Raw genomic sequence first — 230,686 nt, forward strand, 5'->3', positions numbered from 1 at the left:
CCCTGTAGGCGACGCCTGCCCCGCCAATGCCGTTGTTGGTGGCTTCGGCAACCGTGCCGGCCACGTGCGTGCCGTGCCAGCTGCTGTCGCTGGCCACCGAGAACAGCCCGCAGTCGCCGTCTTCGGCGATCCAATCGCCGAGGTCCAGTGCGCCGGGCACACGCTCGGCCGTGGCGCGACGCGAGAAGAACGGGTCGGTGATGAAGTCGTAGCCGGTGAGCAGATTGCCGGCCAGGTCCGGATGATCGGGCAGGACGCCGGTATCCAGTACCGCCACCACCACGCCTTCGCCCTGCGTTGTTTTCCAGGCTTGGGCGACGTCGATGCCACCCACCGGGTCGATGAGATGCCATTGATTGGTTTGCAGCAGCGGATCGTTCGGCAATGCGCCGCTGGTTTGCAGCGGATACATGCGCAGATCTACCTGCGCCGATTCGACCGCCGGGTCTGCGCTCAATTCCTGCACAAGCCGGTCGGCATCGGCACGACTGAGCTGGGCGGGCAATTTGATCAGTTCGCCGCCCGCGGCAAGCGTGCGCAGATAGGTTGGCGCTGCGGTGGCACTGGTGCGTGCGGCAGGCGCAAGACGGACGGATGCGCGCGAGGCGGCCGCACTGACTGCCGCCGAGGCACTGCGGCCGATATCGCGCGCGGTACCGACCTGCCCGCTGCGGTAGCGGACGATGATTCTGTCAACCGGCGCATTGGCCATGGCCTGTTGGCGTTGGGCACTGGCTGCTGCCGCATCGGCGTTGGCATCGGCGTTGGCGGCCAACGCTGTACTGCACGACGCCGCCAGGACACAGCAGGCAAGCACAAGGACCTGCGTAGAAGAACTCTGGATCACGATGGGATTCCTTCGAGGTGAGTGCGAAAGGGCATGACGAAGAAAGCGCGCCGCCCGGCAACGGGCGGCGGGAATGCATGCGACCGCGTGGCCGTGCTGCGGCTACCAGCCGAAACCGGCGCCCAGCCCAACCGATCGGTCATCGCCGCTGAGTGCGCCGCCCACGGTGAGGGTGGCGCGCGGGCTGATCGCCCGCTGGTAGCCCACCGACAACGCCGACTCGCCGTTCTGGAAACCGACGCCGGCACCGATGCGGTTCTGCGAGGCGATACCGGCCACGCTGGCGGACATGTTCAACATCGCCGAGCTCATCGCGCCCTGGCGATCCAGGCGACGGTTCTGCCGGCGCAGGCGGTCTTCGATATCGCCCTGGTAGCTTTCGAAGCTGTCGGCCATCGCGTTGTAGCGGCTGTCGGTGTAGCTGTTGGCGGCGGCAACGCCGCTGTCCAACTGGCCCTTGTTGACCGCATCGGTGGCACGCGTACCGGCCGCCACATTGGCCACCTGACGCTCGCCGCCCACGCTGCCCACCGACACCGTGTTGGCACGGTCGGCAACCGAGCCCTGGCCCAGTGCGACGGCGCCTTGTGCCGTGGCACGGGCGCCCTGGCCGATCGCCGTGCCCGACGCGGCCGTCACCTGCGCGCCTTCGCCCATCGCCACGGCATTGGTCGCCACCGCCGCGATCTGCGTATTGGCACCCACCGCCGTACTGCCGTCGGCATTGACGCGGGCATTGCTGCCGATGGCGGTGTCGTTGGGGCCATGCGCATACGCGCTGCCGCCAATGGCCGTGCCGGTGACGTGGTTGGCCACTGCTGCCGTGCCCACTGCCGTGGACGTGGCCGCCGGCGTGATGCTGCCGTCCACTGCGGCGGTGGGCGTGCCCTGCACCGCGGCCGTTGCATTGCCCGCAGTGCTGGCGACATTGCTGGACATATCGCTGACCGCAGTCGCCGCCACTGCCGGTACCGTTGCGGTGCGCAGCGATGCGGTGCGTGCGGCGGTGCTGGTCGGCGTGCTGCCACTGCGTGCATCCAGCTCGCTGACCTTGCTGTCCAACGCCGTCAGTGCCGCACCGACGTTGTTGTAGCTGGCCCCCTGGATCACGTAGGTCGGCGCAACAAATACGCCTTGCGCACCGATCGCCGCACCGCCGCCGAGGAAGCTGGCCGCATTGCTCAACGACTGGAACAACTGGCCGCCATTGATTGCATCGGTGCTGGCACTGGCAATCGTGCCCGCACCCACATTGACGATACGGCGCGTGGCCGGGCCGCCGCGGCCATTGCCGCTGCCCACCGACACCGTATTGGCATCGTAGGTGCGCGAGCCCGAGCCCAGAGCCACCGAATCGGCACCGCTGGCGCCAGCATTCGCGCCCAGTGCCACGGCATTGCTGCCGCTTTCGCGGACGAAGGCGTTGTAGCCCAGCGCAACGCCGTTTTCGCCGACGGAATTGGTCTGCCGGCCCATCGCGGTGCTGTTCACGCCGCTGGCGCTGCTGTCCGCCCCTATCGCGCTGGCGCCGGTGGCCGCGGCACGGCTGCCGGAGGCAATCGCTACGCTGCGCTCGCCGGCAGCAACCGCACGGCTACCCAACGCAGCACTGCCCTGGCCAACGCTGGAGGCATTGAAGCCCACCGCGGTGGCAGATGCGCCAAGCGCGCTGCTTGCGCCACCCAGTGCCATGGCGCCCTGTCCCTGCGCAGATGCCGCCGCTGCGTCCGTGGTGGCCGGCGTCACTGCCAGATAGCCATCAATGCGTGACGTGGCGGCGCGCACCGTATCGAGCTGGGCCACATTCACCGCATCGGTGGCTTCGGTACCGGCTGCAACGCTGGTGATCTGGCGCGTCAAGCCGGCTTGCACATCGCCGACCGACACCGTATTGCTGCGAAACGCATAGGAGTGCGCACCCAGCGCAACCGCGCTGGATGCCGAACGATTCCAGGCATCGTCGACCCAGGATCCCACCTTCGCGCCGTAACCGATCGCCACGGCATCCACGCCGTTGGCCTGCGCGTCCGCACCAATGACGGTGCTGTCGCCATTGAACTGCGAGGTCATCGCACGCGCGCCTAACGCCACGCTATTTTCGTTGTAAGCGGTGCTGCCATGTCCGATCGAGATGCCGCCATCGCCGGACGCCAGGGCAAAGCCGCCCAATGACACGGTGCGTGGTGCGAACGACCCGGCGCTGTGCCCGATCGCTACCGCATCGGTATTGCCGGGCGCATTCGGAAACACGTTGGAATCGTAGCCAATGGCAATCGCATAATCGGATTGGCTTTGCGCACCCGAGCCCAGCGCAATGCCGCCAAGACCGGTCGCTGCGGTAATCGAGCCGAAGTTGCTGACGCCGCCCACGACAACGCTCTGTGCTCCGCTGGCCAATGCGGTGTCGCCAACTGCGACGCTACTGGCACCGTCGCTTCGCGCCCTGTAACCGAATGCGGTCGAGGTGTCTGCGCTGGCGCGCGAGGAATAACCGCCGGCAGTGGAAAGAAAGCCACTGGCGCTGGAAAGCCCGCCCACGGCGGTGGCACCGTCGCTGGAAGTCTGTGCGCGATACCCCAGCGCCGTGCTCTGCACGCCACTGGCGCTGGCGCCGCTGCCGATGGCGCTGGCATACGGCGTGCCCGCTACCGCACCACCGCCCACAGCCGTGGCGCCCACACCTGAGGCCTGCGTGGCCTGTTCGCGTTGGCCGATGACGAAGCCGTTGGCATCGTAATCAAACACGGTCGTCACGCCGCCAACCGCAATCGCCGATTCTCCCGCGGCCGCAGCGTTATGACCGATCGCGGTCGCGTCGCGGTCCAAGGCCAGGCTTCCACCGCCCAATGCCATGGTTCCATCGCCCAGCGCATTGCTCGCATTGCCCAATGCCAGCGCATCCTCGCCGTCCGCGAATGCCGGGATCTGCGCATCGGCGGCGGATATTGCTGCCACTTGCGTGGCGCTGTCGTTGGCTCCTGCAGTAGCGACCTGAGCCACCGTGCCCGCCTCGCCCGGGCACTGTCGCCTGCCATCGATCACCTGGCACTGCGTGGTCGCTGCCGCCGGCGTGGTCGTGGCGCAGGCCGCCCCGGCCATGCCGAACAACACGATCACCATTGCCGTGGCCAGCACTCCGCCGGCATGGTCGCGCGGCAGTCTCCCCTGCGTATTTCCCACCGTGCGAGCACGCGTCACCGTTTGGTCGTGAGCACAAGACGCGCGACCAGCCTCCAGATAAATTCGCTTCATTAACGCCTAACTCCCCATTTTGGTCTGGTGTGTAAAAAACCGACCACCGCACGAACAGATCGCACGGTCCCCCTGAGGTTTTATATTCGCGCGCACTTGCTTCAGCGATGGAGTTTTCCACCGCGAAAGATTCAACACAGTAAATAAGAAGATGCGGAGATCGAAAGATCGATAACGCCGGATGAATTTATTGAAAAAACCAACTTTCAAATGCGATTGCCGTCACACATAGCACGCAATCAGTCATGCGAAATAAATAACTAATACTTTTGTTAGTTATTTCAAAATGACCAGGTGCCGATTAATTATTTAGTCCCATCTTCGCTGCCACCACAAAAATAGTCTCGAAACAATTCCGAGGCGCATGTGGGTAATCGCGCGACCATCGTCATCGAGCCGCTCCATCGCCTGATTCGAGCGCGCCACACGCGCCACCGGTCGCGTGTGCCCGATGCTGGCGAGGCCGGCAACCACGCATGGGTTTGCAATGGGCACCGCGCAATGGAGTGGTAGCGGCAGCGCGCGACGAGCCTGCAACCGATTCCAATTGCAGATTCAGCGCGCCTGCCAAAACGACAACGGCCGTGTGCATCGCTGCACACGGCCGTCGGATCATGCGTCAGCGGCTGCCGATCAGCCGCACGGCATCAACCGCACCACACCCGCGCGTTGCGGAACATCCGCAGCCACGGCGAGTCGTCGCCCCAGTCGGCCGGGTGCCAGCTGAGGTTTGCGCTGCGTGGCGTGCGCTCCGGGTGCGGCATCAGGATGGTGACGCGGCCGTCGCTGCTGGTCAGCCCGGTGATGCCGTCAGGGGAACCGTTCGGATTGAGCGGATACTGCGAGGCCACCCCACCATCGCCATCGATGTAACGCAGCGCCACGCGTGCAGCGGCCTGGTCCACGGCGCTATCGAACGCTGCGCGGCCTTCGCCGTGCGCCACCGCCACCGGAATCCGCGAGCCCGCCATGCCGCGCAGGAAGATCGAGGGCGACTCCACCACTTCCAGCAGCGCGGTGCGCGCCTCGAACTGCTCGCTGCGATTGCGCAAAAAGCGCGGCCAATGCTCGGCACCGGGAATGATGTCCTTGAGCTGGCTGAGCATCTGGCACCCGTTGCACACACCCAGCGCGAACGTATCGCTGCGTGCAAAGAACGCGGCGAACGCATCGCGCAACGCCGAGCGTTCCAGGATGGATGTCGCCCAGCCGCGGCCGGCGCCCAGCACGTCGCCGTAGCTGAAACCGCCGCACGCCGCAAAGCCCACGAACTCGCCCAGGTTCACGCGGCCCTCGATCAGGTCGCTCATGTGCACGTCGTAGGGACGGAAACCGGCGCGCTCGAAGTTGTAGGCCATCTCGATCTGCCCGTTGACGCCCTGCTCGCGCAGGATCGCCACCTTGGGCCGCGTACCGGTAGCCACGAACGGCGCCGCCACATCGTCGGAAGGGTCGAACACCAGCTTCGGACGCAGGCCTGGCGCCTTGAAATCGCGTGCCAGCGCGCGCTCCTCATCGGCGCTGTCCGGGTTGTCGCGCAGCTTCTGCATCGCATGGGTCACCGACCACCAGGCGTCGAACAACTCTTCCCAGCGCCACTCGGCCAGCACGCGGCCCTGCCCGCTCACGCGGATGCGCGGCGCGCCGGTGGGGCGTGCGATGCGCTGCGCGCACTCGGTCAGCGCATGCCGCTCGACCAGATCGGCGAACGCGGCGCGGTCCTCGCTGGCGATCTGCACCACCGCACCCAGTTCTTCGTTGAACAGGCTGCGGAACGCATCGTCGCCCCAGGCATCGAGGGTGATGTCCAGGCCCTGCCGCGAGGCGAACGCCATCTCGCACAGCGCCGCAAACGCACCGCCATCGCTGCGGTCGTGGTACGCCAGCAACAGCCCGGCCTCGCGCGCGTCGCGGATCAACTCGAAGAAACTGCGCAGACGCTGCGCATCGTCCAGATCCGGCACCTCGCCACCGAATGCCGGCAGCGCAGTGTCGTCGGCATAGACCTGCGCCAGCACCGACCCGCCCAGCCGCTGCTTGCCGCCCCCCAGCCCGATCAACCACAGCTCGCTGTCTTCCCCGCTGCGCAGCAACGGGGTCAGCTGCGTGCGCACATCGGTCACCGGCGCGAACGCACTGATGATCAACGAGACCGGCGAAACGCTTTTCAGCGTTCCACCTGGAATAGGGAATGGAGAATCGGGAATGGTGAAAGCGGAGGGCTCTGGCGTTTCACCATTCCCGATTCCCGACTCTCCATTCCCGACCTGCCACTGCGACTGCATCGACAGCGAATCCTTGCCCACCGGAATGCTCAGCTCCAGCGCCGGGCACAACTCCATGCCGATGGCGCGCACCGCGTCGTACAGCAACGCGTCTTCGCCGCTGTGGCCGGCGGCGGCCATCCAGTTCGCCGAGAGCTTGATGCTGTCCAGCCGCTGCACCGGTGCCGCGCACAGGTTGGTGATGGCTTCGCCCACGGCCATGCGCGCGGATGCGGCGGCATTCAACAGCGCCAGCGGCGTGCGTTCGCCGATCGACATCGCTTCGCCTTCGAAGGTGTCGAAACCGGCGAGTGTGATCGCGCAATCGGCCAGCGGCAGCTGCCACGGGCCGATCATCTGCTCGCGTGCGGTCAGCCCGCCCACGCTGCGGTCGCCGATGGTGACCAGAAAGCTCTTGGACGCCACGGTGGGATGCGCCAGCACGCGCAAACCGGCCTGCTGCAGGTCCAGCGACGCGGTCTGCAGCACCGGCCACCTGGGAGCGGCCGGATGCGCGGCATCGCGATGCATCTTCGGCGCCTTGCCGAAGAGCACGTCCATGGGCAGATCGATCGGGAGCTGGGAATCGCGAGTCGGGAATGGGGAATGGTGTGAAGCGGTGTCGGCAGCCACAAGCGTGCCGTTACGACTCCCGACTCCCGATTCCCGATTCCCGGCGTCCAGGACGCCATAGCCCACCACCAGCCGCTCCTCTTCCGTGGCCACACCGACGGCGGCAAACGGGCAGCGTTCGCGGGCGCAGATGGCGGCGAACTCTTCCAGGCGCGCCTGCGGCACGCCGAGCACGTAGCGTTCCTGCGATTCGTTGCACCACAGTTCCAGCGGCGACAGCGACGGGTCGTCGGTGAGCACGCGGCCCAGGTCGATGATGCCGCCCACCCCCGAATCGTGCAGCAGTTCGGGAATGGCGTTGGACAAACCACCTGCGCCCACGTCGTGGAACCAGCGGATCGGGTTATCCACGCCCAGCGCCACGCAGCGGTCGATGACCTCCTGGCAGCGGCGTTCCATCTCCGGGTTTTCGCGTTGCACACTGGCAAAATCCAGCGCCTCGGCGCTGTCGCCGGCCGCCACCGAACTGGCCGCACCGCCGCCCAGGCCGATCAGCATCGCCGGGCCGCCGAGCACGATCACCGCATCGCCCGGCTGCAGGCGCAGCTTTTCCACCTGGTTGCGATCGATCGCGCCCAGGCCACCGGCCAGCATGATCGGCTTGTCGTAGGCGCGGGTCAGGCCCTGGCCTTCGGCCAGCTCGAAGCTGCGGAAATAGCCGAGCAGGTTCGGGCGACCGAATTCGTTGTTGAACGCGGCGCCGCCCAGCGGGCCGTCGAGCATGATGTCCAGCGCCGGCGCCATGCGCGGGTTCAGCGCGCGCGGCGCTTCCCACGGCTGCGGCAGGGTCGGAATGCGCAGGTGCGAGACCGAAAACCCGGTCAGCCCGGCCTTGGGCTTGCCGCCACGCCCGGTGGCGCCTTCGTCGCGAATTTCGCCGCCGGCACCGGTGGCCGCGCCGGGGAACGGTGCGATCGCGGTCGGGTGGTTATGCGTTTCCACCTTGATCGCAAACGCCGACGGCAGCACCGCTTCGCTGCGGTATTGGCCGGTGGCCGGATCCGGGCGATAGCGCGCGGCCGGCACGCCTTCCACCACCGCCGCGTTGTCGCTATAGGCCGACAAGGTGTGCTGCGGGGTCTGCTGATGGGTGTGCTTGATCATCCGGAACAGCGAGCGCTCCTGCGGCTTGCCGTCGATGGTCCAGCTGGCATTGAAGATCTTGTGCCGGCAATGCTCGGAGTTGGCCTGGGCGAACATCATCAGTTCGACGTCGGCCGGGTCGCGGCCCAGCGCGCCGAAACGTTCGCGCAGGTAGTCGATCTCGTCCTGCGCCAGCGCCAGGCCCAGGTCGCGGTTGGCCTGCTCCAGCCCATCCAGCGGCACGCGCTGCAACTGGCCCGGGTCGGGCACGTTGAACAGCGCTTCGGCGGCAGCGGCCGACCCGAGCAGCGATTGCGTCATCGGGTCGTGCAGCAGTTTGGCCACGGCGGCCTGGGCGGCTGCGTCGTCCGGCCAGCCGGCCAGGTCGATGCGGGTGCCGCGCTCCACGCGCTGGATCGGCTGCCCGGCCCCGCGCACCAGCTCGGTGGCCTTGCTCGACCACGGCGACAAGGTGCCCAGGCGCGGCACCACGTAGCGCGAGGAGGCATCGGCATCGCGCGCGGCGGGCGCGGCGTTGGCCTGCAGGATCCGCTGCAAGGTGGCCTGGTCGGGCGACTGCCCGGCCTCGGCACGGATGAAGTACACGTGCCAGGCGCCAGTGAGACGCAGCGCGGGAACGAGGGTTTGCAGGCGGGTTTCGAGCCGAGCGCGGCGGAACGGCGAAAGGGCGGAAGCGCCCTCGAGGACCATCATGTCCGGGGAACCGTGTCAGAAACGGGGCTGCAGATTGTAACGGAGCTGATGGATCGACGCCGGACCGGGCGTGCGATGGCCGGGAATCGGGAATCGGGAATGGGGAATCGTCGGGCGGGAGCGTTGTCGCCGCTTCCGTGCCAGAGAGTGGCGCCGGCCAGCATGAAGGAGGCGGCCAGATGGCGGCCACCCCTCAGAAACGGCAAAGGCCCGGATGCGGTCGCACCTGGGCCCTTGTCATTGCGCAAGCGACCACCGCAACGTCGCCATCGGCGACGCCACGATGATCAGAGCCGAGACGGCCTCAGCGGCTGCCGCCTGCCGTGCTCACGGCACGCTTTTCCAGCGCCTCACGCAACTGCGCCGGCGGCAGGTAGCCACCGAGCTGGGTGCCGTCGGGCGCGAAGATCGCCGGCGTTCCGTTGACGCCCAGGCGCTGGCCCAGGTTGTATTCCATCGACACCGGGTTCTTGCAGTCCTTGGAGGCGACCGGCTGACCCGACTTGGCAGCGGTGAGCGCCTGCTTGCGATCGGCAGCGCACCACACCGCAATCATTTCCTTGTGGTCCTGGCTGCCCAGGCCCATGCGCGGGAACGCGAGGTATTCCACCGCGATGCCCTGCTTGTTGAGCTCGCCGATCTCGCTATGCAACTTGCGGCAGTAACCGCATTCCACATCGGTGAAGACGGTGACGGTGTACTTCGGGTTGGCCGGGGCGAACACGATGCGGTCGGCCTTGGGCACGGTGTCAAGCTGCTTGCGGCGGTAGGCCAGCAAGCCCGGGCTGGCGGCGAACTGCTTGTTCTGGATGTCGAATGGCTGCGCCTGGATCAGGTAACGGCCGTCGTCGCTGACGTATAGCACCTGCCCACCGACGACCACTTCGCGGAAGCCGGGGAACGGCGCAGCACCGATGTAATCGGGCTTGAAATCCGGGTCCAGTGCCTTGAGCGCCGTGCTCACGCGCTGGTCCACCGTGCCGGTGGCGGCGGGCGCGGCGGCGGGCTTGGCGCCGGCAGTGCTTGCCGCAGGCTGCGAGGATTGTGCGCAGGCGGTAAGGCTGATCGCGCCCAGCAGCGCGGCGATGGCAAGACGATACATTCACGCATCCAGATGGAATGAGGTGCCCAGATTCTCGCACAGCGCAGATGAAGCCTGGCCGCGGCCGCGACAGTTTGTGAACGCTGCAGGCACCCGTTGCTGCACCTGCTGGACAGACGCAGTGCGGAGCGTGGTTTGCCGGGTCTGGCGGCGGGCTGGGCACTTTCGCCGTCGCAAGGCGCCTTGAAGGTGCCCGTAAGCGTCGTCCCCGCTCTGATTGTTTCCTGGAGTGCACCGCCGCGTGACGTCCGGCGCTGAGCGTCAGCTCGAGGTATGACAACCAGGAAGTCACGCCAGCCGATGCCAGCCTGACCAGCAACGCCGCCGGAGCCGCCGAGCGTGTCTGGCGAGCCACCCAGCAACGTCGGCTGGCGATGTTGGTGCGGCCGCCAGCGCGGCGATGACCTGTTGGCAGTTCTGCCGCAACCGCGACAGGTGCATCGCCGGCACGCATGCGCATGGCGGGGCGCTGGGCCGACTAACCGCGCGGATGATGGCTGGCGTGCAGTTTCTGCAGATGCTGGCGCGCCACCAGCGTGTAGATCTGGGTGGTCGACAACGAGCTGTGGCCCAGCAGCATCTGCAATGCGCGCAGGTCGGCGCCATGGTTGAGCAGATGGGTGGCAAAGCTGTGGCGCAGCCCGTGCGGGCTGACCGTGTCCGGGTCGATACCCGCGACCGCCGCATAGCGTTTGACCAACGCCCAGAACTGCTGTCGGCTGAGCGGCTGACGCGCGGCGTCGATGAACAACGGCACCTGCCCGTCCACCGCCGCCACCGGCGTGTTCGCCGCCAGCAGCGGGCGCGCCTCGCGCAGGTAACGCTCCAGCCAATGCTGGGACTCCTCGCCCAGCGGCACCAGCCGGTCCTTGCTGCCCTTGCCGGTCACCCGCAGCACGCCCTGGCGCAGGTTCACCCCCACTGCCGGCAGGTTGACCAGCTCGCTCACACGCAGGCCCGCGGCGTACATCAACTCCAGCATGGCGCGATCGCGCAGGCCTGCCGGGGTGTCAACGTCCGGCGCGGCCAGCAAGGCCTCGATCTGACTTTCGGTCAAGGCCTTGGGCAGCGAGCGTGGCAGTTGCGGCGGATCGATCAGGGTGGTGGGGTCGTCGCTGCGCACGCCATCGCGCAGGCACAGCCCGTAGAACGCACGCAAGGTCGACAACAGCCGCGCCGTGCTGCGCGGGGAATAATTGGCCTGGGTACGCCAGCGCAGATAGTCGAACAGGGCGGCACGGTCGATGCCGAGCAAGCCACCATGTGCGCCGTCGCGCCAACGCGCCAGCCCTTCCAGGTCGCGCCGATAACTCTCCAGGGTCTGCCGCGCCACGCCTTGCTCGGCCCAGAACCGGTCGAGGAAACGCTCGATCACGCTGGCATCGGCCGCCTGCACCGGTGGCAGCTGGCGGGCAAGTTGGCGGCGTTCGGCGGGACTGCTGGCAGACATCGCCACAGCATAAAACGCGGCGCGCGTTTTGAGCGCCGATGCGCGTGGGTTGCCGGTAGGTGTGTTGCCTGCGCGCGCGGGGCGGTAGATGTGCGCGTCATTGTTCTGCCTGATCAGCACGCGTCGGCCGCAGGCGCAAAGGCGACCCGGATCGCGACGCCAGCGCCGCCATGGCCGGTAGGTCCCGGCATGGGCATGCGCCCGATTGAACACGCCGCGTCTGCGCACCAGCCGTCGCGCCAGGATGCGGTTGATCGCCGTTCGATGCGTGGCGTGCGTCAGCGCGCGCAGGCACCAGAGCGCGGCTACTGCAGCGCGGCGTTGCGCCGTGCTTGGCGACCGTTATGCTCGCGCCATGACCTCGATCCCTTCGCCTCGCATTGCGCGCCCCCCTGCCCTGGTGGGCTGGCGGCTGCTGGCGTTGTGCTACGACGCCTGGCCGGTGCTGGCGCTGTCGATGCTGATCTCCACCGTGTTCACGCTGGGCTTTACGCTCGCCGGGCACCCCGCGCGCGAAAACATCGCGCCTTTCAGCGGCTGGCAATGGCTGTTGTGGCTGTGCTGCTGGATCGCCGCAGGTATCTACGCCACCGTGAGTTGGCGCCGCGGCGGGCAGACGCTGGGCATGCGCCCCTGGCGGCTGCGCTTGATCGACCCACGGGTGTCATGGCGTGCGCTATGGATCCGCTATGCCGTCGGCACCTTGTCGCTGGCGCTGGGCGGGCTGGGGTTCTGGTGGGCGTGGCTGGATCGCGACCGGCTGACCTGGCACGACCGTGCGAGTCACACACGGCTGGAACGGATTGCCAGGCCATTGAAGTAATCAGGTCAGGTCGGCAGTCCATCACCCCCATATCCAGAGGCTCCGGCATGTTCCATGCATGCGACTTGCACCTGGAGTGGGATGGGGCCGGCGGCAGTGACCAAGCCAGGCTGCGGCTTATTTGGCGGCCAAGAAGGCGCGAGCAATCAGCCACTGAAACGCATGCCCAACTGCATACAGCACTGCCAGAAATGGCGGAACCAACAACGCATAACTTGTCGCCCAAGGCATGTTGGTCAACCAGGCATCCGCGTGGAGAGCATCCAGTGCGATCAGCTGAGGCGTCAACGGCAATTGCAGCAGAACGAAGTGGCCCTTGGGATCGCCCTGAGCGCTGAGCGCTCCCCACACGCAAAAAGCAGCCGCCGCCAGATGCAGCAGGCAGAGCGCCACACCCAACACGCTTACCCGCCGCATGCGCTCAGCTACTACGCCTGCGGAACAACCACGCCGACACACCCAGCATCACCATGGGCGGCAGCGCATAGGCAATGCGGTAATCCAGCTTGAGCGCGCCGGCCATGCGGCCGAAGAACAGCTGCAGCAGCCAGAAACCCAGCGCGAACAGGATGCCCAGGAACAGGCGCTTGCCCAGGCCACCGCTGCGCAGCGAGCCGAACGAGAACGGGATTGCCGCCATGCACAGCGCCAGCACGTTGAGCGGATAGAACCACCGGCTCCAGTACTGATCTTCGTAATCGCGCGCGTCCAATCCATTGCGGCGACGGTATTCGATGCTCTGCTCCAGATCGTGCGCAGAAAGATTGCGCGGCTTGGCCAGGCCAGCGGCCAGCGCGGCAGGATTCAGTTGCGACTGCCACGGCAATTCGGGAAAGGTTTCGCGCTGCACCGAGCGTTCCTGGAAGGTGTCGCGACGGACCTGACGCAGGGTCCAGCGGCCGTCGCGGTGTTCGGCCACCGAGGCGTAGGTCAACTGCTGCATCCTGCCACTGGGATCAAGGTGGTAGAGCCGCACATCGTGTAGATCGAGTGCGGTGCCACCGCCATCGAGCAGCTTCTCTTCACCGCTCAATGCATTGAGGAAGGTGTCGCCCTCGCGTGCCCACAGCCCGGCGTAGCGCGAAGACGCCATATCGCTGTTGAAGCGGGCACTGGCCTTGAGCGTGTCGGCCTGATTCTGTGCCCACGGCCCGATGGTTTCGCCACTGATCACCATGCTGGCGGTCAGCAGCGCCATCGCTGCGACGACCGATGCGGACATGCGCTTGCGCGACACGCCCAGCGCGCGCAGCGCCGTCAGCTCGGAGGTGGCGGCCAACTGGCCCAGGCCCATCAGCGCGCCAATCACCGCGGCAGTCGGGAACAAGGTATAGGCCCGGCGCGGCACGGTGTAGGCCACGTAAGCCACCGCGTGCCCGAAGGTGTAGCTGCCCTGCCCGATGTTCTTGGCTTCGCTGGCGAAGGCGTTGACCAGATCCAGCCCCAGCAGCACCGCCCAGGTCAGCAGCACGGTGAACAGCACCACGCGACCGACATACCAATCGTGGACCCGCGGCGTCAGCTTCATGCGCGCGCCCCCGGCCGACGCACGCGGCCATCGCGCGCATACGCCCACACCGCCACGGCCAGCAGCGGCAGCGTCAACCACCACAGGCCCAGCGCCGCCGGAGTCTTGCCATTGGCGATCCACTGGGTGCCGACGATCATCAGATTGGTGCCCACCATGTAGGCCAGAAACGCCAGCATGATCCGGCCATAACGCTGTTGCCGCGGCGCACTGCGCGACAACGGCAAGGTGAGCAAGGCAAACGCCAGCGCCAGCAACGGCGGCGCCAGGCGCTCATGCAGCTGGGCGCGCGCGGCAGGGCGCTCGTCGGACAGCAGCTGGGTGGTCCACATCACTTCAGGGTCGTTGGCATCGTGCACGCGGGTGCGGTCTGGCAGGGCGATATCGCTGCTGGCGAACTTCATCAAGCGGTAGTCCAGGGTCGCGCCGCTCGCCGGGCCCTCGGTGCGGTAGCCATCGTCCAGGCGCAGGTAACGGTCGGTCTTGCCTTCGAAGAACATCGCGCCGCGGTCGGCGGTGACCACATCGATGCGGTCGTTCTGCTGGCGCTGCATGAAGACCTTGCCCAGGCCCTTGCCGTCGGCAGAGATCGTTTGCAGGTAGACCACCCCGCCGCCGGACAACGGCGTGAACTGGCCCGACTCCAGGCCGGCCATCAGCACGCTGCGGTTGGCATCTTCCAGCATCGCCTCGGCGGTACGGCTCGCCCAGGGGCCCAGCCACAGCGAGCACAACCCGATGACCACCACCACCGGCACCACCAGCATCAGCATCGGCCGCAGCATGCGCCTGGGGCCCACGCCAATGGCGGTAATGACGGCCATTTCTGAATCGCGGTACAGCCGCGCCAGTGCCAGCAGCAGGCCCAGCATCAAGGCCAGCGGCAGGATGATGGGCAGATACGCCACGAATTGCAGCCCTACCTGCGACAGCAGCAAGCGCGCCGGGATGCGGCCGTCGGCGATATTGCCGAGGATATCCACCAGCACGCCGCCGACGCTGACGACCAGCAGCACGATCAAGGTGGCCAGGAAGCTCTGGGTGAAATCGCTAAGCAGGTATCGATCGAGCTTCGGCATGGGGTGGGCTTGTTTTAAACTCTCGGATTCGTTCGCGGCGCCGCCAGCCTAGTCCGGTTGGCGTAAACAGCCCGCGATTGTACGGATTTGCCTACGGAATCTGATCAATGGCCCTGCAATTCACCCTGAACCAAGACGCGCCGGCAAGCGCTGCCGTCGACTGCATCGTGGTTGGCGTGTTCGCCGACAAGACCCTTTCGCCCGCTGCCCAGGCGCTGGACAGCGCCAGTCAGGGTCGCTTGACGGCCTTGGTCGCGCGCGGCGACGTGGCCAGCAAGACCGGCAGCACCACGCTGCTGCACGACCTGCCCGGCGTCACCGCGCCGCGCGTGCTGGTGGTCGGCCTGGGCGAAGCCGGCAAGTTCGGCGTGGCGCCCTACCTCAAGGCCGTCGGCGATGCGACCCGCGCGCTGAAGACCGGCGCGGTCGGCACCGCCCTGCTCACCCTGACCGAACTCAGCGTCAAGGCCCGCGATGCGGCCTGGAACATCCGCCAGGCGGTGACCGTCAGCGACCATGCCGCCTACCGCTACACCGCCACACTGGGCAAGAAGAAGGTGGACGAGACCGGCCTGACCACCCTGGCGATTGCCGGCAACGACGCCCGCGCGCTCGCCGTGGGCGTGGCTACCGCCGAAGGCGTGGAATTCGCCCGCGAGCTGGGCAACCTGCCGCCGAACTACTGCACCCCGGCCTACCTGGCCGAGACCGCCGCGGCATTTGCCGGCAAGTTCCCGGGTGCCGAAGCCGAGATCCTGGACGAGGCGCAGATGGAAGCGCTGGGCATGGGCTCGCTGCTGTCGGTGGCACGCGGCTCGGCCAACCGCCCGCGCTTGATCGTGCTGAAGTGGAACGGCGGCGGCGACGCGCGCCCGTACGTGCTGGTCGGCAAGGGCATCACCTTCGATACCGGCGGCGTCAACCTCAAGACGCAGGGCGGCATCGAGGAAATGAAGTACGACATGTGCGGTGGCGCCAACGTCATCGGCACCTTCGTGGCCACGGTCAAGGCCGAGCTGCCGATCAACCTGGTGGTGGTGGTGCCGGCGGTGGAGAACGCCATCGACGGCAACGCGTACCGCCCGTCGGACGTGATCACCAGTATGTCCGGCAAGACCATCGAAGTCGGCAATACCGATGCCGAAGGCCGCCTGATCCTGTGCGATGCACTGACCTACGCCGAGCGCTTCAATCCCGAGGCGCTGGTGGACGTGGCCACGCTGACCGGCGCCTGCATGGTGGCGCTGGGTCACCAGACAGCCGGGCTGATGAGCAAGCACGACGACCTGGCCAACGAACTGCTGGCCGCCGGCGAGCACGTGTTCGACCGCGCCTGGCGCCTGCCGCTGTGGGACGAATACCAGGGCCTGCTGGATTCCACCTTCGCCGACGTCTACAACATCGGCGGCCGCTGGGGCGGCGCCATCACCGCCGGCTGCTTCCTGTCGCGATTCACCGAGAACCAGCGCTGGGCGCACCTGGACATCGCCGGCGTGGCCAGCGACGAAGGCAAGCGCGGCATGGCCACCGGTCGCCCGGTCGGTCTGCTGACCCAGTGGTTGCTGGATCGCGCCGCCTGATGTCGCCGCGCGCTGCACTGGCGCTCATCGCTGGCTTCTCCGTCGTGAACGGAGCCGCCAGCGCGGTGCCGGGCTGGACCAGCCCCGGCATCGATCTGCTCTGGATCGTCGTGCAGCTGTTGCTGTTGTTTGTGTGGCTGGCGGCCGACAGCCGCCGGCTTGGCTACCGCCGGCCGGCCTGGATGAATATCGGCATCGTGGCCTTGGCCGTGCTGTTCCTGCCGGTGTACCTGTACCGTTCGCGCCCGCCCGGGCGCCGCCTGCGCGCATTCGGCGGCCTGCTGTTGGCCGTGCTCGGCTGTGCGGCCCTGTTCGTGGCCGCCGGCATGACCACCGAATTGTTGCTCTCCTCCCGCTTTGTGACCGCCTGATGCCCCGTGCCGACTTCTACCTGATCGCCAAGCCGCGCTTCCTCAACGAACCGCTGCGGCTGGTCTGCGAGCTGGCGCGCAAGGCCAACGACGCCAACCTGCCCACCTTGATCCTGGCCCGCGATACGCAGCAGGCCGAGGCGCTGGACGACCTGCTGTGGGCGTTCGACGACGAGGCCTACGTGCCGCACCAGATCGCCGGCACCGATGAGGAAGACGAACTGGCCCCGGTGCTGATTGCAGCCCCGGAGTTCGCCGCCCCCTCGCGCCCGCTGGTGATCAACCTGCGCGACGACCCCTATCTGGGCGCCTGCGACCGCGTGCTCGAAGTGGTGCCGGCCGACCCCGCTGCCCGCGAACCGCTGCGCGAACGCTGGAAACAGTACAAGGCCCTGGGCCTGGAACTGACCAAGTACGACATGTGAGTGCGGCGGGGATTGGGGAGTTGGGATTGGGGATTCGTAAAGCAGATCTTGCGTCTCCAACGACTGCATCCAACCTCAGACAGCCGATCTTCGCTCCGCAGCACCAACACCGACATTGACGAGTGGATTGCCGGTGACTCTCGCCGGCCCCATGACGCAACCAATCCCGAATCCCGAACAACGAATCCCGGCGCCCCTATGACCACCCTCGCCTCCAGCTACGACCCCTCTTCCTTCGAATCGCGCCTGTACGCGCAGTGGGAGGCAGCCGGTTATTTCGTGCCGTCCGGCAAGGGTGAGCCGTACACCGTGTTGCTGCCGCCGCCCAATGTCACGGGCACGCTGCACATGGGCCATGCGTTTCAGCAGACGCTGATGGATGCATTGGTGCGCTATCACCGCATGCGCGGTTACGACACCTTGTGGCAGGTGGGCACCGACCATGCCGGGATCGCCACCGAGATGGTGGTCTCGCGCAATCTGGCGCTGGAAGGCAAGGGACAAACGCGCGATTCGCTGGGGCGCGAGGGCTTCATCGCCAAGGTGTGGGAGTGGAAGGCCGAATCCGGCGACACCATCGAGCGCCAGATGCGCCGGCTGGGCACCTCCAGCGATTGGTCGCGCAGCACCTTCACCATGGACCCGCAGCCGTCGGCGGCGGTCAACGAAGCGTTCGTGCGCTGGTACGAGCAAGGCCTGATCTACCGCGGCCAACGCCTGGTCAACTGGGACCCGGTGCTGAAGACCGCCATCTCGGATCTGGAAGTGGAAAACGTCGAAGAAGACGGCTTCCTGTGGTCGATCCGCTATCCGCTGGCCGATGGCGTCACCTACGAACACGTCGAGCACGATGCCGACGGCAACGAGACGCTGCGCGAAACCCGCGATTATCTGGTGGTGGCCACCACGCGCCCGGAAACCATGCTGGGCGATACCGCGGTGATGGTGCACCCGGAAGATGCGCGTTATCTCACGCTGCATGACGCCCGCATCGTGTTGCCGCTAACCGGCCGGCACGTGCCGGTGATCACCGACGATTATGTCGACCGCGCCTTCGGCACCGGCGTGGTCAAGGTCACGCCGGCGCATGACTTCAACGATTACCAGGTGGGTGTGCGGCACTCGCTGCCGATGATCAACATCCTCACGCCAGAGGCAAAGATTATCGGCCTTTCTAGCTATCGCGAGCGTCGTGATACTGAAAACCCCCGTGAGCCAATTTTGACCTTGGAGCGCGACGCTCTACCTTTCGACATAGGAATTCCAGAGAAGTATTGGAATCTTGATCGTTATGAAGCTCGCAAACTTGTCCTAGCTGATCTAGAGGACGAAGGTCGATTGGTCGAAACCAAACCGCACAAGCTGCAGGTGCCGCGCGGCGATCGCACCGGCCAGGTGATCGAGCCCTACCTCACCGACCAGTGGTTCGTGAAGATGGATGCGCTGGCAAAGCGCGGACTGGAGCTGGTCGAAAGCGGCCAGATCAAGTTCGTGCCGCCGAACTGGATCAACACCTATCGCCATTGGATGGAGAACATCCAGGATTGGTGCATCAGCCGCCAGCTGTGGTGGGGCCATCGCATCCCGGCGTGGTTCGACGAGGCCGGCAAGTGCTACGTGGGCCATGACGAAGCGCAGGTGCGCGCCAAACATGGCCTGGGTGCGGAGATTGCGCTGCACCAGGACAGCGACGTGCTTGAAACCTGGTTCTCCTCGCAGCTGTGGCCGTTCTCCACGCTGGGCTGGCCGGATGCGCAGGCGATGGCCGAGCGCGGCTTCGAGCGTTATCTGCCTTCAAGCGTGCTGGTGACCGGCTTCGACATCATCTTCTTCTGGGTGGCGCGCATGATCATGGCCACCGACAGCTTCACCGGCCAGGTGCCGTTCCGCGATGTCTACATCACCGGCCTGATTCGCGATGCGCAAGGCCAGAAGATGTCCAAGTCCAAGGGCAACGTGCTCGATCCGCTGGATATCATCGACGGCATCAGCATCGAGGATCTGGTCGCCAAGCGCACCCATGGCCTGATGCAGCCGCGCATGGCCGAGAAGATCGAAAAAGCCACGCGCAAGGAATTCCCGGACGGCATCATCGCCCACGGTGCCGATGCGCTGCGCTTCACCATCGCCGCGCTGGCCACGCATGGCCGCGACATCAAGTTCGATCTGGGCCGCGCCGAGGGCTACAAGAACTTCTGCAACAAGCTGTGGAACGCCACGCGCTTCGTGTTGATGAACACCGAAGGCGCACGCTTTACCGGCGTGCCGCAGCCGCGCACCGAAGCGGAAAAGTGGATTTTGGCGCGCCTGGACAAGGCCACCGCAGAAACCCACGCGCATTACGCCAACTATCGCTTCGACCTGCTCGCGCAGTCGTTGTACGAATTCGCCTGGAACGCGTTCTGCGACTGGTTCGTGGAGCTGGCCAAGCCGGCGCTCAACAACCAGGACGCCGACGCGGCCGCCAGCACGCGCCACACGCTGCTGTATGTGCTGGAGTCGTTGCTGCGTCTGTTGCACCCGCTCACCCCGTTCGTCACCGAAGAGTTGTGGCAGCAGGTCGCGCCGCGCCTGGGCATCACCACTGCGACGATCTCGTTGCAGAGCTTCCCGCAGCCCGGCGATGTCGACACCAGCAGCTATGCCACCGCTGAAGCCGATGTCGAATGGCTCAAGTCGATGGTGTCGGCGCTGCGTCGCGTGCGCAGCGAATTGAACGTGCCACCGTCCAAGCAGGTGCGCCTGCTGCTGCAGGCCGGCACTGCCGACGACCGCCCGCGCGTTGCCCGCTTCGCCTCGCAGCTGTCGTTCCTGCTCAAACTCGAACGCATCGACTGGCTGGACGCTGGCCAGGACACACCGCCGTCGGCCGCCGCCATCGTCGGCGAACTCACGCTGCTGGTGCCATTGGAAGGCCTGGTCGACATGGATGCCGAACGCACTCGCCTGGACAAGGAAATCAAGCGCGTGGAAGGCGAGATCGCCAAGTGCAACGGCAAACTCGGCAGCGCCACCTTCGTGCAGAACGCACCGGCCGCCGTGGTCGAACAAGAGCGTGCGCGCTTGAACGACTGGACCACGCAGCTCACCGGCCTGCGCGAGCAGCGCGCCAAGATCTGAAGCGGTTGATCAGCTGCTAGCGTATCGAGGGCGTAGTGCCCTCGCCGCTTGCGGGACCAGCCGTTACATCAGCATGTCCGTCATGTCTTGATTGCAGACATGCGCACCGACCAGCTCGACTGGTCCTTGCCCGCCCACCGTCGCGGGACCCTTGGCGGCATGGATGCTGCCAAGGAGCCTACAAGGACGTACTTGCGGCGTGTCCTGCGATGGTGGGCGGGCGAGGACCCTGCAGGAAAGCCGCAGCACCAGTGCCGTTTTGCCAACGCATCGCACCAGCCAGGCACCGTTGGACTAGAACTTCAAATCCACACGCGCATACCAGAAGCGTCCGCCGGGAATATCGTAGGTGGATGCGTCGTAACCATTGAGGGAGCACGACAGGCAGATCGGCGGATCCTTGTCGAAGACGTTGTTCAGGCCGGCCGTGAGTTGCAGGCCCTTGAGCCAATCGATGCGATAGCCCACTTGCGCGTCGTGATAGGTGATCGCATCCAAGCGGTTGGTTCCCACCGACGGATCCGAACACACCGCAAACTCCACCGCGTCACCGCACTGCTCGGTGAGCTTGGAAATGTGCCGCGCAGTCCACGAAGCCGTCCAGTTACCCAGCGACCAATCCAATACCGCGTTGCTGGTCCACTCCGGAATTGCGCTGTCCACCACCTCGATGCCCGGGCCTTGCGGCTGTCGCTGGCCCGCCGCACCCAGCGCCTCGTAGCGGCCTACCAAGGTGTTCTGCCACGATAGTTTGAAGCGCCCGAATGCGGTTTGCGGCAAGGTCCAGAATAGATCCACGTCCCAGCCGTCGGTCTTGATCGAGCCCAGGTTGGTCAAGCGGTTATTGAAGGCGTTGATGCCGCCGGTGGATGCCCGCCCGATGCCATCGCAGTACAACGCATCCAGCGTATCCACGCACAGATCCAGCTGCGTCTGCGCATTGATCGCCTGGATCGCGCCATCCACATGATGGCGATAGAAGGTCACCTCCAGGTCGAGGCGGTCGGACCAGCTGGCATCGCTCGCAAATCCCGGGCTGAAGACGAAGCCCGCACTGAAACTGCGCGAACGCTCCGGATCGAGTTGCGCGTTACCGCCGGTGGTGACCGAGATCTGCTGGTTGGCCTGCTGATAACCGGCAGGCACACCGAGTGCTGCGCAGCTAGCCGCACTGCCGCGCGGCGCCGTACCGCCCAGACCGATCGAGCACGGATCCGACAACTGCAGGTCCGCACGCGCCGCCGAACCGAACAGCTCGCCGATGGTGGGCGCCCGGAAGCCTTCGGCATAACTGGTGCGCAACACGAACTCATCGGTGACCTGCCAACGCAGGCCGTACTTGGGCGTGAATTCGCCACCGAATGTCGAATAGTCCGAATAGCGCCCGGCGATATTCAGATCGAGTTTGTCGCCCAATGCCGAGTTGGCGAAGATCGGAATATTGAGTTCGAGATAGGCTTCGTTGACGTCGTAGCTGCCTGCCGTGGGTAAGGAGGGCACGCCGTTGTAACGCCCGGCCACGGTGAGCGGATCGGGCTGATAAGAGCCTTCGTACTTGCGGTATTCGTAACCGCTGGCGAACGACACCGCACCGCCGGGCAACTGGAACAACTCGCTGCTGAGGTTGGCGGTGAACAGGCTCAATTCGTTCTGGCTGCGGTCGCGCACCACCGGTTGGATCCAGCGCAACATCTCCGGCGTGATGCTGCCGGCACCGCTGAAGATATCCAGCGGCACGCAGCCGGCCACGGCCGCGCAGGCAGCCGGGTCGCCTAGCGCCAGGTTGATGTTGTAGAGGTTGTAGCTGCCGTAGTTGGTCTGCTCGGCCTTGTTCTTGCTGTACATGCCGTTGACGTCCCAGAACCAGGTCCGCCCTGCGCCTTCGAACGTGCCGACCAGGCCGGTGCCGAAATATTGGGTATCGACCTGTTGCTCGTAACGCCGCGGCCCGCCTTCCACCGGCCTGCGACCGATCTGGATCAGATTGGTGGCCGAATCCAGATCGAATCCGAACGGGTTGAACGGATTGAGCGCGGAGATCACGATATTGTCGGCCAACGGGTTGCCGGTACCGGCATCGGGCCCGAGGAAGATGGGCTCCGGTGCGGCCTGGTTGGTCGATTCGCGCCGGTTGCCCAACGCCTTGACGTACCACTGCACGTCGTCGTTGAAGTAATAGCGGAACTGTGCAAACACGCCCTTGCGCTCGGACGGCGTCAGCAACAGGTTCTGCTCGGCAAAGTTGTAGCGGTCTGCGGTGCCGAAGCAGTGATAGTCGTCGCTGCGCGTGCAACCGCCGCCGCCATCGTATTGCGGTGTGCCCACGCCGGCATTGGGCGTAAGGTTCTGGCGCACGCCGGTGTTGGGATCGACGAACTGGAAGCGGCCATCCGGCGTTGCCGAGCTGGCGAAGGTCAGCCCGGTGCCAGGAATCGGGAAGCGGGCCTGCGCACGATCGCGCGCATAGATCGGATCCTGTTTGACGTAGCTGGCGCCCAAAAACAGGCTGAAATTCTCTCCGCTTTTACCCCAGGCCAGATCCATGCCCTGGTTGGCGCCATCGCCCTTGCCGTACTGCCCGTAGTTGAGCGTGACCTGCGCACCGTCGAACGTGCGACGGGTGATGATGTTGACCACACCGGCAATCGCATCCGAGCCGTATAGCGACGATGCGCCGTCTTCGAGCACTTCGATGCGCTCGACGATCGCCAGCGGAATGGTGTTGAGATCGGTCGACGAACCCACGCCGGAGGCGGAGGATTCGTTGACCCAACGAATGCCATCCACCAGCACCAGCACACGCTTGGAACCGAGATGGCGCAGATCCACCTGCGCCGAGCCTGCACCCACGCCACTGCCATCGGGCGGAAAGCCGAAGTTGCCGGACGAATTGAACTTGGCGTTGAGCGCCGAACCGGACGCGGTGAGCTCCTGCAGCACTTCGCCGATGGAGGTCAGGCCGGTGCGTTCGATATCGGCACGATTGAGCGTCTGGATCGGTACCTGGCCCTGCAATTCCGCGGTCTTGATGCGCGTGCCGGTGACCTGCACGCTGTCGAGCGTGCGCGTGTTCGGTGCGGCCTCGGGCTGTTGCGCCCAGGCCAGTGTGGGAATCAGACACAACGACAACTGCACGGCCAGGCATGACCAACGGGGGCCAATCAGACGCTTCATCCTTTCTCTCTCCAGAAGGATTCTTGAGTGTCCGCACGCCCCCGTGCCCTGCGGTCCTTCCCAATTCTTAAACGAAACATTAACGCACCGCAACTGGCGGTGCAGCAGCGCACCGCGCGGCAGCGGTCGCAACAAGGTGTCATCTGCACGCACGCGCGTGCTCAATCCATAGCGCTTGCAAGCGAAGACCGTCCTCACCATCACGCGCAAGCGACGCGCATTCACTCAGGCGCTCAGGCGTGCTTGGGTATCATCACTTCATGACTTATGCCCCCCACCTTGCCACTGTTTTCATCGGCCTGCTGTGCCTTGGCAGCACCGCATTGCATGCGCAAACCCTCGACCCGCAGCTGACTGCCATGCGCGATGCCATCGCGGCCGCAGAGCGCGGCCAGACCGATGCCGGTCAGCTCGCTGCGCTGAGCCGCCATCCGCTGTATGGATGGCTGGAATTTGCCACGCTCAAGCGCACTATCGACACTGTCTCCAACGCGCAGGCGCAAGCATTCTTGCAGCGCTACGCCGGCCAGCCTGTGGCTGAAAGCTTCCGCAGCACATGGTTGCCGGCAGTGGCGCGGCGGCAGGACTGGAACACGCTGCTGGCCAACTGGAAGTCCACCGACAACGTCGGCCTGCGCTGCGCGCAACTGACTGCGCGCCTGGCCACTGGCAAGGCCGATGCCCAATGGAGCCGCGATGCGCTGACGCTGTGGCGCAATGGCAAGGCGCTGCCCGATGCTTGCGATGCAGTGGTTGCCGGGCTGGAATCGCGCGGTGAACTCACACCGGCGCTGCGCTGGGAACGTGTGGAAGCTGCTGCCGATGCACAACAGCCTGCAATCATGCGTACGGCCGCACGCGGGCTACCCGCCGCCGATCTGGCCCTGGCCACCGATTACGCTGCATTTCTCGACAAGGTCCACCCACGTGCACTAGGTTGGCCCAAGACCGAGCGCAGCCGCCGCATCGCGGTGGACGGGCTGGCCAAGTTGGCCAAGAGCGATCCCGACGCTGCCGAGCAGCAGCTACCGCAACTTGCCGGTGCGCTCGGCTTCAGCCAGGCGCAGCGTGGGCAGGTGCTGTACCAGATCGCATTGTGGACCGTCGCCTCGTACCTGCCGGACTCGGCGCGTCGGCTCAATGCCGTACCGGAGGCGTCCTACGACGAACGCCTGCACGAATGGCGTGCACGTGAGGCGATGTCGCGCGGCGATTGGCCGGCGGCATTGGCCGCGATTCGCAAGATGCCGGCGAGCCAGCGCAGCGACTCACGTTGGCAGTACTTCGAAGCCCGCCTGGCCGAAAAGACCGGCGCTGCTGCGGCGGCCCAGCCGCTGTATCGCGCCGCCGCGCAATCGCCGACCTTCCACGGATTCCTGGCCGCCGACCGCCTGCAGCAGCCTTACCGGCTGTGCCCCTGGGAGCCCAACGACAGCGCGCAGGCGAAGGCCGCTGTTGCGCGCGACCCGGCCCTGGTCCGCGCAATCGCGTTATTTCAGATCGACCGCCCCGGTTGGGCCGTGGCCGAATGGAACGATGCCGCCACCCGCTTCGACGACACCCAGCGCCGTCTGGCAGTGGAAGTTGCCGGCGACAACGGCTGGTTCGACCGTGCGGTGTTCGCGCTCGGCAAGCAGCCGGACGAGCAACGGCTGTATGCGTTGCGTTTTCCGCTGCACCACGACGACAGCATTCGTCGCGAGGCCGCCAAGAATGCGATCGACCCAGCCTGGGTGGCTGCGGAAATTCGTGCCGAAAGCATCTTCAATCCGCGCGCGCGCTCGCCGGCCAACGCAATGGGCCTGATGCAGGTGTTGCCTGGCACTGGCGCGGCCGTCGCCAAGGGGATCGCCCTGCCCGGCTATGCGGGTGCCACCAGCCTCTATGAGCCGGACACCAACATCGCCATCGGCACGGCGTATCTGCGCCAGTTGCTCAACACCTACGGACTGCCCTACCTCACCATTGCCGCCTACAACGCAGGTCCAGGCCCCACCGGGCGCTGGCAGTCGCAGCGGCCGAATTTCGAGCCGGACTTCTGGATCGAAACCATCAGCTACAAGGAAACCCGCGACTATGTCGCGCGCGTGTTGGCCTTCAGCGTGATCTACGACTGGCGCCTCAACGGCGACATGCTGCCGCTCAGCGACCGGCTCATGGGCAAGCTGGTGGACAAGCGCTTGAAGCCGGTCTGTACCCCGGGCCAGGCAGCCAATAACACCGCGCAGGATTGAGCGACGCCAGGCGCCCTGCACGGTTGCAGGGCCTTGGCGAGTGCGTAGCGCCGTCATTGCGTACGGCAGCTGACGCAGCATGGACGCCACGCAGGGACCGGCAAGGATGTACCTGCAGCGCGTCCAGCGATCATGGATAGGCATGGATGGGTAAGAGTGTTGCAAGCAGCTCCCGACTGCCCGTTGCAACGCCGCTACTTCCGTGAGACCCCACATCGCCACGCGGAACGCACAACGCCCGCATCACTGCGGGCGTTGTGCAACGACGTGCGGCGCTGACTTTGCAGCCCTGCAACCAGTGGCGGTTAGAGCTTGCCGGCGCCTGCCTTGGCCTTGACGTCTGCAGCGACCTTGTCGGCCGAGAGCAGGTTGTAGGTATAGGGCGGGGTCCAGCCGATGTTGGTATTCCACGAGCACGACAGCGCCTTGCCATTGAGCAGGGAACCCTGATCGCGATACACGCTGCCACCATAGTCGGCGGCAATCTTGTCGCAGCTGCTGACACCGCTGATCTCGAACACGTTCCGCTCGGAGAAGATCTTCGACTCCTTGCCCACGCCATGCGCGTAAGAGAACGGATAGACCTTATTGCTGGTGCTGCCGACGTGGTAGTTGTTGTACAGATGCACCTGACCGAAGCGCACACGCGGGGCGCGCGCAGAAATGTTTTCGAACAGGGTGTTGTGAATGGTGACCTTGAGCTTGCCGCTGTCGGTGCTGGACGCGCTGTCGCTGGAGCCGATCAGGTTGTTCTTCTCGTGCGACTTGAAGGCCGAGTACGAGACCGTGACGAAATTGGCGCCTTTCTTGATGTCCATCGCGCCGTCGTGGTGCTGCTTCGGACGGCCATTGGCGGTGCCGTTCTGATCGTCGGTCCTGCGGCCATCGGTGAAGGTGACATGGTCCACCCACACGTTACTGGCGCCTTCCACGGTCAGGCCGTCGTACTCCGCATTCCAGTTGCCGGCGCTGCCGTCATCCGGGTCCCAGACCGGTTCCGGGTCCCATGGATTTTCGATGGTGAGGTTGCGGATGATGACGTCGTTGGCCTTGACGTACATGTAGCCTTCGCGGATTTCCGCGTTGCTGGTGATGCCTATCAAGGTGGTCTTGGTCGGAATATCCAGGCGCGCACGTGACTTCATGTCCGAGGTCTTGGTGTACGGCTTGCCTTCGCTGATATCGATGATGCCGCTGACCTTGATGATGCGTCCGTTGCTACCGACGCTTGCGCTCAATGCAGCTTTCAACTCGGCGGCATTCTTGACGGTGTAGATATTGGCGGCAGCCGCTTTGGAGCCGCCCTTGGTGCCGCCGTTCTGGGTTGCCCAGCCCGTGGTTGCAACCTCCAACGCCGCATCGGCATAGGCAACGCCGGTGAGCAGCAACGACCCAACGAACAGCGACGCGGCGGCCGCCGTCGAAAATTTCGGCTTCATCTTGATCTCTCCCTCAGATGGGTTCGATGCGCCGCGCAGCGGCGCACCCCTGGTCCAGCAGACTCGGAACGTATTATTCAGCTGTGGAATATTCCATTCCGCGGAGCCGATACTAGGAGCATTGCAACCGCTTGTATCTAGACGTTTTTCGGATATGCATGCGTAATCACGCAAACGCTTGCGAGACACAAAAGAAGAGACAAAACGCTGCGATCAGGACACGCGGAGACAGCGCAAGGACACTGCAACGCAGCAAGATTGGGTGTCACGCCATGCGGGGTGCCACGCGAGAAGGCACGCCACCGTGCAAATACCTGTATTTTTCGACGTGCTCGTCGTTGCAATCCATTGCCGCGCTGCGGCATTGGACATAAACCGCAACGAAAAAAGCGCTTATCGGCCCATGGCGAAACATTCGCCACCTCGCAGACGGCCGTATCTGCCAACACCCTGCGCGAAGCGCAAACCCATCGCCGCAGTGTTGCCGGCATTCCACATGACCACGTTGGGATCGATTGCACAGGCGCAGCATTGTGTTGACCCCATGCGTTTTGATACGCATGGGTCAGCGCTGCCCTTAATCAATTGGGCCACCGTGTCGCTGCGGACCTCATCAAGCCGCGTGGTAGTGCGCAAGACCAGCCCGTTGGGCAAGCGTGATACCGCACGCGCCATGCGCAGGTGCGTCATGCAACCGCTCAGCGCAAGCATCGAATCGAAAAACCATCAGCGCCGGCATCCAGCGCAGCAACCGCGCACCGCAGCGACGCCAACCAGCCGCATCCTCAACGACGAGTGCGTGCGCTCAGGAAAACCCTTCGAAGAACAATTCGATCGCCATCACCAACGCGTCTTCGCGCCCGGTGTGGGATGGGTAATAGCGCGGGCGCCGGCCGATTTCGTTGAAGCCTTCGGAGTGGTACAGCGCGATCGCCGATGGATTGGACGGGCGCACTTCCAGGAACGCGCGCCGCGCACCGCGATCGCAGGCGCCCTTGATCAGCGCGCGCAGCAACACGCGACCGTGTCCTTGCGATTGCGCCTCCGGTGCGATGCAGACGTTGAGCACGTGCGCCTCGTCGGCGGCGATACTGATCACGCCATAGCCGATGACACGGCCGCCCTGCTCCATCACCCAGCCGGGGTAGCCGGCCTGCAGGCAGTCGCGAAAGATGTTGCGCGTCCACGGAAATGGATAGGCGCGCAGCTCGATCTCCATCACCGCATCCAGGTCGCTCTCGCGCATGGCGCGCAGCGAGGTGGGTTGCGGCGCGTTCAATGCGCTCACGCCGGGTCCCGGCGCCGACGCAGCGCGCGCAGCTGCGGCCACAGCGCGCGCTTGGCGGCCGGATTGCCGCGCAGTTCCGCCAGCGGCCAGGAGGCCATCAAGGCCTGGGTCGCAGGATCGCCCGGATTGCAGCCGGACGCGCGCAGCAAGGCCATCTGCAGGCGATCCGGCATGCCGACACGGCTGCGCCGTTGCGGCGCCGACGCTGGCGCAGTGCTGGGCGCGCGGGGCGCTTGGGCCGGTGCCGCCGGTGCATTCCGCCGCGCAACGGGCGCATTGGCCGTTGCAGGGTACGGCGCACGCTCCATACGCGTCGGTGCGGCCGTGGGTGCGCGCTCGGCAACCTCGACAGGCGCCGGCAATGCGTCGACCGCAGCGCGGTCCAGATACACGGTGTGCCCCAACGCCTGCAGATACGACACCTGCAGATCGGACCACATCGGCTCGCTCATCGCCTCGCTCACAAAAACCGGCTCATGGCAGCTCGGGCACGCGCCGCCAGCGTCGCCACAACCACATCAACGGACCCGACAAGGCGTACAGAACCCCGATCACCAGCAACGAGCGCGCCAGATCGATCACCAGCAGCGCAATCACCACCGTGGCGATCGCCAGCGCCAGGAACGGCACGCGGTCGGCACGCGGGCCGCGCGCGCCGCCCTTGAAGCTCCAGAACCGGATCCGGCTGACCATCAGCAACGCCGCCACCACCGTGACCGCCAGCGCCACATAGCGCAGCTGCTCGCCATCGAAGCCCAGGCTGTCGTCGGCGAAGGCCCAAACGAAGGACATCATCAGACCAGCCGCCGCCGGGCTGGCCAGGCCGATGAACCAGCGTTTGTCGACCACGCCGACCTGGGTGTTGAAGCGCGCCAGCCGCAGCGCCGCGCAGGCCGCATACAGGAAGGCAGCCGACCAACCGACCCGGCCCATCACGCTACTGTCGTACTTCAAAGCCGACAGCGACCAGTGGTACATCACCAGCGCGGGCGCCATGCCGAAGCTGACCAGATCGGCCAGCGAGTCGTACTGCACACCGAATTCGCTGCTGGTATTGGTCAGACGCGCCACCCTGCCATCCAGCCCGTCCATCACCGCAGCCACGAACACCGCCATGGCGGCCTGGACGAACTGTCCATTGGCGGCGGCGATGATGGCGTAGAAACCGGAAAACAGCCCGGCGGTGGTGAACAGGTTCGGCAGCAGGTAAATCGTGCGCGAGCGCGGGGGCGGTCTCATCTCATCCATCCGCCAAGTGTAGGGCCTGAGGTCTGTCCGGCGGTAGCGCGCTGGCTGGTTCAGCGCCCTGCGCGCCCATCACTTGCCAGCGCCCGCTGCGGATGCTGCAATCGCGGCGGGAATCATCCAGGGGAAGCCACATGCAGCTGTCGTCCGGGCTTTGCGCCCTGTTGATGCTGGTCAGCGCCGCCGCCGGCGCGACCGATCTTTATAAGTGGAAGGACGCCAAGGGCGTGACCCACTACACCGAAACCCCGCCACCGACCGGCCAGCGCTATGAAGCGCGCCGAATCGATGCGCGCAGCGGCACCGCCGCCATCGCTGCAGCAGAGACGGCCGCGCCCGAATCGGCCGACTGCCTCACCGCGCGCCGCAATCTGGAACTGCTCAGCGGCAAGGGCGAGGTCTCCATGGCGGCCGGCGCCGATGGCAAGCCTGGCGCCGTCCTGGACCAGGAAGCCCGTGCGACCCAGAGGAACCTGGCCGACGCCGCCGTCAAGGCCTATTGCAAGCCGGCAGCCCCAGGCGGCCCGGCCACCTGAGCCGGGAAAAGCTCCCAGGGGGACGGGAGTTGCCGTCCCGCCGCAGGGCTGGGGTTCAACGCCTGGTGCCGCGACCACCTGCAGAGCCAGCGCGCCCGACCTGATGGCAACACATGCGTAGGTGGTAGAAAGCGCGCCCCCGGGGCCGCATGAGCGCCCGGCACCGGTGATGGATACGTGCGGACGACCGCGCGGCCTACGGCGCACATGCGCCGGCAAGCCTGCCACTCGAGCCGCCCCGCAGGGGCCTGCGCCGGCCAGCGACAACCGGCAACGCGCGCCTGGCGATGACCGGCAGGGCGCGAGGCTGGCAAACTAGCGGCTTTCCGCCCAAGCGAAGCCCGATGCGTCTTTCCCAGTTCCACCTGCACACCACCAAGGAAACCCCGGCCGACGCCGAGTTGGTCAGCCACCGTCTGATGCTGCGCGCGGGCATGATCCGCAAGCTGGCCTCCGGGCTGTACACCTGGTCGCCGCTGGGCCTGCGCGTGTTGCGCAAGGTCGAAGCCATCGTGCGCGAAGAGATGAACCGCGCCGGCGCAGTGGAAGTGCTGTTTCCCACCATCCAGCCGCGCGAGCTGTGGGACGCTACCGGGCGTTGGGAGAAGTTCGGCGGGCAGCTGCTCAAGATCAAGGACCGCAAGGAACAGGAGTTCTGCTACAGCCCCACCGCCGAAGAGGCCGCGGCCGAATTCGCGCGCCAGGAAATCAACAGCTACAAGCAGCTGCCGCTGAATTTCTATCAGATCCAGACCAAATTCCGCGATGAGATCCGCCCGCGCTTCGGCGTGATGCGTGCGCGCGAGTTCCTGATGAAGGACGCGTATTCGTTCCATCTCACTGACGAGGACATGGCGCGCGAATACGACAACATGCGCGCCGCCTATACGCGTATCTTCACCCGCCTGGGACTGGATTTCCGCGCCGTGCAGGCCGATTCCGGCGCCATCGGCGGCGATGCATCGCAGGAATTCCACGTCATCGCCGACTCCGGCGAGGACTCGCTGGCGTTCTCCACCGGCTCCGATTACGCCGCCAACGTGGAAACCGCCAGTGCGGCACCGCCGGCCCCGCGCGCCGCGGCCAGCGAAGCAATGCAGCAGGTGGCAACGCCCACCCAGAAGACCTGCGAAGACGTGGCCCAGTTGCTCGGCATCGCGCTGCAGCGCACGGTCAAGTCGGTAGCGGTGATGACCCAGGCCGGGTTCGTGCTGGTACTGGTGCGTGGCGACCACGCGGTCAACGAGATCAAGCTGGCCAAGGTGCCCGGGCTGGCCGATTACCGCCTGGCCAACGAAAGCGAAATCCGCGAACACCTCGGCTGCGAGCCGGGCTTCTTGGGCCCGGTCAACACCGCGCGCCCGGTGCGCGTGGTGGCCGACCGCGATGTCGCCGCACTGGCCGATTTCGTGGTCGGCGCGAATGTGTCCGGCGCCCACCTGGTCGGCGTCAACTGGGGCCGCGACCTGCCCGAACCGGAAACCGTGGCCGATGTGCGCAACGTGGTCGAAGGCGAACGCGCGGCAGACGGCGGCGAACTGCGCCTGGCTCGCGGCATCGAGGTGGGCCATGTGTTCCAGCTTGGCAGCCAGTACGCGCAGGCGCTGCAAGCCACTGTCATCGACGAAGGCGGCAAGGCGGCGGTGATGAAGATGGGCTGCTACGGTATCGGCATTTCGCGCATCGTGGCCGCGGCGATCGAACAGAACCACGACGATGCCGGCATCATCTGGCCCGCGCCAATGGCGCCGTGGCAGGTGGTGGTCTGCGTGATCAATCCCAAGCAGGACCCACAGGTGCTCGCCGCCGCCCAGGCCTTGCTGGACCAATTGCTTGCCGCCGGCCTGGATGCCGCCCTGGACGATCGCGGACTGCGCCCGGGCGCCATGTTCGCCGATATGGAACTGCTGGGCATTCCGCATCGGGTGGTGGTCTCGGAACGTGGATTGGCGGCTGGCACATTTGAATATCGCGCCCGTACCGCCGATGCAGCGGAAAGCCTGGATAAAGCAGCGTTATTCTCCCGCCTGGCGCATTGATCAAACCCCGGGTATCGGCTTCAAATGGATGAACACAAAGCGCCGAATTATTTCGGCGCATTTGTCACACCGGTTTTCTCACTTTATGATGGCCACCGCTGCCATGGACCGGCATTCTTTTTCTCTCATCTTCCGGAGCAGTGATGTCGATCGATCTTAGTGGCCTGTCGGCCAAGCAGTTGAGCGCCCTGATCAAAAATGCAAAGAAGCAGCAGACCGTGGTTGCCAAGCGCGCGCCGATCGCCAAGGTCCGCACGCAGCTGGTCCGCGCTGCAAAAGCCCAGGGTTATTCCATCGAAGAATTGTTTGGCGCTTCTGCCAGTGCCGGTCCGGGCCGTCCGGCGGGTGCCGGCAAGCCGGGTCCGCGTGCCGGCCGCAAGCTGGGCAAGGTGCCGCCGAAGTATCGCAACCCCGCCAACGCCCAGGAAACCTGGACCGGCCGTGGCAAGCAGCCGCGCTGGCTGGCCGAGTTGACCGCCGCCGGCAAGAAGGTGGAAGACTTCCTGATCAGCAAGGTCGGCGGTGCGAAAAAAGCAACCGCCAAGAAGGCCTCGCCGCGCAAGGCCGTCACCAAGCGCGCCGCCAAGAAGTCCAAGGTTGCCTGATTCAAACCAATAAAAACGCCGGCCATGCCGGCGTTTTTATTGCGGGGTGTTTGCCCTTATAAATTCTTGCGGGCCGGAATGAGCAGATTGCCAAACAGCAATCCGGCCATCAATGCCATCACGATATTGGTCACCGCCAAGAGTGCGGCTTGTCCGACGCTGACATCCTGTTGCTGCACCAAGGTCAAAAAGCCACGCAAACTGACGCTCCCGGGAACCAGCATGATGATGCCGGGCAACCGGATCAGCGCACCGGGCTTGTGGACCACGCGCCCGAATAAATTGCCCGCAGCGGTCAATGCCATTGCCGAAGCGAATACCCCGGCCGGACCACCCCAGGCATGTCCTGCATAACGCGCGATGACATAACCTGACATGGCCGCCGCCATGATCCATAAATAATCGCGTCGATTGGCCTTGAACAGCACCGCGAACGCATAAGCGGCCACCACCAGCGAGGCCCATTCCACCCAGCCGGCCTGCGGCCGCAGCGCGGCCACCTGGGGATGCAGGCCAACCAGCTGGGTCAGGGTCACCGCAATGACCGCACCTACGGTCAGCTTGAGCACCGTGGTGACCGCACCGGCCAGACGCGCGGTGCCGGAGACCCAGTGCTGGCTGGCCAGCTCGTTGAACGCATTGGTCAATGACATGCCGGGCAGCAGCACCACCAGCGAGGCGATGATCACCGTGTTGAGGTTCAACGGCCCGATCAGCGAGGCCACCAGCGCGGCCACCACGCCCGCCAGCAGACCGGCCAGCGCCTCGCCGGCTTCCTTGGTGGCAGCGCGCTTGTCGGTGTACTGGGTGAGCAGGCCGATCGACATGCCGATCGCCCCGGCCGTGGCGATATCCAGCCATGGCAGCTTCCACAGCCCGGCCACGCCGGCGGCGGCCAGCCCGAACGCCAGCACCTGCAGGGTCTTGCCGCGCCGGTCCACCTCGCGGTCCAGCCGGCGCAATGCGGTATGTCCTTGCGCGATGCTCATGCGGCCGTTGGCCACGCTGTCGGCCACATAATCGGCCACGCTGAGCTTGTAGAGATCGTTTTCGCCCGGCGCCAGGCGAATCACCCGGGTGATGTCGCTGGAACCGATCGCCTTGGTGGGGTCGCTGAAGCTCAGGATGATGCCGGTGGGGTTGGACCAGGGCTCGCAGTCCAGGCCCAGCTTCTGCGACAACCCCACCACCGCTGCTTCCAGCCGTTGCGCGGTGGTGCCATAGGAATGCAGGCGCCCGGCAATTTCGGACACGAAGGCGACGCGCTGGGCGTAGGTGGCGCTGGCGGACGGGAGGACGACGGTGGCAGCGGACATGCGTGGCGGGTCGGATCGGAGAAACGCCGTGTCCGGCGAGGCCGCCAGTGTATGCCGCAGCGCGCGTAGCCGGCGCCCTCATCGACGGCCATCGGCACACCGCTGCGGTTGCGTCCCCATCCGTCGCTCACATTGGCCCTGTATGCTGGCGCCACGGACAGGCCACCCATGATCAAACCGCAACCTCCACGCATCGAACAAGACTCGCAGGATCAGGCACAGGTCCGCCTCGCTGGCAGTTGGGTCCTGGCGACCGCCCTGCCTCAGGCAGAACTGCTGCAGGCCGTACCCGACGGGGTGCGCCGCATCGACGCGCGCGGCATCCAGCAGCTGGATTCGGCCGGCGTACTGCAGCTGCTGCGCTTTGCCGGCCGCATGGGCCTGAAGGAAGACGCGATCGATTTCCGCGATGAGCACCAGGCACTGGTGTGCACCATCGAGGAACTCAACGACGAGCGCCCCAAGCCCAAACGCGATTACGGCTTCGTCGCCGCGCTCGACCGCCTGGGCCGGGCCACGCATCGCGTCGGCCAGGACATCTTGGAGTTGAACAGTTTTCTGGGCGAAAACCTGGTCAAGATCATGCGGCTGATCCACGAGCCGCGGCGCTTCCGGCTGACCTCCACCGTGCATCACATGGAGCAGGTGGGCCTGGACGCGGTGCCGCTGGTGGTGCTGCTGTCGTATCTGGTGGGCGCGGTGATCGCCTTCCTGGGCTCGACCATCCTGCGCGACTTCGGTGCGGAAATTTACGTGGTGGAGCTGGTGTCCATCGCCTTCCTGCGCGAATTCGCGGTGCTGCTGACGGCAATTGTGTTGGCAGGCCGCACCGCCAGCGCCTTCACCGCGCAGATCGGCGCGATGAAATCGCGCGAGGAAGTGGACGCGATCCGCACCCTGGGCCTGGACCCGATCGACCTGCTGGTGATCCCGCGCCTGCTCGCGCTGATCTTCACCCTGCCGCTGCTGACCTTCATCGCGATGATCGCCGGCCTGGCCGGTGGCGTCACCGTGGGCGCGTTCGACCTGGATATTCCGCCGCAGATGTATCTGGCGCGCATGCACGAAACCATCCAGTTGCGGCATTTCCTGGTCGGGCTCTCGAAGGCGCCGTTGTTTGCGCTGGTGATCGGCCTGATCGGCTGCCTGGAAGGGCTCAAAGTCAGCGGCACCGCGCAATCGGTGGGCGAACGCACCACGTCCTCGGTGGTGCAGACGATTTCCCTGGTCATCATCCTCGACGCGATCGCGGCGTTGTGGTTCATGAAGATGGGGTGGTGATGAAGCCGGGATTAGACATGCGTGATTCGGGATTCGTACAAAGCCGCAGCGCGGCGCTTGCACTGGTATTGGAGAGGAAGGTGCTGTGACCACTCCCGAATCCCCACTCCCCAATCCCGGCCCACAGGCCGAGGCCGACGACGAACAGCTGGCGATTTCCGTGCGCGGGCTCACCAACCGTTTCGGTAGCCAGACCGTGCACGAAGACCTGGATCTGGATGTGCGGCGCGGCGAAATCCTCGGCGTGGTTGGCGGTTCGGGCACCGGCAAGTCGGTGCTGATGCGCAGCATCCTGGGCCTGCGCGATCCCGATGCCGGCAGCATCCAGGTGCTGGGCGCGGACGCGCGCTCGGGCCGGTTCGCCGACCGCCAGCACATCACCCGGAACACCGGCGTGCTGTTTCAGGACGGGGCGCTGTTTTCGTCGATGACCGTGGGCGAAAACGTGCAGGTGCCGCTGAAGGAACACCATGGCGAGTTTCCCGAGCGCTGGTATTTCGAACTGGCGCTGCTGAAGATCAAGCTCGCCGGCCTGCCGGCCGATGCGCTGGACAAGCTGCCTTCGCAATTGTCCGGCGGCATGCGCAAGCGTGCCGGACTGGCACGTGCGCTGGCGCTGGATCCACCGTTGCTGTTCCTGGACGAACCCACCGCCGGGCTGGACCCGATCGGTGCGGCCGCCTTCGACCGTCTGATCCGCACCTTGCAGCAGGCCCTGGGCCTGACCGTGTTCCTGATCACCCACGACCTGGATACGCTGTACGCCATCTGCGACCGCATCGCGGTACTGGCCGACCGCAAGGTGATCGCCAACGCGCCGCTGGCCGAGGTCGAGCAGATCGATCACCCCTGGATCCAGGACTATTTTCACGGTCCGCGCGCCCGCGCCGCGCGCGCGGCCAAGACCGACTCCACCGAGACCGCCTGAGCATGGAAACCAAAGCCAATTACGTCCTGATCGGCGCCTTCACCATCGTGGCCGGCCTGGCCCTGCTGCTGTTCGGGCTATGGGCCGCCAAGTACTCCTCCGACCGCACCTGGCAGCAATACCGGGTGGTGTTCCGCGAGGCAGTGACCGGCCTGTCGGTCGGCAGCCCGGTGCAGTACAACGGCATCGCGGTCGGCTCGATCACCGAGCTGACCCTGGCGCCGAACGACCCGCGGCAGGTGGTCGCGCATGTGCGCGTCAACTCCACCACGCCGATCAAGAGCGACACCCGCGCCAAGCTGGCGATCACCAGTCTGACCGGCCCGTCGATCATCCAGCTCTCCGGCGGCACGCCCGAAGCGCCGGCGCTGACCAGCATCGACAAGAGCGACGCGCCGATCATCCAGACCACCCCGTCGGCGCTGCAGAACATCACCGACACCGCCAATCGCATCGTCGAGCGCATGGACCAGATGCTCTCGGACAAGAATGTGGCCAGCATTTCGGCCACGCTGCAGAACCTGGAGAAGATCAGCGGTGGCATCGCCGATCGCGACGAAGGCATGCAGGCACTGATCGTCAGCGCGCGCGACGCCGCGCGCAATCTGGACACCACCCTGACCACCACCAACGGCACCATCAAGCGGCTGGACCAGAACCTGGTACAGCAGCTGCCGGGCATCCTGGAAAAACTCGATGCCACCCTGGTCAAGCTGGATTCGGCCGCCGGCAATGCCGACAACATCCTTGGCGAGAACCGCGCGGCCATCAATAGTTTTGCCAACGATGGGCTGGGCCAGCTCGGCCCCACACTGACCGAATTGCGCGGCCTGATCCGTGACCTGCGCCGGGTCAGCGACAAACTGGACAACAACCCTGCGCGCTACCTGCTCGGCCGCGACGCACCCAAGGAGTTCGAACCGAAATGACTGCCATGCGTGTGTTGCGTCCCCTGCTGTGCGCCTCGTTGCTGGCGCTGGGCGGCTGCTCGGTGCTGACCGGCGGCGACCAGAAGCCTGCCACCATCTACGCCCCGACGGTGCGCGTGACGCCCAATCCCAACTGGCCACAGGTGACCTGGCAGCTGGTGGTGGCCAAGCCCAGCGCCGCACGCGTCATCGACAGCCCGCGCATCAATGTGCGCCCGACCCCTGGCGAACTGCAGGTCTACCACGGCGCTGGCTGGGCACAGCCAGCCACCGACATGCTGGAAGACAGCGTGGTGCGCGCGTTCGAAGACTCCGGCAAGATTGCCGCGGTGGCCCATATCGGCACCGGCATCCGCTCGGACTACAAGCTGGCGATCGACCTGCGCCGCTTCGAATCCGATTACGCCGGCCAGTCGCTGCCCTCGGCCACGATCGAGCTCAACGCCAAACTGCTGCATTCGACCGACCAACGCGTGGTCGCCTCGCGCACCTTCCTGGTCGCGCGCCTGTCCACCGGCACCGATACCGCCGCAGTCGCGGTGGCTTTCGAGCAGGCGCTGACCCAGGTCACCACCGAGCTGGTCGGCTGGACGCTAACCGCCGGGCAACAGGACAGCCAGAACTTGCCGCGTTCGTTGTAAGCGCAAGCGACAGGCTTGAAGCGGCTGACAGGCGACGTCACGCCGGTCTCCTGCAGAGCGGCTGATCTGTGCCGTGGCTGCAGGGCGCTTACCCGCCCACCATCGCGAGACACGCTGCAAGTACGTCCCTGCATGCTTCCTGGCGGCATCCACGCCGCCAAGGGTTAGGCGAGGCTAGGCGGGCAAGGACCAGTTGAGATGGTCGGTGCGCACAGCTTTCAAAGAAGCAGCTAGCGGCTTCTCGACGCGGTCTGCTCGTTCTTCAACACAGCAGCCAGTCGACTGTCTGGGCGGGGCGTCCTCGCTCTTCAATCACGTCATCAATGCACTTTCTGGTGCGGTGTCCTTGCCGCTTGCGGGACCGTTGGCGGCATGGATACCGCCATCGAGCCCGCATGGATGGGTTCACGGCGTGTTACGCAAGCGGTGAGGGAACCGCGCACTCGATCCACTCATCGTTTGACCTGGATTGCTGGTTGCGCCCACGCAAGCTGCGGCCGACACGCCCACCGGGCTCACTGCCCAGGCGAGCGCGCTGCAAGTTGCTAGCCGCTCATGGCTGGGACACGCGCACTGCGATCTGACGAAAGGTCAGATTGATGCGCTCGTCGACCGGCTTGGCGGTGCGCGGCAAAGCGTGTTTGTAGTGGCGCTGGGTGTCGCCGCCCATCAGCAACAGGTCGCCGTGACCGAGCTCCAGCATTTGCTTCAGGGCCGCATCGTCGCGGTGCTTGAACGCAAAGCGCCGCGTCGCACCCAGGCTCACCGAGGCAATCAATGGCTGCGCGCCCAGCTCAGGCTCGTCGTCGCTGTGCCAGCCCATCGCATCGCTGCCACTTCGGTAGCGATTGACCAGCACGCTGTTGAACCGGTGACCGGTTTCGTCCTCCAGCCGCATGCGCACGGGCTGCAGCACCTCCAGCCAGGGCTGTGGCGAGAACCGTGTGCCCGAGTAGCGATAGCTCGCCTCCGGATCGCCGATCCAGCTGCTCAGGCGCGGCGAATCCACCATGCGTCCGAACATCCGGATGCGGTGCACCTCCCAGTGCGCCTGCGCCAGCAGCGCCTGCATCAGCGCATCGGCCTGCGCGGGCGGCAGCCAACCACGCCACCAGTTGATCTCCGCCCCCGGCAATGCCACCCGAATCTTCATTCCGGAAACGCTAGCACGCAGCCCCGCATGGCGCGGATGAATCGACCCGATTTGCCGCCGTCACATGCAATCCCGGAAAATGCGCAACAGCCATCGAGCCAACGGGAGCGGAGCAATGTCGGAAGCGGGAGTGGGCGCACACGCGTCAGAGGCGGTCGAGCGCGACGTCATGGAATACGACGTCGTCACCGTCGGTGCCGGTCCGGCCGGGCTGTCGTTCGCGATCCGGCTCAAGCAGCTCGATCCGAACATCAGCGTCTGCGTGATCGAAAAATCCAGCACCATCGGCGCGCATATCCTGTCCGGTGCGGTGATCGAGCCCGGCCCGCTGGATGCATTGCTGCCAGGCTGGCGCGACAATCCGCCGCCGATCTGCGTGGCGGCCACCGACGACGAATTCTGGTTCCTCGGCAAGGACAGCGCACGCAAGTTCCCGGTGGTGCCGCCGGGCATGCGCAACCATGGCAACTTCATCGTCAGCCTGGGCGCGATGTGCGCCTGGCTGGCGCCGCAGGCCGAAGCGCTGGGCGTGGAAATCTATCCAGGGTTCGCCGCCGCCGAAACGCTGCACGACGACAGCGGCCAGGTGGTGGGCGTGCGCATTGGCGACATGGGTATTGCAAAAGACGGCACGCACAAGCCCGGCTACACCGCCGGCATCGACATCCGCGCCAAGGTCACCGTGCTGGCCGAAGGCGCGCGTGGCCACCTGACCAAGCGGCTGCTCAAGCGCTTCGACCTCACCGCCGACAGCGACCCGCAAGGCTATTCGATCGGCATCAAGGAGCTGTGGCAGGTGCCCGAAGGCCGCGTCACGCCCGGCAAGATCGTGCACACCATTGGCTGGCCAGCCGACAACCGCACCTACGGCGGCAGCTTCGTCTATCACCTGGACAACAACCAGATCGCGCTCGGTTATGTGAGCGGGCTGGACTACAGCGACCCGGCCTACCAACCGTGGGAAGCCTTCCAGCAATGGAAGAACCACCCCATGATCAAGCCGCTGCTGGAAGGTGGCAGCATTCTGTCTGCCGGCGCCCGCGCACTGGTCAGCGGCGGTTGGCAATCGCTGCCGAAAGTGGACATGCTCGGCGCCTTGCTCATCGGCGACACCGCTGGCCTGCTCAACGTACCCAAGATCAAGGGCACCCACCAGGCGATCCGCAGCGGCATGCTGGCCGCCGAACACCTGGTGCAATCGCAGCTGGCGCCACAGGGCTTCGATGCCAAATTGCGCGCCTCCGAGGTCATGGCCGAGCTGAAGCAAGTCCGCAACATCAAGCCCGGTTTCAAGAAGGGCCTGTGGTTCGGCCTGCTCAACGCGGCCTGGGAAACCGCGCTCAAGGGCGCTTCGCCGTGGACGCTGAAGAACAAACCCGACTGGTCGGCGCTGCACAAGCTCGGCGAGTACGAACAGCCCAAGCGCGACTACGTCACCCGCGACCTCGCCCCGCGCGATCGCCTGCAAGCCGTATATTTCGCCGCCACCGAGCACGATGAAGACCAGCCGGTACATCTGAAGGTGTTGGACACCGATGTATGCGCCACCCGCTGCGTGACCGAATACGACAACCCCTGCACCCGTTTCTGCCCGGCCAACGTCTACGAAATGGTCGCAGACACCGCCAGCCCCTCCGGCAAGCGTCTGCAGATCAACGCGGCCAACTGCGTGCACTGCAAGACCTGCGACATCAAGGACCCGTACGAAATCATCACCTGGGTCACGCCGGAGGGTGGTTCTGGTCCGAACTACCAGAATCTGTGAGTGCGCCCGGTCGCTCGCTGCAGTCGCGCCTGCGCACATCGGTGTTCGGTCTGTTGCGCGCAGGATTTCGTGCGATACCGCTGAGCGACGCAACGCGCGACCGCTGGCGCGGTTGGTTTCTGGATCGACATGCGGACTGGGTCCCGGAACCGGCACGCGGCCGGGTGCGCCATGGCAGCTCGCGACGGCCAACAGTCCGCAGCGACGAAGCAGCGATTGGATATGTCCCATACAGTGCGACCACGCTGCCCGAAACGCTTCCCGCCCAGCTGATCGCGTTTTATCTGCCGCAATTTCATCCGATCCCCGAAAACGATGCATGGTGGGGCAAGGGATTCACCGAATGGCGCAATGTCAGCCGTGCGCTTCCCCAGTTCGAAGGCCATCAGCACCCCAGACTCCCGGCGGATCTGGGCTTCTACGACCTTCGCAATCCCCTTGTCATGCGCGAGCAGGCGCGCCTTGCGCAAGAGTATGGCCTTCGCGCCTTCTGTTTTTATTTCTATTGGTTTGCCGGCAAGACCTTGCTGGAAATGCCGATCACCCAATGGCATCAGGATGACACGATCACCCTGCCGTTCTGTCTTTGCTGGGCCAATGAAAAATGGGCACGCCGCTGGGATGGCCGCGGCGACGATATCCTGATCGATCAGGCGCATGATGTGGATGACGACCTGGCCTTTATCGCGCATGTCGCAACTTACATGCGAAATCCCAAGTACCTGCGCGTCGAAGGGCGGCCGGTGCTGTTGGTGTATCGACCACATTTGATGCCTGAACCCGCACAGACAGCCGATCGCTGGCGGAGCTGGTGCCGCGACCACGGAATCGGCGAGATTCACCTTGCGTATGTGCAGGGTTTCGAACGGCCCGACCCGCGCGATATCGGATTCGATGCTGCTGTCGAATTCCCGCCAAATATGAGCACACCGCCTTCGGTGGCTGCCCGACAGCGCTTGATCAATCCAGAATTCAATGGCGACGTACTCGACTGGCGAGAACTTGCCCGCGACATGGAACAGCGCCCCCTGCGCGAGTACACCTTGTACCCGGGCGTAAACCCTGGCTGGGACAATGAGCCGCGGCGCTCGGGAAAGGGCCGCATTTATCTGCATGCATCACCTCGCCGCTATCGCGATTGGCTGATGCGTACCGTACGGGATCGTCTAAGGAATACGCCGCCCGCGCATCGCTTGGTGTTCATCAACGCCTGGAACGAGTGGGCCGAGGGCGCTGTGCTCGAACCCGATACCCGCCTTGGGTACGCATGGCTGCACGCGACACGGCAAGCGCTGTTGCACACGGCAGGAGCCGCCACCGGCTCTGATCAGCGCGATGTCTGCGTGGTGTTGCACGCCTGGTACCTCGACGTACTGGACGAAGCGCTAGAGGCAATTGCTCACTGCGGACTGTCGCTGCGGCTCGTCATCACTACCGATATCACGATGGTCGAGCAGGTTCGCCAGCGCCTGCAGCAGCGCGGCGTCCAGGCGCAGGTGGAAGGCTTCGAAAATCGTGGGCGCGATATTCTTCCTTTCCTGCGGGTTGCCAATCGATTGCTCGACGAAGGCGAGCAGGTGGTTTTGAAGCTGCACACGAAAAAATCGACCCACCGCGAGGATGGGGACACGTGGCGGCGCGAAATGTTCTCCGCATTGCTCGCGCCGCAGCACGTCGATGCAATCATGCGCGGATTCGCCGACGACCCCCTGCTCGGCCTCGCGGCGCCCGCGCAGCACTTGTTACCCGTCACCGACTTTATCGGCGGCAATGCCGATGCACTCGATTACCTCGCTGTCCGCACAGGCACGGACGCAATAAACGAACACAGCATGTTCGCGTCCGGCAGTATGTTCTGGGTCAAGCTGGAAGCGCTACGTCCGTTATTGGATGCGCACTTGCATCCCAGTGAATTTGAAGACGAGCAAGGTCAGATCGATGGGACATTGGCCCATGCGATCGAGCGCTTCCTGGCTGTTGCGGTAGGCCACTGCGGACATCATGTCGCAACAGTCGAACAGCTGTTGGGAATCGCTCAACCTACCGCAACCGGACCTTACCGCTACGCACGCAAGGCGCCTTGAGGCGCCTTGCGTGTCGCTAGTTGCTCATGCGCTCGCCGTTGCGTAGATCGCCTCGGTCAGGTCGCAAATTCAACGCCCGTCTTGTGGCGCAACTCGTCCAACTCCACTCCGTCTGCCGCCTCCACCAGCACCAATCCATCTGCAGTGACATCGAACACTGCCAGATCGGTAATGATGCGGTCCACCACGCCGACACCGGTCAGTGGCAGGTCGCATTGGCGCAAGATCTTATGGCTTCCGTCCTTGGCGACGTGCTCCATCAACACCACCACGCGTTTGACGCCGGCCACCAGATCCATTGCACCGCCCATGCCCTTGACCATCTTGCCGGGCACCATCCAGTTGGCCAGATCGCCACGGTCGGTGACCTGCATTGCGCCGAGAATCGCCAGGTCGATGTGGCCGCCACGGATCATCGCGAATGAATCGTGGCTGCCGAAATAGCTGGCACCGGCGCGGGCGGTCACGGTCTGCTTGCCTGCATTGATCAGGTCTGCATCCACTTCGTCTTCGCTTGGAAACGGGCCGATGCCAAGCAGGCCGTTCTCCGACTGCAGCCACACATCCACACCGTCGGGGATGTGGTTGGCGACCAGCGTCGGCAGGCCGATGCCCAGGTTGACGTAGGCACCATCGGTCAGTTCGCGTGCCGCGCGTGCGGCCATCTGGTCTCTGGTCCAGGCCATCACTGCTGTCCTTCGCGCACGGTGCGCTGTTCGATGCGTTTTTCCGGCGTGGCGTTGAGCACCAGGCGGTCCACGTAAATGCCGGGCAGATGCACCTGATCCGGATCGATATCGCCCAGCTCCACGATGTCCTCGACCTCGGCGATGCACACGCGTCCAGCCATGGCGCAGGCGGGATTGAAATTGCGCGCGGTCTTACGGAATACCAGGTTGCCGGCGGTATCGGCGCGCCATGCCTTGACCAGCGCCACGTCGGCCTGCAACGCGGTTTCAAGCACGTAATGCTTGCCGTCGAATTCGCGCGTTTCCTTGCCCTGGGCCACGATCGTGCCGTAGCCGGTGGCAGTGTAAAACGCAGGAATGCCCGCGCCACCGGCGCGCAAACGCTCGGCCAGGGTGCCTTGCGGATTGAACTCCAGCTCGAGCTCGCCCGCCAGGTATTGGCGTTCGAATTCCTTGTTTTCGCCCACGTAGGACGAAATCATCTTGCGGATCTGCCGGGTGGCCAATAATTGACCAAGCCCGAATCCGTCGACGCCGGCGTTGTTCGAGATCACGGTCAACCCGCCGATTCCACTGTCGCGCACGGCTGCAATCAATGCCTCCGGGATTCCACACAACCCAAAGCCGCCCACCGCCAGGGTCTGACCATTGGCCAGTACCCCGTCCAGTGCTGCCTTGGCATCGGCATAGCGTTTGCCGCTTGCCGCACCACGTCCGTCACTGCGCATCACCGCCCTCACCTCGCTGATGTGAAGCGCCCATTCTATCCGCTGACTGTTCCCTGTCCCCGGTCGCAATTCCGCCACACCCAAGACACGGCGCAGCCGCTAAACTCGGGCGTCCCCCACTTCAGGATTTGCCCATGACGCTACCCGCCTTCAAGGCCTACGACATTCGCGGCCGTGTGCCGGATGAACTCAACGAGGACTTGGCCCGCCGCATCGGCGTGGCGCTGGCGGCGCAGCTGGATCAAGGGCCGGTGGTCCTGGGCCACGACGTGCGCCTGGCCAGCCCGGCGCTGCAGGAAGCGCTTTCGGCGGGCCTGCGCGCCAGTGGCCGTGAAGTGATCGACATCGGCCTGTGCGGCACCGAGGAAGTCTATTTCCAGACCGATTACCTCAAGGCTGCCGGCGGCGTGATGGTGACCGCCAGTCACAACCCGATGGACTACAACGGGATGAAGCTGGTCCGCGAGCAAGCGCGACCGATCAGCTCGGACACCGGTCTGTTCGCCATCCGCGACACGGTCGCGGCCGATACCGCAGCGCCGGGCGAGCCCACCGCCAGTGAGCAGAGCCGCACCGACAAGACCGAGTACCTGGAGCACCTGCTCAGCTACGTGGACCGCAGCACGCTCAAGCCGCTCAAGCTGGTGGTCAATGCCGGCAATGGCGGCGCCGGTCTGATCGTCGACCTGCTTGCGCCGCATCTGCCGTTCGAGTTCGTGCGCGTGTTCCATGAGCCCGATGGCAACTTCCCCAACGGCATTCCGAACCCGCTGCTGCCGGAAAACCGTGACGCCACCGCCAAGGCGGTCAAGGACAACGGCGCCGATTTCGGTATCGCGTGGGACGGCGACTTCGACCGTTGTTTCTTCTTCGATCACACCGGCCGCTTCATCGAAGGCTATTACCTGGTCGGCCTGCTGGCACAGGCCATCCTTGCCAAGCAGCCGGGCGGCAAGGTCGTGCACGACCCGCGCCTGACCTGGAACACGGTCGAGCAGGTCGAAGAAGCCGGCGGCATTCCGGTGCTGTGCAAGAGCGGCCACGCCTTCATCAAGGAAAAGATGCGCAGCGAAAATGCCGTCTACGGCGGCGAGATGAGCGCGCACCACTATTTCCGCGAGTTCGCCTACGCAGACTCCGGCATGATTCCGTGGCTGCTGATCGCCGAACTGGTGTCGCAGTCGGGCCGTTCGCTGGCCGATCTGGTCGAAGCGCGCATGCAGAAATTCCCCTGCAGCGGCGAGATCAACTTCAAGGTGGCCGATGCCAAGGCCTCCGTTGCCCGCGTGATGGAGCATTACGCGTCGTTGTCGCCGGAGCTGGATTACACCGACGGCATCAGCGCCGATTTTGGCCAATGGCGTTTCAACCTGCGGAGCTCCAATACCGAGCCGCTGCTGCGCCTAAACGTGGAAACGCGCGGCGATGCCGCACTGCTGGAAACGCGTACGCAGGAAATTTCTGACCTGTTGCGCGGCTGATTGACCCCTCTCCCACCCATAGACGCACTTTGGAGTTTCCCCCGCCCATGAGCGACGTCCTACCCATTATCTTGTCCGGCGGCTCCGGCACGCGCCTGTGGCCGCTGTCGCGCGAGTCCTATCCCAAGCAGTTCCTGCCGCTGGTCGGCGACAAGAGCATGCTGCAGTCGACCTGGCTGCGCGCGGCTCCCGTCGCAGGTCACGCCCCCATCGTGGTCGCCAATGAAGAACACCGCTTCATGGCCGCCGAGCAGTTGCAGCAGTTGGGCGTGAAGCCTTCGGCCATCCTGCTGGAGCCCAAGGGACGCAACACGGCGCCGGCAATTGCCGTTGCAGCGCTGGAAGCGACCCGCGACGGTGCCGACCCGCTATTGCTGGTGCTGCCTTCCGACCACGTCATTCAGAACGAGGCTGCGTTCCAGGCGGCAGTGACCTTGGCAGCGACTGCTGCCGAGCAAGGCAAGCTGGTGACCTTCGGCATCAAGCCGACTGCGCCCGAAACCGGCTATGGCTATATCAAGGCCGGCGCCGGTACCGGTGCAAGCGCAGTCGAGCGCTTCGTCGAGAAGCCCGACCTCGCCACCGCACAAAGCTACCTGGCAAGCGGCGAGTACTACTGGAACAGCGGCATGTTCCTGTTCCGTGCGTCGCGTTACCTCGAAGAGCTGCGCAAGTTCCATCCGGCTATTGCCGATGCGTGCCAGAAGGCGTGGGAAAACGGCAAGCGCGACGCCGATTTCACCCGTCTGGACAAGGACGCCTTCGCCGCCAGCCCGTCGGATTCAATCGATTATGCCGTGATGGAAAAGACCGCCGATGCGGTTGTGGTGCCCTTGGACGCGGGCTGGAACGACGTCGGTTCGTGGTCTTCGCTGCTGGATGTTTCCAGCCAGGATGCGCAAGGCAACGCGCACCATGGCGACGTGATCCAGCTCGATTGCCAGAACACGTATGCGTACGGCTCGCGCCTGATCGCCATGGTTGGGCTTGAGGATGTGGTGGTCGTTGAAACGCCGGACGCCGTGCTGGTCGGCCACCGCGACCGCATCCAGGAGGTCAAGGACGTCGTCAGCCAGATCAAGACCGCTGGCCGTTCCGAGGCCACCTGGCATCGCAAGGTCTATCGTCCATGGGGCGCTTACGATTCCATCGACATGGGCCAACGCCACCAGGTCAAGCGCATCACCGTCAAACCCGGTGCGGTGCTGAGCCTGCAGATGCATCACCACCGCGCCGAACACTGGATCGTGGTGAGCGGCACCGCCGAAGTGACGCGTGGCGAAGAAGTGCTGCTGCTGACCGAAAACCAGAGCACCTACATCCCGCTGGGCGTCACCCATCGCTTGCGCAATCCGGGCAAGCTGCCGCTGGAATTGATCGAGGTGCAGTCCGGCAGCTATCTGGGCGAAGACGATATCGTGCGCTTCGAAGACACCTACGGCCGCGCTTGATCGCGCGTCTCACCGTAGACGGCAATATCGACGGCGGCCTTCGGCCGCCGTCCTGCGTTATCCGTGGCCACGTTTATCGCAATACGGTTCGCGCGCGGATCAGAGGCCACACGCCTCATTGGCTGTGTCGCACACCTGTGAATGCGGGCAACGCAGCTGCATCGCCCACGGTTCGCCACCGCGGGTACCTGCCTGCGAAGCAGGTACATAGCACCGCATCGCCGTGAGTCCCATGGGCGTCCTGGACGGATGGCATCGCCACCCGCCAGGACTCAAGCGCCTGTCTGGCTCAGTTGTCGCCGAACAGGTCGCGCGTATACACCTTGTCCTGCACATCCTGCAGCGCGTCGGCCATGCGATTGCTGATGATGACATCGGCTTCGCGCTTGAAGGCCTCCAGGTCGTTGACCACGCGCGAACGGAAGAACTCAGGATCGCTCAGCGTCGGCTCGTACACGATGACGTCCACGCCCTTGGCCTTGAGGCGCTTCATCACCCCCTGGATGCTGGACGAACGGAAATTGTCCGATCCGGCCTTCATGATCAGCCGATAGATGCCGACCACCTTGGGATTGCGCCGTAGCACGTCGGCGGCAATGAAGTCCTTGCGGGTCGTATTGGAATCGACGATCGCCCGGATGATGTTCTGCGGCACGCTCTGATAGTTGGCTAGCAACTGCTTGGTGTCCTTGGGCAGGCAGTAACCGCCATAGCCGAAGGAAGGATTGTTGTAGTGGCTGCCGATACGCGGATCCAGGCAGATGCCCTCGATGATCTGGCGGCTATCCAACCCATGGGTAAGCGCGTAGGTGTCCAGTTCGTTGAAGTAGGACACGCGCATCGCCAGGTAGGTATTGGCGAACAGCTTGATCGCCTCGGCCTCGGTCGGCTCGGTGAACAACACCGGCACGTCGGGCTTGAGCGCGCCTTCCTGCAACAGCCGCGCGAAGGTTTCCGCACGCGCCGAACGCTCGCCGACGATGATCCGGGACGGGTACAGGTTGTCGTACAACGCCCGGCCTTCGCGCAGGAATTCGGGCGAGAAGATGATGTTGTCGGTGCCGAACTGCGCGCGCAGCTTGGCGACGTAGCCGACCGGAATGGTCGACTTGATCACCATGGTCGCCTGCGGATTGATCTCCAGCACCTTGGCGATCACGACCTCGATCGACCCAGTGTTGAAATAGTTGGTGTCCGGATCGTAGTCGGTGGGCGTAGCGATGATCACGAACTCTGCGCCGGCAAACGCCTCCTTGGCGTCCAGGGTAGCCTTGAAGTTCAAGCCACCCTGGGCCAGCGCGGCCTCGAGTTCCTTGTCGACGATCGGCGAGCGGCCTTCGTTGAGTAGCTTCACCTTGGACTCGACGATGTCCAGCGCCACCACCTCATGGTGCTTGGCGAGCAATACGCCATTGGACAGACCGACATAGCCGGTACCCGCGACAGCGATCTTCATTGGAATTCCTTGCGACATTGGATGGGGGAGGATGTAGCGCGCTGCATGCAGGTCACGGCGTAATGACGGGACGGCCCAGCCCGCAATGGGGCTGGCGCGCCCGCTGGGGGATACGCGAGAACCTGCACGGTGCCGGCTGATGCGATACAGCGCACACCTGCATGCATCCAACGTATGCATCGTGCGTGGCATCCGCTTCAGCGGCACATCCACGTCGGCCGCGACCTGCGTGGAGCAGATCGCCGGTCCGGCGCGGATCAACCCTGATGGTAGCCGAAGCGAAGTGCAAGCTATGAGTCGGTGCTGAAGCCGCACCGATCGGTGGCACCACCGACGACGCTCATCGTTGGGCGAGCGTGTCCAGCACCTGGCTCAGTCCATCCTGCCAGTCCGGCAGGCGGACGCCGAAGGTGTCCTGCAGGCTGTGGATATCCAGTCGCGAATAGGCCGGGCGCGTGGCCGGCGTGGGATAGTCGGCGGTGCTGATCGCCTCCACGCGCGGCGCATGGGCGAGCAGGCCGCGCGCGCGCGCCTGCGCGAAGATGGCTTCGGCGAAGCCGTGCCAGGTGGTCTGCCCGGCGGCGGTCAGATGCCACAAGCCGGAGGGTTCGCCCGGCTGGCGCAGCGCGTGCGCCGTGATGTCGGCGATTAACGCCGCTGGCGTTGGCGTGCCGATCTGGTCGGCGACCACGCGCAGCACGTCGCGCTCGGCGCCCACGCGCAGCATCGTGCGCAGGAAATTGTGTCCATGCGCCGCGTAGACCCAGGCAGTGCGGAAGATCAGATGACGGCCGCCGGCCGCCTGCACTGCCTGCTCGCCGGCCAGTTTGCTTTGCCCGTACACGCCGAGCGGCGCGGTGGCATCGTCCGGCCGATAGGGGCGCGTGCCCTGTCCATCGAAGACATAGTCGGTCGAGTAATGGACCAGGGGCACACTGGCGCGCGCGCACCATTGCGCGATGACCGACGGCGCCTCGGCATTGGCACGGAAGGCGGCATCACGCTCCTGCTCGGCACGATCGACGGCCGTATAGGCGGCTGCGTTGACGACGCAACTTGGCTGCAAGCGGTCCAGCAATTCGCTCAGGCGTTGCGGTGCGTCGAAGTCTGCCACCTCGCACGCTGCCCCATCCGGCAACCGACCACTGCGGGTGCTACTTAGGATCGGGCCATTGGCCGCCAATGCCCGCAGCAATTCCGTGCCGACCTGTCCATTGGCTCCCAGTACCAGCGTGGTCACGGCGTATACACCGGCAGGCGTTCGGCCGGCACATCGCCCAGAAACGGCGCGGCGGAGTCCTTTGCAGACAACAATGGGTTGCTGATCGGCCAGTCGATGCCAATTGCCGCATCATCCCAGCGCACGCCGGCATCGGCCTCCTTCACGTAGACGTCGGTGCATAGGTAGCTGAACACTGCTCGCTCCGACAGCACTGCAAAGCCGTGCGCGAATCCCTCTGGAATCCAGAATTGCTTTTTGTTTTCCGCGCTCAACACCACGGCTGCCCACTGCCCGAAGTTGGGCGATCCATGGCGGACATCGACAGCCACATCGTAGACCTCACCCTCAAGCACGCTGACCAGCTTGCCCTGGGGACGCGGCCACTGGTAGTGCAAACCGCGCAGCACGCCCTTGGCCGAGGTGGACACGTTGCTTTGCACGAATTTCGTCGGCAGACCATGCTGGCCGAAGCGCTCCGCATTCCATGTTTCAAAAAAATATCCGCGTTCATCGCCGAACACTGCCGGCTCGATGACCACACACCCTGGTAAACGGGTTTCGACGATTTTCACGGTACTACTCCTCGCACAGCCAATTCGTGCAGATACTTGCCATAGTCGTTTTTCAGCAATGGGGCGGCCAGCCGCTCCAGCTGTTCCGCATCGATCCAGCCCTGACCGAATGCAATTTCTTCAGGGCAGCACACCTGCAGACCCTGACGCATCTGGATGGTCTCGATGAAATTGGCCGCTTCATGCAGCGACTGGTGCGTTCCGGTATCCAGCCATGCATACCCGCGTCCCAGCGGCTCAAGATGCAGGTCACCAGCATCGAGATAGCAGCGATTGAGATCGGTAATCTCCAGCTCGCCACGCGGGGAAGGTTTCAAGGCGGCCGCATAATCGCTGGCTTTTCCATCATAGAAGTACAGACCGGTGACCGCATAGTTGGAGCGGGGCTTTTCAGGCTTTTCGGCAATATCGATGACCTTTCCCTGCTGATCGAATTCGGCCACGCCATAGCGCTCAGGATCGTTGACCCAATAACCGAACACCGTCGCACCCTGCTCGCGCGCGTCTGCGCGGCGTAGCGTTTCGGTCAAACCGTGGCCATGGAAAATATTATCGCCCAACACCAGGCAACTCGGCTTGCCATCGACAAAATCGCGGCCGATCAGATACGCCTGCGCCAGCCCGTCCGGACTGGGCTGCACGGCGTACTGAATATTGATTCCCCATTGCGCGCCATCGCCGAGCAGAGACTGAAACAGCGCCTGCTCATGCGGCGTGTTGATGATCAAAATATCGCGAATACCTGCCAGCATCAGGACGCTCAGCGGGTAATAAATCATTGGCTTGTCATAGACCGGCAGCAGCTGCTTGCTGACGCCCTTGGTGATCGGATACAGGCGCGTGCCCGACCCACCCGCCAAAATAATGCCTCTACGTTGTGTCATGAGATAGTTCCTTGTGAGGCCCGCACACGACCGCGCGGGCTCTTGCTGGGGCGCTTTACGCCGAGGCACCGATCCGTTCCAACCGGTAACTGCCATCCAGCACGCCCTGCACCCAGGCCTGGTTGGTCAAATACCAATGCACCGTCTGCGCGATGCCCTGCTCGAAGGTGTAGGCGGGCTCCCAGCCCAGTTCGTTCTTCAGCTTGGAAGCGTCGATCGCGTAGCGGCGATCATGGCCCGGGCGATCCGTCACATAGGTGATCTGGCTCGCACGCGGCTTGCCATCGTCACGCGGACGGTGCTGATCCAACAGTGCGCAGATCGCCTGTACGACCTCGATGTTTTGCCGCTCTGAATTGCCACCGACGTTGTAGGTCTCGCCGACCTTGCCCTTCGCCAGCACGGTACGAATCGCTTCGCAGTGGTCGCTGACGAACAACCAGTCGCGCACCTGCTTGCCGTCGCCGTAGACCGGCAGTGGTTCGCCAGCCAGCGCTTTGGCGATTACCAGCGGAATGAGCTTCTCGGGGAAGTGGTACGGACCGTAATTGTTCGAACAATTGGTGGTCAGCACCGGCAGACCGTAGGTGTGGTGGAACGCGCGCACCAGGTGATCGGAAGCAGCCTTCGATGCGGAGTACGGCGAGTTGGGCGCGTAAGGCGTGGTTTCGGTGAACTTGCCGGTCTCACCCAACGTGCCGTAGACCTCATCGGTGGACACATGCAAAAACCGGAACGCATCCTGACGCTCCTTCGGAAGCGCCTTCCAGTGGTCACGGACCGCTTCAAGCAGGGCCAGGGTCCCAACCACATTGGTCTGGATGAACGCGCCCGGACCTTCGATCGAGCGATCCACATGGCTCTCGGCCGCGAAATTCAGCACCGCATCGGGCTGGTGTTCGTGCAGCAGACTGGCGACCAACGCGCCGTCGCCAATGTCGCCCTTGACGAAAACATGGTGCGGGTTGCCCTCCAGGGGAGCCAATGTGTTCAGATTTCCCGCATAGGTCAGCGCGTCAAGATTGACCACGCGCACCCCGCGAGCCACTGCTTCAAGAACAAAGTTCCCACCGATGAAGCCGGCGCCGCCGGTTACTAGCCAAGTTGCCACTGCCTATCTCCTTATCGCGCGCGAACCGCGCTGCGTATTCAAACGACACAGGATATACGGTTAGCGCAATACCGGGCCTAAGCACTGACCAATTTGGGAGACAACGTGCCGCACCGCACCATCCATACGCCATCGCATGGTTCGCTTCACCCGGTTAGAATGCCCCCACTCCCGTGCCTGCCGCCGCGGCCGGGCCTTCCCGCAATAGCTGAAGGATCTCGTACACGATGAAAATCCTCGTCGCCTACAAGCGCGTGGTGGACTACAACGTCCGCATTCAGGTCAAGCCGGATGGCTCCGGCGTGGTGACCGAGGGCGTCAAGCTCTCGCCCAACCCGTTCGACGAAATCGCCCTGGAAGAAGCATTGCGCCTGCGCGATGCCGGCATCGCCACGGAAGTCGTGGTCGCCACCCTGGCGCCGGCCGATGCGGCTGCGCACCTGCGCAACGGCCTGGCCATGGGCGCCAATCGCGCAATCCATGTGGTGACCGATGCGGCTGTTCAGCCGCTGACCGCCGCGCGCGCGCTGCTCAAATTGGTCGAGAAGGAACAGCCGGATCTGGTCATCCTCGGCAAGCAGGCCATCGACGACGACGCCAATCAGACCGGCCAGATGCTCGCCACCCTCTGGGGCCGCCCGCAGGCCACCTTCGCCGGCAAGCTCGTCGTTGCCGATGGCAAGGCCACGGTGACGCGCGAGGTCGATGCCGGCCTGGAGACGCTGGAAATTGACCTGCCGGCAGTGATCACCACCGATCTGCGCCTGAACGAGCCGCGCTTCATCAAGCTGCCGGACATCATGAAGGCCAAGAGCAAGCCGCTGGAAACGCTGGCGTTTGCCGACCTGGGCGTCGACGCGCATGACAGCGTGACCACCACGCACTACGCCGCGCCGTCCAAGCGCAGCCGCGGCGTGATGGTCAAGGACGCCGCCGAGCTGGTGGCCGCACTCAAGCAGAAGGGGTTGCTGTAATGGCCAAGGTTCTCGTTGTTGCCGAACATCTCAACGGTCAGCTCAATGCGGCCACCGCCAAGACCCTCAGCGCTGCGCTGGCGATCTCGGCCGACTCAATTGATGTGGTTGTGCTGGCTGCCGACCCGGCCGCGGTTGCAGCGCAAGCCGCGCAGTTAGCCGGTGTTGCCCGAGTGCTGACGGTGGCGAACGCCGCAAACGAACACGCCATCGCGCAGGTGCTGGGGCCGCAGATCGCCCAGCTTGCCGGCCAGGGCTACACGCATGTCTTTGGACCCTCCACCACCTTCGGCAAGGACCTGATGCCGGTCGTGGCTGCGCTGCTGGGCGTCAACCAGATCTCCGATCTGATGTCGGTCGAAGACGCTTACACCTTCAAGCGTCCGATCTATGCAGGCAACGCCATCATCACCGTCAAGGCCCCGGCCGAGCAGATCGTGGTCGCGACAGTGCGCAGTGCCTCCTGGCCGGAAGCGGCCGGCGGTGGAAGCGCGACGGTCGAGGCGGCCACGGTGGAGGCCGCGTTGCCGACCCATACCCGTTTTGTCGGTCTGGCAGCAGGCAGCTCCGACCGCCCCGACCTGCAGAGCGCAAAGCGCGTGGTCTCTGGTGGCCGCGGCGTCGGCTCGGCCGAGAACTTCCAGCATATCTACAGCCTGGCCGACAAACTCGGCGCCGCCGTGGGCGCCTCGCGCGCGGCAGTGGACGCCGGCTACGTACCCAACGAGCTACAGGTCGGCCAGACCGGCAAGATCATCGCTCCGGAACTGTATGTGGCCATCGGCATCAGCGGCGCCATCCAGCACCTGACCGGCATCAAGGACGCTGGCACGATTGTGGCGATCAACAAGGACCCGGAATCGCCGATCTTCGAGATTGCCGATATCGGGCTGGTGGGTGATTTGTTTACGCTGCTGCCGGAGTTGGAGGCTGCGTTGGGCTGAGGCCCTTCTGCTGCAATGGATGCGCCTTCGTCTTCCCGCATCAACGGTGCCGCAACATCGCGGCACCGTCTGGATTATCTGGTCGGCTTCGTTGTGCTGCTATGCGGCGGCTATATCGCCGCATTGGTCTGGGTAGACCACGGGAACGGGACGTTTTCGCGGCTGAGTGACGTCTGGCACCTGATGTTGCTCGCAATCGTGCCCGTATCGCTGACGTACCTGTTTCGGTACTGGCGCTGGCAATGGCTGCTCCGTCGCAAAGGGCATCGCGTACCAATGGGGCTTGGCCTGGCTGGCTATCTGGCGGGCTTCGCCCTGACCGCTACGCCAGGCAAGGCAGGCGAATTGATGCGGATTCGCTACTTCGCGCGGATGGGCATTCCCGCCGAGCGCACATTGGGTGTCTTCGTCTTCGAGCGCGCATCCGACCTTTTGGTCATCCTGTCGCTGTCCCTGCTGGCCGCATCCGTATTCCCCACCTTGGGCGCGCTAGCTGCAGTCGTGCTGGGATTTGTCTGCGCGCTGTTCGGCGCAGCCGCCTGGCCCGCGTTGTTGGACAACCTGAAAGGCGTGACCGCGCGACTTCCCGGCCGCTGGCTGCGGCAACTGGCACATTTTTTCCTTGCGGCAGCCCTGGAATTGCGTAGCTGCCTGGATCTGCCTGCGTTCGGGCAAAGCATGCTTGCCGGGTTCATCGCCTGGGGACTGACATCGGCGGTGTTCGTGAGCCTTTGCGTCGGCATGGGCCTGCAACTGGAGCCTACTGTCGCGCTCGGTATTTATCCACTTGCGATGCTGATCGGCGCACTGTCGTTTGTTCCCGGTGGCGTCGGCTCGACCGAACTGGCCATCGTCTTGATGCTCAACCGGCTCGGAATTTCTACTGCAGACGCCATTGCGGTCGCTGTCGCGGCACGCCTGGTGACGCTTTGGTACGCCATTCTCGTCGGTGCAATGTCCATGCTTGCTGCAGAATTCGCCGTCCGCAAGAGCGCGCGGTGAACGACAGGTATAATCGGCGCCCCGCAATGGATCGCCAGGCAGTCGATGTCCGCCCCTACCAGCAGCACCACTCGTCCGGTTGTTTCGGGACGCGCCTTGTGCGTGGATCTGGATGGCACGCTTTTGAATTCGGACATTCTCTATGAGTCGGTGCTGGCGTTGCTGGCGCGAAACCCGCTCTACGTGTTCTTGCTGCCGCTGTGGCTGTTGCGTGGCAAGGCCGCGCTGAAGCGCGAACTTGCGTCCCGCGTCGTCCTGCCTGCAGAGACCCTGCCCTACAACCACCAGGTGCTAGAGCTGTTGCGCACCACAGCGCAACGCCCGCGCGTGTTGTGCACCGCCTCCGACGCACTCCTGGTGCAGCCCATTGCAGAGCATCTGGGCCTCTTCGAGCAGGTCATTGCCAGTGATGGAAAGCGCAATCTGTCTGGTCGCAACAAGGCAGAGGTGCTGGTCGAGGAGTTTGGTCAGGGCAACTTCGATTACGCGGGCAACGGCAGCGTGGATCTGCACGTCTGGGACAAGGCCGGGGGCGCCTGGGTCGTCAACAACGGCACCGCACTGGCAAGGGCAGCGGCGCAAAGGACGACCGTGCATGCGCATTGGCCTGCCCCGTCGCGGGCCCGTGCGTGGCTGAAAGCGTTGCGCCTGCACCAATGGCTGAAGAATCTGCTCGTGTTCGTTCCGCTTCTGACCGCGCACCGATTCCTGGATCTGGAATCGGTGCTGCAATCCACGATTGCGCTGGTCGCATTCGGCTTATGCGCTTCCGGCGTCTATGTGCTCAATGATCTGCTGGACTTGACGCCTGACCGTCAGCATCCGCGTAAGCGCAAGCGCCCGTTTGCGGCAGGCCGACTCCCGCTTCTGCATGGCCTACTGGTTGCCCCTGCACTGACAGTGGCAGGCCTCCTGCTGTCGCTGGCATGCAATATTGAATTCACCCTGGTCTTGCTTGCTTACTACGTCATGACCTTGGCGTATTCGCTACGTTTGAAGCGCATTGTGATGATCGACGTGGTGCTGCTCGCAGCGCTCTACACCGTGCGCATCATCGGCGGCGCCGTGGCGATCGGTATCGAATTGTCGTTCTGGCTGTTGGCATTTTCGATGTTCATGTTCCTGTCGCTCGCGCTGCTCAAGCGCTACACGGAACTGCATGCCATGTTGAGCAGCGGCAAGACCAAGGCCAGTGGCCGGGCCTATTCGGTGGAGGATCTCTCGCTGCTGCAATCCATGGGTGCGGCGGCCGGCTACATCGCGGTGATGGTGATGGCGCTGTACATCAACAGTCCCGAGAGTGTGGAGCTGTACCGCAATCCCAAGCTGCTCTGGCTCGTGTGCCCGGTGTTGCTGTATTGGGTGAGCAGGGTCTGGATCATTGCTCATCGTGGAGAAATGCATGACGACCCGATCGTATTCGCTGCCACCGATCGTGTCAGTCAGATCGTTGTGGTGCTGTGCGGATTATTCGCCCTGAGTGCCATCTGATGGCGCCGGGGCAATCCTGGGGGCGGTATCCCAGAGCGCAGCAGACGCTGCTACCGATCAACGATCGAGCGGCGAATCTGCCCGCATTCGACGGCTTTGCGCTGCCTCGTGGTAACGGACGCAGTTATGGCGATAGTTGCCTGAATCCGGATGGCGCACTGCTGTGCGCACGCGGGCTTGATCGATTCATTGCCTTTGATCCCGGCAATGGCGTCCTTCGCTGCGAGGCGGGGGTCACCCTTGCCGAGATCATCGAGCTGGTATTGCCGCAAGGTTGGTTTCTGCCGGTGACGCCCGGCACGCGCTACGTCACCGTTGCCGGCGCCATTGCCAACGATGTGCATGGCAAGAACCATCATCGGACCGGCAATTTTGGCCACCATGTGCGCGCATTCGAGCTGCTGCGTAGCGATGGCGAGCGCAGATTGTGTACGCCGGATGAGGCCGATCGCTGGTTCGCAGCTACAGTGGGAGGACTTGGGCTGACCGGCCTGATCACCTGGGCGGAAATTCAGCTGCGTCGGGTCGGCGGCCCCATGCTGGAAGCAGAAAACATTCGCTTCGGCTCGCTTGATGAGTTTTTTGCGTTGTCGGCGGCCGCAGCCGAAAGCCACGAGTACAGTGTGGCGTGGATCGATTGTCTGGCAAGCGGCAAGGCGCGCGGTCGCGGGCACTTTACCCGCGCAGATCACTGTACCGGGCTTGCGCAAGAGCGACCGAAACCGCCAGGTGCAGGTCTATCCATGCCTTTCACTCCGCCGATGTCGCTGGTGAATACGTTCTCCCTGCGGCCTTTCAACACGCTCTATTACTGGCGCCAGCCCGCGCCGCGCAAACGCTTCGTCAGCCACCTCTTACCGTTCTTTTACCCGCTTGATGGAATCCGTGACTGGAACCGCATGTACGGTCCTTCTGGCTTTCTGCAGTACCAATGTGTCTTGCCGCCCGCAACCGCGCGGGACGGAGTGGACGCGCTGCTTGCAGAGATCGCGCGCAGCGGCAGCGGCTCGTTCCTGGCCGTGTTGAAGGAATTCGGCAACACACCTTCCCTTGGCATGCTGTCTTTCCCAAGGCCAGGCACGACCTTGGCATTGGACTTTCCCAATACCGGTCCTGGCGTCTTCCGCCTGCTTGAGCGATTGGACCGCATTGTCGACGACGCAGGCGGTGCTCTGTACCCTGCCAAGGACGCACGTATGACAGCGCAGTCGTTTCAGCGTGCCTATGGCCGCTGGCGCGAGTTCGGCAGCTATCTCGATCCACGTTTTTCTTCCGGCTTCTGGCGCCGGGTCACGGAGTAGACATGCAACGCGTCCTCATTATCGGGGCCACCTCGGCCATTGCCGAAGCAACCGCCCGACGCTACGCCGCACGCGGTGCGGCCATCCACCTGCTCGGCCGCCAAGTCCCGCGCCTGGAAACAATTGCCGCCGACCTCACGACCCGCGGCGCGCGAACCAGCATCGGCGTGCTGGATGTCAACGACGATGCGCATCATGGCCAGGTTCTGGATGCAGCCTGGGCAGCATTGGGCGGTGTCGATGTCGTATTGGTCGCACATGGCACGTTGCCGGATCAGGCTGCGTGTAACGCATCGGTCGAACTGTCGCTGCGCGAATTCGCCACCAACGGCACCTCCACGATTGCCCTGTGCGCAGCGATTGTGCCGCGACTGACGTCGGGCGCTACGCTAGCAGTCATTTCCTCAGTGGCCGGAGATCGCGGCCGAGCCAGTAATTACCTCTATGGAAGCGCCAAGGCCGCAGTGACCGCCTACCTGAGCGGCCTGGGACAACACCTGCGCCCGCAAGGCATCAACGTGCTCACGATCAAGCCGGGCTTCGTCGACACCCCCATGACCGCTGCCTTCAAAAAGGGCGCACTGTGGGCAAAGCCGGACCAGATTGCCAAGGGGATCCTCAGTGCAGTGGACAAGCGTCGCGCTGTGGCCTACCTGCCTAGTTTCTGGTGGGCAATCATGCTGGTGATCAAGAACATCCCGGAATTCATTTTTCGCAGGATCAAGCTCTGACATGACGGACAAACACGCCAAGATCGTCATCACCGGCGCCGCGGGCCTGGTCGGCCAGAACCTAATCGTCGAACTCGAACAGCAGGGCTACACCCAGCTGGTGGCGATCGACAAACATGCGCACAACCTGCAGATCCTGCGCGAGCTGCACCCGGCCGTGCGCGTGGTGCAGGCGGACCTTGCCGAGCCCGGCGACTGGGCACGCGAGTTCGAGGGTGCAGCCTGCGTCGCCCAGTTGCACGCGCAGATCACCGGTAAGACAACCGATCTATTCACCCGAAACAACCTGACCGCGACCGCGCACGTGCTCGATGCCTGCCGCGCGGCGAAGGTGCCGTATCTGGTGCACATCAGCTCCTCGGTGGTGAACTCGGTGGCCAAGGATGACTACACCAACACAAAGCGCGCGCAGGAAGAGATGGTGGTCGCCAGTGGCCTGCCCCACTGCGTGCTACGCCCAACCCTGATGTTCGGCTGGTTCGATCCCAAGCACCTCGGCTGGCTGTCGCGCTTCATGGCCAGGACGCCGGTGTTCCCGATTCCGGGTGATGGCCGCTTCATGCGTCAGCCGCTATACGAGCGCGACTTCTGCCGTTGCATCGCCAAATGCATCGAACGCGAGCCCGACGGCGATGTCTACGATATCGTTGGCGATACGCGCGTGGACTACGTCGACATCATCAAGACGATCAAGCGGGTCAAGAAACTGCACACCCTGATCGTGCATATCCCGATCAGCTTCTTCGCCTTCCTGCTGCGGGTGTATTCGCTCTTCAGTTCCAAGCCGCCGTTCACCGCCGACCAGCTCAAGGCGCTCAGCGCGGGCGACGACTTCAAGGGCGTCGATACCGAAGCGGTGTTCGGCGTGCGACAAACGCCGTTCGAGGATGCGATCCGCGAAAGCTATACCGACCCGCGCTACAGCCATATTGTGCTAAAGCGCTGAACCGTCATACGAGACTTAGAACTATGAGTAGATTCGCGATCGTCGGCAGCGGCCCAATGGGCCTGATGGCTGCCATGGAACTGTTGAAAAAGGGCCACCAGGTCGACGTGTACGAACGCGACGACCGCATCGGCGGCATGTCCGCAGACTTCGATTTCGACGGCCTGCGCATCGAGCGCTATTACCACTTCATCTGCAAGACCGATTTCCCGCTGTTCAAGTTGCTCGAGGAGCTGAAGCTGTCCGACCGCCTGCACTGGACGGACACCAAAATGGGCTACTACTACCAGGGCAAGCTGCACAAGTGGGGAACGCCGTTCGCGCTGCTCGGCTTCCCGCACCTGGGTCTGGTCGACAAGATCCGCTACGCCTTGCACGTCATGCACACCAAGGGCATCAGTGACTGGACTGCGCTTGACAAGGAAAATGCCCGTGACTGGATCACACGCTGGATCGGCCCTAAGGCCTACAAGGTAATGTGGGAGAAGGCCTTCGCGCTTAAGTTCTTCGAGTACCAGAACGAGCTGTCCGCGTCGTGGATCGGCACCCGAATCAAACGCGTGGCACTGTCGCGGCGCAATCTCTTCAACGAAAGCATAGGCTATCTGGAAGGCGGCTCGGCCGTGTTGCTGGAACGCATGGCCGCAGAAGTCGCGCGCCTCGGCGGACGCATCCTGCTGTCGCAACCGATCGAGGAAGTCGCCTCGGTCGACGGCAAGGTCACCGGCATCCGGACCCGCGACGGCCATCATGCCTACGACGGCGTGGTATCGACGGCGCCGATCCAGTACGTGCCTGGCATGGTGCCGGGCCTGCCAAAGACCTTTGCCGATCAGGTCTCCGCGATCGAGAACATCCCGGTCGCCTGCGTGATCCTCAAGCTGTCCAAGCCGGTCAGCGAGAACTTCTGGATGAACATCAGCGATGACCGGATCTCCATACCCGGCCTGATCGAGTACAGCAACCTCAATCCCGGCAAGGGCCCGGGCGAACATATCGTGTACGCGCCCTATTACATGCCCAAGACTCATCCGAAGTGGCAATGGAGCAATCAGCAACTGATCGACGAAGTCGTCAGCTACCTGCCGATGATTAACCCGGACTTCAAGCCGGAGTGGATTCGCGCCACTCATTGTCATCGCTACGAGTATGCGCAGACCATCTGCCCACCGGGTTTTCAGAACATGCTGCCGTCGATGAGCACGCCTCTGCAGGGCTTCTACATGGCGGATACGGCGTACTACTACCCGGAAGATCGCTCAATAAACGAAAGTATATTGGTCGGAGCAACATTGGCAGCTCAAGCCAGCAATAGAGCTAGTCCAACGTGACTCGCATTCTGGTGTCGCGGCAGTTTGCCCTATTCTTGATTGCAGGAGGAACTGCGGCAGTTGTCAATTTTGGCTCACGCATTCTACTGAGCCATTGGCTTCATTACGTCCCAGCTATCATCATCGCCTACTGCCTGGGCATGGTCACCGCATTTTCTCTCAATAAGCTCTTCGTATTTGAGAGAAGCGATAAACAACTTTATAAGCAGATTCTCTGGTTCGTACTCGTCAATATTGCCGCAGTAATTCAAACCCTACTGATCAGCCTTGCGCTCGCCCGCATCATCTTTCCTTACCTGGCGATCGACTTCCACGCCGAGACCTTGGCCCATGGGATTGGCGTTGCGGTTCCGGTGGTAACAAGCTACATCGGCCACAAATATCTTTCTTTTTCGCAGAAAAGGACATGATGTCCACTACTCATCCTCCCGAAAAGTTCCATCTCAGTAAAATCACGCTTCTGTGCATTGGAACGTTTGTCGTGCTGGCGACCTCGCGTTTCATGTTGTTAATGGCGGCAGGCAGCTCAGTCCCGTTCTGGGATCAATGGGGTGGCGAGAATGCAATTTTCAGCGCCTTTCAGAACGGCAGCCTGACTTGGCAACAACTACTTTCCGCACATAACGAGCATCGTATCTTTTGGACTCGTCTCCTGACCATCATATTATTTAATGTAAACGGGCAGCAATGGGATAATCAGCTTGAAGCAGTTGTGTCCAGTGGAATCTATTGCGTAGCACTTACGATCCCTGTTTTATTTGCAGCCCAAGCATTGACTCGCTTCAAAGCAATCGCTATGACCCTCGTGGTGATACTCGCCGGCGCCCTTCCGTTCGGCTGGGAAAACACTCTAGTTGGCTTTCAAAGTCAATTTTATATCAATGCGCTATTGGCATTTTTTGCGATCAGCGCATGTGCCTATACAAGTTTCCGTAGCCCTCTATGCATCTTGCCCCTAATGATAGTCGGCGCATCAATGCTTGCCATGGCCAACGGAGTGCTCACCGCATTTTGCTGTGCAGGCGTGCTTTCTCTTCGATCTTTAACCGACCCAGAGATCCGCATCCGCTCGGCAATTCTGGCAATGTTGATGTGCATGCTCGGCATTATCGGCTACGGCCTGACCCCATCACCTACATACCATGCGATCTTAAAGGCCCAGAACATCGGCGAGTGGATCTCCGCATTATGGATTACCACCAGCTGGCCAATGCCTCCTGCAATCGGGCAGATCCTCCTGATAACACCACTCCTGATGTGGCTCTTACGAACAGGTCGGCAGCAAAAGAGCACAAGCGACCTATTTTTCTTTGGCCTGAACATCCTCGGACTGCTTAATTCCTTGGCCATTTCGTATTCGCGGGGCCACGATTTAACGGAGGTTACATCACGATACACTGACACTATTCTACCAACATCAATCGCTGCGTGTTATTTTGCGCTACGCCTCGCCACGACAAATAACATTTTCGGTCATAGAAGAAACCCTTATAGGGTGCCAGCATGCCTTGCCTTTGCTGTTGTTACGGGATCACTCATAATACAAAGTGTTGACCAATTTTCAAAGGTGCAGGAACGCGCTTATTTTTTAAAAATGTCCACATTAAATACGGCACGCTTTCTTGACGGGGATATTAGCGCCTTTCAAAACAAGCCACACGCACATGTACCATACCCAGACCCAGTACGGTTGGCACAGAGTCTGCACGACAAAGACCAAACAAGCACCCTTCCAACCTCAGTTCTGGGCGCGCGGGCGCTGTCCGGGCATCAACTTCCAATGACTGCAGGACGATGCTCGGTTGGCGCCAGCAAAGCTGATAATTATTCAAAGGTTGAGGTGGATTGTTCTCATGTCGGCACCGCGGCTTTGGTTGGACAAGCGGTAGTGATACCGACGGGCGCATTTTCCGCCCGGCTGATGCAAATAAGACAAGCGCTGGACATTTCGATTTTTCCCCGCGGACATGTGATCAACCAACCAAAGGCTGCCGAGCGGGAATGTGCGCTAGATTCACTCAACGAACGCAGCACTGCTATCCAGCCGCTCACTGCCGTCGATCAGATGCCAATGCGCCTCTCAGGATGGGCGTCGCCTTCTGTTCTCGGTGTCGGACCGATGAATTTTCCCAGCCTGAAGATTGCGCTAGTTGGACAAGATCAGGCTTTCGAATTTGATACTGGCTACAGCAGAACGAGTCGCCCTGACGTCGCCACTGCACTAAAGAATAGCCGCTATGAGCGCTCCGGTTTTGACGCCATCATTACCGCATCAACACTCCCTGCACAGACGTACCGGGTTTTTGTTTCAGGCAAGAGCAAAGCTTATTGCGACACCGGGCACAAAATCATTTTAACTAAATCCGGCGTCCCGTTTGTAACATTTTGAGCCCATTGAGACCAACCAAATGCAAATGATTGGCAACCAAAGCAATCGCGTGCAGCAGTGGCATAAGAGGCTGCTCATCAGCGTAAGCCTACTGTGCTTGGCACTTATCTTGACAGAACTTCTTATCAATGCTTTTAATCGGGGGACCTGCTGCTTTGACGACGCATCCTTTGCTGTAGTGTCTAAGAACCTTGCGGCAGGCGACGGTTACCTGCTTAGCCTAGACTATGGCAACCAAGATCATCGAGGGTCGCTATTCCACCCTGCATTGGGAACAGGACCTAGCACAATCATTCTAGGCGCTGTCGCAATCCACTTTTTTGGAAACGCTCCATGGATTCCGGGCATGGTGTTGATAATTTTCAACACTGCACTGACATGCCTGTCGATAATGCTTATTTCCAGACGGTCTGGGCATGCTCGTGCGTGCGCGTTCACTGCCGTAACCACGCTGCTTGCAATCTCCACGACAACCATGCACCACGAGCAGTGGTTCGCTTTCTTGGGTGAGCTGCAATCTTACTTGCTCGCCTATACGGCCTTTGTCGTCGCCGCCTACTGCCATCCACGTATAGGTACTTTTTTTGCGTCCGGCGTACTGTTGGGAGCCTCTTTCGAAGCAAAAGAGTTATCAGCGATTTACGTCATCCCTCTAGGGTCGATGATGTTGTATATGGCCGTCCGTTCGTCCATCGTGAAACGGAGATCGACGCAGGAGACAAGAAGGTGGTTGACATTGCTTAGCGCAGCCGCAATCGGGACCTTAATTCCGATCGTATTATTTGAACTGTACCGTTGGCATTCCCTCGGAAGCATTGGTTGGGTCACCAATTGGGACAACCATATACATTTTATTCGCACACAGGGAACCGGATCCGCTTCGTCAACATTTGATCAGCTCATTCATGCTCGTGCCATCACCTTCAAGGAGCGTTTCAACATCGGCATGGCCTGGCTCCTCGCATGGGGAGTATTTAGTGCAGCGCTGACGCTCTGGTCAACTCAAGACATAAAGGTCCGCTCACTAACCTCGCTGCTAGTGATAGCATTTTTTGTGCATCTCGGTTACTGGATATTTTTCTCCAATGGCTGGCCACGTTACGCCTTCAACGCGGTCCTGTACGGCTGTGCCTTGATCTGCATTCCTATCTTGTATGTAAGGCGGGGGGAACTACCCATCCCGGCGCTGCTTTCAATCATAGCGTGGTGCGCCCTGAACCACGCTAGCATCACTGGATACATCGCGGATGTTTGGCTACCTGCCGTTCGAAGCACAGACTCGAGCACGCTTACCGAAGCACAGAAGCAGCAAGAAGTTCAAAGTTTCTTGGCAAGCTATTCTGGAATCGTCTACGCTCCTTGGTGGGCACATATTGCTAGCCAAGAGTATCTCGGAGCAGGCCACGGCAGATTTACTGCGATCACTCCATCCACGTTGAGCGATGAGGGACTGCTATTTATCGACAGACATTTGCCGCTACCCGATAGCACCGATTACATTCGACTTAGCAAACGATGCGAACCATTGAGGCTATTCTACGATCGTTTTGAAATTCAGTCATGCCGTGCAGAGCAGGAATGAGTACGTCAAAAAATAGAAATAAAAACGCCAGCGCTTGCCGGCGTTTTTATTCAGGCCACATATCGTAAATCATTCAAAACAATGCAGATCGAACACTGAGCTGAAGATGTGGATCCTCTACATACTTTCACGGTGCCGGATCGGCATATGCGTATGTTTCAAAAGGCTCGTATGCCTCAACCATTGGCAGATTACTCGAAGCAATGTAATAACCAGTTGAGCAGACGGCGAGACTGAAACACCTCTCGATCGCATGCGCCAGTGTGCCATCAACCTGGCCAGCCTCAGGCTCGAAGTCTTCTCTTCGAAGGTCTAGATCCATAATCGAATCGATGGCCTCAGGGCGGACGTAGAACATTGAACCAGCAGCGAACATGGCGGTAACCGGATTGACCGGATCGACATGCATTTGCTTGGAGAGCCTATGCACTGTGTCAGCATTTGCACCCCAATACGTTGTCATCGAAAGAATATGCCCCTCTGGCGCGGCTAGACCCAAGCGTTCCTGCTCTCTGAAGGCAGCAAAAATTTCGGATGCCACCTTAGGTGCGAGCAACTTCTCAAGCATGTCACGCCGCCACGATTCACCGTCCTGGCGGTGAAGAGACCGCTTTGTGTGCAGCTTTAGGACAAGGCTCTCGCGTCCGCGAAGATCCTTCATGATTTCGAGGAATGGCAGGATGTCTCGCCCTCGATTTTCGAATACACGCACATCTGCCACGACTGACAAATCAGCAAGATATCCTCTTACCTCATCTGCCTTGTCAGCAACGGTAGAAATGATTAGAAAGTACGGCACATCCCATGACTGAAGCTCCTTAAGCATTTCAGGAAGAATCTCAGGATAAAACGCATGAATAACCACAGCGACTCGCTCAGGGGTCCTTGGCATTACGGGGCGCCTCAGAGCTCGCCGGGTTGCCTCGAGGTAAGCGTAGCCATACTTTCGATCAGGCTCAAGATGGGCCCCTTCGGCCCACTCGTTCCACGCATTGACAAAAACGAGTGATTCCCCGCGTACGGGGAACTTTCTTGAATAATCGATCGCTCCGCGCAGCCACGTACGATAGCGGGCAGGAGTTGAACGAGCTACGGTGTAGCCACGACCTGGCTTGCGGGCGTCGTTGTCCCATGATGGGAACACGCCACGTATCAGGTCAAATTCTGGCTTGACCTCCGACAGTGCCTTATCAACAACATTGGCGTAATCGACAACGCTACCTTGGTAACCAGGATTGATGATCTCCAACTCACTGTTGATGGAAGGCAGACCAGCTGCCACTTTGTGCGGTGGAAACTCGACAGCAGCATCAAACCCATACTCACGCGGATCGAGTTTATCGAACTGAACCATACACAGAAACAACTCACCGACGCCAGATTCGCGGCAGTGAGTGCGCCACCGGTCAAGAGTACTCGCTGCGTCAGGCAACAAGGACGGTCGATACAGAATCACAAGCGGCCGCCCATCAACCCGTATGTAGCGTGGATCGCGGAGCAAGGGCTCCAACGTCTCTATGAAGGCAAGATCGTCCTCAGGACCGTAATCCTGTGCGATAAGCACTTCATTCTCGAGACCATCCCAGCGTCGCGTCCAGTTTTCATTGGCCCAACAGATACAAAATGGCAAATCAATGTCGGAAGCAAGCAGCTGATCTAGTGGCCGCTCGAGCAGTCGTTTACCGGCAAACCAGTAATAGTGGAAGCAGAACCCCTCTACGCCATAGAGTTTGGCCAGCTCGGCCTGCCTACGCATCACATCAACAATGCGCAGGTCATAGAAGCCTAGCTCACCAGGCAAATGGGGCTGATAGTGCCCAATAAATTGCGGAACAGCCTTGGCGACATTGGTCCATTCAGTGAAGCCGCGACCCCACCACTCGTCGTTCTCAGCAATGGGATGGAATTGCGGCAAGTAAAACGCAATCACGCGAGCCGCACCTTGTTGTTTATCAGCCGTCGCGGCGATAGGCACGTAGTCATTGGAGGGTGAATTGGGAAGCTGAAGTACCGACCGTACGTAGCGAGCATGGGCGGTCCCCACGTTCGACGCATCTTCTATATGTGGAGCAGCCGGCGCCAAAGGCCTCCCACCAAGATGTCGGCAGGCATACCAGCTCCGGTAAGCGTTTGTTCTAGAAAACAGCCACGGAAACAACTTAAATAAGGTCGCTTTAAGTAGTTGTCTAGAACTAATTGAAATTGGAACCTTCAAATAAATCTTGCGCAACCCACGCCCTAAATTTTCTTTGGCGGAGCGTAGGCGAAGTATATTTCTCATGACCCGCAACGGCATGGTAATACGCCAACTTGTCGAGGAATACACTTCATTCAGCTCGTTGGCGCGTGATGCAGCCAATGCCACGAGCTCCGTATACGCTTCTATCGTATCTCTCGATTGAATTAGATCACGCTCTAATCTCTGTTCATTCACGCGAGCTTGCTCAGCAAGATGTGTCAACTTCTCTAGCTTTAGCTCTTGATCGGCTCGCTGGCCTCTTAACTCCGTAAGTTCTACATCCTTATCTTCCAGCTCGACACGCAGCTCGGACAGCTCCTGAAGAAATTGGGCTTCCTTAGCGAGGTTGGCTGCACGCTCGGTTTCTGCCGAGTGCAAGACGCTTGCGATGCGCTCAGCTGCATCTGCCTTAACCGCATTCCAGTCGCCGGACATCTTTTCTACATCGGGAAGCGAACGCAGATACAGGCCCGTAAAATTCTTGAAGATCAATCCACTGTCGCGGCCATATACAAGCCGTGTTACGACCCCGTCCAACTCAATGAATCGCTCAATGTCCGTCTCGTCGATCGGTGACCCGATGATTTGCATGACCGTCCGCAGCAAGACAGGCACATGAAGATGGGAAATATCTTCCGGAATGCCAACTGCAACCAGTGACGTCACTGAGCCTACAAGGGCCCTGTAGGAGAGATAAGACAGTTCAAGCCGACCGTGCCATATCCACTCAAGATCGATAAACTCTGCGGCGCCACTCTGATCGATCATGAGGTTTCGCGGCAACGCGTCAAGCGCCCATCCGGGCAAAAACCCCGACTCGCTCGATGCATCCTGCGAAGCAGCAACGCCCCGCAACAGGGCATCTTTCCAAAACATAAGCCACTCTGCGATCTCTGCCGCGCGCCAACCATCTCGACTCACGATCTTTTCCAGGGTACGGCTGTGCAAATGACCAGGAACGTATTCCGAGGCCTTCAGCTCCATTCTGATTGGCCGAGATAGCTCTAAGCTGTCGTCATTCAGTAGACGCTTGGGTACAACCTCTATTCCGACCCCGTCGCTTTTTGCCTGAAATTGGACATGCTTACAGAACATCGGAAGTCGGTTGGTGGCAAAGTGATGCGCCAGCGTGCTGCCCGGTGGCACACTGCCTACGGGCTTAGCCTTTTTCCTGGCGACAAATAAAAAGGAATTCGCCATATCGGGCAGAAGCCCATTACGAGCGATGACCGACCAAGCGCGCTCAAGCGAGAACAACGGGGCGTGGGGCAGCTGCGGGTCAGCGATAGCGCTTTGAGCAGCTAACGCACCTGCATCGAATTCCGGATATGAACCGTCATAAGCACCGGGCGCGAGCACCACAGTAGGAAACTTATAATCAGGAAATGGAAGCAGCAGCTCGCAGCCTTCGAAGCCTGCGGAACGCAACATTTCAATGAGCTGCAACCGCCCATACGTCGCAACGGTTTTTTCGTCGTAGTTGTCGGAGATGCCATGCATCGGCTTGCCAACATGGTCCTCTGGCATTCCAGCGAAGTACTTGAGACCAAGCTGATTCTCAATAGCGACGATCAGGCAACCATCATCTGCAAGCAACGAGTACGCTTTCTGCAACCACGCTAGCGCCGGCTCACTGGACTGTCCGTAGACGTTGGCATATTCCAGAACTCCGATAAGTGTCAGAGCATCGAACTCCTCCTGGGACGAGAAGTTTTCGAGCACGTCGTTTACAACTCTTACGTTTGGCAGATCACGGCATCTAGATGCCGTGATCTGCGCACGGCGACTACTACCTTCAAGCGCAGTCAACGATGCACCTATCTCGCCGAGATACCGTGATATCGCGCCGCATCCAGAGCCGACTTCCAGCACTCGTCCCTTTAGCAGATCGGATATCGGACGCAGTAGATTCGCGCGTCCAGCGCTCAAGTGGTAACGCGACGGCCAGTCTGTCTGATATTCCTGTAGTGATCGCGAAAAAAGAGATACGTCATCGCAACCCGAAATGGACTCAGAGATACGTTCCTCTGCTTCGTCTCCGTCCGTATAGCCAAACTCCTGGGCACGACTATTGGGAACCCACACTTCCCCGTTGTAGTTATAATTATTTTCGATGCCGGGAGAAAACTTAGACATTTATGACATTCCTTATTCGACTACAGCACGGGACGAATAGCGGCCCGCACGTCGCTAAAACCAACGAAGCCTTCGGATATAACTTGAAAATGAATGGCATCATACCGGCGATCATGGGGAATAACATCGTCTCCAACTCGACTGGCGACGCCCACTGATATAAAGTAATCACCGCTCCCCAGGAAACACTGGAAATCGATGTCGATCCTTACCGATGTACCAGCGCTTCCGATCTCCACCATATCCTTGACGGACTGCATCTCGGTATTTGTTGCGTAAACCGTTACCCCTTCAGTGTTCTTCAGCGTCATGCCAATGATGGGGCGCTGTATTTCCTGCACGAAGCGAAGAGCTAGGCTCAAACGCGCTGATTTTCCACTGGATACAATCTGTGGGAAGTTGGCCCCACCAATCTGCAGATGGAAGTCCTGCAACACTGCGCCGCCATCACCCCAGCGGTATTCGTGGGGGTTATAGTTGGCGTGCTGTGAAAAAGGATCCGTTCCCTCGGCCGGTTGCCCTAAAAATGGATTCTCTCCATCGCGCGGTTCGAGAAACGCGTCGTTACGCGATGCAGGCCCCTCTGATGCTCGACTCGTGCCGAAAAGAAGATCAAGATACTGATGTACAACTGCCTTAGGTGCTCCATCCATTAAAAGATGTCCCCCATCAAGGAGGATCGCACGGTCGCAGTGGGTGACGATCTGCTCAGTGGAGTGCGACACGAAAAGGATTGATGTCCCTTGTTCGCGCAGCTCGCGCAAGCGGGCGAAGCATTTTGACTGAAACTTGGCGTCGCCCACAGCTAGCGCTTCGTCCACAACTAACACGTCAGGCGTCACGTTGATCGCGACCGCGAAGGCGAGCCGGACAAACATACCACTGGAATAGGTCTTCACCGGCTGATCGATGAATTGACCTATGTCGGCGAAGTCCTCAATTTTGTTGAAGCGATCTTCGACTTCACGTCTGGACAATCCGAGCACCGATCCGTAAACGAAGACGTTTTCGCGACCCGTGAATTCCGGGTTGAAGCCGGCGCCTAATTCCAACAGTGCAGCAACCCGTCCATTGACCTCGGCGGAGCCCGTAGTGGGCGACAAGGTTCCACAAATTATTTGAAGAAGTGTCGATTTTCCGGAGCCGTTTCGGCCGACAATACCAACACTTTCCCCTTTACCCACTTCGAATGTGACTCCGTGCAACGCATGAAAATCACGGAACCATTTTGCCTTCCGTGACTGCGGACTCAGCATCTGCATGAGACGATGGTGGGCTTTCTGATAGATTGGAAAGACCTTACCTACGTTTCTGACTTCAATCACCGGTTCAGATGACATCCGCAAACCCCTTGCGCGTCGCCCTGAACCAAACAAACCCACCGTAGAAAGCCACCATCGCTAGCAATAGATATATAGAAAGCCCAGACCAATCCGGCAGATTGCCCCAGAGGGCCACTTCCCGCGCTTGGTCAATGATGAAGGTCAACGGATTCAGCAGAAACACTAGCTTCATGTTTTCCGGAATGGCTTGAGGTGGAATCATTGCCGAAGAAAGAAACAGCAGGGCCGTTGACAGAACCCCCGTTACCTGCGTGACATCTCGAAAATACACACCAAAAGAAGCCAGAAACCAAGACACTCCGAGCCCCAGGACGACCAGAGGGAGCATCACAATAGGAAGAAGCACGATGGTCCATACCATTTGTCCGTCCAGCAACAGACGGAGCACTGCGAACACCAAGGTGTTCATCAACACGTGGAATAACGCTGAAGCCACCATTGGCCAAGGCAATATCTCCAACGGAAAGATCACGCGCTTGACGAAATTGGGATTACCCATGATTAGGTGAGGGGAACGCATTAGGCATTCTGCAAAGAAGCCGTGAACGATTAACCCTACAAAAAGCACTAGGGAAAAATGCGATTGTCCTGCAGCGACTTCGGGCCACCGGCTTTTCATAATTGAACCGAATGCAATTGTGTATACGATCAGCAGCAGAAATGGACTAATCAGTGACCACAATAAACCAAAACTGGCCCCGCGATAACGCCCCAGAACTTCGCGTTTTGCAAGTTCCTTGGTCAAATCCCTACGCCCGATTAGCGCATCAAATGGCCCCAGTGCAATAGCGCGAACCCGCGACAGGATCGATGGTGCAGTCACGGTCATTACGAGGCTTCAGGCTGTAACGCCCGCTCCAAATCCCCACGCAAATCCCCCACATCCTCAATCCCCACACTCAACCGCACCAGCGCATCGCTGATACCAAGCTGGTCACGGCGGGCAACCGGAATGGAGGCGTGGGTCATGACGGCGGGATGGTTGAGCAGGCTTTCCACGCCACCGAGCGATTCGGCCAGGGTGAACAATTCGGTCTTTTCGCAGAAACGCTTGGCTGCGTCGAAGCCGCCCTTGAGGACGATGGAGACGATGCCGCCGAAGCCGGACATCTGGGTTTTCGCGAGCGCATGCTGCGGGTGCGAAGCAAGGCCGGGGTAGATGACCTTTTCGATCGCAGGGTGGGTTTCCAGCCATTGCGCGAGCGCCAGGGCATTCTCGCAATGCGCGCGCATGCGCAGCGGCAGGGTCTTGAGGCCGCGCAGGGCGAGGAAGCTGTCGAACGGGCCCTGGACGCCACCGATGGAGTTCTGCAGGAACGCCATCTGCTCGGCGAGCTCGGCGTTGTCGCCAACCACCGCGATGCCGCCGACCATGTCCGAGTGGCCGTTGAGATACTTGGTGGCCGAGTGCACGACGATATCCGCACCCAGGCTGAGCGGGCGCTGCAGCATCGGGGAAGCGAACGTGTTGTCGACCACGATCAACAGGCCGTGCTTGCGCGCGATCGCGGCAATGGCAGCGATATCGACCAGCTTGAGCATCGGGTTGGTCGGGGTTTCGATCCACACCATCTTGGTGTCGGGGCGGATTGCAGCTTCGAAGGCAGCCGGGTCGGTCAGGTCGACGAAGCTGAAATCCAGGCCGGCGGTGCGACGGCGCACGCGCTCGAACAGGCGGAAGGTGCCGCCGTACAGGTCGTCCATCGCCACCACGTGGCTGCCGGCATCCAGCAACTCCATCACCGTCGAGGTGGCAGCCATGCCGGAAGCGAACGCAAATGCGCGCGTACCGCCTTCCAGCGCGGCAACGCAACGCTCGTAGGCGAAGCGCGTGGGGTTGTGGGTGCGCGAATATTCGAAGCCCTGATGCTCGCCGGGGCTGGACTGCGCATAGGTGGACGTCGCATAGATCGGCGGCATCACCGCGCCGGTGCTCGGATCTGGCGACTGCCCTCCATGGATCGCCAGCGTTGCAAGCGACAGCGCGCGCTCGCCGTCATGGCTATGAGTGGTGCGATTGGACATGGAGGTTCCCGAAAAAGTGGGCGATTGTAACAAGCAGGTCTGAATGGCCCGTGCCGCGCGTCTCATCCGAGCGCGCGGCAGTGCCGGATTACTGCACGATCACTGCACGCGACGGCGCAGGTAGTTGAGCAGGTCGATGCGGGTGATCAAGCCAAGAAATTGCGTGCCGTCCATGACGATGGCGACCTGGCCACGGTCGAACACCGGCAGCAGCGCTTCGATCGGCGACGCGACGTCCAGACGATCCAGCTTGCTGACCATGGCAGTGGAAATCGGGTCGCGGAAACGGGATTCGTCGCCATAGACATGCAGCAGCACGTCGCTTTCGTCCACGATGCCTACCAGCTCGCCATCGTCGATCACCGGCAACTGCGAGACGTCGTACAGCTTCATGCGCTGGTAGGCGGTGGTCAGCAGATCCTTCGGGCCCACCACCACGGTGTCGCGCTTGTTGTAAGGGCGCAGGATCAGGTCGCGCAGATCGCCATGTTGCGGGCGCTCCAAAAAGCCGTTGTCGAGCATCCAGTAGTCGTTGTACATCTTCGACAGGTACTTGTTGCCGGTATCGCAGACGAACACCAGCACGCGCTTGGGCGTGGTCTGCTCGCGGCAATACTTCAGCGCCGCAGCCAGCAGGGTGCCGGTGGACGAGCCGCCGAGGATGCCCTCCTTGGCCAGCAGCTCGCGCGCGGTATGGAAGCTTTCCGCGTCGCTGATGGAATAAGCCTTCTTGACCCGCGAAAAGTCGGAGATATCCGGCAGGAAATCCTCGCCGATGCCTTCGACCAACCAGCTGCCGGACTTTTCGCTGACCGTGCCCTCTTCGATGTACTGGGTCAGGATCGAACCGACCGGGTCGGCCAATACCAGTTCGGTGTGGGGCGAGGCGCTGGCGAAGGCGCGCGACAGGCCGGTCATGGTGCCGGAGCTGCCGCAACCGAACACGATGGCGTCCAGTTGGCCGCCCATCTGCGCCAGGATTTCCGGGCCGGTGCCGAATTCGTGCGCGGCCGGGTTGTCCGGGTTGCCGAACTGGTTGATGAAGTAGGCGCCGGGAGTCTCGGCTGCGATCCTGGCAGCCAGGTCCTGGTAGTACTCGGGGTGGCCCTTGGCCACATCCGAGCGCGTCAGCACTACGTTGGCGCCCATGGCCTTGAGATTGAAGATCTTCTCGCGGCTCATCTTGTCCGGCACCACCAGGATCAACTGGTAGCCCTTCTGCTGCGCCACCAGGGCCAAGCCCAGACCGGTGTTGCCGGCGGTACCCTCCACCAGGGTGGCGCCGGGCTTGAGATCGCCGCGCTGCTCGGCCGCTTCGATCATCGACAGACCGATGCGGTCCTTGATCGATCCGCCAGGATTATTCGCCTCCAGCTTGAGGAACAGCTCGCAGACGCCGGTGTCCAGGCGCTGGGCCTTGACGATCGGCGTGTTGCCAATCAGTTCGAGTACGGAGGAATGAATCGCCATCGGGATATCGTCGCTGCGCCACGCGGGCTAGGCCGGTCATTATCCGACGAACCGCCGGGGAATGCTCATTCAGCATTGAACCGATTGCACAGGCCGATGAACGAACAGGCTCAACCGTTCGCCGATGTGCCCCCGCCAGCAAACGCCACTCCAACTAAAGACGCGGACGGTGGCAAGCCGACGAGGAGGCCGCCACCGCCCGCGACGGTGAACTTGTTCTAACGGTGGGGAAGGATCAGTGGGTGAGCTGGTCGTACATCCGGGTGAGCTTTTCTTTTGCCTGCAACTTCTCGCGCTTCATCTGGCCCAAGGTCACGTCGTCGATCGGGAGCACCCCGAGTTCGGCATCCATGCATTTCTTGTTCAATAGCTTGTGGCGTTGGTAGAGCTGCTTGAACTGGGGATCGGACTTCATCAATGCGTCGATTTCGGTCTGCGGTTGCCCTTCGAACATGGCGTTACCTCCTTCACTTAAAACAAGAACGCCCCGGCCAGCGAAGGCACGGGGCGCAGCTTGGGGATGGAAGACCAACGCGTTGCAAAGGCCGACACACCGGCGGGACCACCAACAACTGCTCCACCATGTTGTCTCGCTGCGTGCCTCTGCATCACTGGCCCGGCCCTCCGTACTTCCCGGGCCGCGGAGTTGCTGCCCGGAGGTAAGACCCTACGCCGGTCGCGGAGGGGGTTCAAGACCGAAACGGCCGCATTTGCCGTTCCCTGCCTCAATCAGTGACCGCGGTTCAACCAGGCGTCATGCACCGGTTAAAAGCCCTTAACTTCCAATCACTTGCAATGAACGACATCAGGGCGCGACAACGACCTCGGCCGCGCGGGTCTTGCTGGCCGCGCCTTTGGTGCCGGTGACCTGCAGCCGCGAGGCCGACACGCCGCCTGCCACCAACGCATCGCGCAGTGCTTCGGCACGCTTCTTGGCAATGGCTGCATCGGTGTCGAAGCCGACGATGCTGACCCGGCCCTTCTTGCCGATGTTCAGATATTCGGCCAATGCCTTGGCCTGCCCGGCGGCATCCCCGGACAACGCCGCCTTGCCACCGAAGGCGCCACTGCCCAGGGAAAACACTTCGCCGCGGCTGTCGAACTTGGCGGCCGGCAGCTTGGCCCCGGCGACCAGCTCGGCCTCCTCATGCGCCAGTTGCACCGCCTTCTGCTGGGCCGCGTTGAGCTTGGCGGTCTGCTTGCCGGCCACGCTGGTCAACGCCAGCTCGGCGTCCTGGCGGGCGAGCGCTTCCTGTTCGGCGGCCTGGCGTGCCTGCTCGGCGGCCTCGGCCTGGATCTGCGCCTGCACGCGCAGGCGTTCGGCTTCCTGGCGCGCCCGTGCGGCATCGCGGCGACTGACTTCGATCAGCAAGTCGTTGCGCGTGCCTTCCAGGCGGTCCAATTCGCGCCGCGCCAGCGCGGTACGGGCGGTGAGTTCGGCGATTTCGACCCGCCGGTCGGCCAGAAACACCAGCTCGTCGCGGTCGCGGCGTTTGGCCTCGGCCAGCGCAGCCACGCTTTGCTGCGCCTGCAGCCGCTCAAAGCGCGCCAGATCATTGGTCTGCGGGTCGTTCTGTAGTGCGGCCAGGCGCCGGTTGAGCGCGTCGGCCTGCGGGTCGTCCTTGGCCGCCATCGCCAGCGGCGGCAACGTGACCAGGCTCAACACACCGAGATACAGCAGGGGGCGCAGTTTCATCGGCCGCCCTCCCCGGTATTGAGGGTGTTCTGCAACTGCGCCACTTCCTTCCTGCGCTGTTCCAGTTGAGCGGTGACCACCGCTTCTTCGCTGCGGGCCTTGGCCAGGTCGGCGTCGGCGGCGGCGCGCAAGGCGATCTGGGGCACCTGCTTGCGCTGGCGCTTGTCCAGTTGCGCCTGCTGGGCCTGCATCAATTCCTGGCGGGCCAGGTTGATCAGGTCTGGGGCGTATTGGTCGGCATCGGCCTGGGTGGCGCGTTGCACGGCCTGTTCGGCGGCGGTGAGCTCCGGTGCCACCTGGGCGGCGGCCGGAGAGGAAAGGACCATGAAACAGGCGATGCCATACAGGGATCGCCGCAAGTATGCGAAGCTAGCCGTCATTAGGGGAGCCGTAGCGAGAAGTCTCGAGCACGGCCATTGTCGGAAGCCTGCGGCGGACTTGCAACGAGACGCTGCTGTTTGTTGGGGAACCATTGCGCATGGATATCGGCTACTTCCTGAAGCTGATGACCGAAAAGAATGCCTCGGACATGTTCTTGACCACCGGCGCGCCGGTGTACATCAAGATCGAGGGCAAGCTTTACCCGCTCGGCAATACGGGGTTGCCGCCGGGAATGGTCAAGAAAATCGCCTACTCGTTGATGGACGAAGGCCAGGTGCCGCAGTTCGAACGCGAGCTCGAGCTCAACATGGCCATCGCCCTGCCCGATGCCGGCCGTTTCCGCGTGAACGTTTTCAAGCAGCGCGGCGAGGTGGGCATGGTGATTCGCGCCATTCGCAGCCGGATTCCCAGCATCGAAGAGCTCAACCTGCCGCAGGTGCTCAAGGACGTCATCATGACCCCGCGCGGGCTGGTGCTGGTGGTGGGTTCGACCGGTTCGGGCAAGTCGACCTCGCTGGCGTCGATGATCGACCACCGCAACAGCACCACCACCGGGCACATCCTCACCATCGAGGACCCGATCGAATACCTGCACAAGCACAAGATGTCGATCGTGAACCAGCGCGAGGTGGGCCTGGACACGCACGCCTTCCAGAGCGCGCTGAAGAACGCCATGCGCGAGGCGCCGGACGTGATCCTGATCGGCGAGATCCTGGACGCCGAAACCATGGAGGCGGCGATCGCCTTCGCCGAAACCGGCCACCTGTGCCTGGCCACGCTGCACTCCAACAACGCCGACCAGACCATCGAGCGCATCCTCAATTTCTTCCCGGAAAGCGCGCACAAGAACGTGCTGATGAACCTGGCGCTGAATCTGCGCGCAGTGGTCTCCCAGCGCCTGGTCAAGGGCGTGGACGGGCGCCGCCGCCCCGCCACCGAGGTGTTGCTCAATACCCCGATGATCCGCGACCTGCTACGGCGCGGCCAGGTGCACGAGGTCAAGGCAGCGATGGAAGAGTCGCTGGAAGAAGGCATGCAGACCTTCGACCAATGCCTGTTCCGGATGGTGAAGTCGGGCGAAATCGAGCAGGAAGAAGCACTGCGCGCGGCCGACTCGCGCGACGGCCTGGCGCTGAAGTTCCGTCTCTCCGAGGGCGGCTCCGGCGAGCACGACCCGTATGCGGATTACGAAGCGGCCGCGGCACCGAAGATCAGTCACGGGTTCATCTAATCGGTTTGGCGGCGACGATCGGTGATCTTGCGGCACCGGGGGGCCGCTGGATCCTGGTGGTTAAGAGCGAACTCTGCGACGTGCTCCGCATTCGCGATGCCGATGCAACCGGCGCCCTCATCCGGCGCTGCGCGCCACCTTCTCCCGCTTGCGGATAAGGACGAGATCGGCGCCCCGCTTGCGGCAGGAGGAAAAGGCCGGCGGCCTCCCTCCTGCGGGAGAAGGGAGGGATCGGCGCTCGCACGGTGCTTTCAGGTGCCGGTGCCGAAGCTCTCAAACTTACATTTCGTTGTCGCCTGGCGTGACGCCGACTGCCCGAACCGGGTGATTGCCTGCCCTTTTCCCGTGGCACGGAAGAAGGTCCCGAAGGGCGGATGAGGGCTGTGACAGCCTGCCCTCAGCCCACCGCGTCGGCCTGCATCTCCGGGCGCGCCGCGTCGAAGGCCGGTAACTGCAGGCAGGCCTGCTCGATGCGCCGCAGGGTCGGATACGGCGCCAGATCGACCTCGAACCGGTGCGCGTTGTAGAGCTGCGGGATCAGCACGCAATCGGCCAGGCCCGGTGCATCGCCGTGGCAGAAGCACCCGGTCTGCGCATCGCGCGCCAGCTGCGTTTCCAGTGCCGCAAAGCCCCGCTCCATCCAGCGCCGTGTCCACTGCTGGCGTTGTGCGCCCTCCAGCGCGAACTCGCGCTCCAGCACCTGCATGACGCGCAGGTTGTTGAGCGGGTGCACATCGCAGGCGATGAGCTGCGCCAATGCGCGCACCCGGGCGCGTTCGGCAGGCGCGCGCGGCAGCAGCGCCGTGGTGCGCGCGAATGCCTCTTCCAGATACTCCAGAATCGCCAGCGACTGCGTGATGACCACATCGCCATGCCGCAACGTCGGCACCAGTTCCTGCGGATTGAGTTGCGCATAGGCCGGCGCGTGCTGCTCGCCCCCATCGCGCACCAGATGCACCGGGCGGGCGATGTAATCCAGCACCTTCAGCCCAAGACCGATGCGCACGCGATACGCCGCGCTGGAGCGCCAGTACGAAAACAGCTCCAGGGCCGCGCTCATACGCGACCGCCTGCCGTCGCTGCGCCGCAGGTCATGGCAGCGGCTGCCGCTCGACGCGCTGTTCGATCGCACCGAAGATGCTGGCGCCACGGGCATCGAACATCTCGATCCGCACCATGTCCCCGAACGCCATGAACGGCGTGCTGGGCTTGCCGTCGCGCAGCGTCTCGACCACGCGTTGCTCGGCAAAACACGAGGCGCCCAAGGCGGTGTCCTGGTTGGCGATGGTGCCCGAGCCCACGATCGTGCCGGCCGACAGCGGACGGGTCTTGGCGGCGTGGGCGATCAGTTGGGCGAAGTCGAACTGCATGTCGTTGCCGGCTTCGGGCGCGCCGAACCAGGCGCCGTTGACGTGCGTGACCAGCGGAAGATGCACCTTGTTGTCGCGCCAGGCATCGTCCAGCTCGTCGGGGGTGACGAACACCGGCGACAGCGCCGAACGCGGCTTGGATTGCACGAAACCAAAGCCCTTGGCGAGCTCGGCCGGAATCAGGTTGCGCAGCGAGACATCGTTGACCAGGCCCACCAACTGGATATGCGCGGCCGCCTGCTCGGGCGAGGCGCCCATCGGCACGTCGTCGGTGATGACCACAATCTCCGCCTCCAGGTCGATGCCGTAGTCCTCGCTGATCACCTTGATGGCATCGCGCGGGCCATAGAAGCCGGCGCTGGTGGCCTGGTACATCAGCGGGTCGGTGTAGAAGCTTTCCGGCACTTCGGCATTGCGTGCGCGGCGCACCCGCTCCACATGCGGCAGGTAGGCACTGCCGTCGACGAACTCGTAGGCGCGCGGCAAGGGGGCGGCCAAGGCCTGCACATCCAGATCGAACACGCCGTCGGCGCTGCCATCGTTGAGCGAGGCCGACAAGGCATTCAAGCGCGGCGCCACATTGCTCCAGTCCTCCAGCGCGCGCTGCAGCGTGGGCGCGATGCCGGTGGCGCGCACGGCGGTGCGCAGGTCGCGCGAGACCACGATCAGGCTGCCGTCGCGGCCGCCTTCCTTCAGGGAACCTAGCTTCATGACCATCCTGTGCTGTGGCTGATCGGACGATTGTACGGCCTGCCGCACTACTGGTTGCACCTGAAACAACTGACCGTGACCACAACCGCGAAACCGCGATTTTGTGCAGCGCGCCAAACGCGAGTACACTTGCCGGGTCTGCATGCGGCCGTCCGTTTCCCTTAGGGACAGCCGGCGAGGCCAGGATCGATCGATCCGCTCGCCCGCCCCACCCGACGCCTTTCGTGGTGCCGACAAACCCATCGCTCCTTGATCGGGTTGATCCACCATCTCGCAGCGCGGTTCACGGGAACGCTCCGAGCCTCACCTTCTTGCATCTGCAATGCGTTTGCGCTCCGGGCTTGGCTTGGCGGCGACGCTTTACTTGGAGCTTCCTGATGTCTTTTGAATCCCTGGGCCTTGCGCCCTTCCTGCTGCGCGCGTTGGCCGAGCAGGGCTACGAAACCCCCACCCCGATCCAGCAGCAGGCGATCCCGTTGGTGCTGGCCGGTCACGACCTGCTGGCCGGCGCGCAGACCGGCACCGGCAAGACCGCTGCCTTCGGCCTGCCGCTGCTGCAGCACCTGGGCACCGCGCCGCAGACCGTCAACGGCCCGCGCAAGCCGCGCGCGCTGATCCTGACCCCCACCCGCGAACTGGCCACCCAGGTGCACGACAGCCTGCGCGGCTACAGCAAGTACTTGCGTATCCCCAGCGCGGTGATCTATGGCGGCGTCGGCATGGGCAACCAGCTCGATGCGCTGCGTCGTGGCGTGGACCTGCTGATCGCCTGCCCGGGCCGCCTGATCGACCATATCGAACGTCGCAGCGTGGACCTGTCCGGCATCGAAGTGCTGATCCTGGACGAAGCCGATCGCATGCTCGACATGGGCTTCCTGCCGTCGATCAAGCGCATCCTGACCAAGCTGCCGCGCCAGGACCGTCAGACGCTGCTGTTCTCGGCCACCTTCGAAGAGAACATCAAACAGTTGGCGCTGGAGTTCATGCGCAACCCGATGCAGATCCAGGTCACCCCGAGCAACACCGTGGCCGAGAGCATCACCCACCGCGTGCACCCGGTCGATGGCGCCCGCAAGCGCGATCTGCTGCTGCACCTGCTGGCGCAGGACAGCCGCGAGCAGACCCTGGTGTTCGCGCGCACCAAGCACGGCAGCGACAAGCTGGCGCTGTTCCTGGAGAAGTCCGGCATCAAGACCGCGGCGATCCATGGCAACAAGAGCCAGGGTCAGCGCATGCGCGCGCTGAGCGACTTCAAGGCAGGCCGGGTGACCGTGCTGGTGGCCACCGATATCGCCGCGCGCGGGATCGATATCGACCAGCTGCCGAAGGTCATCAACTACGACCTGCCGATGGTGGCCGAGGACTACGTGCACCGCATCGGCCGCACCGGCCGTAACGGCTCCACCGGCGAGGCGATTTCGCTGGTGGCGCAGGACGAAGCCAAGCTGCTGCGCCAGATCGTGCGCATGCTGGGCCGCGACGTGGAAATCCGCGACGTGCCGGGCTACGAGCCGCAGACCCCGATCCGTTGGGGCAACAGCGCGCCGGGTCGCGCCGAGCAGCCGGGTGGCGAGCGCGCGCCGCGCAAGAGCCACGCCCGTCGTCCACATGGCGATGCACCGCGTCAGGCGCATGCGCATGCCGGCCCGAAGAAGCCGGGTGGCCAGCGCAGCGGCGGGCCGCGTCAGGCCAACGCTGGCGCGGGCGCAGGCCGTCGCGATGGTGGACGTGGCGGCAATGGCCGTCCGGCCAACCGCGGCGCCTGAGCGCTGGGCATGCGCTGAGAACAAGGGCCGCGATGCGGCCCTTGTTCTGTCCGTCCCGGCCTGCCCGGTCTCTTGCGGGATCCTGCCCTGTGCAGTCACGCATCCCTCCCTCTTCCTGCTTGCCGAACCACCATCATGGACATCTTCAAGGTCTTCACCCTGGAAGCCGCGCACCGGCTTCCCAACGTGCCGCCTGGGCATAAATGCGCGCGCCTGCACGGCCATTCGTTTCGCGTCGAGCTGCATGTCAGCGGCGAACCCGGCGCCGAGACCGGCTGGATCATGGATTTCGGTGACATCAAGGCGGCCTTCCAGCCGATCTACGACCGCCTGGACCACCATTACCTCAACGACATCGAAGGGTTGGAAAACCCCACCAGCGAACGCCTGGCGATCTGGATCTGGCAGCAGCTCAAGCCGGCGCTGCCGCAGCTGAGCGAGATCGTGGTGCACGAGACCTGCACCTCCGGCTGTCGCTATCGCGGCTGAGCGGCAGCGCAGTGGGGTGACCTGAAGCCGCCAGCTGGCGGCTTTTCTCATTTTGAGCGGCCGGCTAAGCTGTTGATGTTAAAGCGCTTCTACGCACATTTGGAAAATCTTCAGGAAACGTGTTGCATCGCAGCAACTTCGGCGTATGCTGCAACGCAACAAACGGTCACGGCTTTCCCCAAGGGGTTCGCAATGTCGGCGCAGTTCGAAAACAGCTTCACCAGTCAGTTCGCGTCTGTCGCAGCACGTGCCAACCAGTTGGCCTTGGAGACGCTGGAACGCAACGTCAACGCGACCAGCAGCTTCTTCGGCGAGTTCGCGCAGGCGCGCGATCTGGGCGCCTACCAGACGCTCTGGCCGAAAGGCTTGCAGGTTGCGCGCGACAACCTGGAACGCCTGGCCTCGGTCAATCAGGAAGTGGTCGGGCTGGGATTGAAGATGTCCAGCGAGCTTGGGCAGTTTGCCAAGCAGCAGTTCGAAAACGGCAGCGACCAGGCCGGCGCATCTGGCAAGACCCGGCGTAAGTAAGCGCCAATAAATTCAGCGTCTTTGCATGGGTCCCTCCCCCCGTGCAATCCGGCCCGACAGATCCCTCCCTCTGTTGGGCTTTTTTATTGCCCGCGCGAGCGCGCCGTGCCAGCTAGCGCGGCAACTGCAGCCCGTGTGCCTGGGCGGCAGCGTCGGCGCCCGCCCGCCACGGGATCCGGCCCCAGCACGGCATCGCCAGGCGCTGGCGCAGCATGCCGATGTTCTCTTCGATGCGCTCCATCTGCGGATCGATTTCATTGGCGATCCACCCGATGCACTGCAGCCCATCGGCGGCGATGGCCGCAGCAGTGAGCCGCGCGTGGTTGATGCAGCCCAGCCGCACGCCGACCACCAGCACCACCGGCAGCTGCAAGGCGCGCACCAGATCGGCTTGGTCCAGGGTCGCGCTCAGCGGCGCGGCCCACCCGCCCACCCCTTCCACCACCACCACCTCGGCCTGCGTGCGCAATTGCGCGAACGCGTGTGCGATGGGCTCCAGCGCCAGCGTTACGCCGACATCGGCCGCCGCCAGTTCCGGTGCCAGCGGCGCCGGCAAGGCGTAGGGATTGAGCGTGGCGTAGTCCGGCTGCGGATCGCTGGCCGCCTGCAGCGCCAGCGCGTCTTCGTTACGCCAACCCTGCGGCGTGTGCTCGCAGCCGCTGGCCACCGGCTTCATGCCGACGGCGCGATGGCCGCGTGCGCGCAAGGCGTGCAACAGCGCGGTGCTGCCCATGGTCTTGCCGATGCCGGTATCGGTGCCGGTGACATAAAAAGCTGGATGCTGCATACGCCTGATCCTGCGGCCGCGCCGCCATTGCCGTGAGGGCGCGCAGCATACCGTGCGCACTGCACGTGCGGCTGAGGACGGTTGGTTGTCGTTTGCCTGCGGGGCCACGTTGCCCCTGTGCGCGCCGCTGGCTGCCTCGGCCAATGATCGCGACTCAGTGCTGGAAAGCTCCTGCGCGTTCCTTGCCCGATCGCAACCACGCTGCAAGACGGCCACTGCTAAACTTTGCCGATGTTCGCCACCTCTTCGCTGACCGGCAGCAAGCCGGAACAATATGCCCAGCTCACCGCCCAGGCCCAGGCACTGGTGCACGGCGAGCCGGACCGGATCGCCAATGCCGCCAATCTGGCCGCGCTGATCTTCCATTCGTTGCCGTCGCTCAACTGGGCCGGCTTCTACTTCTACGACGGCCGCGAGCTGGTGGTGGGGCCGTTCCAGGGCCTGCCGGCGTGCGTGCGCATCCCGCTGGACAAGGGCGTGTGCGGTGCGGCCGCCAGTACCCGGCAGAGCCAGCGCATTGCCGATGTGGACGCGTTCCCCGGGCATATTGCCTGCGATTCGGCATCGCGCTCGGAGCTGGTGATTCCACTGGTCAAAGGCGATGCGCTGATCGGCGTGCTGGACCTGGATAGCCCGGAGCTGGACCGCTTCGATGCCGACGATCAACGTGGCCTGGAAGCCATTGCGCAACTCTTCGTAGACGCGCTGGCGTGACCACCGAGCGGATGCGCAACATCGGGCCCAAAAGCGCGGCATGGCTGCGCCAGGTCGGGCTGCGCACGCAGCAGGACCTGCAAGCGGTGGGTGCGGTGGGCGCATTCGTCAAGGTGCGCCGCGCGGGCTTCAAGCCCAGTCTCAACCTGCTGTATTCGTTGGAAGGCGCGTTGGCCGATTGCCATTGGCAGGACGTGCCCGAAGCGCGCCGGCATGCCTTGCTCGCCGAATACGAAGCGGCCAGCGCGCTGCTGCCGGTGCGCGGCCGTGCCGTCGGCGGGCCGGTGGAAACCGTGCACTATGTGCGCGCCGACAACGACGATACGCACGGCGACGCGGATACGGCAACCGACCTTTACGACGCTGCGGATGCAGAGCGAGCAGGCGAGGATTGAATCGGCCGGCAGCGCCCGGCAATCGGCTGATCGAGCCAGCTGGCCCATACGCGCGCTCATGCATGCAGCCTCGCGTCGCACTACGCATGGCCCGTTTCAGAGCCTGAAGCGCAAGGTCCTGCGACGACACGCACCGGTCGGCATGCATGGCTCACCACCGTGTCTTGGGTGCTGGCTGCTCAGCGGCACAGGTCGCTGTTGCACAATCTCCCGCTTCAGCGCAGACGCCCGAGCTTGCGCCTGCGGCCGTAACGCACGCCGCCGCATCGGTCGATCCGTGGTGCGCGCGTAGGTCAGCGCAACGCGAGCAGTTCACGCATGTCGTCGACGATGGTCACGGCACCGGCGCGTTGCACATCGAAACCGCGCAGGTAGCCGTAACGCACCATCGCCAGCGGCATGTTCGCGGCGTTTGCGGCGGCGGCATCGGTGGCCGAATCGCCAACCATCAAACACTGTTGCGGGCTGCGTTGAAAGTGACTGGCAAGCTGCAGCAGCGGTGCAGGGTCGGGCTTGCGCTGTGGCAACGAATCGCCCCCGAGCACACGGCTGAAATGCGCGGCGATACCCAGATGCTCCAGCAACGGCGCGATAAAACGCGCAGGTTTGTTGGTGCACAATGCCAGCGTGGCGCCCGCATCGCGCAGGCCGGCCAGCGCCTCGGCAACGCCCGGGTACAACTGCGGGTCGTGCAGCAGGCTCGCCTCGTAATGGCGCATCATCACCGGCATTTCGCCATCGGCATCGCGCGTGCTGCCGGCTTCGCGCAATGCGGTGGCAAGCAATACCTTGACGCCTTCGCCGATCCAGCTGCGGATCGTGGCTTGGCTGAACTGCTGTAGCCCCAGCTCCTGCAATGTGCCGTTGAGAGCCTCGGCGATATTGGGTGCGCTGTCCACCAGCGTGCCATCCAGGTCGAAGATCACCAGCGGATACGGAAACATTCGGACGGCCTCGTGCGTGGGAGAGCCGCAGTGTACGCAGCACAAGATTCAGCACGTGTCACTGCCAAGCGCCGTGGATTGCTCGCCACCTGCGTTAGATGCAGTCATCGCCGCATGCGAGACGCAATGCAGCACGCGCCGCTCACTCCAACGGCGGCATCTGGCCGAACAACTGCCCCTGCACGGCGCCATCCTCGACATCGCTGAAACCGCTCAAGCCCACACCGACCAGGCGATAGCGCGTCTGCGTGGGCAGCTCCACGCGGCGGGTCAATGCCAGGGCAATCTGCGCCAGCGCCTCCTGCGAGGTAGGCGGCTGCTCGGGCGTGTAGGAGCGCGTCAGGATGCGAAAATTCGAGGTCTTCAATTTCAGCACGACCGTGCGCCCGATGCGTTCGGTGCGGCGCGTGGCGAGCCAGGTCTTTTCGGCCAGCCGCAGGATGTGCGGGTCCAGTGCATCAAGCGCCAGATCTTCGCTGAAGGTGTCTTCCGAGGAGACCGATTGCACTTCCTGATCCGGCTCGACCGGGCGCTCGTCGATGCCGCGCGCGCGGCGATACAGGCTCTGACCGAAACTGCCGAAATGCGCCTGCAGTTCTTCCAATGGCCGCTGGCGCAGATCGGCCACGGTGACGATGCCCAGCGCCGCCAACTTGCCATCCATCACCTTGCCTACGCCGGGAATGCGATTGACCTTGAGCGGCAGCAAAAATGCATCCACGCGGCTGGGCGCGATCACGAACTGGCCATCGGGCTTGCGCCAATCCGACGCAATCTTGGCCAGGAACTTGTTCGGCGCGATGCCGGCCGATGCGGTGAGCTGGGTTTCCTCGCGGATCTGCGTACGGATCAACTGCGCAACCTCGGTGGCCAACTGCATGCCGGTTTTGGCGTGCGTGACGTCCAGATAGGCCTCGTCCAGCGACAACGGCTCCACCAAGTCGGTATGACGATGGAAAATCTCGCGTACTTGCCGCGACACCGCCTTGTAGCGCGCAAAATCCGGCGGCACGAAGATCGCGTCCGGGCACAGGCGCTCGGCACGCACGGCCGGCATCGCCGAGCGAATACCGAAGGTCCGCGCTTCGTAGGAGGCCGCGCACACCACCGAGCGCGCGCCGCGCCAGGCCACCACTACCGGCTTGCCGCGCAGGCCAGGGTCGTCACGCTGCTCCACGGACGCGTAGAACGCATCCATGTCCACGTGCACGATCTTGCGCATCAAGCGGGGTTCTCTGTCGCAGGTCTGCGCCCATGATAAGCCAGCGCCGTCTCACCCCTTGCGTCGAGAGACATCGCCACGGATTGGCGAAGCGGACACGAGCGCGTACTCAATAGCAAGGTAACGCATCGACGGCAGCGCCTGCACGGCTACCATGCAGGCCTGCCACGCATGTGCCGACGGCGGTCCCGAGCACCGTGACTTCGCCTGCAGCAGTGCATCTGCGCACTGCACACTCAGCGGAAAACAGCACGCATACGTACGGATAAAACGTTTGATTGAACCGCGCGACCTCATGCACCCTTCCCCGCCTCGCCTCTCGCTCCTTGCAGGACACGTTCGTCATGACTCGTCAAAGTACGTACTCGCGCGACCAATTGCTGGCCAGCGCGCGTGGGGAATTGTTTGCGCCCGACAGCGGCCGTCTGCCCAACGATCCGATGCTGATGTTCGACCGCATCACCGAGATCAGCGACGCCGGCGGTGCACATGGCAAGGGGCTGATTCGTGCCGAACTGGATATCCGCCCGGACCTGTGGTTCTTCGGCTGCCACTTCATCGGCGACCCGGTGATGCCAGGCTGCCTGGGCCTGGATGCGATGTGGCAACTGACCGGCTTTTTCCTCACCTGGATCGGCGCGCCGGGCCGTGGCCGCGCGTTGGGCTGCGGCGAGGTCAAGTTCACCGGCCAGGTGCTGCCCAGCGCCAAGCTGGTGCGCTACGAGGTCGATGTCAGCCGCGTCATCAACCGCAAGCTGGTGATGGCGCAGACCGATGCACGCATGCTGGTGGATGGGCGCGAGATCTACACCGCCAAGGATCTGCGTGTGGGCATGTTCACTTCAACGGAGAATTTCTGATGCGTCGCGTCGTCATTACCGGAATGGGCATCACCTCATGCCTGGGCAACGATCTGGACACCGTCTCCAGTGCACTGCGCGAGAGCCGCTCCGGTATCACCGCGCTGCCCGATCACGCCGAAGCAGGCCTGCGGAGCCAGGTCGGCGGTGCGGTGGCGCTGGATCTGGACAGCCTGATCGACCGTAAGCTCAAACGCTTCATGGGCGATGCCTCGGCCTACGCATACCTGGCAATGCGCGATGCGATCGCCGATGCGGGCCTGGATGCCGAGCAGGTCGGCGGCCTGCGCACCGGCGTGATTGCCGGCTCCGGTGGCGGCTCCAGCCAATGGCAGGTGGAAACCGCCGACCTGCTGCGCAACCGTGGCGTGCGCAAAGTAGGCCCATACATGGTGCCGCGCACGATGTGTTCGTCGGTGTCCGCATCGCTGGCCACCGCGTTCAAAATACGCGGGCTGAGCTACTCGCTGTCGGCCGCGTGCGCGACGTCTGCGCATTGCATCGGTGCAGCGGCAGATCTGATCCGGCATGGCGCGCAGGACGTGATGTTCGCCGGTGGCGGCGAAGAACTGCACTGGACCATGAGCGTCATGTTCGATGCGATGGGCGCGCTGTCCACCGGCTTCAACGATCGCCCTGCCGTAGCCTCGCGCCCGTACGATGCGCAGCGCGATGGCTTCGTCATCGGCAGCGGCGGCGGCATGCTGGTGCTGGAAGACTACGACCACGCCATCGCGCGTGGCGCACGCATCCATGCCGAACTGCTCGGCTATGGCGTGACCTCCGACGGTGCCGACATGGTCGCGCCCAGCGGCGAAGGCGCCGTGCGCTGCATGCACATGGCCATGCATGGCTTGCAGCGCCCGATCGATTACCTCAACACGCATGGCACGTCCACGCCGTTGGGCGATGTCACCGAACTGGGCGCGGTGCGCGAGGTATTCGGCGACAACGTGCCGCCGCTGTCTTCGACCAAGGGGCTCTCCGGGCACTCGCTGGGCGCGGCCAGCGTGCACGAGGCGATCTACAGCCTGCTGATGCTGCGCGATGGCTTCATGGCCGGCTCGGCGCATATCGACGAACTCGACCCGCGTGCCGAAGGCTTTCCTATCCTGCGGCAGACACAGGACGCGACCTTGAACACGGTGATGTCCAACAGTTTCGGCTTCGGTGGCACCAATGCGGCACTGGTCTTCGGCCGGGTGTAACCACTGGCGCCACCGCCGCGATCACGCTGCGGTGGCTCGCCTGCGATGCGGCAACGCGCGCCTAGATCACGCAATGCTGCCAGGGTCTTGCAGGCACTCAGCCGAAGCGTCAGGCCTGCCGTAGCAAGCGCACGCTTGCGCCGCTGGTGCCGGCCGGGGGACCAGCCGCGCGTATCCCCTAGTGCACGCCGGGCTCGGTTCGACGAGCGGTCGGCTGGCAATCGTGACGGCCACCAATTTCCATTGCCGAGGCGATTTGTCGCACTCGATGCGTGCCTAATCGATGCAACGCTGTAGCGCGTCATCCTGGTTGCGTGAATTTTCGCACCGTTGCCGAACCGATTGCTCGTAATCGCTGCGTGCCTGGGAGATGCAGCTCTGCACGGCGTCGTCCTGACTTCCCGAGCGTTCGCACCGATGTATCTTGTCGTCCCGCCTGTCGGCATCTATCCGATTCAGCGCAGCCCGGTCGATCACGGCCCGCTCGCGCTGGGTGCGCTCGGTTTCTGCGCGTGTTTCGGCCTTGGCGCGCCTTGCCAGGGACTGTACTCCGTCCGCCGTCACGCCCTCGCCAGGTGCCAGCAGCTCTAGTGGCAGCGAGTCCCCTGGAGTGTGATCGCGCCAGTAGGCGCGCTCGCTCTCGACGGTCCATTCGCGGCCGCGATAATGCGTGTCCCAGTAGGCATCCAGCGAAAACGTCAGCTTCGGCACCACCTGATTCAAGGCGCCGTGAGCGAGCACGATCGAGGCCGCAGGAAGCCAGCCACGTGCCTCCGGTGAACGCACATCGCACCAAGCGCCGCTGTCGAGACAGCCATAGACCTGCAGCGTACCGCCGGGCTGAACTTCGCCCACGCGCCGGTACTCTTCGGAAGGTCCGGCGCGCAGGCCAACCAGACCGTTGGCGTGGCCGGTGTGCTGCGCCCAAACCGGCAGGGCCGCGGCCATCAGCCATAGCGCACTCCATGAAAAACGTCGCTGCATTGCGCTCTCCTTGTGCCCTATCCCGCCGCATGCTTCGCCCCCGAAGAGGCGCCAGGTCGCGGTTATAGGACAGCTCACCTCAATGCAATGCGAACGCCGTGGCGACGGTAGCAGATGACGACTGCGCCATCGGCGCCGTCAGCCCGCCATGCCGTTATGCCGTAGCAGCGCATCGATGGTCGGGGCCCGACCGCGGAACGCGCGGAAGTTCTCCGCTGCCGGACGACTGCCGCCACGCGCAAGCACCTCGGCGCGGAACCGTGCGCCGGTCTGCTCCAGTTGGTCGGGCGCCTCTTCGAATGCGGCATAGGCATCGGCGCTGAGCACTTCGGCCCACTTGTAGCTGTAATAGCCGGCCGCATAGCCACCTGCAAAAATATGGCTGAACTGATGCGGGAAGCGATTCCATGCCGGCGGCCGATTGACCGCCACTTCGTCACGCACGCGCTCGATCAATTGCAGCACGCTGTCCTGCGACGGGTCGTAGGTGCTGTGCAGTTGCATGTCGAATAGGGCGAATTCCAGCTGACGCACGGTGAACATGCCGCTCTGGAAATTGCGCGCCGCCAGCAGGCGATCGAACAGGTTACGCGGCAGCGGTTCGCCGGTCTGCACGTGCGCGGTCATCGCCTGCACGCGCTCCCACTCCCAACAGAAGTTTTCCATGAACTGGCTGGGCAGCTCTACCGCGTCCCATTCCACGCCATTGATGCCGGCCACGCCCAGCTCGCCAATCCGCGTGAGCAACTGATGCAGGCCATGGCCCATTTCATGGAACAGCGTGGTGACTTCGCCGTGGCGGAAGGTGGCCGGTGCATCGCCGCTGCCGCGCCCGAAGTTGCACACCAGATACACCAGCGGCGTCTGCACGCCGTTGGCGGTGTTGCGGCGATTGCGGCAATCGTCCATCCACGCGCCGCCGCGTTTGCCTTCGCGCGCATACAAGTCCAGATAGAACTGGCCAACCAGGGTGCCTTGCGCATCTTCCAAACGGTAGAACCGCACGTCCGGGTGCCACACCGGCGCGCTGTCGGGTTTGACGGTGAGCCCGTACAGGCTGTGGATCACATCGAACAGGCCGGCCAGCACCTTCGGTTCGGTGAAGTACTGCTTCACCTCCTGCTCGGAAAAGCTGTAACGCGCCTGCTTGAGTTTTTCCGAGGCGTAGGCCAGGTCCCAGGCCTGCAGTTCATCCAGACCCAACTCGTCGCGCGCAAAGGCTTCCAGCTCGGCGCGGTCGCGCTGTGCATGCGGCTTGGCGCGCGCGGCCAGATCGCGCAGGAAGCCCATCACCTCGTCGGGGCTCTGCGCCATCTTGGTGGCAACCGAATAGTCGGCGTAACTGGCAAAGCCGAGCAGCTGCGCCAACTCGGCGCGCAGGGCCAGGATGCGATCGATGTTGGCGCTGTTGTCCAGCGTGGCATCGCCGAATTCGGACGCGCGCTCGGCATTGGCGCGATACAGCCGCGCGCGCAGATCGCGGCTGTCGGCATCGCTCTGCACCGGCAGATAGCACGGCATCTGCAAGGTGAATTTCCAGCCCGGCACGCCGTCTTTTTCGGCGGCGGCGCGTGCGGCGGCAATCACTTCTGCCGGCAGGCCCGACAGCTGGGTCTGGTCTTCGGTCACGTACGACCACGCATCGGTAGCGTCGAGTACGTTCTGCGAGAACTTGGCTGCCAACGCCGAGAGTTCTTCCTGGATCTGTGCGAACCGCGCCTTGGCGGCATCATCGAGTTCTGCACCGCCCAAGCGGAAATCGCGTAGCGCGTTTTCCAGCACCTTGCGACGCGCCTCATCGAAGTGTGCGGCTTCCGGCGATTGCGCCAGCGCCTTGTATTGCGCATACAGCGCCAGATTCTGCGCCAGCGCGCTGCCGAAGCGGCTCACCTTGGGCAGATTGCAGTTATAGGCCTCGCGCAGCTCGGGCGTGTTGACCACCGCCTGCAGGTGCCCCACCTGCCCCCACGCACGCCATAGCCGCTCGGTGGCATCGTCCAGCGGCGTGACGAAGCTGTCCCAGCACACCGGGCTGACCTGCTCGGCCGCCTTCACCGCCGCCTCGGCCTCGGCGAGCAGTTGGTCGATCGCCGGGCCCACGTGTTCGGGGCCGATCGCATCGAAGGACGGCAGTCCGGACAGATCGAGCAGCGGGTTGGTCATGGAGCGCTCCGGCAATGGACTGGGTGAGTGGATTCAAGGATCGGCAAACGTGGCACGCAACCGTCAGCAGGTGAGCACGGCACCGAGGGCACGGTGCGCGCCTGGGCCCGCCGACTGCGGACACCGATCGCACGGGCGTGGCGGTGAGCGCAGCGCCTTGATGCCTACGTCCCGGATATGGCGGTCATTCCAGCGCCGCACAAGGCAAGGCAGGCAAATCGCCGCCGTTCACGGCCAGCGCAATGGCTGTATCGCTGTCGCTGACATCGATCGCGCGCGCCTGGTACCAGGCCGGGTCGTAATAACTGTGCGCGTATCGTTCGCCGGCATCGCACAGGATGGTGACGATGGAGCCCTGCCGGCCTTCGTCGCGCATGCGCCGGGCAGCCTGCAGCACGCCGACGAAGTTGGTGCCGGTGGAGCCGCCCACGCGGCGGCCCAGCGTGGCGCTGACGTGGCGCATCGCCGCCAGGCTCAGCGCATCGGGCACCTTGATCATCACATCCACGCAGCTGGCAATGAAGCTCGATTCCACCCGCGGGCGGCCGATGCCTTCGATGCGCGAACCGCCGGTGATGGCCAGCTCCTTGGGGCATTGGCCGTCCACTGCGCGGCAATAGCCGTCGAAGAACACCGACACTTCCGGGTCGGCGCACAGGATGCGGGTGGCATGGCGCCGATAGCGCACGTAGCGGCCCAGGGTGGCGCTGGTACCGCCGGTGCCGGGGCTGCAGACGATCCAGTCCGGGATCGGGTGCGGCTCTTCGGCCAGTTGCTTGAAGATCGATTCGGCGATGTTGTTGTTGGCGCGCCAGTCGGTGGCACGCTCGGCATAGGTGAACTGGTCCATGAAGTGCCCGCCGGTCTCGCGTGCGAGCTGGTGCGAGGCGCTGTCCAGGTCGCAGGCGCGTTCGACCAGGTGGCAGCGGCCGCCCTGGAATTGAATCGCGGCGATCTTCTCCGGCGAGGTCGAGGCCGGCATCACCGCGATGAAGGGCACGCCGAGCAAACGCGCGAAATACGCTTCGGAAATGGCCGTGGAGCCACTGGACGCCTCGATCACCGGGCGCCCGGCGCGCAGCCAGCCATTGGTGAGCGCGTACAGGAACAGCGAGCGCGCCAGGCGGTGCTTGAGGCTGCCGGTCGGGTGGCTGGACTCGTCCTTGAAGTACAGGTCGATGCCCGGATAGCCCGGCAGTTCCATCGGAATCAGGTGGGTGTCGGCCGAACGATTGAAATCGGCCTCGATCTTCCGGATGGCGGCGGCCACCCACTGGCGCTGCGACATGGCAGGACTTGGCTGCGAAAGTAGCCTCAATTCTACCGCCCCCACCTGCCCGCTTACGCACCCAGCGCATCGGGCGGACAGCTGGGGGCCGATGCTATGCTCGCTGCACCTGTCACTGCCGCGACTACCTGTGCTGCATCGCCTGCTCCGCCTGCTGCTGTGCCTGAGCCTGGTTGCCAATACGGCCACCGGCGCGTGGGCGTCGGTGGGCATGGCCATGCCGGCAATGGCGCCGGGCGCGATGCCCGCCGCGACCATGGCGGGAGGCACCGCCGCGACCCAGAGCGAGTCGCCGGCAGCCCTGCCGTGCCATGAGGCGATGCCTCCACCGACAGCCATGCAGTGGCACGACAAGGCCACGCATGCGCACGCGCCCGACTGCTGCAAGCTGGGCAGCTGCGATTGCCTGCAGCACGCCAGCCTCGCCTTGTTGACCTTGCCTTCCGTAGCCGCCGGCCTGCTCGGCCACCCGGCGGTGCCGGACACCTTGACCGAGGGGCGCAGCAGCCCGCTGCCCGACCAACCGGTACGACCTCCCATCGCCTGAGCGCCGACGGCCCTGCCTTGGCCGTCCTCGGCCCCGCGCGTGCTTGCGCGGGTTTCCTCAGTTGTGCGCTGCGCTCCATCTTGCCGATGGAGCGCGCAGGAGATGTCATGTCTTTCGATCCCCCGTTTTCCCACGGCTCAACCGCCAGCGGCCTGAGCCGGCGCCGCTTCGTCCAGGGCCTGGCCCTGGGCGGCGTCGTCGCCGCCAGCGGCCTGTGGCGCTACGACGCGCGCGCCGCCGCCCAGGCCACCACGCCGGTGCTGCGCGGAAGCAGCCAGTCGCTGCAGATCAGCCGCCTGCCGGTGAACTTCACCGGACACACCCGCTCCGCAATCACGGTCAACCAGAGCCTGCCGGCGCCCACCCTGCGCTGGCGCGAGGGCGACACGGTGGGCGTGCGCGTGCGTAACGCGCTGACCGACCAAGCCACCTCGGTGCATTGGCATGGCCTGTTGCTGCCGGCCAACATGGACGGGGTGCCGGGCATGAGTTTCGACGGCATCGCGCCGGGCCAGGAGTATCACTACCGCTTTGCGCTGCGCCAGTCCGGCACCTACTGGTACCACAGCCATTCGATGTTTCAGGAGCAGTCCGGGCTGTATGGCGCCATCGTCATCGACCCGCTGACGCCGCCGCCGTACCGGCACGATCGCGAGCATGTGGTGCTGCTCTCGGACTGGACCGACCTGGACCCGGCCGCCCTGTTCCGCCGGCTCAAGCAGATGCCCAGCCACGACAATTACGCGCAGCGCACGGTCGTCGATTTCCTGCGCAATGCGCGCGACGACGGCCTGCGCGCCACGCTGGCCGACCGCGGCATGTGGGGGCGCATGCGCATGACCCCGACCGACCTGTCCGACGTCAACGCCAACACCTACACCTACCTGCTCAACGGCGTGGCGCCGGCCGGCAACTGGACCGGGTTGTTCAAGCCAGGCGAAAAGGTGTTGCTGCGTTTCATCAACGGCTCGTCGATGACCTACTTCGACATCCGTATTCCCGGCCTGCGCATGACCGTGGTGGCCGCCGACGGGCAGTACGTGCATCCGGTCAGCGTGGACGAACTGCGCATCGCCGCGGCCGAGACCTTCGACGTGATCGTCGAACCGCTCGGCCAGGATGCGTTTACGTTATTCGCGCAGGACATGGGCCGCACCGGCTTTGCCTGTGGCACGCTGGCAGTGCAACACGGCTTGCAGGCGCCGATTCCCGCACTGGATCGGCGCGCCATCCTGACCATGCAGGACATGGGACATGGCGATGGGATGCACCACGCGCTACCCGCAATGCACGGCGCGCCCGGGATGTTGGCGGCGCATGGGACGCACACCATGCACTCGCACGACGATGCCCAGGCACACGACAAGGCGCCGCATCATCCCGCCAGCGAAACCGGCAACCCGCTGATCGACATGCGCAGCAATGCCACCGCACCGCGCCTGGACGACCCCGGCGTGGGCCTGCGCGACAACGGCCGCCGCGTGCTGTGCTACGCCGATCTGCATAGCGTGTTCGAGGATCCGGATGGGCGCGAACCCGGGCGCGACATCGAGCTGCATCTGACCGGGCATATGGAAAAATTCGCCTGGTCCTTCGATGGCATCGCGTTCGCTTCCGCGCAACCCTTGCGTCTGCAATACGGCGAGCGGCTGCGTATCGTGCTGGTCAACGACACCATGATGCAGCACCCGATTCACCTGCATGGCATGTGGAGCGACCTGGAAGATGCACACGGCAACTTCCAGGTACGCAAGCACACCATCGACATGCCGCCGGGCACCCGCCGCACCTACCGCGTGCGTGCCGATGCGCTCGGCCGCTGGGCCTATCACTGTCATCTGCTGTACCACATGGAAGCAGGAATGATGCGCGAAGTGCGGGTGGAGGCATGAGTCGCTTTCGCACACAGGCCTGGTTGGCTGCTGCGTTCCTGGCGAGCGCATCTGCACTTGCGCAGGAGCATCAGCACGATGCGCTGGAGGACGCACCGCAGGACATGCAGGACCATGCGATGCAAGTGACCGATGGCATGCAGACGACCCCTGCCTCATCTCAGGCCGCTCACATGGACCACGCTCACATGGCGCACGCTGCCACGGGTACCGGCCCCATGGACGATGAATCGATGAAGCATGGATCCATGGGCGATGCATCCATGCACCACCAGGCGATGGATCACGCGTCGATGGATCACTCCAAGATGCACCACACGCAGCCCACACACGCTGCACAAACTCCTGCATCACCCGCCGAGACACGCAGTCACCCACTCCCTCGCGACCCCATTCCCCCACCCACGGCGGACGACATCGCCGCCGCATTCGCACCATTGCACACGCATACGATGCACTCGGCAGGTATCAACCACTATGTCCTGCTCGATCGGCTTGAAGCGTCCAACACGCATCGCGGTAGCGGCCAGGCCTGGGAATCGCGCGCATGGATCGGCGGCGACATCGACCGGCTCTGGCTGCGCAGCGAGGGCGAACGGCACGACGGGCGCACCGAACCTGCCTCGCTGGAGGCGTTCTATGGCCATGCCATTTCGCCATGGTGGGATGTACTCATCGGCGCGCGCCAGGACATCGGCGCAGGCGAACATCGCAGCTGGGCCGCTTTCGGCGTGCAAGGCCTGGCGCCCTACAAGTTCGAAACCGAAGCCACGCTGTATGTGGGCACTGGCAGCCGCGCGGCGCTGCGGCTGGAAGGCGAATACGAGGTACTGCTGACCAACCGTCTGATCCTGCAGCCGCGTGCGGAAGCCGACATCGCGCTTACCGACGACAACCGCCGCGGCATTGGCAGCGGTCTGGAAGCGGTGGAACTTGGCTTGCGCCTGCGCTACGAGATTACCCGCCGCTTCGCGCCGTACATCGGCTGGGTGCACAGCCGCAGCTTCGGCGATAGCGCACAACGCGCCGCGATGGACGATGCCCCCGCACGCGACAGCCGCTTTGTTGCCGGTGTGCGCGTGTGGTTTTGAGGCGATGGCATCGTGCACGGGCAGATGCAGTTGGCCCTCTCCTCCAACGCCAGCGCATTCGAACCGCTGCCCTTTCGCCATGACACGCCGACAACCCTGCCCTGGCTACCATCCCCCTTCGCGCAACACCCCCCACCCGCAATCCACACCAGGAGACCGCCATGCCTTTGAACGATCTGCAACACGTGCCAGGCGCCAATGCCGCGCCCGCCGACACGCACGGCTTCGTGTTCAACCACACCATGCTGCGCGTCAAGGACGCAACACAGTCGCTGGATTTCTATACCCGTGTCCTGGGCTTCCGCCTGCTCGACGCACGCGATTTTGCCGACGCAAAATTCAGCCTGTATTTTCTCGCGCTGCTGCCCGAAGGCACGGCCATTCCCGATGACGACGCGCAGCGTCGCCTGTGGATGGCCGGCATCCCCGGCGTGCTCGAACTCACCCACAACCATGGCACCGAAACCCAGGATGGCCCGGTCTATCACGACGGCAACAGCGACCCACGCGGCTTCGGCCATATCTGTATCTCGGTGCCGGACATCCATGCTGCCTGCGCACGCTTCGACAGCCTCAACGTGCCGTATCAGAAACGCCTGGAAGACGGCCGCATGAAGCACCTGGCTTTCATCAAGGACCCGGACGGTTACTGGGTGGAGATCATTTCCAATACGCCCTTGGCGTAAGTCCGCCGCTCAGCGGCAAGCTGGCGCGTCAGCGGATGCACAGGCCGAACGCAGCGCATCCGCGACGTGGAAGCCCCGCGCCGCAACGACGTGCGGGAGCCGCCAGGCCCGGTGCAACGACTGGACACAACGGCGGGCTGGAGTAGACTTTCGCCGCCCTCCGCAATGGATGCACCCCAATGCTCGTCAGGAAGATTTCACTTGTCCTTGCGCTAGCAACGATCGCCGCCTGCACACAGGCGACACCGGACGCCACCGCTCCGAAGACCGCCGCAGCCGCGGCCGGCACTCCTCCAAAACCGCCAGAAAAGGATGCACCTCCCATGCAGGACGCAACCCAGGGATCGACCCAGCAATTGCAGCCGCCGCGGACCGACAGCGTGTTGTATTTCATCAGCAACGTGGACGGCGATGGCGCAACCTCCTACGAGGTCGCCAATGGCAGCTGGATCAATTATTGGTACGGCTTTCAATTCGAACTCGGCGGTACGCGGTATTACACCGGCTTCGCCTGGGAAACGCCCGAGCTCTATGGCGCCGAGCGCGAGAATCACGATGCTGCCCCTGGTACCAAGGTGACGCTTGCTCACGCCACGTTTGTGGCCAGCGAACCGGGGAGCAAGTCTCCATGGAAGCTGCTTGGCGCAGAGCCTTACATCGGCGAATTCGGCGGCATGGAGCAGGGCAACACCGTCGACACGACGCGTCAACCACAGACCTTTGTCACCGATGACGGCAGGCTGGTGCTGGCCGTGCCGACGTGGAGCCTGCAGTCGGGCGTGCGCATCCTTTCCTACGACGCACTCGTGTTCAACCCGAAAGAAACCGATAACGTCAACGACAAGCATTGGACCTATATCGGCAACATTCCGGCGGGTGAGGACAACAGCGCCAACTGTGGCGAAGATGCGCCCGGCAAGATTGCCTGCGTCAAGAACACCAGCACGCTTGCGTTCGTGAAGCAGCCAGGACTGCCCGCATTGCGGGTAACGGTCTCTGCCGTTCCCCCGACGAGCGGGGGTGACGCGACGGTTGAATACCGCTACGATGCCGCCAGCAAATCGTATTTGCCGACCCCTTGATACAGGACCAAAGGAATTGGTTCGGGCGGCGTACCGCTGCAGCCGCGTGGCTGCAGCACTCAATCAAGGACCTTGAGCGATGCCGACGAACTACTCACGAGCCCAAGTGCTCGACATCATCGAACGCGAAGCGGCCGAGCGGAATATTCCGCGTGACGACTTCCTGCGTTTTGCCCACGTAGAGACTGGCGGCGCCTTCGACGAGTTGGCCAGTCGCGGCCCCGGCGGTGCTAAAGGACTATTCCAGTTCACGCCGCCAACTGCCCAGCAGTACGGCATTGCCGGACGCGAGCTGGACGCGGTGGCCAATACCGACGCAGCAGCGCGGCTGTATCTGGACAACCGGACGAGCCTGGTCAATCGGCACGAACGCGATGGGCGGCCGTACCTTTCGGGCAAGCCCGAGCCCGATGGCCTGGATATGTATCTGGCCCATCAGCAAGGCGCCGGTGGCTATCGCTCTTTGCAGACCGCGATCGCCACGGGATCTTTTGGCCTGGAAAGCACACGCGCCAACATTCTCAACAATGTCGGCGAGAAAGAGCTGAAGTCCCTGACCGGCGTCGATTCGGCGACGTTCCGGCGCATGTCCGACAAGGACATGGCACAGACCTTCGTGCAGTACTGGGATACGAAGATGGACCGTATCCGGATTCCTGAAAAAGGCATCGAGCCGATTTCGACCACGCAGCAGGCACCCTCGCACGCTGCGCCAGCGCACTCTGCGCCTGCCCAGCCGGAAAAACCCGCAGCGCAAGGCATTGCGCTTCACGCAGCCTATGACCTCACCAACAAATACGATCACGTCAAATACGGCCTGGGCGCGAAAGATCCCGACAAAGGCAGGGTCGATTGTTCTGGCTGGGTGGTCGAGATGCAGAACGCGACCATGGACGAGATCAACAAGGGCGCCGGCAAGGCCATCTTCACCAAGGACGAAAAGTTCAGTCCTGGTTTCGACAGTGCATCCGAACTGCTGCGCAAGGCCGAGCTGCGCTCCGGCGTGCTGATCCAAGGCAAGGATGTGACTGCCCAGACCCTCAAGGAAGGCATGATCATCGGCGAGGACAATGGCCCGCAGAGTTGGGACAAGGGGCGCTACAAGGGCATCGACCACATCACGATGGTGGTGCGTGACCCCAAGGATGGCCAGCTCAAGATCAGCCAATCCCGTGGCGGCGAGGGTGTCGAGCTCAGTTCGCTGGATTCCTACCTCGAGCGCAAGCACGCCAAGGGCGTCAAGCTGTATGCGAGCGACCCGCTGTCTGAGGCGCGCGACCTGCTGCAGGAGCGCAGCCAGAACAAGCAGCAATCTCACGCAGCGACCGAGCACAAACCCAGCCAGGCACACGCCGCCGCCGATGCGCCGGGTGTCCTGCGCGAAAATGCGCGTGGCGCAGAAGTGCGCACATTGCAGCAGACGCTGCAGCAACTGGGTTACAAGGACGCAGGCGGTAACGAAATCAAGGCTGACGGCGCCTATGGCCAACGGACCAGCGAGGCGGTCAAGGCATTCCAGCGTGCGCATGGGCTGCAGGACGATGGCGTGGTTGGCCGCGATACGCAGGCTGCGCTGAAGCAGGCGGAAAAGACGCCACTGCTCTCGGAGAAAACCAATCCCGACCACCCGCTGTTCAATCAGGCCGTCAACAAGCTGGAACAGCTCGGTCCGAATGCCTTCGCCAATCGGCAGCAGTTGGTAAATGCGGCCGGCCACATGACCTTCGAAGCCAAGGTCAGCGGCATGCAACGCATCGACATGGTGGCGCAAAGCAAGGACGGCAACGGACTGTTTGCCGTGCAGGGTCAGCCAACCGACCCGGCGCATCAGCGGATCTACACCGACAAGGCCACCGCTGCGGAACGGCCGCTGGAGCAGAGCAGCAATGCTGTGCGGCAGGAAGCGCAGACGCAGACGCAGGTTCAAGATCAGCAAGAGCAACAACGCAGCCAGGCGCGCAGCGTCGGTTGATCGTCGCGCAACACAAACACAGAAGAGGCACCGATCGATGGATCGGTGCCCCTTCTTGTTTACACCCGCATTACGCGCTGTTTCCCATCACATCGGGCGCCGGATATCCGGCGCCACCAGCACTGGTCCGTCAGTTGGACGTCGCAACAGCTTCTCTGTCAGGGAACCACTGCGGCAACTGCTCGGCGAATTTCGCTGCGCATTCGTCGCTGTAGGCTTGTGCGGCTGCTTTGACCAGCGCGTAATCGTTGGCTTCCCATTCTTCCAGCGAGGCAGTACGCGGTGTCGGCGCGCAGTCCAGACTGACCGGGCTCGCCTTGCGCTTCAAGAAGCCGCTGCGCTCCCCACCGATCGTCACTGCGTAGCGCAGCTCGTAAGGCGACTTGGTATCGGCCAGGCTCTGATACACCAGCAGCCAGTCCGACATCAACACCTGCAACGGGAACGGTTCTGCGGGTACGGCCCGCGGATGCCCGGTGAAGTAGGTCTTCAAATGCGCGTTGACCGCATCGCGCTGCAATTGATAGCCGGGATTCCCCAGGGCCTCCATCTTTTCGCCTTTCAGCTGATCTTTTCCGAAGGCAGAGACCGCAACACCGCGGGCGAACAGGCTGGTGGCAATCTGCAAACCGACGACCATCCCGGTATGTCCGCGGCGGACGACACGCAGCATTTCGTCGCCGTTGGGCAGGCCGTTCGAGCCCACCCGCATGCTCGAATGCAATGGGAGCTGCAAGGCCCAATCTGCCGAGGGCGTCATGGCAACGCCTGCATCGGACTGCGGACTTGGTTGCGCCTGTGTTGCGGCAACCGCCACAGTGCCTGCAACTGCAGCAGCCGCATAGGCAGTTGCCGTGGAGAAATCCCCGCCTGCAAACGCAGGCACCACCGCAGTGGCTTCGGTCACGCGCGCAGCGGTACAGAAGGTACCAGCCGCCCGCATCTGTGCCTCATGGAAGCCAATGCCGTTGATCTGGTGCACGTCGGCATCCTTGCCGTACTGCTCCACCAGCTTGCCGATCAATGCATCGGACGGCGATTGCTGTGCGCAGACCTTGGCGGCTGCGATGCGCGACCAGGCGAATTGCAGCGCAGGATCCCAGCCCATCGCATCTTCGCCCACGAATCCGTGGTCATAGTGATACGCATAAATGGCAGGGTCGATCTCCTGCAGCGTCATTCCGCCCTGTCCGGCATAGCCCAGCGGCACGTCTTGCGCAACAGCAAGCCCCGGCAGTGCCAATAGCACCGCCGCGATACACGTCTTCATGAATCCCTGTCCCTATGGATAAGTGCGACGCGCTGCATGTCCCCCATGCAGCGCGACCGATGCGCCACCGCTCGCACACGACGGCTTCCCACATGCAGGGCGCTGATCGACGGGTAATGGCACAACGCACCCGGCCGATCGTCCTGCAGGGATAGTGTGCCCGCACACGGCAGCCATCGCAGTCGGGGCGGTCCCCACGCATGTGTGGGGACCGCCCCTCAGATGCTCACTGCTTAGGCATGCAAGATTCCGCCTGGGCCTGGTTGCCAATCGCGTGGCGTGCGCAATGCGGCCAATATACGCACCAGCTCGCGATAGCTCTGGGCCAGTTGCGCGAACAGACCTGCATCGCTGCAGCGGGTGTCGGCCACTTCGGAATACGCGCCCCTGCCCAGGTCGATGAAGTAATCCACACTGAGGCGCCGGCGTTGCGCCACGCCCGGAAACAGGCCTGCAATCAGCAGGCAACCGTCTCCCACGTCACGCAATGCGTCGGCCCGCACGCTACCGATCTGGTCCTGCGCATGCAGCCATGCCAGCGCCTGCGTGCGCGAAAGCAGATGCGCATCGCGCTGGAAGCGCAGCAACACGAACACCAGATAGTGCTCGCGCGATTCGTCCAGCGGACGCGCAATCCGCTGCCCCGCCTCGCGCACCAACGCCTGCCACAATTCGGCCGGCGCCCCCTGTTTGAAAGACTCGTGCATACGTCCTCCTGCGTGGTGTGGACCCTCGCCAGGAGCTTATGCATAACTTGGGCCACTGCGTTGGCAGAGGCTGTGGTGGAGCGCTAAGGACCGGCCGCTGGCAGTGCGACCGCACCTTCGCCAGACGGATACGGCCACTCCTGGAAGCGGCATCGCCACGTGCATAGGCAGGACGTCGGCGACTGCTTTGCGAGCAGCTGAACCTCGCGCGTTGCGCGTCAGCGCAACCAGCACGACGTCGCACGCAATCGCCATCCTGGAACATGACAGCGACAGAGCCGAACCTGCACTGCGTGCATGCACCGACTGCATGCAGCTGGCAGTGCGCGCAGACGGCACCGCGGCAGTGCTTACTCCACCGTCACCGACTTGGCCAGATTGCGCGGCTTGTCCACATCGGTGCCGCGTGCCAGGGCGGTGTGGTAAGCCAGCAGCTGCACCGGGATGGTGTGGATCACCGGCGACAGCACGCCGGCATGGCGTGGGGTGCGGATGACATGCACGCCTTCGGAGTCGCTGAAGTGGCTGTCCTGGTCGGCGAACACGAACAGCTCGCCGCCGCGTGCGCGCACTTCCTGCATGTTGGATTTGACCTTTTCCAGCAGGCGGTCGTTCGGTGCGATCACCACCACCGGCATCGCCGCATCCACCAGTGCCAGCGGCCCATGCTTCAACTCGCCGGCCGGATACGCTTCGGCGTGGATATATGAGATTTCCTTGAGCTTGAGCGCGCCTTCTAATGCAATCGGATAATGCAGGCCGCGACCGAGGAACAGCGCATTCTCCTTCGGCGAAAATCGTTCGGCCCAGGCCATGATCTGCGGTTCAAGATTCAATGCATGCTGCACGCTGCCGGGCAAAAAGCGCAGCTGCTCCAGATACTCGGCTTCTTCGGCGTCACTGATGCGGCCCTGCAACTTCCCCAACACCATGGTGAGCTGGAACAACACCGCCAGCTGGGTGGTGAAGGCCTTGGTCGAGGCCACGCCGATCTCGGCGCCGGCACGCGTGTAGCAGACCAGCTCGCTGGCGCGCGGGATCGCACTTTCCGGCACATTGCAGATCGACAGCGTGTGCAAATGCCCCAGCGATTTGGCGTATTTCAGCGCTTCCATCGTGTCCAGCGTTTCGCCGGACTGGGAGATGGTCACGATCAGATGCTTCGGGTTGGCATACGCGGCGCGGTAGCGGTATTCGCTGGCGATCTCCACGCTGCACGGCAGCCCCGCAATGGCTTCGATCCAGTAACGGGCGGTCATGCCGGCGTAGTAGCTGGTACCGCAGGCCAGGATCTGCACGCCTTCGATGTCGCGCAACACCGCTTCTGCGTTGGCGCCGAACAGCGATGCCGGGAAACCCTTGGCATCGATCGCCGCCTCGATGGTGTCGGCCAAGGCGCGCGGCTGCTCGTGGATTTCCTTCTGCATGAAATGCCGGAACGGGCCCAGTTCCAGCGAGGCCAGCGACACGTCCGACAGGTGCAGCGGGCGCTCCACCGGTGCATCGTTGCCGTCGAAGATGCGCACGCCTTCGCGGTGCAATTCGGCGGTGTCGCCTTCTTCGAGGAAGATCACCTGGCGCGTGGCCTGCACGATCGCCGACACGTCGGAAGCGACGAAGTTTTCCCCCTCACCCACCCCGATCAGCAACGGGCAGCCCATGCGCGCGCAGACGAAGCGTTCCGGTTCGGCCTGGCTCATCACCGCCAGCGCATAGGCACCGGTGAGTTCCTTGACGGTGCGCTGCAGCGCGGTGAGCAGGTCGCCGGCGCTGCCCAGATGATGATGGATCAGATGCGCGATGACCTCGGTGTCGGTCTGCGACTCGAAGGTGTAGCCAAGCGCGCGCAATTTTTCGCGCTGCTCCTCGTGGTTTTCGATGATGCCGTTGTGCACCAGCGCCACGCCGGCGCTGATGTGCGGGTGCGCGTTGGCTTCGGTGACGCCGCCATGGGTGGCCCAGCGGGTGTGACCGATCCCCAGCGTGGCGCCGAACTGTTCGGCCTGCGCGGCCTGCGCCATCTCGGCCACCCGCCCGGTGCGACGCACCCGGCGCACCTGCACGCCATCGAGCACTGCAATGCCGGAGGAATCGTAGCCGCGGTATTCCAGGCGCTTGAGTCCTTCGATCAGGACCGGGACCACATCGCGCCCGGCGATCGCTCCGACAATGCCGCACATAGGACAGCTCTCGCAAAAGAAGTCGGACATTTTAGCGTGTCCGCTCTTGTCCGCTGCATAACCGTGCCCGGACAGCGTGTCCGCCCCCAGTGTCCGCGGACACTGCGGACACCGGTCGCCACGTCAACAAAACCATCCATTTCAATGACTTGAACGTTGGCACGGGTCCTGCTTTATCGCAGTGACGCCACCGAGCCAGCCGACCATGATTCGCGATACCTCTGCCCAGGACCAGGTTCTCCGCACACCCGCCCAGCGCGCGCCGTGGCGCCGTTGGCTGTGGCCTGGCGTCGCCGCGGTGACGGTGCTGGCTGGGATCGGCTGGGCCGTGACTGCGTGGAGCGCCGGCAGCCGCTCGTTCGACGCCAGCCGCGTGCGCGTTGCCACCGTCACCCGAGGCGACCTGGTACGCGACATCGCCGCCGACGGCCGCGTGATCGCCGCCAACAGCCCGGTGCTGTACGCCATCTCTGCCGGCACGGTGACGCTGAGCGTGGTGGCTGGCGACGTCGTCAAGCAGGGCCAGGAACTGGCGCGCATCGACAGCCCCGAGCTGCGCAGCAAGCTGGCGCAGGAGCAGGCCACCCTGGCCGGCCTGGAGGCCGAATCCAGCCGCGCGGCCCTGGATGCCACCCTGGCGCGTGCCAACGCCAGCAAGCTCACCGACCAGGCCCAGATCGACAAGCAGGCTGCCGCGCGCGACCTGGAGCGCTACCAACGCGGCTACGACGGTGGCGCCGTGCCGCAGGTGGAACTGGCCAAGGCGCAGGACACCTTGAAGAAGACCGATATCGACCTGCAGCACGCCCAGCGCGATGCCGCGTTGAAGAGCCAGGGTGCGGACCTGGATTCGCGCAACAAGCGCCTGCTGGCAGACCGCCAACGCGCCGTGGTGGCCGAAGTGCAGCGCCAGGTGGACGCGCTCACGCTGCGCTCGCCCTTCGATGGCCAGGTCGGCCAGGTGCAGGCGGTGCAGCACACCCAGGTGGCGGCGAACGCGCCGATTCTGGGCGTGGTGGATCTGTCCAAGTTCGAAGTGGAGATCAAGGTGCCGGAGAGTTTCGCCCGCGATCTGGCGATCGGCATGCCGGCCCAGCTCACCAGCGGCAGCGGCCAACCGTTCGCCGGCGCCATCTCGGCGGTGTCGCCGGAAGTGGTCAATGGCGAAGTCACCGCGCGCATCCGCTTCACCGACAAGCAGCCACCAGGCCTGCGCCAGAGCCAGCGCATGAGCGCACGCGTGTTGATGGACACGCGCCGCAACGTGCTCAAGGTCGAACGCGGCCCGTTTGTCGAACAATCCGGCGGCAGCTATGCCTATGTGATGGATGGCAACACCGCGGCACGGCGCCCGGTCACGCTCGGTGTCAGCAGCCTGGGCGAAGTGCAGGTGCTCTCCGGGCTACAGGTCGGCGACCGCGTGGTGGTCTCCGGTGCAGACAACTTTGGCGACGCGCCGCGCGTCACCGTCCACTGATTCACTCATTCCCACTCGTCGCACACTCTCTTCGCAAAGGAATCGGCAATGCTCAAGATGCAAGCGGTCTCCAAGGTCTTTCGCACCGAACAGGTGGAAACGCATGCGCTGCGGTCGCTGGACCTGCATGTGCGCGAAGGCGAGTTCGTCGCGGTCACCGGCCCCTCCGGCTCGGGCAAGACCACCTTCCTCAACCTGGCCGGGCTGCTGGAAACCTTCACCAGCGGGCAGTATGTGCTCGATGGCGAAGACGTCAGCCATCTGTCCGACGATGCACGTTCGCGCCTGCGCAACCGCAAGATCGGCTTCATCTTCCAGGGCTTTAATCTGATTCCCGACCTCAACCTGTTCGACAACGTCGATGTGCCGCTGCGGTATCGCGGCATGGCGGCAGCCGAGCGCAAGCAGCGCATCGAAGAGGCATTGACCAAGGTCGGCCTGGGCTCGCGCCTGCGTCACTACCCCACCGAACTCTCCGGTGGGCAACAGCAGCGCGCTGCGATTGCGCGCGCACTGGCCGGCAGTCCACGCTTGCTGCTGGCCGACGAACCCACCGGCAACCTCGATTCGCAAATGGCGCGCGGGGTGATGGAACTGCTGGAAGAGATCAACAGCCAGGGCACCACCATCGTCATGGTCACCCACGACCCGGAACTGGCCGCACGCGCGCAGCGCAACGTGCACATCGTCGACGGGCAGGCCACCGACCTGGAACGCAATCCCAGCCTGATGCGCACGCCTGCCGCCGTTGCAACCCTGGCCGACTGAGGAGCCCACCCATGTTCGGCTACTACTTCAATCTCGCGGTACGCAGCTTCCGCCGCAACAAGGTGCTCACCGCATTGATGGTGCTGGCCATTGCGCTGGGCATCGGCGCCAGCATGACCACCTTGACGGTGTTCTATGTGTTGTCGGGCGACCCGATCCCGCAGAAGAGCGACCGGTTGTTCTATGTGCAGGTGGATGCGGAACCGAAGTCCGGCTATCAGCCGGGAGACGAGCCCGATTACCAGTCCACCCGCTTCGACGCCGAGGCGCTGCTGCGTGAGAAGCGTGCCATGCGTCAGGCGATGATGTCAGGCGGAAGTGTCGCGATCGAGCCACAGCGCAGCGGGTTAAGTCCTTTCAAGCTGAACGCTCGTTTCACTTCGGCCGATTTCTTTGCGATGTTCGACGTGCCCTTGCTCTACGGCCAAGCGTGGTCCGGCACAAGCGACGAGCGGCACGAACGTGTTGCGGTGATCAGCAAGTCGCTGAACGAAAAGCTGTTCGACGGTGGCAACAGCGTCGGGCGCGAAGTGCGCGTGGACAAGAACACCTTCCGTATCGTCGGCGTCCTGGATACCTGGAAGATCGACCCACGCTTCTACGACATCACAGACACGTACGGCTCGAACGAACAGCTGTATGTGCCGTTCAGTACGGCGATGGATCTGAAATTGAGCCACTACGGCGGGACCAACTGCTCCGGCAAGGTCGAGGCAGGCGACACCACCGCGCTGAATGCACCCTGCAACTGGGTGCAGTACTGGGTGGAATTGGAAAATGCCAAGCAAGCGGGCGATTACAAGGCCTATCTCGAAAATTATTCCGATCAACAACGTGCCGCCGGGCGCTTTACCCGGCCCAACAATGTGCGCCTGCGCAACGTGATGCAGTGGCTGGACTACAACAAGGTGGTTCCCAGCGACGTCCGCCTGCAGCTGTGGTTGGCCATGGGCTTTCTGCTGGTGTGCCTGCTCAACACGGTCGGCCTGTTGCTGGCCAAATTCCTGCGCCGCAGCGGAGAGATTGGTGTGCGGCGCGCGCTTGGCGCGTCGCGCGGCGCAATCTTTGCGCAGTGCCTGGTGGAGGCAGGAACCATCGGCCTGGCCGGTGGCATCGGCGGACTTGGGCTGGCGTGGTTGGGGCTGTGGGCCGTGCGTCAGCAACCGGTGGATTACGCCGCGCTGGCGCACCTGGATATCACGATGCTGCTGCTGACGTTCGCCATTGCGATCGCCGCGAGCCTGCTTGCCGGCATCCTGCCGTCCTGGCGCGCCATCCAGGTCGCACCGGCACTGCAATTGAAGTCGTCCTGAACCTCCTGCCCGCCGCACCGCGGCGAGCCATGCTTCCTATCTTCAAGGTCAGCCCATGGACATCCGACCCATCATCTCCACCTTGCGCCGCCATAAGACGGCCGCCGCACTGATCGTGCTCGAGATCGCACTGGCTTGCGCCATTATCTGCAATTCGCTGTTTTTGATCGGCAATCGCCTGGACACGCTCCAGACTCCCAGTGGCATCGCCGAGCAGGAGCTGCTCAGCATCCAGCTGGACGGCATCGGCCCGCAGGCCAATGCCGATGCACGTACCCGGGAGGATCTGGCAGCGCTACGCGCGGTGCCCGGCGTGCGCAATGCGGTCATCACCAATCAGATCCCCTTCGTCAATTACTCGTCCAACACGGGGCTGACCCTGACCCCGGAGCAGGAACGCCCCACGCTCAATGCCGCGCAGTATCTGGTCAGCGAAGGCAGCCTGGATGCACTTGGCCTGCAATTGAATGCCGGCCGCGACTTCAGCCCGAACGAATACATCAGCCAGGAAAAGGCTGATAACGACGATGAGGTCCGCAAGAAAGGTGCGGCGGTTATCCTGACGCAGGGGGCGGCGGACAAGATGTTCCCCGACCACAGCGCGCTCGGCAAGACCATCTACTCTGGCGGTGTCCCGCTGCGTATCGTCGGAATCGTGCGCACCCTGGCGCGGCCGAACAATGTCAATGGACTGTCGGCAAAGGACTATTCGATGCTGCTGCCTATCCGTCCTCCTTACACGGATGGGCAATACGTCCTACGTGTCACCGACCCTTTGCGTCGGGCGGAAGTGCTGAAGGCGGCGGTGGCGGCCTTGATGAAAGTGGACAACAGCCGGCTGGTGCTGAAACAAGAGACCTACACCGAAATCCGCGACAAGTATTTCCGCAATGATCGCGCCATGATCTGGCTGCTTGGAGCGGTGTGCGTCGCCCTGCTGATTGTGACCGCCTTGGGCATCGTCGGCCTGGCGAGTTTCTGGGTGCAGCAACGCACCAAGCAGATCGGTATACGCCGTGCGCTGGGTGCAACGCGCAGCCAGATCCTGCGCTACTTCCAGATCGAGAATTTCCTGCTTGCCTCGGTCGGCATCGTGCTCGGCATGCTGATGGCCTACTCGATCAACGTCTGGCTGATGGCACGCTATGAATTGCCGCGACTGCCGGCAATCTACCTGCCGATTGGCGCGCTGCTGCTATGGATGCTCGGCCAGCTGGCGGTGTTCTGGCCGGCCCGCCGCGCAGCTGCAGTGCCGCCGGCTGTTGCCACCCGCAGTGCATGATGGCCGGCGTTGCTTCCCCGTCGCTTGGCAGTGGGGAAGCAACCAGGCTCGCCATCCACCGTGCGTTTTCACCATCGTTACGAACCGGATTCCCTCATGTCTCGCTCTCTTGCATCATCGGCATTGATCGCCCTGACCGCCTGCTGCCTCCTTCACCCCGGCCAGGCCGATGCGGCAACGCGGGCGCACGCGGCGTCGGCCTCGTCCAGCACTTCGACGCAAGAGGTGCTCGCCATCGACGACACCCGGCTGAACTGGCGCCATGACGATCAAATTCTGGAGCTCGTCGCCAGTAGCGACGGATTGCTGGTGACCCAGGCCAGCGCGTCGCTCAGCCTGCAGTTGCAACGCGGCGACCGCGTGCGCACGGCGGGCCGAACCCAGATCACCACAATCGCAACATTGCTGGCCGCACTGCAGGCTGCTGCAGGCAACCCCATCGCCGTGGATGTCATGCGCGATGGTGTGCAGGTGCACCTGATCTGGACAGCGGCCACGTACACACCGCTGTTGCCGCCCGCGGCTCCATAACCAGCGCCGTGCCGGCAACAGCCGATGCACCCTGCATCGGCCGCTTGAGTCCGCCGACCTTGCCGCCCGGCGATCTGCCGCCCCCGCCGAGCAGCGCGTTGTCGCTACGTGTTGCCAGTATTCTGTGCCGATCCCATCCCGTGCCTTCTTGAGCAATGCGATGCCGCACATCCTGATCATCGACGACAACACGGCCGTGGCCACCGCATTGGAAGTGCTGTTTTCGTTGCACGACATCGAGGCGCGGCATGCGCATTCGCCGCAGGCCGGGCTGGCGCTGCTGGACGAGCAGGCGTTCGATCTGGTGATCCAGGACATGAACTTCACCGCCGACACCACCTCCGGCGAAGAGGGCGAGGCGCTGTTTACCAAACTGCGTCAACGTCATCCGGACCTGCCGGTGATCCTGCTCACCGCCTGGACGCACCTGGGCAGCGCGGTGGGCCTGGTCAAGGCCGGTGCGGCCGATTACATCGCCAAGCCCTGGGACGACACCAAACTGCTGACCACGGTCAACAACCTGCTGGAACTGTCCGAAGCACGCCGCGAACTGGAACGTCGTCGCGAACGCGAACGCCGCGGCCGCGAGCAGTTGACCCAGCGCTACGACCTGCGCGGCGCGGTGTTCGCCGATCCGGCCAGCGAGCGCGCAATCGCCCTGGCCTGCCAGGTCGCACGCTCGGACTTGCCAGTGCTGATCACCGGCCCCAATGGCAGCGGCAAGGAAAAGATTGCCGAGATTATCCAGGCCAATTCGGCCACCAAACATGGCCCGTTCATTGCACTCAACTGCGGCGCCTTGCCAGGTGAATTGATCGAAGCCGAATTATTCGGGGCCGAAGCCGGCGCCTACACCGGCGCCAACAAAGCGCGCGAGGGCAAGTTCGAAGCGGCCGATGGCGGCACGCTGTTTCTCGACGAGATCGGCAACCTGCCGCTGGCGGGTCAAATGAAGTTGCTGCGCGTGCTGGAAACCGGCCGTTACGAGCGGCTGGGTTCCAACCGCGAACGCCACGCCAAGGTGCGCGTGATCAGCGCCACCAATTCAGATCTGCCGGCGATGATCCGCGACGGCAGTTTTCGCGAGGATCTGTATTACCGGCTCAACACGGTGGAAATCGCACTGCCCGCACTAGCCGAACGCCCCGGCGATATCGGCCCGCTGGCCGAGCACTTCCTTGCCGGTGAAAAGCCGCTATCCGCGCAGGCGCGCGATGCCTTGCAACGGCATGCCTGGCCCGGCAACGTGCGCGAGCTACGCAATGTGCTGCAACGTGCCGCCTTGCTCGCGCAGGGCGCGCGCATCGAAGCGGGCGATCTGAACCTGCCGCGTGCAGCCGCGCCACGGCCGGCGACGCCGGCTGCAGGCGAGCCGGATCGCGCGCGTATCGAACAGGCGCTGGCACGCGCGCAAGGCGTGATCGCACAAGCGGCCGCCGAGCTGGGGTTGAGCCGCCAGGCGCTGTATCGGCGCATGGACCGCTACGGCATCAGCTCGGAATGAACCTTCGCATGCGGAACCGCTCTTTCACGTTTTCGCTGTTTTTACGCTTGCTGCCAGTGCTTGCGCTGGCGGCTGCATTTCCATGGTTCATGGCGTACTGGCTGGACCACGGCTGGCAGGTGGCGGCGATTTCGGTCCTCGTCCTGCTGGCAGCGATGTGGTTCAGCCTCAACCGCGCCACCGCACCGATGCGCTCGCTGTTTCGTGCGCTGGCCGGCACCACCAGCAGCTACCGCGATGGCGAATACAACTTCGGCGTGTATTGGCGCGGCAACGACGAACTGGCGCAACTGGTGCAGGCGCATGCCGAGCTTGGCGATGTGCTGCGTGCGCAGCGTAGCCATCTGGTACAGCGCGAGCTGATGCTCGACACCATGCTGCAGAACACACCGGTGGCCATGCTGCTGGTGGTCGCCGGCGGCGATGGCCTGCGGCGGATCGGGTTTTCCAACAATGCCGCACGCAAGCTGCTGTACGAAGGACGCAAGCTGGAAGGCCAGCATCTGGACGATGTGCTCGGCCGCATGCCGGCCGAATTGCGCGACGCCCTGGCACGTGGCGGGGATTGCCTGTTCGCGGTACGCGAAGATGGCGACGACGAAGAAGACGAGCAGATCTATCACCTGTCGCGGCGTAGCTTTCACATCAACGGGCGCGGGCACGAGCTGTTGTTGATCCGCACCTTGACCACCGAGTTACGCCGCCAGGAAGTGCAGACCTGGAAAAAAGTCATCCGCGTGATCAGCCACGAATTGAACAATTCGCTGGCACCGATCGCCTCGCTGGCGCATTCGGGCGCCGAGCTGCTGCGCCGCGAACGCACCGATCGCCTGGGGACGGTGTTCGAGACCATCGAAGAACGCGCGCGTCACCTGGAAGGCTTTATCCGCGGCTATGCGCGCTTTGCCAAATTGCCGCAACCGCAGCTGCAGACCATCGAATGGGCGCCGTTTTTGCAGCGCTTGCAGCAGCAGATTCCGTTCCAGGTACAGGGCACGCTGACCGATGTCTCCAGCCGGATCGATGCAGCGCAGATCGAGCAGGCGCTGCTCAATCTGCTGAAAAATGCCCACGAGGCCTGCAGCGAAGCACAGCCGCCCAATAGCGATGTCGCCCTGCGCGTCACGCGCGTGCCGCAGTGGCTACGCATCGAAGTGCTCGACCGCGGCAACGGCATGAACGAAGCGGTGCTGCACAACGCACTGATGCCGTTCTATTCGACCAAGCGCAATGGCACAGGTCTTGGTCTTGCCCTCACCCGCGAAATCGCCGAAGCGCACGGCGGCCGCATCTCGCTGCACAACCGCGAACACGGCGGACTGTGCGTGACCTTGCTGTTGCCATTGGCGGCTTGAACGCAGCAAGGCTTGCAGGACTTGCGATGCAATCCATGCGTTGCATCACGCCTTCCGTCAGCGCACGCGCCCCGCGCATGTCATGGCAGCACCCCTGGCGCGATGGACGGCCGATCGCGCCCGGGGGCGCTCCCGCACGTTCAGCGCTCCGCCAGCGGCCGGGCCGCCTGGCCCCGCGAGCAGCCTTGATGCGTCGTTCCGAGAACGGCGGAGCTGTTGCGCGCTTACCATGCATCGGGCCACCAGGCGCAATCAGCGCCCATGCGGCGCTGTTCCCTGCGATCCAGCGTGCACCGCAGCCTATTTCTTGGTCGGCCGCTTCCAGCCTTCGATCACGGTCTGCCGCGCACGCGTCACACTGAGCTGGCCCGCTGGCGCATCGCTCGTGATCACCGAACCGGCACCGATGGTGGAATTGGCGCCAATCTCGATCGGTGCCACCAACGCGCTGTTGGAGCCGACAAACGCACCATCGCCGATGGTGGTCTGCGACTTGTTCACCCCGTCGTAGTTGCAGGTGATGGTGCCGGCGCCGATGTTGACCTTGCTGCCGATCACCGCATCGCCCAGATAGGTCAGATGGTTGGCCTTGCTGCCGACGCCCATGGTGACCTTTTTGGTCTCCACGAAATTGCCGATATGCACGCCATCGGCCAACACGGTGCCGGGGCGCAAACGCGCGAACGGGCCGATCTGCACCGCGCCTTCGGTGACCACGCCTTCCAGATCGCTGTGCGCACGCACGTGCGTGCCGGCACCCAGCGTGACGTCGCGCAAGCGCACGAACGGGCCGATCACCACATCATCGCCCAGCGTCACATTGCCTTCCAGGATCACATCGATATCCAGCTGCACATCGCGCCCCACCTGCACGCTGCCGCGCTGCTCCACACGCGCCGGGTCGGCCATGCGCACGCCCTGCAGGCAAAGCGTGCGCGCGGCGCGCAGTTGCCAGGCACGTTCGAGCTGGGCGAGTTGCCACGGGTCGTTGACACCCTCCACGTCCTGCGGGTCGGCCACGTGCACCATGTCGGCCGGCGTGAAATCGGCTGCGGCGCTGGCGAACACGTCGGTGAGATAGAACTCGCCCTGCGCATTGTCGTTGGACAAACCAGCCAGCCAACGGCGCAGCGCAGTGGATTCAGCGGTGAGGATGCCGGTATTGATGGTGCGAATGCGGCGCTGCTCGTCATTGGCGTCCTTCTGCTCGACGATCGCGGCCACCTTGCCCTCCGCATCGCGCAGGATGCGCCCATAGCCGGTGGGATTGGCCAGTTCGGCAACCAGCACCGCCATGCGGCCCGGTGCATGCAGCAACTGCAACAGGCTTTCGCTGCGGATCAGCGGCACATCGCCATACAACACCAGCACCGTTGCCGCATCGGGAATCGCAGGCATCGCCTGCTGCACGGCATGTCCGGTGCCCAACTGCTCGCGCTGTTCGGCCCACTGCAGATCGCCTTGATCGGCGAAGGCTGCCTGCACCTGGTCGCCACCATGCCCGTACACGATATGGATTGCCGCCGGCTGCAGCTGCCGCGCAGTGGCGATCACATGCGCCAGCATCGGCTGGCCCGCCAGCGGCTGCAGCACCTTGGGCAGGGACGAGCGCATGCGCTTGCCTTCGCCTGCGGCCAGGATCACAACGTGCAGGGGCAGGGTCATCAAGACATTCCAGGCATAGGGATGTTCAAATTCTAGTCGCTGCGCCCCCTCGCGTCGTTGCCCGGATGCAGCGTTCGCCCGCACTAACAACGTTTGCGCCTCGCTGCCGCTAGGATGGGCGCCCCTTTCCTTTGCCCCGCACGCATGAGTCTGTTCCGCCAAGGCAGCCAGTTCATGATCATTGGCGCCCTGCAGCTGGTCGTCGATTGCGGCATCTTCATCGCCGCCACCGCCGCAGGCATGCCTGCGGTGCCCGCCAATCTGCTCGGACGCATCGGCGGCGCCATGCTCGGCTTTTGGCTCAACGGCCGCTACACCTTCGCCCAGCAAGGCGATGCGCGGCTGGGTTGGCGACGCTTCGGCCGCTTTGCGGTGATGTGGCTGACGCTCACGCTGATCAGCACCTGGCTGCTCTCGACCACGGTAGACCTACTCGGCCTGCGTCAGGCATGGCTGGCGAAACCGCTGGTCGAAGGCGGGCTGGCGGTCGTTTCGTTCTTCCTAGGCCGGCATGTGGTGTATCGCTGATCGAGGCATGCGCAGGCGCCGAGCGATTGCTCGATCGTGTGGCGATACGACGCAAAAGGGGACACCGCTTGCGCGCAGACAGCGCGCAGCACAGGCGCGGCATCTGTTCCGGTGCTGATCGATCGCGCGGATGTCCTTGTCGCTCTTATGCGGCATCCATGCTGCATCGGGTCCACACCCGGTCGGGGAACAAAAACCAGTCGCGTCGGCCGGTGTGCGTGGCATTCAGCCAGGCTGCCAGCGACCTTTCTCGTGCAGCGTCCTCGCCGATTGCATGACAGTTGACGGCATGGATGCCGTCATCGCCTCTCCAGGACGGGTTGAGGGCGCGCCTGGCGAGCGCGAGTGCACCGCGCCTTGGACACGCTCAGCGTTCGATCTGAACGCCTGACTGCATCCACCAGGATGCGGCCGACAAAACGCTGCAATCGCCACCAAGCGAACGCGCACACGTGTTGTCGGCCGCTCCAACCGCATGACAGCGCGTTGGTCTCGCAGACACGTTGCCGCTATGGATCAGTGGCAAAAATCGCCCAGGCCGCGCACCAGTGCCGCACGATGCAGCGCATCCAGCTGCCACTGCTCTGCGTAATGCGCAGCGGCACGCGCGGTGCTGGCCGGGCAGTCGGGCGCGCTGCGCGTCGAGGCCACATCGGCCAGCGCATCGAGCAGTTCGCCCTGCAGTTGATCCAGGCGAGCGCGCAGCGCGCTGAGATCCGGACGTGCGGTGTTCGGCGCATGTCCGCGCTCGTGCCAATGGCTGAGCAGCGCGTACTGCACCGACTTGTTGGCCTCGATTTGCGCGCCGAAGAAACGCGCTGCGTCGTCGGCATCCAGCCCATGCGCCGGCGCCTGATCGCGCACGCTCTGCAGCACCGCCGCCTCGCGCGCCTGATCCAGCACCGGCTTGCCGCTGTCCCACTTGCTTAGCGCTACCGCATCGCCAATGGCATTGCGCTGCACGATGCGATCCATCAGCAGATCCAACGGCGGCTGGCTGCGCGCCGGCCATGCGCACCCCAGCAGTCCGGCGGCCAACAGGCCGCTCACCATGTAAGCGCGAATGCCATCGATCGAACGGGTCATGCCATCTTCCTCAACGTGCCGGGATAAGCTTGCCATGCAGCGCTGCGGTGCAGCGGTGCGCCAAGGCACGCAGTGTGCCTGCCGCGCGCCACCGCGGATTCACGCACCCGCACGCGGCGCTCCAAAAACGAAAACGCCGACACGATGGTCGGCGTTTCGAACTTCATATCTGCAGACGAACTTGCAGCAGTCGGACGTGCACGCCCACCCTGGAGGTGGGCAGCCCACCGCTTAGTGCTTGAGGTTGCGACGCAAGCGCTCCAGCGCCTGCAGCTGTACTGTCGCTTCGGCCAGCTGACGCTGTGCCTCGGCCACGTCCACCGTGTTGCCACGGTTGGCCAGCAGCCGCTCGGCCTCTTCCTTGACCTTGCGCACGGCCGCCTCGTCGATGTCCTGCGCACGCACCGCGGTGTCGACCAGGATGGTCACCACCTGCGGCTGCACTTCCAGGATGCCGCCGGAAATGGCGAAATCCAGCTGTTCGCCATTGGCGGTGGTCACCACCACCTTGCCCGGCTTCAGGCGTGTGATCAGCGGCGCGTGCTTGGGCGCAATGCCCAGCTCGCCCAACTCGCCGGTAGCCACGACCAGCGTCGCCTCACCGTGGAAGATTTCCTTCTCGGCGCTGACGATGTCGCAACGGATAGTGCTCATGCTGCCTCACTCTGTGAGGCGGGGATTGGGGATGCGGGATTCGGGATTGGCAACCGCAGCTTTCACTGTGGTCACTCACCTCGTTTCCGCTCCCCAATTACCGCCGTACCAAATCCCGAATCCCGAATGCCAAATCCCGGCTCTTACGCCTTGGCGCTCATCTTGTTGGCTTTCTCGACCGCTTCTTCGATGCTGCCGACCATGTAGAACGCCTGCTCCGGCAGGTGGTCGTATTCGCCGTCGCAGATCGCCTTGAAGCCGCGGATGGTGTCCTTCAGCGACACGTACTTGCCCGGCGAACCGGTGAACACTTCGGCCACGTGGAAGGGCTGGCTGAAGAAGCGCTCGATCTTGCGCGCGCGCGACACCGACTGCTTGTCTTCTTCGCTCAGCTCGTCCATGCCCAGGATGGCGATGATGTCCTTCAGTTCCTTGTACTTCTGCAAGGTCTGCTGGACGCGCTGGGCGGTGTCGTAATGCTCGTGGCCGATCACCAGCGGATCCATCTGGCGGCTGGTGGAGTCCAGCGGATCCACCGCCGGGTAGATACCCAGCGAGGCGATGTTACGGCTCAGCGTGACGGTCGAGTCCAGGTGGGCGAAGGTGGTCGCCGGCGACGGGTCGGTCAGGTCGTCCGCAGGCACGTACACGGCCTGGATCGAGGTGATCGAACCGCTCTTGGTCGAGGTGATGCGCTCCTGCAGCACGCCCATTTCCTCGGCCAGGGTCGGCTGGTAGCCCACCGCCGACGGCATGCGGCCGAGCAGCGCCGACACTTCGGTACCGGCCAGCGTGTAGCGGTAGATGTTGTCCACGAACAGCAGCACGTCCTTGCCCTTGCCGCTGGCGTCCTTCTCGTCGCGGAAGTACTCGGCCATGGTCAGGCCGGTCAATGCCACGCGCAGACGGTTGCCCGGCGGCTCGTTCATCTGGCCGTACACCATCGCCACCTTGTCCAGAACGTTGGAGTCCTTCATCTCGTGGTAGAAGTCGTTGCCCTCGCGGGTACGCTCGCCCACGCCGGCGAACACGGACAAACCCGAGTGCGCCTTGGCGATGTTGTTGATCAGTTCCATCATGTTGACGGTCTTGCCGACGCCGGCGCCGCCGAACAGGCCGACCTTGCCGCCCTTGGCGAACGGGCACATCAGGTCGATGACCTTGATGCCGGTTTCCAGCAATTCGGTGCTGGAGGACTGGTCTTCATACGACGGTGCGCCGCGATGGATTTCCCAGTGGTCCGAGGCCTGCACGTCGCCGGCTTCGTCGATCGGGCGACCCAGCACGTCCATGATGCGACCCAGCGTACCGGCACCGACCGGCACCGAGATGGCGCGTTCGGTGTTGGTGGCGACCAGGTTGCGCTTCAGGCCGTCGGTGGAGCCGAGCGCAATCGTGCGCACCACGCCGTCGCCGAGCTGCTGCTGCACTTCCAGGGTGATTTCGGTGCCGTCGACCTTCAGCGCGTGATACACCTTCGGCACTTCATTGCGCGGGAATTCGACGTCGACGACCGCGCCGATGATCTGAACGATCTTGCCCTGACTCATTTTGCTGCTCCGGTTAGCTTTAGTTCTGTCCGGATGGCCTGCGCCATCCCATGGATTTCGTGATTGGGGATTCGTGATTCGGGATTGGTAAAAGCGCGCTGCGCTGCTCTTGCCAATCCCGAATCTCCAATCCCGAATCCCGGCACTACACGGCCGCTGCGCCGCTGACGATTTCCGAAATTTCCTGGGTAATCGCCGCCTGACGTGCCTTGTTGTAGACCAGTTGCAAGGTGCCGATCATCTTGTTGGCGTTGTCGCTGGCGGCCTTCATCGCCACCATCCGCGCGGCATGTTCGGACGCCACGTTTTCCAGCACGGCCTGGTACACCAGCGACTCGATGTAGCGCGTCATCACGTGCTCCAGCACGGTGGCGGCATCGGGTTCGTACAGGTAGTCCCAATCGTGGTGCGCCACCTTGTGTTCGGCGGCCGGCAGCGGCAGCAGCTGATCGAAGCTGGCCTTCTGCGTCATGGTGTTCACGAAGCGGTTGTAGACCAGGTAGACGCGGTCCACCTTGCCTTCGATGAAGGCATCGATCATCACCTTGATCACGCCGATCAGCTGCTCCACCTGCGGGCTGTCGCCCAGGTGGGTCACGCTGCCGACCATGTTGACCTTGATGCGACGGAAGAACGCCGAGGCCTTCTGGCCGATGGTCACCACGTCGATCTCGGCACCGGTGTCCTGCCACGGGCGTACTTCGCCCAGCATCTTGCGGAACAGGTTGTTGTTCAGACCGCCGGCCAGGCCGCGGTCGGACGAGATCACGATATAGCCGACCCGCTTGACCTGTTCGCGCTCGACCAGGAACGGATGCTGGAAATCGGTGCTGGCCTGCGCCAGATGCCCGATCACCTGCTTCATCGCCTGCGCATACGGACGCGAGGTCTTCATGCGCTCCTGCGCCTTGCGGATCTTGGAGGCCGAGACCATTTCGAGCGCGCGCGTCACCTTGCGGGTGTTCTGCACGCTCTTGATCTTGGTTTTGATTTCGCGTCCGCCTGCCATACTCGCTCGCTTCGCTCGCTTAGTGAGATTCGGGAATCGGGATTGGGGATTGGCAACAGCCTCCCTACCTCACCGCTTCCGCGAACCCCGGATGCCTAACTTCTGGGATATGGGAACAACGATTCGAAATCGGCCAACGCCCCGAACCATCGCTCCTACGAATCCCGAATGCCCAATCCCAAATCCCGGCGACTGGCTTACCAGCTGCCCGTGGTCTTGAACTCTTCGATGCCCTTCTTGAAGCTGGCTTCGATGTCGTTGTCCCAACCGCCGGTGCTGTTGATCTTGGAGACCAGCTCGCCCTGGGTGTTGGCGAAGTGCGCGTGCAGGCCTTCCTCGAACGCCAGCAGCTTGTTGACCGGCACGTCGTCCAGGTAGCCCTCGTTGACGGCGTAGATCGACAGCGCCTGGTTGGCGATGAACATCGGCGCGTACTGCTTCTGCTTCATCAGCTCGGTGACGCGCTGACCGCGCTCGAGCTGCTTGCGGGTGGCTTCGTCCAGGTCCGAGGCGAACTGCGCGAACGCCGCCAGCTCGCGGTACTGCGCCAGCGAGATACGGATGCCGCCGGACAGCTTCTTGATGATCTTGGTCTGGGCGGCGCCACCGACGCGCGACACCGAGATACCGGCGTTGACGGCCGGACGGATACCGGCGTTGAACAGGTCGGTTTCCAGGAAGATCTGGCCGTCGGTGATCGAGATCACGTTGGTCGGCACGAACGCAGACACGTCGCCGGCCTGCGTTTCGATGATCGGCAGCGCAGTCAGCGAGCCGGTCTTGCCGGTCACCGCACCGTTGGTGAACTTCTCCACGTATTCCTCGGACACGCGCGCGGCGCGCTCGAGCAGGCGGGAGTGCAGATAGAACACGTCGCCCGGATAGGCCTCGCGACCCGGCGGGCGCTTGAGCAGCAGCGAGATCTGGCGGTAGGCCACGGCCTGCTTGGACAGATCGTCATACACGATCAGCGCGTCTTCGCCGCGATCCATGAAGTACTCGCCCATGGTGCAACCGGCGTAGGGGCTGATGTACTGCATCGCGGCCGATTCGGACGCGGTGGCAGCCACCACCACGGTGTGCGCCAGCGCGCCGTTTTCTTCCAGCTTGCGCACGATGTTGGCAACGGTCGAGGCCTTCTGGCCGATCGCCACGTACACGCACTTGATGCCGGTGCCCTTCTGGTTGATCACCGCGTCGATCGCCAGCGCGGTCTTGCCGGTCTGACGGTCACCGATGACCAGCTCGCGCTGGCCACGGCCGATCGGAATCATCGCATCGACCGACTTGTAGCCGGTCTGCACCGGCTGGTCGACCGACTTGCGCCAGATCACGCCGGGCGCAACGCGCTCCACCGGTGCGGTCTGGGTGGCGCCCAGCGGGCCCTTGCCGTCGATCGGCTCGCCCAGTGCGTTGACCACGCGACCCAGCAGTTCCGGACCCACCGGCACTTCCAGGATGCGGCCGGTCGTCTTGGCCACGTCGCCTTCGCGCAGGCTTTCGTAGTCGCCCAGCACCACGGCGCCGACCGAATCGCGCTCCAGGTTCAGTGCCAGCGCGAAGGTGTTGTTCGGCAGTTCGATCATTTCGCCCTGCATCACGTCGGCCAGGCCGAAGATGCGCACGATGCCGTCGGACACGCTGGTCACGGAGCCTTCGTTGCGCGACTCTGCGGACAGCTTGACCGCTTCGATGCGGGTCTTGATCAGGTCGCTGATTTCGGAGGGGTTGAGCGTGGTTGCCATCGTTCAGTCCTAGGTGCCGGCCGCGAGGGCCGTGCGTTTATGTGAATTCAGTGGGCGAGCGAGCTTTGCAGACGCGCAAGCTTGCCCTTCAGCGAGCCGTCGATGACCACGTCGCCGGTGTCGATCACCGCGCCGCCGATCAGCGACGCATCGACTGCGGTGGTGATGTCCACATCGCGGCCGAAGCGCTTCTTCAGCGCAGCAGCGATCGTGTCGAGTTCGGTCTGGCTCATTGCAGCGGCCGAGGTCACCGTCGCCTTGACGACATGTTCGGCCTCGGCACGCAGTTGTTCGTACAAGCCTGCCACTTCCGGCAGCAGCGACAGCCGCTGCGCATCGGCAAGCACGCCGAGGAAACGCAGATAGTCCTCGCCCGCCTGCGGCGGCGCCAGCAGCGTCACTGCCTGTTCCTGGCCAAGGGCCGGGTTGAGCAGCAATGCGGCCACGCGCGGGTCGCCGGCCACCTGCGCCGAAAACGCCAGCGCATCGGACCAGGGCGCGAAGTTGCCGCCCTCACGCGCGATCGCAAACGCGGCACGGCCGTAGGGACGGGCAAGGGTGAGGGCCTGACTCATCGCTTAAATCTCCGCCGCCAGCTCGTCGAGCAGCGCCTTGTGGGCGTTGGCATCGATTTCGCGCTTGAGCAGCTTTTCTGCACCGCTGACGGCCAGCACCGAGACCTGCTTGCGCAGCTCCTCGCGGGCACGCGTGGCGGATGCGTCGATTTCGGTCTGCGCCAGATCCTTCTGACGGTTGGCTTCGGCAATTGCCTCCAGCTTGGCCGCTTCGATGATCTGGTTGGCGCGCGCATGGGCCTGATCGATGATCTCGTTGGCCTTGGTGCGTGCGTCCTTCAGTGCTTCGTTGACCTTTTCCTGCGCCTGCGCCAGGTCCTTCTGACTGCGGTCGGCCGCAGCCAGACCTTCAGCAATCTTTTGCTGACGCTCTTCGATCGCCTGCAGCAGCGGCGGCCAGATCTTGGTCGCGACGATCCAGATCAGACCGGCGAAGGCCAGCGCCTGGGCAAAGATGGTAAGGGTGATATCCATGGGTCGCTCAATCGCTGTTTAGGGGTGAAAGCGCCACCGCGCGGGCGGCGCTTTCCGACCTTCATCCGCGGATGCAACCGCCAAGGGCCGCATCCACATCCTGCTACCGCTGGATCAGCCGGCAGCCTGCGACAGACGCTCGATGAACACCTGGGCCAGCGGGTTGGCGAAGGCGAACAGCAGGCCGACGGCGACGCTGATGATGAACGCGGCGTCGATCAGGCCGGCGGTGATGAACATACGAACCTGCAGCACCGGGATCAGTTCCGGCTGGCGCGCAGCCGATTCCAGGAACTTGCCAGCCATGATGGCCAGACCGAGGCCGGCACCCAGCGCGGCCAGGCCGATCATGATGCCGACGGCGAGGACGGTGGAGCTCTGGACTTGAGCGAGGTTGGTCAGGACGGCGAGGTACATGGTGATCTCCGAACGAAAGTTTCTAAGGGTGATGGATGAAGCGGAATAAAGCAGATGAAGGGTGACGCAAACTCAGTGACTGTCTTCAGCCAGGCTCAGGTACACGATCGACAGCATCATGAAAATGAAGGCCTGCAGCGGAATCACCAGCAGGTGGAACAGCATCCAGCCCAGGCCGAATGCGCCGCCAGCAACCATGCCGGCGATGCCTGCACCGCCCAGCACCCAGATCAGCAGGAAGACGATCTCGCCGCCGAACATGTTGCCGAACAGTCGCATCGCCAACGAAATCGGCTTGCTCAGCCACTCGACGATGTTCAAAAGCAGGTTGAACGGCATCATCCACTTGCCAAACGGCGCCGTCAGGAATTCCTTGGTCATGCCGCCCACGCCCTTGGAGCGCAGCGAGAACACGATCATCAGGAAGAACACGCTGATCGACATGCCCAAGGTGGCGTTGACGTCGGCGGTCGGCACCGGCTTCCAGGCGTGCACGCCGGCCCAACCCAGCGGAATGGCGATGAAATCGGCCGGGATCATCTTGATGAGGTTCATCAACAGGATCCAGAAGAAGATGGTGATCGCGATCGGCGTCACCAGCTTGCTGCTGCCGTGGTAGGTGTCCTTGGCCTGGCGGTCGACGAACTCCAGGCAGATTTCCACGAACGCCTGCCACTTGCCCGGCACGCCGGCCGTGGCATTGCGGGTCGCCGTCCAGAACGCCAGGACCATGACCAGGCCCATCAACACCGCCATGATCAGGGTGTCGAGGTGGATGGTCCAAAACGTGCCGCCACCATCGCGAACCGGAACGATCAGGTTCTGCAAGTGATGCTGGATATAGGAGGTAGGTGTTGCTGCCTCGCCCGCCATGTGTCCGGAGCCCTTTAAGTTCGAATCAACGCCTGGCCAGAGCCAGAACCTGAAAAATCAGCCCGATGGCGATACCCGCCAACAAAGCCAGAGGAGGCAGCCGCCACAGGCCGAAGCCCAGCGCCAGCGCCACGAAAACCAACACCCACTTCAGCACCATCGCCAGGATCAGCCGCACCATGGCGATGCCCGCTGCCTGGATACCGCCACCTAGCGCGGTACGTGCCGCAACCCAACCGCCCAGCACCGTCGCAAATCCGGTCAATGCCAGACCGGCAGCGTAACGGGGACCGACCAACAGCAACCCCAGACTGGTTATAGCTACGGCGGCAAGCGGATATACCGCAGCGCGCAGCATCAACCGCCGACCCGCGTCAACGGAGTTCAGCACTACGGTTACCTTACGTGTGAATGAGTGGGAAGCGCAGCTGCGCCTCGTCGAGCCGCGAAAGTATAGCAATGGGACAAATTGCGAGACAACCGGCAGAGGTCATCGCTTGCTGCAACGCACCACATGGCTGCCCCCGTCGCGGGTGGGAACTTTGCCACAAACCAGCGGTCAGAACTTGCGAGGCCTGCACATCCTCGTCGAAAGGTAGCGCCGCAGGCCGCGTCTGGGAGCCCTGGGAGACCGGGGCTCCTGCTTTTGTACGCATTTTGTCGCACCCTGCGACCTTCCCATCGGCGGTCCAATCGATTTCCTGGTTTGCGTTGCCTCCGAACGACCCTTGGCAGCGCCGCTGCACGTGTTCCGTGACTCCACCAAAGAATTAGCAAAGCGGACCGTTTTGTCCGATTGCTACGGCCGCCTTCACGCCCACTGGACGGCCCCTTCACTTTTGAAAGACGCGCGCTTATCGACTATGCGCTGCACAGGCCGAACCGCCTGACCATTCCAAGAATTCGGAGCCCCCATGAAACACCTCCTCGCACTGGCGATCCCGTGCGTCCTGGCCGTCGCCTATGTCGCGCCCGCACACGCCGAAGACACCGATGATCGCTTCCAGCTCCGCCTTGGCGCGATGAATGTCGACAACGACAACACGCTGCGCGGCAACACCCTGCTGGCCGGCAACAATGTCTCGGTCAACGAAGATTTCAAGTTGGGCGGCAAGGAATGGGAGCCGCGCGTGGATGGCGTGTTCCGCATCAGCACCCGCCAGCGCCTGATCTTCGACTACTTCAAGTACGACAAGGATCGCCGCGAGACCCTGAGCCAGGATCTGAGCGCCGGCGGCGTGACCGTGCCGTCCGGCAGCTTCATCAAGGGCGAGCTGAAGTACCAGGTCGCCACTTTCGTGTACGACTACTCGGTGATCGATTCTCCGGAATTCAGCCTGGGCCTGCAGATTGGTGCCGAGTACGCCAAGGTCGAGGCCAATGCCTACGCCGATCTGGGCACGCTGTTCAGTGGCGACGTCTTGGACGAAAGCGAAGACGGCGTTGCGCCGGTCGTCGGTATCCGCTTCACCGCGCGTCCCAGCGAACACTGGCTGTTCAATGTGCAGGGCCAGTACCTCAACACCAGTTGGGGCGACTTCGGCGACTACGATGGCGACCTGAGCCGCGCCAACGCGATTGCCGAATACCGCTTCACCAAGAACTTCGGCATTTTCGCCGGCTACGACTGGTTCAAGCTGGACGTGGACCGCGAGGGCAGCGACGGCCTGGTCGGCCTGAAGCAGGAGTTCAAGGGCCCGGTGGCAGGCGTGACGTTCGCGTTCTGATCCTCTCGGGCCCCGGGCCCCGGGACCCGAAAAGCAGCTTCATGCAGAACCCCGCAGCGATGCGGGGTTTTGTCGTTTGACGGATGCGTGGCACGTCACCGACGCGGCGCCGGCCACAGGGCAGCAGCGGACACAGGCTCAGGGCGGCTTGGTCGCCCCCGCTACCAACAGATGCTGGTGCGTGATGCAGTAGCACTCGTCGTGCCACCCGTAGTGCGGATCGGTGCAGATCGCATGCTGCACTGCCGCCGGCAGCGACGCCACGTCGCTGCGCAGGTCGCGCTTCAGCGAGACGAACACCGAGCCCGGATGGGGCCAGTCGGTCCTCCGCGGCGGCTCGGCGATACGGTTGCCGCCGGCCAATTCGCGCTGCAGCAGCGCCTGCAGTTCGGGACACAGATTGCCCTGCCCCACGGCGACCTCCGTGCATGGCGTCACCACCGCGACGACCGTGCCACACGTGGCGGCACGGTCGTGCGGAGCGGCGTCACTTCTTCTTGGGGATGTACAGATCGGTGATGGTGCCGTCGTAGACCTCGGCGGCCATGCCGACCGACTCGCTCAGGGTCGGATGGGCGTGGATGGTGTGGCCGATGTCCTCGGCCTCCGCGCCCATCTCGATCGCCAGGCCGATCTCGGCCAGCAGGTCGCCGGCATGCACGCCGACGATGGCGCCGCCAATGATGCGGTGCGTTTCCTCGTCGAAGATCAGCTTGGTGAAACCTTCGGTACGGCCGATGCCGATGGCGCGACCGCTGGCCGCCCACGGGAACTTGGCCACGCCCACCTTCAGCCCCTTGGCCTTGGCCTCGGTCTCGGTGACGCCGACCCAGGCGATTTCCGGGTTGGTGTAGGCCACCGACGGGATCACCCGCGCCACCCATTCCTTCTTCTCGCCGGCAGCCACTTCGGCAGCCAGCTTGCCCTCGTGGGTGGCCTTGTGCGCCAGCATCGGGTTACCGACGATGTCGCCGATGGCGAAGATGTGCGGCACGTTGGTGCGCATCTGCCGATCGACCGGAATGAAGCCGCGCTCGGTGACGGTGACGCCGGCCTTTTCCGCACCGATCTTCTTGCCGTTCGGGCTACGGCCCACGGCGACCAGCACGCGGTCGTACGTGGTGGCCTGCAGGCCGGGCTTTTCGCCTTCCACAGCCGCTTCGAAGGACACGGTGATGCCGGCCTTGTCGGCCTTGACGTCGGTGGCCTTGGTCTTGAGATGGACCTCGACGCCCTGCTTTTTCAGGCGATCGGCCAGCGGCTTGACCAGGTCCTTGTCGGCGCCCGGCATCAGCTGGTCCATGAACTCCACCACGGTGACCTTGCTGCCGAGCGCGCTGTACACCGTGGCCATTTCCAGGCCGATGATGCCGCCGCCGACCACCAGCAGGGTCTTGGGAATGTCGTGCAGCTCCAGCGCGTCGGTGGAGTCCATCACGCGCTTGTCGTCCCATGGGAAGTTGGGCAGCTTCACCGCCTGCGAGCCGGCGGCGATGATGCAGTGCTCAAAGCGCAGCAGTTGGGTCTTGCCGTCGTCGCCGACGATTTCCAGCTCGTTGGGCGAGACGAAGCTGGCCACGCCGGTGACGGTGCGCACCTTGCGCTGCTTGGCCATGCTGGCCAGGCCGCCGGTGAGCTTGCCGACCACTTTTTCCTTGTACTCGCGCAGTTTGTCCAGGGCGATCTTGGGCTGGCCGAAGTCCACGCCGAAGTCGCCGGCATGGGCCACTTCGTCGATCACCGCGGCGGCATGCAGCAGCGCCTTGGACGGGATGCAGCCGACGTTGAGGCAGACACCGCCCAGGCTGGCGTAGCGCTCGATCAGCACCGTCTCCAGGCCCAGATCGGCCGCGCGGAACGCAGCGGTGTAGCCGCCGGGGCCTGCGCCGAGCACCACCATCTTGCATTCGATGTCGGCCGGCTTGCCGCTGGCCAGCGCCGGCTTGGGCGCGGCCGGCTCGGCCGGGGCACGGTGCGACGGCGTCACCGGCGGCTTGCTGCCCGGTGCGGCGGCAGGCGCTGCAGCGGCCGGGGCAGCCTTGGGTTCGGCCTTGGCCGGCGCGGCAGCCTCGCCTTCGGTTTCGAGCAGCAGCACGAGCGCGCCTTCGGACAGGGTGTCGCCGACCTTGACCTTGAGTTCCTTGACCACACCGGCCGCCGAGGACGGCACTTCCAGCGTGGCCTTGTCCGATTCCAGCGTCACCAGACCCTGGTCCTTGGCCACGCTGTCGCCGACGGCGACCAGCACTTCGATGACGGGGACATCGCTGTAATCGCCGATGTCGGGAACCTTGATTTCAATGACCGCCATTTGCTTCTCCTGTAGCTCAACCGGCCGTGCCGGCAAGCGTCTGCTGGAGTTCATCCAGCGACGATTCGATTTGGGTCCAGCGCTTGTCGCGCTTCTTTTCCTTGCCTTCGCTGGCTTCGATCAGCAGCGCGGCCTGTTTCAGCAGCAACTCGCCGGCACCGCAGCTGGGGCGCGCGCCGCTGTAGCGCACGCCATCGACCTGGAACGAGAGCACTTCGCCCTCGCTCACCGGCGCGGTGCGTCCGTTCGGTGCGAGCTGGGTCAGCGTGTTGGTCCAGTTGCTGACCAGGCGCTTGGCCAACGGCGCCGGGATCGGGACCTCGACCGTTTCCGGGGTCTGCTCGGTGCGGAACTGCACGCTGCCGCGGTCGGTCTGGCTGACCCAGCTGTAGACGCGCTCGTCGGCGCGGCTATGCCGCAGGGTCCAGTCGGCGCCTTCCTTGCCCGGCACCAGCGACACCGCGCTCTCTACCCCACGTGTGGGCAGCGTCAGCAACGACAAGGCCGGCTTGGTGCCGCCATCCAGCAGCGTGGTCACGGCAGTGCCGTAGTTGCCCACGGCCGGCGGCCAGCCGCGGCCGAGCGTGCTCTCGCATTCGCGTGCGGCCGCGTTTGCCCACGGCAGCACGCCGAGCGCGGCGATGGTCAGCAGCGCGGCCCTCACAGCAGGACGCGACGCATGTCGGCCAGCACCTGGCTGAGGTAGGTGGTGAAACGGGCTGCCAGGGCGCCGTCGATGACGCGGTGGTCATAGCTCAGCGACAACGGCAGCATCAGCTTCGGCGCGAACTCCTTGCCGTTCCACACCGGCTGCATCGCCGACTTGGATACGCCCAGGATCGCCACTTCCGGCGCATTGATGATCGGGGTGAACGCGGTGCCGCCGATACCGCCGAGCGAGCTGATCGAGAAGCAGCCGCCGCTCATGTCGGCCGGGCCCAGCTTGCCGTCGCGCGCCTTCTTGGCCAGCTCGCCGCTTTCCTGCGCGATCTGCAGCACGCCCTTCTTGTCGACATCGCGGATCACCGGCACCACCAGGCCGTTGGGCGTATCGGCCGCAAACCCGATGTGGAAGTACTTCTTCAGGGTGAGGTTCTCGCCGGCCGCGTCCAGCGAGGCGTTGAACTCGGGGAACTTCTTCAGCGCCGCGGCGCTGGCCTTGACCAGGAAGGCGAGCATGGTCAGCTTGATGCCGGCCTTCTCGTTTTCCTTGTTGAGCGCCACGCGCAGGGCTTCCAGGTCGGTGATGTCGGCCGATTCGAACTGGGTGACGTGCGGAATCATGGCCCAGTTGCGCGCCAGGTTGGCACCGGAAATCTTCTTGATGCGCGACAGCGGCTGGGTTTCGGTCTCGCCGAACTTGCTGAAGTCCACCTTGGGCCAGGCCAGCAGGTTCAGGCCGTTGCCGCCACCGGCCGGCGCAGCGCCGGCTGCGGCCGGTGCGCCACCGCTGAGTGCAGCCTTCACATACCGCTGCACGTCTTCACGGGTGATGCGGCCGCCCTTTTCGCTGCCCTTGAGCTGGTTCAGGTCCACGCCCAATTCGCGTGCGAACACGCGCACCACCGGGCTGGCGTACGGCACCTTGGACGGCAGCACGCTGTCGGCATCGAAGGTCACCGGCGGGCTGCTCGGGTTGCCCGCGGACGGCTGGCCGCCTTGCGCTGCCTGCGTGCCGGCGCCGGAACGCGCGCCCTGCACCTGCGCGATCTCGCGCTGGGCCAGCTTGTCCGGCTCGGCCGGGACGGCAACCGGCTCGACCTTGCCCGCGGTTTCGGCGGTGTCGGTGGTGGGCTTGGCCGGCGACTGCGCCGCACCGGTGCCGCCATCGCTGGCCGCGATGATCGCCACCACATTGCCCTGCGAGAGCGTGTCGCCGACCTTGACCTTGAGTTCCTTGACCACACCGGCGGCCGAGGACGGGACTTCCATCGTGGCCTTGTCCGATTCCAGCGTGACCAGGCTCTGGTCCTTGGCGACGGTATCGCCCACGGCCACCAGCACCTCGATCACCGGGATGTCGGTGTAGTCGCCGATATCGGGCACGCGCGCTTCGATCAGGCCGCCTTCCGAGGAGGCCGCAGGCGCAGCAGATTCGGCCTTGGCGGCCGGTGCCGGGGCGGCGGCGGGCGCCGCCTTGGCCGGTGCGGCGGCGGCGGGCTTGGCGGTCTCGGCGCCGGCATCGGCCACTTCGATCAACGCCACCAGCGCGCCCTGCGAGAGCGAATCGCCGACCTTGACCTTGAGTTCCTTGACCACGCCCGCCACCGACGAAGGCACTTCCATGGTGGCCTTGTCAGATTCCAGCGTGACCAGGCTCTGGTCCTTGCTGACCGTATCGCCGACGGACACCAGCACCTCGATTACCGGGACGTCGCTGTAGTCACCGATATCGGGGACAAGTGCTTCCTTGATTTCGGCCATACGGGGAACTCCGGCAACAGAATGGGGAAACCCCTATTGTGGCCGGCTGCGGGCCGCAGCGCCAACCATTGCCGTGCAAAAAATCGCGCGCCCGGCGGGATGCAGCGTCCGCATGCGTGCGTACGCCGATCATTTCGCCGCGCGCCGATCGACCCGCAACAGTTGCAGTGGCTCGCCCGACGGCAAACGATACGCCAGCGCATTGTCCAGCGCATCGAGCGCTTCCAGGCGCTGGCACAACTGGTGCGCGCGTGGCCGCAATGCACGCGCCTGCGGCTCGACCAGGCGCTCGATGCGCGCCTCCATGCCATCGAGCGAACGCAGCTGCACGTCATTCCCGGTGATCGCGGACTGCACCGCGCCGGCCACCACATCGCCGATCAGCTGCGGCAGCAGCTCGGCCACCAGCGCGCCGATGTCGTCGTCGATATCGATCGGGGTCAGCTGGCTCTTGCCGAAGCTCTGCTTCAAGCGCACATCGATCTTCTCGCGCACGTTTGCCAACTGCGCGCGCGTGGCGTCGGGGCTGCGACTGAAGCCGGCGGCCACCTCGCCCAATGCAGTGACTGCGATATCGGCCGCTTCGCGCCCGACTGCCTGCGCCAGCGGCACCACCTCGCGGGTCTGGCGCTCGAACTGGACCAGGCGGGCGCGATCGTCTTCGCTCAATGCCACCCAGCGGTCGTCGACGAACAGGGCGCCCTGGCGCATCACCAGCCGCTGCGGCGTGCCGGATTCGCGGATCAGGATCAGGCTGCGGGCGTTGAGCGTGAGGTCGTAATCGCTGCTGACCTCGCAGTGCAGGTCCTGGTCCTTGGCAGCGGCCACCCCTGCGCCGCTCAACAGCCCGAACAGCGCAGCTGCTGCCATCGTGATTGCGTGTTTGATCGCCATCTCGCCACTCCGTTGCGGACCGGCTGCAGCATGCCTGCGCCTCTGGCACGCAGACCTGTGCCGGAGGCTGGCATGACTTCTGGCCAATGGCGGCCACGCGCGCAGCGCAGGTGTCGACGCAGGCGGGCAGCGTGCGTCAACGATCAATGCGGGGGCACCGCGACGGCGGCGCGGTCACTGCGACGCTGGCATTCCATATCGACCTTGCGGCATCTCACCTTGGCTAGCGCAGCGCATCGCACAGCGGCTGCCAGGCCGCGGCCAGCCGCGGCAGCGACCAGGCCGCATTGGCCGGGCTGGTGGATGGCAACGCGACGACTGGCAGCGCGCAAAGCTGCGCCGATAGCCGCGGCTGTACATGCCGGCGCCAGGCCTGTGCTGCCGCAGCGCCATTGCAGGCCACCATGCGCAGCTGCGGCAGCGTGGCCAGCAACGCGGGCAGCGGATTGACCACGATGCTCGCCGCCACAATGGACGTATCCAGACTGCCGCGCCGCTCGCATTGGCCGATGACGTCCCACAGGCCCACGCGATGGTCGAGCAATGCTTGCAAGCGCAATGCATAGCTTGCGGCCGCATCAATGCCCAATAGGGCATGCATCAGCGGCCAGAAACGATTGCGTGGATGCGCGTAGTAACGCGCGGCTTCCAGTGACGCGACACCGGGCATCGAACCAAGCAGCAACACCCTGCAATCGCTGCGAACGTGCGCTGGCAAGCCTTGGCTGAGGTGTTTTTTCGTCACGGCAATCGCATCTGCGTGAATGTCTTTTTCAGACTGCATGACGTAACGACGGCCTTCTTGGGGGAATTCCTGAACAAACGAAATTTTAGCGGGCCGCAGGTGGGCGTGGATTCAGATTTTTAGGAATAGTTTTGGCGCGGCCCACTCCACGGGCCCAACAACAAGACGAGGAGACCCTCATGCGTTCCATTTCCATCCTGAGCCTGGCTGCTGTATCTGCACTTGCGATTGCACCGTCCGCGTTCGCGCAGGACACCACCTATACCGGCGACACCTCCTCGACTTCTTCCAGCACGATGTCCACCAGCGGCGATACCGCTTCTGGCAAGCATTGGGCCGTGGTCGGTGGCGTGGCGCTGCTGAACCCCAAGAACAACCCGGCGCCGGGCCTGGACGTCGATGGCGGCCCGGCACCGACGCTGAGCGCCAGCTACTACATCAACGACAACTGGGCCGTTGAACTGTGGGGCGCCGCCGACAAGTTCAACCACCGCGTCAACGCCGATGGCGTGGGCAAGGTCGGTACCGTCGAGCAGCAGCCGATCGCCATCAGCGGTCAGTATCACTTCGGCGAAGCGGACAACGTGTTCCGTCCGTTCGTGGGCGTGGGCTACTACGAGTCGAACTTCAGCAACGAAAAGATCGACGCGGCGTCGACCACCGGCGACCACGTGGGCCTGAGCACCGCCAAGGGCGTCATCGGCACCGTTGGTGTGGACATGAACATCAATTCCACCTGGTTCGCACGTGCCGACGCCCGCTACATGCGTTCGCGTCCGGAACTGCGCGTGGGTGGCCAGGGTACCGGCAGCGAGCTGGAACTGGATCCGTGGACCGTTGGCTTCGGCATCGGTGCGCGCTTCTAAGCAGACCGCTGCCCACCAGGGCGTTGGTTGAAGAAAAAACGGGCCGAAAGGCCCGTTTTTTTTGTGTGTGGCGTGAGATGTGGGGTGCGGGCCGTTACGACCGAGGCCTGAGGTGCCGTGTCAGCTCTCCGGTACGAATGCGAATAGTGGCGTGACTATTTGCCTCCGACTCTGCTTCATCGCTTCCAATGCGTCTGCAACTCCGTGCACCTGCATGCGTCGACACCCCCGTGCATGCGTCGAACACAATCGCCTGGCGCGCGCTTTCAAACGCCCTCACCGCCAATAAACGCTGCCGCGCAAACGTGCGCTGCGCCAGCGCCACCACAGCAAGGTGGCATAGGCGAGCGCATAACCGAGCAAGACGCCGGCAGCGCCGAGCAGGCTGGCATGACTGAGCCACCCGTCGGTTGGCCAGGCCACCCCCTGCCAGGCGCTACGCCAGCCCTGCACCATCCCGGCGATCACCCGGACCACGACCAACGCAGTCAAGCCCAGCACCAGCCACAGATTGGGCCGGTAAAACAGGCCTTGCGTGGTGCGTTCGAAGCGTGTCAGGCGCAACGCCAACGCGCCCAGCGCCAACCCGCAGGCCCAGCCGAATGCGGCGTGGCTGATCGCGCCGGGCCAGAACGCCGCCGCGATCAAGCTGAAGATCACAAACAGCACGCTGGAGATGCCCGCCGACACCAGGTTGATCATCAGCAGCCATCCACGCGCCTGACGACGTGCAGTACCCATGCGGAAGCGCTGCAGCAGCGACAACGGGAACACCACCACGAACACTGCCAGGGCAATGATCACAGCCAGCGGAATGGCAAGCAGCAAAGGCATCGGGAGACTGCCGTAGAAAGATGGCCGATGACGCTACTACGTATACGTGCAGCAGCGCGTGTTCGGTGCCAATTGCGCCCATCTGCAGCACGGCGAACGCGCTCGGCTCGGGGCGAACGCGCCAACGTGATACGTATTGGGAAGGATCGAGCGCGTCCTGCCGAAGATCGGTAGCGACCACGGAGACATCGTCGGCAACGTTGTCGCAGAGCTACGATCTGGGCGCCGTTTGGCAAGAACGGGACACCCGCCTGGCGAGCTGCAACTGGATCGTTGGGCTGTTGATCCAGGTACCGGCGCGCTTCCAGGCGATCAAGACGCGATGTTCGAAGAAGCAGGCCTCGCGCATCCGCTTTCGTCCAAGCAGAACACTTCGTTTTCCAGCCCCATCGGTTCGGCAGCGGGCGTGCCCTCGTGCAGGGGCGATGCGAGGATCCAGACGTGTATCGCGGGCGGTCCTGACTCCATGAAGCCGGCTTCCATCAGACCCGACACATCCACCAGCACCGCTTACACCGCGGAGCCGCCGCCGTCGGCCGATCCAGCCGACGGGATTGCGCAATGGCCTGCGCCCCACCCCGACTGCCAGGGGTTGCCGCGCCAACGACCCAGAAAGCGTGTTGCCGACACCGCGGGCGATGGCGATGGCGCACGCGCCGGCAGCCGTGCGCGCCCATGCGGCAGCGAGGCATTCGCCATCCCGGACGGCTTTACCCGGGAGCAGATCCAGCCATTTCACGATCTGGAACGACAATACGCCGCACTCTTTTGCACGCCCCACATCCGCGCCGTCCGGTCTGTACGCGATATCCAAGCCAGCCGGACAATGGATGTGGATATGGACGCATGTGTCGTCATCAATCTTGCGCAAGATGGATTTGATTCGATCGGCACGCACGGTTTGTCTTCATGCGTCTGCATTTGTGCGAAAGGAAAGAATCCTCGCGGCCACGACATCCTGGGCCTGCTGCATTATTCGGGGATACAGGATGCACAAGATGCACTTTCCGAAATCCGCGACGATATGCGCGAAGAAGGCGTGCGTAAGCCCGACATATTCCTGGTAGGCGGCATGATCTCCAACCAAGACGAGCTGGGCAGCTTCGAAATCGAGAGAGACCTGCTGGCGCTCGGGCACGACTTCAATATCGTAGGCGCCAAGCTGCACCCCAGCATGAGCGATCGCAACGGCGAGGAGAATGCCATCAACCTGGTCATGACGGCCGATGGCATCTATTACTACAAGTCGTGGTGAAGACGCCTGGGTGTAAAAGCGCCGCTGCCCGCAGTCAAAACGCCGGCAGCACCGCGCCCTTGTACTTCTGCTCGATAAAGGCTTTCACTTCCGGGCTGGTCAGCGCTTTGGCCAGTTTCTGCACGCGCGCATCGTCCTTGTTGTCGGCGCGCGCCACCAGGAAGTTGACGTACGGCGAGTCCTTGCTTTCGATCGCCAGCGCATCGCGGGTGGGATTAAGCCCGGCGTCGAGCGCGTAATTGGTGTTGATCAGCGCCAGATCGACCTGGTCCAGGACGCGCGGCAGCATGGCCGAATCGAGTTCGCGAAATTTGAGTTGCTTGGGGTTTTCGACGATGTCGCGCTGGCTGGACAGGGCGTTGCTCGGGTCCTTGAGTTTGATCACCCCGGCCTTGTCGAGCAGGATCAGCGCGCGGCTGTTGTTGCTCGGGTCGTTAGGGATCACCACATCGGCGCCGGTAGGTAGCTCGGCCAGCGCCTTGAAGCGGCGCGAATAGGCACCGAAGGGCTCGATATGCACGCCGACGACGGTGACCAGCTGGCTCTTGCGGTCGCGGTTGTACGCATCCAGATAGGGCTCGGTCTGGAAGTAGTTGACGTCGATCTGCTTCTGCACGACCTGGTCGTTGGGCTGCACGTAGTCGTTGAACACCCGTACATCGAGCTTGACGCCCTGCTTGGCCAGCAGCGGTTCGACCACTTCCAGGATTTCGGCATGCGGCACGGCCGTGGCGGCCACGGTCAGGGTGTCGCCACCGCCACCGCCACCGCCACCACAGGACGCCAATGCCAGCGTGGCTGCCGCCAGGAGGGAACGAAACGCGAATGTGCTCATGTAGGGATCCGTGGGAGGAGGAATGCGGACCTGCCGCAGGCGCTCAACCTACCAGACGCGGCGTGTGGCAGCGATGCACCGCGCGGTGCGGACGGGGCGGCGATGCAGCTGTTGGGTCACGTGCGCCCCAACAGCCGCGCACCGGCTCAGCGCCGGCTGTAATGCGCCACCAGGCGGTCGCCCAGCATCTGCAGCACCTGCACCAGTACCAGCAAGGCGATGACGGTGATCAGTGCCACGTCCGAGTGCGAGCGCAGGTAGCCCTCGCGATAGGCCACATCGCCCAGGCCGCCGGAACCGATCGCACCGCCCATCGCGGTGAAGCCGATCAGCGCGATGGTGGTCACTGTGGCGCCGGCGATCAGGCCGGGGCGCGCTTCGGGCAACAGCACCCGCAGCACCAGTTGCCGGGTAGTGGCGCCCATTGCCTGGCTGGCTTCGATGATCCCGCGGTCGACTTCGCGCAGCGCGGTTTCCACCAGGCGTGCGTAAAACGGCGCGGCGCCGACCACCAGCGGCAGGATCGCGCCGCGCACGCCCAGCGAAGTGCCCATCAGCATCAGCGTGAGCGGGATCATCGCGATCATCAAAATGATGAAGGGCACCGAGCGCAGCAGGTTGATCAGCGCCGCGAGCGCGCCGTACAGCACCGGGCGCCGGCGCAACTGCGGCGCGCCACACAGGAACAGCGCAACGCCTAGCGGCAGGCCAATCAGCAATGTCAGCGGCAACGCACCGGCCAGCATCAGCAAGGTATCGAGGGTGGCCTGGCCGATGTCGCCCCACTTGGCGGCATCGAGATTGCGGAAGAAACCGCCGGCGGCAGCAACGATCGGGGTCATACGCGCAGATCCTCCACCTGCACGCCGGCGGCGACGAAACCGGCGCGTGCAGCGTTCTGGTCGCCGCCGGTCAGGGCGACGATGAGCTGGCCGTAGGGCGTGTCCTTGATGCGATCCACCCGCCCGGACAGGATGTTGTAGTCCACGCCGGTTTCGCGGGCGATGCGGCCCAGAACTGGTTCGTAGGTACCGTTGCCCAGGAAGGTCAGCCGCACGATGCGTCCGCCGACTGCGGCGAAATCGCGGTGCAGCTCGGCTTCGTCCACATGTTCGGCTTCGGAAACGAAGCGCCGGGTGGTGGCGTGTTTGGGATGCAGGAACACCTCGGTCACCGGGCCGGTTTCCACCAGCTTGCCGGCGTCCAGCACCGCGACGCGGTCGCAGACACGACGGATCACATCCATCTCGTGGGTGATCAGCACGATGGTCAGGCCGAGCTCGCGATTGATCTGCGCCAGCAGCTGCAGCACCGAGGCGGTGGTCTGCGGGTCCAGCGCGCTGGTGGCCTCGTCGCACAGCAGGATCTGCGGGCGGGTGGCCAGCGCGCGCGCAATGCCCACGCGCTGCTTCTGCCCGCCCGATAGTTGCGCCGGATACTTGTTGGCGTGCTCCTGCAGCCCGACCCGGGCCAGCAGCTCGGCTACGCGCGCATCGATCTCGGCACGCGGCGTGCCGGCCAGTTCCAGCGGGAAGGCGACATTGCCGGCCACGGTGCGCGAGGACAGCAGGTTGAAGTGCTGGAAAATCATGCCGATGCGGCGGCGCAAGGCGCGCAGGCCCTGGCCGTCCAGCGCGGTCACGTCCTCGTCGCCGATCAGCAGACGACCGCCGCTGGGCTCTTCCAGCCGGTTGATCAGCCGGATCAGCGTGGATTTGCCCGCACCGGAATGGCCGATGATGCCGAACACCTCACCCGGGCCGATCCGCAGATCGAGCGGATGCAGCGCCACGATCTGGCGACCGTCGACGGAATAGGACTTGTGCAGGCGCTGAAACTGGATCACCGCGCGTGGCCGGTTGGGCGGTCGTGAAGCCTACCATCGGGATTGGGGATTGGGGATTGGCAAAGGCCACGGCGGCCCCGCTGTTGCCAATCCCGAATCGCGAATCCCGAATCACGGCCGCCAGGGATTCGCAAAGGCCACGGCGCTTCGGCTGTTGCGAATCCCGAATCCCGAATCCCGAATCCCAAATCCCGTCCTCACGGCCTCTCAAGCGGCAACGGCCTGTCCGCCTGGCGTATCCGCTCCCGGCGCAACAAATACAGCCCGCTGGCGACGATGATGCCGGCGCCGGTCCAGGTCCAGCTGTCGGGCAGGGTCTGCCACAGCAGCCAATCCCAGCCGATCACCCAGACCAGACCGGTGTATTCCAGCGGGGCGATCATCGAGGCCTCGCCGCGCATGAAGGCCTGGGTCAGCGCAACCTGGCCCAGCGCACCGGCCAGGCCCATGCCGGCAATCAGCCCGGCATGCCCGGCCTGAAGGGGCACCCAGCCGGGGATGGCCAGCAACCCGGCGCCGATGGCCATGAACAGCAAAAACCACACCACCATGGCCTGCGGGGTGTCGGTGCGGGTCAGCAGGCTCACGGTGATGGCCGCGACGGCATAGGCGGTGGCGGCCAGCAGCACCATCAGCCCGGGCAGCGAGATCAGCCCGTCCACGCCCGGGCGCAGCACCACGATCACCCCGACCAGGCCAATGCCGATCGCGGTCCAGCGGCGCGGGCCGACGTGCTCGCCCAGCAGCGGTACCGACAGCGCGGCCACCAGCAGCGGCGCCACGAAATACAGCGTGTGGGCGGTGGACAACGGCATGCGTTTGATGCCGAAGACGAAGCAGCCGATCATCACCATGCCCAGCACCCCGCGCAGCAGGTGCAGGCCCCAGCGCACCGGCACGATCGCGCGCGGCCCGGCAGTGGCGAACACCCACACCAGCACGAACGGCAACGAGGCGGCGCCGCGCAACAAGGTGACCTGCAGCGGCGGGTAATGCGCCGACAGCAGCTTCATTCCCGCGTCCATCAGCGAGAAACAGGCCACGGCGGCCACCATCCAGGCGATGGCGGGAAGCGGGGAGCGGGTGGTGGGCATGCACGCATTATCGCCGCGGCACTGGCACGCCCGCCAAGGCCCACATGACGGCCGGGCCGGCACGATGGCCTAGAATGGCGGCTGTTTTTCAATTGCAGGAGCTTTGCATGCCTTCCTTCGACGTTGTGTCCGAAGTAGACAAGCACGAACTGACCAATGCGGTGGATCAGGCCAACCGCGAGCTGGACACACGTTTCGACTTCAAGGGAGTCCAGGCCAAGTTCGAGCTGGAAGACGGCAAGGTGATCAACCAGTCCGCGCCCAGCGATTTCCAGATCAAGCAGATGACCGACATCCTGCGCGCGCGGTTGCTGGCGCGCGGCATCGACATCCGCTGCCTGGAGTTTGGCGAGGTGGAAACCAACCTGGCCGGCGCGCGGCAGAAAGTGACCGTCAAGCAAGGCATCGAGCAGAAGCAGGCCAAGCAGCTGGTGGCCAAGTTGAAGGAAGCCAAGCTCAAGGTCGAAGCGCAGATCAATGGCGACAAGCTGCGCGTCACCGGGAAGAAGCGCGACGATCTGCAGGATGCGATCGCGCTGCTCAAAAAGGCCGACTTCGAACTGCCGCTGCAGTTCGACAACTTCCGCGATTGAGTGCGGCGGGGTGACCGCAACGATCGGGACGGCGCTGCGCGTGCGTGCAGTGCAGCCGGGTGAGCCGGAGTGGCGCCTGCGGCCTGCGCGCGGCACGCGGCGCGGTTGCGCCCGTCACTTGGCCGCACTGGCCTAGCCTGCGAGCATGCGCGACCTGTTCGCCAGCCTGTTGCAACGCCTGCGCATGCACGGGCCGGCGAACGCAGCGGGCGAACATGCCAGGCACGCCGCCGCCCATGCGCAACCACGCATCGAGACCGGCTCGACGCTGCACACCATGGCCGGCCTGGATCCGGTGGCGGCAGCGGCATTTGCCGATGCCTTCCTGGTGGAGATCGAACATGCCATTGCCACCTGCACGCTCGGCGATGCCGGCACGCCGCAGGCGCAGGCGCTGCAGCAGATCCATTCGTTGAAAAACACCATCTCGCTGACCGGCTCGCAGCAGCTGCTGAAGGCCTGCGACCAGTTGCGCGACACCGCAAGCCATGGCGCGCTGGGCGAAACGCTTGCGCAGCGTTTCACTGCGGTGGCGAACGCGGCTGGCCTGCTGGTCAAGCAGTACCGGCGTACCCTTCCCTCCGACGACGCGGACCCTCATGCGTAGCACTCCCAATCGCGCAGCGCCCGGCCTGATCCTGGCCGCTAGGCAGTTGCGCAACGACAGACTGGTGCGGCTGTTCGAGTCGTTCCTGGAATATCGCGCCTGCGTGGGCCGCGTGATCGTGCAGAGCATCGTCACCGCGTGGTGCCTGGGCTGGCTGTACGGGCCGCAACCGGTGCTGGTGGCCGACGCGCACCATGTCTTTCCCACCGCGGTCGGCCTGTGGGTGCTGTCGGTGGTGTGGATGCTGCTGGTACGCCGCCGTGTCATTGCGCCCAGCGAATGGCTCGATGCGATGGGCTTTGCGATGAACCTGCTGTTCATCGGCATCCAGACCTACCTGGCCTTCATCCTGTTGATGTCGTTGAATGCATTTTTGCCGTTCATCACCATCGCGGCGGTGGCGCGTTACGGGCAACGCGCGATATTTCCGGTGTTGCTCAGCACCTTCGTGCTGATGCTGTTGACCGCACCGTCAGGCTATTGGCTGTCGCGTCCGGCGTATTTCGTCTATGCCGTGGCGCTGATCATCGTGCTGCCGTTGCTGGTGGCGCGGATCGTGCTTGCGATGCAGGAAGTGGCACTGCAGGCACTGGCCTCGCGCGATGCGCAAAGCCGTTTCATCAGCACCATGAGTCACGAATTGCGCACGCCGCTGAATGCGGTGATCAACTGCGCCCAATTGATCGAAACCGAGCAAATGCCGGCACAGCAACGCGAGTTGCTGCACTCGGTGACCGTCAATGCGACCGCGCTGCGCCATCGTGTCAACGAGGTGCTGGATGTGGCCAGCATCGATGGCGGACGCCTGCAGCTGCATCGCAAGCCCTTGAACCTGCTGGACGTGGTCACCACAGTGAAAGCGGTCTGCGCCACCGCGGCGTCCAGCAAGGGCGTCACGCTCGATGTGCGTGTCGATAGCCCACAGGCACCGCACGTGATGGGCGACGAAGGCCGCATCGAACAGGTGATCAGCAACCTGGTGATCAATGCGATCAAGTTCACCCCGGCCGGCGGCACGGTGGATCTGCTGATCGACGCGACCCAGGTGCAGGAGCGCTGGAGCATCGCGGTGACCGTCACCGACACCGGTATCGGCGTACCGGACGATCAGAAGGCCTACATCTTCACTCCGTTCACTCAGCTCAGTACCGGCTTCAGTCGCGTCGAAGGCGGGGTGGGCCTGGGGCTGTACATCGCGCTGTCGGTTTCCGATGCGATGGGCGGCAGCCTGACCGTGAGCGACAACCCCGCCGGTGGCAGCATCTTCCGCTGGATGTTCGAACTGCCCGCCGCCGCGTCCGGCAGCCATACGCTCGCGCTGCGCGATGCGCTGGCCCAGCACGCAGAAAACGTGCCTTCCCTGCATTGCCTGGTCTTTGAAGACATGGATACCAATCGTCTGGTGATCGGCAATCTGCTGACCCGCGCCGGGCATCGGGTGAGCTTCCAGGTCGATGGCACCGACGCGGTGCAGCGCATCCGCGAGGCAGCGCCGGACCTGGTGTTCCTGGATCTGCACATGCCGGGCACGTCCGGCTGGGATGCGCTGCGGCAGGCGCGCGACGCGATGTCGGCGCTGCCGCCGATCATCGTGCTGACCGCCGACACGCGGACCGATTCGATGCGCGACGCCAGCGCGGCGGGCGTGGCCGGCTATCTGCCCAAGCCGATCAATGCGCACGAATTGCTGGCACTGCTCGCCCGGCACGCCAGCCATGCACGCCCCTGAGCTCAAGCCGGGCAACGCCGCACGCGCCTACTGGCAGCATGCCGCGCACGCCGGCACGCCGCTGGCGGTGCTGTACCTGCACGGCTTCAGCGCCAGCCCGGGCGAAGCAGGCGCGCTACCCGAACAGATGGCCGATGCGCTGGGCGCCAACGGTTACGTGCATCGCTGGCCCGGGCACGGGCTCACCGCCGCCGATGCAATGCAGGGGCTTACACCGGCGGTGTTGCAGGCCTCGGCGCTGGAGGCACTGGCCCAGGCGCAACGCATGGGCGAGCGGGTTGCGATTGTCGGCTCGTCGATGGGCGCGACACTGGGTTTGTGGCTGGCCGCGCGGTACCCGGACGCGGTGGCCGGCGTGGTTGCCTGGTCACCCGGCATCCGGCCAGCCGACCCGGCATTGCTCGAACAGATCTGCGCCGCGCAGGCGCCGTTGATCGACCCGCGCACGCGCACGCCTGCCGCGCGTGCGTTCTGGTCGGAGACGATCCATCCGGACGGATTTCGCGCCTTGCGTGACCTGTTTGCGCTCATCGCCGCCGACCCGCCGTGGCCACAGGTGCGCTGCCCGGTGTTTCTAGGCTATTACCGCGCTGCCGACGGCCGCGAAGACGGCGTTGCCTCGGTGCCGGCGATGCTGCAGATGTTCGCAGCGCTGGGCACTGCGCCGGCACACAGGCAGGCGCTGGCCTTCGACACCGGCGCGCATGCGATCGGGTCGCCGCACAAGACCCCGCTGGCCGGCGCCGTCGCGCAGGCGTCCATCGCGTTCTTGCAGGCACAGCTCCGTGCTGCGCCGCACGGCCTAAATGCGTGAGCGCAAGCTGGTCTGCGCGCGCGGCGGAAGAAACCTGCCGCCTCGCTGGCAGCGTCGCGATGGTGCCCCGCTAGCGCCCGCTGCTGCCAACCACGCGCGCGGTCCGCTGCATGGCGATCGCATACACTGGCGCGCCAGCCCGCTGCCGCCACGATGACCACCACGCCCGCAACCTCCGATCCGATCGCCGACACCCGCAAATGGATCGAACGTGCGGTGATCGGATTGAACCTGTGCCCGTTCGCCAAGGCGGTGTACGTCAAGGAACAGGTGCGGCTGGTGCTCAGCGATGCCAGCACGCCCGAAGCCTTGCTGGAACAACTGGCCGAGGAACTGGTGCTGCTGCGCGATACGCCGGCCGAACAGATCGACACCACGCTGATCGTGCATCCGGACGTGCTCACCGACTTCCTGGACTACAACGACTTTCTCGACAACGCCGATGCGGCGGTGGAAGCGCTGGACCTGCAAGGCGTGTTGCAGGTGGCCAGCTTCCATCCGGATTACCAGTTCGCAGGCGCGGCGCTGGACGATGTGGCCAACTTCACCAACCGCTCGCCCTTCCCCACCTTGCACCTGTTGCGCGAAGACAGCGTGGAGCGTGCGGTGGCGGCGTTCCCGGATCCGGATGTGATTGTGGAACGCAATATCCAGACGCTCCAACGCCTGGGCAGCGATGGCTGGGAGCGCGTGCTCAACGGTGCAGAGCACTGAGTGCTGCACCTGCCGTCCGGGACTGCAGCGAGTGCGATTTTCGCCACCTGCGCCCGCAGGTCGTTGGCATAAAACAGGGCGGAAGTTCTTCAGCCGCATGCGGATCGCGTGCTCGGCGTCGAACTGGTCGAGCGCCGCATGCCGCCGGGCACGCTGCACACGCGTGGTACCGGGCAATCGTGTGATTGAGTGCAAGCGCAGCAGCACCGGCGGCACCGGGACATTGCGGAACGCACGCGATCCGGGCAGCTGCCCGGATCAGCCTGCATCCGTCAGGTTCAATGTGGATGACATCGAGCGCACGCATGGCACGTGCGCCGAATCCTCATCCGCGCTCCACGTTGCTGCGACGACGACAGCCCGCGCGCTACAGTGCCGCCACCCTCACCCGTGCCGCATGCCATGGCCTTGATCCCCGCAATTTCCGCATGGAACCCGTCGCCGCTGCAGGACCGCGTGGTGGTGATCACCGGTGGGGCGCAAGGTATCGGCCGCGGCATTGCCCAGGCGGTGCTGGGCGCGGGCGGCAGCGTGGTGATTGGCGATCTGGATGCCGATGCCGGCAAGGCCTGCCTGCAGGAGTGGGCACTGCCGCGCCGTAGCGCTTTCGTCCGCTGCGATGCCGCGCGCCAGGCGCAGGCCACGCGCCTGGTCGCCACGGCGCTCAAGCGCTTCGGGCGCATCGATGGGCTGGTCAACAATGCCGGCGTGCCCGATCCGCATATCGCGGCACTGCCGCAACTGGACTGGGACACCTGGAACAGCCGGCTGTCCAGCCTGCACGGCGCCTTCCTGTGCAGCAGGCAGGCGCTGCCCGCGCTCAGGCAGGCGCCAGCCGGTGGGGCGATCGTCAACATCGCCTCCACCCGCGCCTGGCAATCGGAGCCGCACAGCGAAGCGTACGCCGCAGCCAAGGGCGGCCTGGTGGCCTTTACCCACGCGCTGGCGCTGAGCGAAGGACCGCATGTACGCGTCAACAGCATCAGCCCGGGGTGGATCAGCACCGATGCGTGGCGCGCGCCGCAGCGCCGGCGGGCACCGAAATTGTCGCGTCGCGACCATGCACAGCACCCGGCCGGGCGCGTGGGCACACCCGAAGACATTGCGCAGCTGGCGGTGTATCTGCTTGCGCCGCAGCTGTCCGGTTTCGTCACCGGGCAGGATTTCATCGTCGACGGTGGCATGTCGCGCAAGATGCACTACGCGTAAGCGCAGCGAGGCGGTCGGCAGTACCTGCGTGATCACAGCCGGGTTGGCGCATGAACTGGCCCCGCGACGTATCCACCCGAACCCGTCACCCCGACAAGCGTGCTTCCAGCAAGCGTTGCGCATCCACTAGCGAGGGCAGGATGCGGTGGCCGAGCGCGCGCACGGTGGCATCGGGTTCGAGCAGGTCCGGAATCTGGATCGGTGTCATGCCGGCCGCCAATGCTGCACGCACGCCGGTGGGCGAGTCTTCCAGCACCAGGCAGTGCGCAGGGTCTACCGCCAAGGTGCGCGCAGCCAGCAGGTAGATATCCGGCGCAGGTTTCGGATGGACCACATCGCTGGCCGTGCACACCGCATCGAAGCGCCACAACAGATCGGCCGCTTCCAGCTTGCGCAGCGCCAGCGGGCGCTGGGTGGAGGTGGCCACCGCGCGCGGCATGCGCTGGGCTGCCAGATAGTCCAACAGCGCAATGATGCCGGGCCGATGCGGGATGCCGCGCTCGACCGCAGCGGCATACAGCCGTTGCGCATGCGCCAGCATGGTGTCGGCCGCGGCCTCGCCGATCCGTTCGCCGAGCAGCCGGCGGCAGGCCGCATCGCCGGTGCCCACCATGCGCAACCAGAAGGCCGGTTCGATCTGCAGATCCTGGTCGTCGGCGGCCTGCGCCAGGCAGGCCGTGATGGCGCGCTCGCTATCGAGCATCAAGCCATCCATGTCGAAGATCACCGCCTGCGGGCGAAACGGCAGCGCTGCACTGTGGGTCATGCCGGAGCGCCGCGGCCGAACAACACCTCAAGATCGTTCGCCTCCAGCGCACGCCATTGCCCCGACGGCAATCCATCCAGCGACAGGCCGCCGATGCGGCTGCGGTGCAGCGCGACCACGTGGTTACCGGCGGCAGCGAACATGCGCCGCACCTGGTGATAGCGGCCTTCGTGCAAGGTCAGCCGCGCCTGGCGTGGGCCAAGCACCTCCAGCTCGGCCGGCAGCAGCGGCTTGGTTTCGCCGTCCAACAGCAAGCTGCCGCTGGCGAACAGCGCGGCCTCCTCGCCATGCAGGTCCTCGGCCAGCGTGATGTCATACACCTTGTCCAGGGCCGATTTGGGCGAAATGATCCGGTGCAGCAGCGCGCCGTCGTCGGTCATCAACAGCATTCCGCTGGTCTCGCGGTCCAACCGACCCACTGGCGCCAACACCGGCGCGCGCAGGCGGAAACGTGGCGGCAGCAATTCGTAGATCAGCCGGCCGGTGTCCTTGGTCGAGCAGGTGTAGCCGCTGGGTTTATGCAGCAACAGGCTCAAGCCCGCTGGCGGGTCGAGCGGTTCGCCATCGATGCGGATGGCGTCGTGCTCCACCTGGTCGTCGGCATACAGCACCTCGCCTTGCGCATCGGTGATCGCGCCCTGCCGGAACAGCTGGGTGACCTGCTTGCGGCTGCCGTAGCCGAGATTGGCGATGTGTTTGACCAGCTTCATGGGCGCGCTCCGCGGCCGCGGATCGCCGCGATCAGCTTGAACCCATCGCGTTCGGCAGCCACGCGGACCTGTCCGAAACTGTCGTTGAGCACCTGTTCGTAAGGCAGGTGCCGGTTGGCGACCAGTATCAATTGCCCGCCCGGGCGCAATGCCTGTGCGGCCACCGCAATGAAGCGCTGTCCGATGTCCGGGCGGTCGGCACGCGACGGCGTATGGAACGGCGGGTTGCTGACGATGAAATCGTATTGCGCCACCAGCCCGGCGGTGACATCGCGCCAGTGGTAGTGCAGCTGCGCCGGATGCGCGATGTCCTGCAGGTTGCGCCGCGCCAGCGTCAATGCGCGCGCCTCGGCTTCGTACAGATCCAGCGCGGTGACCTTGGGACAACGCGCCAGCACTTCGGCCGACAGATAACCAAAACCCGCGCCCAGATCGGCGCCATGGCCGGCCAGCGTGGTCGGCAGATGCTCGACCAGCAGCGCGGACGCCGGGTCGATGCGATCCCAGGCGAAGACGCCGGGACGGCTGACAAAGCGGCCGTCCAGAATCTTGCGTGGCGCATCCAGCGCGGCCCAGCGCGCCTGCAGCGCGGCATCGGTGTCGGCCGGCAGCGGCGCGCTCCAATAGGTGCGGCAGTGGTACTTGGTCAGGCTGCCGGCCAGCCCGGTGAGCTGGCGCAGATCGGCTTCCCCCGAGCGTGCGCCTTCGTTGTTGGACTGGCAGGCCACCACACGGCCACCGGGCGCAGTCAGCGCCACCGCACGTGCGAACAGCGCGCGCGCCTCCTCGCGCTGCCGCGGAGGCAGCACCAGCACCAGGGCATAGCGCGTACTGTCGGCCTCGATCTCGCTTTCTTCGCGCACGGTCCACCCATTGCGCTCCAGCGCTTCGGCAAACGGACGGAAGCTCTGCTCGCAGGTCAGCGTCTGGGTGCTTGCCTGCTCGCGCAGCGGAAAACCGTCGCGCGCGCGCAGGAACAAAACCGGTCCTTCCGGCCATGGCAGCGCGCCTTGGGCAAAAGGCAGGAACAGGGCTTGAAGCGGGGCGTCGTGCGGGCCAGCCATCGGATCATCGGGTCAGGAACAGGCCGTCATTGTAAGTGACGTGTGCCAGATGCCCGCCGCGCGCCTCCCATTGTGTATACGGACCATTGATGCGCGCGCAACATTCGCCCGCCTAGGCTGGGATCCAAGCCCACACGGAGAGACGCGATGCGAGCCTTGTTCGTAGGAGGAGTTGTCGACAACAGCGAAATGGATTTGGACGACACCCCGCCACCGATGCACTACCCCGAAAACACCGGCGCCGGCAGACCCCGCTACCGTCTGCACCAGATCGGCGAACGCGGCGACGGCACGGTGGCCTACGCGGTGTACGGCGCCCCGGAAATGGCAGACGAGGACATCACCCGCATTACCGAAGAGCGTGGCTATGCCCGCCGCTTCAGTGCCTCGCCGGAAGCGCCACGTTGAGGGAAGGAGATAGTTGACGCGGGCGCCTGGAACCTTCCCTGCCGCATGCGATGAAGCATGCGTCAGGCGCCCTCGACTGCAGTCAACGCCGACACGCTGCGCGAGGCTGGACCGGGCTCTTGCCCTGTTTTTGCCGATCGGACACAGTTCGTCCGACCGCTCACATCGGTCAGCTCGCGGACCTTCGCATTTTCCGGCAAAAAACCGAGGGTGCACTCTCGAATTGCCGCGTGTTTCCAGCCGCGTGTTTCCAATTGCTGCCTGCGGCGCATGTCAGCCGCGCTGCGACAAACCGTTTTCTACACGATGTAGACCCAGGCTGCGCACATCGCCTTCGTCCACCTTCGGGCCGCCCTGCTATGAGAGACGGAGAGTGGCCCTTCGGGGAACCTGCGTCTCCCATAAGCAACCGGTAGTGCCCGCTGGTCTGCGCAAGCGATCGACGTGACCGTCTCAACGCGCCTTCGGCGTCACCCGCCAGATCACATTGCCCACATCGTCGGCCACCAGCAGTGCGCCGCGACTGTCCGACGCCACACCCACCGGGCGGCCCTGCGCATTGCCTTCGGCATCCAGGAATCCATCCAGCACCGTGATCGGCGGGCCGTTGGGCTTGCCATCGGCGAACGGGACAAACAACACCTTGTAGCCGCTGGGCGGGTCGCGATTCCACGAGCCGTGCTGGCCGATGAAGGCGCCCTGGCGGAAACGCTCGGGCAGCAAGGTGCCGCTGGCGAAGCTCAGGCCGAGCGACGCGGTATGCGGGCCGAGCGCGTAATCGGGCTTGATTGCCTTTGCCACCAGTTCGGCATTCTGCGGTTTGACCCGCTCGTCCACATGCTGGCCGTAGTAGCTGTACGGCCAGCCGTAGAAACCGCCGTCGCGCACCGAGGTGAGGTAGTCCGGCACCAGGTCGCTGCCGATTTCGTCGCGCTCGTTGACCACCACCCACAGCGATTTGCTCTGCGGCTCCCATGCGGTGCCCACCGGGTTGCGCAAGCCGCCGGCGAAGATGCGGCTGCTGCCGGTGGCCGGGTCGATTTCCAGGATCGCCGCACGATTGAGCTCGGCTTCCATGCCATTTTCGGCCACGTTGCTGTTGGAACCGACGCCGACATAGAGCTTGCTGCCGTCCGGGCTGGCCAGTAGCGACTTGGTCCAATGATGGTTGATGCCACCGGGCAGATTGGCCACGAAAGTCGGCTTGGCGGTGAGATGCGTGTCGCCGGGCTTGTACGGAAAACTCACCAGCGCATCGGCATTGGCGACATAGAAGCGGTCGCCGATCAGCGCCATGCCGAACGGCGAAAACAGCCCGCTGACGAACTGCGTGCGCACTTCTGCCACGCCGTCGCCGTCGGCATCGCGCAGCAAGGTGATGCGATTGGCGCTCGCCACCGCCGCGCCGGCCTTTTTCATCATCGCGCCCTGCACTTTCTTGCGCAGCCCACCACCTGCTTCGGCATCCTCGGGCTTGGGCGGCTCGGCCGTTTCGGCCACCAATACATCGCCATTGGGCAGCACGTAGATCCAGCGCGGGTGATCCAGATCGCGCGCAAACGCAGCAACCTGCAGATCGTCGGCCCCGATGGGCTTTGCATTGGCTGCCCAGCGTTTGACCGGCGCCACCTTGACGGTGGGAATCAGACGCTTCACTGGCTCGGGCAATTGCGGGTCCGGCCCGGTCCCCTGTTCGATCGCCAACGTTGCCGTGTCGCCGCACGCGGCGAGCACGGCCAGCGCCATCAACGACAGCGGCCAGCGAGCGAACTTCAATCGGGATGCATTCATTGCGGGCAAATCCTGGACGGTTGCGTCAGCCAGCGATCATGCCGCCAACGCGACGGCGAGAAGTAAACACACCGTCAACACGCCACCGTCACGGCATGACTTGCGGATCGGCGCCCAGCAACAACGGGTGCACCGCCACGATCCGGTCCATCCAGATCCATTGCGGCTCTTGCGATGCATCCAGCTGGTCCAGCCGCAGCTGACCGTTCAATCCCTCGTTGTCGTGGTCGTCCAGATAGGTCTGCAGGCTTGGGCGCACGGCAACCGTGCCGCTGATCATGCTGCCGTCGTCGAGTTCGATGCGCACACGCTCCTGACCATCGAGCAGGGACACCCAATGTTCGAGCGTGGCGATCTGGACCTGTTCGGAATACACGTGCGGGGCGTACTTGGGCATTGCGCGATCTCCGTGAGCTGAGCGCACCACGCTAGGCCAGCATGCGTGAAAGAGGCAGAAAACGTGTCGTGTGCCGGTGCTCGGCATTGGCGCGGCATTGTCGCCACGCATGCGCACGCATCCGTCTTCCAGCGCGGCCATGCTGCAACGGTGGTGAAAGGCTCATCCACGAAACCACCTGTGCGTCGCATGACGATCGGTTGTTCTGGGGTAGATCGGCGCCTCATGGAAAGACGCCGGATACGCAAGCCACACACACGCTACTGCGCATCCAACGCGTCGCCTCACCACCTTGCGGTGACCCGCTGCGCGGCTGTGCGCTGCGCGCCGGTTACTCCACCGCCTGGCGCGCGGCACGCACGGCCGTGACCAGTTGCGCCACGCTGTAGGGCTTGGCCAGATGTTCCTGAAACCCGGACTCCAGCGCGCGCTTGCGGTCGTCTTCGCGGGCCAGCGCGGTGACTGCCACGGCCGGCAACGCGGTGGCATCCAGCCCGAGGTTTTCGCGCACGGTACGGATCAAGCCGTAACCGTCCATGCCCGGCATGCCGATATCGGTCAGCATCACATCAAAGCGCGCGTGGCCACGATGATCGATCAATGCCAGCGCATCGGTGGCGCTGCCGGCGACCACCACTTCGGCGCCCTGCTCTTCGAGCAGACGCCGCAGATAATCGAGCATGTCCGGTTGATCTTCGACCGCCAGCAGGCGCAAGCCATTGAGCGCGCGCGCTTCGACGATCTGTTCGGACATCAGACGCCGCCGCAGCTCGCGGCGTGGGCGCTTGGCCTGGTCGGGAATATGTTCCGGCAGCCGCACGGTGAAGGTCGCGCCCTTGCCACGGCCGCCACTGGTGGCGCCGACCTGTCCGCCGTGCATTTCCACCAGCTGCTGCACGATCGCCAGGCCCAGACCCAGCCCGCCATGCTGGCGCGTGGTGGTGCCGTCGGCCTGGCGGAAACGACCGAACAGGTGCGGCAGGAATTCGGCTGCAATGCCATCGCCGGAATCGCAGACCGAGACCACCAGATGCCCATCGTCGCGCTCGATTTTGACGTCGATACGACCATGTGCCGGGGTGAACTTGATTGCGTTGGACAGCAGGTTCCACAACACCTGCTGCAGGCGCGTGGCATCGCCAAGCACCAGGCAGGGCGTGGGCGGCACGTGCAGCTCCAGGACCTGGTCCTTGCCTTCGGCAGCCAGTTCCTGGGTGTTCAAGGCTTCGCGCACCTGCTCGACCAGATCCAGCGATTCGACTTCCAGCTGCACCTTGCCCAGCAACATGCTGCTGAGATCGAGCATGTCGGAAATCAGCCGCTTCTGCGCGCGTGCGCTGCTGGCGATCACCGACAGCCCCTTGTAGTACGGCTGGCCTTCTTCGACCCGCTGCAGCAGCAACTCGCTCCAGCCCAGGATGGTGGTCAGCGGGGTACGCAGTTCGTGCGACAGCGTGGCCAGGAACTCGTCCTTCAACCGCGCCATGCTTTCGGCCTCGTTGCGCGCGCTGCGCTCGGATTCCAGCAATTGTTCGCGCGCCAGTTCGATCTCGCGCTGCTCGGTCACGTCCGGGCTGCTGCCGGCCAGCCCGATGAAGCGGCCGTCGGCCGAATAGCGCGGGGTTGCGGTCATTTCGATCCAGCGCCACTGCCCATCATGGCGGCGCGCACGCACCAGCGCGCGCAGGCCGCGCTGTTCCTGCAGCGATGCGGCCAACTCGAACTGGAACGTCGGCAAGTCGTCCGGATGCAGCAGTTCGCTCCACGCCGACACCGTACCGCTGGAAATATCCAGGCCAAAAAATTCGCCATACGCACTGTTGACGAAGCGCACCACGCCCTGCGCGTCCAGCACCCAGACCGGCATCGGCAAGCCGTCGGCCAGCGCACTGAAGCGCGCCTCGCTCTCGGCCAGCTCGCGCTCGACGCGTTTGCGCTCGGTGATGTCCATGAACAGGATCGCCACCCGTGCCTGCTCTGGCTGCCCGACCCGGAACGCATCCACCGAATACCAGCGCTTGAGCGCCTTGGCCTGCATTTCGAAGTGGATGCGGTTGCCGGTGCGCGCGACGTGGCCGTAGCGGTCGAACCATTCCTGCTCGTGCTCGGGGAGCAGGTTGCGGATGGAGACGTTCAGTGCGTTGGGCGACAGGCCGGTGTAGCGCTCGAAGGCACCATTGGTGGTGCGGATCACATAGTCCACCGCCTGCTCGCCGTCGAACACCATGTCGATGACGCAAAACCCGGCATCGATGTTGTGGAAAATCTCGTGATACATCGCCGGGTCCAGAAACGGCTCGGCGATGGCGGCCGGCAGTGCGGCAGCCAGCGTGGGGCTGGAAGAAGGAGTGCTCAAATCGGAAACCACGGATGCTGCCGGAGCGGATGACGGGCAGATGAAACCATGCCTGATGTCGTCAGCGGGTGCACGTGGGGCTGGGCAAGTTCACGCTTTCCTCGCCGAGCCCCGTGTTCACCACAAGGTGGTGGCGGCGAATCCGATGCAGGTTGCCAGCACCACGATGCCGGCGATCACGCCGCGGAACACCCATTCGCCCTCGCGACGCAGCTGTTCGTCCATCCAGCGTTGCGCTTCCTCGCGCCAGGCAGTGGACCGTGCGTAATCGGAATCCAGCAGCAACAGGCGGACCCGCGCCACCCCCATCTGCGCGCATTCCTCGCGGCAGCGCTGGCTGAAGCCGTCTTCCCCACCGGCAATCTGCGCGCCCACCGGCAACTGCAGTTCGAGTTCATGCCTGGACATAACGGGGACGCTCCTGATCAAGCTCATGTTCCAGCGCCATGCGCGCCAGCTGGGTGTAGTTAGCACGCGGACCCTGCCCACGGCCGGTGAGCATTCCCTGATAGTCCAGGTCGTGCCAGACCCGGCCGGTCCACTCCACGCAATCTTCGGCAATGACCAGCATCAGCGAGTAGCGGTAATCCAGGCCATTGGCCGCGGTATAGGTGTAGACCGGCGGGAACTGCACGGCCACATCCACCTGGCGCGCCAGTGCAGCCAGATGCTCGCGAAGCGCCGCGCGCGAATCGGCACCGGGCTCCAGCTGCAGCGCGCGTGTGGCCAGGTCCAGGTCGACCTCGCTCTGCAGTGCCACGAAGGCGGCCGCGCCGGAGGCGGGGTTGTGCCCGTGCTGCTTGGCCCAGTCGATGAATTGCAAACGCACATCCGACGGCATGTGAGCCGGCGCCGAAGACGCTGATTTTGTGCGGAAAGTGTGGGTGTCCATGCTGGCGATCTTCCGGGCTGTGCCGTGAAGCGCGGGCGCAGGCGCAGTGAACCCGCCGTCATGGTGTTCCGCAAGCTGATTAACCGCGCGGCAACGTGGTGACGAACCCAGGCGTGCAGCGCGTTGCGGGCGTTCCGAGGCGCCCCCACACTGCGAAAACAGCCGGTACACACCGTACCTTCCGCTTGGAGGCTTTCGATGAAACTTTCCAATCTTTCCGGCGCCAGCCTGCTGCTGGCGGGTGTGCTTGCCGCGACCGGTGCGCAGGCCGGGGTGCGCAACGTCACCGACCCCGATGCGCCGCGCGCGCTCGGCAGCGACGGCAAGGTGGACGTGCGCTGGACCGACCCTGCGCAGTTCTCCGAGATGCGCTTCAGCGGCAACCGTTGGGAGGCGCAACGCGGCGATTGGGTGACCCAGCTGGCCACCCACTTTCAGAAGAGCGCAGCGCGCCAGTTGCCCGATGGCCAGCATCTGAGCGTGACCATTACCGACATCCGCCGCGCCGGCCAGTACGAGCCCTGGCACGGGCCGCGCATGCAGGACGTGCGCGTGGTCAAGGATATCTACCCGCCGCGCCTGAGCTTCACCTACACGCTGACCGGCGCCGATGGCCGCGTGATCGACCAGGGCGAACGCAAGCTGGTGGATTCGGCCTTTCTGATGAGCGGACCGCGCCTGACCGACAGCGATCCGCTGCGCTTCGAGAAGGCGATGATCGACGATTGGGTGCGCAAGCAGTTCCGTGGCGATCGCAGTACCGCCAGGTTGTGAGTTGCCGCTGAAAGCCCCTCTCACGTCGGGGCGCCACGGCACAGCTTGCGCGCCACTGGCGCGCGTGCCTTGGTGCGACTGCGCCGCTGGCGCAGGCCGGCGCGCGGAGCGGGGGTTGGGGGAGAAGGTACCGCGCGCAGCACGCCTGGCATTCAAACTGCACGCAGCTTCGCTCGCACCCTCATCAGGCGCTACGCGCCACCTTCTCCCTGGGGGAGAAGGGATGCACCTACGCTGAAAGTTTGCCTACTTCCGCCTCACCCACATAGATCCGCGGCACCCGCTTGAGCCCGCACAGCAGCTGGTAGGCGCTGACGTTGCATTGCGCTGCCAGCGCGCTGACCTGCGGTGCGTCGCCCCACAGCTGCACCGGCGTGCCGATGTCGGCCTGCGGGTGGTCGGTGAGGTCCACGGTGAGCATGTCCATCGAGACGCGACCGATCAACGGGCAGATCTGCCCGTCCGCCAGCACCGGGGTGCCGTTGGGCGCGAACTGCGGATAGCCGTCGGCATAGCCCATCGCCACCACGCCGACACGCGTGGGTCGTTCGGCAACGAAGCGGGCGCCGTAGCCCACCGGCTCGCCGGCCGGCAACTCGCGCACCGAAATGATGCGCGAGCGCAGCGTCATCACCGGACGCAGCTGCGCGGTGTTCTCGGTATGCTGCGGGAACGGGTTGGCGCCGTACAACATCAACCCGGGGCGCGACCAGTCGTTGCGCAGCGCCGGCCAGCCAAGCAGGCCGGGCGAATTGCGCAGGCTGGTTTCTGCGCGCATGCCGCCAGCGGTGAGCGCAAAGGCCACCGCCTGCTCGTCGGTGCGGCTGCAGTCCAGCTCGTCGGCACGTGCCAGGTGGGTCATCAGCACCAGCGAGGCGATCTGCGGTAGCCCGCGCAGGCGCAACCAGGCGGCGCGGAAATCCTCCGGCGACAGGCCCAGCCGATGCATGCCGCTGTCCATCTTCAACCACACCCGCAACGGCCGCGGGCTCTGGAACTCGGCCAGCGCGCGCACCTGCTGCGGCGTGGCCGCCACCGTCCACAGATCGTGCTCGGCGATCAGGCGCAACTCGTCGTGTTCGAAAAATCCCTCCAGCAACAGGATCGGCGCACGGATGCCGGCCTGGCGCAGTTCCAGCGCCTCTTCGATGCAGGCCACTGCAAAGCCATCGGCTTCCGGCTCCAGCGCCTGCGCGCAGCGCACTGCACCGTGCCCGTACGCGTCGGCCTTGACCACCGCCAGCGCCTTGCTGCCGCCCAGGCGCCTGGCCAGGCGGTAGTTGTGGCGCAACGCCTCCAGATCGATCGACGCTTGCGCAGGACGCACTACGCGGCCTCCCGCTGCGCGCGCGCGCTGCGCGGCGACAGGTAGCGGAACACGTCCAGACCTTCGGTATCGATCTCCGGCGTGCGGCCCTGCATGAGGTCGGCCAGGTAGCGCCCCGAACCGCAGGCCATGGTCCAGCCCAGCGTGCCATGCCCGGTGTTGAGGAACAGGTTGGCATAGGGCGTGGCGCCCACCACCGGGGTGCCATCCGGGGTGGCCGGGCGCAGGCCGGTCCAGAACTCGGCCTGGGCCAGATCGCCGCCGCCGGGGAACAGGTCGTTGACGACCATTTCCAGGGTGGCGCGACGACGCGGATTCAACGACAGATCGAAGCCGGCCACCTCGGCCATGCCGCCGACGCGGATGCGGTCGTCGAAGCGGGTGAGCGCGATCTTGTAGCTCTCGTCCAGCACGGTGGAGGTCGGCGCGCGTTGCGCATCGACGATCGGGATGGTGAGCGAATAGCCCTTGAGCGGGTACACCGGCAGATGCAGGCCGAGCGAGAGCAGCAAATCGGCCGAATAGCTGCCCAGCGCCAGCACGTAGCGGTCGGCCGTTTCCATGCGGCCATCGATCTGCACGCCGCTGACCTGCCCGCCAGCGTGCTCCAACCGCTCGATCTGCTGCCCGTAGCGGAACGTGACCCCCGCCTGCGCAGCCAGTTCGGCCAGGCGCTGGGTAAACAGCCGGCAGTCGCCGGTCTGGTCTTCGGGTAGGCGCAGCGCGCCGGCCATCTGCGCGCCGCCGCCGGCCAGGCCGGGTTCGAACTGCGCAATCTGCGCCGGGCTCAGCAGCTCGTACGGTACGCCGTACTGGGCCAGCACCTCGATGTCCTGCGCGGCCGCATCCAGCTGCTGCTGGGTGCGGAACAACTGCGTGGTGCCAAGCTGGCGGCCTTCGAATTCGATGCCGGTCTCGGCGCGCAGGGCGTTGAGGCAATCGCGGCTGTAGTCGGACATGCGCACCATGCGCGCCTTGTTCACCGCATAGCGTTCGGCGGTGCAGTTGCGCAGCATCTGGCTCAGCCAGGCCAGCTGGCGCAGGTCGCGGGTGGGGCGGATCGACAGCGGTGCGTGCTGCTCGAACAGCCATTTCACCGCCTTGCCGGGCACGCCGGGCGCCGCCCACGGCGAGGTGTAGCCGAACGACAGCTGGCCGGCGTTGGCGTAGCTGGTCTCCAGCGCCGCTGCCGGCTGGCGGTCGACCACGGTCACTTCGCAACCGGCCTGCGCCAGGTACCACGCACTGGTCACGCCGATGACGCCGCTGCCGAGAATGAGCACACGCATGTCGTTCTCCTGAAAAGGGCATTCCCCCACAACCACACGCCGAGGGGGACAGTTAGACGCAGTATATTGCGAGCCAGGCAGTGCCATTTCTGGAATCGGCACGGCTTTGCAGTGAAACTTCCTGCCAAACCCTGCGCAGACAAACCCCATGAGCACCCGCGCCCGCGAGCTGGACAAGATCGACCGCAAGATCCTGCGCATCCTGCAGCAGGAGGGGCGGATTTCGTTCACCGAACTGGGCGAGCGGGTCGGCCTGTCGACCACGCCGTGCACCGAGCGCGTGCGCCGGCTGGAGCGCGACGGCGCCATCACCGGCTATTACGCGCGGCTGGACCCGCACTATCTCAAGGCCAGCCTGCTGGTGTTCGTGGAGATCAGCCTGGCCTACAAGTCCGGCGACATCTTCGAAGAATTCCGCCGCGCCGCGCTGAAGCTGCCCAACGTGCTGGAGTGCCACCTGGTCTCCGGAGACTTCGACTACCTGCTCAAGGCGCGCATCAGCGAGATGGCGTCCTACCGCAAGTTGCTCGGCAGCACCTTGCTGACCATGCCGCATGTGCGCGAATCCAAGAGCTATATCGTGATGGAAGAGGTCAAGGAGACGCTGGCGTTGCCGATCGCCGATTGAGGCGGGGATTCGGGATTCGGGATTGGCGGTTGGCGGTTGGCGGTTGGCGGTTGGCGCCATCAGATCGCGCTGCTGCTGTCAGCGCACCACGCGCATGCCATCGCCCGCCGGCACCGCGTCGTAGTAGCGGCCGGTCTTGGTATCCAGCACCCGGTTGGCGCCGGCCGGCTGCATGCCATGCAGCAGACGGCCGTTGCGGTCGTAGACCATCGCCTTGGTCGGCGCCACCTGGCTGCCGGCAGGCGCGACCGGCATTTGTGCCGGCCCATGCGTGGGGATGCTCGGCGCGACCGGGCGTTGCCCCAGTTGCGAAGGCACCGGTGCGGCCGAAGGCGCCGGCTGCAGCGCGCGCGGCGGCGTTACCGTGGGCGGGACGGGCGTCGGCGTGGTGATGGGCTGCAAGGTCGTGGATGAGCGCGTGGTGGTGGCCGACTGCGCCGCCACCGCGCCGGTCAGCGTCAGTAGAACGCATAGCAGAACGCGGCGGCTTGATGCGTGGATCGCCATGACAGGCACCTTGCGTGTTTGAGGGTCATGCAGTGATTGGGGCGCAAGGACGCTGCGGCAATGCATGCGACCGGCCGGGGGATGAACGCTTTCGCAAGGTGGTTGCGGTGCGAAGAAGGCTGACCTCCGCCGCAGTGGCAGGCCGTTGGCTGCGTCTCACCGGTTGAACCACCCCGACACTGCCCACATCACGGAAGCAGGCGCCGGCACCCCGCTGGCGAGCGCATGCGAGAGCCCCATGAGCCAGTTCGATCTGACCCCTCCCTCCCCCGCCCAACGCGATGCCCTGATCGCCGGGCTCAGCGACGAGGAACAGCGCGTGCTGCTGCACCATGGCACCGAGGCGCCGTTCTGCGGGGTGTTTCTGGACAACAAGCTGGACGGTGTCTACACCTGCCGGCTGTGCGGGCTGCCGCTGTTCCGTTCCAGCGCCAAATTCGAGTCCGGCACCGGCTGGCCGAGCTTCTTTGCGCCCTACGACCCGGCCCATGTGCGCGAGATCCGCGACACCAGCTACGGCATGATCCGCACCGAAATCGTCTGCGCGCGCTGCGACAGCCACCTGGGCCATGTGTTCCCGGACGGCCCGCCGCCCACCGGCGAGCGCCACTGCCTGAACTCGGTCTCGCTGGGCTTCACCGAAAACGGCCAGGCCCTGCCGAACCCGCTGCAGCGCCAAGGTGCCGAGGCGCAACCGGCCTGATGGCGCCGCGTCTGTGGGCCACCGCCGTTGCAATGCCCGGGAGGAAGTAAACAACGCCTGCCTGCGCTTTTGCGCGCCATGACAGGCACCGCCTGCACGCGGCTCGAGCCGGCAATGTCGATGTGCAGATCGGTTGCCGGCGCGCGAGACGCAGATACGGCTTGATTTCCATACGGCCGCCCACACGCAGGCTAGGTCCCTGCGGTAAAGCGGTCGCGTGTTCAGTCGTAGCAGGCCGTCCCGGCCCCGGCGCGCAAGATGCACGCCCTTGGGGCGCCGGGCCCGGCGCCCCAGGTCCCAACCGCCGCAAACACGGCGGCAATCCGAACCAGGCAGGAGTACGCAGATGCACACGTCCTCATCCCTGATGCTCACCGGCCTGCTGGCGGCCGCACTCGCCGGCTGCAGCGCAGGTAGCCCGCCCCCGACAGCGCAGGCGGGCAAGCCCGCACACGCCCAGCCAGCCGGTGTCCAAGCCGATGCCCGCCCGCTTGCCACCGGCACCGACGCCAGCGTGACCGGCCCGCTGCCGCGTCCGGCCAAGATGCCCGCTCCAGCGGCGGCGGCGGCCGACCCCGCGCTTCCCGCGCAGACGGTGGCCTGGCGCTGCGGCCCGCGCACGGTCGCGACACGTTTCGATGCGGCCACCGATGCCCTGCAGCTGACCCTCGACGACCGCAGGCTGATCCTGCTCAGTGCCCAGGCAGCATCCGGGGCGCGCTTTGCCGATGCACAGGGCAACCAATTCTGGGAACACGCCGGCGAAGCGACACTGTCGCTGGCAGGCGGCGAGGCGATCAGATGCGTGCATGAGACCGCCACCACAATCGGTTAGACATTCAGCTACAGCGCACGTCTTCACGCCACGCGCTTCAAGAATCGGCCGCGCAAGCCGAAACCACTAGCAACCCCAGTTTGCTTCCGGCTGCGCCATGCTCATCATCGTTGGCTTCATCGTCGTCATCGTCAGCGTCCTCGGCGGCTACGTGCTGTCGCACGGAAAGCTGGGCGCGCTGTGGCAGCCGTACGAGCTGATGATCATCGGTGGCGCAGCGCTGGGCGCGTTCCTGGTCAGCACGCCGGGCAAGATCGTCAAGGAAACCCTCAGCGGCATCATGGGCGTGTTCAAGGGCCCGCAGTACAAGTCCGAGGACTACAAGGACACCCTGAGCCTGATCTACGAACTGCTGAACAAGGCGCGCCGCGACGGCTTCATGGCGCTGGAAGACCACGTCGAAAAGCCGCAGGACAGCACCATCTTCGGCAACTACCCCAAGGTGGTGGCCGACCATCACCTGCTGGACTTCATCACCGACTGCCTGCGCCTGATGATCGGCAGCAACATCGAGCCGCACGAGCTGGAACCGCTGCTCGAACTGGAACTGGAAAAACACCATCACGAAGCCCTGGCGCCGTCGCATGCGCTGAGCAAGGTCTCCGACGGCCTGCCCGGCTTCGGCATCGTGGCGGCGGTGCTCGGCATCGTGATCACCATGGGCTCGATCGGCGGGCCGATCGAGGAGATCGGCCACCACGTCGGCGCCGCGCTGGTGGGCACCTTCCTCGGCATCCTGCTGGCCTACGGCTTCGTCTCGCCGTTGTCGGCGGCGATGGAAGCGCGTGCCGAGCAGGACGGGCGCATCTACGAAGCGGTCAAGACCGCGCTGCTGGCCTGCCTGCGTGGCTATAACCCGAAGATCGCGCTGGAATTCGCGCGCAAGACCCTGCCCTCCAACGTGCGTCCGAGCTTCGGCGATTTCGAAACGCACCTGAAAACGATCAAGTAGGGCCGCGGTCATGGCCGAGGCCAAATCCACCGTCATCATCCGACGGGTCAAGAAGGTACAGGGTGGCGGCCATCATGGCGGCGCCTGGAAGGTGGCGTTTGCCGACTTCGTGACCGCGATGATGGCCTTCTTCCTGGTGCTGTGGCTGATGGCGGCCACCACCAAGGAACAGCGCGCGGCGATCTCCGAATACTTCCGCAACCCCAGCCCGCTGTCCGGCAAATCGCCGGCGCCTTCGCCCGGCATGAACGGACCCGGTGGCGCCAGCACCTCGATGATCAAGCTCGGCGGTACCGCCGACATGGCCAAGGGACAGAAGGACGAAATGGGCCGCAAGCGCGACAACGCGGCCGATACCGACGTGGACAGCCGCGCCAAGGACAAGAGGCGCCTGGAAGCGCTGATGCAGGACCTGAAGGAGGCCATCGACAAGAGCCAGGCGCTGGAGCCGTTCAAGGACCAGCTGCTGCTGGACCTCACGCCCGATGGCCTGCGCATCCAGATCGTGGACAAGCAGAACCGCCCGATGTTCGACATCGGCCGCGACCAGCTCAAGCCGTATACGGTGGCGATCCTGCGCGAGCTGTCCAGCTTCATCAACCAGGTGCCCAACCACATCAGCATCACCGGCCATACCGACACCACCGCCTACAGCAGCGATGCCGGCTACACCAACTGGGAACTCAGCGCCGACCGCGCCAATGCCGCGCGCCGCGCCCTGGTGGCCGGGGGCATGTCCGATGCCAAGGTGACGCGTGTGGTGGGGCTGTCCTCGTCGGTGCTGTTCGACAAGACCGATCCGCAGAACCCGATCAACCGCCGCATCAGTATCGTGGTGATGACCCAGGACGCCGAAAACGCAGCGCTGGCCGGCGCAGACCAGGGCGTGGCACTGGGCAAGTCGCTGCACGATGCCGACACCCAGGTGCCGGATCTGAGCGGCGCCGCGGCCACCGGCACCGCCACCGTGGGGACGCCTGCCGAAAGCGCAAAACCGGCCGCGGCCCCGCCAGTCGCCGCCGCCGCGGCTGCGACCCCGGCTCCGGCCCTGGCATCGGCAGGAACTGCTGCTGCGCGTCCGGCAGGACCGCGCATGTCGTCCAGCGCGCAGGTGGCCTCTGCCACGGCGCTCGCCAAAGCGGCCGAAGCGGCGGTGGAGAAGCGGTAGTTCGGGGCAGGCAGGCGTGTGAGGCACCGGCCGCAATTGCTGGACCCGCCAGGAAGTCGCCCCCCCCCCCCCGGAACATGGCCTGCGGTTGTTCGGGCTTGGGGCGTCCTGGTGGCGGCTCTCAGGTCGGTGCCTGCGGAGACGGTGCCCCCCGGCGGCCGGTTCGCATCCACGGGCCAACTCCGCTACGCATCGCATCGTGCGGCGCACGCTCTAGAATGGCCGGCCATTCCCAGCGTCGAGAACACCGTGTCCCGTAATTCCAAGGCCAAGCGCGACAAGCGCAAGAAGCAGCAGCCCAAGCGCCCCTTCGTCCGTCTGGGCCAGGCGCCCCAGGTCACCAACCATGCCGTGCTGCAGGACGCCGATGGCCGCGTGGTCGCCGCGATCGGCCTGCAGGGTGGCAGCGAGTGGATGCTGTCGATCGGCGGCCAGACCATGGGCAGCGCCGACAACCCGGTCCCGATGCTGGCCATGCTCAAGCACCTGGCCAACCTGCAGGAAGCCGAAGGCAAGACCATTTCGCTGGAATATTCGACCCAGCTGCAGCAGATGATCGACGACCTGGCCGCCGACGAAGGCCAGACCGCCGAGGAATACCTGACCAAGCTGGTGTCCGAGTTCCAGAACGCCGATGCGGATGAAGACGGCGAGGCGGAAGACGCAGCACAGGACACCGGCACCGAGGCCGGTGCTGACGACGCGGCTGAAGACGACACTGCCGGCGCCACCGACAGTGCTGCAGATGCCAGCGACCAGGCTTCCGACGCTGCAGCGGACGCGCCCGACGGCGACAGCGCCGGCAAGAAGCCGAAGAAGTCCAAGAAGGCCTGACCCGGCCGATGGCCGTCTACGTCGACGATGCGGTGCACCTGTGGCGCGACCAGCGCTGGGCGCACCTGCTCGGCGATACGCTGGACGAGCTGCATGCCATGGCGGCGCGGCTGGGCATTCCCCGCCGCGCCTTCCAGAACAAACTCAGCGGTGCGCACTACGACGTGCCCGCGCCGCTGCGCCTTGAGGCCATTGCCCTGGGCGCCATTCCCATCTCCCGCCACACCGACCGCGCACTGCTCAAGGGCTTGATCGCCAATGCGCGGGCGCAGGCGCGCGGCCAGGCGCCTTGAGTCGGGAATCGGGAATGGGGAATCGTGAGAGCGGCTTGGGACCCGCTCTTGCGATTCCCGATTCCCCACTCCCGATTCCCATCTCAGAACGCCTCATTCCCCAGCCGCACTTCCACACCCAGCAACGAGGTCAGCGCCAGCATGGCGTCGTCGTCGCGGCTGAGCGCAATCCAGCCGGCGTAGGCGTCGCCACCGGTGTTCCAGTTCCACAGCGAGTAGCCGTGCTCGCGCAGGCGATCGAATGCCACCGCCATCAAGTCGGGGACCTCCAGGTTGCCGGCGAAGTCTTCGTCGTCCAGGTCGCCGCCCCAATCGATGCGCAGGTTCCAGCGCGCACTGAGTTCGTCGATGGCGGCGATGAACGCATCGGCGTCCTTCCAGTCCACATAGAAACCCGAGCGCCAATCGATCACGTCCTTCAGCGCCCACAACCAGGCATCGTCGCCGTCGTCGCCATCGGTCCCGGCCTGCGTTTCGCGCCAGGCGTCGAACTGGGCCAGCGCGGTGTCCTCGTCGCCGGGGTTGATCAGCACCAGCAGGTTCCACACCCGCGCGGGATGGTCATCCACATCGTCTTCGTCGCCCTCGGGCTGCAGGCCTTCGTCGTCTTCGTAGTCGGCACTGTTGTCAGGCATTGCGGTCTCGTTTGCTGGAGTGCAGGGGCATAAAGTGTGAGGCCTGACGGCGCGCAAGCAAACCGATGGGCGCACGTCGTTGCGTCGCCGGGGCTGGTCTTCCCGGCGCAGGCCCGTATCCTGTGCGGCCGAAGACGGCTATCCCGGCCGCCATGACGCCTTTCCCATGAGCGATACCCCTCCCGATCACCTGGCCATCGACGCACGCAGCCCGTTCCACAACGCCGATGCCCTCAACCGCGGCGTCGGCGTGCGCTTCAACGGTATCGAACGCGACAACGTGGAGGAGTACTCGGTCAGCGAAGGCTGGATCAAGGTGCAGGTCGGCAAGGCACGCGACCGTCGCGGCAACCCGATGACGATGAAGATCAAGGGCGCTGTGGTGGCCTATTACCTGGACACCAAAGATGGCGCCAAACCGGCTGCCGAGTAAGAGCGGCTGACCAAACGACTTCACGCTGTTCCATTGCAGAGCTGCTGAGCGCGAGTTTGCTGCAGGCTCCTTGCCTGCCCACCATCGCCGGACACGCTGCAAGTACGTCCTTAACAAGCTCTTACGCGGCATCCATGCCGCGTAAGGTCCGGCGACGGTAGGCGGGCAAGCACCTGTCGAGAGTGTCGGTCCGCAGGGTTCAAGCAAAGCAATCGACCAACTTTCTAGCGCGGTGCCCTTGTCGCTTGCGGGACCGTGTGGCGGCATGGATGTCGCCACCGAGCTTACATGGACGTACTTGCGGCGTGTCCCGCGAGCGGCGAGGGCACCGCGCCCTCGCCTCGCTCACCGTTCGACCCGGACCTCTGGCCGCATCCACCAAACTGCGGCGACAAACACCACTGCCTTCACCACTCACGCCTTGAGCCGATAGCCGCTGCGGAAGATCGCCGCCACCACGCCCAGGCACGCCAGCAGGAACAGGAACGTCATGCCGGTGCTCACCGCGATATGCACATCGGCCTTGCCATAGAAGCTCCAGCGGAAGCCGCTGATCAGATACACCACCGGGTTGAACAGGGTGACCTTCTGCCACAACGGCGGCAGCATGTTGATCGAATAGAAACTGCCGCCAAGGAAGGTCAGCGGCGTCACCACCATCAGCGGAATCACCTGCAGTTTTTCGAAGCCATCGGCCCAGATGCCGATGATGAAACCGAACAGGCTGAAGGTCAGCGCGGTGAGCACCAGAAAGCCCAGCATCCACACCGGGTGCGCGATCTCGTACGGCACGAACAGCCGCGCGGTCAGCAGGATCAACAACCCCAGCATCACCGATTTGGTCGCCGCCGCGCCCACGTAGCCGATCACGATTTCCCACCACGCCACCGGCGCGGACAGCACCTCGTAGATGGTGCCGGCCCAGCGCGGCATGTAGATGCCGAACGAAGCATTGGAGATGCTCTCGTTGAGCAGCGACAACATCACCAGGCCGGGAATGATGAAGGCGCCGTAGCTGATGCCGTCGATATCGCCCATGCGCGAACCGATCGCCGCGCCGAACACCACGAAGTACAGCGAGGTCGACAACACCGGCGAGGCGATCGACTGGGTCAGCGTGCGGAAGGCGCGCGCCATTTCGAAGCGGTAGATCGCCGCAATCGCATGCAGGTTCATGCGCGCACCTCCTGCTGACGTGCGCCATGCACCAGGTTGACGAAGATCTCTTCCAGCGAACTCTCGCTGGAATGCAGGTCCTTGAAGTCGATGCCCTGCTCGTTGAGCCGGCGCAGCAGCGCACCGATGCCGGTCTGCTCGGCCTGGGTATCGAAGGTGTAGATCAAGGCGTTGCCGTCGGCGGCCAACTCCAGCGGCAGGTCGGCCAGCGCGGCGGGCAGCGCCTGCAACGGCGCCTGCAGGCTCAACGTGAGCTGTTTCTTGCCCAGCTTGCGCATCAGCGTGTGCTTGTCTTCTACCAGCACCAGCTCGCCGCGATTGATGACACCGACGCGGTCGGCCATGTCTTCGGCCTCTTCGATGTAGTGGGTGGTCAGGATGATGGTGGTGCCCTGCTCGCGCAGCCGCCGCACCATCTGCCACATGTCGTGACGCAGCTCCACGTCCACACCGGCCGTGGGCTCGTCCAGGAACAGGATGCGCGGCTCGTGGGCGAGCGCCTTGGCGATCAGCACACGCCGCTTCATGCCGCCGGAGAGCGTGGAAATCTTGTTGTTGCGTTTCTCCCACAGCGAGAGCTCGCGCAGGATGGTTTCCAGGTACTGCGGATTGGCCGGCTTGCCGAACAGGCCGCGGCTGAAACGCACCGTGGCCCACACCGTTTCGAACGCATCGGTGGCCAGTTCCTGCGGCACCAGGCCGATGCTGGCACGCGCGGCGCGGTAGTCGCGCACGATGTCGTGCCCGTCGGCCAGCACAGTGCCGGAGCTGGGGTTGATCAAGCCGCAGATGATGCTGATCAAGGTGGTCTTGCCGGCGCCGTTGGGGCCGAGCAGCGCGAAGATCTCGCCGCGCCGGATCTCAAGATCCACCTGTTTGAGCGCCTGGAAACCGCCGGCGTAGGTCTTGCTCAAGCCCTGGATGGAGACGATCGAAGTCATGGGTCTGGCACGGGAGGATAAGCGCCACAGGGTAGGCCGTGCGCCATGAAAATGGCAGCAGTGCGAGTGGGATGGTGTCTCCCGACACGCATGCAGGAGCGTGAGCGAACTGGGCTGCGCACGCACGCTGCATCTCGGTGTTGGCGTATCTCTATGCAGGAGCGCGCCTGGGCGCGATGGGGCTTGCCCGCCAACGCCCCATCGCGCCCAGGTGCGCTCCTACCCAAACACGGCAACCGCCTTGGCTCTTGCGATTCCCCACTCCCGATTCCCGATTCCCGCGCGCATCAGCGCGCTCACGCGCGCTTGCGCGACTCGATCAGATCCAGATTGCGCACCAGCCGCCGCGACAGGTCGTCGGAAATTTCGCGTCGTCGCGCAAGCTTGAACAGCTCATTGCGCTCGGCCACCAAGGCCGCATGGCGAAACTGGCGCAGCGCCTTTTCGTAGGCAACCGCCTCTTCCGGATCGGTCTCGGCCATGTCCACCGCGCCGAGCTTGCGCTGATAGCGCTGGCTCACCTGGTTGGCCGCCGCGTTGTAGCGCTCGGCATGCTTGCTGTCTTCCACCAGCCGCTGGCGCAGCTTTTCCACTGCATCCAGCGCCGCCTGCGAAGCGGCCTTGACGGCTAGGTCTTCCTTGAGCTGCTCGTCTTCTTCTTCGGGCAACTCCAGCCCGCGCAACAGCCGCGGCAATGCGACGCTGGCCACCAGCAACGACACCAGAATGACCGAGGCCGCCAGGAAGATCGCCAACTGACGGGCCGGGAAGGGCGAGCCGTCCTCCAGCATCAACGGCAGCGTGAGCACGCCGGCCAGGGTGATCGCACCGCGCACGCCGGCCAGCGACACCGCCACCACGATGCGCCAAGGCGGGCTGACATGCGCCTCGCCACGTCGCTGCGCCTTGAAGATATTCCAGCGCAACGACAGGAACACCCACACAAAACGCAACGCCATCAGGCTGAGACTGATGGTGGCCACGTACACCGCCAGCCACCAGGGATTGAGGTGCCCGGCCTCCTGCACGCTGCGCACCGCGCCGTCCAGGATGCCCGGCAACTGCTCGCCCAGCAGCACGAAGATGATGCCGTTGAAGGTGAACTGCACCGTGTCCCACACCGCCGAACGCTGCAGGCGCATATTGCCCGGCGCATTGCCGGCCATTTCCACGTAGCTCATGGTGATGCCGGCGGCCACTGCGGCCAGGATGCCGGAGGCATGGAAGGCTTCGGCCAGCAGATACGCCGCAAACGGGGTAAGCAGGTTGACCAGGATCGCCGAACCGGGCTCCTCGCCGAAATGCCGCCAGATCCAGGCCTGGATGCGGCTCAGCCCAAAGGTCGTCGCCACGCCCAGGGCCAGGCCGGCCAGCGCCACCCACAGAAAGGTCAGCGAAGCGGCCGCCACCGAGAAGGTGCCGGTCAGCACCGCTGCCACCGCGAACTGGAAACACACCAGGCCCGAGGCGTCGTTGAGCAGCGACTCGCCTTCCAGAATGTGCATCAGGCGCTTGGGGATCGGCACCTTGGAGGCGATCAAAGACACCGCCACCGGGTCGGTTGGCGAAATGATCGCTGCCAGCGCAAACGCCACGGCCAGCGGCATCGCCGGTATCAGCCAATGGATGAAGAAGCCGGCACCAATCACGGTGAAGATGACCAGCCCCAACGCCAGTTCCAGAATGGCCGCCTTGTCGCGGAACAGGCCTTGTTTGGGAATGCGCCAGCCATCCAGAAACAGCAGTGGCGGCAGGAACAACAGGAAGAACAGCTCCGGTTCCAGCTCGTGCCCGGCATCGAAGACGCCGGAGACCACCGCGCCCAGCGCGATCTGGACCAACGGCAGCGGCAACGAAAACGGCAGGATGCGGATGAGGTAACCGCTGGCCGCGACCGCCAGCAACATGGCGAGGACGACATCGATCGAATGCATGAAGAACCCGGAATGAAGAAACGGCCGCACGCGCGGCATCGCATATTGCGACGCACAACAACGCACCTACCGGACCATACCGTGTTGCACCCGGTGATGAAAACCACCGCATTGCCTCGCACCTTGGCAGGTTGGGCGATGCGGCAGGGTTGTTGCGGATCGGTTCAATCGGCCGGCGTCCGATACGCTGGCGAATGGAGGCAGGCGCGGTGACGCGCTTCAAGTGCGCGCCCTGCGGCAAACCGATCGTGCAGCGACGCGATGGCGAGCGGCTGCGGCTCGATCGGTGACGAACGATGCAATGACGCACAGGCGTTTCCGCAACCGCAGCCGGCATGTTGGACACACGCACGTCTGCGTCGGCCGCAGTACATGAACGCTCGATCCGATCGCGCCGAGGACATGTCGCGCCCACGGCATCGAAGGGCGTTGCGCATCGCCTTGCCGCTTTCTTGAAACGCCACGGACCATCGCGCTGTAGCCACGGATGACACGCGAGCGCGTGCGGGTGCAGCGACCGCTGTCGTATCGCTGTCGGTCGTGGCCCACGCGGGCACCAGCCACCTGTGACGCCACCATCACCACGCCAAACGTGGTGATGAATGTCAAAGCAGCGTGATGCATCCGGCCGTTTCGCAGGTGCGTATTGACGCTACGGTTGCCATCCAGGCGATCGCCAACCCAAAAGGATCGATGACTCATGAAGACTTCATTCCAGTCGCTTGCCGTTGCCACCGCCATTGCCCTGAGCAGCGCCATGGCTCCCGCCTATGCTGCGTCCAATCCGACCGTTGGCGGCGCGCCGATGCTGGCGACCAAGGACATTGTCGACAACGCGGTCAACTCCAAGGACCACACCACGCTGGTCGCTGCCGTCAAAGCCGCCGGCCTGGTCGACACGCTGAAGGGCCCGGGGCCGTTCACCGTGTTCGCACCGACCAATGCGGCCTTCTCGGCACTGCCGGCCGGCACCGTCGACACCTTGCTGAAGCCCGAATCCAAGGCGACGCTGACCAAGGTGCTGACCTATCACGTGGTGCCGGGCAAGGTGGATGCTGCTTCGCTGATCGCCAAGATCAAGGCCGGCGGCGGCAGCGCCACGCTGACCACGGTGCAGGGCGAACCGCTGACCGCAAAGCTCAATGGCAAAAAGGTCACCATCACCGACGTCAAGGGCAATACCGCCAACGTCACCATTGCCGACGTCATGCAGAGCAATGGCGTGATCCACGTGGTGGACAAGGTGCTGATGCCGTAATGGCCTGCCGTCGCACTGCGACGCGTCGCGGCTGACGCAGGCACGCTGCCATCGGCGGAACGTGGTTTTTCCGCCGATGGCGCAGCGCTTTCATGCAGCGTCATGGCCTCAGACGCGCTGTCTTGAAGAAGTTTCCGTCGATGAGGCGACCGTTTAGCAAGCGCAGACCTTACGCGACATCGACACACAAGATGTCTCGGCTAGTGCGGTATCGGGCAACCAGAGGCACCGCATGACGGCTGCCCTGTGGGTTCTGTTTGTCGCTAGTGGATCAGCAACTCCAAGCCACCGATCGACGGTGGAGGGCAGTGGATCTGCGAACGTCCTACCGAAGGCAGGTCTTCGTTCAACATGCTGTGCGTCGCGCGAGCCAGCCTCCAGCGACCGCAATCAAACCGTCAAGCGGCGGTGATGGAGTGACCGGCGTGCCGGTGGCTCCGCTTGGTGTCCTGATTCTCCGACACCGTGCGCGTGCCCTTGCACGCGTATTTTTTTGCCCGTGCGACGCGCGGTTTCCCTATCTCGACTGATCGCTGGACGGCGGCGGTGGATCCAGCAATCGACGGAGATCTTCGACAAATCCGCGATACCCTTCTTCGCGCGCATCGGTCGATGGCTGGCGCAACACCCAGGACGGATGCACCGTGGTCAACACCGGCGTGCCGTCGTCCAGGCGGTGCCATTGCCCGCGCTCGCGCATCAATCGGAAGCTGCTTCCCAATATCGCTTGCGCCGCAGTCGCGCCCAGGCAGACGATCTGCGCCGGACGCAATTGCGCCCGTTCGGCCTGCAACCACCCGCTACAGGCCTGTACATGGGTGCGCTCGGGATTGCGATGCAGCCGCCGTTTGCCGCGCTGCTCGAAACGGAAATGCTTGACCGCATTGGTGACATAGAACTTCTCGCGGTCCACACCCAGCTCGCCCAACGCCATGTTGAACAGGCGCCCGGCAGGCCCGACAAACGGACGACCGCTCAAGTCCTCTTCATCGCCAGGCTGCTCGCCGATCACCATCACCGACGCATCGTCGGGTCCTTCGCCGAACACCGTTTGCGTTGCCGGTTGCCACAGCTCGCAACGCCGGCAATCGCGTGCGGCAGTGCGCAACTGGGCCAGGCTTTGGGTGGCCACGTCCGGCAGTGGCGCAGGCGCCGCCGGCACCCGTCGCCGTACCGGCTCGGGCGCGCGCTCGGCCATCTCGCGCACGCGCACGCCGGCTTCACGGATCAGCTCCGGCAACAGCGTGGCTTCGGGCAGGTTCTTCCAATATTTCTGCGGCATTTCCTGCCGCATCATGGTCGGGTTGAGCCGCGCCGGGTTGAAGATATGCGCGTAGTACGTGCGCCAGAGCGTCTCCTGCGCATCGTCGGCCGGGACCTGGGTGCGCACCGCGCCTTCGCCAAAGGCCAACGCCTGCCCATCCCAACGCACGCTGCGGTACGGGGTCAGGATCGCCCAGCGCATGCCGGCAAACCGACGCGCAAAAAACGGCGCCACGCGATCCACGATCCAGTGCTCGGGCTCGAACCAGGACACGAAGTCTTCTTCTTCCCCGGGCAGGCGGCGAAAGCGCACGAAGGCCTTCATCTTGTGCGTATCGCGCTGCACCGCTTTTTGCCACTGCCGTAGCCGGTGCACATCCACATCGGTGGCGCGCTCCAGCAAGGCTTTTTCTCCAGAGGCAACGCGCCACAGCAAGCGATACAACACGGCATGCCGTTGCGGGTCGCGGTGACACAGCACCGAGGCCGCCAGCTGCATGAAATCTGCAGAGACCCGTGGTGGAGGCACCACAGCCGGCAACGCCAACAGGTCCTGCCCCATCAGCAAGCCGCCCTGCGCCCCGCCATTCCAGGCCACATCGTCCGGCTCCACCTGCGCGCACCAGCCCGCCCGCGCCAACGCGCGCCACGCCTCAAAACTCCACGGCGGCTCCACCTCAGCGCTGAACATCGCTCACACCGCACTCCCCAGAGACTAACGCCACCATCAACACCAAGACCCTATCGCCGCTGCTATTGCTATTGCCGTGGCCGTGGCCGTGGCCGTGGATCTTGCTTCACCCCGTCGCCTTAAAGCGAGCCGAGCACCGCAGTCATGCGTGGCCGAAGCGGCGCCCTTGTTTGAGCGTAGCGAGTTTGGGCGCCGTGCCGCGCGTGGCGAGGAGCGCAGGGGACCGGTGCGGCCTTATCGCAGAGGCACTAATCAAACAACCCCGCCTGCCTAGGCGCAGGTGCCAATTGCGCCCGCAACCGCACAGGATCATCCAAGCGTTGACGCGGATGATGATCCAGCACACTCACAAACGGCAGCAACTTCTTCATTGGCACGCGCAGCCGTGCCAGATCCCCAACCCGCAAGCGCGCATGCCGCCGCGACAACAACAGACGCTCCACGTTGCGCGTGCCCAGGCCAGGTACGCGCAGCAGCATTTCGCGCGGTGCCGCATTCAGATCCACCGGAAACCGCTCGGGATTGCGCAATGCCCAGGCCAGCTTGGGGTCCACGTCCAGGTCGAGCATGCCGCTGGACTGCGCCGGCGCAATGTCTTCCACGCTGAACTCGTAGAAACGCAGCAACCAGTCGGCCTGGTACAGCCGGTGCTCGCGCTGCAGGGGCGGCGCCTGCAACGGCAGCTTGGACGAGGCGTCCGGGATGGGGCTGAAGGCCGAGTAATACACCCGGCGCATGCGGTAATTGCCGTAGAGGTTGTGGCTGGTGTCCAGAATGCTGCGGTCGTTGGCATTGTCGGCGCCGACGATCATCTGCGTGCTCTGCCCGGCCGGTGCAAAGCGTGGCGGCTTGGCGCGGCGCACCGTTTCGGCCTTGCGTTCGAGCTGGTTTTCTTCGATGCGCCAGCGCAACTCGCCCATCGCCGAGCGAATGCCGCCCACGCTTTTTTCCGGCGCCAGCAGCGTCAGGCCCTGTTCGGTGGGCAACTCCACATTGATGCTCAAGCGATCGGCATAGCGTCCGGCCGCTGCCAGCAACTCCGGGGCCGCATCCGGGATGGTCTTGAGATGGATGTAACCGGCGAAATGGTGCACCTCGCGCAGCTGCCGCGCCACTTCCACCAGTTGCTCCATGGTGTAGTCGGAGTTGCGGATGATGCCGCTGGAGAGAAACAAGCCTTCGATGTAGTTGCGCTTGTAGAAATCCAGCGTGAGCGTGACCACTTCCTCCGGCGTGAAGCGCGCACGGCGCACATTGCTGGACACGCGATTGACGCAGTACGCGCAGTCGAAGATGCAAAAATTGGTCAGCAGGATCTTCAACAGCGACACGCATCTGCCATCGGGCGTGTACGAGTGGCAGATGCCCATGCCCTCGGTGCTGCCGATGCCGCCGGTGCCCAGCGAGTTGCGCTTGTTGGCGCCACTGGAAGCACAGGAGGCATCGTATTTGGCGGCGTCGGCGAGGACGGCGAGCTTGTCGAGGATTTTCACGCGGGCAGCATGCAGCGGTGGCGTCTCAGCCTATGAGACTCGCCTGCACCCGATCGTGAATGCTTTAGAGCGCTGCGGGTTGGCGCGATCCGGCCGCTCGCAACTGCATGCGTCCCGCCCCTGCCGACCGTGCGATTGCACCATCCCGATCGGCATTGCAGCACTTGGCGCAAACATGCCGATGCGCCCACGTCCGCACCCCGGCGCTATGCCGCGATCGGGTCCGCCGCCGCTGCAGGGCCATCGAAGCGATACAGATCCATGGCCATCAAACCCGCATCGATGCCGGCGTCGATGCGCTGCGCACCAAGCCGGTCATCGCCGGCCGCCCCCATCGCCACGTACAGCGGCAGCCAGTGCTCGTCGCTGGGATGCGCGCGTGCGGCATGCGGCGCCTGGCGGCGGTAGTCCAGCAGCGCGGGGATGTCGTTGTCCAGCAGCTTGCGTTCGGTCCATTCGATGAAGGGCCGCACGTACGGCGCTTGCCGCTCGGCGCTGTAGCCGTGGCGCAAGTCGTGCAGGTTATGGGTGATGCTGCCTGAGCCGACCACCAGCACGCCGTCATCGCGCAATGGCGCCAGCGCACGCCCCAACGCGAACTGGTGCGCCGGTCCCAGCTCGGGCTGGATCGATAGCGACACCACCGGGATGTCGGCGTCCGGATACAGCAGGCGCAGCGGCACCCAGACGCCGTGATCGAATCCGCGCTGCGGGTCCAGCTGCGGATGCAGGCCGGCCTGCTCCAGCCGGCGCACGATCTGCTGCGCCAATGCCGGCTCGCCGGGCGCCGGATAGTCCAGCGCATACAACGGCGCCGGGAAGCCGCCAAAGTCGTGAATGGTCGGCGGCCGCAGCGCACCGCTGACCAGCGGGCGACGGCCCAGCCAGTGCGCGCTCGCCACCACGATGGCACGCGGCCGCGGCAACGCGTGCCGCAGGTTGGCCAGGCGCTCGCCGACCTGCCCCGGCTGCAGCGCAGTCATCGGCGAGCCGTGCGAGATGTACAGGGAAGGCAAGCGGGTCATGGACAGCTCCTTGATCGATGAAAACAGCATCAGCGCGACGGCCTCATGGCGAATGCGCCTGGTCGGGCAAGGCCCGGGCGATCACCGACTCCGCCCATGACGCCAGGTCCCCGGTCGCCGCCCGGGTTTCGGGCGCCAGCCACGGTGACAAGCGTGTCTGTCGGCGGCGGCAAGCCCACAAGCGCCAGGCAGCGCGTGCAAGTGCCGGCCGGAGCGCACGCCATCACTCGGGTCATGCCGGGCACTGCAAACGCCCACGCTGATGCAGACAGGCGTGCCGATGGGGACGCGAAGATGCAAGGCCAGCCGTCATGGCGGACTCCAGTAGGCACCACACCAGCCTATTCATTACAGAATTCTGATAAATACAGTTACTTCAGATAAATTATTTCACTTAAGGTAACAATCGGACCCGCCATGGATACCCTCGATGCGATGCGCGTGTTCGCCGCGGTGGCCGAGCGCAACGGCTTCAGCGCCGCCGCCGATGCATTGGACCGCTCCACTGCCAGCGTCACCCGCCAGGTCGCCGCGCTTGAACAGCGGCTCGGCACCCGCCTGCTCAACCGCACCACCCGCCGGGTCAGCCTGACCAGTGCCGGCAGCGCCTACTACCAGCGCTGCCTGCAGCTGCTGGCCGATCTGGACGACCTGGAGGCCACCATCGGCGCGCAAGCGCTGGAGCCGGCTGGCGTGCTGCGGGTGAACGCGCCGGTGAGCTATGGCATCGAGCGCCTGGGCGCATTGCTGCCGGGCTTTCGTGCACGCTACCCGCAGGTGGAACTGGACCTGTCGCTGTCCGACCGCCTGGTGGACATGGTCGAAGAAGGCTTCGACGTCGCCATCCGCATCACCCGCCAGCCGGCGCCGATGTTGATCGCCCGGCAGTTGGGCAAGGTCCGCATCCTGGCATGTGCATCGCCGGCCTATCTGGCGCGTGCCGGAACACCCCGGCACCCATCCGATCTGGCCGGCCACGAATGCCTGCTCTACCACTACTCCCCCAGCGGCGACGAGGTGCGCTTTCAGGGCCCGGAGGGCGATATCGACGTGCGCCTGCGCGGCGGCCTGCGCGCCAACAACGGGCATGTGCTGAACGCTGCCGCGCTGGCCGGGCAAGGCATCGTGATGCAGCCGGATTTCCTGGCCGAGCCGCACCTCGCCGCAGGGCGGCTGGTGCGCATCCTTCCGGACTACGCACTGGACGAAATCGGCATCTTTGCGGTGTACACCAGCCGCAGCCACCTGGCACCGAAGGTGCGCAGCTTCATCGATTACCTGATCGAATGCATGGCCGAGCCCGGACCTGGTTGAGCCAGCGGCGACGCCAAGAAACAGGTCGCTGATCCGGCACGTGAGCCGATGCGGCCGGGATGCGGGATCGGGGAACTGGGCGCGCAAGCACGCGACATTTCGACAAACGCATCCCGGTTCACCCGCGGCGGCAAACGACCGCGGCAACAGTTCGTCCCGTGCGTGGTCATTCTGCTGTCGCGACCGGTGTGCGCACAATCCGGCTCCCCGTTCAACAGGAGTGCCCATGAGCAAGATCGCCATCGTGTATTTCAGCGGCTACGGCCACACCGTCAAGCAGGCCGAAGCCGTGCACGCAGGCGCGGCCAGCGTTGGCGAGGCCACGCTGTACCGCATCGACCAGGACGGCAACCTGCCCGACGACGCGTGGGATGCCATCAGTGCCGCCGACGCCATCATCTACGGCAGCCCCACCTACATGGGCGGCCCGGCGTGGCAGTTCAAGAAATTTGCCGATGCCAGCTCCAAACCGTGGTTTGCGCAGGCCTGGAAGGACAAGGTCGCTGCCGGCTTCACCAATTCGGCATCGGCCAACGGCGACAAGGCCACCACCATCCAGTACTTGTGGACGCTGTCGCAACAGCATGGCCAGATCTGGGTGGGCACCGGGCTGCCGCCGGCCAACACCAAGGCGCATGGGCCGCAGGACGTGAACTGGACTGGCGGCTGGGGCGGTGCACTGGCGATCTCGCCATCGGACGCGTCGCCGGACGAAGCGCCGCGTCGCGGCGACCTGGAAACGGCCAAGCTGTTCGGCAAGCGCGTGGCCGAAGTGGCCGCCAAGCTCAAGGGCTGATTGCACACCGCGCCGGCCCGCGCAGATCGCAGCTTGGCCTGCCGATCTGCGCGGGCCGTGCGTTAGCGCGTGGGCCACATCGCGCTAACGCCTTTCACGCCATTGTCTCCCGACCTTTTGCTGCACGGAGTCCCCCACCATGCAAACCCGCACGCTTGGCCGTTCCGGCCCCACCGTTTCGGCCCTGGGCCTTGGCTGCATGGGGATGAGCGCGTTCTATGGCGACCGCAGCGACGAGGCCGCCTCGATCGCGGTGATCCACCGCGCGCTCGATCGTGGCATCAGCTTGCTCGACACCGCCGACATGTACGGCCCGCACACCAATGAAGTGCTGGTCGGCAAGGCGATTGCCTCGCGCCGGCATGAAGTGTTTCTGGCCACCAAATTCGGCATCAAGCTCGACCCCAACGACCCGTCGGTGCGCGGCATCGATGGCAGCCCGGCGTATGTGCAGTCCGCGTGCGAAGCCAGCCTGCGTCGGCTGGGCGTGGAGCATATCGACCTGTACTACCAACACCGCGTCGACCCCAACGTACCGATCGAAGACACTGTAGGCGCGATGGCGCGCCTGGTCGAACAGGGCAAGGTGCGCTTTCTCGGTTTATCGGAAGCGGCCGCAGCCACCATTCGCCGTGCGCACGCGGTGCACCCCATCACTGCAGTGCAGACCGAATATTCGCTGTGGTCGCGCGAGCCGGAAGACAACGGCGTATTCGCCGCGGTGCGCGAACTCGGCATCGGGTTCGTGCCGTACTCGCCGCTCGGGCGCGGTTTTTTGACCGGCGCGTTTTCGTCGCCGGACGATTTCGATGCCGACGATTACCGCCGCCATTCGCCGCGTTTTCAAGGCGAAAACTTCACCCGCAACTTGCAACTGGTGGAGCAGGTCAAGACCATTGCTGCCGACAAGGGCATCACACCGGGGCAACTGGCACTGGCCTGGGTGCTGGCGCAAGGCCAGGACCTGGTTCCGATCCCAGGCACCAAGCGGTTGGCCTATCTGGAAGAAAACATCGCTGCGCTGGATGTGGCCCTGATGCCGGACGAACTGGCCCGCATCGATGCCATCTTCCCGCCGCAGGCTGCGGCTGGCACGCGCTACCCGGAAGCGATGATGGGCGCAGTCAACCGCTGAGCCGTGCTGCGTGGCCTAGGTTGGCTGACACGCAGCGGCGGCTGCCAGGTGGGTGCGGATTGCGCGCTTGGAACCGGCGTGTACGAACGTGACACATGCCGATTCCGGGCACGGCCGCGCCCGCATGGCGGTGAGCGCAATCGCCTTGCGGTGTGCTGCGTGTCTTTGCTGGACACAGCCAGCGCTGCGGCACTGCGCTAGCGCCGGTGGAGCTTGCTGCGCGCCACTGCTGCCATCCAACTGTCACACCGCAATCGATAGATGCGTGTGTGTTTCGCAGCGCTCGTTCGATCGCGCGTACTGGATGCTGACCGCCCCTGCTCACACTCCCGCTTCGCAGCCCCTTGCACACTGGCTGCAGTTCACACGCCTATTGCCCCATGCTGTCCTTCGTGATTCCCGCCCATGACGAGGCTGCCCTGATCGGCGACACGCTGCAGTGCCTGCATGCCTGCGCGCAGGCCATGCAGCTGGACTATGAAGTGATCGTGGTGGCCGATGCCTGCGAAGACGCCACGGCAGCCATCGCACGCAGCCATGGCGCGCAGGTGCTGGAGGTGCAGTTGCGCCACATCGCCGCCACGCGTAATGCCGGCGCACAGGCCGCACGAGGCGAGCGCCTGTTGTTTCTGGATGCCGACACATTGATCAACCCGCACGTCGTTGGCGCAGCACTGGCTGCGCTCGATGCCGGCGCGGTAGGCGGTGGGGCGCAGGTGCATCTGCAGGGCAAGCGGGTGTGGTCCGAGCGCATGGCGCAGGCGGTGTTTGGCTGGTTTTTCCGTGTTTCCGGCATTGCGCCCGGGTGCTTTCTGTTTTGTACACGGGTGGCCTTCGTCAGTGCAGGGGGCTTCAACACGCGCTACTACGCCGGTGAAGATGTGGCACTGAGCCGCGCCCTGGCACGCTGCGGACGCTTTGTGATCTTGCGCCAGACCGTGCACACCTCCGACCGCAAGCTGCGCAGCTTTTCCAAGCGCGAGCACCTGAGCCTGCTGTTGCGGTTTCTGTGGCGCGGGCGGCGCATGCTGCAGACCCGCGACGCGCTCGGCTTCTGGTATCAACGCCGGCGCTGAACCGAGCGTGTCCGCATCACCGCGATCCGCGGCGAAGCCTACGCTGGAACCGGCACTCGGCACTGCAGGCCACTACACTGTGCTGTCCGTTTTGGTTATACGAGCTGCGCCGCATGGCTTCTTTGCATCGCCCCGTCCTCATCGCCGCCATGTCTGCCGCGCTGCTGACCAACGCCGCATGCCACCGCGATGGCGCGACACCGGCCGCGAGCACGCACCCCGCGCCGCCCCCTAGCAAGCCCAAGCTCGGCGATTTCGGCTTCGATGCGGCCGGTATGGATCGCAGCGTGGCGCCGGGCGACGACTTCTTCGATTACGCCAGCGGCAACTGGGTCAAGCGCACGCAGATCCCGGAAGATCGCGCCAGCTTCAACAGTTTCGTTTCCATCGCCATCGAGACCGAGCGGCATAGTCGCGACATCATCGAAGGCGCTGCCGCCAACGACCGCGTCACCGGTGAAGACAAACAGATCGGCGACTACTACGCCGCCTACATGGACGAAGCCAGCATCGAGGCCAAGGGCGTGCGCCCGGTGCAACCGGAACTGGAAGCGATCGCCCAGCTCGACGACAAGCAGGCCCTGGCGCGCACCTTGGGCGGCCAGCTGCGTGCCGATGTCGATCTGCTCAACGCCACCAATTTCCATACCGACCGGCTGTTCGGCCTGTGGGTGTCGCAGGACCTGCATCATCCGGGCCGCTACGTGCCCTATCTGGTGCAAGGCGGCCTGGGCATGCCCGAGCGCAGTTTCTACCTGGACGGCGGGCGTATGGCGCAGCTGCGCGAAGCCTACCGCGCGCACATCGTCACCTTGCTGGAGCTGGCCGGCATCGACGATGCGCCCGCCAGGGCCGAGCGCATCCTGGCGCTGGAAATCGCCATGGCACGCGTGCACGCGACTCCCGAGCAGACCAACAACGTGCAGGCCGGCGCCAATGCCTGGAAGCAGTCCGATTTCGCGCGCAATGCGCCCGGCCTGGACTGGGCGGTGTTCTTCGAGGCAGCCGGCCTCAACGCACAACAGGATTTCATCGTATGGCAGCCGCGCGCGGTGAGTGGGTTGTCGGCGTTGGTGCAGTCCGAGCCGCTGCAGACCTGGAAGGATTACCTGAGCTTCCGCGCGCTGGATCGCGCCTCGCCCTACCTGTCCAAGGCCTTCGCCGACGAGCGCTTCGCGTTTTACGGCACCACGCTGGAAGGTACCCCGCAGCAGCGCCAGCGCTGGAAACGCGGCATCGACGCGACCAACGCCGCATTGGGCGAAGCGGTCGGCAAGCGCTACGTGCAGAAGTACGTCAGCGCGCAGACCAAGACGCGTGCCGAAGAGATGGTGAAGAACATCATCATCGCGTTCGGCAAACGCATCGACGCACTGGAGTGGATGAGCGCCGAAACCAAACAGCATGCCAAGGCGAAAATCGCCGGCCTGACGGTGGCGGTCGGCTACCCGGACACCTGGCGCGACTACAGCGGGCTGGACGTGCGCCGCGATGATGCGCTTGGCAACGTGCAACGCGCCGAGGTCTTCGAATACCGCCGCAACCTGGCCAAGCTGGGCAAGGCGGTCGATCATCGCGAGTGGTACATGCTGCCGCAGGAGGTCAACGCGCTGAACGTACCACTGGAAAACCGCCTGATCTTCCCGGCGGCGATCCTGCAACCGCCGTTCTTCGATCCCGCCGCCGACGATGCGGTGAACTATGGCGCGATCGGCGCGGTGATCGGCCACGAGATCAGCCACAGCTTCGACAACATGGGCGCGCTGTTCGACGAACACGGCGAGCTGCATAACTGGTGGACACCGCAAGACCTGAAAAAATTCGAGAGCGCCGGCAATGCCCTGGCCGCGCAGTTCAGCGCCTACCAACCGTTCGACGACTTGTCGGTCAACGGCAAGCTGACGCTGGGCGAAAACATCGCCGACGTTGCAGGCCTGGCCACTGCATACGACGCCTACCAGCTGTCGCTGCAGGGCAAGCAGCCCCGGACCCTGGACGGTTTCAGCCCGGATCAGCGCTTTTTCCTGGGCTTTGCACAGGCCTGGCGCGGCAAGTATCGCGACGCGGCACTGCGCAATGCGCTACTCACCGATGTGCATGCACCTGGCCGCTTCCGCGCGCAAACCGTGCGTAACCTGGATGCCTGGTACCCGGCCTTCGATGTGACACAGGGTCAGCAGCTGTATCTGGCGCCGGAGCAGCGGGTCAGGATCTGGTAGGTGCTGGTCGAGGTCGATGCAGCGCCAATGGAGCTGGTGTCTGCGGCATTGTTTGTCGTGGCGCGCGGCAGTGCCATGCCGGGGGATGGCGAAGTGCGTGAGTACCCACGTCGTGGTTGCCGTCGAAAAAACGGCACGACCAGCGATTGCCTATCGCGCCACCAGCGCACGTCAGAACACCCGCTCCGCCCGGCCCACCGCCGTTACACGCCGACAGGCCACTCCAGCAACATCGCCGGCGGCAATTGCATGCGCCTGCATGCGCGCGCAGACAGTCCGTCGCGCAAGGCCGTGCGGAACAGCGGCGACAGGCTGCGCAGCAACCGTGCCGATGCGCGCGCCTGCGCGCGTTGGGTGGTGGTGCGGCCGAGCATGTCGCTGGCCCAGCCGGGCAACAAGGCCGTGCCGGCGCCGAGAAATACCCCGCGCGACAGACCCGCGGCGGGCACCGGCAGCTGGATGCTGGTGAGGATGTCGAGCACCTCGCGCGAGCGCGCGTCCATGCGTAACTCTCCCAGCACCGATGCGAAATACGCATCCACCTGCGCCTCGCTGGCCGGCACATCGGCTGCGCCCAACGCCTCGGCCACGCGTCGCGCTTCGTCGTAGTAGCGGTCGGCGATGGCAGCAGGCACCTGGCGGCAATAACGCCGGCATCCCTGCAAGAACCCATAGGCCTCGGTCACGTGCACCCAAGTGAGCAACTGCGGGTCGTTGGCCTCGTAAGGCACGCCGTCGGCAGTGTGGCCGCGAATCTGCGAGTGGATCTTGCGCACGCGCGCAATCAGCTGTTCGGCTTCCGCGGCTGGCGCGTAGGTGGTGCCGGCGACGAAGTTGGTGGTGCGCCGCAGCCGCCCGATCAAATCGGTGCGGAAGTTGGAATGGTCGTAGACCCCGGCCAGCGCCCGCGGATGCAACAACTGCAACATCAATGCGCACAGGCCGCCGGACAGCATGCCCGGAAATTCGGAGTGGATGCGCCAGGTGATGCTGTCGGGCCCGAAGATGCCGGGATCGCCCAGCGGCTGATCGTATTCGATGGTGCTCTGACCACGCGGAAACGCGTCGAGCACCCAGCGATGGATCTGTTTGGCGGCGGGGGCAGTGAGAGTGCGCAGGACGGCTGACATGCGGCAATGATACGCAGCCCATCTGCAACGCCAGGTCAGCGTAGCGCTGACCGGCATCCGTTCGGCACGTCAGCGCGGCGATGGCGATGGCGACCAGATGCTGACGGGCATCGTGACCGCGCGGCCGGAAGAACGCGACCTGGCATCTGGGTGGGGTACTGACCATCCGGGCGATCAGGCCCGCTGAGCTTTTTACCAACGGGCCCGGCGTCGCCGAACGCCCTACCCTTCCAGCATGTCCGGCAAGCCGGCTTGCCTGTCCTTGGAGCCCGGCAATTGCCGCAGCGCCGGGTGTGCAGTGCAGCAAGATCGAAGGCGCCGCGCAGGCACATGGCGGCGGCATGACCGCAAATCCGCCTGAATTCAGCAATTTGTGCGCGTCTGCGCAAAATTGCGCGGCCAGCGCTTCGTTTGAGGCATTGCCATGCACAGCGAAAGTGCTAGAACTAAGCCCGTCCGTCGACGCACTGCTTCGCCAGCACGTTGCGGACGCTCCAGGGCACCGGCCGCGGCCAGTGCAGCAAGTCGTTCGTACCAGCCATCCGTCAGGAGCTTGTCATGATCGCTTTGTTCCAGGGTTTAGGCCTGCTATTGCAGGACAACGCACTCCATCGGCTCCCCTTCGACGAGCAGGTGGCTCACTGGCGCGACAAGACCGACGCGCAGCTCGACGAAGAGCTCTCGCTGCTCAAGGTGGCCAAAAAGCAGTGGGTGATCGCCTCGATCATCGGCTGGCAGGCGATCTCGCTGATATTGCTGGGCGTGATCACGCACCAGCTGTGGCAGAACGACTACCACCTGACCTTTAGCCGGGTGGTGATCATCTTCACCTCGTGGGCGTCGATCCTGTTCGTGATGTGGTACATCGCCGACCTGTTCGACCACAGCGCCGGTTTCGAACGCTGGCTACGCGCCTTCAACAGCCGCGCGCGGGTGACGCCGGACGCCGACTCGGTCGAATGCGTTGCCGACGCGCTGGACATGACGCGCCGCTACCCGGAGGTGCTGCGCTACAAGCAGGAGGTCACGTCCAAGCGCGAGTTGCGCCACGAAGACATCGTCAACATGCGCGAAATGGGCCGGCTACGCCGCTATACCGAACTGCTGCGCGACCTCGACCGCTTCGATGGCGCGCCACGGCTGGTGGTCAATTCCTGACCAGGCCCAGCGTGGCGATGCAGCGACGTGTTGACCGAGAAACACGCTACCTGCAGCAATGATTCGGCTGCAAACAGGAACGGCCGGTGCGCACTGCGCCGGCCGTTCTTGTTTATTCCCAGCGGTGACCGCCAGCCGGTTGCCGGGAGTCGGCGCCGGCTAGCGCCTGTGAGCATTCACGCCTGCGCAACCGCCTTCTCCACCGAGGGAGTCCGCCAGCCGCTGCGCACGCCCCAGACGTAGAACACCGCGCCCACGACTGCGACCACGACCAGATCGGTGCCGTAGCTGAGGTAGCCATGGCCACCGAAATCGGTGCTGCCGGCCCACGAGACCAGTGCAATGGTGGGCAGGTAGCAGATCATCCAGGCCGCACCCTTGAGGTTGCGGCGCAGATCCGGCCAGCCTTGCTTGGCCTGGTAATAGCAATACACCGGCAGCGCCACGACCATCAGCAGGATGATCTCGCCGGTCAGCGGCCAGCGTGCCCAATACAGCAGTTCGGTGGCCATCACGAAGGCCACGCCGGCCAGCACCGGCAGTGCGGCGATACGCAGCGGGCGGTGCAGTTCCGGCGCGTGCCGGCGTAGCGCCATCGCGCTGATCGGGCCGGTGAGGTAGGAAATGATGGTGGCCACCGAGATCACGGCCGCCAGCGTGCCCCAGCCGCGGAAAAAGAACAGGAACACGAACGACACGGCCAGGTTGAAGAACATCGCCATGCGCGGCACGCCCCAGACCGGGTGCAGCTTGCCCAGCACGGCCGGCATGGTGCCGTTCTTTTCCATGCCGTAGACCATGCGTGCAGTGGTCGCGGTATAGGTGATGCCGGTGCCGCTGGGGCTGACGAACGCATCGATGTAGAGCAGCATCGCCAGCCAATGCAGGTTGACGATGATGGCCAGCTCGGCGAACGGCGAGCGGAAATCGATACCGTGCCAGCCGGCCTTGGCCAGCAGATCCGGCGGCACGGCGCCGATGTAGGCCACCTGCAGGATCACGTACACCACCGTGGCCAGCGCGATCGAACCCAGCACCGCGAACGGAATGCTGCGGCCGGGGTTACGCGCCTCGCCAGCCAGATTCACCGGGCTCTGGAAGCCGTTGAAGCTGAAGACGATGCCGGCGGTGGCCACCGCCGTGAGCACCGCAGCCAGGTCGAGCACATGCGAATCGCCGTGGATGCCGACGCTGAAGTTTTCGCTATGGAAGCCGCTGGCGATCAGCGCCACGCCAGTGGCGGCAGGCACCACCAGCTTGAACACGGTGATCAGCGTATTGGAGCGTGCGAACAGCTTGACGCTCCAGAAATTCAGAAAGAAATACACCAGCACCAGCACCGCGGAAATCAGCAGGCCGGGCACAGAGAGCTCGCCTGCCCCACCAGGCGCCTGCACATACAAGCCCTGCGCCCAGGCCCATGGCCAGGACGCCATGTACTGCACCGAGGCCTCGGCCTCGACCGGGATCACCGAGACGATGGCGATCCAGTTGGCCCAGCCGGCAATGAAACCCACCAGCGAGCCGTGCGAATAGTGGCTGTAGCGCACCATGCCGCCGGACTCTGGGAACATGGCGCCCAGCTCGGCATACGACAGCGCGATGGTGGTGATGATCGCCGCGCCCAGCACCCAGGCCCAGATCGCGCCGGGGCCGGCCAGGCCGGCCGCGCGCCAGGCGCCGAACAGCCAACCAGAGCCAATGATCGAGCCCAGGCCGGTGAGCATGAGGGCGAAAGGGCCAACGTCGCGGCGTAGCGAGTGTTCGGACATGAGGAGCCTGGCAGTGAGGACGCCGTGAACCGGCAACAAGCCGGTAATGATCGCAGAAGCGACCGCTTGCCGTCAGTGCGTATTCAGGCATGACCGGATTGTCGCTACCGACATCCTGCCGATCCGGCAGTGCGCAGCCGATCCACGCACGCCAGTGCTCGTTATCTGCAGCAGCGACCAGCAGTGCCTGCACAGCCGCCAGGCTGGCGCCGCCGGTGCCCGGAACCCGCAGGCACCCCGCGATGGGCACTAAGGCTTCTGCGCGTGGCCTATGCACACGCACGCACGCCCCACCACAGCTCGGTGCGTGCGTGTGCCTTCCTCAGCCGTGGCAATCGGCCTGCGGTGCGGTGGTCTCCACGCAGGTGTGCGCCTGGCCGGGAACGCCGCGCACTTCGCGCACTTGCCCTGGCACCAGCGCAAAGCTGTCCAAGGTCTTGCGGGCACACGTCGGTGTGCTTGCGCCATCGCGGGTGGCACGGGTGATCGAGGTGGTGCCATTGCGTTCATGGCAGCCGGCCAGGGCAAGCAGGCAATACACCAGGGAGGCGATCAGGCGCATGGAGACAGTCCTTTCAGTCGATGCAAACGGGGGAATCAAAGCAGGCTGCAGCGCGTCAGGCAGCGGTTGTCGGTCATCGGAACGCTGTGGCACTCACGCGCATACGTAGGTTCCATGCGCGCTGTCGCATCCATCCGGGACTACGCCAGATGTCTTGCAGGTCGCACTTACATGCCGCGGAACAGGCTCATGAACGGCTGGCTGACGGTCAGCGTTTCGCTGCGGCCGCGCAGCGCCAGCCGGCCCTTGCCGGTGTCCTCGCGCACCACCGAGGCAACCGCCTTCATGTTGACGATGGTCGAGCGGTGGATCTGTTTGAACACCTGCGGGTCCAGCACATCCAGCAGTTCGCGCAATGGCGTGCGCAACACCGCGTCGCCGGCCGCAGTCATCACCGTGGTGTACTTCTGATCGGCCTGGAAATACGCCACCTCGTCCAGCGCGATCAAGCGCGTCTCGCGCCCGCTGCTGGCGGTCAGCCAGGCGAGCGGCGGCGTGTGGCTGGCAGCGACCGGGCGCGCGGACAGACGCTGCAGCAAAGCCTCCAGCAGCGCGCCATCCGGCTGGCCGGCAGTAGCGCGTTGTTGCACGCGCTGCCAGGTGGCCTGCAGCCGCTCGCGGCCGATGGGCTTGAGCAGGTAATCCACTGCGCCGTGTTCGAACGCATCGATGGCGTACTGGTCGTAGGCGGTGACGAACACCACCTGGCTGCGCGGGCTGACCTCGCGCATCGCACGCGCCACCTCGATGCCGGTGAGGCCGGGCATGCGGATATCCAGAAACACCACCTCCGGCTGCTGCGCGGCGATGGTCTCCAGCGCGCTGGCACCGTCCTCGCAGTCGCCCACGATCTGCAACTGCGGGCACACCTCGGCCAGCAGCGTCAGCAACGACTGCCGCAGCAAGGCCTCGTCTTCGGCCACCACGGCGCGCAGCGCGCTCATGCCCGCACCTGTGCGGCGTGTGCGGCCTGCGCGCCCGCAACGGGCAACGGCGGCGGTGGCGCGGCACCCAACTGCGTCGGCAGCGGCAGGCTCAAGGTGGCCGCCACCCCGCTGGGGAAGTTGGACACGATGGCAAAGCTCGCCTTGTCGGCATAAATCAGCTTCAGCCGCTCGCGCAGGTTCTTCAAGCCGATGCCGGTACCGTGGCTGTGCGTGTTGAAGCCCTGGCCGTCGTCGGCCACGGTGAGCGTGACATGGTCATCGTGGCGACGCGCCAGGATCCACACGGTGCCGCCACCGGGCTTGGCTTCCAGCCCGTGCTTGATGGCGTTTTCCACCAAGGTCTGCAACATCATCGACGGTAGCGGCAGCGCACGCAGTTCGTAGGGCACTTCCACCTGCAGGGCCAGCCGCGTGCCCATGCGGATGCGCAGGATCTCCAGATACGCCTGGGTGCGTTCGAGTTCCTCGCCCAGGGTGGCGATGGCACCGTCGGCGCTGGGCAGCGAGCTGCGCAGGTACTGGATCAGATGGCCGATCATGATCTCGGCGCGCGGCGGGTCGGTGCGCGCCAGCACCTGCGCGCTGGCCAGCGTGTTGTAAAGAAAGTGGGGCTCGACCTGGGCGTGCAGCAGATTCAGGCGCGCCACGGCCAGTTCCTTTTCCATGACCGATTGCTCGGCGGCGGCCTGTTCGTCACGACGTTGCTCACCGACCCGGCGCACCACCGCGCGATTGATCGCCTCGGCGTTTTCGTAGTTGCTGCCTTCGTCCACCGCGAACAGATCCACCCAGGCGCCAGCGTCGGGCTCGCACAACACGGTGACGCTGCTGGTGCCCTGCCCCGGCGCGATCGTCGCCAGGATCTGGTTGTGGGTGATGGCAAAGCGCGCGAACAGGTTCCAGCGCGAGGGCTGGCGACCTGCGTACGGGTCGATGCGGCGCACCTTGGCGCGAATCAGCAGGCTGCCCGGCGCGCATTCGATGTCCTGCACACGCGGTAGCGCACGCACCGCCTCTTCCATCACCGCGAAGCTGGCCTGCACATCCAGCGGTACTTCGATCTGGCGGCGCTGGCGGGTGGACAAGGTGGTGTGGTCCAGCCGATCGGCGATCAGGCGCACGCGCCGCACATGGGTGACCGAACTCATCAACGCCAGCGTCAGCAAGACCATGCAGGCCAGCGCGAAGATCGGGCCGATGGAGCCGAACAACTGCGTCCACATGATCCCTGCCACCACCAACGCGGCGGCCCAGGCGAACACGATGCGCACGATCAGGAAGACACTGGCAGACACGGGTGGGCAGCTCGTTGGGATGGGACGGGAGCGAGCATAGCCGGCGCGCGCCACTGCGAAAGCCCCGGGCGACGAATGGCCGCCAGCGCGGCATCAAACGTCAGGATTGCGGTGCGAAACCCTGGTGCCGGGCCATGGCCGCGGCAGATGCGCGCGCTATGCTGGATGCACGCTTGCGCTGCGCATGCCGCGCTCGGTTGCTGCCACGCGGCAGACAGCATCTGAAGATGGCCTTGGCATGCCTCCGCGCAGGCGTGGCGAGCCGCATCATGGCGACCCCATCACCCACCACACCTTGTAAGGGAGTTGCATGCACCGTCGTCATTTTCTACGCAGCGCCGGTGTTGCGCTGGCGGCCGCCTCCACCGCGAGCTGGGCAGCAACGAACAAGGCGCTCGCCGTCCCGCCCGCCACCCAGCCGGTCACGCTGCCGGGTGGTCTGCCTGCGCCGTTCGCGGCTGCCCCGCCATTGGCGCCGATGCGCCCCTCGGTCGATCGCATCATCGCCATCAACGGGTGCACGCGTCCGTTCCGCGCGCAGGGGCCGCGGATCGAAGCCGAGCGCATCGGCCGCAAGACGGTGGTGCACAACTATGGACATGGCGGCAGCGGGTGGTCGCTCTCGTGGGGTGCCGCCGAACAGGCATTACGGTTGGTGCGTGCCGCCGACCCGGCCGCGCGCGCGCTGGCGGTGATCGGCTGCGGCGCGATCGGCTTGACCACTGCCCTGGTGGCGCAACGCGCCGGCCTGCGTGTGCGCATCTACGCGCGCGAGCGCCTGCCGGATGTGCGCTCGTTCTATGCCACCGGCGTGTGGTCGCCGGATTCGCGCGTGTGCACCAGCGAACACGCCACTGCCGACTTCAAGAGGCGCTGGGAAGACATGGCGCGCACGTCGTTTCGCCGCTACCAGACCTTGCTGGGCCTGCCCGGCGAGCCGATTGAATGGCGCGATGGCTACGTGCTCTCGGACGTGCCCTTCGATCAACCTGTCGCCTCTGCCGAAGCGCATGAGCCGGACTATCCGCCGCTGGAGCGCGAACTGCTCGATGATCTGGGCCCGCGCTCGCAGCCGGTGGCGCCCGGTGATCATCCATTTCCGGTGGCGTTCGTGCGCCGCTACAGCCAGCTCACCTTCAACCTCAGCGCGTATGCGCGCTTGTTGATGGATGACTTCCTGCAGGCAGGCGGCGAGCTCTACACGCGCGAGTTCGAGCATCCGCGCCAATTCGGCGATCTGCGCGAGAAGATCCTGATCAACGCCACCGGTTACGGGGCGCGCGCCTTGCTGGGCGACGACAGCGTGATTCCGGTGCGCGGGCAGACCGCACGCCTGATCCCGCAGCCGGAAGTCACCTATGGCCTGGTCTGGCGCGGCCACAATCTCAACGTCGTGCCGCGACGCGACGGGTTGTTGGTGCAGGCGCAAGGCGCACACGACTTCAATAACGCAGACGCCATGCCCGACCGCGCCGCAACGGAAGCGGCGGTGCGCGAACTGGCGCGGCTGTTTGCCACACGCTGAGCGACGCGAGCGCGGTGGTGGCCTGCGTGCATTGCAGAGCGCATCGGTGCTGGCAGTAACGTGCAATGGCCTCTACCGGACGCCGGCATTGCAGGTGGTCGTGCCGAACCAGCCATTGCACTTGTTCTGGTCGTTGGAAGGTCGAGCCACGCCAAGCGCAGCGTCGACAACCATCAAGCACGCCTCAGGTCGGCGTGGACGGCGCAGACGAACCGCGGAGGACGCGCGACCGCACGGTCACCAGCCGCACCCGCCGGGCAGTGCGCGCAGTGGTTCCATTCGCGCTTCACGCGCTGCCCGGCACCGCCACGCTAACGATCTTCAAGCGAAGCCTGCAATGCACTGGCCAGCGCAGCGTCGCCGCTGACCAGTTCTTCCCAGCGCAAGGTCACGCCTTTGCGCCTGCCTTTCTCGACCAACTTCAAGCCTTGAGGATCGATGATCAAGGTATATGCCTGATCGCCGATCTGCAGTTCGCGACGTAAGGGTTTGTCCAGCGGCGTCATCGCACGGTCTCGCAAAAGTTCGATCGCCGTTGTACCGCATCGACGTGGATCGATGCTGGAGTGCAGCGATGCGCAAAGCCTAGCCGCATCGGCGCCGAGGTGATGGCTGTAGTAGGTGCGCCATTGCACCCCTTCGTTGCAGGCGCAGCGAGCGCGGCCTGCATCACAGCACAGCTCGCCATCGCATCGGGATCACCGTTTCCACCAATCCCGCTAACACTCGCAGGGCTAGCGTAGCGACCACGCGGTACTGCCTGGAGATCGACGCGATGACCACGGTGTACTTCGAAGAACGTCAGGTGCAGTGCGCACGACCCTGTGCTACAGGCGAGTGACACGCACCACGACGATTTCGGAGTTGTCGTACGTGCTGCATCGGCGCGCTTGTTCGCAGGCGTGCAACGCGAGCTCATTAAAGGCATCGCCACCAACATGGCGAACCGCAGCAACCCATCCTCTGACCAACCCCAAGGAGCCACACATGGCGATCAAGACTGTCGAAGAACTTTTCATCCACGAACTGTCGGACATCTACAGCGCCGAGAAGCAGCTGACCAAGTCGCTGCCGCGTCTTGCGCGCGCGGCCACCGAGCCGAAACTCAAGCAGGCCTTTGAAACCCACCTGGAAGAGACCCAGGGCCAGATCGAACGCATCGATCAGGTCGTGGAGACACTGGGCATCAAGCTCAAGCGCATCAAGTGCGCTGCGATGGAAGGCCTGGTCGAAGAAAGCCGCGAGGTCATTGACGAAATCGAGGCCGGCCCGGTGCGCGACGCTGCACTGATCGGCGGCGCGCAGAAGGTGGAGCATTACGAAATCGCCTCGTACGGCACCATTGCCGCCATGGCCAAGCAACTCGGTTATGCCGATGCATTGCCGCTGCTGCTTGCCACGCTGGAAGAAGAAAAGGCCACCGACGAAAAGCTGACCCTGCTCGCCGAACAAGGCGGCAACCAGAAGGCATCCAAGGCCAGCAAGGCCGCCTGAGTCACCGCGCAGGACGGTCGCCGCCGTCCTGCGTCGCTTGCATCCCTGCGGGCATCCCCCCGAAGCCAAAGCCCCACGTTTCTGCCCGCTCGCTGAGTGGTCGTAGTTGCCGGGCGTCAGCCATGGAGCACCACCCATGTTCATGCACAACAAGCGTTTGATGTACACCGTCCGCGTCGCCCAGCCCAATCCCGATCTGGCCACGCTGATGTTGGAACAGTTCGGCGGACCGCAGGGCGAACTCGCCGCTGCAATGCGCTATTTCACCCAGGCACTGGGCGAAGACGATCCGGGCCGCAAGGACCTGCTGTTCGACATCGCCACCGAAGAGATCAGCCACCTGGAGATCATCGGCTCGATCATCGCCATGCTCAACAAGGGGCCCAAGGCGGTGCTCTCCGAGGGCATGGAAGAGGCCATGGACATGCGCAACATGACCCAGAACAGCACCAGCCATACCCAACAGATTCTGTATGGCGGTGGCCCGGCCCTGGTCAATTCCAGCGGCGTGCCGTGGACGGCGGCGTATGTCGACAGCATCGGTTGCCCCACGGCCGACATGCGCTCCAATATCGCGGCCGAAGCGCGTGCCAAGCTGGTGTATGAGCGCCTGATCAACGTCACCGACGACCCGGGAATCGTGGATGCCTTGCGTTTCCTGATGACGCGCGAAGTGGCGCATCAGAAGTCGTTCGAAAAGGCCTTGTACTCGATCGAGCCGAATTTCCCGCCGGGTAAGCTGCCGGGCGATCCGCGCTTCACCGACAAGTACTACAACACCTCCCAGGGCGAGGGCGACATGATCGGTCCGTGGAATGCCGGCGAGCAGTGGGAAGTGGTGGCCGACCGCGAGGCGCAGGCCGCCGTGGATGGTGGCGACGGCTCTGCCACGGTCGCGCTGGATGCCACGCAAACCGCGGCACTGGATGCCATGTCCGAGCGGCTGCTCTCCAATCCCGAGCTGGACCGCGTGACCGGCGCTGACCTGGGTGCGGGCCCGGGCGCCGGTTCCACCACCGGCGATATCCAGCGTTAGACCTGATGGGTGCAGCTGCACCCATCACCAGCCCGGAGCCAGTACGCTCCGGGCTTTTTCATTGCACTGCACAGGAGTTGCCATGAACGAAAAATCCACGCTCGACACACACGACGAACGCCAATCGGCCTATCGCGGGAACGGTACCGACGCATCGGTGGATGGCCAGGGCCGCAACGATCCATCGGCCGTCCAGACCCGCGATGCACTGCCGCCGCGTGACGACGCGCCGGAAGCGTTGCATCAACGCGGTCATGGCCGCGGCGGCACCTTGGGCGAAGGCGAACCCGACGGCCACCCGGAACGTGACGGCAGCACGCAACCCAACTTCGGCCAGAGCGGCACTTACGGCAAGCAGCAACACATCGACGCGCAGCAACGCGCCCTGGACGACAACGCCGAGGAAGCAGAAGACAACTGATCGATTGCGAGCCTGCCGTCGGTGGGTTACCTGTTCGCGGCGCGATCGTTAGCAGGCAGCAATCAGGATCGACCCACACTACAGAAACGATGAAGGGGCCCGCTGGGCCCCTTCTTTGTTGGCTGCATGGCGCACGCGCTCAGACCCGCGCAATCGGTGCCGGGGCCCCTTCGCTCGCCCACTCCGGGCGTACGCCTGCCGCAGCGGCGCAGCGTTCCAGCCGCCAGGGCGTGAGATGGCGCATGGCTTCGGCGCCGCCCATGTGCAGCCACTTGCTCAGGTCCGCGTCGATACACAGCGGCCGGTAGGTGGGCATGCTCGCCGATGAGGCGACGAGCAGCGAGAATCCCATCTGCAGGCGTCCGCCGATGTCCATCACGTTACGCAACCCGGCGGCATACACCGCGCTGCCATCCTGGCTCAACCAGGTCGCGGCGGTGGTGCCGTCGGCCGATGCAGTGCAGACGAAACCGCATAGCGCAATGGCGCAGCGTTGGGTTTCCCAGATGGCCAGATCCACGCCGCCCAATCCGCCGGGCTCCTGCAAATGGATCGAACGCTGCTGCCCCGGTGCGCGGCGGCCGAAGGTCGCGCGCTCCTCGCGTTTGCCGCCACGGTCGGCGACCAGAATGTCGGCATCGGCGCCCACGCCGACCTCGACCCAGGCATTGCTCGCCATGCGGGCGGACAACTGAAGAATGCGCGTAATCATGACTACTCCACTGTGTGCATCTCGATGACCTCAGTGGTTACGCACAATGCGCGCCAACTTTTTGACTTCGGCAAAGCTCGGTGCTGCAAGAGTTTCAAGTAACTTCAGTTGCACTACACGCACAGCGGAAGCCGAATAGGCCGCAGGATCTGCATCATTGCGCAGTATTTTCCGTGGGCTGTGCGTGTACACGCAGCGCTACATTGCTAGATGTAGATGCACGTGCAGCAGAGTCTGCTATCAAAGGCACGCTCAATGCATAGGCGTCTTGTGTGCAGCACAGCGCTCTTTCACTAGCCGTCTCGATGGTCGCGCAAGTCTCATCGTTGCGAGGGCGCGTGCGTGCCCGGCACTCAGACCTGCGCATCGCGGCGTGGGCGGGCGGTGCATGTGCATACGTTGCTCACCCAGCGGCCACGTCCATGCAGGCCCGAGGTCTACGGTCCACTCACCCGTTCACAGGATTGAGCGGCAACTGGATTTCGCATTCCAGGCGCGTATCGCTGAGCTCGTAGCGCGTCTGCGCGCCATGGCTGTACGGCAAGGCCTTTTCGATCAGGCGGCGACCGAAGCCGCTGACTTCATCACGGTCGCCGCGCAGCTGATTGTTGGCGCCTTCTTCGATCCACAACAGCTTGAGGCGCGCAGGTATTTCGCTGTCAGACACGACCTCCCAGCGGATCGACAAGGTGCCGGTGTCCACCGCCAGTGCGCCATGCTTGACCGCGTTGGTGGCCAATTCGTGCAATGCCAATGCAAGCGTCTGCACGGTGGATTTACGCAGCGCCACGTTCTGACCTTCCAGCACGATGCGTTTTTGATCCGGCTCTGCCCCCAACGCATCCAGCTCCATACGCAACAACGCGCCGATGGTGGTGGGCATATTGTCCGATTGCGACAGCAGCCCCTGCACGCGCGACAATGCGGCCAGCCGATCCTCGAACTTGGCCGCAAACTCGGGCATGCTTTGGGTGGTCTGTACAGTCTGCTTGGCTACAGACTGCACCACCGTGATCAGATTGCGCGTGCGGTGCTGCAACTCGGCCACCAGTACACGCTGTTCTTCCTGCAGCCGGCGCAGGTTGTCCGATTCGGTGGAGGTACCCAGCCATTCCAGCACCTGGCCGCGTTCGTCGCGTACCGGAGCGCTGCGCGTTTGAAACCAGCGATAACCCTGCTCATCCGCGTTGAAAAGGCGGTGTTCGATATCCAGCCCGCCACTGGACGCACTCCCCAGCCAGGCGTTCATGGTCAGCTCGCGATCGTCCGGGTGCACCGCCTGCAACCAGCCCAGGTCAAGGCTCTCAGCATCGCTCTGGCCGGTGTAGCTGGACCATTGCGGGCTGGACCAGGTCCAGCGGCCGCCATCGAGCGAGCGCCACACCAGCTGCGGGATGCCTTCCATCAAGGTGCGCAGGCGTTGCTCGCTGCTGCGTAGCGCACGCTCGGCGCGCGTGAGCGGGGTGACGTCCATGAAGGTCAGCACCGCACCACCGATGAAATTGTCCACGGTGCGATACGGCAGCACGCGCACCATGTAGCGCGCATGCGTGGTGGGGTTTTCGACCTCGCGATCGAGCACCGCCAGGGTGCGGATCACCCGGCGCGCATCGTCTTGCAGTTCGTCGTAATCCACATGCAGCTTGATGTGGCTGATCGGGCGATGGATATCGCTTTCCACCAGCGGCAGGATGTCGGTGACGGCCGGCGTGAAGTTGGTGACGCGCAATTCGTTGTCCAAAAACACGGTAGCGATCTGGGTGCTTTCCAGCAGGTTCTTCAGATCGCTGTTGGCATGCGCCAGCTCCTGCACGCGATGGGCCAGCTCACCGTTGACGGTGGTCACTTCCTCGTTGACCGATTGCAGCTCTTCCTTGGAGGTTTCAAGCTCCTCGTTGGCGCTCTGCAGTTCTTCGTTGAGCGACTGGTATTCCTCGTTGGAAGACTTGAGCTCCTCGTTGGTGCTTTCCAGCTCTTCGATCATCGATTGCAGGCGCTCGCGGGTGATGCGCAGCTCGTTCTCCAGCACTTGCACATGCCCATCGTCGTGCACGCTGTCGTGTGGGGCGGGCAGCTCCACCGGTTCGCGCGCTTCCACTTCCTGGAACAGCACCACGTAGCCGCGCGGCACCTCCGAGTCGGCGGTCGGCTCGACGAACAGGTTCACCGCCCAGGTCGCCGCATCTTCGTGCACCTGGATGCCCTTGACGTGCACCGGTGAGCGGTCGCGTTCGGCGCGGCTGAGCGCGCTGCGCAAGTCCAGGCGCAAATCGCGATGAATCAGGTTGAGCAGGTTGAGGCTGGGGGTGCCGCCGCCAGGACGGATGAAGCGCCCCGCCTGCGACGAGAAATGCAGCACCTCGAACTGCTCGTCCAGCACCGCATACGCCGGCGCATAACGGTCGGCGATGCGCTCGCCGGCGCGCACCAACGCATTGCTGGACGTGCGCTGCCGCTGCGGTGGTGCAGGCACCCTGGCAACCGCAGCGGGCTGCATGGTTGGGAAGGTCGCATGCACGTTGCTTTGCGCATCGATGCGCTGGAAGACCCGGAAGCTGCGCTCGACCGGCGTAAACAACTGCGCGTGCCGCGAGACGTTTTCGGCATTGCCCAGGAACAGGTAGCCGCCCGGACGGATGGCGAAATGAAAGATCGGGATCACCCGATTCTGCAATTCGGCATCCAGATAGATCAGCAGATTGCGGCACGACACCATATCCAGCCGCGAAAACGGCGGGTCCTTGACGATGCTGTGCTGGGAGAACACGCACAGCTCGCGCAGCTCCTTGCTCACCACATAGGTGTCGCCTTCCTTGACGAACCAGCGCCGCAGCCGTTCGGGTGCAACTTCACCGACGATGCTGGAGGCATAGCGCCCCACCCGTGCAGTGGCCAGTGCGCGCCCGTCGATATCGCTGGCGAAGATCTGGATGCGTGGCGCGGTGTCCAGGGTTTCGGCGTGTTCGCGCAGCAGCATCGCCAGCGAATAGGCCTCTTCGCCCGTGGAGCAGCCCAGCACCCAGATGCGCAGGCTGTCGCCGGTGTGCTTGCCCTGGAACAAGCGCGGAATCACCTGCTGCTCGAGGAATTCGAACTCGCGGCGGTCGCGAAAGAACTTGGTCACGCCGATCAGCAGGTCGTTGAACAGCTGCAACGGTTCGTCGAAACGATTGCGCAACACCTCCAGATACTGCTCCAGCGTTTCCACCTGCGCGACCTGCATGCGCCGCTGCACGCGGCGCAGGAAGGTGGCGCGTTTGTAGCCATGAAAATCGTGGCCGGTGGTATTGCGCAGGATGGCGGCGACCTGGCTGAGCTTGTCGCTCTCGCTGCCATTGCGCACGCCGGTCGGCACCGGATGACCGTAGCCGTGATGGCGTTGCATGTGCGCCGCGATACGCGCGGCGATCTGTGGCAGGGGCAGGATGTCGTCGGTGATGGCGGCCGGGTTGCTGGCGCTGCGCAGGTCCAGCCCATGCAGTGCGGCATCGTCCACGGCCAGCGCCAGACCGCCGCACTCACGGATCGCCGCGGTCCCCAGCGTGCCGTCGCCGTCGAAGCGCCCCACGATCAGGCCGATCACATTGCCGTCCTGATCGTGCGCCATCGAGACGAAGAAGCTATCGATCAACCCGTGGTCGCTCTCCCCACCGGGCAAGGCGCGCAGACGGATGCGCCCTTCCTCCAGCGTGACGACCGTATCGGCCGGCGGCAGATAGAAGCGCCCCGGTTGCAGCCGGTCGCCATCGCTGGGTACCGACAGCAGGGTGGCCTGACTGCCAAGCAGTTCGCGCAGGCGTGCCTCATCCAATAATTGGCGGTCGCGCAACAGCAGCATGATGGCCAGATTCGACGCGCCAGCAATCGCATCGAGCAATTCTGCCAGGCGATCGGCGTCCATGCCGGCGGCGCCCACGCCAAGCACGAACAAGGGCGGCTGCGTGTTCGCATCCGTAGCGATGTCGTTGTTGGAAGTTTCGTCGTCGGTCATGGCGGCACTATCGTTGCAATGCTGGATTCAAGCGCAATCGGCCATGATCGCGTAAAGGGCGGCGGACTACCATGCAGCACATGCGTCATCGCGTGCGCACATTGCAGAGACCGGTCCTGGAAGCGTCTGCTTGCGCGCGGCGTTAACCTGCAGTGCGAGCACCATGCGCACGCGTGTTGTCCGAAACGCCACTGCTTTGGAGCCTGTCATGCACGACACTGCACTTGCCGGCCGCCGCATTCTTGTTGTCGAGGACGATTACTTGCTGGCCGAATCGCTCAACGACTTGTTGGTGGAAGCTGGCATCAACGTGGTGGGGCCGGTCGGCAGTGTGCCTGACGCGCTTTCGCTGGTAGCGTCAGGTCAGGCCATCGATGGTGCCTTGCTGGATGTCAACGTGCGCGGCCAGGCGGTGTTTCCGGTCGCCGATGCATTGATGGAGCGGGGCGTGCCGTTTTCCTTCTGCTCCGGCTACGACCGCTATACGCTGCCGCAGCGCTTTGCGCATCTGTCGTACTGCATGAAGCCCTACAACCCGCGCACGATCACCAGCTTGCTCAGCCACCAGACCGAGCTGGCCGATCACTGATCGGTGCAGGCGGGCTGGGCGCTCTCGCCCGGTTCCACGCCGGGCTGCTGCAAGGCGCGCTCCTGCTCGCCAAGCTGGTTGAGCAGTTCAACGGCGGACTGATGCGCCGTGCGCAGCGTCTCCAGCGGCTTGGACGTTTCGTTGCGCAACGCATACAACGCAAAACCCATCACGTTGAGCCGGTTGCGCAACTGGTGCAGCAGTTCACGCCGCTGCCCACGCGGTGCCTCGCTCACTCCGCACCCTTGTCGCTGAGACGGTTGTGCAAGGTGCGCACGCTGATGCCCAGTTCGCGTGCGGCGGCCTTCTTGTTGAAGCGGGTGCGCGCCAGTGCCGATTCGATCATCGCGTCTTCGGCCTGACGCATGGTCCAGCCGGCAGGAATCAGCAAGCCGTCCTGGTCGGCCTGCGGCACGGTCTGCTCCACATCCGGGGCGCTCAACAGATCGCCATCGGAGCGCAGATACAGGTAGTGGATGAACGAGCGCAGTTCGCGCACGTTGCCTGGCCAGGCATGGTATGCCAGGTAGCGCAGCAACGACTTGGTCGGCAACTTGCGCTTGCCATACTTGACGTTGAGCTCGTCGATCACGCGTAAGCCAAGCAGGCGCGCATCGCCGCGGCGCTCGCGCAGCGGCGGCACCTGGATCGGGTATTCATTGAGACGGTAGAACAGGTCTTCACGCAGCACCGCCTGCTCGCGCTGCACGTGCTGGTGGGTGGCTGCCACCACGCGCGCATCCAGTGCGATTTCCTCGTTGCCGCCCACGCGCATGAAGCTGCGCGATTCGATCACCCGCAGCAGATACACCTGCAGCCGCTTGGGCATCTCGCCGATTTCATCCAGGAACAGCGTGCCGCCTGCGGCCTGCTCCAGGAATCCGGCATGCCGACGGTCGGCGCCGGTGAAGCTGCCGCGCTCGTGGCCGAACAACTGGCTGGCCAGCAACTCTTCCGGAATGGCACCGCAGTTGACCGGCACGAAACGGCCGCGGCGACCGGACACACGGTGGATGGCGCGCGCCACCAGATCCTTGCCGGTACCGGTTTCGCCGGTCACCAGTACATTCAGATCGGTCGGCGCCACGCGCACGATGTCCTTGCGCAGCATGACGATGCTGTCGCTGTTGCCAACGATGCCCAGGTTGCCCTGCTGCGCTTCGCGCAATCCCCCGAGCACCCGCTCCAGGCGTTCGGGCGCGAACGGCTTGGTCAGGAATTCGCTGACCCCGAACTGCTGCGCCCGACCCTGGGTTTCGCGCGCGTAATCGCCCGAGACCACGACGATCTGCGGGGTGTGGTCCGGGTCGAGCCGCTCGATCAGGTCGAAACCGCTGCCGTCCGGCAGGCCAACATCCACCACCAACAGGTCGGGAAAGTTGCTGTCCAGCCAGCGGCTGGCTTCGCCAAGGGTGTGGATGCCCTTGGCACGGAAGCCGCTATCGGTGGCGAGTTCAACCACCTGATCGCAAAACTCCACGTCGTCGTCGATGATGGCGCAGGAAAGACGGTCCATGAGCGCTTCTGTCCGCAATGACTGATACATGTTCAGTTGAGAATTGTGACGGCCGCGCGAAATGCGCTGCACACCACATCGGAAATTGCCTGCTGCCGCCACGTTCTGTGGATGGTGCGGCGCTCCTCCCCCGGTCGAGCCCGCCCTGACGGCTGTGGGCGAAGTACGCATGGAAGCGCTCGATTGCGCCAGTGCCAAGCGTCACGCTCTGGGTCGGTCGCCGCTTCGAGAACGCCGAAACGCCAAGGAGAGCAAGGTTTGCCAGGGCCGCCGCGCAAGTCCAACAACGGGTGCCGTCTTGATCGAGCGCTGGCTGAGCTCGCTTGCGTGCCTGCATCGGAGCCAGGATATCAGCCGGGGCTGACGTAAGCCGACGCCACCATGGCGCCGCATGAACCCGTCAGGAAACCGCATCGGGTCCACTGGGTTACCCACAGCCTACGCACCGCTCGTGGAGAGGGCGTGCACAACGCGCTCACGCGTTCCTTCCACGGTGCGGCGAACACTCGCTCGATCCAGCGAGCGAGGTGTCCCATGCACGCAGTCTCGGCGCCCGTGCAGGCCGATGTGCAAACCGAATTGGAGTACTGGCGTGGCGAGCACCGCCGGGGCCAGCTTGGCTATCACGCCTTCGACGGCATTCCCGAAGGCACGATCCGGGCGGTCTGCGCGGCATACAACGCACGCCCCGACCTGACCGATGCAGAAGCGGTCAAGGCCGTGCGCGATGCGCTGTGCCTGACTCCCGGCTCGATGAATGCCGTGCTCGCCGATTGGCTGGCGCCGCGTTGCCTGCGCCACCTCCGCCAGGCGTGATGCAGCTACAGGTTGGGCCCGCTTGATTAGTGCGGTGCACGCCTGCCGTGCTCGGAAGGGGCTCTTCGGGCCTGCAAGGTATCGCACGGTGCGTCAGTTCACTCTTTTTCGCGCGTGATGGGCGCAGGCTTGTCATTGGCACCACGCGTCTGCACGCGGTGGCGGCATGCGTGCCCAGGTGCCCGTTGTTCGCGCACGCTGCAGGTGCCAGCTGCGCTTGCCCGGCCTGCGCCGCATGCCGCGGCCGTGGTGTCGGCGCCGCCGCATACCGCCAGGCATAGGAGAAACCTGTGGAAGCGCTGCTGCTGTCCCGTATCCAGTTCGCCTTCGTCATTTCGTTCCATGTGCTGTTTCCGGCCTTCACCATCGGCCTGGCGAACCTGCTCGGGTTTCTGGAATGGCGTTGGCTGCGCACGCACGAAGAGGCCTGGAAGCGGCTGTACTTCTTCTGGTTGCGGATCTTTGCGGTGTCTTTCGGCATGGGCGTGGTCAGCGGCATCGTCATGGCCTTCCAGTTCGGCGCCAACTGGCCCGAGCTGAGCCGCATTGCCGGCAGCGTGATCGGCCCGCTGCTGAGCTATGAAGTGCTCACTGCCTTCTTCCTGGAAGCCAGCTTCCTGGGGGTAATGCTGTTCGGCTGGGGCCGGGTCTCCGAACGCCTGCACTTTTTCGCCACCTGCATGGTGGCGATCGGCACGCTGGTGTCCACGTTCTGGATCTTGTCGTCCAACAGCTGGCTGCACACCCCGCGTGGCTACGCGATGGTCAACGGCATCGTGCAGCCGGTCAGCTGGCTGCAGATCATCTTTAACCCGTCGTTTCCGTATCGCCTGGTCCATATGGCGCTGGGTTCGTTCATCACCACCTGCTTTGTGGTTGGCGGCGTCGGCGCTTACTACCTGCGCAAAGGGCTGCATGTGGATGCCGGCGCCCGCATGTTGCGCTTGTCGGTGGCATTTGCCGCCATCGTGTTGCCCATCCAGGTCCTGGTAGGCGACCAGCACGGGCTCAACACATTGGAGCATCAACCGCTCAAGGTCGCCGCGATGGAGGCGCACTGGCACAGCGAAAGCGATGGCGCCGGCGTGCCGTTGGTGGTGTTTGCGCTGCCCAACGCACAGGCCGAGCGCAACGACTATGAGGTGGCCATCCCGCGCCTGGGCAGCCTGATCCTGACCCACAGTGCAGACGGCGACATTACGCCGCTGACGTCGGTGCCGCGCGATCAACGCCCGCCGGTGGCTCCGGTGTTCTTTGCCTTCCGCATCATGGTGGGCCTGGGGATGGCGATGCTGTTGCTGGCGTGGATCTCGGCCATTGCCTGGTGGCGTGGACGCCTGCATGCCAGGCCGCTGATCCTGGCCTGGAACCTCATGCTGCCGGCTGGATTCATGGCGCTGGTGGCTGGCTGGTTCGTCACCGAGATCGGGCGCCAGCCGTGGGTGGTGTACGGGCTGTTGCGTACTGCCGATGCGGTGGGCCCGCAATCGACTGCGACAGTGGCGGTCTCGCTGCTGGTGTATCTGCTGGGCTATGCGTTCGTATTCGGCTTCGGAATCTTTTATCTGACCAAGCTGGTCCGTGCCGGGCCGCAACCCAGCCGCGACGGGCCGGATGTGGCCGGCGGCGAACACACGCCGGCACGCCCGCTGTCCGCGGCAGATACATCACTGGAACAGGAGAACACGCCATGGAACTGAACTACTGGTTGCCGGTGGTGTGGTTTGGCGTGATCGGTTTCGGCGTGCTGATGTACGTGGTGCTGGACGGCTTCGTGCTCGGGCTGGGCATGCTGGCGCCCTTCGCGCGCGACGAACAGGAAGTGGACCTGATGATGAACACCGCCGCGCCCATCTGGGACGGCAACGAAACCTGGCTGGTGCTTGGCGGCGCCGGCCTGTTCGCTGCGTTTCCCACGGCGTATGCGGTGATCCTGTCCGGCCTATATCTGCCGGTGCTGTTGATGGTGATGGCGCTGGTGTTTCGTGGGGTGGCGTTCGAATTCCGTTTCAAGGCGCAGCGCTCGCGTCGATTGTGGACGTTATCGTTCATCGCCGGCTCGATCCTGACCGCCTTCGCGCAAGGCATCATCCTCGGCGCGCTGGTGGAAGGCATGCCATTGGACAACGGGCGCTACACCGGCGGCGTGTTCGGCTGGTTCAGCCCGTTCACCATCCTCACCGGTGCTGCGCTGGTGTTCGGCTATGCGCTGCTCGGCAGCACCTGGCTGATCCTCAAGACCGATGGGCGCACCCATACCTTGGCGCGGCAATTGACCAAGCCGCTGGTGGGCGTGGTGGTCACCTTCGTCGTGCTGGTCAGCGTGTGGCTGCCGTTCCTGAGCTCGCATGTGATGGCGCGCTGGTTCGAACATGGCAATTTCTGGTGGCTGTCGCCGATTCCGCTGATGACCGCAGCCGTAGCGCTTGCGCTCTGGCGCAACAGCGACAGCTCGCGCAGCGACGCATGGCCCTTCCTGTTGACGCTGGCGATCTTCGTGTTGGGCTTCATCGGCCTGGTGTTGGGCATGTGGCCGTATCTGGTGCCACCGAGCTACACGATCTGGCAGGCGGCCTCGCCACCCTCTTCGCAAATCTTTCCGATGGTGGGCCTGGTGGTACTGCTGCCACTGGTGCTCGGTTATACGGTGTGGTCGTACCGCGTGTTCCGCGGCAAGATCACCGCCGATGTGGGCTATCACCATCATCACTGAGCGAGAGTGCGGCACGCAGGCGTGTGCACCATGCGAGGCGTTGCGGCAGATGTCTTCAGACAACCCAACAGCGCCCGCGTTGCGGGCGCTTTGGCGATACGGGCGGTGTGCTTCAGCGTTTTTCCGAGCCGTCCGGCCGTTCGTAGTCGTGTTCGGGGTCGGCCTTGTTGATCTCGGGATCTTCGTCGGGCATGTCGTGCACCTTCCATGCGACATCCTCGTTGCGACGCTCCTGTGGCGTAAACGGCTTTTTCTGATCGTCTTCCGGGCCCCATGGCTTTTTCGATTCGCTGCCCATGCTCATCTCCTGCGTGGTCGTCATGACCCAACGCTAGGCGCGCAGGCATTGCGAGGTGGTGAACGAAGCCCGGTGGTGGCGTGAAGTGCGTGTGGCAATGCACTCCCCGCACCGGAGAGCACAGGCTCCGGCTGCGTACCCTTCGCCGCTTCGCAAAGGGCTCAAGCCGCGTTACCCGCCGGTCTGCGAATGCGGCGCCTCGACCGGCTTGGACTGCGGCGAATCCTTCTGCCGCAACCAGATAGTCAACACCACCAGCGAGAACACCGCCAGGAACTCGCTCTGCCAGTTCTGCATCGATTCGAACCAGAACGCTGCGCTGGTGAAATGCTCCAAGACCGTGATGGGCGGCAAGCCCTTCTGCGCACGTTCCACCACCTCCAGTCGCCAACTGCCGACCAGATGCAGCGCAAAGCTCATCAGGAACAGCGCTCCGAACGCGATGGCCAGCGAATGGTCGTACAGCCGTCGCCATATCCCGCCGGCACGCACCGGCCAGGGCGTGGTGCCAGGCTTGATCTCAACGCTTTCTTCAGCCGGATCGAGCGGGCGCGATTCGGCAGAGCCCACCTGCCGCAACTTCACGGTGAGCAACACGTACATGCCCATCTGCAGGAACTCGCTCTCCCAGTTTTCGAACAGTGCCGACATGAAATGCGGGCTGTGCAGATACGCAGACAGCAGCAGCGTCGGCTGCCCCTGCTCGCGCAATTCGTCGTTGTATGCATGCAACCCGGCATAGATCTGGCAACCGATGAAGAAGATGGTCAACGCAAGCAGACACAACGACAGCCCGTTACGACGCAAGAACATGGATGACCTCCTGACGATGCGCGCAGTATCGAGCGTCCTGGGCAAAACCGCATGAAGTTTGCGTGCAACCGCGCTGTTCCGCATGCCGCGCGATGGGTGACTGCCACGCACAGGGCGCAACCCGCAACACACCACGCGCACATCGTTTAGCCCGGACGTTTACGTTTGCGCGACCACACTGGCGTGCAACCAACGACTTCCACTGCCAGGAGACCACGATGCCCGTACCCAACTATCCACGCCCCCCCTTCAAGCCACAGCAGCAGAGCTTTCCCGGACGCACCGAGAAGATGGACCCGCGCCCGGACCATGGCGAAGACAGCTACGTTGGCCACGGCCAGTTGAAGGGCAAGCGCGCATTGATTACCGGTGGCGACAGCGGCATCGGCGCTGCGGTTGCCATCGCCTATGCACGCGAAGGCGCAGACGTGGCCATCGCCTTCCTTCCCGACGAGCAGGAAGATGCAGCGCGCATTGGCGCGCTGATCGAAAAGGCCGGCGTCAAGGCGCTGCTGGTGGGATGCGACATCAGCGACCCCGGCCAGGCAGCGGCCTTGATCGACAAGGTCAACAGCACGCTGGGCGGCCTGGATATCCTGGTCAACAACGCCGGTTACCAGAAGTACTTCGAGACCTTCGAAGACATCACCCTGGACGAATGGCGCAAGACCTTCGACACCAACGTGCATGCGGCCTTCAATCTGGTACGCCTGTCGGTACCGTTGATGACCGATGGCGGCTCCATCATCAATACCGCCTCGGTGCAATCGAAGAAACCCACGCCCAACATCCTGCCCTACGCCGCGACCAAGGGTGCGCTGGCCAACCTCACCATCGGCCTGGCCGGCGTGCTGGCGGAGAAGAACATCCGCGTCAATGCGGTCCTGCCGGGCCCGATCTGGACACCCTTCATTCCCTCCGGCATGGATGAAGAGTCGGTGGAAAACTTCGGCGGGCAGACGCCCATGGGGCGCCCAGGTCAGCCGGTCGAGCTGGCATCGGCTTACGTGATGCTGGCGGCCGACACGGCCAGTTACACATCGGGCACCTTGCTGACCATCTCTGGCGGCGCAGTCACGCTGTAACGCCGTCGCATTGTTGCCACGCCCGCGTCGCTGATCGAGCGACGCGGGCTTTTTATTGGCTCAATCTTTTAGGTGAACGCTCAGCGCTCACCAGCGCATGCCTCCTCGCGTCTGCTTGCCCGTGCAGTCGTTCGGGCGCATTGCGACAGCGCGCAAAAAACGCACAGCCAAGGTGAGTTTCCGGTCAACGTTGCGCTCGCGTGGCACCCACCCGTTCCTGCGATTGCTCTCACGGTCGGCCTCCTACCGTAGGTGGCGTTGGAACGTGATGCACCACACCTCTCCAAACAGTGCTGCCCGCCACGCCTGCGTGGCGCAGGCGCGAACCCACTGCTGGCGCAACGACATCGCCCCCATGCATCGACGCATGCGAGCTGATGCATCCGCGCCATTGGCAGGCCAGCGCAGTAGCGCCCCCATAAGGCAGACAACAATGCGAATTCTGGTCACCGGCGGCACCGGCTATATCGGCTCACACACCTGCGTGGAACTGGCGCGGCGCGGTCATGACGTGTGCATTGTCGATAATTTGAGCAACTCCTCCGAGCGCGTGCTCGACCATCTGCAGCATCTGATGGGGTTCCGCCCGGAGTTTCATCGCATGGATGTGCGTGCGCCCGAGCTTGCCGACTTGTTGATCAGCGAGCGCATCGACGCCGTCCTGCATTTTGCCGCACTCAAGGCCGTTGGCGAATCGGTGCGCGAGCCGCTGCTGTACTTCAACAACAACGTCACCGGCACGCTGGCGCTGCTACGCGCGATGCGGACTGCCAAGGTGTGCAACCTGGTGTTCAGCTCGTCGGCCACCGTGTATGGCGACGCCAACCGCAGCCCGATCGACGAAAGCGCGCCGCTGAAGGCGATCAACCCCTACGGGCGCACCAAGCTGATGATGGAAGAAATGATCGGCGACCTCAGCGCCGCGTGGCCGGATTTCAATGCGGCGTTGCTGCGCTACTTCAACCCGGTGGGTGCGCACCCCAGCGGGTATCTGGGCGAAGATCCGCGAGGCGTACCGAACAACCTGATGCCCTACATCGCGCAGGTGGCAGTGGGGCGTCGCGCGGCATTGCAGGTCTTCGGCGACGACTACCCCACCGACGACGGTACCGGCGTGCGCGACTATCTGCATGTGATGGATCTGGCGCGCGCGCATGTGGATGCCATCGATTACCTGCAGCGCGAGCGCAAGGGCCTGGTGGTCAATCTGGGCACCGGGCGCGGCTACAGCGTGCGCGAGGTGGCGGCCGCGTTCGCGCGCGCCAGTGGCAGGCGCATTCCGCTGAGCATCGCGCCACGTCGCGGTGGCGACGTGGCGGTGTACTTCGCCAGCACTGCGCTGGCCAACCGGCTGCTGGGCTGGACCGCGGAATACGACCTGGACCGCATGTGCCGCGATACCTGGCGCTGGCAATCGATGCACCCGGATGGCTACGCCGGTTCGCGTCTGCCGCGCCCGCGCTCCGCGGCGGCCGTGCCCGAACGCGAAAGTGCGCGCGAGCTGCCGACATCACCGCGCCGGCGACCGCCCGGTCCGGACACGCGCCGTCGCAGCGAGCCGGTACGCACGCTGGCGGTCGCCGATGGTTTCTCCGGCGCGTAATGCGCAACGACCCGTTTCTTTCCTACGAGGGTATTCCATGAGTTGGGCTGGCCAGTTCCAATACGCGATCGGCAAGACCCGCCGCGCGGTTCCATCCGACAGCACGCCGCAGTTCGATCCGGCGCGGCCCACACTGTTGTGTCTGTCGCATCTGCGCTGGAGTTTTGTCTATCAGCGCCCGCAGCACCTGATGTCGCGCTTTGCACGCGATGCCAATGTGCTGTTCTGGGAGGAGCCCATCGCCTGCGATGCAGCCGAACCCTGGCTGGAGGTGCGTGGCCAAGAGCACGGCGTGCACGTCTTGGTGCCGCGCCTGCCCGTCGGGTGCGGGGGCGAGGAGGCCGTGCAGGTGCAACGTCGCCTGCTGGACGGCTACCTGGCCGAGCTTGGCGTACGCGACCTGCTGCTGTGGTACTACACGCCAATGAGCCAGAGCTTCAGTGCGCATCTGCGTGCGCGCATGGTCATCTACGACTGCATGGACGAGTTGTCGGCCTTTCGTGGCGCGCCCCCGGAGCTGGTGCAACGCGAGCGCGCACTGCTGCAGCGCGCCGATGTGGTCTTCACCGGCGGCTACAGCATTTGGGAGGCCAAGCGCGCGTTGCACGCCAATGCGCACGCGTTCCCCAGTAGCGTGGACGTGGCGCACTTCGCCGCCGCGCGCACGCCGCAGCAGGAGCCTGACGACCAGGCCGGCATCGCGCACCCGCGGCTGGGTTTCTACGGTGTCATCGACGAGCGGTTCGACGTCGAGCTGCTACGCGCGATCGCGACGCAGCGGCCGCACTGGCAATTGGTGATGATTGGCCCGGTGGTCAAGATCGATCCCGCCGAGCTGCCGCAGGCCACCAACATCCACTATCTGGGCGGCAAGACCTACGACGAACTGCCTGGTTATCTCTCCGGCTGGGAGGTGGCGTTGATGCCGTTTGCGATGAATGCCTCCACCCGCTTCATCAGCCCGACCAAGACACCCGAATACCTCGCTGGCGGCTGCCCGGTGGTGTCCACGCCAATCCACGATGTGGTGCGCACCTATGGCGACACCGGCGTGGTGCGCATTGCCGCGACCGCCGACGCGTTCGTCGCCGCGTGCGAAGCCGCACTGCAGGACAGTGCAGATCGCGCGCAGTTGCTCGACCGCGCCGATGCCGTGCTGGGCGACATGTCCTGGGACCACACCTACGACCTGATGAAGGAGACGCTTTCTTGGACGCAATGACCCCGCCGGCCGCCGCGCCGCTCGCCGCCCGTCGCACGCGCGGCAATGCACGGCGTGGTTTCGATTACCTCATCGTCGGCGCAGGATTTGCCGGCAGCGTGTTGGCCGAACGGCTGGCCGCCGGCCTCGGCAAGCGTGTGCTGGTGGTCGACCGTCGCCCGCATATCGGCGGCAACGCCTACGATTTCCATGACGATGCCGGCGTGCTGATCCATCGTTATGGTCCGCATATCTTCCACACCAACGCGCAGCGCATCGTGGATTACCTGTCCAATTTCACCCAATGGCGTCCGTATGCGCACCGCGTGCTTGCGCAGGTGGGAGACCAGCAGGTGCCGATCCCCATCAACATGACCACGTTGAACCGTCTGTACGGCCTGCAACTCAGCAGCGAAGAACAGGCCGCAGCGTTCCTGGCCAGCCGCGCCGAGCCGGTGGCCGATATCCGGACCAGCGAAGATGTGGTGGTCAATCAGGTGGGCCGCGAGCTCTATGAAACCTTCTTTCGCGGCTATACGCGCAAGCAGTGGGGGCTGGATCCGTCGCAGCTGGACAAGTCGGTGACCTCGCGCGTGCCCACCCGTACCAACGACGACGACCGCTACTTCACCGACACCTTCCAGCAGATGCCGCTGCATGGCTATACGCGCATGTTCGAGCGCATGCTCGATCACCCCAACATCAAGGTGATGCTCAATACCGACTACCGCGAGATCTGCGACGAGCTGGAGTACGACCAGCTGGTGTACAGCGGGCCGGTGGACGAATACTTCGACTATTGCTACGGCAAGCTGCCGTACCGCTCGCTCAGGTTCGAGCACAGCACGCTCGATCAGGAGCACTTCCAGGCGGTGGCCACGGTCAATTATCCGGACGAAGCGGTGGCCTACACGCGCATCACCGAATACAAGCACCTCACCGGCCAGCAACATCCCAACACCAGCATCACCCGCGAGTATCCTTCTGCCGAGGGCGACCCGTATTATCCGATTCCACGCGCGGAGAACGCAGAGCTATATCGGCGTTACGAACGCCTGGCCGCCGAGACGCCCAAGGTGACCTTCCTTGGCCGTCTGGGCACCTACAAGTACTACAACATGGATCAGGTGGTCGGCCAGGCGTTGGCCTTGTACAAGCGCATCGAAGACGCCGAGCCGCGGCGCGCCGAGCTGGCGGTCTGACAACGCACGCCCCGCCCTGCAGCACCGTGGCTGCAGGGCAGTTATCGACGCAGCGCTGCAACCCAGCGGCGCGCGCAGCAGGATGTTGGATGCATACCCCCACACTGTTCGAAAGTTTTTTCATGGCGGGGTTCGAGTGTTCGACCCACCGCCGCCGCGACGGGCGCAGGCTCGACCTGATTGCCGCCACCGGGCATGACCGTTGGGCCGCCAAGGACTACGCGGCGTTGGCGGCGCATGGCCTACGTACCGCGCGCGATGGCCTGCGCTGGCATCTGATCGAACCACGCCCCGGGCATTACGACTGGTCCAGTTTCCTGCCGATGCTGCACGCGGCCGACAGCGTGGGCACGCAGGTGATCTGGGACGTGTGCCATTACGGCTGGCCGGACGATGTGGACATCTGGACGCCGCAGTTCGTCGACCGCTTCGCGCGCTTTGCTGCCGCCGCCGCACAGTGCATCAAGGACGCCTCCGACGCCGTGCCGTTCTACGCGCCGCTCAACGAGATCTCGTTCTGGGCATGGAATGGCGGCGATCACGCGCGCATGCATCCGATGGCGCGCGGGCGTGGTTTCGAGCTCAAGCATCAATTGGTCCGCGCCACCATCGCCGCGATCGACGCAATACGCCAGGTGGATCCGCGCGCACGCTTCCTGCAGGTGGACCCAGCGATCCATGTGGTGCCATCCAACGACCGGCCCGGCCCGCGCCGCGAAGCCGAACGCCTGCGGCTGGCGCAGTTCGAAGCCTGGGACATGATCTGCGGCAAGCAGTGGCCAGGACTCGGCGGGGCGCCGGAGTATCTGGACATCATCGGCCTCAACTACTACTCGGACAATCAGTGGTATCTGGGCGGCGTGCCGATCCTGCGCAACTCGCCCGACCACCGCCCGTTCTCGACCATCATGCTGGAGTTCTGGCAGCGCTATCGCCGCCCGATGATCGTCTCCGAAACCGGTGCCGAAGCCGATCAACGCGCCCCCTGGCTCGATCATGTCGGCAGCGAGGTTGCGCTGGCCCTGCAGCACGGCGTGGCGATGGAAGGTGTCTGTCTGTATCCGGTGCTGGACTACCCCGGTTGGGACAACGACCGGCATTGCCCCACCGGCGTGCTCGGCTATGCGGACGAGCACGGCGAACGACCGCTGCACCAAGGCCTAGCCGACCAACTGCGCCGCGAGCACGCGCGTTTCGGTCTGCGCGCACCGCAGTTCGCGCTGGCCGATATCGCCCCGTGAGTACGTCCGCCCACTCCACCTTGCTGCCGGACACGCCGGCGCGTTTTCTCTGGCACTACGTGGGCCGACGGCCGTGGCATTTCAGTGGCTTGCTGCTCCTGATCGTGGGCGCGGCCGGCTGCGCGGTGTCGGTGCAATACGGCATGAAAATGCTGGTGGACGCGATGGCCACCGATCAACGCAGCCAGGCAAACGTGTGGCTGCCGCTGGGCCTGTTCATCAGCCTGATCGCGGTGGAAAACCTGCTGTGGCGCCTGGGCGGCTGGCTGGGCTGCCGCACCGTGGTGGCCAGCGTGGTGGACATCCGCGTGGATTTGTTCCGCCATCTCACCGGCCACCCGATGCGCTACTTCACCGAGCATTTTGCCGGTGCGCTGGGCAACCGCATCACCGCGCTCGGCAGCGCCGCCGGGCAGATCTTCGGTGGACTGGCGTGGAAGATCGTGCCGCCCATCGTGGATTTCGTCGGCGCCATCGTGCTGCTGTTGACGGTGGATTGGCGCATGGCCGCCACGCTGGTCGGCTTCATTGCGATCGTGGCGGCCATCATCACCAGCTTCGGCATTCGCGGCCGCGCCAAGCATCAGCGCTTTGCCGCGCAGGCCGCCCGGGTGGGTGGCGAGCTGGTGGATGCGGTTTCCAACGTGTGGACGATCAAGGCGTTTGCCGCGCGCGATCGCGAAAGCGCGCGGCTGGCCGAACAGATCGGTCACGAGGCCGTGGCGCATCGGCGCAGCTGGATGTACGTGGAAAAGGCGCGGGTGATTCACGACATCTGCCTGTCGCTGATGGCCGGCGGCATGCTGATCTGGGCCATCGGCATGTGGCGCTCCGGAGCGGTGAGTGCAGGCGATGTGGTGTTGGTCAGTGCGCTGACCTTCCGCATCCTGCATGGCTCGCGCGATCTGGCGCTGACCTTGGTGGACACCACCCAGCAACTGGGCGCCATTGCCGACACCTTGCAGATCATTCTGCAACCGCACGCCATCGTCGATGCGGACGTGCCGCTGGCCTCGGCCGAAGGCGATGTGCGTTTCGAACAGGTGCGTTTTGCCTATCCCGAGCGCGCCGCGGTGCTGGAAGGATTGAACCTGCATATTCCGGCCGGCCAGAAAGTGGGCATCGTGGGGCCCTCCGGTGCCGGCAAATCCACCTTGATTGCCCTGATCCAGCGCCTGGACGATGTGGAATCCGGACGCGTGCTGATCGACGGGCAGGACATCCGCGGGGTCAGCCAGGACAGCCTGCGCGAAAAGATTGCAGTGGTGCCGCAGGAAACTGCGTTGTTCAATCGCAGCATCGCCGACAACATCCGCTACGGACGTCCCGATGCAAGCGATGCCGAGGTGCACGACGCGGCGCGGCATGCATTCTGCGATGGCTTCATCCGGCAATTGCCCGAGGGCTACGACACACAGGTGGGCGAGCGCGGGGTGATGTTATCGGGCGGACAGCGGCAACGGCTGGGGATTGCCCGCGCCTTTCTCAAGGATGCGCCGATCCTGATTCTGGACGAGGCCACCTCGGCACTGGACACCGAATCGGAAGCGGAGATCCAGGCCGCACTGGATCACCTGATGCGCGACCGCACCGTGTTGGCGGTCGCCCATCGCCTGTCCACGGTGATTGGCTTCGATCGCATCGTGGTGCTGCAGGACGGCCGTGTGGTCGAAGATGGCAGCCCTGCGGAACTGCGCGGCCGCGGTGGCGTGTTCGACAGTTTGTGGCAGCGCCAGGCAGCCGGATTCGAGACGGCACCGGAAGCACCGTGAGGCGGCTGCGCCCAGAAGCGCTGCTTGCCTTGCGTCATGCGCGGCGAGGCAGGCGCAGCCAGCGGCTGGCCCAGTGCGACGAGCATGGCATGAGATGCACTTTCCGGCCTGGCAGCAGACCACGTTTGCGATCGCTGGCGCGCAAAAAAAACAGGCAGCGTCTGGCTGCCTGTTCCACTTCCTGCACAACGCCTCAATGCGGTGGCCGATAGTCGCGCAGCCTGTTCGTCACGTTGCCGACCTCCTGCACTGCGCGCTTGAGGTCGTCTTCGGACATCCCCAGTTCGCGCGCCCAGTACTGCAACTCCCATTCCTCGTTGATGCTTACATTGTGCATGTCGGTGGGTTGACGATTTGCATCCCGTGGTTCGCCCATGGCGATCTCCCATGTAGGACAGCTGGTGAGCCGGCTGCGACGCCGGCGCTTCGCACGGTTTGCCGGCTGCCGCATCGACGCGTTGTCTGGCGAGCTGTGGTCAGTGGGGCTGGCCCTGATTGGCGCGCAGCGCCTTGGCGTGTTCCAGATGCTCGGCGATGGTGTCGCGTGCGCGCTGCAACTCTTTACCCAGGTCGCTTGAGCCCGGCTCGCTGCTGAGCTGTGTGTCCAGCAGGGCCAACGCCTGCTCGTGGCTGTCCACACTGGCTTGCAGATACTGCGATTCGAACTGTTGCCCGTGCAAGTCCTGCAGGCGCTTGCGCACGCCCTCGGCGCCCGCGGTGGCGGCCTGGGCCAACGTGCCATTGCGATCCGGCGCAAACCGGCTGAGGTCCGTCAACGCAGCGCTGTGGGCTTCGTCCATCTTGCGTGCGAAGGCCAGCACCTCGCCTTCCACACCCTTGACCACCGCCAGTTGCGCAAGCGTGCGTTCGTTCTCGTTGAACACTGCCAGCGCGCCAAGCGCCTGCTTGCGGTCGCGGGCATCGCCCACGCTATCGCGCAACGGGTCGCCGTGAGGCGGCGTGCTACCGACCACCGTGGCTACGTTGCTCTGTAGATCCTGCGGATCGCTCGTGTGCCCCTGCCGGCGCTGCCAGGCCTTGTACGCCACATAGCCCACCGCGCCGGCGGTCACCATCTTGAAAAGTCCCATCGCTGTCTCCTGTTGAGCGCGATCTTTCATCGCGTCTGGCGGTCGTTGATTGTTGGGTTCGCAGGGACGGCGAAGGCGGCATGCCTGCGTCCCAGCGCGTCATATGAGCCTGCGAGCGCGGGGGTTATCCAGACGTGACCTGCGCATCAACGCCGCGTCGGCGATCGGGCGCGTCCACACCGCGCCCACGCAGTGTGCTGACAGGTTTAACACCGCTGCACGAACACTGCAGTGCGCCGCCGCGTCTAAATGCCCACAGGAGACAGACATGCTTGCCCTCAACTACCACGGTTCACGCGATGTGCGAGTGGAAACCGTGCCCGATCCACTCTTGGTCGAACGCGACGACCTGATCCTGCGCGTCACTGCCACCGCCATTTGCGGCTCTGACCTGCATCTGTATCGCGGCAAGATTCCCGACCTACGCCCCGGCGACATTCTCGGCCACGAATTCATGGGCATCGTGGAAGAGGTGGGCCCGGATGTCACGGCGGTCAAGCCGGGCGACCGGGTCGTGATTCCGTTCGTGGTCGCCTGCGGGCGGTGTTTCCACTGCGTGCTGCAGGAATTTTCCGCGTGCGAAACCACCAATACCGGCAAGGGCGCGGCGCTCAATCACAAGGACATGCGCCCGCCCGCCGCGCTGTTCGGCTTCAGCCATTTGTATGGCGGATTGTCCGGCGGCCAGGCCGAATACGTGCGCGTGCCCAAGGCCAATGTCGGCCCGCTGGTGGTGCCCGATGCCTTGCACGATGAGCAGGTGCTGTTCCTGTCCGACATCCTGCCGACCGGGTATCAAGCCGTCGTCGATGCAGGCGTCAAACAAGGCTCGACCGTTGCCATCTTCGGCGCCGGCCCGGTCGGCCTGATGGCCGCGGCGTGCTGCCGCATGCTGGGCGCAGAGCGCATTTTCATGGTCGACCGGCACGCATACCGGCTCGATTTTGCGTCCAGGACCTATGGCGTGATTCCGATCAATTTCGACGAGGTCGACGACCCGGCCGATGTGATCGTCTCGCAGACCGATGGCCGGGGGGTCGATGCCAGCATCGAGGCGGTCGGCTTCGAGGCCGAAGGCAGCGCCATCGAAACCGCACTGACCAACCTGAAACTGGAAGGCAGCAGCGGCGTGGCGATCCGCCAGTGCATCGCCGCAACCCGTCGTTGCGGTGTGGTGAGCGTGCCCGGCGTGTATGCCGGCTTCATCCACGCTTTCATGTTTGGCGATGCATTCGACAAGGGCCTGACCTTCAAGATGGGCCAGACGCATGTGCAAAAGCATATGCCGCATCTGCTGGAATGCATCGGCAATGGTCAGCTCAAGCCAAGCTCGATCATTTCGCATCGCATGCCGCTGGCTGACGCGGCGCGTGGCTACGAACTCTTCGACAAGAAGCAGGACGATTGCCGCAAGGTGGTGCTCACGCCGTAAAAGCGTGAGTGGGATCTACGCAGACGGCGCGATCTTCGACCGCGCCGTCTGCATGTTGTATAGCTGTTGAGTGTTGGCAACAGGCTCAGTCCAGCGGCTTGGCCGGCACGAACGGGGACACCGGGTCGCTGGCCGGGAAGGTCTCTTCCACCGCTTCGTCCTGCAGCGCGTCCTGCTTTTTCTTGTCGTGCTGCGTTTGGTCGTGCGGCGCTTGATCGCGCTGTTCGGCGTGGTCGTTTGCAGAGGAAATCTGGTTGGATGTGCTCATGTGTTTTCCTACGACGTGATGCGAGCCACTACGCTACGGTGCGCTGCGTTGGCACAGGTGAAAAGCGTCTTCGCACATCAACGACAAAGGCAACGGATGTGCTGCACTGTGCATGCCGGGCCATGCAGTGCATTAGGTGCGGTCTCGCATTCCTTCCCATGCGGCGCAACCATGGTCCCTCTCGATCACGCGCGGCGCCCGGGCGCGACCTGTGCTTGCGCAGATGAAGTCAGGCAGCGCTGTGGCGACCAGCAGTGTCGCCGAACGCGGCATCCGGCACCCACGCAGTTGCACCTGCACGGCCGCCATGCGACGACGCGCCTTGGGTTCACATCCGCACGCGTCCAGGGTGTATGGTGCATGGGCGGCCGGAATCCGGTATCGCCCTCATTTCATCTGGCCCTTTCCATCGACAATCTCTGCGAACGCTGCGACGCCGTCTGCTGCCGGCTCACCGTCATGGTCGATCCATCCGACCGTATCCCACACCATCTCACCAGCGTGACGCCGCAAGGCTGGCATGTGATGGCGCGCGACGAGGAAGGCTGGTGCGTGGCCATCGACGCTGCGCGCATGTGTTGCTCGATTTACGAGACGCGACCGGCGATCTGCCGGCGTTTCGTCATGTCCGGCCCGTATTGCCGCGACGTACGTGCCACCTACGACGATCAACGCCGCCGGGGCATTCCCTTGACGCTGTACAACGCATGAGGATTTGCGATGCATCATTCCCGCCGCCAGTCGATGACCGTCAGTAACCAGCCGGGCAAGCCGCGGTTGTCCGAACAGCGGTTGGCCGCCGATATGCAGGCATTTCAGCAATCCGGCGGCGCAATCGAGCGACTGGGCGATACACCGCTACGTCGCGAAAAAAAGCGCGGCACGCCAGAGGCTGCGCCAGCCGCTGCAGTCACACCGGCCGTCGCAGCCGAGGCCGAGTAAAACCGCAACGGCAACAGGCATCTTGCGCCTGCCGGGTCAGAGACAGCCTCTGCAGCATGCAACATGCCGATTGCAGCGCGACGCCTGCGCGGCGCTCGCAGGGCGCGCATCGCACCGTGCAGCGGCCGTCTCGCCCAGCCGAACTCTTGTTATGCAGGGGCGCTGGCGATTGGCCGGCTGTCCCACGTCTGCCGCTGCATCCACGTCGAAGCGGCGAGTGGGGTATTGCGTTGCCCGATGCCTCGCAGGCGCCTGCGCACATCCATCCGCCATCACCGACGCGATGCGACGTAGTCGGCCATCAGCTTCAAACCACGCGATCAGGGCAGCTGCAACTCTGGGCCGCACTGCAGAAGCTGCTTGGGCAGTCAGCGCACGCGGACTCAGTGCTCAACAGATCAGGCACCGCGCGCAGGCGTCGCCGCCCGCACGGACATGGGCAGTTACAGCAGTTGCGCGCGCTTGGTCGCGCCAAGCCCTTGTGCCAGTGAGGCCATTTCGTTGGCCAAGGCGACCATGTTGCCGCCGGCCTGCGCCGCGATGCCCATGATGCGCTGGTAGGCGTCCCAGAAGTCGGGCCCATTGCCATAGGCATCGTGGAACCCTTGCAGCTCCAAGACCAGCAGATCGGACACTTGCATGTCGGAGCGGTCCATTGTGTTACCTCGATGGGGTATTCCCCGGCCCGCAGCTTATACCCGTTCACCTTACAAAATCGAGTCAGCCGGATGGCCGGAGGCCTGGACCTGAATTGGTTAGAAAGCCTGGCGGATACTGCATGTCGGGCGTCTGGTTGGGGCTGCTTGCTGCCTCCTGAGTGCGCCGGTGGCTGGCAGCGCCGCAGGTCAGGCCGTCCGCCATACCCGGGCCTGCCGCCCGCCTCGGACCGGCTGAATGCCAGCACGCAAGCTTCCGGCAGCGTGCTCGCTGCTGCCGCCTGACGCGCCGACCGGCATGCGTTCCCGTGTAAAATGCCCGGTTTTTGACCGGAAGAATGGCGAAAGTTGCTCCACGGGCGCCCTTGTCGGGCCCGGCGTTCATTCGCCTGCTTGCTCGCCTCAGCGACGCGCACATCGCTCAGTCCAACCACGCGCTGGCCGACCGGCTGAGCCAGTGGATCGACTGGACGCGCGCGGTTGCCGTGTCCAAGGCGCTGGACGGCAAGCTGCCCGACACCGACGACCTGCCCGAACCGCGCCCGCTCGATGCGGAGGCTTGCGCACGCGTGCGCACCGGTCTTGCTGCCAGCAGCGTGACCGAGTTGGACGCGCTGGTTGTGCGCGTGCGTGCCGAGGCGCGCAACGCCGCGCTCGCAGACGCACCCGTCGCCGCGCCGGATTTCGCACCATTCCGGCAGCACTACTTGGCCATGCAACGCGCCATGCGTACCGCCACCGGCGATCTGCGCGGGCGCCTGCGCGACCTGCTCGCATTGGCCTCCACCGACATGGCGCGGTTGGCCGAAGTGGATGCGGTGATGGAGCTCACCCTGAGCCCGCGCGAGCAGAGCCTGTTGAACACCGTGCCGAGCCTGCTCGGCGCACATTTCGAACGCCTGCGCGATGCTGCACAGGCGCAGCACCGGCCGACCGATGACGATGCCGCGCCACGCGCGGTGCCCGATGGCTGGCTGGATGTCTTCCGCAAGGACATGCAGAGCGTGTTGCTCGCCGAACTGGATGTTCGTTTTCACCCGATCGAAGGCCTGCTTGCAGCGCTTCGTACCCGCTAACTGGGACGTCATGTTCAGAACTCTCGTACACGTGTGTGTGTTTCTCGTCGGCCTGCTGGCGGTTTGCTGGGTCGGCATCGGTTATCTCGGCTCCAACCCGCTCGGCGCCTGTGTCGCGGCGGTGATCGGTGCCTGCTATGTGGCCGGCGCGCTGGAGTTGTATCGCTACCGCCAGGCCACGGCGACGCTGGAAGCGGCAGTCGATGGGCTGGCCACGGCGCCTTCTGCCCTGGGCGATTGGCTACAAACTGTTCATCCTGGCCTGCGTAATGCGGTGCGCCTGCGTATCAAGGGCGAGCGCGTGGCGTTGCCGGCCCCGGTGCTGACGCCGTATCTGGTCGGCTTGCTGGTGTTGCTCGGCATGCTCGGCACCTTGCTCGGCATGATGGCCACGCTCAAGGGCACCGGCTTTGCATTGCAGAGCGCCACCGACCTGCAGGCCATTCGCGGCTCGCTCGCAGCACCGGTGGAAGGCCTGGCGTTCGCGTTCGGTACCTCCATCGCCGGTGTGGCGACATCGGCCATGCTGGGGTTGTTGTCGGCGCTGTGCCGGCGCGAGCGCCTGCAGGTGGTGCAACGGCTGGACCTGAAGATCGCTGCCGAACTGCACACGCATTCGGACGCGCACCGACGTGGCGAAGCATTCAAGCTGCAGCAGCAGCAAAGCGCCTTGATGCCAGCCTTGATCGACCAGCTGCAGACGCTGGTGCACAGCATCCAACAGCACAGCATGGCTGCCGAGCAGCGCCTGGCCGCCCAGCAAGCCGATTTCCAGGCCAAAAGCGAAGCGGCGTATGCGCGGCTGGCCACGGCCATGGAGCACGCGCTGCAAGCCGGTGTCGCCGAAAGCGCACGGGCGGTCGGTGCGGCATTGCAGCCGGCGATGGAAGCCACCATGGCCAGCATCGCACGCGATACCGCCGCATTGCAGGAACACGTCACGCAAGCCGTGCAGCAACAGCTGGACGGCATTACTCATGGCTTCCAGACCAGTGCCAGCACCACGGCGCAGCACTGGAGCACGGCATTGGCGGCGCAGGAACGCGCGCAGCAGACCCACAACGCGCAGTTGCAGACCGCGCTGGAACAGATTGCCGCGCACAGCGTAGCCGTGCAGGACAGCGTGAGCAGCGCCGTGCAGCAGCAGTTGCACGGCGTCAGTGCAGCCATCGAGCAGAACGCGCGCACGGCGACCGAGCACTGGCAGGTGGCATTGGCTGCGCAGGAACGCACCCAGGCCACGTTGGCCGAACAGTTGCAGGGCACACTGGAACAAATCGACCAGCGCAGCGTTGCCGTGCAGGACAGCGTCACCCAGGCCGTGCAGCAGCAATTGAGCGCACTCAACGATGGCTTTGCCAGCAGCACCGCGGCCAGCGCCGCCACCTGGGCGGCCGTGCTTGCCGAACAGCAACGTGCCACCGAAACGCACAGCGCGCAGTTGCACACCACCCTCGAACAACTGACGCAGCAGACCAGTGCCCTGCACGAAGGCGTGCAGCAGGCCGTGCAGCAGCAGCTGGACGGGTTGAGCAGCGGCTTCGAAGCCAGCACCGCCACGGCAGCGGCCACCTGGACGGCTGCGGTGGCCGAGCAGCAGCGCGCCAATCACACGCTCACCCAGGAGTTGCAGGACACGCTCACGCAATTTGCCAGCACCTTCGAGACACGCTCCGCCGCGTTGGTGGATGCGGTCTCGCAACGCATGCAGCAATCCAGCACCGACGCTGCCAATGCGTGGCGCGATGCACTGGCTCAGCAGCAAAACGCCAGCGCCACATTGTCCAGCCAGCACCACAGCGCACTTGCCGCCGCCACCGCCAGTTTCGAGGCGCATGCGGCGGCCCTGGTCGGCACCTTGCAGCAATCGCACACCGACCTGCAGGCGGCACTGGAAGCGCGCGACACCCAGCGCCTGGCGCTGTGGAGCGAGCGCTTCGGCGCGATGAGCACGGCCCTGACCGCACAATGGGAACAGACCGGCGAACGCGTCGCCCGGCAACAGCAGGCCATTTGCGACACCCTGGCCAGCACCGCCAGCGAGCTGTCCACGCAGGCGCAGGCGCAGGCCAGCGCGACGATCAGCGAAGTGTCGCGCCTGATGCAGATCGCCTCCGAAGCGCCCAAGGCCGCGGCCGATGTCGTGGCCGAGCTGCGCCAGTCGCTGTCCGAGAGCATGGTGCGCGACACCGCCATGCTGGAAGAACGCAGCAAGCTGCTTGCCACCCTGGACACCTTGCTCAACGCAGTCAATCACGCCTCCACCGAACAACGCGAAGCGGTGGATGCCTTGGTGACCACCTCGGCCGACCTGCTGCAGCGCGTGGGCAGCCAGCTCACCGAACAGATCGGCAGCGAAACCGGCAAGCTGGGCGCAGTGGCCGCGCATGTCAGCGGCAGCGCAGTGGAAGTGGCCAGCCTGGGCGAAGCGTTCGGCATGGCGGTGCAGTTGTTCAGCGGCGCCACCAGCGAGCTCAATGAGCGCCTGCAGCACGTTGCCACGGCACTCGATGCCTCGCTGGCACGCAGCGACGACCAACTTGCTTACTACGTGGCACAGGCGCGCGAAGTGGTCGACCTCAGCATGCTCTCGCAGAAGCAGATCATCGAAGAACTGCGCCAGCTCGATCGCGGGCGTGGCGAACCCGGCCAAGCAGAAACGGCATGAGCGACGAGATCGAAAGCGACGGCGAGCTGGGCACGCCCATCTGGGCGGCATTCGGCGACCTGATGTCGGTGTTGCTGGGCGCGTTCGTGCTGATCCTGGTCGGCGTGATCGGCGTGCAGTTGCAACTGTCCAGCCGCCTGGACGCGGAGGTCAAACAACGCCAGGCCGAAGCGCAACGTCGGCAGACGCTGGAACAGGCACTGGCCGCACCGTTGGCTGCCGGCCGCGTGACCCTGGTCGATGGCCGTATCGGCATTCGCGGCAATGTGCTGTTTGCGTTCAACTCCGACGAACTGCAGCCGGAAGGACGCGAGGTGTTGAAGTCGCTGGCCACGCCATTGACGCACTACCTGCGCGCGCGCGACGAGATCCTGATGGTCAGCGGATTTACCGACGACCGCCCGGTGCTGGGCGGCAATCGCCGCTACGCCGACAACTGGGAACTGTCCGCACAACGCGCACTCACGGTGACCCGTGCCTTGATCGCCGAAGGCGTGCCGGCGTCATCGGTGTTCGCCGCCGCATTCGGCTCGCAGCAACCGGTGGATTCCAACGCCGACGAAGCCCGTCGCGCGAAGAACCGCCGGGTGGAGATCGCGCCGATCGCGCGCCCGTCGTCGCGCGCAGGCGCATCGGCGCCGCCCGCAGCAACCGCCGCACCGCGATGAGCAAGCCGGCACTGCCCGCACGCGCGCAACTGGAGCGCTGGCGCAGCCAGGGCGCCGATCGGTTGGATCCGGTGCGCTTCCATCTGATGGAAGCGTTGGCAGCGCGTGCCGATGCGCAGGCCGATGCGGTGCGTGAGGTGCTGGACCACAAGCTCGGCGCGATGATCGATGGCTATGCGACAGCGCTGCAGCAGACAGCGCGTCGCCGTGCCGGGAGCCGGGCAGTGCCTTCCCCGACGCCGGCGTCGCCGCAGCCCAGCGCCTTGGGTGCGCTCACTGCGCAGATGGCCGGGCATGCGGCGCTGATGGAAGTGGACAGCCGCAAGACTGCCAGCGCAGATGCCATGCTGTTTCCGGAGCTGCCGGCGCTGGACGACTTTCGTCGCACCTGGACCACCGTGCGCACCGCCAGCCAGGTGCGGCAGTCGCTGCAGGATGCGCCCAAGGACGCCGGCCCGCTCAACTCCAGCGTGCTGGTGCATCGCTGCATCACGCTGATGCGCGAGCGCTCGCCGGGCTATCTGCAGCACTTTCTCGGCTATGTGGATGCGTTGTCATGGCTGGAGCAGCTGCACACCGGCGGCGCCTTGGCCAACGAGGAGGCTGCGCCGGCGACGCCGGGCAAGAAACGCAGCAAGAGTCCGTCGAAGCGACGCAGTTAGATCCTCGATCGGTCCGGATCTACGTCGGGCCGACTGACGCAGGCTCCGATCTCGGAGATGCAGCCCATCACCGCGTGTGGCAGGTCACCCGCCGTGAGCATGAGGTCACTGCACGCCTCTGGCTGCGAACCGCGCTGCACTTGCTCACGCGGCAGCGGCAGCTGCATGCAAGCGCACAACGATGTCCAGCAAGCACTCGCCGGCGCGTTGCAGTCACTCACTGCAGTCACGCCCGAGCGCGAAGCGTATTCAACTGGAACGTGGCGGCCGTCGGTAACGCTGGCATCCACCACATTGGCGCATGCGCCGATCGCCGCTTCGGCTGTCGTGGAGCATCGCTCAAAACCGCAATTGCGCACCTACCGTCCAACTCCGCGGCGCACCGGGATACACCCATTGCTCGCTGTACGAAAACGCCGCGTAACGGCGGTCGGTGAGGTTTTCCACCTTGGCATACAGGCGTAGCCTCTGGCTCAGATCGTAATGGCCAACCGCTCGCCACACGGTATAAGCCGGCAACACGAAATCGGTGTTGCTATCCACCGAGCCCAGCCGCTCGCCGGTGTGCAAGACGCCCACACCCAGCGCCGCGCTTCGTTTGCCGGTCAGCGGCTGCTCGTAGTTCAGGAACGCGTTACCGCTCAAACGCGGCACATTCGGAAACCGCCGGCCTTCAGCCAGCCCCGTACTGGCGGCAGCAGCACTGCTGCGCGTCACCTGCGAACCGGTATAGGCCAGGCCCACCGACGCGGCCAGGTGCGGGCTCAACCTGCCCAGCAGATCCAGCTCCACGCCCTGGCTGCGCATCTGGCCCACCGGCAGCGAAAAACTGGTGTCGGCCGGGTCCAGGCTCAACACGTTTTTCTTGTCGATGCGGAATGCGGCCACGGTGGCTTCCAGGCCATCGCCGGGCTGCACGTATTTCAAGCCGGTCTCCAGCGAGCGGCTTTTCTCAGGTGCAAAGCTTTGCCCGTTGGCGCCCACACCGCTGTTGGGGCGAAAACCCGCCGCCGCACTGGCGTACAGCGACAGCGCATCGTCGACATGGAAGGTCATGCCTGCACGCGGGCTCGCCACGCCGTCGGATGACCGCTGCGTGGTGCCGCGCAAGTGGTTGTCCAGGCCTTGCCGATAGTGGTCGTAGCGCAGGCCAAGCAAGGCCTTCCAGCGCGCGCCCAGGTCGATCTGGTCCTGCGCGTACACACCCCACACCTGCTGGCGTTCGTCGGTATCGGTGATGGTGGACAGCCGTCCTGGCTGTGCCAGGCCATAACGCGGCGCCAGCACATCGATGCTGTAGGGCGTGGCCGCGGAACGGGCGCGCTGCTGAAAGCGGCTGTCGTCGAAGCGATTGCCATCGATGCCGAACAACACATTGTGCGTGACCCTGCCGGCCTGAAGACTGCCAAGCACTTCTGCACGCGCTGCGATATCGCGGCCCTGGTAGTCGCGGTAGCGGCGTTCGCGGCGCAAGCTGCGCTGGTCGGCCTGCAGCGTCCAGGGCTCGGTGGAAAATCCGCGCATGCCACTGTCGCGGTAAGTCGCCCCACCCTGCACCGACCAGGTCTGATCCAGGCCGTGCACCACGAACAGCTGGTGCCCGGTGGATTGCAGGTCGATATCGCCATCGCGCGGCTCGCCCAGAAAGCGCGAGGCCGGCAGCCGGTTGGCATCGCCACCGATGGCCGTCACGCCACGATCGAAGGGCGTGTGGAGGCGCACCGCTTCCAGCTCATACGACACCGTCGTATCGGGCGTCGGCATCCACAACAGCGACGGCGCCAGCAAGGTGCTGTCGCTGTCGACGGTATCGCGAAAGCTGTGTTGATCCTTGTGCATCACATTCAAACGGTACGCCACGTTCTCGCTCAGCGGGCCGGTGCTATCGATGGCCGCGCGATAGCTGTCGAAGCGGCCTGCCGATACATCCACGCTGTGCTGCGGCTGAAACAGCGGCTTTTTGGTGACGATGTTGACGGCCCCGCCCGGCTCGCCGCGCCCGTACAACGCCGACGCCGGCCCCTTGATCACCTCGATGCTTTGCGTATTGGCCGCATCGCGCAGACCGTTGTAACCGCGGCTGGCATTGAAGCCGTTGACCATGTAATCCGAACTGAAATTCGGGTCGCCGGTGAAGCCGCGCATCGAATAGCTATCCCATAGCCCGCCCAGGTTGTTGGCCTTGGTGATGCCGCTGGCCAGCTCCAGTGCGCCAGCCAGATCGGTGACGCCTGCATCTTCGAGCAAGGTCCGGTCGAGTACCCGCGCACTGATCGGCAGGTCACGCAGCGGCGCATCGATCTTGGTGGCACCGGTAATGCTCAGCGCGCGGTACGGCGTGTACTGGCTGCGCACCTGCACCGCATCCAGGTCGCGCGCCTGCGACTGCGACTGCGCAGCCTGCGCGCAGGCAGTGCCGCAGGTGCAGGCCAGCAGGCTGAGCAAGGGCAGCGCGCGCAGCGTGCGGTGGCGCGAGAACACGGGCATCGGGCAGAACTCCTGAAGCGCCCCGGCGCAGTGCATCCGGGGCGCAAGTAAAAGACGCAAGGAAAGGTGAAACGCAGATACCGCTATGAAGCAGGGCCGGCCGTTGTTTCGAAGCGTGGCGCTCGCCCGAAATCGTCGCGCGTGAACGGCCGGTCGCGGAACAGATAGCCGTAGTAGAACGTGCGCAGCGCCCGGTGATAAGCGCGAATGCGATCCTGATAGGCCAGCTGTGCCTGCAGATCGGTGTCGGCCAGGCGCGTCAGCGCCGCCTGCAGCGCAACCGGGGGCAGCACGCTGGCCACGCGTTGCGCCAACGCTTGGCGACGCTGCAGCCCCTGGCGATACGCTGCCACCTGCGGCGCCACCTGCTGGTCGCCATTTTCATGAAATGCGAAGTACCACTTGTAGTGGAACGCCGTGGTCAGCGGCGCCGAGTCGGCCCATTGCCGATTGCGCGCGTAGAACGCCTGCATGGTGTCCTGGCGCGGAATGTCCCAGGCGTGGTTGACCGCCTCGCGCTGCAACCGCGCAATCTCGGTACCCTGGTTGACCGGCACTGCCTGATTGATTGCCACGTGCGCCAGCGCCGGCGCCACCAACGCCAGCACAACCCAGCAGGTAGCCAACGCCGTGGCATGCGCGGCAGGCCGCCACTGGAGGCGCCCGACCAGCACCGACAGCAGCACCCAGAACAACAGGTACGCACCGCCCAGTGCCAGCACCGCCAGTTGCTGCAACCACGGCACCGCATTGAACGTAGCGAACATGACGAACGGCACGCTCAGGCACACAAACACCGCCGCTGCGCGCACCACCACGCGCCGTACCAGCAGCGCAGCGCCCGCACCGGGCAGTGCGGCAAGCATGCGTGCACGCCCCGCTTCACGCTCGCCCGAACGCAGATCGAACAGCAGCGCGATCACGAACAGCGGCAGCAGGAACACCAGCACGAACGCGTAGTCGAAGCGGCCAGCCAATGCGAGCTCGGGGTTGTAGCTGTCCCCGTCATGGATCTGCGCTTCCAGCCCCAGCGCGCGCACGCGCAAGATATACGGCGAGACATCGCGCATGCCGACCGCCGCAAACGCCAGCGGCGATGGCGGGTCCCAGGTGGGGTGGAAGCTGTAATAAGCCGCGCTGCCGGCATCGTTGGAACGCGCCACATAGTCTTCTACCGCCGCGCTGTCTTCGCGCTGCAGCGCTGCAATCCTGGCGATGTTGTCGCGCTGCGTCGCCATCACATGTTGCCCGGACAGCAGGCTGCACACGGTGAGCAGCGCAAGCAACAGCAATCCGGCGAGCGCCGCACGTGCGCGTAGCAGCAACAGCAGTTCGTATTTCCACAGCACCATCAGCGCGCCACTCCCACACCTCGCCCGGCTGCCACCAGCATGCACAGCGCAGCAAGCAGCCAGGCCCCGATCAGGCCGAACGCCGCACCTGCCGTGCCGATCACCTCGGTCGCCGGCGCCGGCTGGAACGCAAACACCGGAATCTCATGCCAGTGCTCGGACGAAATCCGCTTGCGCCGATCGGCGCCTGCATCCTGGGCGGTGTCGTCGGCCATGCTGACCGCGTCGGCCTGCAGTTGGTTGAGCTGCTGCACCAGCGTGTAGCGGTAGTGCTCTGCCTGGGCCAGGAACCGCAGATGCGCGCGCAGGTCGGTTTCTGCCAGCGTCATCGACACCTCGCGCAGCGCCACCGTCGGGCTGAGCAAGGAAAACGCACGCACCAGCAGGTTCTGTTGCTGCTGGATGGATGCATCGCGGCCCGCATACCGCTCGAACAGGCTTGCGCTCAGCCGCTCGCCTTCCAGTGCCAGCAAGCCCTTGTAGTTCACCGGCAGGTCTTCCACGCGCTGCACGCCGTAATGGGCCAGCGTCTGCTGCTTGAATTGCGCAAAGTGCGGGTCGTCCGGATTGTGGCTGTCGCCGAGCGTGCGCAGGTCGCGCTGGATCGCCACATCGGTTTCCAACCGGGTCGGCAGGCGGTACGCGGCATTGGCCGCGTCCGGCGCCACGCGCGGTACAAGCAAGGCCAGCCACACCCATACCGCCAGCGACACCAACAGCGCATCGCGGCCGCGCCGGCACCGCATCGACACCGCCAGCACCAGCGCACACCACACCAACAGATACGCGCCATAGGCCAGCACCAGCAGCGCAACCAGCGGCGCTTGCCCTGGCAACAACGCGATGGGTGCCAGGCCGATCAAGGCCGGCAGCAGGCAGGCGCCGGCCACCGTCGCCAGCGCCAGATACTTGCCGCCAAGCAACTGCCGGCGCGTGGCGCCCTGCAACAACAGCGCGCGCAAGGTGCCGGTTTCCTGCTCGCGCGCCACCGCGCCATAGCCCAGGAAGACCAACATCAGCGGCGCCAGCACCTGCAGCACGAAGGCGGGCGTGAGCTGACCGAAACGCACCAGCAACGAGCTCTGACGCACATCGCCGAAATTGGCAGTGTTCTGGCGATGCCCTTCCAGAAACATGCTGTTACCGGTGAACGCATCCACGCCGGAATCGAATGCAGCCAGTGCCGGCAACGGGCGATAGATGAAATGGCCGTAGTGCACCACGCGGTGCGGATGCCGGTCCGGCTGCGCTTGGAACGCCTGCTGCGCTGCCTGTTGCTGCCGCGTGCGGAAATCGGCCACTTCGCGCTGGTGGTGCGCAGCGGTCAACGCCGCCACCAGGGTGAGCAACATCAGCAGCACCACACCGATGGCAGCGGACCGGTTGCGCGCCATATAGCGCAGTTCTTCGCGTGCGACCAGCAACACCGGACTCATACGTGCAGCCTCACGCAGCGCGATCCTGCGGGCGCGCGAAACGCGCATGCAGGGTGCGCACGTCGAAGCCGCTGTCGCCGGCACCGATCTCTTCGGCAATCCGGCCGTTTTCCAGAAACCCGATGCGGTCGGCCACATCCACCGCACCGAGCAGATCGTGGGTGACCATCAGCACCGCGGCGCCGCGTTCGCGCACGCTGCCGACCAGGCGATTGAAGTCGGCGATGGCGCGCGGATCCAGCCCGGAGGTGGGCTCGTCCAGCAGCAGCACCGGCACCTCGCGCAATGTGGCCACGGCAATGGCCACCTTCTGCCGCATGCCCTTGGAGAACCCTGCCAGCCGTTGCGCCCAGGCATCGCGCTGCAGGCCAGCGGCCGCAAATGCCTCGCCAATGGCGGCCTGGCTGCGGCGCTGGCCGGCCAGGGCAAGCAGATAGTCGGCATTTTCCAATGCGCTCAGATGCTCGTAGAGCGCCACGTTTTCCGGCAGATAGGCCAAGCGCGCGCGCGCCTTGCCGGGGTCGGCGACCGGGTCCACGGCGTCCACGCGCAGGCTGCCGGAGACGGGTTTGACGAAGCCCAGCAACGTGGACAGCGTGGACGACTTGCCGGCGCCATTGCCGCCCAGCAAGGCGTAGACGCTGCCGGGCGCGACGCCGAGGTTCAGCCCCTGCAGCACCGCGCGGCCACGGTAGGCCACGTGCAGGTTGGAGATTGAAATCGCGTGGGTCATTGAAGAATTGAAGGGCGTGGACACAGACATATCAGGAAATGATACGTTATCACATTGCTTGAACCGCCAGCATCCGCTCGCCGCCGCGGATAGAGGCGTGGACGTCACTGACGAACCGCCGCGCCGCGCATCGCGCCTGCGGCCAGCGCCTTGCGGCGTGAGCATCCAGCCAGGCGCCTGCGCCGACACGGCTGACCCGCACGAGCAGACACCGTCGCCCACCACTCGAGACCTTCACACCCCAATGACCTTCGAAACGCGCAGCTGTCATCCGCCCGATGCTTTCCATGACTTCGACCGCCACGCTCCCGCTGACGCCAAGGCCTGCAACACCGCGCGCGGCACCCGACGCCTCGCCAACGGGCTGGCCATCGCACTGTTCGCTGCCGCACAGCTCAACGCGCAGACCATCGATACCAGTGCCCCGTTGCCGCCGGTCCGCGCGTGGCACGGTGCCAGCGAAGCATTGATCGTGGCACCGGACGATCCATGGATGACGCCGGCCGAGCGCAGCGATTTCGCCAGCACGCCCAGCTACGCGCAAACGCGCGCGTGGTTGCAACGGCTGGTTGCTGCTTCGCCGCTGCTGTCGCTGGAGGTGTTCGGCAAGACCAGCGAAGGGCGCGATCTGCTGCTGGTACGCGCACGCAAGGGCAAGCCCGGCAAACCGGTCGTGCTGGCACAGGCCGGCATCCATGGCGGCGAGATCGATGGCAAGGACGCCGGCCTGATGCTGCTGCGCGATATTGCACAACGCGGCAAGGACGATCTGCTGGACGAGGTCGATTTCGTGTTCGTGCCCATCCTCAACAGCGATGGGCACGAACAACGCGGCCCGCTCATCGGCGCCGCATTGCGCGGCCCGCAGCAGATGGGCTGGAATACCACCACGCGCGGCATCAACCTCAATCGCGACTATCTCAACCTGGAAGCGCCGGAGACGCGCGCGGTCGTCAGGCTGCTGCATACGCTCGACCCCGCCTTGTATATCGACCTGCATGTCAGCGGCGGGCTCGATCATCAGTACGACATCACCTTCACCTTCGCCGGCTGGGGCACCTACGCGCGCTCGCGCGCCACGGCCGGTTGGCTGCAGCAGCGCTTCACGCCAGCCGTCGACGCCGCACTGCGCCGCCAGGGTCATGAACCTGCGATCTACCCCAGCCTGATCGACGAAGACGCGCCGCGCTCGGGCTTGCGCTATTCGCCCGAAGGCCCGCGTTATTCCACCGGCTATGGCGACTTCGCCGGCATCCCCACCGTGCTGGTGGAAAACCACCGCCTGAAGTCGTACCGGCAACGCGTGCTCGGCGATTACGTGCTGCTGGAAGAAGCCCTGCGCGTGGTCGGCCGCGATGCACACGCCATCGATGCCGCCAAGCGTGCCGATCGCGCGGCGCGCCCGCAGGAATTGATGGTGGCGTGGGAACGCCTGCCGCAGCCGATCGACCATATTCCGTTCAAGGGCGTGACCTACACCCGCGCCCTGTCGCCGGTGTCCGGCCGGCCGGAATTGCGCTGGGAAGGCCGCGACGAAACCTGGACGATGCCGGTGATCGGCTACCGGCAGACGCAGGCGGTGCAGTACCCGGTGGCGTGGTGGATTCCGCCCGGCAACGACGATGTGCTCGCCTTGCTCGATGCGCATGGCATCGGCTACGACCGTCTGCAACAGCCGGCCCGGCGCGCGGTGCAGCAGATACGCATCAGCAAGACCGGCAGCGATCAGGTTCCGCACACCCACGACGTCGAAGAAGTCTTTCCCGCCGGCAGCGTCCGCGTGCCGGCCGATCAACCGATGCGCATGTTGGCCGCCGCCTTGCTGGAACCGCGCAGCAGCGATTCGCTGCTGGCCAGCGGACGTTTCCGCCATGCCGGCAGCCCCGACAGCGGGCTGTATGCCACCGAGCTGGTTGAATTCAGCGAACGCGTGTTTCGCAGCGATGCCGCGTTACGTAGCGCGTTCGAGCAAAAACTGGCCAACGATGCGGCGTTCCGCGCCGATGGCGATGCGCGCCTGCAGTGGATTTATGCACGTTCGCCCTATGCAGCGATCAGCGGCTGGCGGTATCCGGTGCGGCGCGAAGTGAGGCAATAGCGCCGCGCATCCCTGTGGCGCTCACCGCGGTGCGGGCGCCATCACTGGCGCATGCTCGGCCATCAGCGCAATCACCCAATCGATGAACACGCGCAGCTTGGCGCTGACATGGCGGTTGGGTGGGAAGGCGATCGACAGCGGCATCGCTTCCAGCTGCCAGTCCTGAAAGATCGGCACCAGTTCGCCGCTGGCGACATGCGCGTTGGCCATATACACCGGCAGCCACAGCACACCCATGCCGGCCAGACCGGCGGCCAGATAGGCATTGCCATCGTCGGCGGCCACCACGTGGCGACCATGCACGCGCACCGCCTCGTTGCCGCGTTGCATCACATACGGCACGGTTGTGCTGCTGCCCCAGCGCATGAAGCCGACGCAACGATGCCGTGTATTTTCCAGCTCGGTTGGATGCGTCGGGGTGCCGAGCCGCTGCAGGTAATCGGGCGCTGCGTACACGCCGGCCTGCAGGTCGCCCACGTGACGCGCGATCAGCGACTGGTCGGTGATGGTGCCGCCGCGTATCACGCAATCGACGTTTTCGCCGATCAGATCCACGCGGCGGTCACTCACGCCCATATCCAGCTGGATCTCCGGATAACGCGCATGGAATGCCGGCAACGCCGGCATCAGGATCAGCCGCGCCAACGGGCTGGGCACGTCCACGCGCAGGCGCCCGCGTGGCAAGCTGGCTGCAACCGACAGGCTGGTTTCGGCATCGTCCAGGTCTGCCAGCAGGCGCAGCACGCGCTCGTAATAGGCCGCGCCATCGGCAGTGACCTGCACCCGGCGCGTGGTGCGATTGAGCAGCTTAACCCGCAGGCGCGCTTCCAGTTGCTGCACCAGCTGGGTCACGCTGGCGCGGCTCATGTCCAGGTGTTCGGCCGCCTTGGTGAAACTGCCGGTCTCGACCACGCGCGCAAACGCCTGCATTGCATCGAATCGATCCACCACTGCTCCCGCGGCCAAGATTGTTTGGATTCTACAAACAGTGTTGGTCGATGCTGCCGATTTATCGCAACTGCAGACCCGCCTAACGTGTGCCTTCGTTCTGATGCACTTCGATGGAGAGCCACATGGCCACACGCGACGTCGTTTTCCCGCAGGGGCGCCACGCCCTGTACGAGCGCCACCATTACTCGCCGGCGGTACGCGCCGATGACCTGCTGTTTGTCGCCGGCCAGGTCGGCAGCCGCGAGGACGGCTCGCCCGAGCCCGGGCTGGACGCGGAAATTGCCCGCGCCTTCGTCAACCTGGATGCCGTCCTTGCCGCGGCCGGCTGCACTTCGCAGGATGTGGTCGACGTCACCTTGTTCATGGTCAACCCCGAGGTGGTGTTCGAGGCAATGTGGGACAAGTGGGTCAGCTACTGGGGCCCGGCCCCCTACCCCACCGTCACCGCGGTCGGCGTGACCTGGCTGGCCGGCTTCCAGTTTGAGATCAAGGTGGTGGTCAAGCTGCCGGCGAAGGCTGCATAACACCTCCCATTGCCTGCGCGGTAGTCATCGCGCCATCCCGCCTGCAGCAGATCTGCACCTGCGCAACGCAACCAGCGCGCGCAGGCGCGCGTCTCGCATTCGATCGGCCACGCCTGGCTTGCCAGCGCGTGGCGTTGCCTGTGTCCACGCCGCGCAACGTGCCCACCGCACCCCTGTCAGATCTCTAAAGATCAGCGAAGAAGATCGCCGAGAGCATCAGCCTCATCAACGGCATCGCCTCCAGACCGAATGCCAAGCGTCTGGCTACACGCCGAAACAAGATCTGGGCGACCGCACGCTGCTCGGGCCCAAGTCACCAACAAGCAACATTCGTATGCGATAGCTGTAGCGCTCGCCATGCCGCGAGCCCTCTGTTCCCCTGGCGCGTTGTCCAACGTCGATGTGCTGACGCATCGCGGCGGCGGCTTCGTGCGTCCGATGATTTCAAGGAGATTGACTTCCATGCGCTTGAAGACCTTTTTCGTCGTTGTGCTTCTCACCACCTTCAGCGCCGCCGCACAGGCGCAGCTGGTAACCCTCAACAAGGGCGGCTATACGCTGACGTACGACTGCACCAACCGCACCGCACTGCGCTACGAATACGTGCTGCAGGCCGACACGGGCTCGGCTGCACGCCCGTCCAGCTTCAATCTGGATACCGAATTGCCCAGCGGCTGTGCCGGCCAGACCTCCACGGCCTCGTATGCCAGCGTGCGTTCCGGCTATGACCGCGGCCATCTGGTGACCTCCAACCACATGGACTACAACGCGACCTACATCCGCCGCGCCAACCTCATGAGCAACATCGTGCCGCAGGTGGCCAGCTTCAATCAGGGCATCTGGGTACAGGCAGAGAACGTGGCCGAGTGCTATCGCGATATCGCCAGCGTGCAGGTTTACGGCGGCGTGATCTACAGCGACACCAGCAACGATTACTTCCTCAGCAGCCACGGCATCCGCACGCCGGATTTCTTCTGGAAGACCATCATCACCGCCAACCCGGGCGGCGGTTCGCGCGCCATCAGCTGGCTGATTCCCAATAGCGCCAACCTGGGTGCGTTGGACAGCTATATCGTCAGCATCGACGAACTCGAAGACCTCTACGGCGCCAGCACCATCGGCATCAGCGCACCGGCGGCTGTCAAAGCCATGCTGCCGTCCACCACCTGGCCGCAGCCGAGCAATTGCGATCTGGGTTGAGTCGCGCTGCATCCACGGCATGTCGCCCAGCCCGGCCTGTGCCGGGTTGGGTCACGGCACGGCGGGCACTGGCTGCGTGGCGCCGCGCCGCCTGCGTGACAGCCTGCGCGCGGCTCGACATCTCCATCGCAGAGCCGGCGTGCCGGTGGAATGGACTGCGGTCCCGCGGGCGCCAGCCATGTGTCAGGTGTGTCAGCGCTGCCACATTTATTGGCGAGGTCTGCGCTGTTTTGACGGCCAACGGCCGACATATGCTTGATCGCACTCTCGCTCCCCTCTTGCGATCACGCTCATGCCATCCCCCTTGTCTGCCAACGCCGGCCTCGCCTTGCTGAGCGCCCTGTCGATCTTCGCTGCCAGCCCGGCAACCGCCGCACCTGTGCAGAGCCTGCCTACCATCGTGCTGGTGCATGGCGCATTTGCCGATGGCTCCAGCTGGTCTGGCGTGATCGAGGCGTTACAGCGCCAGGGCTATCACGTCACTGCAGTGCAGAATCCGCTCACCTCGCTGGCCGACGACGTCGCCGCGACCCGCCGCGTGCTGGAGCGACAACCTGGCGACGTGCTGCTGGTC

Annotated in this window: 204 protein-coding genes and 1 pseudogene (2 of these 205 cut by a window edge); 101 read left to right on the forward strand and 104 right to left on the reverse strand. The window is 64.5% G+C overall.

Annotated elements, in window-relative coordinates:
* The 6 genes and pseudogenes from HLH45_RS00615 to xerD all read right to left on the reverse strand — a co-directional run.
* Window positions 1-847, reverse strand: the 5' end (the start) of a protein-coding gene (locus HLH45_RS00615; RefSeq protein WP_033478556.1) for a S8 family peptidase. 1,037 nt of this gene lie to the left of the window's left edge; 847 of the gene's 1,884 nt are visible here — the first part of the coding sequence; it begins with the start codon at window positions 845-847; the stop codon falls past the left edge of the window.
* 102 nt (window positions 848-949) lie between these two features.
* A complete protein-coding gene (locus tag HLH45_RS00620) occupies window positions 950-4,099 on the reverse strand; it encodes a YadA-like family protein (protein WP_033478557.1) in 3,150 nt (1,049 codons plus the stop codon).
* Window positions 4,100-4,746: 647 nt separating this feature from the next.
* Complete coding sequence (purL, locus tag HLH45_RS00625) at window positions 4,747-8,793, reverse strand: phosphoribosylformylglycinamidine synthase (RefSeq protein ID WP_008571786.1); 4,047 nt, start codon at window positions 8,791-8,793, stop codon at window positions 4,747-4,749.
* 304 nt (window positions 8,794-9,097) lie between these two features.
* Window positions 9,098-9,895 carry a DsbC family protein gene (locus HLH45_RS00630; RefSeq protein WP_008571787.1) on the reverse strand — a complete coding sequence of 266 codons (798 nt, stop codon included), beginning with the start codon at window positions 9,893-9,895 and terminating at the stop codon, window positions 9,098-9,100.
* A 224-nt stretch (window positions 9,896-10,119) separates the two neighbouring features.
* Window positions 10,120-10,355, reverse strand: a pseudogene (locus tag HLH45_RS21970) (hypothetical protein); the annotation flags it as partial.
* A gap of 18 nt (window positions 10,356-10,373) precedes the next feature.
* A complete protein-coding gene (xerD, locus tag HLH45_RS00635) occupies window positions 10,374-11,345 on the reverse strand; it encodes a site-specific tyrosine recombinase XerD (protein WP_031424373.1) in 972 nt (323 codons plus the stop codon).
* Window positions 11,346-11,700: 355 nt separating this feature from the next.
* On the opposite strand from xerD, the gene HLH45_RS00640 reads away from it, so the two are divergent.
* The gene (locus HLH45_RS00640; RefSeq protein ID WP_008571789.1) at window positions 11,701-12,168 is read left to right on the forward strand and encodes an RDD family protein; all 468 of its coding nucleotides are present in this window, start codon (window positions 11,701-11,703) and stop codon (window positions 12,166-12,168) included.
* 117 nt (window positions 12,169-12,285) lie between these two features.
* Here the strand turns inward: HLH45_RS00640 and HLH45_RS00645 are convergent, their stop codons facing one another.
* The 3 genes from HLH45_RS00645 to lptF are packed head-to-tail and all read right to left on the reverse strand — an operon-like array spanning window position 12,286 to window position 14,775.
* Window positions 12,286-12,585, reverse strand: coding sequence for a hypothetical protein (locus HLH45_RS00645; RefSeq protein ID WP_008571790.1), 300 nt, complete (start codon window positions 12,583-12,585; stop codon window positions 12,286-12,288).
* A 4-nt stretch (window positions 12,586-12,589) separates the two neighbouring features.
* Window positions 12,590-13,696: an LPS export ABC transporter permease LptG gene (lptG, locus tag HLH45_RS00650; RefSeq protein WP_008571792.1), complete on the reverse strand. Its 1,107-nt coding sequence runs from the start codon at window positions 13,694-13,696 to the stop codon at window positions 12,590-12,592.
* On the reverse strand, window positions 13,693-14,775 hold the full coding sequence (lptF, locus tag HLH45_RS00655) for an LPS export ABC transporter permease LptF (protein ID WP_008571793.1): 1,083 nt from the start codon (window positions 14,773-14,775) through the stop codon (window positions 13,693-13,695). The genes lptG and lptF overlap by 4 nt, the downstream gene beginning before the upstream one ends.
* A 107-nt stretch (window positions 14,776-14,882) precedes the next feature.
* Between lptF and HLH45_RS00660 the strand changes: the two genes are divergently transcribed.
* The 4 genes from HLH45_RS00660 to HLH45_RS00675 all read left to right on the forward strand — a co-directional run bounded on the left by HLH45_RS00660 (window position 14,883) and on the right by HLH45_RS00675 (window position 20,271).
* Window positions 14,883-16,355 carry a leucyl aminopeptidase gene (locus tag HLH45_RS00660; RefSeq protein WP_008571794.1) on the forward strand — a complete coding sequence of 491 codons (1,473 nt, stop codon included), beginning with the start codon at window positions 14,883-14,885 and terminating at the stop codon, window positions 16,353-16,355.
* Entirely contained in the window at window positions 16,355-16,726 is a 372-nt protein-coding gene (locus HLH45_RS00665) for a hypothetical protein (RefSeq protein WP_008571795.1), read from the forward strand. Before HLH45_RS00660 ends, HLH45_RS00665 begins: the two co-directional genes overlap by 1 nt.
* Window positions 16,726-17,151, forward strand: a complete 426-nt coding sequence (locus HLH45_RS00670; RefSeq protein WP_008571796.1) for a DNA polymerase III subunit chi — start codon at window positions 16,726-16,728, stop codon at window positions 17,149-17,151. Before HLH45_RS00665 ends, HLH45_RS00670 begins: the two co-directional genes overlap by 1 nt.
* Before the next feature lie 198 nt (window positions 17,152-17,349).
* Complete coding sequence (locus tag HLH45_RS00675) at window positions 17,350-20,271, forward strand: valine--tRNA ligase (protein WP_008571797.1); 2,922 nt, start codon at window positions 17,350-17,352, stop codon at window positions 20,269-20,271.
* A 294-nt stretch (window positions 20,272-20,565) separates the two neighbouring features.
* Here the strand turns inward: HLH45_RS00675 and HLH45_RS00680 are convergent, their stop codons facing one another.
* Window positions 20,566-23,445 (reverse strand): TonB-dependent receptor, encoded by a 2,880-nt coding sequence (locus HLH45_RS00680; protein WP_046932845.1) that lies wholly within the window; start codon window positions 23,443-23,445, stop codon window positions 20,566-20,568.
* 260 nt (window positions 23,446-23,705) lie between these two features.
* Between HLH45_RS00680 and HLH45_RS00685 the strand changes: the two genes are divergently transcribed.
* On the forward strand, window positions 23,706-25,679 hold the full coding sequence (locus HLH45_RS00685; protein ID WP_008576994.1) for a transglycosylase SLT domain-containing protein: 1,974 nt from the start codon (window positions 23,706-23,708) through the stop codon (window positions 25,677-25,679).
* Window positions 25,680-25,984: 305 nt separating this feature from the next.
* On the opposite strand, the gene HLH45_RS00690 is transcribed toward HLH45_RS00685, so the two are convergent.
* From HLH45_RS00690 to pssA, 4 genes are all read right to left on the reverse strand, one after another.
* On the reverse strand, window positions 25,985-27,118 hold the full coding sequence (locus tag HLH45_RS00690; RefSeq protein ID WP_008576993.1) for a pectate lyase family protein: 1,134 nt from the start codon (window positions 27,116-27,118) through the stop codon (window positions 25,985-25,987).
* Window positions 27,119-27,923: 805 nt separating this feature from the next.
* Window positions 27,924-28,406: a ribosomal protein S18-alanine N-acetyltransferase gene (gene rimI / locus HLH45_RS00695; RefSeq protein WP_007964194.1), complete on the reverse strand. Its 483-nt coding sequence runs from the start codon at window positions 28,404-28,406 to the stop codon at window positions 27,924-27,926.
* A complete protein-coding gene (locus tag HLH45_RS00700; protein ID WP_008576989.1) occupies window positions 28,403-28,858 on the reverse strand; it encodes an alanine acetyltransferase in 456 nt (151 codons plus the stop codon). Before HLH45_RS00700 ends, rimI begins: the two co-directional genes overlap by 4 nt.
* Before the next feature lie 22 nt (window positions 28,859-28,880).
* On the reverse strand, window positions 28,881-29,654 hold the full coding sequence (gene pssA, locus HLH45_RS00705) for a CDP-diacylglycerol--serine O-phosphatidyltransferase (protein WP_008576987.1): 774 nt from the start codon (window positions 29,652-29,654) through the stop codon (window positions 28,881-28,883).
* Window positions 29,655-29,785: 131 nt separating this feature from the next.
* On the opposite strand from pssA, the gene HLH45_RS00710 reads away from it, so the two are divergent.
* The 3 genes from HLH45_RS00710 (at window position 29,786) to HLH45_RS00720 (ending at window position 32,831) form a co-directional block, all read left to right on the forward strand.
* Window positions 29,786-30,187 (forward strand): DUF4124 domain-containing protein, encoded by a 402-nt coding sequence (locus tag HLH45_RS00710; RefSeq protein ID WP_008576986.1) that lies wholly within the window; start codon window positions 29,786-29,788, stop codon window positions 30,185-30,187.
* A 344-nt stretch (window positions 30,188-30,531) separates the two neighbouring features.
* Window positions 30,532-32,226 carry a proline--tRNA ligase gene (locus HLH45_RS00715; RefSeq protein ID WP_008576984.1) on the forward strand — a complete coding sequence of 565 codons (1,695 nt, stop codon included), beginning with the start codon at window positions 30,532-30,534 and terminating at the stop codon, window positions 32,224-32,226.
* Between the two features lie 143 nt (window positions 32,227-32,369).
* The gene (locus HLH45_RS00720) at window positions 32,370-32,831 is read left to right on the forward strand and encodes an H-NS histone family protein (protein ID WP_008576983.1); all 462 of its coding nucleotides are present in this window, start codon (window positions 32,370-32,372) and stop codon (window positions 32,829-32,831) included.
* Between the two features lie 56 nt (window positions 32,832-32,887).
* Here HLH45_RS00720 and HLH45_RS00725 read toward each other — a convergent pair whose 3' ends face one another.
* On the reverse strand, window positions 32,888-34,147 hold the full coding sequence (locus tag HLH45_RS00725; protein WP_008576981.1) for a threonine/serine exporter family protein: 1,260 nt from the start codon (window positions 34,145-34,147) through the stop codon (window positions 32,888-32,890).
* 168 nt (window positions 34,148-34,315) lie between these two features.
* Here HLH45_RS00725 and HLH45_RS00730 point away from each other — a divergent pair, with 168 nt between their 5' ends.
* The 4 genes from HLH45_RS00730 to HLH45_RS00745 all read left to right on the forward strand — a co-directional run bounded on the left by HLH45_RS00730 (window position 34,316) and on the right by HLH45_RS00745 (window position 37,926).
* Entirely contained in the window at window positions 34,316-35,428 is a 1,113-nt protein-coding gene (locus HLH45_RS00730; protein WP_008576978.1) for an MlaE family ABC transporter permease, read from the forward strand.
* Window positions 35,429-35,513: 85 nt separating this feature from the next.
* Window positions 35,514-36,356 (forward strand): ABC transporter ATP-binding protein, encoded by an 843-nt coding sequence (locus HLH45_RS00735; RefSeq protein ID WP_008576976.1) that lies wholly within the window; start codon window positions 35,514-35,516, stop codon window positions 36,354-36,356.
* A gap of 2 nt (window positions 36,357-36,358) precedes the next feature.
* A complete protein-coding gene (locus tag HLH45_RS00740; RefSeq protein WP_008576973.1) occupies window positions 36,359-37,285 on the forward strand; it encodes an MlaD family protein in 927 nt (308 codons plus the stop codon).
* The gene (locus tag HLH45_RS00745; protein ID WP_008576970.1) at window positions 37,282-37,926 is read left to right on the forward strand and encodes an ABC-type transport auxiliary lipoprotein family protein; all 645 of its coding nucleotides are present in this window, start codon (window positions 37,282-37,284) and stop codon (window positions 37,924-37,926) included. Before HLH45_RS00740 ends, HLH45_RS00745 begins: the two co-directional genes overlap by 4 nt.
* 553 nt (window positions 37,927-38,479) lie before the next feature.
* Here the strand turns inward: HLH45_RS00745 and HLH45_RS00750 are convergent.
* Window positions 38,480-39,079: an alpha-ketoglutarate-dependent dioxygenase AlkB family protein gene (locus HLH45_RS00750; protein WP_008576968.1), complete on the reverse strand. Its 600-nt coding sequence runs from the start codon at window positions 39,077-39,079 to the stop codon at window positions 38,480-38,482.
* Window positions 39,080-39,194: 115 nt separating this feature from the next.
* Here HLH45_RS00750 and HLH45_RS00755 point away from each other — a divergent pair, with 115 nt between their 5' ends.
* Together HLH45_RS00755 and HLH45_RS00760 are read left to right on the forward strand one after the other, a co-directional pair.
* Window positions 39,195-40,844: an electron transfer flavoprotein-ubiquinone oxidoreductase gene (locus HLH45_RS00755; RefSeq protein ID WP_029820285.1), complete on the forward strand. Its 1,650-nt coding sequence runs from the start codon at window positions 39,195-39,197 to the stop codon at window positions 40,842-40,844.
* Window positions 40,841-42,928 carry a glycoside hydrolase family 99-like domain-containing protein gene (locus tag HLH45_RS00760; protein ID WP_008576964.1) on the forward strand — a complete coding sequence of 696 codons (2,088 nt, stop codon included), beginning with the start codon at window positions 40,841-40,843 and terminating at the stop codon, window positions 42,926-42,928. The genes HLH45_RS00755 and HLH45_RS00760 overlap by 4 nt, the downstream gene beginning before the upstream one ends.
* A gap of 56 nt (window positions 42,929-42,984) precedes the next feature.
* On the opposite strand, the gene HLH45_RS00765 is transcribed toward HLH45_RS00760, so the two are convergent.
* Entirely contained in the window at window positions 42,985-43,614 is a 630-nt protein-coding gene (locus tag HLH45_RS00765; protein ID WP_008576962.1) for a CoA transferase subunit B, read from the reverse strand.
* Window positions 43,614-44,345 carry a CoA transferase subunit A gene (locus HLH45_RS00770; RefSeq protein ID WP_008576961.1) on the reverse strand — a complete coding sequence of 244 codons (732 nt, stop codon included), beginning with the start codon at window positions 44,343-44,345 and terminating at the stop codon, window positions 43,614-43,616. The genes HLH45_RS00765 and HLH45_RS00770 overlap by 1 nt, the downstream gene beginning before the upstream one ends.
* Window positions 44,346-44,479: 134 nt before the next feature.
* Here HLH45_RS00770 and HLH45_RS00775 point away from each other — a divergent pair, with 134 nt between their 5' ends.
* Together HLH45_RS00775 and HLH45_RS00780 are read left to right on the forward strand one after the other, a co-directional pair.
* A complete protein-coding gene (locus HLH45_RS00775) occupies window positions 44,480-45,826 on the forward strand; it encodes a phosphohexomutase domain-containing protein (RefSeq protein WP_008576959.1) in 1,347 nt (448 codons plus the stop codon).
* A 47-nt stretch (window positions 45,827-45,873) separates the two neighbouring features.
* Complete coding sequence (locus tag HLH45_RS00780) at window positions 45,874-47,277, forward strand: mannose-1-phosphate guanylyltransferase/mannose-6-phosphate isomerase (protein ID WP_008576956.1); 1,404 nt, start codon at window positions 45,874-45,876, stop codon at window positions 47,275-47,277.
* A gap of 289 nt (window positions 47,278-47,566) precedes the next feature.
* Here the strand turns inward: HLH45_RS00780 and HLH45_RS00785 are convergent, their stop codons facing one another.
* From HLH45_RS00785 to rfbB, 5 genes are all read right to left on the reverse strand, one after another.
* The gene (locus HLH45_RS00785; RefSeq protein ID WP_008576953.1) at window positions 47,567-48,733 is read right to left on the reverse strand and encodes a nucleotide sugar dehydrogenase; all 1,167 of its coding nucleotides are present in this window, start codon (window positions 48,731-48,733) and stop codon (window positions 47,567-47,569) included.
* A gap of 340 nt (window positions 48,734-49,073) precedes the next feature.
* Window positions 49,074-49,973 carry a dTDP-4-dehydrorhamnose reductase gene (gene rfbD, locus HLH45_RS00790; protein ID WP_008576951.1) on the reverse strand — a complete coding sequence of 300 codons (900 nt, stop codon included), beginning with the start codon at window positions 49,971-49,973 and terminating at the stop codon, window positions 49,074-49,076.
* Window positions 49,970-50,527, reverse strand: coding sequence for a dTDP-4-dehydrorhamnose 3,5-epimerase (gene rfbC, locus HLH45_RS00795; protein WP_011052372.1), 558 nt, complete (start codon window positions 50,525-50,527; stop codon window positions 49,970-49,972). The genes rfbD and rfbC overlap by 4 nt, the downstream gene beginning before the upstream one ends.
* Window positions 50,524-51,411: a glucose-1-phosphate thymidylyltransferase RfbA gene (gene rfbA, locus HLH45_RS00800; RefSeq protein WP_031424432.1), complete on the reverse strand. Its 888-nt coding sequence runs from the start codon at window positions 51,409-51,411 to the stop codon at window positions 50,524-50,526. The genes rfbC and rfbA overlap by 4 nt, the downstream gene beginning before the upstream one ends.
* 55 nt (window positions 51,412-51,466) lie before the next feature.
* Window positions 51,467-52,522, reverse strand: coding sequence for a dTDP-glucose 4,6-dehydratase (gene rfbB / locus HLH45_RS00805; protein WP_031424434.1), 1,056 nt, complete (start codon window positions 52,520-52,522; stop codon window positions 51,467-51,469).
* A gap of 227 nt (window positions 52,523-52,749) precedes the next feature.
* On the opposite strand from rfbB, the gene HLH45_RS00810 reads away from it, so the two are divergent.
* The 11 genes from HLH45_RS00810 (at window position 52,750) to HLH45_RS00860 (ending at window position 65,213) form a co-directional block, all read left to right on the forward strand.
* Window positions 52,750-53,496: an electron transfer flavoprotein subunit beta/FixA family protein gene (locus HLH45_RS00810; RefSeq protein ID WP_008576941.1), complete on the forward strand. Its 747-nt coding sequence runs from the start codon at window positions 52,750-52,752 to the stop codon at window positions 53,494-53,496.
* Window positions 53,496-54,440, forward strand: coding sequence for an electron transfer flavoprotein subunit alpha/FixB family protein (locus HLH45_RS00815; RefSeq protein ID WP_008576938.1), 945 nt, complete (start codon window positions 53,496-53,498; stop codon window positions 54,438-54,440). The genes HLH45_RS00810 and HLH45_RS00815 overlap by 1 nt, the downstream gene beginning before the upstream one ends.
* Before the next feature lie 15 nt (window positions 54,441-54,455).
* A complete protein-coding gene (locus HLH45_RS00820) occupies window positions 54,456-55,442 on the forward strand; it encodes a lysylphosphatidylglycerol synthase transmembrane domain-containing protein (RefSeq protein ID WP_008576936.1) in 987 nt (328 codons plus the stop codon).
* Between the two features lie 102 nt (window positions 55,443-55,544).
* Complete coding sequence (locus HLH45_RS00825) at window positions 55,545-56,933, forward strand: UbiA family prenyltransferase (protein ID WP_008576933.1); 1,389 nt, start codon at window positions 55,545-55,547, stop codon at window positions 56,931-56,933.
* Window positions 56,933-58,234: an FAD-binding oxidoreductase gene (locus HLH45_RS00830; RefSeq protein WP_008576931.1), complete on the forward strand. Its 1,302-nt coding sequence runs from the start codon at window positions 56,933-56,935 to the stop codon at window positions 58,232-58,234. Before HLH45_RS00825 ends, HLH45_RS00830 begins: the two co-directional genes overlap by 1 nt.
* A gap of 2 nt (window positions 58,235-58,236) precedes the next feature.
* Window positions 58,237-58,965, forward strand: a complete 729-nt coding sequence (locus tag HLH45_RS00835) for an SDR family oxidoreductase (protein WP_008576929.1) — start codon at window positions 58,237-58,239, stop codon at window positions 58,963-58,965.
* A 1-nt stretch (window position 58,966) separates the two neighbouring features.
* Window positions 58,967-59,911, forward strand: coding sequence for an NAD-dependent epimerase/dehydratase family protein (locus tag HLH45_RS00840; RefSeq protein WP_008576927.1), 945 nt, complete (start codon window positions 58,967-58,969; stop codon window positions 59,909-59,911).
* 23 nt (window positions 59,912-59,934) lie between these two features.
* Complete coding sequence (locus HLH45_RS00845) at window positions 59,935-61,242, forward strand: NAD(P)/FAD-dependent oxidoreductase (RefSeq protein ID WP_033479208.1); 1,308 nt, start codon at window positions 59,935-59,937, stop codon at window positions 61,240-61,242.
* 8 nt (window positions 61,243-61,250) lie between these two features.
* Window positions 61,251-61,652, forward strand: coding sequence for a GtrA family protein (locus tag HLH45_RS00850; RefSeq protein ID WP_033479217.1), 402 nt, complete (start codon window positions 61,251-61,253; stop codon window positions 61,650-61,652).
* Window positions 61,652-63,631, forward strand: coding sequence for a hypothetical protein (locus HLH45_RS00855; protein ID WP_126952644.1), 1,980 nt, complete (start codon window positions 61,652-61,654; stop codon window positions 63,629-63,631). Before HLH45_RS00850 ends, HLH45_RS00855 begins: the two co-directional genes overlap by 1 nt.
* A gap of 19 nt (window positions 63,632-63,650) precedes the next feature.
* A complete protein-coding gene (locus HLH45_RS00860) occupies window positions 63,651-65,213 on the forward strand; it encodes a hypothetical protein (protein ID WP_008576920.1) in 1,563 nt (520 codons plus the stop codon).
* Window positions 65,214-65,340: 127 nt separating this feature from the next.
* Here the strand turns inward: HLH45_RS00860 and HLH45_RS00865 are convergent, their stop codons facing one another.
* From HLH45_RS00865 to HLH45_RS00900, 8 genes are all read right to left on the reverse strand, one after another.
* Complete coding sequence (locus tag HLH45_RS00865; protein ID WP_008576919.1) at window positions 65,341-69,588, reverse strand: glycoside hydrolase family 99-like domain-containing protein; 4,248 nt, start codon at window positions 69,586-69,588, stop codon at window positions 65,341-65,343.
* A gap of 20 nt (window positions 69,589-69,608) precedes the next feature.
* Window positions 69,609-70,928, reverse strand: coding sequence for an ABC transporter ATP-binding protein (locus HLH45_RS00870; protein ID WP_033479206.1), 1,320 nt, complete (start codon window positions 70,926-70,928; stop codon window positions 69,609-69,611).
* Window positions 70,918-71,760 (reverse strand): ABC transporter permease, encoded by an 843-nt coding sequence (locus HLH45_RS00875; protein WP_008576915.1) that lies wholly within the window; start codon window positions 71,758-71,760, stop codon window positions 70,918-70,920. The genes HLH45_RS00870 and HLH45_RS00875 overlap by 11 nt, the downstream gene beginning before the upstream one ends.
* On the reverse strand, window positions 71,760-72,956 hold the full coding sequence (locus tag HLH45_RS00880) for a cystathionine gamma-synthase (protein ID WP_008576912.1): 1,197 nt from the start codon (window positions 72,954-72,956) through the stop codon (window positions 71,760-71,762). The genes HLH45_RS00875 and HLH45_RS00880 overlap by 1 nt, the downstream gene beginning before the upstream one ends.
* 99 nt (window positions 72,957-73,055) lie before the next feature.
* On the reverse strand, window positions 73,056-74,426 hold the full coding sequence (locus tag HLH45_RS00885) for a pyridoxal-phosphate dependent enzyme (RefSeq protein ID WP_008576911.1): 1,371 nt from the start codon (window positions 74,424-74,426) through the stop codon (window positions 73,056-73,058).
* Window positions 74,427-74,661: 235 nt separating this feature from the next.
* Window positions 74,662-74,880: an HP1242/YdcH family protein gene (locus HLH45_RS00890; RefSeq protein WP_003484103.1), complete on the reverse strand. Its 219-nt coding sequence runs from the start codon at window positions 74,878-74,880 to the stop codon at window positions 74,662-74,664.
* Window positions 74,881-75,231: 351 nt separating this feature from the next.
* Entirely contained in the window at window positions 75,232-76,122 is an 891-nt protein-coding gene (locus HLH45_RS00895) for an OmpA family protein (RefSeq protein ID WP_008576909.1), read from the reverse strand.
* Window positions 76,119-76,502 (reverse strand): DUF4398 domain-containing protein, encoded by a 384-nt coding sequence (locus HLH45_RS00900; RefSeq protein ID WP_033479204.1) that lies wholly within the window; start codon window positions 76,500-76,502, stop codon window positions 76,119-76,121. Before HLH45_RS00900 ends, HLH45_RS00895 begins: the two co-directional genes overlap by 4 nt.
* Before the next feature lie 98 nt (window positions 76,503-76,600).
* Between HLH45_RS00900 and HLH45_RS00905 the strand changes: the two genes are divergently transcribed.
* The gene (locus tag HLH45_RS00905) at window positions 76,601-77,734 is read left to right on the forward strand and encodes a PilT/PilU family type 4a pilus ATPase (protein ID WP_008576907.1); all 1,134 of its coding nucleotides are present in this window, start codon (window positions 76,601-76,603) and stop codon (window positions 77,732-77,734) included.
* Window positions 77,735-78,131: 397 nt separating this feature from the next.
* On the opposite strand, the gene maiA is transcribed toward HLH45_RS00905, so the two are convergent.
* Window positions 78,132-78,794, reverse strand: a complete 663-nt coding sequence (gene maiA, locus HLH45_RS00910) for a maleylacetoacetate isomerase (protein ID WP_008576906.1) — start codon at window positions 78,792-78,794, stop codon at window positions 78,132-78,134.
* A gap of 31 nt (window positions 78,795-78,825) precedes the next feature.
* On the reverse strand, window positions 78,826-79,884 hold the full coding sequence (locus HLH45_RS00915; protein WP_171309826.1) for a fumarylacetoacetate hydrolase family protein: 1,059 nt from the start codon (window positions 79,882-79,884) through the stop codon (window positions 78,826-78,828).
* 308 nt (window positions 79,885-80,192) lie between these two features.
* Between HLH45_RS00915 and HLH45_RS00920 the strand changes: the two genes are divergently transcribed.
* The 3 genes from HLH45_RS00920 to HLH45_RS00930 all read left to right on the forward strand — a co-directional run bounded on the left by HLH45_RS00920 (window position 80,193) and on the right by HLH45_RS00930 (window position 82,598).
* The gene (locus tag HLH45_RS00920; RefSeq protein WP_008576904.1) at window positions 80,193-81,581 is read left to right on the forward strand and encodes a DEAD/DEAH box helicase; all 1,389 of its coding nucleotides are present in this window, start codon (window positions 80,193-80,195) and stop codon (window positions 81,579-81,581) included.
* Window positions 81,582-81,716: 135 nt separating this feature from the next.
* Window positions 81,717-82,070: a 6-carboxytetrahydropterin synthase QueD gene (gene queD / locus HLH45_RS00925; protein WP_008576903.1), complete on the forward strand. Its 354-nt coding sequence runs from the start codon at window positions 81,717-81,719 to the stop codon at window positions 82,068-82,070.
* 192 nt (window positions 82,071-82,262) lie between these two features.
* Window positions 82,263-82,598, forward strand: coding sequence for a phasin family protein (locus HLH45_RS00930; RefSeq protein WP_008576902.1), 336 nt, complete (start codon window positions 82,263-82,265; stop codon window positions 82,596-82,598).
* Window positions 82,599-82,710: 112 nt separating this feature from the next.
* Here the strand turns inward: HLH45_RS00930 and bioD are convergent, their stop codons facing one another.
* On the reverse strand, window positions 82,711-83,385 hold the full coding sequence (gene bioD, locus HLH45_RS00935; protein ID WP_014091105.1) for a dethiobiotin synthase: 675 nt from the start codon (window positions 83,383-83,385) through the stop codon (window positions 82,711-82,713).
* A gap of 231 nt (window positions 83,386-83,616) precedes the next feature.
* Between bioD and HLH45_RS00940 the strand changes: the two genes are divergently transcribed.
* Both HLH45_RS00940 and HLH45_RS00945 read left to right on the forward strand, forming a co-directional pair.
* Window positions 83,617-84,099, forward strand: coding sequence for a free L-methionine (R)-S-oxide reductase MsrC (locus HLH45_RS00940; protein WP_005920832.1), 483 nt, complete (start codon window positions 83,617-83,619; stop codon window positions 84,097-84,099).
* Window positions 84,096-84,494 (forward strand): TfoX/Sxy family protein, encoded by a 399-nt coding sequence (locus HLH45_RS00945; protein ID WP_008571013.1) that lies wholly within the window; start codon window positions 84,096-84,098, stop codon window positions 84,492-84,494. Before HLH45_RS00940 ends, HLH45_RS00945 begins: the two co-directional genes overlap by 4 nt.
* Window positions 84,495-84,787: 293 nt before the next feature.
* Here the strand turns inward: HLH45_RS00945 and gph are convergent, their stop codons facing one another.
* Together gph and dinB are read right to left on the reverse strand one after the other, a co-directional pair.
* Window positions 84,788-85,438, reverse strand: a complete 651-nt coding sequence (gph, locus tag HLH45_RS00950; protein ID WP_008571014.1) for a phosphoglycolate phosphatase — start codon at window positions 85,436-85,438, stop codon at window positions 84,788-84,790.
* A gap of 142 nt (window positions 85,439-85,580) precedes the next feature.
* On the reverse strand, window positions 85,581-86,660 hold the full coding sequence (gene dinB / locus HLH45_RS00955; RefSeq protein WP_008571016.1) for a DNA polymerase IV: 1,080 nt from the start codon (window positions 86,658-86,660) through the stop codon (window positions 85,581-85,583).
* Window positions 86,661-87,004: 344 nt separating this feature from the next.
* On the opposite strand from dinB, the gene fabA reads away from it, so the two are divergent.
* Together fabA and fabB are read left to right on the forward strand one after the other, a co-directional pair.
* The gene (gene fabA, locus HLH45_RS00960; RefSeq protein WP_033478375.1) at window positions 87,005-87,520 is read left to right on the forward strand and encodes a 3-hydroxyacyl-[acyl-carrier-protein] dehydratase FabA; all 516 of its coding nucleotides are present in this window, start codon (window positions 87,005-87,007) and stop codon (window positions 87,518-87,520) included.
* Window positions 87,520-88,728: a beta-ketoacyl-ACP synthase I gene (gene fabB / locus HLH45_RS00965; RefSeq protein WP_008571018.1), complete on the forward strand. Its 1,209-nt coding sequence runs from the start codon at window positions 87,520-87,522 to the stop codon at window positions 88,726-88,728. Before fabA ends, fabB begins: the two co-directional genes overlap by 1 nt.
* Window positions 88,729-89,004: 276 nt before the next feature.
* Here the strand turns inward: fabB and HLH45_RS00970 are convergent, their stop codons facing one another.
* The 3 genes from HLH45_RS00970 to HLH45_RS00980 form a co-directional block, all read right to left on the reverse strand.
* The gene (locus HLH45_RS00970; RefSeq protein WP_033478376.1) at window positions 89,005-89,712 is read right to left on the reverse strand and encodes an SH3 domain-containing protein; all 708 of its coding nucleotides are present in this window, start codon (window positions 89,710-89,712) and stop codon (window positions 89,005-89,007) included.
* 138 nt (window positions 89,713-89,850) lie between these two features.
* The gene (locus tag HLH45_RS00975) at window positions 89,851-91,875 is read right to left on the reverse strand and encodes a M3 family metallopeptidase (protein ID WP_008571020.1); all 2,025 of its coding nucleotides are present in this window, start codon (window positions 91,873-91,875) and stop codon (window positions 89,851-89,853) included.
* Window positions 91,876-92,059: 184 nt separating this feature from the next.
* Window positions 92,060-93,163: a PLP-dependent cysteine synthase family protein gene (locus HLH45_RS00980; protein ID WP_005914733.1), complete on the reverse strand. Its 1,104-nt coding sequence runs from the start codon at window positions 93,161-93,163 to the stop codon at window positions 92,060-92,062.
* Window positions 93,164-93,254: 91 nt separating this feature from the next.
* On the opposite strand from HLH45_RS00980, the gene HLH45_RS00985 reads away from it, so the two are divergent.
* The 6 genes from HLH45_RS00985 (at window position 93,255) to HLH45_RS01010 (ending at window position 100,433) form a co-directional block, all read left to right on the forward strand.
* Window positions 93,255-93,710, forward strand: coding sequence for a CopL family metal-binding regulatory protein (locus HLH45_RS00985; protein WP_033478377.1), 456 nt, complete (start codon window positions 93,255-93,257; stop codon window positions 93,708-93,710).
* Window positions 93,711-93,796: 86 nt separating this feature from the next.
* A complete protein-coding gene (locus tag HLH45_RS00990) occupies window positions 93,797-95,602 on the forward strand; it encodes a copper resistance system multicopper oxidase (RefSeq protein ID WP_008571022.1) in 1,806 nt (601 codons plus the stop codon).
* Window positions 95,599-96,693 (forward strand): copper resistance protein B, encoded by a 1,095-nt coding sequence (locus HLH45_RS00995; RefSeq protein WP_005914730.1) that lies wholly within the window; start codon window positions 95,599-95,601, stop codon window positions 96,691-96,693. Before HLH45_RS00990 ends, HLH45_RS00995 begins: the two co-directional genes overlap by 4 nt.
* 161 nt (window positions 96,694-96,854) lie before the next feature.
* Entirely contained in the window at window positions 96,855-97,379 is a 525-nt protein-coding gene (gloA, locus tag HLH45_RS01000) for a lactoylglutathione lyase (RefSeq protein ID WP_005914729.1), read from the forward strand.
* 323 nt (window positions 97,380-97,702) lie between these two features.
* Entirely contained in the window at window positions 97,703-98,461 is a 759-nt protein-coding gene (locus HLH45_RS01005) for a hypothetical protein (RefSeq protein WP_008571024.1), read from the forward strand.
* Window positions 98,462-98,567: 106 nt separating this feature from the next.
* Complete coding sequence (locus HLH45_RS01010) at window positions 98,568-100,433, forward strand: peptidoglycan-binding protein (RefSeq protein WP_033478378.1); 1,866 nt, start codon at window positions 98,568-98,570, stop codon at window positions 100,431-100,433.
* Between the two features lie 130 nt (window positions 100,434-100,563).
* Here the strand turns inward: HLH45_RS01010 and HLH45_RS01015 are convergent, their stop codons facing one another.
* The 3 genes from HLH45_RS01015 to glmS form a co-directional block, all read right to left on the reverse strand.
* A complete protein-coding gene (locus HLH45_RS01015) occupies window positions 100,564-101,703 on the reverse strand; it encodes a hypothetical protein (RefSeq protein WP_008571026.1) in 1,140 nt (379 codons plus the stop codon).
* 233 nt (window positions 101,704-101,936) lie between these two features.
* Complete coding sequence (locus HLH45_RS01020) at window positions 101,937-102,410, reverse strand: hypothetical protein (protein WP_005914723.1); 474 nt, start codon at window positions 102,408-102,410, stop codon at window positions 101,937-101,939.
* A 350-nt stretch (window positions 102,411-102,760) separates the two neighbouring features.
* Window positions 102,761-104,590, reverse strand: coding sequence for a glutamine--fructose-6-phosphate transaminase (isomerizing) (glmS, locus tag HLH45_RS01025; RefSeq protein WP_005914722.1), 1,830 nt, complete (start codon window positions 104,588-104,590; stop codon window positions 102,761-102,763).
* A 205-nt stretch (window positions 104,591-104,795) separates the two neighbouring features.
* Between glmS and HLH45_RS01030 the strand changes: the two genes are divergently transcribed.
* From HLH45_RS01030 to HLH45_RS01060, 7 genes are all read left to right on the forward strand, one after another.
* The gene (locus HLH45_RS01030; RefSeq protein ID WP_008571028.1) at window positions 104,796-106,067 is read left to right on the forward strand and encodes an efflux RND transporter periplasmic adaptor subunit; all 1,272 of its coding nucleotides are present in this window, start codon (window positions 104,796-104,798) and stop codon (window positions 106,065-106,067) included.
* A 48-nt stretch (window positions 106,068-106,115) separates the two neighbouring features.
* Window positions 106,116-106,835, forward strand: coding sequence for an ABC transporter ATP-binding protein (locus HLH45_RS01035; protein ID WP_005914720.1), 720 nt, complete (start codon window positions 106,116-106,118; stop codon window positions 106,833-106,835).
* Between the two features lie 11 nt (window positions 106,836-106,846).
* Window positions 106,847-108,148 (forward strand): ABC transporter permease, encoded by a 1,302-nt coding sequence (locus tag HLH45_RS01040; RefSeq protein WP_008571029.1) that lies wholly within the window; start codon window positions 106,847-106,849, stop codon window positions 108,146-108,148.
* Window positions 108,149-108,203: 55 nt separating this feature from the next.
* Window positions 108,204-109,430: an ABC transporter permease gene (locus HLH45_RS01045; protein ID WP_005926616.1), complete on the forward strand. Its 1,227-nt coding sequence runs from the start codon at window positions 108,204-108,206 to the stop codon at window positions 109,428-109,430.
* Between the two features lie 225 nt (window positions 109,431-109,655).
* Window positions 109,656-109,961 (forward strand): hypothetical protein, encoded by a 306-nt coding sequence (locus HLH45_RS01050; RefSeq protein ID WP_031424968.1) that lies wholly within the window; start codon window positions 109,656-109,658, stop codon window positions 109,959-109,961.
* A gap of 160 nt (window positions 109,962-110,121) precedes the next feature.
* The gene (locus HLH45_RS01055) at window positions 110,122-111,465 is read left to right on the forward strand and encodes a sigma-54-dependent transcriptional regulator (RefSeq protein ID WP_008571031.1); all 1,344 of its coding nucleotides are present in this window, start codon (window positions 110,122-110,124) and stop codon (window positions 111,463-111,465) included.
* Window positions 111,466-111,473: 8 nt separating this feature from the next.
* On the forward strand, window positions 111,474-112,820 hold the full coding sequence (locus HLH45_RS01060; RefSeq protein ID WP_033478379.1) for a sensor histidine kinase: 1,347 nt from the start codon (window positions 111,474-111,476) through the stop codon (window positions 112,818-112,820).
* Between the two features lie 300 nt (window positions 112,821-113,120).
* On the opposite strand, the gene glmU is transcribed toward HLH45_RS01060, so the two are convergent.
* The gene (glmU, locus tag HLH45_RS01065; RefSeq protein WP_008571034.1) at window positions 113,121-114,485 is read right to left on the reverse strand and encodes a bifunctional UDP-N-acetylglucosamine diphosphorylase/glucosamine-1-phosphate N-acetyltransferase GlmU; all 1,365 of its coding nucleotides are present in this window, start codon (window positions 114,483-114,485) and stop codon (window positions 113,121-113,123) included.
* Window positions 114,486-114,629: 144 nt separating this feature from the next.
* Between glmU and HLH45_RS01070 the strand changes: the two genes are divergently transcribed.
* Window positions 114,630-115,013, forward strand: coding sequence for a GtrA family protein (locus HLH45_RS01070; protein WP_008571035.1), 384 nt, complete (start codon window positions 114,630-114,632; stop codon window positions 115,011-115,013).
* 516 nt (window positions 115,014-115,529) lie between these two features.
* Here HLH45_RS01070 and HLH45_RS01075 read toward each other — a convergent pair.
* The 11 genes from HLH45_RS01075 to HLH45_RS01125 form a co-directional block, all read right to left on the reverse strand.
* On the reverse strand, window positions 115,530-116,099 hold the full coding sequence (locus tag HLH45_RS01075) for a chorismate mutase (protein ID WP_033478380.1): 570 nt from the start codon (window positions 116,097-116,099) through the stop codon (window positions 115,530-115,532).
* Entirely contained in the window at window positions 116,096-116,266 is a 171-nt protein-coding gene (locus tag HLH45_RS01080) for a hypothetical protein (protein ID WP_154671624.1), read from the reverse strand. Before HLH45_RS01080 ends, HLH45_RS01075 begins: the two co-directional genes overlap by 4 nt.
* Window positions 116,267-116,330: 64 nt before the next feature.
* Window positions 116,331-116,753: a F0F1 ATP synthase subunit epsilon gene (locus HLH45_RS01085; RefSeq protein WP_003484011.1), complete on the reverse strand. Its 423-nt coding sequence runs from the start codon at window positions 116,751-116,753 to the stop codon at window positions 116,331-116,333.
* A 143-nt stretch (window positions 116,754-116,896) separates the two neighbouring features.
* Window positions 116,897-118,303 carry a F0F1 ATP synthase subunit beta gene (atpD, locus tag HLH45_RS01090; protein WP_003484008.1) on the reverse strand — a complete coding sequence of 469 codons (1,407 nt, stop codon included), beginning with the start codon at window positions 118,301-118,303 and terminating at the stop codon, window positions 116,897-116,899.
* 145 nt (window positions 118,304-118,448) lie between these two features.
* Complete coding sequence (gene atpG, locus HLH45_RS01095) at window positions 118,449-119,312, reverse strand: F0F1 ATP synthase subunit gamma (RefSeq protein ID WP_008571039.1); 864 nt, start codon at window positions 119,310-119,312, stop codon at window positions 118,449-118,451.
* A gap of 197 nt (window positions 119,313-119,509) precedes the next feature.
* Window positions 119,510-121,057, reverse strand: a complete 1,548-nt coding sequence (gene atpA, locus HLH45_RS01100) for a F0F1 ATP synthase subunit alpha (RefSeq protein ID WP_008571040.1) — start codon at window positions 121,055-121,057, stop codon at window positions 119,510-119,512.
* 47 nt (window positions 121,058-121,104) lie between these two features.
* On the reverse strand, window positions 121,105-121,632 hold the full coding sequence (locus HLH45_RS01105) for a F0F1 ATP synthase subunit delta (RefSeq protein ID WP_008571041.1): 528 nt from the start codon (window positions 121,630-121,632) through the stop codon (window positions 121,105-121,107).
* Window positions 121,633-121,635: 3 nt separating this feature from the next.
* Window positions 121,636-122,106, reverse strand: coding sequence for a F0F1 ATP synthase subunit B (locus tag HLH45_RS01110; protein WP_003483999.1), 471 nt, complete (start codon window positions 122,104-122,106; stop codon window positions 121,636-121,638).
* A gap of 114 nt (window positions 122,107-122,220) precedes the next feature.
* Window positions 122,221-122,523 (reverse strand): F0F1 ATP synthase subunit C, encoded by a 303-nt coding sequence (gene atpE / locus HLH45_RS01115; RefSeq protein ID WP_002814105.1) that lies wholly within the window; start codon window positions 122,521-122,523, stop codon window positions 122,221-122,223.
* A gap of 72 nt (window positions 122,524-122,595) precedes the next feature.
* Entirely contained in the window at window positions 122,596-123,396 is an 801-nt protein-coding gene (gene atpB / locus HLH45_RS01120; protein ID WP_005914709.1) for a F0F1 ATP synthase subunit A, read from the reverse strand.
* 25 nt (window positions 123,397-123,421) lie between these two features.
* The gene (locus HLH45_RS01125; RefSeq protein WP_005920882.1) at window positions 123,422-123,787 is read right to left on the reverse strand and encodes a hypothetical protein; all 366 of its coding nucleotides are present in this window, start codon (window positions 123,785-123,787) and stop codon (window positions 123,422-123,424) included.
* Window positions 123,788-124,310: 523 nt separating this feature from the next.
* Here HLH45_RS01125 and HLH45_RS01130 point away from each other — a divergent pair.
* On the forward strand, window positions 124,311-125,123 hold the full coding sequence (locus HLH45_RS01130) for a hypothetical protein (RefSeq protein WP_008571043.1): 813 nt from the start codon (window positions 124,311-124,313) through the stop codon (window positions 125,121-125,123).
* Window positions 125,124-125,261: 138 nt separating this feature from the next.
* Here HLH45_RS01130 and HLH45_RS01135 read toward each other — a convergent pair whose 3' ends face one another.
* From HLH45_RS01135 to HLH45_RS01160, 6 genes are all read right to left on the reverse strand, one after another.
* On the reverse strand, window positions 125,262-125,561 hold the full coding sequence (locus tag HLH45_RS01135) for a hypothetical protein (protein WP_033478381.1): 300 nt from the start codon (window positions 125,559-125,561) through the stop codon (window positions 125,262-125,264).
* 49 nt (window positions 125,562-125,610) lie between these two features.
* Entirely contained in the window at window positions 125,611-127,434 is a 1,824-nt protein-coding gene (gene lpdA, locus HLH45_RS01140) for a dihydrolipoyl dehydrogenase (protein WP_029820336.1), read from the reverse strand.
* Between the two features lie 16 nt (window positions 127,435-127,450).
* Window positions 127,451-128,098 (reverse strand): hypothetical protein, encoded by a 648-nt coding sequence (locus tag HLH45_RS01145; protein ID WP_008572889.1) that lies wholly within the window; start codon window positions 128,096-128,098, stop codon window positions 127,451-127,453.
* Window positions 128,095-129,858, reverse strand: a complete 1,764-nt coding sequence (locus HLH45_RS01150; RefSeq protein ID WP_031424976.1) for a dihydrolipoyllysine-residue acetyltransferase — start codon at window positions 129,856-129,858, stop codon at window positions 128,095-128,097. The genes HLH45_RS01145 and HLH45_RS01150 overlap by 4 nt, the downstream gene beginning before the upstream one ends.
* A 129-nt stretch (window positions 129,859-129,987) precedes the next feature.
* Complete coding sequence (locus HLH45_RS01155; RefSeq protein WP_008578003.1) at window positions 129,988-130,752, reverse strand: DUF2884 family protein; 765 nt, start codon at window positions 130,750-130,752, stop codon at window positions 129,988-129,990.
* A gap of 223 nt (window positions 130,753-130,975) precedes the next feature.
* Complete coding sequence (locus tag HLH45_RS01160; RefSeq protein ID WP_011348664.1) at window positions 130,976-131,536, reverse strand: DNA-deoxyinosine glycosylase; 561 nt, start codon at window positions 131,534-131,536, stop codon at window positions 130,976-130,978.
* A 140-nt stretch (window positions 131,537-131,676) separates the two neighbouring features.
* Here HLH45_RS01160 and HLH45_RS01165 point away from each other — a divergent pair, with 140 nt between their 5' ends.
* Window positions 131,677-132,363, forward strand: coding sequence for an OmpW/AlkL family protein (locus HLH45_RS01165; protein ID WP_014091128.1), 687 nt, complete (start codon window positions 131,677-131,679; stop codon window positions 132,361-132,363).
* A gap of 276 nt (window positions 132,364-132,639) precedes the next feature.
* Here HLH45_RS01165 and HLH45_RS01170 read toward each other — a convergent pair whose 3' ends face one another.
* Window positions 132,640-133,197 (reverse strand): CcdC protein domain-containing protein, encoded by a 558-nt coding sequence (locus tag HLH45_RS01170; protein ID WP_031424979.1) that lies wholly within the window; start codon window positions 133,195-133,197, stop codon window positions 132,640-132,642.
* A 466-nt stretch (window positions 133,198-133,663) separates the two neighbouring features.
* Here HLH45_RS01170 and xopAK point away from each other — a divergent pair, with 466 nt between their 5' ends.
* Window positions 133,664-134,452 (forward strand): XopAK family type III secretion system effector, encoded by a 789-nt coding sequence (xopAK, locus tag HLH45_RS21910; RefSeq protein WP_269147872.1) that lies wholly within the window; start codon window positions 133,664-133,666, stop codon window positions 134,450-134,452.
* Between the two features lie 34 nt (window positions 134,453-134,486).
* On the opposite strand, the gene HLH45_RS01180 is transcribed toward xopAK, so the two are convergent.
* The 4 genes from HLH45_RS01180 to HLH45_RS01195 form a co-directional block, all read right to left on the reverse strand.
* Window positions 134,487-135,287: a MetQ/NlpA family ABC transporter substrate-binding protein gene (locus tag HLH45_RS01180; RefSeq protein ID WP_008578009.1), complete on the reverse strand. Its 801-nt coding sequence runs from the start codon at window positions 135,285-135,287 to the stop codon at window positions 134,487-134,489.
* Window positions 135,288-135,433: 146 nt separating this feature from the next.
* Window positions 135,434-136,129 carry a methionine ABC transporter permease gene (locus tag HLH45_RS01185; RefSeq protein ID WP_003489185.1) on the reverse strand — a complete coding sequence of 232 codons (696 nt, stop codon included), beginning with the start codon at window positions 136,127-136,129 and terminating at the stop codon, window positions 135,434-135,436.
* Window positions 136,126-137,133, reverse strand: a complete 1,008-nt coding sequence (locus HLH45_RS01190; RefSeq protein WP_008578010.1) for a methionine ABC transporter ATP-binding protein — start codon at window positions 137,131-137,133, stop codon at window positions 136,126-136,128. Before HLH45_RS01190 ends, HLH45_RS01185 begins: the two co-directional genes overlap by 4 nt.
* A gap of 197 nt (window positions 137,134-137,330) precedes the next feature.
* Window positions 137,331-138,227, reverse strand: a complete 897-nt coding sequence (locus HLH45_RS01195) for a DMT family transporter (protein ID WP_008578011.1) — start codon at window positions 138,225-138,227, stop codon at window positions 137,331-137,333.
* A gap of 107 nt (window positions 138,228-138,334) precedes the next feature.
* Here HLH45_RS01195 and HLH45_RS01200 point away from each other — a divergent pair, with 107 nt between their 5' ends.
* From HLH45_RS01200 to HLH45_RS01225, 6 genes are all read left to right on the forward strand, one after another.
* Window positions 138,335-138,820, forward strand: coding sequence for a YajQ family cyclic di-GMP-binding protein (locus HLH45_RS01200; RefSeq protein ID WP_008578012.1), 486 nt, complete (start codon window positions 138,335-138,337; stop codon window positions 138,818-138,820).
* Window positions 138,821-138,965: 145 nt separating this feature from the next.
* Window positions 138,966-139,427 (forward strand): hypothetical protein, encoded by a 462-nt coding sequence (locus tag HLH45_RS01205; protein WP_008578013.1) that lies wholly within the window; start codon window positions 138,966-138,968, stop codon window positions 139,425-139,427.
* Entirely contained in the window at window positions 139,420-141,156 is a 1,737-nt protein-coding gene (locus tag HLH45_RS01210) for an ATP-binding response regulator (protein WP_033479490.1), read from the forward strand. The genes HLH45_RS01205 and HLH45_RS01210 overlap by 8 nt, the downstream gene beginning before the upstream one ends.
* Window positions 141,143-141,970: an alpha/beta hydrolase gene (locus HLH45_RS01215; RefSeq protein ID WP_008578016.1), complete on the forward strand. Its 828-nt coding sequence runs from the start codon at window positions 141,143-141,145 to the stop codon at window positions 141,968-141,970. The genes HLH45_RS01210 and HLH45_RS01215 overlap by 14 nt, the downstream gene beginning before the upstream one ends.
* Window positions 141,971-142,123: 153 nt before the next feature.
* Window positions 142,124-142,684: a DUF1415 domain-containing protein gene (locus HLH45_RS01220; protein WP_008578017.1), complete on the forward strand. Its 561-nt coding sequence runs from the start codon at window positions 142,124-142,126 to the stop codon at window positions 142,682-142,684.
* A gap of 402 nt (window positions 142,685-143,086) precedes the next feature.
* Window positions 143,087-143,893 (forward strand): SDR family oxidoreductase, encoded by an 807-nt coding sequence (locus HLH45_RS01225; RefSeq protein WP_031424985.1) that lies wholly within the window; start codon window positions 143,087-143,089, stop codon window positions 143,891-143,893.
* A gap of 85 nt (window positions 143,894-143,978) precedes the next feature.
* Here HLH45_RS01225 and HLH45_RS01230 read toward each other — a convergent pair whose 3' ends face one another.
* The 3 genes from HLH45_RS01230 to HLH45_RS01240 are packed head-to-tail and all read right to left on the reverse strand — an operon-like array spanning window position 143,979 to window position 146,433.
* On the reverse strand, window positions 143,979-144,659 hold the full coding sequence (locus tag HLH45_RS01230) for an HAD family hydrolase (protein WP_008578020.1): 681 nt from the start codon (window positions 144,657-144,659) through the stop codon (window positions 143,979-143,981).
* The gene (locus HLH45_RS01235; RefSeq protein WP_008578021.1) at window positions 144,656-145,369 is read right to left on the reverse strand and encodes a pseudouridine synthase; all 714 of its coding nucleotides are present in this window, start codon (window positions 145,367-145,369) and stop codon (window positions 144,656-144,658) included. Before HLH45_RS01235 ends, HLH45_RS01230 begins: the two co-directional genes overlap by 4 nt.
* Window positions 145,366-146,433 (reverse strand): class I SAM-dependent methyltransferase, encoded by a 1,068-nt coding sequence (locus HLH45_RS01240; protein ID WP_033479493.1) that lies wholly within the window; start codon window positions 146,431-146,433, stop codon window positions 145,366-145,368. Before HLH45_RS01240 ends, HLH45_RS01235 begins: the two co-directional genes overlap by 4 nt.
* 147 nt (window positions 146,434-146,580) lie before the next feature.
* On the opposite strand from HLH45_RS01240, the gene HLH45_RS01245 reads away from it, so the two are divergent.
* The gene (locus HLH45_RS01245; RefSeq protein ID WP_074053337.1) at window positions 146,581-146,841 is read left to right on the forward strand and encodes a hypothetical protein; all 261 of its coding nucleotides are present in this window, start codon (window positions 146,581-146,583) and stop codon (window positions 146,839-146,841) included.
* Window positions 146,842-147,294: 453 nt separating this feature from the next.
* Here HLH45_RS01245 and HLH45_RS01250 read toward each other — a convergent pair whose 3' ends face one another.
* The 5 genes from HLH45_RS01250 to HLH45_RS01270 form a co-directional block, all read right to left on the reverse strand.
* Window positions 147,295-148,632, reverse strand: a complete 1,338-nt coding sequence (locus HLH45_RS01250; protein WP_033479495.1) for a PQQ-dependent sugar dehydrogenase — start codon at window positions 148,630-148,632, stop codon at window positions 147,295-147,297.
* Window positions 148,633-148,720: 88 nt separating this feature from the next.
* Window positions 148,721-149,029, reverse strand: coding sequence for a DUF3247 family protein (locus HLH45_RS01255; RefSeq protein ID WP_005911254.1), 309 nt, complete (start codon window positions 149,027-149,029; stop codon window positions 148,721-148,723).
* A 331-nt stretch (window positions 149,030-149,360) separates the two neighbouring features.
* Window positions 149,361-151,397 (reverse strand): PAS domain-containing hybrid sensor histidine kinase/response regulator, encoded by a 2,037-nt coding sequence (locus tag HLH45_RS01260; protein ID WP_033479498.1) that lies wholly within the window; start codon window positions 151,395-151,397, stop codon window positions 149,361-149,363.
* Between the two features lie 105 nt (window positions 151,398-151,502).
* Window positions 151,503-151,793: a hypothetical protein gene (locus HLH45_RS01265; protein WP_008578030.1), complete on the reverse strand. Its 291-nt coding sequence runs from the start codon at window positions 151,791-151,793 to the stop codon at window positions 151,503-151,505.
* On the reverse strand, window positions 151,780-152,226 hold the full coding sequence (locus HLH45_RS01270; RefSeq protein ID WP_008578031.1) for a hypothetical protein: 447 nt from the start codon (window positions 152,224-152,226) through the stop codon (window positions 151,780-151,782). Before HLH45_RS01270 ends, HLH45_RS01265 begins: the two co-directional genes overlap by 14 nt.
* Before the next feature lie 249 nt (window positions 152,227-152,475).
* Here HLH45_RS01270 and HLH45_RS01275 point away from each other — a divergent pair, with 249 nt between their 5' ends.
* Window positions 152,476-153,051 (forward strand): DUF3016 domain-containing protein, encoded by a 576-nt coding sequence (locus tag HLH45_RS01275; protein ID WP_008578032.1) that lies wholly within the window; start codon window positions 152,476-152,478, stop codon window positions 153,049-153,051.
* A gap of 229 nt (window positions 153,052-153,280) precedes the next feature.
* On the opposite strand, the gene alr is transcribed toward HLH45_RS01275, so the two are convergent.
* Both alr and HLH45_RS01285 read right to left on the reverse strand, forming a co-directional pair.
* On the reverse strand, window positions 153,281-154,378 hold the full coding sequence (gene alr / locus HLH45_RS01280) for an alanine racemase (protein ID WP_008578033.1): 1,098 nt from the start codon (window positions 154,376-154,378) through the stop codon (window positions 153,281-153,283).
* Window positions 154,378-155,667: a D-amino acid dehydrogenase gene (locus HLH45_RS01285; RefSeq protein WP_008578034.1), complete on the reverse strand. Its 1,290-nt coding sequence runs from the start codon at window positions 155,665-155,667 to the stop codon at window positions 154,378-154,380. The genes alr and HLH45_RS01285 overlap by 1 nt, the downstream gene beginning before the upstream one ends.
* 148 nt (window positions 155,668-155,815) lie before the next feature.
* Between HLH45_RS01285 and HLH45_RS01290 the strand changes: the two genes are divergently transcribed.
* Window positions 155,816-156,295 carry an Lrp/AsnC ligand binding domain-containing protein gene (locus HLH45_RS01290; protein ID WP_007963043.1) on the forward strand — a complete coding sequence of 160 codons (480 nt, stop codon included), beginning with the start codon at window positions 155,816-155,818 and terminating at the stop codon, window positions 156,293-156,295.
* Window positions 156,296-156,373: 78 nt separating this feature from the next.
* Here HLH45_RS01290 and HLH45_RS01295 read toward each other — a convergent pair whose 3' ends face one another.
* Window positions 156,374-156,802, reverse strand: coding sequence for a hypothetical protein (locus tag HLH45_RS01295; protein WP_031424991.1), 429 nt, complete (start codon window positions 156,800-156,802; stop codon window positions 156,374-156,376).
* Between the two features lie 238 nt (window positions 156,803-157,040).
* Between HLH45_RS01295 and msrB the strand changes: the two genes are divergently transcribed.
* The 6 genes from msrB to HLH45_RS01325 all read left to right on the forward strand — a co-directional run bounded on the left by msrB (window position 157,041) and on the right by HLH45_RS01325 (window position 161,587).
* Window positions 157,041-157,505 carry a peptide-methionine (R)-S-oxide reductase MsrB gene (msrB, locus tag HLH45_RS01300; RefSeq protein ID WP_011348688.1) on the forward strand — a complete coding sequence of 155 codons (465 nt, stop codon included), beginning with the start codon at window positions 157,041-157,043 and terminating at the stop codon, window positions 157,503-157,505.
* Window positions 157,506-157,851: 346 nt separating this feature from the next.
* Window positions 157,852-158,340, forward strand: coding sequence for an MliC family protein (locus HLH45_RS01305; RefSeq protein WP_046931881.1), 489 nt, complete (start codon window positions 157,852-157,854; stop codon window positions 158,338-158,340).
* A gap of 97 nt (window positions 158,341-158,437) precedes the next feature.
* Complete coding sequence (motA, locus tag HLH45_RS01310; protein WP_008573335.1) at window positions 158,438-159,292, forward strand: flagellar motor stator protein MotA; 855 nt, start codon at window positions 158,438-158,440, stop codon at window positions 159,290-159,292.
* Between the two features lie 10 nt (window positions 159,293-159,302).
* Complete coding sequence (gene motB, locus HLH45_RS01315; RefSeq protein WP_005911263.1) at window positions 159,303-160,460, forward strand: flagellar motor protein MotB; 1,158 nt, start codon at window positions 159,303-159,305, stop codon at window positions 160,458-160,460.
* A 249-nt stretch (window positions 160,461-160,709) separates the two neighbouring features.
* Window positions 160,710-161,294 (forward strand): hypothetical protein, encoded by a 585-nt coding sequence (locus tag HLH45_RS01320; RefSeq protein ID WP_033478727.1) that lies wholly within the window; start codon window positions 160,710-160,712, stop codon window positions 161,292-161,294.
* Between the two features lie 8 nt (window positions 161,295-161,302).
* The gene (locus HLH45_RS01325; protein WP_008573332.1) at window positions 161,303-161,587 is read left to right on the forward strand and encodes a DUF4031 domain-containing protein; all 285 of its coding nucleotides are present in this window, start codon (window positions 161,303-161,305) and stop codon (window positions 161,585-161,587) included.
* 83 nt (window positions 161,588-161,670) lie between these two features.
* On the opposite strand, the gene HLH45_RS01330 is transcribed toward HLH45_RS01325, so the two are convergent.
* Window positions 161,671-162,222 (reverse strand): DUF6630 family protein, encoded by a 552-nt coding sequence (locus HLH45_RS01330; protein ID WP_008573331.1) that lies wholly within the window; start codon window positions 162,220-162,222, stop codon window positions 161,671-161,673.
* 166 nt (window positions 162,223-162,388) lie between these two features.
* On the opposite strand from HLH45_RS01330, the gene HLH45_RS01335 reads away from it, so the two are divergent.
* Window positions 162,389-162,655 carry a DUF3297 family protein gene (locus tag HLH45_RS01335; RefSeq protein ID WP_008573330.1) on the forward strand — a complete coding sequence of 89 codons (267 nt, stop codon included), beginning with the start codon at window positions 162,389-162,391 and terminating at the stop codon, window positions 162,653-162,655.
* Window positions 162,656-163,069: 414 nt separating this feature from the next.
* Here the strand turns inward: HLH45_RS01335 and HLH45_RS01340 are convergent, their stop codons facing one another.
* The 3 genes from HLH45_RS01340 to HLH45_RS01350 all read right to left on the reverse strand — a co-directional run bounded on the left by HLH45_RS01340 (window position 163,070) and on the right by HLH45_RS01350 (window position 166,745).
* The gene (locus HLH45_RS01340) at window positions 163,070-163,831 is read right to left on the reverse strand and encodes an ABC transporter permease (RefSeq protein ID WP_008573329.1); all 762 of its coding nucleotides are present in this window, start codon (window positions 163,829-163,831) and stop codon (window positions 163,070-163,072) included.
* Window positions 163,828-164,772, reverse strand: coding sequence for an ABC transporter ATP-binding protein (locus HLH45_RS01345; RefSeq protein ID WP_008573328.1), 945 nt, complete (start codon window positions 164,770-164,772; stop codon window positions 163,828-163,830). Before HLH45_RS01345 ends, HLH45_RS01340 begins: the two co-directional genes overlap by 4 nt.
* A 296-nt stretch (window positions 164,773-165,068) precedes the next feature.
* Window positions 165,069-166,745, reverse strand: coding sequence for a Na+/H+ antiporter (locus HLH45_RS01350; RefSeq protein WP_171309828.1), 1,677 nt, complete (start codon window positions 166,743-166,745; stop codon window positions 165,069-165,071).
* A gap of 661 nt (window positions 166,746-167,406) precedes the next feature.
* Between HLH45_RS01350 and HLH45_RS01355 the strand changes: the two genes are divergently transcribed.
* Window positions 167,407-167,964, forward strand: a complete 558-nt coding sequence (locus tag HLH45_RS01355) for a fasciclin domain-containing protein (protein WP_008573326.1) — start codon at window positions 167,407-167,409, stop codon at window positions 167,962-167,964.
* A gap of 517 nt (window positions 167,965-168,481) precedes the next feature.
* Here the strand turns inward: HLH45_RS01355 and HLH45_RS01360 are convergent.
* The 3 genes from HLH45_RS01360 to HLH45_RS01370 form a co-directional block, all read right to left on the reverse strand.
* Complete coding sequence (locus HLH45_RS01360) at window positions 168,482-169,918, reverse strand: UdgX family uracil-DNA binding protein (RefSeq protein ID WP_008573325.1); 1,437 nt, start codon at window positions 169,916-169,918, stop codon at window positions 168,482-168,484.
* Window positions 169,919-170,166: 248 nt separating this feature from the next.
* Window positions 170,167-171,411 carry a putative DNA modification/repair radical SAM protein gene (locus HLH45_RS01365; protein WP_008573323.1) on the reverse strand — a complete coding sequence of 415 codons (1,245 nt, stop codon included), beginning with the start codon at window positions 171,409-171,411 and terminating at the stop codon, window positions 170,167-170,169.
* Window positions 171,412-171,617: 206 nt separating this feature from the next.
* Window positions 171,618-172,436, reverse strand: a complete 819-nt coding sequence (locus tag HLH45_RS01370) for a DODA-type extradiol aromatic ring-opening family dioxygenase (protein WP_033478731.1) — start codon at window positions 172,434-172,436, stop codon at window positions 171,618-171,620.
* A gap of 417 nt (window positions 172,437-172,853) precedes the next feature.
* Between HLH45_RS01370 and HLH45_RS01375 the strand changes: the two genes are divergently transcribed.
* From HLH45_RS01375 to HLH45_RS01395, 5 genes are all read left to right on the forward strand, one after another.
* Window positions 172,854-173,750 carry a LysR family transcriptional regulator gene (locus HLH45_RS01375; protein ID WP_008573321.1) on the forward strand — a complete coding sequence of 299 codons (897 nt, stop codon included), beginning with the start codon at window positions 172,854-172,856 and terminating at the stop codon, window positions 173,748-173,750.
* A 226-nt stretch (window positions 173,751-173,976) separates the two neighbouring features.
* Entirely contained in the window at window positions 173,977-174,546 is a 570-nt protein-coding gene (locus tag HLH45_RS01380; protein ID WP_008573320.1) for a flavodoxin family protein, read from the forward strand.
* 139 nt (window positions 174,547-174,685) lie between these two features.
* Entirely contained in the window at window positions 174,686-175,681 is a 996-nt protein-coding gene (locus HLH45_RS01385; RefSeq protein WP_014091147.1) for an aldo/keto reductase, read from the forward strand.
* 380 nt (window positions 175,682-176,061) lie between these two features.
* On the forward strand, window positions 176,062-176,757 hold the full coding sequence (locus HLH45_RS01390) for a glycosyltransferase (RefSeq protein WP_008573318.1): 696 nt from the start codon (window positions 176,062-176,064) through the stop codon (window positions 176,755-176,757).
* Between the two features lie 149 nt (window positions 176,758-176,906).
* Complete coding sequence (locus HLH45_RS01395; protein ID WP_033478725.1) at window positions 176,907-178,976, forward strand: M13 family metallopeptidase; 2,070 nt, start codon at window positions 176,907-176,909, stop codon at window positions 178,974-178,976.
* Window positions 178,977-179,179: 203 nt separating this feature from the next.
* Here the strand turns inward: HLH45_RS01395 and HLH45_RS01400 are convergent, their stop codons facing one another.
* A complete protein-coding gene (locus tag HLH45_RS01400; RefSeq protein WP_031424999.1) occupies window positions 179,180-180,163 on the reverse strand; it encodes an oxygenase MpaB family protein in 984 nt (327 codons plus the stop codon).
* A 426-nt stretch (window positions 180,164-180,589) separates the two neighbouring features.
* Between HLH45_RS01400 and HLH45_RS01405 the strand changes: the two genes are divergently transcribed.
* On the forward strand, window positions 180,590-181,264 hold the full coding sequence (locus tag HLH45_RS01405; protein ID WP_008573315.1) for a hypothetical protein: 675 nt from the start codon (window positions 180,590-180,592) through the stop codon (window positions 181,262-181,264).
* Window positions 181,265-181,440: 176 nt separating this feature from the next.
* Here the strand turns inward: HLH45_RS01405 and HLH45_RS01410 are convergent, their stop codons facing one another.
* From HLH45_RS01410 to HLH45_RS01425, 4 genes are all read right to left on the reverse strand, one after another.
* Window positions 181,441-183,036 (reverse strand): APC family permease, encoded by a 1,596-nt coding sequence (locus HLH45_RS01410; RefSeq protein ID WP_011348704.1) that lies wholly within the window; start codon window positions 183,034-183,036, stop codon window positions 181,441-181,443.
* Window positions 183,037-183,358: 322 nt separating this feature from the next.
* Window positions 183,359-183,598 (reverse strand): hypothetical protein, encoded by a 240-nt coding sequence (locus HLH45_RS01415; protein ID WP_008577733.1) that lies wholly within the window; start codon window positions 183,596-183,598, stop codon window positions 183,359-183,361.
* A gap of 167 nt (window positions 183,599-183,765) precedes the next feature.
* Window positions 183,766-184,542 carry a LytR/AlgR family response regulator transcription factor gene (locus HLH45_RS01420; RefSeq protein WP_008577731.1) on the reverse strand — a complete coding sequence of 259 codons (777 nt, stop codon included), beginning with the start codon at window positions 184,540-184,542 and terminating at the stop codon, window positions 183,766-183,768.
* Complete coding sequence (locus HLH45_RS01425; protein ID WP_008577729.1) at window positions 184,539-185,840, reverse strand: sensor histidine kinase; 1,302 nt, start codon at window positions 185,838-185,840, stop codon at window positions 184,539-184,541. Before HLH45_RS01425 ends, HLH45_RS01420 begins: the two co-directional genes overlap by 4 nt.
* A 310-nt stretch (window positions 185,841-186,150) precedes the next feature.
* Here HLH45_RS01425 and HLH45_RS01430 point away from each other — a divergent pair, with 310 nt between their 5' ends.
* Window positions 186,151-187,365, forward strand: coding sequence for an FAD-dependent oxidoreductase (locus HLH45_RS01430; protein WP_008577727.1), 1,215 nt, complete (start codon window positions 186,151-186,153; stop codon window positions 187,363-187,365).
* A gap of 311 nt (window positions 187,366-187,676) precedes the next feature.
* Here HLH45_RS01430 and HLH45_RS01435 read toward each other — a convergent pair whose 3' ends face one another.
* Window positions 187,677-187,871, reverse strand: coding sequence for a hypothetical protein (locus HLH45_RS01435; protein ID WP_008577726.1), 195 nt, complete (start codon window positions 187,869-187,871; stop codon window positions 187,677-187,679).
* A gap of 481 nt (window positions 187,872-188,352) precedes the next feature.
* Here HLH45_RS01435 and HLH45_RS01440 point away from each other — a divergent pair, with 481 nt between their 5' ends.
* The 3 genes from HLH45_RS01440 to HLH45_RS01450 all read left to right on the forward strand — a co-directional run bounded on the left by HLH45_RS01440 (window position 188,353) and on the right by HLH45_RS01450 (window position 190,316).
* A complete protein-coding gene (locus HLH45_RS01440; protein WP_008577724.1) occupies window positions 188,353-188,859 on the forward strand; it encodes a YciE/YciF ferroxidase family protein in 507 nt (168 codons plus the stop codon).
* A gap of 136 nt (window positions 188,860-188,995) precedes the next feature.
* The gene (locus HLH45_RS01445; RefSeq protein ID WP_008577723.1) at window positions 188,996-189,895 is read left to right on the forward strand and encodes a manganese catalase family protein; all 900 of its coding nucleotides are present in this window, start codon (window positions 188,996-188,998) and stop codon (window positions 189,893-189,895) included.
* A gap of 82 nt (window positions 189,896-189,977) precedes the next feature.
* Window positions 189,978-190,316 (forward strand): hypothetical protein, encoded by a 339-nt coding sequence (locus HLH45_RS01450; RefSeq protein WP_008577721.1) that lies wholly within the window; start codon window positions 189,978-189,980, stop codon window positions 190,314-190,316.
* A 139-nt stretch (window positions 190,317-190,455) separates the two neighbouring features.
* On the opposite strand, the gene HLH45_RS01455 is transcribed toward HLH45_RS01450, so the two are convergent.
* On the reverse strand, window positions 190,456-191,028 hold the full coding sequence (locus tag HLH45_RS01455) for a hypothetical protein (RefSeq protein WP_008577720.1): 573 nt from the start codon (window positions 191,026-191,028) through the stop codon (window positions 190,456-190,458).
* 448 nt (window positions 191,029-191,476) lie between these two features.
* Window positions 191,477-195,019: a CheR family methyltransferase gene (locus HLH45_RS01460; protein WP_008577719.1), complete on the reverse strand. Its 3,543-nt coding sequence runs from the start codon at window positions 195,017-195,019 to the stop codon at window positions 191,477-191,479.
* A 208-nt stretch (window positions 195,020-195,227) separates the two neighbouring features.
* Here HLH45_RS01460 and HLH45_RS01465 point away from each other — a divergent pair, with 208 nt between their 5' ends.
* The gene (locus tag HLH45_RS01465) at window positions 195,228-195,608 is read left to right on the forward strand and encodes a response regulator (protein WP_008577717.1); all 381 of its coding nucleotides are present in this window, start codon (window positions 195,228-195,230) and stop codon (window positions 195,606-195,608) included.
* Here the strand turns inward: HLH45_RS01465 and HLH45_RS01470 are convergent.
* Window positions 195,602-195,844, reverse strand: coding sequence for a hypothetical protein (locus tag HLH45_RS01470; RefSeq protein ID WP_008577714.1), 243 nt, complete (start codon window positions 195,842-195,844; stop codon window positions 195,602-195,604). The genes HLH45_RS01465 and HLH45_RS01470 overlap by 7 nt on opposite strands.
* The gene (locus tag HLH45_RS01475) at window positions 195,841-197,124 is read right to left on the reverse strand and encodes a sigma-54-dependent transcriptional regulator (protein ID WP_014091160.1); all 1,284 of its coding nucleotides are present in this window, start codon (window positions 197,122-197,124) and stop codon (window positions 195,841-195,843) included. Before HLH45_RS01475 ends, HLH45_RS01470 begins: the two co-directional genes overlap by 4 nt.
* A 534-nt stretch (window positions 197,125-197,658) precedes the next feature.
* Here HLH45_RS01475 and HLH45_RS01480 point away from each other — a divergent pair.
* From HLH45_RS01480 to cydB, 3 genes are all read left to right on the forward strand, one after another.
* Window positions 197,659-197,940 carry a hypothetical protein gene (locus tag HLH45_RS01480; protein ID WP_008577712.1) on the forward strand — a complete coding sequence of 94 codons (282 nt, stop codon included), beginning with the start codon at window positions 197,659-197,661 and terminating at the stop codon, window positions 197,938-197,940.
* Between the two features lie 290 nt (window positions 197,941-198,230).
* On the forward strand, window positions 198,231-199,640 hold the full coding sequence (locus HLH45_RS01485; RefSeq protein ID WP_008577709.1) for a cytochrome ubiquinol oxidase subunit I: 1,410 nt from the start codon (window positions 198,231-198,233) through the stop codon (window positions 199,638-199,640).
* Window positions 199,631-200,653, forward strand: a complete 1,023-nt coding sequence (gene cydB, locus HLH45_RS01490; protein WP_008577708.1) for a cytochrome d ubiquinol oxidase subunit II — start codon at window positions 199,631-199,633, stop codon at window positions 200,651-200,653. The genes HLH45_RS01485 and cydB overlap by 10 nt, the downstream gene beginning before the upstream one ends.
* A gap of 112 nt (window positions 200,654-200,765) precedes the next feature.
* Here the strand turns inward: cydB and HLH45_RS01495 are convergent, their stop codons facing one another.
* Window positions 200,766-200,975, reverse strand: coding sequence for a hypothetical protein (locus HLH45_RS01495; protein WP_008577706.1), 210 nt, complete (start codon window positions 200,973-200,975; stop codon window positions 200,766-200,768).
* Window positions 200,976-201,122: 147 nt separating this feature from the next.
* On the reverse strand, window positions 201,123-201,764 hold the full coding sequence (locus tag HLH45_RS01500; protein ID WP_008577704.1) for a DUF6766 family protein: 642 nt from the start codon (window positions 201,762-201,764) through the stop codon (window positions 201,123-201,125).
* Between the two features lie 218 nt (window positions 201,765-201,982).
* Here HLH45_RS01500 and HLH45_RS01505 point away from each other — a divergent pair, with 218 nt between their 5' ends.
* The 6 genes from HLH45_RS01505 to HLH45_RS01530 all read left to right on the forward strand — a co-directional run bounded on the left by HLH45_RS01505 (window position 201,983) and on the right by HLH45_RS01530 (window position 209,868).
* Window positions 201,983-202,849: an SDR family oxidoreductase gene (locus tag HLH45_RS01505; protein WP_008577702.1), complete on the forward strand. Its 867-nt coding sequence runs from the start codon at window positions 201,983-201,985 to the stop codon at window positions 202,847-202,849.
* A gap of 433 nt (window positions 202,850-203,282) precedes the next feature.
* Window positions 203,283-204,452, forward strand: coding sequence for a UDP-glucose 4-epimerase GalE (gene galE / locus HLH45_RS01510; protein WP_008577700.1), 1,170 nt, complete (start codon window positions 203,283-203,285; stop codon window positions 204,450-204,452).
* Window positions 204,453-204,489: 37 nt separating this feature from the next.
* The gene (locus HLH45_RS01515) at window positions 204,490-205,674 is read left to right on the forward strand and encodes a glycosyltransferase family 1 protein (protein WP_008577698.1); all 1,185 of its coding nucleotides are present in this window, start codon (window positions 204,490-204,492) and stop codon (window positions 205,672-205,674) included.
* Window positions 205,671-206,855, forward strand: coding sequence for a UDP-galactopyranose mutase (glf, locus tag HLH45_RS01520; protein ID WP_008577697.1), 1,185 nt, complete (start codon window positions 205,671-205,673; stop codon window positions 206,853-206,855). The genes HLH45_RS01515 and glf overlap by 4 nt, the downstream gene beginning before the upstream one ends.
* 89 nt (window positions 206,856-206,944) lie before the next feature.
* A complete protein-coding gene (locus tag HLH45_RS01525; protein ID WP_008577693.1) occupies window positions 206,945-208,096 on the forward strand; it encodes a glycoside hydrolase family 1 protein in 1,152 nt (383 codons plus the stop codon).
* Window positions 208,093-209,868: an ABC transporter ATP-binding protein gene (locus HLH45_RS01530; protein WP_033479363.1), complete on the forward strand. Its 1,776-nt coding sequence runs from the start codon at window positions 208,093-208,095 to the stop codon at window positions 209,866-209,868. The genes HLH45_RS01525 and HLH45_RS01530 overlap by 4 nt, the downstream gene beginning before the upstream one ends.
* A 193-nt stretch (window positions 209,869-210,061) precedes the next feature.
* Here HLH45_RS01530 and HLH45_RS01535 read toward each other — a convergent pair whose 3' ends face one another.
* Both HLH45_RS01535 and HLH45_RS01540 read right to left on the reverse strand, forming a co-directional pair.
* Window positions 210,062-210,244, reverse strand: a complete 183-nt coding sequence (locus HLH45_RS01535; protein ID WP_008577689.1) for a DUF3606 domain-containing protein — start codon at window positions 210,242-210,244, stop codon at window positions 210,062-210,064.
* A gap of 100 nt (window positions 210,245-210,344) precedes the next feature.
* Window positions 210,345-210,959, reverse strand: coding sequence for a DUF4142 domain-containing protein (locus HLH45_RS01540; protein WP_008577687.1), 615 nt, complete (start codon window positions 210,957-210,959; stop codon window positions 210,345-210,347).
* 268 nt (window positions 210,960-211,227) lie between these two features.
* Between HLH45_RS01540 and HLH45_RS01545 the strand changes: the two genes are divergently transcribed.
* Entirely contained in the window at window positions 211,228-212,391 is a 1,164-nt protein-coding gene (locus tag HLH45_RS01545; protein ID WP_008577685.1) for a zinc-dependent alcohol dehydrogenase, read from the forward strand.
* Between the two features lie 85 nt (window positions 212,392-212,476).
* On the opposite strand, the gene HLH45_RS01550 is transcribed toward HLH45_RS01545, so the two are convergent.
* Window positions 212,477-212,659, reverse strand: coding sequence for a hypothetical protein (locus tag HLH45_RS01550; RefSeq protein WP_008577683.1), 183 nt, complete (start codon window positions 212,657-212,659; stop codon window positions 212,477-212,479).
* 288 nt (window positions 212,660-212,947) lie between these two features.
* Here HLH45_RS01550 and HLH45_RS01555 point away from each other — a divergent pair, with 288 nt between their 5' ends.
* Together HLH45_RS01555 and HLH45_RS01560 are read left to right on the forward strand one after the other, a co-directional pair.
* Complete coding sequence (locus tag HLH45_RS01555) at window positions 212,948-213,370, forward strand: YkgJ family cysteine cluster protein (protein WP_031425011.1); 423 nt, start codon at window positions 212,948-212,950, stop codon at window positions 213,368-213,370.
* Between the two features lie 33 nt (window positions 213,371-213,403).
* Complete coding sequence (locus tag HLH45_RS01560) at window positions 213,404-213,601, forward strand: hypothetical protein (RefSeq protein ID WP_008577680.1); 198 nt, start codon at window positions 213,404-213,406, stop codon at window positions 213,599-213,601.
* Window positions 213,602-214,044: 443 nt separating this feature from the next.
* Here the strand turns inward: HLH45_RS01560 and HLH45_RS01565 are convergent, their stop codons facing one another.
* Complete coding sequence (locus HLH45_RS01565) at window positions 214,045-214,257, reverse strand: hypothetical protein (RefSeq protein ID WP_008577678.1); 213 nt, start codon at window positions 214,255-214,257, stop codon at window positions 214,045-214,047.
* A gap of 326 nt (window positions 214,258-214,583) precedes the next feature.
* Between HLH45_RS01565 and HLH45_RS01570 the strand changes: the two genes are divergently transcribed.
* Genes HLH45_RS01570 through HLH45_RS01585 form a run of 4 tightly spaced genes read left to right on the forward strand, consistent with a single transcriptional unit; the run spans window position 214,584 to window position 219,331 of the window.
* Window positions 214,584-215,333: a DUF3348 domain-containing protein gene (locus tag HLH45_RS01570; RefSeq protein ID WP_014091172.1), complete on the forward strand. Its 750-nt coding sequence runs from the start codon at window positions 214,584-214,586 to the stop codon at window positions 215,331-215,333.
* 10 nt (window positions 215,334-215,343) lie between these two features.
* Window positions 215,344-218,001 carry a DUF802 domain-containing protein gene (locus tag HLH45_RS01575; protein ID WP_033479357.1) on the forward strand — a complete coding sequence of 886 codons (2,658 nt, stop codon included), beginning with the start codon at window positions 215,344-215,346 and terminating at the stop codon, window positions 217,999-218,001.
* Complete coding sequence (locus tag HLH45_RS01580; protein WP_008577671.1) at window positions 217,998-218,669, forward strand: OmpA family protein; 672 nt, start codon at window positions 217,998-218,000, stop codon at window positions 218,667-218,669. Before HLH45_RS01575 ends, HLH45_RS01580 begins: the two co-directional genes overlap by 4 nt.
* On the forward strand, window positions 218,666-219,331 hold the full coding sequence (locus HLH45_RS01585) for a DUF2894 domain-containing protein (protein ID WP_008577670.1): 666 nt from the start codon (window positions 218,666-218,668) through the stop codon (window positions 219,329-219,331). Before HLH45_RS01580 ends, HLH45_RS01585 begins: the two co-directional genes overlap by 4 nt.
* 339 nt (window positions 219,332-219,670) lie before the next feature.
* Here HLH45_RS01585 and HLH45_RS01590 read toward each other — a convergent pair whose 3' ends face one another.
* From HLH45_RS01590 to HLH45_RS01605, 4 genes are all read right to left on the reverse strand, one after another.
* On the reverse strand, window positions 219,671-221,818 hold the full coding sequence (locus HLH45_RS01590) for a TonB-dependent siderophore receptor (protein ID WP_008577666.1): 2,148 nt from the start codon (window positions 221,816-221,818) through the stop codon (window positions 219,671-219,673).
* Window positions 221,819-221,901: 83 nt separating this feature from the next.
* Window positions 221,902-223,170 (reverse strand): DUF3526 domain-containing protein, encoded by a 1,269-nt coding sequence (locus HLH45_RS01595; RefSeq protein WP_008577664.1) that lies wholly within the window; start codon window positions 223,168-223,170, stop codon window positions 221,902-221,904.
* On the reverse strand, window positions 223,170-224,606 hold the full coding sequence (locus HLH45_RS01600; protein ID WP_033479371.1) for an ABC transporter permease: 1,437 nt from the start codon (window positions 224,604-224,606) through the stop codon (window positions 223,170-223,172). The genes HLH45_RS01595 and HLH45_RS01600 overlap by 1 nt, the downstream gene beginning before the upstream one ends.
* A gap of 10 nt (window positions 224,607-224,616) precedes the next feature.
* Entirely contained in the window at window positions 224,617-225,339 is a 723-nt protein-coding gene (locus HLH45_RS01605) for an ABC transporter ATP-binding protein (protein ID WP_008577661.1), read from the reverse strand.
* Between the two features lie 244 nt (window positions 225,340-225,583).
* Between HLH45_RS01605 and HLH45_RS01610 the strand changes: the two genes are divergently transcribed.
* Complete coding sequence (locus HLH45_RS01610) at window positions 225,584-227,437, forward strand: M14 family metallopeptidase (RefSeq protein WP_008577659.1); 1,854 nt, start codon at window positions 225,584-225,586, stop codon at window positions 227,435-227,437.
* A gap of 21 nt (window positions 227,438-227,458) precedes the next feature.
* On the opposite strand, the gene HLH45_RS01615 is transcribed toward HLH45_RS01610, so the two are convergent.
* On the reverse strand, window positions 227,459-228,403 hold the full coding sequence (locus HLH45_RS01615) for a LysR family transcriptional regulator (protein WP_046931884.1): 945 nt from the start codon (window positions 228,401-228,403) through the stop codon (window positions 227,459-227,461).
* 107 nt (window positions 228,404-228,510) lie between these two features.
* Here HLH45_RS01615 and HLH45_RS01620 point away from each other — a divergent pair, with 107 nt between their 5' ends.
* From HLH45_RS01620 to HLH45_RS01630, 3 genes are all read left to right on the forward strand, one after another.
* Entirely contained in the window at window positions 228,511-228,912 is a 402-nt protein-coding gene (locus HLH45_RS01620) for a Rid family hydrolase (RefSeq protein ID WP_033479355.1), read from the forward strand.
* Between the two features lie 462 nt (window positions 228,913-229,374).
* On the forward strand, window positions 229,375-230,112 hold the full coding sequence (locus tag HLH45_RS01625; protein ID WP_008577654.1) for a DNA/RNA non-specific endonuclease: 738 nt from the start codon (window positions 229,375-229,377) through the stop codon (window positions 230,110-230,112).
* A 292-nt stretch (window positions 230,113-230,404) separates the two neighbouring features.
* Window positions 230,405-230,686, forward strand: partial view of an alpha/beta fold hydrolase gene (locus tag HLH45_RS01630; protein WP_008577653.1) — the start only. It continues 504 nt past the right edge of the window; only the first 282 of its 786 coding nucleotides appear in the window; the start codon lies at window positions 230,405-230,407; the stop codon falls past the right edge of the window.

The organism is Xanthomonas euvesicatoria, assembly GCF_013112235.1.
Taxonomy (GTDB): domain Bacteria; phylum Pseudomonadota; class Gammaproteobacteria; order Xanthomonadales; family Xanthomonadaceae; genus Xanthomonas; species Xanthomonas euvesicatoria.

Bases quoted from the DNA above. Each gene is read 5' to 3' on its own strand.
- HLH45_RS00620 (WP_033478557.1), bottom strand. From the start codon at position 4,099: ATGAAGCGAATTTATCTGGAGGCTGGTCGCGCGTCTTGTGCTCACGAC.
- purL (WP_008571786.1), bottom strand. From the start codon at position 8,793: ATGATGGTCCTCGAGGGCGCTTCCGCCCTTTCGCCGTTCCGCCGCGCT.
- HLH45_RS00630 (WP_008571787.1), bottom strand. From the start codon at position 9,895: ATGTATCGTCTTGCCATCGCCGCGCTGCTGGGCGCGATCAGCCTTACC.
- xerD (WP_031424373.1), bottom strand. From the start codon at position 11,345: ATGTCTGCCAGCAGTCCCGCCGAACGCCGCCAACTTGCCCGCCAGCTG.
- HLH45_RS00640 (WP_008571789.1), top strand. From the start codon at position 11,701: ATGACCTCGATCCCTTCGCCTCGCATTGCGCGCCCCCCTGCCCTGGTG.
- HLH45_RS00645 (WP_008571790.1), bottom strand. From the start codon at position 12,585: ATGCGGCGGGTAAGCGTGTTGGGTGTGGCGCTCTGCCTGCTGCATCTG.
- lptG (WP_008571792.1), bottom strand. From the start codon at position 13,696: ATGAAGCTGACGCCGCGGGTCCACGATTGGTATGTCGGTCGCGTGGTG.
- lptF (WP_008571793.1), bottom strand. From the start codon at position 14,775: ATGCCGAAGCTCGATCGATACCTGCTTAGCGATTTCACCCAGAGCTTC.
- HLH45_RS00660 (WP_008571794.1), top strand. From the start codon at position 14,883: ATGGCCCTGCAATTCACCCTGAACCAAGACGCGCCGGCAAGCGCTGCC.
- HLH45_RS00665 (WP_008571795.1), top strand. From the start codon at position 16,355: ATGTCGCCGCGCGCTGCACTGGCGCTCATCGCTGGCTTCTCCGTCGTG.
- HLH45_RS00670 (WP_008571796.1), top strand. From the start codon at position 16,726: ATGCCCCGTGCCGACTTCTACCTGATCGCCAAGCCGCGCTTCCTCAAC.
- HLH45_RS00675 (WP_008571797.1), top strand. From the start codon at position 17,350: ATGACCACCCTCGCCTCCAGCTACGACCCCTCTTCCTTCGAATCGCGC.
- HLH45_RS00680 (WP_046932845.1), bottom strand. From the start codon at position 23,445: ATGAAGCGTCTGATTGGCCCCCGTTGGTCATGCCTGGCCGTGCAGTTG.
- HLH45_RS00685 (WP_008576994.1), top strand. From the start codon at position 23,706: ATGACTTATGCCCCCCACCTTGCCACTGTTTTCATCGGCCTGCTGTGC.
- HLH45_RS00690 (WP_008576993.1), bottom strand. From the start codon at position 27,118: ATGAAGCCGAAATTTTCGACGGCGGCCGCCGCGTCGCTGTTCGTTGGG.
- HLH45_RS00700 (WP_008576989.1), bottom strand. From the start codon at position 28,858: ATGAGCGAGCCGATGTGGTCCGATCTGCAGGTGTCGTATCTGCAGGCG.
- pssA (WP_008576987.1), bottom strand. From the start codon at position 29,654: ATGGATGAGATGAGACCGCCCCCGCGCTCGCGCACGATTTACCTGCTG.
- HLH45_RS00710 (WP_008576986.1), top strand. From the start codon at position 29,786: ATGCAGCTGTCGTCCGGGCTTTGCGCCCTGTTGATGCTGGTCAGCGCC.
- HLH45_RS00715 (WP_008576984.1), top strand. From the start codon at position 30,532: ATGCGTCTTTCCCAGTTCCACCTGCACACCACCAAGGAAACCCCGGCC.
- HLH45_RS00720 (WP_008576983.1), top strand. From the start codon at position 32,370: ATGTCGATCGATCTTAGTGGCCTGTCGGCCAAGCAGTTGAGCGCCCTG.
- HLH45_RS00725 (WP_008576981.1), bottom strand. From the start codon at position 34,147: ATGTCCGCTGCCACCGTCGTCCTCCCGTCCGCCAGCGCCACCTACGCC.
- HLH45_RS00730 (WP_008576978.1), top strand. From the start codon at position 34,316: ATGATCAAACCGCAACCTCCACGCATCGAACAAGACTCGCAGGATCAG.
- HLH45_RS00740 (WP_008576973.1), top strand. From the start codon at position 36,359: ATGGAAACCAAAGCCAATTACGTCCTGATCGGCGCCTTCACCATCGTG.
- HLH45_RS00745 (WP_008576970.1), top strand. From the start codon at position 37,282: ATGACTGCCATGCGTGTGTTGCGTCCCCTGCTGTGCGCCTCGTTGCTG.
- HLH45_RS00750 (WP_008576968.1), bottom strand. From the start codon at position 39,079: ATGAAGATTCGGGTGGCATTGCCGGGGGCGGAGATCAACTGGTGGCGT.
- HLH45_RS00755 (WP_029820285.1), top strand. From the start codon at position 39,195: ATGTCGGAAGCGGGAGTGGGCGCACACGCGTCAGAGGCGGTCGAGCGC.
- HLH45_RS00765 (WP_008576962.1), bottom strand. From the start codon at position 43,614: ATGGCCTGGACCAGAGACCAGATGGCCGCACGCGCGGCACGCGAACTG.
- HLH45_RS00770 (WP_008576961.1), bottom strand. From the start codon at position 44,345: ATGCGCAGTGACGGACGTGGTGCGGCAAGCGGCAAACGCTATGCCGAT.
- HLH45_RS00775 (WP_008576959.1), top strand. From the start codon at position 44,480: ATGACGCTACCCGCCTTCAAGGCCTACGACATTCGCGGCCGTGTGCCG.
- HLH45_RS00780 (WP_008576956.1), top strand. From the start codon at position 45,874: ATGAGCGACGTCCTACCCATTATCTTGTCCGGCGGCTCCGGCACGCGC.
- HLH45_RS00785 (WP_008576953.1), bottom strand. From the start codon at position 48,733: ATGAAGATCGCTGTCGCGGGTACCGGCTATGTCGGTCTGTCCAATGGC.
- rfbA (WP_031424432.1), bottom strand. From the start codon at position 51,411: ATGACACAACGTAGAGGCATTATTTTGGCGGGTGGGTCGGGCACGCGC.
- HLH45_RS00810 (WP_008576941.1), top strand. From the start codon at position 52,750: ATGAAAATCCTCGTCGCCTACAAGCGCGTGGTGGACTACAACGTCCGC.
- HLH45_RS00815 (WP_008576938.1), top strand. From the start codon at position 53,496: ATGGCCAAGGTTCTCGTTGTTGCCGAACATCTCAACGGTCAGCTCAAT.
- HLH45_RS00820 (WP_008576936.1), top strand. From the start codon at position 54,456: ATGGATGCGCCTTCGTCTTCCCGCATCAACGGTGCCGCAACATCGCGG.
- HLH45_RS00830 (WP_008576931.1), top strand. From the start codon at position 56,933: ATGGCGCCGGGGCAATCCTGGGGGCGGTATCCCAGAGCGCAGCAGACG.
- HLH45_RS00835 (WP_008576929.1), top strand. From the start codon at position 58,237: ATGCAACGCGTCCTCATTATCGGGGCCACCTCGGCCATTGCCGAAGCA.
- HLH45_RS00840 (WP_008576927.1), top strand. From the start codon at position 58,967: ATGACGGACAAACACGCCAAGATCGTCATCACCGGCGCCGCGGGCCTG.
- HLH45_RS00845 (WP_033479208.1), top strand. From the start codon at position 59,935: ATGAGTAGATTCGCGATCGTCGGCAGCGGCCCAATGGGCCTGATGGCT.
- HLH45_RS00855 (WP_126952644.1), top strand. From the start codon at position 61,652: ATGTCCACTACTCATCCTCCCGAAAAGTTCCATCTCAGTAAAATCACG.
- HLH45_RS00860 (WP_008576920.1), top strand. From the start codon at position 63,651: ATGCAAATGATTGGCAACCAAAGCAATCGCGTGCAGCAGTGGCATAAG.
- HLH45_RS00865 (WP_008576919.1), bottom strand. From the start codon at position 69,588: ATGTCTAAGTTTTCTCCCGGCATCGAAAATAATTATAACTACAACGGG.
- HLH45_RS00870 (WP_033479206.1), bottom strand. From the start codon at position 70,928: ATGTCATCTGAACCGGTGATTGAAGTCAGAAACGTAGGTAAGGTCTTT.
- HLH45_RS00875 (WP_008576915.1), bottom strand. From the start codon at position 71,760: ATGACCGTGACTGCACCATCGATCCTGTCGCGGGTTCGCGCTATTGCA.
- HLH45_RS00880 (WP_008576912.1), bottom strand. From the start codon at position 72,956: ATGTCCAATCGCACCACTCATAGCCATGACGGCGAGCGCGCGCTGTCG.
- HLH45_RS00885 (WP_008576911.1), bottom strand. From the start codon at position 74,426: ATGGCGATTCATTCCTCCGTACTCGAACTGATTGGCAACACGCCGATC.
- HLH45_RS00890 (WP_003484103.1), bottom strand. From the start codon at position 74,880: ATGTTCGAAGGGCAACCGCAGACCGAAATCGACGCATTGATGAAGTCC.
- HLH45_RS00895 (WP_008576909.1), bottom strand. From the start codon at position 76,122: ATGAAACTGCGCCCCCTGCTGTATCTCGGTGTGTTGAGCCTGGTCACG.
- HLH45_RS00900 (WP_033479204.1), bottom strand. From the start codon at position 76,502: ATGACGGCTAGCTTCGCATACTTGCGGCGATCCCTGTATGGCATCGCC.
- HLH45_RS00905 (WP_008576907.1), top strand. From the start codon at position 76,601: ATGGATATCGGCTACTTCCTGAAGCTGATGACCGAAAAGAATGCCTCG.
- maiA (WP_008576906.1), bottom strand. From the start codon at position 78,794: ATGAGCGCGGCCCTGGAGCTGTTTTCGTACTGGCGCTCCAGCGCGGCG.
- HLH45_RS00920 (WP_008576904.1), top strand. From the start codon at position 80,193: ATGTCTTTTGAATCCCTGGGCCTTGCGCCCTTCCTGCTGCGCGCGTTG.
- queD (WP_008576903.1), top strand. From the start codon at position 81,717: ATGGACATCTTCAAGGTCTTCACCCTGGAAGCCGCGCACCGGCTTCCC.
- HLH45_RS00930 (WP_008576902.1), top strand. From the start codon at position 82,263: ATGTCGGCGCAGTTCGAAAACAGCTTCACCAGTCAGTTCGCGTCTGTC.
- bioD (WP_014091105.1), bottom strand. From the start codon at position 83,385: ATGCAGCATCCAGCTTTTTATGTCACCGGCACCGATACCGGCATCGGC.
- HLH45_RS00940 (WP_005920832.1), top strand. From the start codon at position 83,617: ATGTTCGCCACCTCTTCGCTGACCGGCAGCAAGCCGGAACAATATGCC.
- gph (WP_008571014.1), bottom strand. From the start codon at position 85,438: ATGTTTCCGTATCCGCTGGTGATCTTCGACCTGGATGGCACGCTGGTG.
- dinB (WP_008571016.1), bottom strand. From the start codon at position 86,660: ATGCGCAAGATCGTGCACGTGGACATGGATGCGTTCTACGCGTCCGTG.
- fabA (WP_033478375.1), top strand. From the start codon at position 87,005: ATGACTCGTCAAAGTACGTACTCGCGCGACCAATTGCTGGCCAGCGCG.
- fabB (WP_008571018.1), top strand. From the start codon at position 87,520: ATGCGTCGCGTCGTCATTACCGGAATGGGCATCACCTCATGCCTGGGC.
- HLH45_RS00970 (WP_033478376.1), bottom strand. From the start codon at position 89,712: ATGCAGCGACGTTTTTCATGGAGTGCGCTATGGCTGATGGCCGCGGCC.
- HLH45_RS00975 (WP_008571020.1), bottom strand. From the start codon at position 91,875: ATGACCAACCCGCTGCTCGATCTGTCCGGACTGCCGTCCTTCGATGCG.
- HLH45_RS00980 (WP_005914733.1), bottom strand. From the start codon at position 93,163: ATGTCGCAGCGCCAGTGGGTGGCCGCCGCCATCCGGAAGATCGAGGCC.
- HLH45_RS00985 (WP_033478377.1), top strand. From the start codon at position 93,255: ATGCTATGCTCGCTGCACCTGTCACTGCCGCGACTACCTGTGCTGCAT.
- HLH45_RS00990 (WP_008571022.1), top strand. From the start codon at position 93,797: ATGGAGCGCGCAGGAGATGTCATGTCTTTCGATCCCCCGTTTTCCCAC.
- HLH45_RS00995 (WP_005914730.1), top strand. From the start codon at position 95,599: ATGAGTCGCTTTCGCACACAGGCCTGGTTGGCTGCTGCGTTCCTGGCG.
- gloA (WP_005914729.1), top strand. From the start codon at position 96,855: ATGCCTTTGAACGATCTGCAACACGTGCCAGGCGCCAATGCCGCGCCC.
- HLH45_RS01005 (WP_008571024.1), top strand. From the start codon at position 97,703: ATGCAGGACGCAACCCAGGGATCGACCCAGCAATTGCAGCCGCCGCGG.
- HLH45_RS01015 (WP_008571026.1), bottom strand. From the start codon at position 101,703: ATGAAGACGTGTATCGCGGCGGTGCTATTGGCACTGCCGGGGCTTGCT.
- HLH45_RS01020 (WP_005914723.1), bottom strand. From the start codon at position 102,410: ATGCACGAGTCTTTCAAACAGGGGGCGCCGGCCGAATTGTGGCAGGCG.
- glmS (WP_005914722.1), bottom strand. From the start codon at position 104,590: ATGTGCGGCATTGTCGGAGCGATCGCCGGGCGCGATGTGGTCCCGGTC.
- HLH45_RS01030 (WP_008571028.1), top strand. From the start codon at position 104,796: ATGATTCGCGATACCTCTGCCCAGGACCAGGTTCTCCGCACACCCGCC.
- HLH45_RS01035 (WP_005914720.1), top strand. From the start codon at position 106,116: ATGCTCAAGATGCAAGCGGTCTCCAAGGTCTTTCGCACCGAACAGGTG.
- HLH45_RS01040 (WP_008571029.1), top strand. From the start codon at position 106,847: ATGTTCGGCTACTACTTCAATCTCGCGGTACGCAGCTTCCGCCGCAAC.
- HLH45_RS01045 (WP_005926616.1), top strand. From the start codon at position 108,204: ATGGACATCCGACCCATCATCTCCACCTTGCGCCGCCATAAGACGGCC.
- HLH45_RS01055 (WP_008571031.1), top strand. From the start codon at position 110,122: ATGCCGCACATCCTGATCATCGACGACAACACGGCCGTGGCCACCGCA.
- HLH45_RS01060 (WP_033478379.1), top strand. From the start codon at position 111,474: ATGCGGAACCGCTCTTTCACGTTTTCGCTGTTTTTACGCTTGCTGCCA.
- glmU (WP_008571034.1), bottom strand. From the start codon at position 114,485: ATGACCCTGCCCCTGCACGTTGTGATCCTGGCCGCAGGCGAAGGCAAG.
- HLH45_RS01070 (WP_008571035.1), top strand. From the start codon at position 114,630: ATGAGTCTGTTCCGCCAAGGCAGCCAGTTCATGATCATTGGCGCCCTG.
- HLH45_RS01075 (WP_033478380.1), bottom strand. From the start codon at position 116,099: ATGACCCGTTCGATCGATGGCATTCGCGCTTACATGGTGAGCGGCCTG.
- HLH45_RS01080 (WP_154671624.1), bottom strand. From the start codon at position 116,266: ATGAAGTTCGAAACGCCGACCATCGTGTCGGCGTTTTCGTTTTTGGAG.
- HLH45_RS01085 (WP_003484011.1), bottom strand. From the start codon at position 116,753: ATGAGCACTATCCGTTGCGACATCGTCAGCGCCGAGAAGGAAATCTTC.
- atpD (WP_003484008.1), bottom strand. From the start codon at position 118,303: ATGAGTCAGGGCAAGATCGTTCAGATCATCGGCGCGGTCGTCGACGTC.
- atpG (WP_008571039.1), bottom strand. From the start codon at position 119,312: ATGGCAGGCGGACGCGAAATCAAAACCAAGATCAAGAGCGTGCAGAAC.
- atpA (WP_008571040.1), bottom strand. From the start codon at position 121,057: ATGGCAACCACGCTCAACCCCTCCGAAATCAGCGACCTGATCAAGACC.
- HLH45_RS01105 (WP_008571041.1), bottom strand. From the start codon at position 121,632: ATGAGTCAGGCCCTCACCCTTGCCCGTCCCTACGGCCGTGCCGCGTTT.
- HLH45_RS01110 (WP_003483999.1), bottom strand. From the start codon at position 122,106: ATGGATATCACCCTTACCATCTTTGCCCAGGCGCTGGCCTTCGCCGGT.
- atpE (WP_002814105.1), bottom strand. From the start codon at position 122,523: ATGTACCTCGCCGTCCTGACCAACCTCGCTCAAGTCCAGAGCTCCACC.
- atpB (WP_005914709.1), bottom strand. From the start codon at position 123,396: ATGGCGGGCGAGGCAGCAACACCTACCTCCTATATCCAGCATCACTTG.
- HLH45_RS01130 (WP_008571043.1), top strand. From the start codon at position 124,311: ATGAAACACCTCCTCGCACTGGCGATCCCGTGCGTCCTGGCCGTCGCC.
- lpdA (WP_029820336.1), bottom strand. From the start codon at position 127,434: ATGGCGGTCATTGAAATCAAGGTTCCCGACATCGGCGATTACAGCGAT.
- HLH45_RS01150 (WP_031424976.1), bottom strand. From the start codon at position 129,858: ATGGCCGAAATCAAGGAAGCACTTGTCCCCGATATCGGTGACTACAGC.
- HLH45_RS01155 (WP_008578003.1), bottom strand. From the start codon at position 130,752: ATGGCGATCAAACACGCAATCACGATGGCAGCAGCTGCGCTGTTCGGG.
- HLH45_RS01160 (WP_011348664.1), bottom strand. From the start codon at position 131,536: ATGCAGTCTGAAAAAGACATTCACGCAGATGCGATTGCCGTGACGAAA.
- HLH45_RS01165 (WP_014091128.1), top strand. From the start codon at position 131,677: ATGCGTTCCATTTCCATCCTGAGCCTGGCTGCTGTATCTGCACTTGCG.
- HLH45_RS01170 (WP_031424979.1), bottom strand. From the start codon at position 133,197: ATGCCTTTGCTGCTTGCCATTCCGCTGGCTGTGATCATTGCCCTGGCA.
- xopAK (WP_269147872.1), top strand. From the start codon at position 133,664: ATGAAGCCGGCTTCCATCAGACCCGACACATCCACCAGCACCGCTTAC.
- HLH45_RS01180 (WP_008578009.1), bottom strand. From the start codon at position 135,287: ATGAGCACATTCGCGTTTCGTTCCCTCCTGGCGGCAGCCACGCTGGCA.
- HLH45_RS01185 (WP_003489185.1), bottom strand. From the start codon at position 136,129: ATGACCCCGATCGTTGCTGCCGCCGGCGGTTTCTTCCGCAATCTCGAT.
- HLH45_RS01195 (WP_008578011.1), bottom strand. From the start codon at position 138,227: ATGCCCACCACCCGCTCCCCGCTTCCCGCCATCGCCTGGATGGTGGCC.
- HLH45_RS01200 (WP_008578012.1), top strand. From the start codon at position 138,335: ATGCCTTCCTTCGACGTTGTGTCCGAAGTAGACAAGCACGAACTGACC.
- HLH45_RS01205 (WP_008578013.1), top strand. From the start codon at position 138,966: ATGCGCGACCTGTTCGCCAGCCTGTTGCAACGCCTGCGCATGCACGGG.
- HLH45_RS01210 (WP_033479490.1), top strand. From the start codon at position 139,420: ATGCGTAGCACTCCCAATCGCGCAGCGCCCGGCCTGATCCTGGCCGCT.
- HLH45_RS01215 (WP_008578016.1), top strand. From the start codon at position 141,143: ATGCACGCCCCTGAGCTCAAGCCGGGCAACGCCGCACGCGCCTACTGG.
- HLH45_RS01220 (WP_008578017.1), top strand. From the start codon at position 142,124: ATGACCACCACGCCCGCAACCTCCGATCCGATCGCCGACACCCGCAAA.
- HLH45_RS01225 (WP_031424985.1), top strand. From the start codon at position 143,087: ATGGCCTTGATCCCCGCAATTTCCGCATGGAACCCGTCGCCGCTGCAG.
- HLH45_RS01230 (WP_008578020.1), bottom strand. From the start codon at position 144,659: ATGACCCACAGTGCAGCGCTGCCGTTTCGCCCGCAGGCGGTGATCTTC.
- HLH45_RS01235 (WP_008578021.1), bottom strand. From the start codon at position 145,369: ATGAAGCTGGTCAAACACATCGCCAATCTCGGCTACGGCAGCCGCAAG.
- HLH45_RS01240 (WP_033479493.1), bottom strand. From the start codon at position 146,433: ATGGCTGGCCCGCACGACGCCCCGCTTCAAGCCCTGTTCCTGCCTTTT.
- HLH45_RS01245 (WP_074053337.1), top strand. From the start codon at position 146,581: ATGCGAGCCTTGTTCGTAGGAGGAGTTGTCGACAACAGCGAAATGGAT.
- HLH45_RS01250 (WP_033479495.1), bottom strand. From the start codon at position 148,632: ATGAATGCATCCCGATTGAAGTTCGCTCGCTGGCCGCTGTCGTTGATG.
- HLH45_RS01255 (WP_005911254.1), bottom strand. From the start codon at position 149,029: ATGCCCAAGTACGCCCCGCACGTGTATTCCGAACAGGTCCAGATCGCC.
- HLH45_RS01265 (WP_008578030.1), bottom strand. From the start codon at position 151,793: ATGTCCAGGCATGAACTCGAACTGCAGTTGCCGGTGGGCGCGCAGATT.
- HLH45_RS01270 (WP_008578031.1), bottom strand. From the start codon at position 152,226: ATGCCGTCGGATGTGCGTTTGCAATTCATCGACTGGGCCAAGCAGCAC.
- HLH45_RS01275 (WP_008578032.1), top strand. From the start codon at position 152,476: ATGAAACTTTCCAATCTTTCCGGCGCCAGCCTGCTGCTGGCGGGTGTG.
- HLH45_RS01285 (WP_008578034.1), bottom strand. From the start codon at position 155,667: ATGCGTGTGCTCATTCTCGGCAGCGGCGTCATCGGCGTGACCAGTGCG.
- HLH45_RS01290 (WP_007963043.1), top strand. From the start codon at position 155,816: ATGAGCACCCGCGCCCGCGAGCTGGACAAGATCGACCGCAAGATCCTG.
- HLH45_RS01295 (WP_031424991.1), bottom strand. From the start codon at position 156,802: ATGGCGATCCACGCATCAAGCCGCCGCGTTCTGCTATGCGTTCTACTG.
- msrB (WP_011348688.1), top strand. From the start codon at position 157,041: ATGAGCCAGTTCGATCTGACCCCTCCCTCCCCCGCCCAACGCGATGCC.
- HLH45_RS01305 (WP_046931881.1), top strand. From the start codon at position 157,852: ATGCACACGTCCTCATCCCTGATGCTCACCGGCCTGCTGGCGGCCGCA.
- motA (WP_008573335.1), top strand. From the start codon at position 158,438: ATGCTCATCATCGTTGGCTTCATCGTCGTCATCGTCAGCGTCCTCGGC.
- motB (WP_005911263.1), top strand. From the start codon at position 159,303: ATGGCCGAGGCCAAATCCACCGTCATCATCCGACGGGTCAAGAAGGTA.
- HLH45_RS01325 (WP_008573332.1), top strand. From the start codon at position 161,303: ATGGCCGTCTACGTCGACGATGCGGTGCACCTGTGGCGCGACCAGCGC.
- HLH45_RS01330 (WP_008573331.1), bottom strand. From the start codon at position 162,222: ATGCCTGACAACAGTGCCGACTACGAAGACGACGAAGGCCTGCAGCCC.
- HLH45_RS01335 (WP_008573330.1), top strand. From the start codon at position 162,389: ATGAGCGATACCCCTCCCGATCACCTGGCCATCGACGCACGCAGCCCG.
- HLH45_RS01340 (WP_008573329.1), bottom strand. From the start codon at position 163,831: ATGAACCTGCATGCGATTGCGGCGATCTACCGCTTCGAAATGGCGCGC.
- HLH45_RS01345 (WP_008573328.1), bottom strand. From the start codon at position 164,772: ATGACTTCGATCGTCTCCATCCAGGGCTTGAGCAAGACCTACGCCGGC.
- HLH45_RS01350 (WP_171309828.1), bottom strand. From the start codon at position 166,745: ATGCCGCGCGTGCGGCCGTTTCTTCATTCCGGGTTCTTCATGCATTCG.
- HLH45_RS01355 (WP_008573326.1), top strand. From the start codon at position 167,407: ATGAAGACTTCATTCCAGTCGCTTGCCGTTGCCACCGCCATTGCCCTG.
- HLH45_RS01360 (WP_008573325.1), bottom strand. From the start codon at position 169,918: ATGTTCAGCGCTGAGGTGGAGCCGCCGTGGAGTTTTGAGGCGTGGCGC.
- HLH45_RS01370 (WP_033478731.1), bottom strand. From the start codon at position 172,436: ATGACCCGCTTGCCTTCCCTGTACATCTCGCACGGCTCGCCGATGACT.
- HLH45_RS01375 (WP_008573321.1), top strand. From the start codon at position 172,854: ATGGATACCCTCGATGCGATGCGCGTGTTCGCCGCGGTGGCCGAGCGC.
- HLH45_RS01380 (WP_008573320.1), top strand. From the start codon at position 173,977: ATGAGCAAGATCGCCATCGTGTATTTCAGCGGCTACGGCCACACCGTC.
- HLH45_RS01385 (WP_014091147.1), top strand. From the start codon at position 174,686: ATGCAAACCCGCACGCTTGGCCGTTCCGGCCCCACCGTTTCGGCCCTG.
- HLH45_RS01390 (WP_008573318.1), top strand. From the start codon at position 176,062: ATGCTGTCCTTCGTGATTCCCGCCCATGACGAGGCTGCCCTGATCGGC.
- HLH45_RS01395 (WP_033478725.1), top strand. From the start codon at position 176,907: ATGTCTGCCGCGCTGCTGACCAACGCCGCATGCCACCGCGATGGCGCG.
- HLH45_RS01400 (WP_031424999.1), bottom strand. From the start codon at position 180,163: ATGCCGGTCAGCGCTACGCTGACCTGGCGTTGCAGATGGGCTGCGTAT.
- HLH45_RS01410 (WP_011348704.1), bottom strand. From the start codon at position 183,036: ATGTCCGAACACTCGCTACGCCGCGACGTTGGCCCTTTCGCCCTCATG.
- HLH45_RS01415 (WP_008577733.1), bottom strand. From the start codon at position 183,598: ATGCGCCTGATCGCCTCCCTGGTGTATTGCCTGCTTGCCCTGGCCGGC.
- HLH45_RS01420 (WP_008577731.1), bottom strand. From the start codon at position 184,542: ATGAGCGCGCTGCGCGCCGTGGTGGCCGAAGACGAGGCCTTGCTGCGG.
- HLH45_RS01430 (WP_008577727.1), top strand. From the start codon at position 186,151: ATGCACCGTCGTCATTTTCTACGCAGCGCCGGTGTTGCGCTGGCGGCC.
- HLH45_RS01435 (WP_008577726.1), bottom strand. From the start codon at position 187,871: ATGACGCCGCTGGACAAACCCTTACGTCGCGAACTGCAGATCGGCGAT.
- HLH45_RS01440 (WP_008577724.1), top strand. From the start codon at position 188,353: ATGGCGATCAAGACTGTCGAAGAACTTTTCATCCACGAACTGTCGGAC.
- HLH45_RS01445 (WP_008577723.1), top strand. From the start codon at position 188,996: ATGTTCATGCACAACAAGCGTTTGATGTACACCGTCCGCGTCGCCCAG.
- HLH45_RS01450 (WP_008577721.1), top strand. From the start codon at position 189,978: ATGAACGAAAAATCCACGCTCGACACACACGACGAACGCCAATCGGCC.
- HLH45_RS01455 (WP_008577720.1), bottom strand. From the start codon at position 191,028: ATGATTACGCGCATTCTTCAGTTGTCCGCCCGCATGGCGAGCAATGCC.
- HLH45_RS01460 (WP_008577719.1), bottom strand. From the start codon at position 195,019: ATGACCGACGACGAAACTTCCAACAACGACATCGCTACGGATGCGAAC.
- HLH45_RS01465 (WP_008577717.1), top strand. From the start codon at position 195,228: ATGCACGACACTGCACTTGCCGGCCGCCGCATTCTTGTTGTCGAGGAC.
- HLH45_RS01475 (WP_014091160.1), bottom strand. From the start codon at position 197,124: ATGGACCGTCTTTCCTGCGCCATCATCGACGACGACGTGGAGTTTTGC.
- HLH45_RS01480 (WP_008577712.1), top strand. From the start codon at position 197,659: ATGCACGCAGTCTCGGCGCCCGTGCAGGCCGATGTGCAAACCGAATTG.
- cydB (WP_008577708.1), top strand. From the start codon at position 199,631: ATGGAACTGAACTACTGGTTGCCGGTGGTGTGGTTTGGCGTGATCGGT.
- HLH45_RS01495 (WP_008577706.1), bottom strand. From the start codon at position 200,975: ATGACGACCACGCAGGAGATGAGCATGGGCAGCGAATCGAAAAAGCCA.
- HLH45_RS01500 (WP_008577704.1), bottom strand. From the start codon at position 201,764: ATGTTCTTGCGTCGTAACGGGCTGTCGTTGTGTCTGCTTGCGTTGACC.
- HLH45_RS01505 (WP_008577702.1), top strand. From the start codon at position 201,983: ATGCCCGTACCCAACTATCCACGCCCCCCCTTCAAGCCACAGCAGCAG.
- galE (WP_008577700.1), top strand. From the start codon at position 203,283: ATGCGAATTCTGGTCACCGGCGGCACCGGCTATATCGGCTCACACACC.
- HLH45_RS01515 (WP_008577698.1), top strand. From the start codon at position 204,490: ATGAGTTGGGCTGGCCAGTTCCAATACGCGATCGGCAAGACCCGCCGC.
- glf (WP_008577697.1), top strand. From the start codon at position 205,671: ATGACCCCGCCGGCCGCCGCGCCGCTCGCCGCCCGTCGCACGCGCGGC.
- HLH45_RS01525 (WP_008577693.1), top strand. From the start codon at position 206,945: ATGCATACCCCCACACTGTTCGAAAGTTTTTTCATGGCGGGGTTCGAG.
- HLH45_RS01535 (WP_008577689.1), bottom strand. From the start codon at position 210,244: ATGGGCGAACCACGGGATGCAAATCGTCAACCCACCGACATGCACAAT.
- HLH45_RS01540 (WP_008577687.1), bottom strand. From the start codon at position 210,959: ATGGGACTTTTCAAGATGGTGACCGCCGGCGCGGTGGGCTATGTGGCG.
- HLH45_RS01545 (WP_008577685.1), top strand. From the start codon at position 211,228: ATGCTTGCCCTCAACTACCACGGTTCACGCGATGTGCGAGTGGAAACC.
- HLH45_RS01550 (WP_008577683.1), bottom strand. From the start codon at position 212,659: ATGAGCACATCCAACCAGATTTCCTCTGCAAACGACCACGCCGAACAG.
- HLH45_RS01560 (WP_008577680.1), top strand. From the start codon at position 213,404: ATGACCGTCAGTAACCAGCCGGGCAAGCCGCGGTTGTCCGAACAGCGG.
- HLH45_RS01565 (WP_008577678.1), bottom strand. From the start codon at position 214,257: ATGGACCGCTCCGACATGCAAGTGTCCGATCTGCTGGTCTTGGAGCTG.
- HLH45_RS01575 (WP_033479357.1), top strand. From the start codon at position 215,344: ATGTTCAGAACTCTCGTACACGTGTGTGTGTTTCTCGTCGGCCTGCTG.
- HLH45_RS01580 (WP_008577671.1), top strand. From the start codon at position 217,998: ATGAGCGACGAGATCGAAAGCGACGGCGAGCTGGGCACGCCCATCTGG.
- HLH45_RS01585 (WP_008577670.1), top strand. From the start codon at position 218,666: ATGAGCAAGCCGGCACTGCCCGCACGCGCGCAACTGGAGCGCTGGCGC.
- HLH45_RS01590 (WP_008577666.1), bottom strand. From the start codon at position 221,818: ATGCCCGTGTTCTCGCGCCACCGCACGCTGCGCGCGCTGCCCTTGCTC.
- HLH45_RS01595 (WP_008577664.1), bottom strand. From the start codon at position 223,170: ATGGTGCTGTGGAAATACGAACTGCTGTTGCTGCTACGCGCACGTGCG.
- HLH45_RS01600 (WP_033479371.1), bottom strand. From the start codon at position 224,606: ATGAGTCCGGTGTTGCTGGTCGCACGCGAAGAACTGCGCTATATGGCG.
- HLH45_RS01605 (WP_008577661.1), bottom strand. From the start codon at position 225,339: ATGACCCACGCGATTTCAATCTCCAACCTGCACGTGGCCTACCGTGGC.
- HLH45_RS01610 (WP_008577659.1), top strand. From the start codon at position 225,584: ATGACCTTCGAAACGCGCAGCTGTCATCCGCCCGATGCTTTCCATGAC.
- HLH45_RS01620 (WP_033479355.1), top strand. From the start codon at position 228,511: ATGGCCACACGCGACGTCGTTTTCCCGCAGGGGCGCCACGCCCTGTAC.
- HLH45_RS01625 (WP_008577654.1), top strand. From the start codon at position 229,375: ATGCGCTTGAAGACCTTTTTCGTCGTTGTGCTTCTCACCACCTTCAGC.